Origin of the sequence: Sphingobium sp. OAS761, assembly GCF_024168485.1 — a bacterium.
Classification (GTDB): Bacteria; Pseudomonadota; Alphaproteobacteria; order Sphingomonadales; family Sphingomonadaceae; genus Sphingobium.
Genome location: NZ_JALJVY010000009.1, coordinates 54,957 through 228,015 on the forward strand (window position 1 = coordinate 54,957; position 173,059 = coordinate 228,015).

The 173,059-nt window shown below is 62.8% G+C and carries 154 protein-coding genes, 5 tRNA genes, 1 other RNA gene, 3 pseudogenes, 1 riboswitch and 1 other annotated feature; of the genes and pseudogenes, 102 read left to right on the top strand and 61 right to left on the bottom strand.

Going from position 1 to position 173,059, the window contains the following annotated elements:
* Entirely contained in the window at nt 1-297 is a 297-nt protein-coding gene (locus J3E64_RS13200; protein ID WP_253343489.1) for a chorismate mutase, read from the top strand.
* An 83-nt stretch (nt 298-380) separates the two neighbouring features.
* Here the strand turns inward: J3E64_RS13200 and J3E64_RS13205 are convergent, their stop codons facing one another.
* Nucleotides 381-1,517 (bottom strand): aminotransferase class I/II-fold pyridoxal phosphate-dependent enzyme, encoded by a 1,137-nt coding sequence (locus J3E64_RS13205; protein WP_253343490.1) that lies wholly within the window; start codon nt 1,515-1,517, stop codon nt 381-383.
* Between the two features lie 56 nt (nt 1,518-1,573).
* On the opposite strand from J3E64_RS13205, the gene J3E64_RS13210 reads away from it, so the two are divergent.
* Nucleotides 1,574-1,837 carry a hypothetical protein gene (locus tag J3E64_RS13210; RefSeq protein ID WP_253343491.1) on the top strand — a complete coding sequence of 88 codons (264 nt, stop codon included), beginning with the start codon at nt 1,574-1,576 and terminating at the stop codon, nt 1,835-1,837.
* 13 nt (nt 1,838-1,850) lie between these two features.
* Here the strand turns inward: J3E64_RS13210 and pgl are convergent, their stop codons facing one another.
* The 5 genes from pgl to J3E64_RS13235 all read right to left on the bottom strand — a co-directional run bounded on the left by pgl (nt 1,851) and on the right by J3E64_RS13235 (nt 7,495).
* The gene (gene pgl, locus J3E64_RS13215) at nt 1,851-2,543 is read right to left on the bottom strand and encodes a 6-phosphogluconolactonase (RefSeq protein ID WP_253343492.1); all 693 of its coding nucleotides are present in this window, start codon (nt 2,541-2,543) and stop codon (nt 1,851-1,853) included.
* Nucleotides 2,544-2,545: 2 nt separating this feature from the next.
* Nucleotides 2,546-3,022, bottom strand: a complete 477-nt coding sequence (locus tag J3E64_RS13220) for a YbaK/EbsC family protein (RefSeq protein ID WP_253343493.1) — start codon at nt 3,020-3,022, stop codon at nt 2,546-2,548.
* On the bottom strand, nt 3,019-4,017 hold the full coding sequence (galE, locus tag J3E64_RS13225; protein ID WP_253343494.1) for a UDP-glucose 4-epimerase GalE: 999 nt from the start codon (nt 4,015-4,017) through the stop codon (nt 3,019-3,021). Before galE ends, J3E64_RS13220 begins: the two co-directional genes overlap by 4 nt.
* A gap of 67 nt (nt 4,018-4,084) precedes the next feature.
* Nucleotides 4,085-6,262, bottom strand: coding sequence for a 3-hydroxyacyl-CoA dehydrogenase NAD-binding domain-containing protein (locus J3E64_RS13230; protein ID WP_253343495.1), 2,178 nt, complete (start codon nt 6,260-6,262; stop codon nt 4,085-4,087).
* Nucleotides 6,263-6,286: 24 nt separating this feature from the next.
* A complete protein-coding gene (locus J3E64_RS13235; protein ID WP_253343496.1) occupies nt 6,287-7,495 on the bottom strand; it encodes an acetyl-CoA C-acetyltransferase in 1,209 nt (402 codons plus the stop codon).
* A gap of 273 nt (nt 7,496-7,768) precedes the next feature.
* Here J3E64_RS13235 and J3E64_RS13240 point away from each other — a divergent pair, with 273 nt between their 5' ends.
* On the top strand, nt 7,769-9,460 hold the full coding sequence (locus J3E64_RS13240) for an MFS transporter (RefSeq protein ID WP_253343497.1): 1,692 nt from the start codon (nt 7,769-7,771) through the stop codon (nt 9,458-9,460).
* Nucleotides 9,461-9,477: 17 nt separating this feature from the next.
* Here J3E64_RS13240 and J3E64_RS13245 read toward each other — a convergent pair whose 3' ends face one another.
* The gene (locus tag J3E64_RS13245) at nt 9,478-10,083 is read right to left on the bottom strand and encodes an NTP transferase domain-containing protein (RefSeq protein ID WP_253343498.1); all 606 of its coding nucleotides are present in this window, start codon (nt 10,081-10,083) and stop codon (nt 9,478-9,480) included.
* Between the two features lie 161 nt (nt 10,084-10,244).
* Here J3E64_RS13245 and folE point away from each other — a divergent pair, with 161 nt between their 5' ends.
* From folE to J3E64_RS13265, 4 genes are all read left to right on the top strand, one after another.
* Nucleotides 10,245-10,859: a GTP cyclohydrolase I FolE gene (folE, locus tag J3E64_RS13250; protein ID WP_253343499.1), complete on the top strand. Its 615-nt coding sequence runs from the start codon at nt 10,245-10,247 to the stop codon at nt 10,857-10,859.
* A gap of 41 nt (nt 10,860-10,900) precedes the next feature.
* On the top strand, nt 10,901-11,692 hold the full coding sequence (locus tag J3E64_RS13255) for an SDR family oxidoreductase (RefSeq protein WP_253343634.1): 792 nt from the start codon (nt 10,901-10,903) through the stop codon (nt 11,690-11,692).
* A 193-nt stretch (nt 11,693-11,885) separates the two neighbouring features.
* Nucleotides 11,886-14,258: a TonB-dependent receptor gene (locus tag J3E64_RS13260; RefSeq protein WP_253343500.1), complete on the top strand. Its 2,373-nt coding sequence runs from the start codon at nt 11,886-11,888 to the stop codon at nt 14,256-14,258.
* A complete protein-coding gene (locus J3E64_RS13265; protein ID WP_253343501.1) occupies nt 14,258-15,481 on the top strand; it encodes a dipeptidase in 1,224 nt (407 codons plus the stop codon). The genes J3E64_RS13260 and J3E64_RS13265 overlap by 1 nt, the downstream gene beginning before the upstream one ends.
* A gap of 7 nt (nt 15,482-15,488) precedes the next feature.
* Here J3E64_RS13265 and J3E64_RS13270 read toward each other — a convergent pair whose 3' ends face one another.
* Entirely contained in the window at nt 15,489-16,160 is a 672-nt protein-coding gene (locus tag J3E64_RS13270) for a GNAT family N-acetyltransferase (protein WP_253343635.1), read from the bottom strand.
* A gap of 694 nt (nt 16,161-16,854) precedes the next feature.
* Here J3E64_RS13270 and J3E64_RS13275 point away from each other — a divergent pair.
* The 5 genes from J3E64_RS13275 (at nt 16,855) to J3E64_RS13295 (ending at nt 19,378) form a co-directional block, all read left to right on the top strand.
* Nucleotides 16,855-17,295 (top strand): hypothetical protein, encoded by a 441-nt coding sequence (locus tag J3E64_RS13275; protein ID WP_253343502.1) that lies wholly within the window; start codon nt 16,855-16,857, stop codon nt 17,293-17,295.
* 306 nt (nt 17,296-17,601) lie between these two features.
* Nucleotides 17,602-17,805 carry a hypothetical protein gene (locus tag J3E64_RS13280; RefSeq protein WP_253343503.1) on the top strand — a complete coding sequence of 68 codons (204 nt, stop codon included), beginning with the start codon at nt 17,602-17,604 and terminating at the stop codon, nt 17,803-17,805.
* A 158-nt stretch (nt 17,806-17,963) separates the two neighbouring features.
* A complete protein-coding gene (locus J3E64_RS13285) occupies nt 17,964-18,170 on the top strand; it encodes a helix-turn-helix domain-containing protein (protein ID WP_253343504.1) in 207 nt (68 codons plus the stop codon).
* A gap of 144 nt (nt 18,171-18,314) precedes the next feature.
* On the top strand, nt 18,315-18,692 hold the full coding sequence (locus tag J3E64_RS13290) for a hypothetical protein (protein ID WP_253343505.1): 378 nt from the start codon (nt 18,315-18,317) through the stop codon (nt 18,690-18,692).
* 35 nt (nt 18,693-18,727) lie between these two features.
* A complete protein-coding gene (locus J3E64_RS13295) occupies nt 18,728-19,378 on the top strand; it encodes a hypothetical protein (RefSeq protein ID WP_253343506.1) in 651 nt (216 codons plus the stop codon).
* Nucleotides 19,379-19,606: 228 nt separating this feature from the next.
* On the opposite strand, the gene J3E64_RS13300 is transcribed toward J3E64_RS13295, so the two are convergent.
* The 3 genes from J3E64_RS13300 to J3E64_RS13310 all read right to left on the bottom strand — a co-directional run bounded on the left by J3E64_RS13300 (nt 19,607) and on the right by J3E64_RS13310 (nt 20,465).
* Complete coding sequence (locus J3E64_RS13300) at nt 19,607-19,864, bottom strand: BrnA antitoxin family protein (RefSeq protein ID WP_253343507.1); 258 nt, start codon at nt 19,862-19,864, stop codon at nt 19,607-19,609.
* Complete coding sequence (locus J3E64_RS13305; RefSeq protein ID WP_253343508.1) at nt 19,833-20,102, bottom strand: BrnT family toxin; 270 nt, start codon at nt 20,100-20,102, stop codon at nt 19,833-19,835. Before J3E64_RS13305 ends, J3E64_RS13300 begins: the two co-directional genes overlap by 32 nt.
* Nucleotides 20,103-20,183: 81 nt before the next feature.
* Entirely contained in the window at nt 20,184-20,465 is a 282-nt protein-coding gene (locus tag J3E64_RS13310; RefSeq protein ID WP_253343509.1) for a helix-turn-helix transcriptional regulator, read from the bottom strand.
* A gap of 203 nt (nt 20,466-20,668) precedes the next feature.
* Here J3E64_RS13310 and J3E64_RS13315 point away from each other — a divergent pair, with 203 nt between their 5' ends.
* The 7 genes from J3E64_RS13315 (at nt 20,669) to J3E64_RS13345 (ending at nt 29,298) form a co-directional block, all read left to right on the top strand.
* Nucleotides 20,669-21,103, top strand: coding sequence for a tyrosine-type recombinase/integrase (locus J3E64_RS13315; RefSeq protein ID WP_301287282.1), 435 nt, complete (start codon nt 20,669-20,671; stop codon nt 21,101-21,103).
* 1,553 nt (nt 21,104-22,656) lie between these two features.
* Nucleotides 22,657-23,874, top strand: coding sequence for a hypothetical protein (locus J3E64_RS13320; RefSeq protein ID WP_253343510.1), 1,218 nt, complete (start codon nt 22,657-22,659; stop codon nt 23,872-23,874).
* The gene (locus J3E64_RS13325; RefSeq protein ID WP_253343511.1) at nt 23,871-25,016 is read left to right on the top strand and encodes a hypothetical protein; all 1,146 of its coding nucleotides are present in this window, start codon (nt 23,871-23,873) and stop codon (nt 25,014-25,016) included. The genes J3E64_RS13320 and J3E64_RS13325 overlap by 4 nt, the downstream gene beginning before the upstream one ends.
* Before the next feature lie 402 nt (nt 25,017-25,418).
* Nucleotides 25,419-25,685, top strand: a complete 267-nt coding sequence (locus J3E64_RS13330) for a type II toxin-antitoxin system ParD family antitoxin (protein ID WP_253343512.1) — start codon at nt 25,419-25,421, stop codon at nt 25,683-25,685.
* Complete coding sequence (locus J3E64_RS13335; RefSeq protein WP_253343513.1) at nt 25,682-25,981, top strand: type II toxin-antitoxin system RelE/ParE family toxin; 300 nt, start codon at nt 25,682-25,684, stop codon at nt 25,979-25,981. Before J3E64_RS13330 ends, J3E64_RS13335 begins: the two co-directional genes overlap by 4 nt.
* 18 nt (nt 25,982-25,999) lie before the next feature.
* Nucleotides 26,000-27,355 carry a hypothetical protein gene (locus J3E64_RS13340; RefSeq protein ID WP_253343514.1) on the top strand — a complete coding sequence of 452 codons (1,356 nt, stop codon included), beginning with the start codon at nt 26,000-26,002 and terminating at the stop codon, nt 27,353-27,355.
* Nucleotides 27,356-27,690: 335 nt separating this feature from the next.
* Nucleotides 27,691-29,298, top strand: coding sequence for a type IV secretory system conjugative DNA transfer family protein (locus J3E64_RS13345; RefSeq protein ID WP_253343515.1), 1,608 nt, complete (start codon nt 27,691-27,693; stop codon nt 29,296-29,298).
* Here the strand turns inward: J3E64_RS13345 and J3E64_RS13350 are convergent.
* Both J3E64_RS13350 and J3E64_RS13355 read right to left on the bottom strand, forming a co-directional pair.
* Nucleotides 29,283-30,479, bottom strand: coding sequence for a hypothetical protein (locus J3E64_RS13350; protein WP_253343516.1), 1,197 nt, complete (start codon nt 30,477-30,479; stop codon nt 29,283-29,285). The genes J3E64_RS13345 and J3E64_RS13350 overlap by 16 nt on opposite strands.
* A 170-nt stretch (nt 30,480-30,649) precedes the next feature.
* Nucleotides 30,650-30,913, bottom strand: a complete 264-nt coding sequence (locus tag J3E64_RS13355; RefSeq protein ID WP_253343517.1) for a hypothetical protein — start codon at nt 30,911-30,913, stop codon at nt 30,650-30,652.
* 59 nt (nt 30,914-30,972) lie between these two features.
* Here J3E64_RS13355 and J3E64_RS20855 point away from each other — a divergent pair.
* Nucleotides 30,973-31,941, top strand: a pseudogene (locus tag J3E64_RS20855) (recombinase family protein); the annotation flags it as partial.
* Here J3E64_RS20855 and J3E64_RS13370 read toward each other — a convergent pair.
* The 8 genes from J3E64_RS13370 to J3E64_RS13405 form a co-directional block, all read right to left on the bottom strand.
* A complete protein-coding gene (locus J3E64_RS13370) occupies nt 31,846-32,268 on the bottom strand; it encodes a hypothetical protein (protein ID WP_253343519.1) in 423 nt (140 codons plus the stop codon). The pseudogene J3E64_RS20855 and the gene J3E64_RS13370 overlap by 96 nt on opposite strands.
* Nucleotides 32,269-32,494: 226 nt before the next feature.
* Nucleotides 32,495-32,571: transfer RNA gene (locus tag J3E64_RS13375), tRNA-Arg, on the bottom strand.
* A 75-nt stretch (nt 32,572-32,646) separates the two neighbouring features.
* Complete coding sequence (locus J3E64_RS13380) at nt 32,647-33,030, bottom strand: hypothetical protein (RefSeq protein ID WP_253343520.1); 384 nt, start codon at nt 33,028-33,030, stop codon at nt 32,647-32,649.
* A gap of 104 nt (nt 33,031-33,134) precedes the next feature.
* Nucleotides 33,135-33,773 (bottom strand): endonuclease III, encoded by a 639-nt coding sequence (nth, locus tag J3E64_RS13385; RefSeq protein ID WP_253343521.1) that lies wholly within the window; start codon nt 33,771-33,773, stop codon nt 33,135-33,137.
* A 5-nt stretch (nt 33,774-33,778) separates the two neighbouring features.
* Nucleotides 33,779-34,543, bottom strand: a complete 765-nt coding sequence (gene dapB / locus J3E64_RS13390; protein ID WP_253343522.1) for a 4-hydroxy-tetrahydrodipicolinate reductase — start codon at nt 34,541-34,543, stop codon at nt 33,779-33,781.
* Nucleotides 34,544-34,619: 76 nt separating this feature from the next.
* Nucleotides 34,620-35,147 (bottom strand): molybdenum cofactor biosynthesis protein B, encoded by a 528-nt coding sequence (gene moaB, locus J3E64_RS13395; protein ID WP_253343523.1) that lies wholly within the window; start codon nt 35,145-35,147, stop codon nt 34,620-34,622.
* The gene (locus tag J3E64_RS13400; protein ID WP_253343524.1) at nt 35,147-36,943 is read right to left on the bottom strand and encodes a lytic transglycosylase domain-containing protein; all 1,797 of its coding nucleotides are present in this window, start codon (nt 36,941-36,943) and stop codon (nt 35,147-35,149) included. The genes moaB and J3E64_RS13400 overlap by 1 nt, the downstream gene beginning before the upstream one ends.
* Nucleotides 36,940-37,680: a uracil-DNA glycosylase family protein gene (locus J3E64_RS13405; RefSeq protein WP_253343525.1), complete on the bottom strand. Its 741-nt coding sequence runs from the start codon at nt 37,678-37,680 to the stop codon at nt 36,940-36,942. The genes J3E64_RS13400 and J3E64_RS13405 overlap by 4 nt, the downstream gene beginning before the upstream one ends.
* Nucleotides 37,681-37,808: 128 nt before the next feature.
* Between J3E64_RS13405 and J3E64_RS13410 the strand changes: the two genes are divergently transcribed.
* The 7 genes from J3E64_RS13410 to J3E64_RS13440 are packed head-to-tail and all read left to right on the top strand — an operon-like array spanning nt 37,809 to nt 45,603.
* Complete coding sequence (locus J3E64_RS13410; protein ID WP_253343526.1) at nt 37,809-39,461, top strand: electron transfer flavoprotein-ubiquinone oxidoreductase; 1,653 nt, start codon at nt 37,809-37,811, stop codon at nt 39,459-39,461.
* Nucleotides 39,462-39,480: 19 nt separating this feature from the next.
* The gene (locus J3E64_RS13415) at nt 39,481-41,100 is read left to right on the top strand and encodes a tetratricopeptide repeat protein (protein ID WP_253343527.1); all 1,620 of its coding nucleotides are present in this window, start codon (nt 39,481-39,483) and stop codon (nt 41,098-41,100) included.
* A complete protein-coding gene (locus tag J3E64_RS13420; RefSeq protein ID WP_253343528.1) occupies nt 41,087-41,968 on the top strand; it encodes a 4-(cytidine 5'-diphospho)-2-C-methyl-D-erythritol kinase in 882 nt (293 codons plus the stop codon). The genes J3E64_RS13415 and J3E64_RS13420 overlap by 14 nt, the downstream gene beginning before the upstream one ends.
* Nucleotides 41,965-42,681, top strand: a complete 717-nt coding sequence (locus J3E64_RS13425) for an N-formylglutamate amidohydrolase (RefSeq protein ID WP_253343529.1) — start codon at nt 41,965-41,967, stop codon at nt 42,679-42,681. Before J3E64_RS13420 ends, J3E64_RS13425 begins: the two co-directional genes overlap by 4 nt.
* Entirely contained in the window at nt 42,678-43,043 is a 366-nt protein-coding gene (locus J3E64_RS13430; RefSeq protein WP_253343530.1) for a hypothetical protein, read from the top strand. The genes J3E64_RS13425 and J3E64_RS13430 overlap by 4 nt, the downstream gene beginning before the upstream one ends.
* A complete protein-coding gene (locus tag J3E64_RS13435; RefSeq protein ID WP_253343531.1) occupies nt 43,040-44,407 on the top strand; it encodes an NAD(P)H-hydrate dehydratase in 1,368 nt (455 codons plus the stop codon). Before J3E64_RS13430 ends, J3E64_RS13435 begins: the two co-directional genes overlap by 4 nt.
* Entirely contained in the window at nt 44,404-45,603 is a 1,200-nt protein-coding gene (locus J3E64_RS13440; RefSeq protein ID WP_253343532.1) for a class I SAM-dependent RNA methyltransferase, read from the top strand. Before J3E64_RS13435 ends, J3E64_RS13440 begins: the two co-directional genes overlap by 4 nt.
* Nucleotides 45,604-45,670: 67 nt before the next feature.
* Here the strand turns inward: J3E64_RS13440 and J3E64_RS13445 are convergent, their stop codons facing one another.
* The 3 genes from J3E64_RS13445 to J3E64_RS13455 all read right to left on the bottom strand — a co-directional run bounded on the left by J3E64_RS13445 (nt 45,671) and on the right by J3E64_RS13455 (nt 49,502).
* Nucleotides 45,671-46,873: a type III PLP-dependent enzyme gene (locus J3E64_RS13445; RefSeq protein ID WP_253343533.1), complete on the bottom strand. Its 1,203-nt coding sequence runs from the start codon at nt 46,871-46,873 to the stop codon at nt 45,671-45,673.
* Nucleotides 46,874-47,021: 148 nt separating this feature from the next.
* Nucleotides 47,022-48,194, bottom strand: a complete 1,173-nt coding sequence (locus J3E64_RS13450; protein WP_253343534.1) for a carboxynorspermidine decarboxylase — start codon at nt 48,192-48,194, stop codon at nt 47,022-47,024.
* A gap of 102 nt (nt 48,195-48,296) precedes the next feature.
* Nucleotides 48,297-49,502, bottom strand: a complete 1,206-nt coding sequence (locus J3E64_RS13455; protein ID WP_253343535.1) for a saccharopine dehydrogenase family protein — start codon at nt 49,500-49,502, stop codon at nt 48,297-48,299.
* Nucleotides 49,503-49,701: 199 nt separating this feature from the next.
* Here J3E64_RS13455 and J3E64_RS13460 point away from each other — a divergent pair, with 199 nt between their 5' ends.
* Nucleotides 49,702-50,265: a fasciclin domain-containing protein gene (locus tag J3E64_RS13460; RefSeq protein WP_253343536.1), complete on the top strand. Its 564-nt coding sequence runs from the start codon at nt 49,702-49,704 to the stop codon at nt 50,263-50,265.
* A 59-nt stretch (nt 50,266-50,324) separates the two neighbouring features.
* Here J3E64_RS13460 and J3E64_RS13465 read toward each other — a convergent pair whose 3' ends face one another.
* From J3E64_RS13465 to J3E64_RS13475, 3 genes are read right to left on the bottom strand one after another with little or no spacing between them, the layout of a single operon-like run.
* Nucleotides 50,325-50,672 carry a GFA family protein gene (locus tag J3E64_RS13465; RefSeq protein ID WP_253343537.1) on the bottom strand — a complete coding sequence of 116 codons (348 nt, stop codon included), beginning with the start codon at nt 50,670-50,672 and terminating at the stop codon, nt 50,325-50,327.
* Nucleotides 50,673-50,700: 28 nt separating this feature from the next.
* Nucleotides 50,701-52,284 (bottom strand): cisplatin damage response ATP-dependent DNA ligase, encoded by a 1,584-nt coding sequence (locus tag J3E64_RS13470; RefSeq protein ID WP_253343538.1) that lies wholly within the window; start codon nt 52,282-52,284, stop codon nt 50,701-50,703.
* The gene (locus J3E64_RS13475; RefSeq protein WP_253343539.1) at nt 52,284-53,276 is read right to left on the bottom strand and encodes a ligase-associated DNA damage response exonuclease; all 993 of its coding nucleotides are present in this window, start codon (nt 53,274-53,276) and stop codon (nt 52,284-52,286) included. Before J3E64_RS13475 ends, J3E64_RS13470 begins: the two co-directional genes overlap by 1 nt.
* A 146-nt stretch (nt 53,277-53,422) precedes the next feature.
* On the opposite strand from J3E64_RS13475, the gene J3E64_RS13480 reads away from it, so the two are divergent.
* Together J3E64_RS13480 and J3E64_RS13485 are read left to right on the top strand one after the other, a co-directional pair.
* A complete protein-coding gene (locus J3E64_RS13480) occupies nt 53,423-54,649 on the top strand; it encodes a DUF3419 family protein (protein WP_253343540.1) in 1,227 nt (408 codons plus the stop codon).
* A 23-nt stretch (nt 54,650-54,672) separates the two neighbouring features.
* Complete coding sequence (locus J3E64_RS13485) at nt 54,673-55,302, top strand: class I SAM-dependent methyltransferase (protein WP_253343637.1); 630 nt, start codon at nt 54,673-54,675, stop codon at nt 55,300-55,302.
* 19 nt (nt 55,303-55,321) lie between these two features.
* Here J3E64_RS13485 and J3E64_RS13490 read toward each other — a convergent pair whose 3' ends face one another.
* From J3E64_RS13490 to murI, 3 genes are all read right to left on the bottom strand, one after another.
* Nucleotides 55,322-55,858, bottom strand: coding sequence for a hypothetical protein (locus tag J3E64_RS13490; protein ID WP_253343541.1), 537 nt, complete (start codon nt 55,856-55,858; stop codon nt 55,322-55,324).
* 128 nt (nt 55,859-55,986) lie between these two features.
* Nucleotides 55,987-57,213: a 5-aminolevulinate synthase gene (gene hemA, locus J3E64_RS13495; RefSeq protein ID WP_367398633.1), complete on the bottom strand. Its 1,227-nt coding sequence runs from the start codon at nt 57,211-57,213 to the stop codon at nt 55,987-55,989.
* 182 nt (nt 57,214-57,395) lie between these two features.
* A complete protein-coding gene (gene murI / locus J3E64_RS13500; protein WP_253343638.1) occupies nt 57,396-58,199 on the bottom strand; it encodes a glutamate racemase in 804 nt (267 codons plus the stop codon).
* Between the two features lie 99 nt (nt 58,200-58,298).
* On the opposite strand from murI, the gene plsY reads away from it, so the two are divergent.
* The 4 genes from plsY to topA all read left to right on the top strand — a co-directional run bounded on the left by plsY (nt 58,299) and on the right by topA (nt 63,300).
* The gene (gene plsY, locus J3E64_RS13505; RefSeq protein ID WP_253343543.1) at nt 58,299-58,910 is read left to right on the top strand and encodes a glycerol-3-phosphate 1-O-acyltransferase PlsY; all 612 of its coding nucleotides are present in this window, start codon (nt 58,299-58,301) and stop codon (nt 58,908-58,910) included.
* On the top strand, nt 58,907-59,989 hold the full coding sequence (dprA, locus tag J3E64_RS13510) for a DNA-processing protein DprA (RefSeq protein ID WP_253343544.1): 1,083 nt from the start codon (nt 58,907-58,909) through the stop codon (nt 59,987-59,989). The genes plsY and dprA overlap by 4 nt, the downstream gene beginning before the upstream one ends.
* A gap of 31 nt (nt 59,990-60,020) precedes the next feature.
* A complete protein-coding gene (locus J3E64_RS13515) occupies nt 60,021-60,662 on the top strand; it encodes a YoaK family protein (protein ID WP_253343545.1) in 642 nt (213 codons plus the stop codon).
* 64 nt (nt 60,663-60,726) lie between these two features.
* Nucleotides 60,727-63,300 (top strand): type I DNA topoisomerase, encoded by a 2,574-nt coding sequence (gene topA, locus J3E64_RS13520; protein ID WP_253343546.1) that lies wholly within the window; start codon nt 60,727-60,729, stop codon nt 63,298-63,300.
* Between the two features lie 3 nt (nt 63,301-63,303).
* Here the strand turns inward: topA and J3E64_RS13525 are convergent, their stop codons facing one another.
* The 5 genes from J3E64_RS13525 to lepB all read right to left on the bottom strand — a co-directional run bounded on the left by J3E64_RS13525 (nt 63,304) and on the right by lepB (nt 66,865).
* The gene (locus J3E64_RS13525) at nt 63,304-63,966 is read right to left on the bottom strand and encodes a GGDEF domain-containing protein (protein WP_253343547.1); all 663 of its coding nucleotides are present in this window, start codon (nt 63,964-63,966) and stop codon (nt 63,304-63,306) included.
* A gap of 101 nt (nt 63,967-64,067) precedes the next feature.
* Nucleotides 64,068-64,982: a GTPase Era gene (gene era, locus J3E64_RS13530; protein ID WP_253343548.1), complete on the bottom strand. Its 915-nt coding sequence runs from the start codon at nt 64,980-64,982 to the stop codon at nt 64,068-64,070.
* 54 nt (nt 64,983-65,036) lie between these two features.
* Complete coding sequence (locus J3E64_RS13535) at nt 65,037-65,342, bottom strand: GIY-YIG nuclease family protein (protein WP_253343549.1); 306 nt, start codon at nt 65,340-65,342, stop codon at nt 65,037-65,039.
* 30 nt (nt 65,343-65,372) lie between these two features.
* A complete protein-coding gene (rnc, locus tag J3E64_RS13540; protein ID WP_253343550.1) occupies nt 65,373-66,086 on the bottom strand; it encodes a ribonuclease III in 714 nt (237 codons plus the stop codon).
* A complete protein-coding gene (gene lepB / locus J3E64_RS13545; protein WP_253343551.1) occupies nt 66,041-66,865 on the bottom strand; it encodes a signal peptidase I in 825 nt (274 codons plus the stop codon). The genes rnc and lepB overlap by 46 nt, the downstream gene beginning before the upstream one ends.
* A 176-nt stretch (nt 66,866-67,041) precedes the next feature.
* Here lepB and pgi point away from each other — a divergent pair, with 176 nt between their 5' ends.
* Together pgi and gor are read left to right on the top strand one after the other, a co-directional pair.
* The gene (gene pgi, locus J3E64_RS13550) at nt 67,042-68,544 is read left to right on the top strand and encodes a glucose-6-phosphate isomerase (protein ID WP_253343552.1); all 1,503 of its coding nucleotides are present in this window, start codon (nt 67,042-67,044) and stop codon (nt 68,542-68,544) included.
* A 98-nt stretch (nt 68,545-68,642) separates the two neighbouring features.
* Nucleotides 68,643-69,989, top strand: a complete 1,347-nt coding sequence (gene gor / locus J3E64_RS13555; protein ID WP_253343553.1) for a glutathione-disulfide reductase — start codon at nt 68,643-68,645, stop codon at nt 69,987-69,989.
* A 4-nt stretch (nt 69,990-69,993) separates the two neighbouring features.
* Here the strand turns inward: gor and J3E64_RS13560 are convergent, their stop codons facing one another.
* The 3 genes from J3E64_RS13560 to J3E64_RS13570 all read right to left on the bottom strand — a co-directional run bounded on the left by J3E64_RS13560 (nt 69,994) and on the right by J3E64_RS13570 (nt 73,156).
* Nucleotides 69,994-70,704, bottom strand: coding sequence for a 2OG-Fe dioxygenase family protein (locus J3E64_RS13560; RefSeq protein ID WP_253343639.1), 711 nt, complete (start codon nt 70,702-70,704; stop codon nt 69,994-69,996).
* A gap of 75 nt (nt 70,705-70,779) precedes the next feature.
* Nucleotides 70,780-72,408, bottom strand: a complete 1,629-nt coding sequence (locus J3E64_RS13565) for an alpha-D-glucose phosphate-specific phosphoglucomutase (RefSeq protein ID WP_253343554.1) — start codon at nt 72,406-72,408, stop codon at nt 70,780-70,782.
* 76 nt (nt 72,409-72,484) lie between these two features.
* Entirely contained in the window at nt 72,485-73,156 is a 672-nt protein-coding gene (locus tag J3E64_RS13570; RefSeq protein WP_253343555.1) for a spermidine synthase, read from the bottom strand.
* A 180-nt stretch (nt 73,157-73,336) separates the two neighbouring features.
* On the opposite strand from J3E64_RS13570, the gene J3E64_RS13575 reads away from it, so the two are divergent.
* Nucleotides 73,337-73,795: a hypothetical protein gene (locus J3E64_RS13575; RefSeq protein ID WP_253343640.1), complete on the top strand. Its 459-nt coding sequence runs from the start codon at nt 73,337-73,339 to the stop codon at nt 73,793-73,795.
* Nucleotides 73,796-73,831: 36 nt separating this feature from the next.
* Here J3E64_RS13575 and J3E64_RS13580 read toward each other — a convergent pair.
* Together J3E64_RS13580 and J3E64_RS13585 are read right to left on the bottom strand one after the other, a co-directional pair.
* Nucleotides 73,832-73,908: transfer RNA gene (locus tag J3E64_RS13580), tRNA-Pro, on the bottom strand.
* Between the two features lie 105 nt (nt 73,909-74,013).
* Nucleotides 74,014-74,292, bottom strand: a complete 279-nt coding sequence (locus J3E64_RS13585) for a JAB domain-containing protein (protein ID WP_253343556.1) — start codon at nt 74,290-74,292, stop codon at nt 74,014-74,016.
* Nucleotides 74,293-74,468: 176 nt separating this feature from the next.
* Here J3E64_RS13585 and thyA point away from each other — a divergent pair, with 176 nt between their 5' ends.
* From thyA to J3E64_RS13625, 8 genes are all read left to right on the top strand, one after another.
* Complete coding sequence (gene thyA, locus J3E64_RS13590) at nt 74,469-75,398, top strand: thymidylate synthase (RefSeq protein ID WP_253343557.1); 930 nt, start codon at nt 74,469-74,471, stop codon at nt 75,396-75,398.
* 129 nt (nt 75,399-75,527) lie between these two features.
* On the top strand, nt 75,528-76,823 hold the full coding sequence (locus J3E64_RS13595; RefSeq protein ID WP_253343558.1) for a 3-methyl-2-oxobutanoate dehydrogenase (2-methylpropanoyl-transferring) subunit alpha: 1,296 nt from the start codon (nt 75,528-75,530) through the stop codon (nt 76,821-76,823).
* A 68-nt stretch (nt 76,824-76,891) separates the two neighbouring features.
* Nucleotides 76,892-77,896, top strand: a complete 1,005-nt coding sequence (locus J3E64_RS13600; RefSeq protein ID WP_253343641.1) for an alpha-ketoacid dehydrogenase subunit beta — start codon at nt 76,892-76,894, stop codon at nt 77,894-77,896.
* Between the two features lie 5 nt (nt 77,897-77,901).
* Nucleotides 77,902-79,167 carry a dihydrolipoamide acetyltransferase family protein gene (locus tag J3E64_RS13605; RefSeq protein WP_253343559.1) on the top strand — a complete coding sequence of 422 codons (1,266 nt, stop codon included), beginning with the start codon at nt 77,902-77,904 and terminating at the stop codon, nt 79,165-79,167.
* Nucleotides 79,168-79,194: 27 nt separating this feature from the next.
* Nucleotides 79,195-79,551, top strand: a transfer-messenger RNA (tmRNA) gene (gene ssrA / locus J3E64_RS13610).
* 280 nt (nt 79,552-79,831) lie between these two features.
* Entirely contained in the window at nt 79,832-80,215 is a 384-nt protein-coding gene (locus J3E64_RS13615; RefSeq protein ID WP_253343560.1) for a tetratricopeptide repeat protein, read from the top strand.
* Nucleotides 80,216-80,465: 250 nt separating this feature from the next.
* Nucleotides 80,466-82,061, top strand: coding sequence for a hypothetical protein (locus tag J3E64_RS13620; RefSeq protein ID WP_253343561.1), 1,596 nt, complete (start codon nt 80,466-80,468; stop codon nt 82,059-82,061).
* A 91-nt stretch (nt 82,062-82,152) separates the two neighbouring features.
* A complete protein-coding gene (locus J3E64_RS13625) occupies nt 82,153-84,831 on the top strand; it encodes a TonB-dependent receptor (protein WP_253343562.1) in 2,679 nt (892 codons plus the stop codon).
* Between the two features lie 169 nt (nt 84,832-85,000).
* Here J3E64_RS13625 and J3E64_RS13630 read toward each other — a convergent pair whose 3' ends face one another.
* Entirely contained in the window at nt 85,001-85,651 is a 651-nt protein-coding gene (locus J3E64_RS13630; protein WP_253343563.1) for a 2OG-Fe(II) oxygenase, read from the bottom strand.
* Nucleotides 85,652-85,833: 182 nt separating this feature from the next.
* Here J3E64_RS13630 and J3E64_RS13635 point away from each other — a divergent pair, with 182 nt between their 5' ends.
* Genes J3E64_RS13635 through J3E64_RS13695 form a run of 13 tightly spaced genes read left to right on the top strand, consistent with a single transcriptional unit; the run spans nt 85,834 to nt 97,615 of the window.
* Nucleotides 85,834-86,670, top strand: coding sequence for a type II secretion system protein N (locus tag J3E64_RS13635; RefSeq protein WP_253343564.1), 837 nt, complete (start codon nt 85,834-85,836; stop codon nt 86,668-86,670).
* Nucleotides 86,667-88,874 carry a type II secretion system secretin GspD gene (gspD, locus tag J3E64_RS13640; RefSeq protein ID WP_253343565.1) on the top strand — a complete coding sequence of 736 codons (2,208 nt, stop codon included), beginning with the start codon at nt 86,667-86,669 and terminating at the stop codon, nt 88,872-88,874. Before J3E64_RS13635 ends, gspD begins: the two co-directional genes overlap by 4 nt.
* Complete coding sequence (gspE, locus tag J3E64_RS13645; protein WP_253343566.1) at nt 88,871-90,412, top strand: type II secretion system ATPase GspE; 1,542 nt, start codon at nt 88,871-88,873, stop codon at nt 90,410-90,412. Before gspD ends, gspE begins: the two co-directional genes overlap by 4 nt.
* Nucleotides 90,405-91,622, top strand: a complete 1,218-nt coding sequence (gene gspF, locus J3E64_RS13650; protein WP_253343567.1) for a type II secretion system inner membrane protein GspF — start codon at nt 90,405-90,407, stop codon at nt 91,620-91,622. Before gspE ends, gspF begins: the two co-directional genes overlap by 8 nt.
* A 10-nt stretch (nt 91,623-91,632) precedes the next feature.
* A complete protein-coding gene (gspG, locus tag J3E64_RS13655; RefSeq protein ID WP_301287283.1) occupies nt 91,633-92,121 on the top strand; it encodes a type II secretion system major pseudopilin GspG in 489 nt (162 codons plus the stop codon).
* A 34-nt stretch (nt 92,122-92,155) separates the two neighbouring features.
* Nucleotides 92,156-92,563: a GspH/FimT family pseudopilin gene (locus J3E64_RS13660; RefSeq protein ID WP_253343643.1), complete on the top strand. Its 408-nt coding sequence runs from the start codon at nt 92,156-92,158 to the stop codon at nt 92,561-92,563.
* Entirely contained in the window at nt 92,556-92,930 is a 375-nt protein-coding gene (gspI, locus tag J3E64_RS13665) for a type II secretion system minor pseudopilin GspI (protein WP_367398631.1), read from the top strand. Before J3E64_RS13660 ends, gspI begins: the two co-directional genes overlap by 8 nt.
* Nucleotides 92,927-93,577 (top strand): type II secretion system minor pseudopilin GspJ, encoded by a 651-nt coding sequence (gene gspJ, locus J3E64_RS13670; protein ID WP_253343568.1) that lies wholly within the window; start codon nt 92,927-92,929, stop codon nt 93,575-93,577. Before gspI ends, gspJ begins: the two co-directional genes overlap by 4 nt.
* Nucleotides 93,570-94,559, top strand: a complete 990-nt coding sequence (gspK, locus tag J3E64_RS13675; protein WP_253343569.1) for a type II secretion system minor pseudopilin GspK — start codon at nt 93,570-93,572, stop codon at nt 94,557-94,559. The genes gspJ and gspK overlap by 8 nt, the downstream gene beginning before the upstream one ends.
* On the top strand, nt 94,556-95,674 hold the full coding sequence (gene gspL, locus J3E64_RS13680) for a type II secretion system protein GspL (RefSeq protein WP_253343570.1): 1,119 nt from the start codon (nt 94,556-94,558) through the stop codon (nt 95,672-95,674). The genes gspK and gspL overlap by 4 nt, the downstream gene beginning before the upstream one ends.
* Complete coding sequence (gspM, locus tag J3E64_RS13685) at nt 95,671-96,159, top strand: type II secretion system protein GspM (protein WP_253343571.1); 489 nt, start codon at nt 95,671-95,673, stop codon at nt 96,157-96,159. The genes gspL and gspM overlap by 4 nt, the downstream gene beginning before the upstream one ends.
* Nucleotides 96,156-96,878 carry a type II secretion system protein N gene (gene gspN / locus J3E64_RS13690; protein ID WP_253343572.1) on the top strand — a complete coding sequence of 241 codons (723 nt, stop codon included), beginning with the start codon at nt 96,156-96,158 and terminating at the stop codon, nt 96,876-96,878. Before gspM ends, gspN begins: the two co-directional genes overlap by 4 nt.
* Nucleotides 96,875-97,615, top strand: a complete 741-nt coding sequence (locus J3E64_RS13695) for an A24 family peptidase (protein WP_253343573.1) — start codon at nt 96,875-96,877, stop codon at nt 97,613-97,615. The genes gspN and J3E64_RS13695 overlap by 4 nt, the downstream gene beginning before the upstream one ends.
* Before the next feature lie 75 nt (nt 97,616-97,690).
* Here the strand turns inward: J3E64_RS13695 and J3E64_RS13700 are convergent, their stop codons facing one another.
* Entirely contained in the window at nt 97,691-98,476 is a 786-nt protein-coding gene (locus J3E64_RS13700; RefSeq protein ID WP_253343574.1) for an ABC transporter ATP-binding protein, read from the bottom strand.
* Nucleotides 98,470-99,468: an iron ABC transporter permease gene (locus J3E64_RS13705; RefSeq protein ID WP_253343575.1), complete on the bottom strand. Its 999-nt coding sequence runs from the start codon at nt 99,466-99,468 to the stop codon at nt 98,470-98,472. Before J3E64_RS13705 ends, J3E64_RS13700 begins: the two co-directional genes overlap by 7 nt.
* 56 nt (nt 99,469-99,524) lie before the next feature.
* Here J3E64_RS13705 and J3E64_RS13710 point away from each other — a divergent pair, with 56 nt between their 5' ends.
* The gene (locus tag J3E64_RS13710) at nt 99,525-100,409 is read left to right on the top strand and encodes an ABC transporter substrate-binding protein (protein WP_253343576.1); all 885 of its coding nucleotides are present in this window, start codon (nt 99,525-99,527) and stop codon (nt 100,407-100,409) included.
* On the opposite strand, the gene J3E64_RS13715 is transcribed toward J3E64_RS13710, so the two are convergent.
* Together J3E64_RS13715 and J3E64_RS13720 are read right to left on the bottom strand one after the other, a co-directional pair.
* Nucleotides 100,393-102,330, bottom strand: a complete 1,938-nt coding sequence (locus J3E64_RS13715; RefSeq protein WP_253343577.1) for a TonB-dependent siderophore receptor — start codon at nt 102,328-102,330, stop codon at nt 100,393-100,395. The genes J3E64_RS13710 and J3E64_RS13715 overlap by 17 nt on opposite strands.
* 206 nt (nt 102,331-102,536) lie before the next feature.
* Nucleotides 102,537-102,778: riboswitch (cobalamin riboswitch) on the bottom strand.
* An 89-nt stretch (nt 102,779-102,867) separates the two neighbouring features.
* Nucleotides 102,868-105,141, bottom strand: a complete 2,274-nt coding sequence (locus tag J3E64_RS13720) for a TonB-dependent receptor (protein WP_253343578.1) — start codon at nt 105,139-105,141, stop codon at nt 102,868-102,870.
* Nucleotides 105,142-105,832: 691 nt separating this feature from the next.
* On the opposite strand from J3E64_RS13720, the gene J3E64_RS13725 reads away from it, so the two are divergent.
* From J3E64_RS13725 to alr, 3 genes are all read left to right on the top strand, one after another.
* On the top strand, nt 105,833-106,999 hold the full coding sequence (locus J3E64_RS13725; RefSeq protein ID WP_253343579.1) for an alpha-hydroxy acid oxidase: 1,167 nt from the start codon (nt 105,833-105,835) through the stop codon (nt 106,997-106,999).
* A 277-nt stretch (nt 107,000-107,276) separates the two neighbouring features.
* A complete protein-coding gene (locus J3E64_RS13730) occupies nt 107,277-108,866 on the top strand; it encodes an MFS transporter (RefSeq protein ID WP_253343580.1) in 1,590 nt (529 codons plus the stop codon).
* 27 nt (nt 108,867-108,893) lie between these two features.
* Nucleotides 108,894-109,940 (top strand): alanine racemase, encoded by a 1,047-nt coding sequence (gene alr / locus J3E64_RS13735; protein ID WP_253343581.1) that lies wholly within the window; start codon nt 108,894-108,896, stop codon nt 109,938-109,940.
* A 51-nt stretch (nt 109,941-109,991) separates the two neighbouring features.
* On the opposite strand, the gene J3E64_RS13740 is transcribed toward alr, so the two are convergent.
* Together J3E64_RS13740 and J3E64_RS13745 are read right to left on the bottom strand one after the other, a co-directional pair.
* Nucleotides 109,992-111,164, bottom strand: a complete 1,173-nt coding sequence (locus tag J3E64_RS13740) for an acetyl-CoA C-acetyltransferase (protein ID WP_253343582.1) — start codon at nt 111,162-111,164, stop codon at nt 109,992-109,994.
* A 44-nt stretch (nt 111,165-111,208) separates the two neighbouring features.
* A complete protein-coding gene (locus J3E64_RS13745; protein ID WP_253343583.1) occupies nt 111,209-112,297 on the bottom strand; it encodes an alpha/beta fold hydrolase in 1,089 nt (362 codons plus the stop codon).
* Between J3E64_RS13745 and phaR the strand changes: the two genes are divergently transcribed.
* Nucleotides 112,296-112,859, top strand: coding sequence for a polyhydroxyalkanoate synthesis repressor PhaR (gene phaR, locus J3E64_RS13750; protein ID WP_253343584.1), 564 nt, complete (start codon nt 112,296-112,298; stop codon nt 112,857-112,859). The two genes, J3E64_RS13745 and phaR, sit on opposite strands and share 2 nt — an antisense overlap.
* Before the next feature lie 85 nt (nt 112,860-112,944).
* The gene (proS, locus tag J3E64_RS13755) at nt 112,945-114,471 is read left to right on the top strand and encodes a proline--tRNA ligase (protein WP_253343585.1); all 1,527 of its coding nucleotides are present in this window, start codon (nt 112,945-112,947) and stop codon (nt 114,469-114,471) included.
* Between the two features lie 57 nt (nt 114,472-114,528).
* On the opposite strand, the gene J3E64_RS13760 is transcribed toward proS, so the two are convergent.
* From J3E64_RS13760 to hslV, 3 genes are all read right to left on the bottom strand, one after another.
* A complete protein-coding gene (locus J3E64_RS13760) occupies nt 114,529-116,646 on the bottom strand; it encodes a S9 family peptidase (protein ID WP_253343586.1) in 2,118 nt (705 codons plus the stop codon).
* A gap of 106 nt (nt 116,647-116,752) precedes the next feature.
* On the bottom strand, nt 116,753-118,054 hold the full coding sequence (gene hslU / locus J3E64_RS13765; protein ID WP_253343587.1) for an ATP-dependent protease ATPase subunit HslU: 1,302 nt from the start codon (nt 118,052-118,054) through the stop codon (nt 116,753-116,755).
* A gap of 17 nt (nt 118,055-118,071) precedes the next feature.
* On the bottom strand, nt 118,072-118,638 hold the full coding sequence (hslV, locus tag J3E64_RS13770; protein ID WP_301287285.1) for an ATP-dependent protease subunit HslV: 567 nt from the start codon (nt 118,636-118,638) through the stop codon (nt 118,072-118,074).
* Between the two features lie 171 nt (nt 118,639-118,809).
* Here hslV and J3E64_RS13775 point away from each other — a divergent pair, with 171 nt between their 5' ends.
* Nucleotides 118,810-118,995 (top strand): hypothetical protein, encoded by a 186-nt coding sequence (locus J3E64_RS13775; protein ID WP_253343588.1) that lies wholly within the window; start codon nt 118,810-118,812, stop codon nt 118,993-118,995.
* A 12-nt stretch (nt 118,996-119,007) separates the two neighbouring features.
* Here J3E64_RS13775 and J3E64_RS13780 read toward each other — a convergent pair whose 3' ends face one another.
* Nucleotides 119,008-119,136: an entericidin A/B family lipoprotein gene (locus J3E64_RS13780; protein ID WP_253343589.1), complete on the bottom strand. Its 129-nt coding sequence runs from the start codon at nt 119,134-119,136 to the stop codon at nt 119,008-119,010.
* A 145-nt stretch (nt 119,137-119,281) separates the two neighbouring features.
* Between J3E64_RS13780 and J3E64_RS13785 the strand changes: the two genes are divergently transcribed.
* Nucleotides 119,282-119,356 (top strand) — tRNA-Val (locus tag J3E64_RS13785).
* Nucleotides 119,357-119,472: 116 nt separating this feature from the next.
* Nucleotides 119,473-121,692, top strand: coding sequence for a S9 family peptidase (locus J3E64_RS13790; RefSeq protein WP_253343590.1), 2,220 nt, complete (start codon nt 119,473-119,475; stop codon nt 121,690-121,692).
* Between the two features lie 12 nt (nt 121,693-121,704).
* Here the strand turns inward: J3E64_RS13790 and J3E64_RS13795 are convergent, their stop codons facing one another.
* Nucleotides 121,705-122,418, bottom strand: a complete 714-nt coding sequence (locus J3E64_RS13795; RefSeq protein ID WP_253343591.1) for a bifunctional 2-polyprenyl-6-hydroxyphenol methylase/3-demethylubiquinol 3-O-methyltransferase UbiG — start codon at nt 122,416-122,418, stop codon at nt 121,705-121,707.
* A 148-nt stretch (nt 122,419-122,566) separates the two neighbouring features.
* Here J3E64_RS13795 and J3E64_RS13800 point away from each other — a divergent pair, with 148 nt between their 5' ends.
* From J3E64_RS13800 to J3E64_RS13815, 4 genes are read left to right on the top strand one after another with little or no spacing between them, the layout of a single operon-like run.
* The gene (locus tag J3E64_RS13800) at nt 122,567-123,592 is read left to right on the top strand and encodes an aspartate-semialdehyde dehydrogenase (protein ID WP_253343592.1); all 1,026 of its coding nucleotides are present in this window, start codon (nt 122,567-122,569) and stop codon (nt 123,590-123,592) included.
* An 8-nt stretch (nt 123,593-123,600) separates the two neighbouring features.
* Nucleotides 123,601-124,362 carry an alpha/beta fold hydrolase gene (locus tag J3E64_RS13805; RefSeq protein ID WP_253343593.1) on the top strand — a complete coding sequence of 254 codons (762 nt, stop codon included), beginning with the start codon at nt 123,601-123,603 and terminating at the stop codon, nt 124,360-124,362.
* A 54-nt stretch (nt 124,363-124,416) separates the two neighbouring features.
* A complete protein-coding gene (locus J3E64_RS13810) occupies nt 124,417-126,297 on the top strand; it encodes a M2 family metallopeptidase (RefSeq protein ID WP_253343594.1) in 1,881 nt (626 codons plus the stop codon).
* A gap of 32 nt (nt 126,298-126,329) precedes the next feature.
* Entirely contained in the window at nt 126,330-127,481 is a 1,152-nt protein-coding gene (locus J3E64_RS13815) for a diguanylate cyclase (RefSeq protein ID WP_253343595.1), read from the top strand.
* Here the strand turns inward: J3E64_RS13815 and J3E64_RS13820 are convergent, their stop codons facing one another.
* Together J3E64_RS13820 and J3E64_RS13825 are read right to left on the bottom strand one after the other, a co-directional pair.
* Entirely contained in the window at nt 127,482-128,936 is a 1,455-nt protein-coding gene (locus tag J3E64_RS13820) for an AMP nucleosidase (protein ID WP_253343596.1), read from the bottom strand.
* A gap of 73 nt (nt 128,937-129,009) precedes the next feature.
* Nucleotides 129,010-129,492 carry a peroxiredoxin gene (locus tag J3E64_RS13825; RefSeq protein ID WP_253343597.1) on the bottom strand — a complete coding sequence of 161 codons (483 nt, stop codon included), beginning with the start codon at nt 129,490-129,492 and terminating at the stop codon, nt 129,010-129,012.
* A gap of 147 nt (nt 129,493-129,639) precedes the next feature.
* Here J3E64_RS13825 and J3E64_RS13830 point away from each other — a divergent pair, with 147 nt between their 5' ends.
* The 9 genes from J3E64_RS13830 (at nt 129,640) to trxA (ending at nt 143,106) form a co-directional block, all read left to right on the top strand.
* On the top strand, nt 129,640-130,200 hold the full coding sequence (locus J3E64_RS13830; RefSeq protein ID WP_253343598.1) for a YqgE/AlgH family protein: 561 nt from the start codon (nt 129,640-129,642) through the stop codon (nt 130,198-130,200).
* Between the two features lie 121 nt (nt 130,201-130,321).
* Entirely contained in the window at nt 130,322-131,734 is a 1,413-nt protein-coding gene (ahcY, locus tag J3E64_RS13835; protein ID WP_253343599.1) for an adenosylhomocysteinase, read from the top strand.
* A gap of 152 nt (nt 131,735-131,886) precedes the next feature.
* Nucleotides 131,887-134,235 (top strand): PAS domain-containing sensor histidine kinase, encoded by a 2,349-nt coding sequence (locus J3E64_RS13840; RefSeq protein WP_253343600.1) that lies wholly within the window; start codon nt 131,887-131,889, stop codon nt 134,233-134,235.
* Nucleotides 134,228-134,686, top strand: a complete 459-nt coding sequence (gene tsaE, locus J3E64_RS13845) for a tRNA (adenosine(37)-N6)-threonylcarbamoyltransferase complex ATPase subunit type 1 TsaE (protein ID WP_367398632.1) — start codon at nt 134,228-134,230, stop codon at nt 134,684-134,686. Before J3E64_RS13840 ends, tsaE begins: the two co-directional genes overlap by 8 nt.
* Nucleotides 134,683-135,669, top strand: a complete 987-nt coding sequence (locus J3E64_RS13850) for an aminoglycoside phosphotransferase family protein (RefSeq protein ID WP_253343647.1) — start codon at nt 134,683-134,685, stop codon at nt 135,667-135,669. The genes tsaE and J3E64_RS13850 overlap by 4 nt, the downstream gene beginning before the upstream one ends.
* The gene (locus J3E64_RS13855; protein WP_253343601.1) at nt 135,666-136,376 is read left to right on the top strand and encodes a nucleotidyltransferase family protein; all 711 of its coding nucleotides are present in this window, start codon (nt 135,666-135,668) and stop codon (nt 136,374-136,376) included. The genes J3E64_RS13850 and J3E64_RS13855 overlap by 4 nt, the downstream gene beginning before the upstream one ends.
* On the top strand, nt 136,369-139,332 hold the full coding sequence (gene addB / locus J3E64_RS13860; protein WP_253343602.1) for a double-strand break repair protein AddB: 2,964 nt from the start codon (nt 136,369-136,371) through the stop codon (nt 139,330-139,332). Before J3E64_RS13855 ends, addB begins: the two co-directional genes overlap by 8 nt.
* Nucleotides 139,319-142,726 (top strand): double-strand break repair helicase AddA, encoded by a 3,408-nt coding sequence (gene addA, locus J3E64_RS13865; RefSeq protein ID WP_253343603.1) that lies wholly within the window; start codon nt 139,319-139,321, stop codon nt 142,724-142,726. Before addB ends, addA begins: the two co-directional genes overlap by 14 nt.
* A gap of 59 nt (nt 142,727-142,785) precedes the next feature.
* On the top strand, nt 142,786-143,106 hold the full coding sequence (gene trxA, locus J3E64_RS13870; RefSeq protein ID WP_253343604.1) for a thioredoxin TrxA: 321 nt from the start codon (nt 142,786-142,788) through the stop codon (nt 143,104-143,106).
* Nucleotides 143,107-143,536: 430 nt separating this feature from the next.
* Here trxA and J3E64_RS13875 read toward each other — a convergent pair whose 3' ends face one another.
* Nucleotides 143,537-144,337, bottom strand: a complete 801-nt coding sequence (locus tag J3E64_RS13875; protein WP_253343605.1) for an inositol monophosphatase family protein — start codon at nt 144,335-144,337, stop codon at nt 143,537-143,539.
* 13 nt (nt 144,338-144,350) lie between these two features.
* A complete protein-coding gene (gene argJ / locus J3E64_RS13880) occupies nt 144,351-145,574 on the bottom strand; it encodes a bifunctional glutamate N-acetyltransferase/amino-acid acetyltransferase ArgJ (RefSeq protein WP_253343606.1) in 1,224 nt (407 codons plus the stop codon).
* Between the two features lie 133 nt (nt 145,575-145,707).
* On the opposite strand from argJ, the gene J3E64_RS13885 reads away from it, so the two are divergent.
* From J3E64_RS13885 to J3E64_RS13900, 4 genes are all read left to right on the top strand, one after another.
* A complete protein-coding gene (locus tag J3E64_RS13885) occupies nt 145,708-146,769 on the top strand; it encodes a hypothetical protein (RefSeq protein ID WP_253343607.1) in 1,062 nt (353 codons plus the stop codon).
* A gap of 125 nt (nt 146,770-146,894) precedes the next feature.
* Nucleotides 146,895-149,630: a preprotein translocase subunit SecA gene (secA, locus tag J3E64_RS13890; RefSeq protein WP_253343608.1), complete on the top strand. Its 2,736-nt coding sequence runs from the start codon at nt 146,895-146,897 to the stop codon at nt 149,628-149,630.
* A 97-nt stretch (nt 149,631-149,727) separates the two neighbouring features.
* The gene (locus tag J3E64_RS13895; protein ID WP_253343609.1) at nt 149,728-150,096 is read left to right on the top strand and encodes a PilZ domain-containing protein; all 369 of its coding nucleotides are present in this window, start codon (nt 149,728-149,730) and stop codon (nt 150,094-150,096) included.
* A gap of 64 nt (nt 150,097-150,160) precedes the next feature.
* A complete protein-coding gene (locus J3E64_RS13900; RefSeq protein WP_253343610.1) occupies nt 150,161-150,304 on the top strand; it encodes a hypothetical protein in 144 nt (47 codons plus the stop codon).
* Between the two features lie 42 nt (nt 150,305-150,346).
* Here the strand turns inward: J3E64_RS13900 and J3E64_RS13905 are convergent, their stop codons facing one another.
* Nucleotides 150,347-151,021: a TonB family protein gene (locus J3E64_RS13905; protein WP_253343611.1), complete on the bottom strand. Its 675-nt coding sequence runs from the start codon at nt 151,019-151,021 to the stop codon at nt 150,347-150,349.
* A gap of 30 nt (nt 151,022-151,051) precedes the next feature.
* Nucleotides 151,052-151,141 (bottom strand) — tRNA-Ser (locus tag J3E64_RS13910).
* 290 nt (nt 151,142-151,431) lie between these two features.
* Here J3E64_RS13910 and J3E64_RS13915 point away from each other — a divergent pair.
* From J3E64_RS13915 to mazG, 11 genes are all read left to right on the top strand, one after another.
* Nucleotides 151,432-152,478, top strand: coding sequence for a lytic transglycosylase domain-containing protein (locus J3E64_RS13915; protein WP_253343612.1), 1,047 nt, complete (start codon nt 151,432-151,434; stop codon nt 152,476-152,478).
* Nucleotides 152,462-153,415, top strand: coding sequence for a septal ring lytic transglycosylase RlpA family protein (locus tag J3E64_RS13920; protein ID WP_253343613.1), 954 nt, complete (start codon nt 152,462-152,464; stop codon nt 153,413-153,415). The genes J3E64_RS13915 and J3E64_RS13920 overlap by 17 nt, the downstream gene beginning before the upstream one ends.
* A gap of 44 nt (nt 153,416-153,459) precedes the next feature.
* On the top strand, nt 153,460-154,623 hold the full coding sequence (locus J3E64_RS13925; RefSeq protein ID WP_253343614.1) for a D-alanyl-D-alanine carboxypeptidase family protein: 1,164 nt from the start codon (nt 153,460-153,462) through the stop codon (nt 154,621-154,623).
* Nucleotides 154,620-155,246 carry a dTMP kinase gene (tmk, locus tag J3E64_RS13930; RefSeq protein ID WP_253343615.1) on the top strand — a complete coding sequence of 209 codons (627 nt, stop codon included), beginning with the start codon at nt 154,620-154,622 and terminating at the stop codon, nt 155,244-155,246. Before J3E64_RS13925 ends, tmk begins: the two co-directional genes overlap by 4 nt.
* Complete coding sequence (locus J3E64_RS13935; RefSeq protein ID WP_253343616.1) at nt 155,243-156,217, top strand: AAA family ATPase; 975 nt, start codon at nt 155,243-155,245, stop codon at nt 156,215-156,217. Before tmk ends, J3E64_RS13935 begins: the two co-directional genes overlap by 4 nt.
* Before the next feature lie 43 nt (nt 156,218-156,260).
* Entirely contained in the window at nt 156,261-157,814 is a 1,554-nt protein-coding gene (gene metG, locus J3E64_RS13940; RefSeq protein ID WP_253343617.1) for a methionine--tRNA ligase, read from the top strand.
* A 4-nt stretch (nt 157,815-157,818) separates the two neighbouring features.
* Entirely contained in the window at nt 157,819-158,592 is a 774-nt protein-coding gene (locus J3E64_RS13945; RefSeq protein ID WP_253343618.1) for a TatD family hydrolase, read from the top strand.
* On the top strand, nt 158,589-159,377 hold the full coding sequence (locus tag J3E64_RS13950; RefSeq protein WP_253343619.1) for an MBL fold metallo-hydrolase: 789 nt from the start codon (nt 158,589-158,591) through the stop codon (nt 159,375-159,377). The genes J3E64_RS13945 and J3E64_RS13950 overlap by 4 nt, the downstream gene beginning before the upstream one ends.
* Nucleotides 159,377-160,003, top strand: coding sequence for a TIGR02281 family clan AA aspartic protease (locus J3E64_RS13955; protein ID WP_253343620.1), 627 nt, complete (start codon nt 159,377-159,379; stop codon nt 160,001-160,003). The genes J3E64_RS13950 and J3E64_RS13955 overlap by 1 nt, the downstream gene beginning before the upstream one ends.
* Nucleotides 160,000-161,286 carry an MFS transporter gene (locus J3E64_RS13960; protein WP_253343621.1) on the top strand — a complete coding sequence of 429 codons (1,287 nt, stop codon included), beginning with the start codon at nt 160,000-160,002 and terminating at the stop codon, nt 161,284-161,286. The genes J3E64_RS13955 and J3E64_RS13960 overlap by 4 nt, the downstream gene beginning before the upstream one ends.
* Nucleotides 161,287-161,413: 127 nt before the next feature.
* The gene (gene mazG, locus J3E64_RS13965; protein WP_253343622.1) at nt 161,414-162,193 is read left to right on the top strand and encodes a nucleoside triphosphate pyrophosphohydrolase; all 780 of its coding nucleotides are present in this window, start codon (nt 161,414-161,416) and stop codon (nt 162,191-162,193) included.
* A gap of 45 nt (nt 162,194-162,238) precedes the next feature.
* On the opposite strand, the gene J3E64_RS13970 is transcribed toward mazG, so the two are convergent.
* Nucleotides 162,239-163,078 (bottom strand): flagellin, encoded by an 840-nt coding sequence (locus J3E64_RS13970; RefSeq protein WP_253343623.1) that lies wholly within the window; start codon nt 163,076-163,078, stop codon nt 162,239-162,241.
* A 219-nt stretch (nt 163,079-163,297) separates the two neighbouring features.
* The gene (gene mutL, locus J3E64_RS13975; protein ID WP_253343624.1) at nt 163,298-165,088 is read right to left on the bottom strand and encodes a DNA mismatch repair endonuclease MutL; all 1,791 of its coding nucleotides are present in this window, start codon (nt 165,086-165,088) and stop codon (nt 163,298-163,300) included.
* Between the two features lie 160 nt (nt 165,089-165,248).
* Between mutL and J3E64_RS13980 the strand changes: the two genes are divergently transcribed.
* The 6 genes from J3E64_RS13980 to J3E64_RS14005 all read left to right on the top strand — a co-directional run bounded on the left by J3E64_RS13980 (nt 165,249) and on the right by J3E64_RS14005 (nt 171,134).
* Entirely contained in the window at nt 165,249-166,295 is a 1,047-nt protein-coding gene (locus J3E64_RS13980) for a rod shape-determining protein (RefSeq protein ID WP_021319842.1), read from the top strand.
* Nucleotides 166,296-166,316: 21 nt separating this feature from the next.
* Nucleotides 166,317-167,234 (top strand): rod shape-determining protein MreC, encoded by a 918-nt coding sequence (gene mreC / locus J3E64_RS13985; protein ID WP_253343625.1) that lies wholly within the window; start codon nt 166,317-166,319, stop codon nt 167,232-167,234.
* Nucleotides 167,231-167,758, top strand: coding sequence for a rod shape-determining protein MreD (gene mreD / locus J3E64_RS13990; RefSeq protein WP_253343626.1), 528 nt, complete (start codon nt 167,231-167,233; stop codon nt 167,756-167,758). Before mreC ends, mreD begins: the two co-directional genes overlap by 4 nt.
* Nucleotides 167,755-169,827 (top strand): penicillin-binding protein 2, encoded by a 2,073-nt coding sequence (mrdA, locus tag J3E64_RS13995; protein WP_253343627.1) that lies wholly within the window; start codon nt 167,755-167,757, stop codon nt 169,825-169,827. Before mreD ends, mrdA begins: the two co-directional genes overlap by 4 nt.
* A complete protein-coding gene (rodA, locus tag J3E64_RS14000) occupies nt 169,824-170,936 on the top strand; it encodes a rod shape-determining protein RodA (protein ID WP_253343628.1) in 1,113 nt (370 codons plus the stop codon). The genes mrdA and rodA overlap by 4 nt, the downstream gene beginning before the upstream one ends.
* Nucleotides 170,937-171,058: 122 nt before the next feature.
* Nucleotides 171,059-171,134 (top strand) — tRNA-Lys (locus J3E64_RS14005).
* Nucleotides 171,135-171,537: 403 nt separating this feature from the next.
* Here J3E64_RS14005 and J3E64_RS14015 read toward each other — a convergent pair.
* Nucleotides 171,538-172,712, bottom strand: a pseudogene (locus tag J3E64_RS14015) (IS3 family transposase).
* Nucleotides 172,369-172,485 (bottom strand) — a sequence feature (AL1L pseudoknot). (Overlaps the previous pseudogene by 117 nt.)
* A gap of 191 nt (nt 172,713-172,903) precedes the next feature.
* Here J3E64_RS14015 and J3E64_RS14020 point away from each other — a divergent pair.
* Nucleotides 172,904-173,059 (top strand): annotated as a pseudogene (locus tag J3E64_RS14020) (IS3 family transposase); the annotation flags it as partial.

A 173,059-nucleotide genomic window follows, 5' to 3' on the forward strand; every position in this document is an offset into this window, starting at 1 on the left:
ATGAATCCCGAAAGCTATACGTGCATGGCTGAGGTTCGCACCGGCGTCGACGAGATTGATCGCCGCCTCGTCGCGCTGCTCGCCGATCGCTTCGCCCATATGCGAGCCGCCGCCCGGATCAAGCCCGATCGCGATGCCGTGCGCGACGAACCGCGCAAGGCGCAGGTGATTGCCAATGCCCGTGCGCACGCAGAGGCGCTGGGCCTGCCCGGTGATGTCATCGTGGATTTGTGGGACAGGCTGGTCGAAGCGTCCATTGCCTATGAACTGGATGCATTCGACCGAACACGCGGCTGAGATGCGGAATAGCTAGTGGTCCGATTCTGACATTTGCAAATCCATTCAGGCCGCCAGGGGAAGCAAATGTCAAAATCAATCCACTAACGCTCGCCCTGCGCCGCGAACCACGGGATCAGGCGTGCGATCGCATCTTCCACCCGATCGGTCGACACGGCAAAGCTCATGCGGATGAAGCGGTGGCCGTCGACCGGATCGAAATCGATCCCCGGCGCGGTGGCGACGCCGGTCTCACGCAGCAGCTTGCGGCAGAAAGCCAGGCTGTCGTCGGTCAGGTGGCCGACATCGGCGTAGATATAGAAGGCGCCATCGGGCGGTGCGATCCTAGCCAGCCCGAGCGCGGGCAGGGCATCGAGCAAAAGCGCGCGGTTGCGGCGATAGGTTTCGACATGCGCGTCGAGTTCCTGCGCGCAATCCATCGCTACCAGCCCGGCGCGTTGCGCCACGACCGGCGGGGTAAGGAACAGGTTGGTCATGCGCGCGCGCGTCGCGTTGATCAGATCGGGCGGGACGACCATCCATCCCAACCGCCATCCGGCCATGCTGAAATATTTGGAAAAGCTGTTCACGATCACGGCGCCCGGCGCAAATTCCAGCATCGAATGGGCCGGTTCGCCGAAGGTCAGGCCATGATAGATTTCGTCCGAGACGATCCGGATGCCGCGCCGGGCGCATATATCCGCGATCCGGACGAGTTCATCCGGCGGGATGATGGTGCCGGTCGGGTTGGCGGGGCTGGCAAGGATCACACCTTGCGGCGCCGGATCGAGTCCGGCGAGCGCATCGGCACTGATCTGATAGCGCTCCGCCGCCCCGCACGGCAGTTCGACCGGTTCAAGATATAATGCCTTCAGGTTGTTGCGGTAGGCGACATATCCCGGCCGCGCGATCGCCACCCGGTCGCCCGGCGCGAACAGGCTGTTGAGCGCCAGCACCAGCCCCGGCGACGCGCCGCAGGTCAGGATGACCTGCTCCGGGTCGACAATGACGTCATGGTTGTCGGCGTAGAGACGGGCGATCCGCTGCTTGAGCGGCATGCTTTCCCAATAGCCCATGGGATCGGTGTCCAGCACGCGATGCGCCATGGCGATCGCAGGCGCCGGCGCGCCGGTTGAGGGCTGCCCGAATTCCATATGCAGGATGGATCGACCCTCGGTTTCCAACTGGTGCGCTTCGCGGCTGATGGCGATGGCATGAAAGGGATCAATCTCTGCAACCATGACGCGTGCCTAGAGCGGCCTCGCAACCATGTCGATAGGGGCTGCGTTCATCGCACATGAACCAGACTCTGCTGACCGCTTTACAATATTATGGTGCCGGGGCGGCAACCATTGCGGCCCTGGTCGTTTCGCTCAACCTCGGGCGGCGCATCACGGGATGGGCATTCGTGCTGTTCGTGACCAGTTCGATCGCCCTAATCGCATGGGGGTTTCTCGACAGGAACAGCGAAGGCATAGGCTGGCAGAATGTTGCCCTGCTCTTCATCAACGCCACCGGCGTATGGCGGTATCTACTCTCAAAGCACGACCCGAAAAGCTGAACCAGGCCGTCGATCAGGTTTCGCTGATCCATATTTCGACGGGCACGTCCTGCTGCAGAAGGGCGAGGCGGACGGGCAGTTCGTCCACCGGCCCACCTGCCAGCGCGCGGTCGTAAACCGCCCTTTTCGCCGAACCGCCGATCTGGATGAAGATGTGGCGGCTTTGCAAAATGGCATGGGCCGTCATGGACATGCGCTGATATGGTGCTACCGGCGGGGTGGCCGCGATGGTCAGCGCCTTGCTGACAAGGCCCTCGTCCAATTCCCGACCGTCCGGGAAGAGCGATGCCGTATGCCCGTCGTCGCCCATGCCGAGCAGGATGATGTCCAGCGGCCAGGGCAAGGTGGCGAACGCGCTTTCCACCTCCGGCTGCCCGGAATAGGCGTCGTCGGCGTCATTCTTCATGGGGACGAAACGTGCCTGCGCCGCGCGGCTCTGCAACAACGCCTCGCGGACAAGCCGCTCATTGCTGTCGACGCTGTCACGCGCAACCCAGCGTTCGTCCACCAGAGTGACGACCACTTTGCTCCAATCCAGATCGCTGTGGCTCAATGCCTCCAGCACAGGGCGCGGAGAGCGGCCGCCCGATACGGCGAGGCTGGCCATCCCACGCGCGGCGATGGCATCGGACAATATCCCGGCGATGCGTGCAGCAATGTCCGCCGCGGCTTCCGGTCCGGTGGCAAAAATATGTTCCGTTGGCATTGCTACTCTGCTTGATCTGGTAAAACACAGATGTCGACCCATGCGGCCCCGGTCAAGGCCGCCAGCCGTAACGGCGTCAACTCGACCGATGCCGTGCGCGATCCGGCCGCCGGAAACACGGTTGCGAAGTCCCTGAGCGACACATCGCAATAGACGGGGAGGGGCTTGGGCAATCCGAACGGACAGACGCCCCCCACCGGATGGCCGGTCAGTTCTTCCACCTCATGCGCGTGCAGCATGCGGGGCTTGGCGCCCAGCGCTGCCTTTGCCTTGCCGTTGGAAAGCCGCGCATCGCCCCGCGCGCAGACCAGCACGACCCCGTCGCCGACCCTGAGCGATAGCGTCTTGGCAATGCGTGCCGGCTCGACGCCCAGGGCGGCGGCCGCCTCCGTCACCGTGGCAGTGCTGACCCCTTGATCTATGATGGTGATGTCAGGGGCAGTGGCCGAGAAGAAGGCGCGAACGCTCTCCTCGCTCATCCCTTCTCGCCCAGCGTGCGTTCCCAGGCCAGGGCATGGGCGACGATCCGGTCCAGATCGGCATGGCGCGGCTGCCAGGGAAAGGTGGCCAGGATCGCGCTGTTGTCGGAAATCAACTTGCCTGGGTCGCCCGCTCTGCGACCGGTCATCACGCGCTTGACCGGATTGTTGGTTGCCCTGTCGACCGCGTCCAGCACTTCGAGCACCGAGAAACCCCGTCCGTAGCCGCAATTGAGCATATGGCTGCGACCGGGGTCTGCCATCAGTGCTTCCAGCGCGAGCAGATGCGCGGCGGCCAGGTCGCTGACATGGATATAATCGCGCACGCCCGTGCCGTCCGGCGTGTCGAAATCGTCGCCGAACACGGCGACGCTTTCGCGCTTGCCCAGCGCCGCCTCGACGGCGACCTTGATGAGGTGCGTCGCGCCTGCCGTCGACTGACCGGTCCGACCCTGCGGATCGGCACCGGCAACATTGAAATAGCGCAACGCGCAGAAATTCATCGGATGCGCCGCCGCCACGTCGCGCAGCATATATTCGGTCATCAGCTTCGACATGCCATAGGGATTGATCGGTCGCTGCGGCGTATCCTCCCGCACTGCTTCGACATCCGGCGTGCCATAGGTGGCCGCAGTGGACGAAAAGATAAAATGCGGCACGCCCTGTCGGATCGCGCTTTCGATCAGGTCGCGTGTCTTCGCGCTGTTGTTGTGATAATATTTGAGCGGATTTTCGACCGATTCCGGCACCACCACGGATCCGGCGAAATGCATGATCGCCCGCACCTCATGGTCGCGCAGCGTCGCTTCCACCAGCGGCTGGTCGGCGATGTCGCCGCGCACCAACGGTACGTCTGCGGGAACGGCCCAATCGAAGCCGGTGACCAGATTGTCGATCACGACCACGCCATAGCCCGCATCCCTGAGCGCCAGAACGGCATGGCTGCCGATATAGCCGGCGCCGCCCGTCACCATTACCGTGGGCTTGTCGCTCATAAAGAAAAGGTCTCCCCAGCTGATGCCGGGGAGACCTAGCGAAAGGGCGTTAAGATTTATAGGCCGTTCAGGCGGCCGCCTTCATGGACGCGGGCTTGTAGAAGGTCGCGCCGCTCGCCGCCATGTCGCGCAGCTGTTGCGTGGGGGCAAAGCGTGGCCCATGCGCCGCCGCCAGCCGATCCAGCGTTGCGACGACATTGGCGATGCCGACCGTGTCCATATGGCTGAACGGCCCGCCGGTATAGGGCGCAAAGCCCCAGCCGAAGATCGCGCCGATGTCACCGTCTTCCGGCGTTTCCAGCACGCCTTCCTCGAAGCAGCGCGCACATTCGATGAGCTGGCGATAGAGGAGGCGTTCCTTGACCGCCTCTACATCGGGCTGCTCGGCCGCGCGCGGGAACATCTCGCCAAGCGCGGGCGAAAGGTGCTTTTTCGCGCCTTCGGGATAATCATACCAGCCCTTGCCATTCTTGCGGCCCAGCCGTCCGGCATCGGTCATCTTGACCATGATGTCGTCGGAGCCCTGGGGGACATAGGCGTCACCCAGTTCCTTCTTCGCCGCGGTCATGATCTTGACGCCCAGTTCGATCGACACTTCGTCGCTAACCGCCAGAGGCCCGGTCGGCATGCCAAGCTGCTTGCCGGCATTTTCGATGAGCGCCGGATTGACGCCTTCCCCGACCAGTTCCGCGCCTTCCTGCACATAGGTGCCGAAGCTGCGCGAGGTGTAGAAGCCACGACTGTCGTGAACGACGATAGGCGTTTTCTTGATCTGCGCGACGAAGTCCAACGCCTTGGCAATGGCCGCCGGGCCGGTTTTTTCGCCCAGGATGATTTCGACCAGCGGCATCTTTTCAACGGGCGAGAAAAAATGGATGCCGATGAAATTTTCCGGTTTCGACCATGCCTGCGCCAATTTTGTGATGGGCAGGGTGGATGTGTTCGATCCGAAAATGGTGTCGGCGCCCAGCACCTCTTCCACCTTCCGGGTGACTTCGGCCTTGATCGCGACATCCTCGAAAACCGCTTCGATCACGAAGTCGGCGCCGGCAAGCGCTGCAAAATCGGTCGTCGGGCTGACACGGGCGAGCGTCTCGGCGATCTTCTCCGGCGTCATGCCCTTGCCAAGACGCTTCTTCAGCACCTCCTCGACATGGGCCTTGCCCTTTTCTGCATAAGCCTGGTCACGGTCGAACAGCACCACTTCCATCCCGGCCTGTGCCGCGACGGTGGCGATGCCGGCACCCATCATTCCCGCGCCCAGCATGGCCAGCTTCCCGGTGGGCGCCTTGGGCTCGTCCTTGGGCCGACGGGCACCGCGCTCGGCTGCCTGCTTGTTGACGAACAGCGTGCGGATCATGTTGGACGCCTGCGGGTCGGCGGCCACCTTGGCGAAATATTTGCTCTCGATCCGGATCGCCCGGTCCATCGGCAGGGTGACGCCCTCATAGACGGCTGACAGCAGCGCGATGGGCGCGTTCATGTTGCGCTGGGTCTGCTTCAGCGTCATCGGCAGGGCGCCGACCATGGTCTGCACGAAGGCGGGGTTGAACTGGCCCGCGCCGCCCGGCACCTTGAAGCCCTTGACGTCCCAGGGCTGCGTAGCCGCATTGGGATTGGCCTTCACCCATTCGCGGGCGGCTTCCACCGCGCCGCCCTGGGGCACGATCTGATCCACAACCTTCAGCATGGCCGCCTCGGCCGGGCGGAAAAGCTTGCCCTGAAGCATGTACATCAGCGACGCCTGCACGCCCATGATGCGCGGCAGGCGCTGTGACCCGCCGCCGCCGGGAAAGAGGCCGATCAGGATTTCTGGAAGGCCGAGTTGCGTTTTGCTGCTGTCTCCCACGACGCGGCGGTGGCAGGCGAGGGCGAGTTCGAACCCGCCGCCGACGCAGGTGCCTTCAATGGCGCAGGCGATCGGCTTGCCGCACGTTTCCAGGCGACGGAACAGCTGGTTCAGCACGAAGACCTTGTCGAAGATGGTGGCCGGTGCGGGGGGCTCCCCGCCGCCGCTGGCCAGCATCGATCCGAAATATTTGAGGTCCATGCCGGCCATGAAGCCGCTGTCCTTGCCGGAGGCTACGACCGCGCCCTTGATGTCCGGCTCCGACGCGATGCGGGTGATGGCACCGTCCAGATCGGCAATGAAATCGGGTCCTATGACATTCATCGACTGGCCGGGCACATCGATGATAAGCGTGGCGATGCCGTCGGCGTCTATGTCGAAGCGGATGGTTTCCATGTCTGTCTCTCCTCTATCCGCCGATTACACGCGCTCGATGATGATGCCGGTGCCCATGCCGGCGCCGACGCACAGGTTGACGAGCGCCGTGCCCTTGCCGGACCGCTCCAGTTCGTCGAGGGCCGTGCCCAGCACCATGGCGCCGGTGGCGCCCAACGGGTGACCCATGGCAATGGCCCCGCCGTTCACGTTGATCTGGCCATGATCGAGATCCATCGCCTGCATGTAGCGCAAGACCACCGAAGCGAAGGCTTCGTTAAGCTCCCAAAGATCGATGTCGGCCGTTGTCATGCCGGCGCGGCTTAGCAGCTTGCCGGCCACGAATTCCGGTCCGGTCAGCATGATCAGCGGTTCCGAACCGATCGAGGCCATCGCCCTGATCCTGGCGCGCGCCTTCAGGCCATATTTCTCTCCCATCTCCGCATTGCCGACGAGCACGGCGGCCGCCCCGTCGACGATACCGCTGCTGTTGCCGGCGTGATGGATGTGATTGACCCGTTCCAGTTCCGGGTAGCGCAGCAGGGCCACGGTATCGAAACCGGGCATTTCCTCGCCCAATGCAGCAAAGCTCGGTTTGAGCGCCGCCAGCGACTGCATCGTCGCGTCAGGTCGCATATGTTCGTCATGGTCGAGGACGACCTGTCCAATGACATCCCTGACCGGAAGGATGGACTTGGCGAAGCGCCCTTCATCCCAGGCCAGCTTTGCGCGTTTCTGGCTTTCTACCGCATAGGCGTCCGCATCGTCCCGGCTGATGCCGAATTTGGTGGCGATGACGTCGGCGCCGATGCCTTGCGGTGCGAAATAGGTCTTGTAGGCGACCGCCGGGTCCATCGCGATCGCGCCGCCGTCCGATGCCATCGGCACCCGGCTCATGGATTCGACGCCGCCGCCGATCGCGAACATCGCCTCGCCCGAATGGATTTTCGCTGCCGCCATGTTGACAGCTTCCAGGCCGGAAGCACAGAATCTGTTAATCTGGACGCCAGGGGTCGTTTGCGCATAATCCGCGTTCAGCACGGCCGCGCGGGCGATGTCCGCGCCCTGTTCCCCCACGGGGGTCACACACCCCAATATGACGTCGTCGACGTCCGCCGTGTCGATCTGGTTACGGTCGCGAATAGCCGCCAACACCTGAGTCGCCAGCTGGATCGGCGTGATTTCGTGCAACGCGCCATCGGCCTTGCCCCTGCCACGGGGTGTCCGGACGGCATCGTAGATATAGGCTTCCATCTCTATTCCCTCTCCGTGAGGCGATTGCGGCATGTTCGAAGTCACCGTGAATGTATTTACGTTTACGTAAAGTGCAAGCTTCTATTGCACCGTTTGCAGCCCTGGGGCCACTTCGCGGGGCCCGATTACCCAAACCGTCCAGCCGGCCACTACGTTTCATGTGATCCCGAAGACCTGTTGCATAATCTTCAGATGGCAGGGCTTACCCCTTTTCCGACGACAAATGCGAGAGGGAGGCATGGTGGGGCAGGAGACGCGCATTGCGTCGGCGCCATGGGCGTCTATATCCGTCCCATGGGAAGCGAAACCGACCAACCGATCCATGCCGCGCCATCCCCGTTTTCGATCCCCATCTTCCGCGCGATCTGGCTGTCCAGCCTGGGATCGAACTTCGGCGGCCTGATACAGTCGGTCGGCGCCGCGTGGATGATGACGTCGCTGTCCGCCTCTCCGGTGCTGATCGCGCTCGTGCCGGCGGCGACAACCTTTCCCATCATGCTGTTGTCACTCTGGGCCGGCGCTGTTGCCGACAATCTGGACCGTCGCAAGGTGATGATCGCCTGCCAGGCCTTCATGTTGTTTGTGTCCGCCGCGCTGGCGGCGACGGCCTGGGCCGGACTTGTCACCCCCTGGCTGCTGCTGGGCTTCACATTCCTGATCGGATGCGCGACCGCGATCAACGGCCCGGCCTGGCAGGCATCGGTCGGCGACATGGTGCCGCGCGCGCACCTGCCAAGCGCGGTGGCGCTGAACAGCATGGGGTTCAACCTTGCCCGTAGTGTGGGGCCGGCGTTGGGCGGCGTTATCGTGGCTGCTGCCGGAGCTGCTGCCGCCTTTCTCGTCAATGCGATCAGCTATCTGGGCCTGCTCGGCGTGTTGCTGCGCTGGCGTCCGGAATTACCGCCCAAATTATTGCCCCGGGAACGGCTGGGCGTCGCCATGCTGGCCGGGATCAGCTATGTGTCGATGTCTCCGAATATCAAGCTGGTGCTGATGCGCAGTGCGGCCTTCGGCATCGGTGCCAGCGCCGTGTCGGCACTCATGCCGCTGGTCGCCCGCGATCTTCTCGGGGGCGGTGCCCTGACTTTCGGCGTCACCAGCGGTGCGTTCGGCATCGGCGCTGTGGGCGGCGCGCTTCTGTCCCGCCACCTGCGCGCGTGGTTTCAGATCGAAACGCTGGTGCGGATCGCGGCGCTGGCGCTTGCCCTCGGCACCGCCATCACCGGGTCGAGCCACTGGCTGGCTCTTGCTCTGGCGGGCTATCTGCTCGCGGGGGCGGGGTGGGTGACCGCGCTGGCGACGTTCAATGTATCCGTCCAGATGTCGGCCCCGCGCTGGGTGGTTGCCCGCGCGGTCGCGCTCTATCAGATGGTGGCCTTTGGCGGCATGGCGGGTGGTGCCTGGTTGTTTGGCTGGGTCGCGGAACATCATGGTGTCGTGGCCGCCCTTTACGCGGCTGCGTCCGCCCAGTTTGTCGCGGCAATGCTGGGTCTGTGGCGCCCATTGCCGCAGATCGGGGACGACAATCTGGACCCGCGCGGCGACTGGCATGAACCGGACACGGCCGTCCCGGTCGAACCGCGCAGCGGCCCCGTGATCATCACCATCGAATATCGCATTCCCGCCGGATCGATCGTGCCCTTTCTGTCGGCGATGAGCGAACGCCGTCGCATCCGGCGCAGGGATGGTGCGCATGGCTGGCAGTTGTTGCGCGACCTTGGGGATTCCGAACTGTGGGTCGAACGCTATCATGTGTCGACCTGGCTGGACTATGTCCGTCACAACCAGAGACGAACCGTGGCCGACATCGCCAATAGCGATGCGATCATGGCCTTGCATCTGGGTCCCGAGTTGCCGGTCGTGCATCGACGACTGGAACGCCAGACCGGTTCCTTGCCGCTAAGCCGTGCTCCGGACGCACGCGAAATGGGCCACGGCCTGACCGATCCGACGCGCCTTTCCTGATCGGTTCCCTGTCCTGATCAGCCGTCGCCAGGTGTGATCGCCGCCCGGTTCATCAGATCGTCCGGCGTATCGACGTCATGCAGGATTGGTCCGGTGGGTTCTATCTGGATACCGTGGCTGAGCAGCGCGCGCGCGCCCTGGTCGCCCTTCAGTCCCAGCAATTCATCGAAATGCCGGCGACCGATAAAGGCGGGCGGGCAGGAGGAAAAGCCGTCGGTGCTGGCGACGACCGAGCGTATATCCTCTGCGGCAAGGCAGATGCGGTTATAATGGCTTGGCGGCACATCGGGCATGTCCGCGAGGCAAATGAGGATACCGCGGATATTGTCATTGGGCATCACATGCGTGACGGCCCGCACAATGCTGCCTGAAATGCCGTCCTGCGGCCGGTCGTTCACCAGGATGGTGTATCCGCGACGGTCCAGCTTGCGATGGATGACCGGGGCATATTCGATGGGGCGGACCACGGCGATCAGTTCGGCGAACGCCATCGACGCCACCGTTTCCAGCGTATGCGCAACGACCGGCTTGCCGCGAAGGTTCGCCATCAGCTTGTCCTCCTCGCCGAACCGGGAGGAGGTTCCCGCCGCAAGTAGTACGGCGGCGATGCGTTCAGTCCTCATTACATGGCTCTGGAAGGGGCGACTATCTATTTGGTTCCGGGATGCGGCACTGCAACAGGATGACAGCAGAGCGCTGTCCTGTCCAGCAGCGGCAAAAGCACTGGCCATCGCGTTCCCCAGTCGCCATATGCGACGACGACAGAGTAAGGAGTGGCGCCGAAATGGTAACAGCATACGACCCGGATGCGGAAACGGCCGGTGCGGCCGTGAAGGAGCCCGTCCCGGCCGATGTCGCAGACGCTATACGAACCCTCATTCGCTGGTCCGGCGACGAGCCGGAGCGGGAAGGCCTGCTGGAAACCCCGGAGCGGGTTGCAAGGGCATGGCGAGAATATTGCCGCGGCTACGGCGACGACCCGGCTTACCATCTGTCGCGCATCTTTCACGAAGTCGGCGGCTATGATGACGTCGTGCTGTTGAAAGACATACCGTTCCAGTCGCATTGCGAACATCATATGGCACCGATCATCGGCAAGGCGCATATCGCCTATCTGCCGGGCGATTATGTCGTCGGCATTTCCAAGCTGGCTCGTGTCCTCCATGCATTTGCCAACCGCCTCCAGGTGCAGGAGCGCCTGACATCGGAGGTCGCCAACTGCATATGGGAGCATCTCAAGCCGCAGGGCGTGGCCGTTGTCATAGAGGCGACGCACGGTTGCATGACGGGACGCGGCGTGCGGACGCCCAATGTCGTGATGAAGACAAGCCGGATGCTGGGCATATTCCGCGACGATGAAAAGTCGCGCGAGGAAGTGTTGAAGCTCATCGGCCTGTGACGGAAGAAACCCCTTCCTATCGGCCGATCGGCAGGGCGCGTATGGATGTCCAGCCGGTCGGTGCCCCTCTTGCGCAGAAACGCTTGGCGCTGGTCACTGGGGGGCATCGCCGGCTGGGCGGCGTGATTTCGGCGGGTCTGGCACGTGCCGGCCATGCTCTTGCGATCCACGGCAGCCACGATACGCGGCTCGATTCCCATCTGGCACTGGCGCTGGAGGAGGAAGGAACGGACTGGGACGGGTTCGTCGTCGATTTCGCCGACCCGGAAGGGGCTGAGGAACTGGTCGCCATGGTGGCCGATCGCTTCGGTAGGCCTCCCGATATTCTGGTGAACTGCGCTGCCATATTTGGTCAGGATCGGCTCGAAACTGTGACGGCAGATGACCTGATGCGGCATTATGCGGTGAATTGCGCCGCGCCGACGCTGTTGACCAAGGCATTCGCGACTATCCCAGCAGGTCCGGGGGATCGATGCATCATCAACATCCTGGACCAGCGGATCGACCATCCCCATGCCGATCAACTGGCCTATACGCTTTCCAAGCTGGCCGTTGCCGGGCTGACCCGAACCATGGCTGCCACGCTGGCACCGCGTGTCCGGGTGAATGCCGTCGCACCTGGCCTGACCATCGCAACGCCCGATTATGACGGGGATCAGATGGAACGGCTGGCCCAGATGATGCCGCTGGCGCAATTGCCGCAGGCTGAGCAGATTTCGGAAGCCGTGGCCTTTCTGTCGGGCGCGACCGCGATCACCGGCCAGACCATCTATGTCGATTGCGGCGCGCACCTGAAAAGCTACGATCGCGATTTCATGCATCTGGGGCGCTGAATAACCGGAAACCTGTTGCGGATAAGTCACAAGGCATCCTTTTGTGACTGGGCAATGGAGGGTCGGCGCGGAATCCTCGTTTCACTTGGCAACTTAGATGATCGACCGGATGGCGATGGCTTGCCGGCGACAGGGAGAGGCTTTGGCGCGTCGCGCGCCGCCCGAAAGGTCGCAACAGCCAGGGAGTTTCTCGATGTCCGCTATCCAGTCCGTTCGAACGACCTCACGCGCCGCTCTGCTGCTGGCCTGCGCCATGGGCGCACTAAGCGCCGCCAACGCCCAGGAGCCGGTTTCGGACGCGGAGGATACCATCACCGTCACCGGCCGCCGCATCTCACAATCGGCCGAGGCGATAGGCGAGGACAAGGTCAGCAACGTCGTGGCGATTACCCGGGAAGCGCTGCTGTCGGCGCCTTCGGGCATTTCCGGCCTCAAGATGCTGGAACAGCTGCCCGGCTTCAACGTCCAGACCGACGGCGCGCTGGGCCTCTACGAATTCGGCAACAGCGTCCAGACCCGCGCCTTCAACCTCGACCAGATCGGCTTTGTGGTAGACGGCATCCCCACCGGGCGCAGCGACGCCTTCGGCGGCAGCCCGGTGTTCCGCTATGTCGACAATGAAAATCTCGGCGTGGTCGAAGCAGCGGTTGGCGCGGGCGATGTGGGCCTGCCCAGCTATTCGACGCTCGGCCCCATCGTGCAATATAACAGCATTGCCCCGCAGGACGATATGGGCCTGTTCGTGTCCCAGAGCTTCGGCGATTTCGGCATGAAACGGACCTTCATCCGCGCCAGCACCGGCCGGGTCGGCCCGTTCAAGGCCTATGTCAGCCGCACCAAGCTGGACACCGACCTTTGGCGCGGCCCCGGTTCGGTCGATCGCGAACATTGGGAGGGTCAGATCCATGCCGACCTGGGCGGCGACAGCTGGGCGCGGTTCAAGTTCGTGTCGAACGATTTCTTCGACTATGACTCGCCGACGATCAGCCGGGGGCAATATAATTGCACGATAAAGAGCGTTGCCGGCGCTTGCGGCCGCGACTTCGCCTATATCGAGAATGTGCCGAACACGACGCCGGGCTTCGAGCCGACGGTCGCGGGGGTCTATTATTCCAACCCCACCTACGCGCAGGTCTATAACCTTGCCATCAACGTGCGGAAGGACAAGCTCTACGGCGCGACGTTCCACGCAGGTATCGCCGAGGGCGTGTGGGCGGAATCGACGCTCTATTGGGAGGACAAGGGCGGCTATGGCGTTTCGCCTGACACCTATGCCAACTCACTGAGCCGCTATAACGCTCAGGTCGCAGTCGGCCTGCCAGTGACGCGCCCGCGCGGCATAGAGTTCGGCCGTTCGGGCGTCGGTGGCGACCGCTATGGCATCACCACCAAACTGCATTGGGAAATGGGCTTCAACACCGTCGAAACCGGCATGTGGGCTGAAGTCGACAAATATCATCGTACCCAGGCCCGTTATAACACGGTAGACGGCGCACCCGATGGCGCACCCCTGCTCGACGAGTTGGTCTATCTGCGCCGCGATTACCGTTCGAAGCGCGACACGCTCCAGATCTTCCTGAAGGATACGCTGAAACTCGCCGATGAGCGGCTGGTGCTCGATCTGGGCTTCAAGGGCCTGATGATGGATTATCGCTACAACGGCTATCGTGATTTCGCCGACTATTACCTGACCGTCGGCGGCGTCGCGGTTCCGGGCTATGGTCCCAGCGTCAACCGGGCGCAATATCGCGACATGTTCCTGCCGATGGCCGGCCTGCTCTACAAGATCGACGGGCGCACCCAGATCTTTGCCTCCTATGCCGAAAACATGGCGTTGCCAAAGGGGATGGATGACATCTTCTCGGCCATCCGGTCGGGCGGGGCGTTGGTGCCGCAGCCCGCGCCGGAACGGTCCACCAACATGGAATTGGGCATCCGCACCAATCAGGGGCAGCTCTACGCGTCGCTCGCGGGCTTCTACACGAAGTTCAGGAACCGCATCCAGTCGATCACGACGATCCTGCCGGGCAGCGGCGGCGCGGCGACCGAAACCTTCTACCAGAATGTCGGCCGGGTGCGGGCATATGGCGCGGAATTCAGCGGCACGTACAAGCCCGCCTTCCTCGATGGACTGGCCTATGCCAACGCCAACATTACCTATAACAATGCCAAGTTCCAGGATGACATTCCGGCCGCCACGCCGATCCTGATCGACGGCAAATATATTCCCGACAGCGCCAAGTGGATTGTGAGCGGTGGCGTGACCGTCGAGCCGGCCAGTTGGCTGGTCGCCAATATCTCCGGCAAATATACCTCGAAACGCTGGTCGACCTTCACCAACACGGCGGGATCCAGCGTGCCGGGCTTCACTGTATTCAGCGCCTATGTCGACATCGGCGACGGCTGGAGCTTCGGCCCGGTCAAGAGCGTGAAGGCGCGGTTCAACGTGGACAATCTGTTCGACAAGGACACCTTGTCCTACATTTCCTCGTCGGTCAGCGGAGACGGCTTCTTCCGGCCGCTTAGCCCGCGGACTTTCCAGTTCACCATCACGGGCGAGATCTGATGCGGAAAAATCTGGTTCTGGGAGCGGCCTTGATCGCGCTGCTCCCCGTAGCGGCGCACGGCCAATCGGTCAGCAGGCAGGTGTACCAATTGCATCAGAAGCTGCTGACGCTTGACACCCATCTCGACACGCCGGCCTCGCTGGACCTGCCGGGCTGGTCGATTGAGGAAGGGCATGACGTTCATAGCGATTATACCCAGGTCGACCTGCCGCGGATGAAGAAGGGCGGGCTCGACGGTGGTTTCTGGGCGATTTACACGTCGCAGGGGCCGCTGACGATCGAGGGTTTCCGCAAGGCCCGCGACTTCGCGATCCTGCGCGGCCTTTCCATCCGCAATATGGTCGCCGCCGACCCTGCCAATTTCCAGCTTGCCTTGGAGGCGAAGGATGCGGCGCCCATCGCCGCAACGGGCAAGCGGATCGTCTACATGTCGATAGAAAACGCCTATCCGCTGGGCGAGGATGTTTCCTTGCTCCAGACGTTCTACGACATGGGTGTACGCGTGTCGGGTTTTGCCCATTTTGCGCATAATCAGTTCGCCGACAGTTCCACCGATCCGTCCGGCAAGCCGCGCTATGGCGGCCTGTCGCCGCTGGGCAAGGAATTGCTTAAGGAAATGAACCGCTTGGGCGTCGTGCCGGATGCCTCGCACAGCAGCGATCAGGTTCTTGACGATCTGCTTGCGTTGTCCACGACACCGGTGCTGCTCACCCATTCGGGTTGCAAGGCCGTATATGATCATCCGCGAAATATCGACGACGCACATCTCAAGGCGTTGGCGGCGAAGGGCGGCGTCATTCAGATGAATGCTTATGGTGCCTATCTTCGTGCATCGAAACCGAACCCGCAGCGGCAGGAGGCGATGAAAGCCCTGTTCGGCCAAATGCGCGAAGGTGCGAAGCTGACGGCGGAAAAACGTGCCGAGCTTCTTGCGAAACGGCAAGAGATCGACCGGCTCTATCCCGATACCGACCGTCCGACCTTCGATGATTTCATGAAGCATATGCTGCATGCGCTGGAAGTTGTCGGGCCCGATCATGTCGGCATCGGGGCAGACTGGGACGGGGGCGGGGGTGTGGTCGGCATGGAGGATGTTGTCGACCTGCCAAAGATCACCGACGCCTTGCTCAAGGCAGGTTATAGCGAGGCGGACGTCCAGAAAATCTGGTCAGGGAACGTCCTGCGCGTCCTTGCTGCCGCGGAGGCCGCGAAGGCACACTGACAATCGCTCAACGGGTAACGACCAGCATCGGTAGTTCGGTCCGAACCCGAAAGCCCAGCCGCTCATATAGCGCGATTGTCTGCGTATGAGCGGCATAGGCATGCAGGAAAGGCACGTCGCCCCGGTCCAGCATCGCTTGCGCCACGATGCGCATCAGGGCCCCTGCATAGCCTCTGCCGCGGTGGTCCGGGTGGGTGCAGACGCCGCTCACCTCGGTGTATCCGGGCAGGCGCATGCGCTCGCCGGCCATGGCTACCAGCCGTCCTTCACGCCTTATGCCGATGAAGCGGCCCAGCCTGTGCGTCAGCGGCCGGAAGGGGCCGGGCCGGGTCATCAAGGCAAGCGCGCATATGTCTTCCCCATCGGACTCCGTCAGTACCTCCCATCGCGGAGCCGGATTGGTTGCAGGTGCGATCGCCGGAGCCACCATCTGCGCCAGCATGGCGGTGCGCACCAGTGTCGTATCCGGCGGTACGACAGCATCGCGCCCGACGATCCAGAGTTCGTCGCCCTGCGGTATCAGCGCCGAAAGGGCGGCGAGCGAGACCGCATCCTGGCCGGCGGCTGCGCCAAATGTGCCATAACGAGCATCGATCCGCAGCGCACGCGCGTTGCCCTTAGCCAGCGCAGACCAGCCTGAACGGAGGCTGTGCCAGACGGGATGATCGAGCATGCTGATAGGCGCCTCCGGCGTTGATATCGAGCGCCGGCAGATGCCGGGTCAGTCATCCGATTGCTGATCGGCAGGCATGCGTCAACCGCCGGCAAGGACGGCAGCGGACGCAACCGTCGCAGCCAGCGGCTATCGCTGTGCGGCATGGCAGCCAGGTTGTCGAAAATGGTGCACCCAAGAGGGCTTCGTAAGTTCTTTTAGATCAATAAGTTACACTGGCTAACCCAGTCATTCCGACCCTCGCATTTCTGCGGGGTTCAGCCTTCAATGGCGAACCTGCCGGGCGCTAGTTTTCGGCCGATATTTTGGCAACGGCGGGTTGGGTATCTCGTCTTTCGACTGCCACCGCCCTTCCGCGTAATTTTGCGTGCATGATACTGCCCCCGGATCCCCACCTTTCAACACTCTTGCCAATTGGAACGCCTTGGAACCTCCCTCGCTCCCATGATCGGGCTTCGCGTGGGAGGATAGAGGCGCTTGGTAACCCCGGAAATGCGGGGCGGCGGGAGCATGGGAGGTTGAGGGAGGCGAAATGCACAATGCACAAAGTCCACACGCGCACATGCGCGCTTGCACATACGCGCGGGCGCACGCGCGTAGGAACATGCTTTTCCCCTCCCATGCTCCCGTTTTCCTCTGAAACGGCAGAAAACCTTACTTCTATCCTCCCATTTATCCCTCTCATTAAAGGGAAGAAGAAATGAAAAGCTCTCAATACCAGTTTGAAGGGTTGCTGCTGACAGGATCGCCAACCGATACTTTCGCGGATTTCTACCGCGATCATATTCGGCATGCTGATGGGGCTAGGCTTGCGGCCGAACAGTTGAAGGCGGCCTATGAGAGATGGGCTGATGACCGCGACCTGGCGACCAGCTCACCGCGCGCCATTCGTTCCTTCATGGAAGCGAACGGGCATCGCCATCGGAAGTCCAGCATCGTGTTCTATCTTGACGCTGTGTTGGGTGACTTCGAGGGGCAGCCCGTGCCAGCGCGGGCGATCCCGGTCACGGATGGCCGCAAGGTCCGCGAGGCGGTGAGCGTGACGCTGGATGATCTGGATCAGATCATCACCGAGTTGCAGGGGATGCGCTCGCGCATCGCTCGCATCAAGGCAGCGGTGACGCCCTGGAGCGGCCGGTGAGCGGAGCGGCGCTTGGTCTGGCTGCACCCGCCGTAACCCGCCGTAAAACACACCGTAGCTTGGACCTTAACCAGCCGTAGCATGTCGGGATGATCGAGCCGGACGCCGCATAAAGCACCGAACGGCAGGTTTTACGGCGACTTCACGGCGGGTTTTACGGCGGGTTCATCCCGCAGTTTTCCAAGGGTTACGGCGGGTACGGCGGGTTCGCTCCAAGGTTGGATTCTATGTGCAGGCGCAGGCCGGTGCGCGCGTAGCTCCTCCTTTAACTATCCGTGCTTGCCGTTCTTAGATTGAAGGTGATGAATGAGTGAAAAGGAAAAGCTGACAGCCGCACTGATTAGCGCCGCCATATGCGGCACGGATCATCCGGCCAGCGCTGCGACTGTCCTGATGTCTGCTGCCGCTTCGATCCTTGTGCAGCAGTTCGGTGAGGAAGAGGCAAGCGCGCTCATGCTGGGCATCGTCGTTACGGCGCGCGCCGAATGGTCGCTCGCCCATGCCAACTGACCGCGCGGGCCACCCCCTTCAGGTCCTTCCGGGGTGTGGCCGCCTACTGCGGTGGGGCGCGGGGCGTGGATTTCGGGTTCACGGCCAATCCAGAATTATGAACTTCATGAACTGAACTGGTTCAATGACTTAACTTCACACTCAGATGTGGTGACAACATGGAAGACGGCTTGAAGGACGAATATAACGAGGCATCGGCGGCCGCGTATCTGGGCCTGTCCCCCCGAACCCTGCGCCGGTATCGCATGGCAGGGCTGATCGGCTATCATCGTTCACCCGGCGGTCGGATCAGCTACACCCTCGATCAGATGATCGATTTCCAACTCTCGACGCGTGTCGCGCCGTCGCAGGCTTCCGCAGCATAGCGGGGAGGGAGGGTAACGGCGGCTAGAGCGCTGGCGCGCTCCAGCAAAGGGAGAGTGGCCGCGTAAAGGTAATTTACCTAATCGCTGCATAGACCGAAAATCAGGGGCAGGAGCAATACAGCCCCCACCCTGACAGAACGCCGCGTGATGGCGGCTCCGCGCACCCGGTCGGCGGATATTTCCCCCACCAGTTGGAACGCTGAAAGCCGCACCATCGAATTCATCTGGACGACCGGCGCGCGTGGTGCACGCTTCGACTGGGAGAGCTTCGAAACCGTCGATGAAGAGTTGGACACGCGCTCAACCTCTGTCCGCCTTGATCGCCTCAACAGCGGCGCGCCGGTCCTCGATACCCACCGCCGGGGTGGACTTGACAACCAGATCGGTGCGGTGGTTCCCGGCTCTGCCCGGATGCAAAATGGCCAAGGCATTGCCACGGTGCGCTTGTCCGAGCGTCCGGAGCTTGCCTCCATAGTTTCCGACATTGCGTCGGGCGTCATTCGCAACCTTTCAGTCGGCTAGTCACTTCCACGCGCTCGGGCTGGGCCTTTGGCGTCATGGGCGATGTGTTCTGCGACGTGATTTACAGCAGCCTGGGGCCGGAAGCTCCGATCCGCTTGGCTGACCTTGAAAAGCGTCTGCCTGACATGATGCGCAACGCGATCCGGCTGGACTGCCGCAGGACCGGCCGGACAGAAGGCGATGCCACATTGCGCATCCTGGGGGCAGGCTGGGATGACCGCGAACAACGCATTTCGGCGTTCTACGTCGCCAACAGATCGGCTCCTGACACGCCCGTTGAACCCTTCACGCTGTATGAAGTACCGTGGATCGTTACAGGCGATCATCCGAACGGGCTGACAGGGCTTCTGGGCCGCGAGGTCGATCCACAAGATCCCGCTCAGTTCGATCCGCATGCGGACGGCAAGACACTCATGCTTGCGCAACGGAAAGCCGCTGGCATCACGCTCCACGCCAGCATAGGCCATGCCGTAGGCGGGTGGTGCCACCTAACCACCATCGACCGCGAGAGCGCCACGGCGGAAGCCCTGCACTATTTCCCGGATCGCAAGGGCCGAAGGACCGATAGGCAGGCTAGCGCCGATCATCCGAACGACGTTGCCACGCCCTCATGCCGGGCTAGTTCCGCCAGGTTTGCTTCAACTCTTCGTCAAACCAGCGCTCTGCATCTTCCAGCGGTCCCATGACCGACCGGAAGTCGAGATAGTGGGAATAGCCCTCTCTGCCCAGCCACGAGCGGAAATCATAGAATGACGGCATATCGACTGATCCGACCGCTATGCCGTTTTTTCTTGCCCATTGGCTGACCAGATAGCGGATCGCTTTTTCAGCATCAGCCTTTCGCGTCATTCCGTTGCGCTCCAGAATTTTCAATTTGGGCACAATTTTGTGCCCGCACTAGCCGATAGCAAAAATCAGGGTGACACGCCGCGGAGCGCGTCGTTCAAACGGGTCTGCCAGCCAGGACCGGTTGCGCGCCATTTGGCCAGCACGTCCTTGTCTAGCCGGATGGTGATCCGTTCCTTGTCGGCGCCTTCCGGCCGCCCCACGCGCCGCGCACGGCGGGCCTCCCGATCCGCCAGCGCCTGCTCTATCGCCTCTTCGCTCACGTCGAAATCTTCCGGGTCGTTCGGATCGGCGCTAAGGCCGACGATATGCTCTTTGTTCGCCATCGTTGCTCTTCCTCACGCTGATGAAGCGGAAAGTCGCTCCACGCATCACATAGACCGCAGTCCAGAGGCGGCCTTTCATATCACCGATCACCTTGAACCGATCTTCGCCATCGATCGGGCGATGGGAAGCGAGGATCAGGTGATCTTCATCGCAGAACAGTTCGGCACCGAAGGCCAGCGAAACGCCGTGTTTGTCCCGGTTGATCGCGTCCTTGGCGGTGTCAAATTCGATGTCCATGAGGATTGTTGTATGCACGGAAATGGCGCAGGTCAAGAAATAACGTACATACAATAATGAACTCGCGCTGATGGCGCCCGATCACTGATCGATGGTCAGCGCCCATTCCGGCACCGCCAACGCGAAGGAGAGTCTCTCGATGGTTGCCGGTCGCGGTTGGCTTTGCCCCTTTGCCATGCGCGAGAGAGCGGATTGGGAGACGCCTGCTTTCAGCCCCAGCGCTTTTTTCGTTATAAGGCGATATTCGCGCCATGCCATGATCGGCGCCTTACCGGCGAGAATTGCGTCCAGAATTTCAGCGGGGATTGTGAAGTCGCTTTCCGCCCGCGCACGATCGGCCGCCGCGATGTCATCGGCGTCCAACAGGCTGCTTCCTTGAGGGCGGTCAGGCATCCGCAGGTGCGAAGCGGCGGCGATGGTCGCTGAACGCTTCCCCTCCTGCACGTTCGGTTCGAAAGCCGTTAGCCTTCCATGGCTTGCAGAGCTTGCAGCCTGCCCGCTGACTACGGGCGCGATGGCGTTTATGGTGCATAGACCCTTTTCTCCATAGATGCAGCTCTGTCGTCATGCGCTGGCGCGCCGGGTGTCGCGTCGTGCCTTGGCAAGCTGAAGCCGCGCCGGTTCCGATCCGGCCCCCACTTGCAGCGTCCATCTTGGCGACGCCCTCCCGCGCGATGGTGTTCATAATCAACGGGCATGGACGGTCATTCACGCGGAAGGGCTTTGGCAACAAGTTCCGTGATTGGTGCGATGAGGCTGGTCTATCCGAATGCAGCGCCCATGGCCTGAGAAAGGCCGCTGCGCGTCGCTTTACTGAGGCTGGATGCACCAATCAGCAGATCAAATCATGGACCGGCCGCACGACCGACAGCGAGGTTGCACGCTACACAGCGGCGGCCGATCAACGTACGCTTTCGGACGAAGCTGGTGAGAGGTTAATGGCTAACCTTTGCAAAAGGTTAGCCAATGAAACCGCTAACCAATTGGAAAAGGGCGCATAAATGCGAAAGGTGGTGCGCCTTGAAGGAGAAACTTTGAACCAGTTATTCTCGACCTTGGCGGACTGGAACCAATTATTGTCCACTATCCCGCAGGACGCAATGGAAGATTTGCCAGCCATAGATGGGCCTGAACCGCCCGGCCCATGATGGCTATTCCTTGATTCTGTAAACCCCCAAACTTCGTTTCAACCCGGCGCATCATGCCCGCGTGTTCCCTCACGCGGTTATGGTGCGCTTTTGTTTGTCGTGACCCATGCCTGAGAAGAAGAAACGCGATGCGCCGCTTTCGCTGCGGCTGTCGCGTGACGAACGCGCGCGCCTTGAGCGCGACGCGGCAGGCATGTCTCTGGCCGCATATATGAAGTGGCGCTTGTTCGATCCCGACCGCCCGCCGCCGCGCACACGCGGCAAGGCCCCGGTGCGCGACCATATGGCTCGAAGCCCAGCAGCGCCAAGAACAGGATGATCGCCGCGACTGGCTGGAACAGCAGCAGCGCATCAAGGATCAGGAGCGCGAGCAATGGCTGGCCAGCCAGCAATCCACCACGCGGCAGGCAGACCCTTCGCGCGACGAGGACCGCCTGTCATGGCTGTTCGAGCAACAGCAGCAGCGCCCGACGCAGCGGGATATCGAACAGACCCGGCGCGATCTCACGCCGGATTTCAACGAGCGCGTCAAATGGCTCGAACAGAATAAGGGCCGCGACCCTGTGGATCGCGGCCCCGATATCGACCTGTAAAAAGATCAGGCTTCGACCGTCGCCTTGGGCTTGCGCGCGGCGCGCGGCTTGGCGGGGGCTTTCGCCTTCTGGCCCGGCTTGCGGCCCAGAGCGGCCGCGCTTGGTTTCGCCAAGCCCTGATCAGTGATCCTGGCTTCGCATGGCGGCGGCGATATGCGTGAGGAGGCAACTAGGGTGTAAGTGGGGAACAACCGGGTGACCGTAGCAAATATCTGAATTCAGACGAAATTTGAAACCATCACGAGTTACGTGATATACTGTTACATAACGATGGACCCGATACAGGAGTATATTGTCAGAGTTGAAAGCGACCCCGCGACCGGCAAGTGTCTACGGGAAGAATGGCATGCCAACATCCCAACCAGTGACTTACATCGGATACACGGGCCAGCCGTGCGGGTGTGGGCTCCCGACACCGGCATTTGCGTAGAGGAGAGCTATTACAGATACGGAAACTTCCATCGTGATGATGGTCCTGCGCATGTCCAGCGTCACCCCGAAACGGGGATCGCATTGGCGGAGGGCTGGTATCAATATGGTTCAGCCAGTCGCATAGACGGCGGACCGGCTGGCTTACGGCGAGACCCTGACACAGGCGTGGTTACTGTCGAGGTATATTGCCAGCATGGCGTACTGCATCGTGAGGACGGTCCAGCCGAAATTTTGCGCGACCGCGTTACAGGTAAAATCACTTCGATGAGCTACTATTTGGAAGGGGATATGGTGGATGCCCCTGCCAACTCGAACCCGGTCCTTGAACCCTGATTTAGTTTAGTGCGATAAGCCATCCGTCAAGTAGGGGGGCAAGTTGCAGTGGTTCCAGGTGACGAGGCAAACGAAGAATTCGTCCGATTTGCTAAAGCGATTCCGAAAGAATCGCTTCCCGCTGTAGCCGTCATTCTGAATGACAAGGTCCGAGAGCATGCCAGAAGCATATCTCGCGACACTGACCTCAAACTCGAAGAAGCTTTAGAAAGATTCTTTGGAATGGTATCGGCTGATACTGGAAGAAACGCCCCTCATTCGGATTCTTCCATGTATTTTACCAATATGGTTAAGGCGTGGGTCAAAGCGAGCAGGCCACAACGTACATTCTTACTTGAGACGTATTTCTTTCTCCATCGGTCCTCTGGCCGAGATATAGCAATTGCAATAGACAAAGAGATTTTTGGTCGGATCTATTTCGATCAATTCGGCCACCCTTTGCACCAAGCAGATCAAGACTTGCTCTCCGATCAGGCCAACGAGACAGGCTCTATCCCCGCGTTTGAAGCCGTAGTACAAGCATTGCCAGCGGCTGCAAGCGCGCCGACTTGGGCCTCGAAGGCGCAACTCGCGTGGGAAACGGCACGCAATGAGGTGACTATCCCACCGTATATGTCATTCACCAGACGCTACCCTGCCACAGCCGAGGCGAAGCAGGCGGAATTGCATATAAGAGATTTGAAACTGTGGGAGGCGATCCCTCAATCCAACCCTTTCGCCATCCGCGAATTCCTAGAAACGGGGCTTTTCCCTGCCTTGGCGTATCATGCACGCAAGGCTCTGGACGATGCCAAAGGCCAATACATCTCCGAGAATGTTGCCCGCATTCGTAGCGTGATGCTGAGTTCGCAGGAGCCGACATCCGCGCTGGGATGGTTCACGATGCTTGGAACCGGTTATCTCTTTCTCGCATTTTTCTTCGGTGCCATCGTTGTGCTCGGCCAAGCAGCCTACGCAACTGTGACGCATCCAGTCTGGCCCTTTGCGCAAGCCACGCCTGCAATTTCGGGCTTTGCGGACGATGCCCTGCAAGGCCGTTTCGGAAACGCACTCAGAGCTATGGACATCAATACAGCAAATTTCCCTTCCGGTGAGACTGTGGCTATTGTCCTGCAAGCCGCAGGTGTGTTCATCGCCTATGGCGCAATTGCTTTCTTCATAATCGGGCGTATCGCCCGCATGATCGAAGAAGACCTCGCTCCACGTCACCAAGCGCAGATACAGGAGATAGAGGCCTACTATGCGGATAAGGTCGCAGGCCTGTGAAGGGCGCGGGCTACCACGGATGTCATCGCTGTCTAGCCGAACGCCCCTTCTATGGCGCTTTGGAAGATGATGCGCTGTCGAGCCTAAGCGTGATCACATTTTTACTACGCCTGACGATATTCAAACCTATTTGTGTGGAATGTGGGACATCGATAAATTGGCGCGCTCAGGAGTTTCTGTATCGGGGTGATCACAGGCGTGTAGGACAGGCAAAGGATGGACAAGCGGGCGCTGCCCGAGTCACAACGATTGGAGCCATTCCGGGTCAAGACCGGGGAATTGCTCATCAAGGGCTGGAACTGGCAGAGCGGCTCGTTGAACCTGTTGCGCTCGCAGAGAGTACGATTGACTGGCAGGAGAAAGGTTTTTCCCACGTCGGCTTACTTTGCGATGGAGGCGTGCTGAAGGCGAAGTTGAAGACTGACCTCAACTATTTGAACGGCAGCTATCTTATGCGGGGCGAAGATACTGCTGTGGTACGCCGGTCTGCGGCAGCAATCGGACACTATGAAAACTGGTTAGAAATTTATCGGCAGACGGGATGGTGTCTACGACCTTTCAGGCTGCCTAAATGGAAGGCGATCTCGCGCATCCCGATACACCAGCAAGGCAGCGCCCTGGCATTCACTGCAATGCCTCGGACAAATGCTGTGCTAGCGGTCGGTCAATATGATATTGCCTATGTCAACGTCGATGCGCCTTTGATAAGCAAATTCTGTTCGCACAGCGAACTGTTCGGCTATACTCGTCCCTCTATAGCAATATATGGAGCGCACATCTGCCACGATGAACGCCACGTTATACTCGCCTATTCAGATTGGAGCGATCCGGAAAGGCCTGCCAAAGGCATGCTTGCACTTGATCTTTTGACTGACCTTGCACCCACTGATTTCGGCGTTGTCGATGGCGAGTACCACATACTCGATGAAGCTGATGACCTGCTGTTAACGGCGTCAGGTAACGAGGCGACAATTCATGTTGTCGGGAATTGGAAAGAAACGGTCGTACTGCAATGCGACGGTGAAATCACGGAGGGACGATTTTCAAGGTCGGGTAAAGAAATTATCCTGCGGACCAGAACGCCTATCGGGCAGGACGATGAACCCTTGAAGGTCGAGTACGAAATCTGGCAACTGACATAGCCACTGGAACCGTTCAGTGATCGGTGGATTGTTGTTGCTTTTTATTCGTCAGTGCCATGTTGGATAGTATTGATCGCAAGATGTTCGTGGTAGTACCACGACACCTTGGCAAGGGAGGCCCGCTGCGCGCCTCCCGTTGCATCCCTCCCGGCTCGTGGCGCGTCCCGCTCCCAGTCCAAGCGGTGCAAGTGCAGCCTTATGGACAGGGCCGGATCAGCGCCAAACGGGGAGACTTCGCTTCTCCCCGAACCCCAACGACAAACCCTGCGCGGATTTGATGCGCGGCAGGGCCTTGGAGACACGCCTCTCCACCCTGCACCCGAACCATGCGGCCCATGCCCCAGCCGACAACTTGATAATAGTTATCGGCCCGTGTTATCCTGTAAGAACAGGAGGTGGCATATGGCCAGCAGCGTTGATCTAGGCAGCCAGCTCGAATCTTTGGTTTCGAGGCTCGTGAAGGCAGGCCGTTACAATTCGCGCAGCGAAGTCCTTCGTGAAGGCGTTCGCCTCGTCCATGAGCGTGAAACCCGCCTTGCAGCATTGGATGCCTCCATTGCCCGAGGCATCGCCGATGCCGATGCCGGGCGCGTTCACGATCTCGATGATGTCGCCGCTCGCCTTGACGCAAAATATGCGACAGCCACACGGGGCCGCGATATGCAATGAAGGTCGTGCTGACGGCGGAAGCGCTCGGCGACCTTGAACGCATCGGCGACTATATCGCGCAGGACAATCCAAATCGCGCCCGTAGTTTCGTGGCCGAATTGCTGGCCAAGGCTCGCGGGCTTCGTGACCTGCCGGAAGGCTTTCCGCTCGTGCCGCGTTATGCCCATCTCGGTATCAGGCGGCGCGTCCATGGCAGCTATCTGATCTTCTACCGCATTGAGGCGCAGCAGATCAGCATCCTTCACATTCTGCATGGCGCTCGCGATTATGAAGCGCTGCTTTTCCCCGACGCTTAGCGTGGTGTGGCGATGGCGATGATCGCGGATATTCTGTCCGACGGCATTGGGCCTTTCAATACGCGAGAGGTGGCGACCGGCATTTGGCTGGCGGCATTTCTCGGTTGGTGCCTTTTCCAACCTGGTGTGCGTTCTTCGCTGGGTCAGGTCATCAAGGCGGCCTGTCACCCGGTCCTGCTCGGACCAGTGGCATTACTGGCTGTTTATATCGCATTGGTGACATGGGCGCTCGCGCAGGCCGGGCTTTGGGAAACAAGCCTGCTGAAAACGACGATCCTCTGGAGTGTCACATCGGCGATTGCCTTACTGGGCCGGACCATCACCGCCAAAGAGAAGCCCGGATTTTTCCGAGAGTTGCTTACCGACAATCTCAAGATCACCGCCGCTGTGGAATTTGTCGCAGTGTTCTATACGTTTCACCTGCTGGCCGAGCTGGTTCTGATCCCGCTCATCACGCTGCTATCGCTGACCGCCGCCTTCGCGGAAGGCAAGCCAGAGAACCGCCAAGTCCATTCGCTTCTCAACGGGATATTGTCCGTCTTTGGCTTTGGCCTGCTGGGTTACTCGATCCACAGCATTTACACCGCGCCGGACACATTCGCCACATGGCAGACATTCGAAGAATTCTATTTGCCGCCGCTGCTGTCGATAGGGCTGATTCCGTTTCTGTTCGTGATGAAGGCCTATGCGTCTTATGAACAGGAATTTGTTCGCATCGGTTTTGCAATCAAGGACGAGCGGCTGCGCCGCACAGCCAAACGCCGCGCCGTCATGTCGTTCGGTCTCGATCTTGGCGGATTGCGTCGCTGGATCACGCACATTCAGCAACACCCAGTATCGAGCAAGGCCGACCTGATCCAGACCATCGGTCTCATCAAAATGCTCCAGCGGCGCGAGCAGAAGCCGCCGACTGTCTCCGCCGATCAGGGCTGGTCGCCCTATCTGGCCAAGGATTTCCTCAGCGCCGCAGGATTGGCGACCGGCGATTATCACCCATTGTGCGACGAGTGGTTCGCCAGTTCACCCTATCTCGAATTGGGCGAGGGGCTATGGAAGGACAATATCGCCTACTATGCCGAGGGCACGGAACACGCCGCCACGGTGCTCAAGCTCATCCTGCATGTGAATGACATGGACACAGCGCCAACATCGGAAGCGCGATTCCTTGAAGTGATCCAGACCCTATACCAACATGCGTTCGAAGCGCCTATGGCGGAACCGTTGCTGCGGCAGCTTCGCAATGAGGGGAACTTTACCCGCGTTATTGGCGGCAAGCGGCTAACCCTTTCCCGCGATGACAATGAAGGCGGTAGTCGCAGGGGCTACAGGCGAAAATTCACGATCGAGCATCTCGCAGCAGTGGGAAATTCCTGATCGTCGTTACGATGACGCAATTTTCATGTCGAAATCGCTCTTATCCCCCCGATCGGGTCAGGACGGCGCTGTAGAGGAAAGCCAAGCCGGGCGGCTTCGTCAGGTGACACCCTTTGCTTTACAGGAGTCAGCTATGTCTCGCATTGTAGGCAGTGGTAGCTGGGTCGTGACCGAAGAGGACAACTTCTGGGTTGTTATCTTCTGGGTCATCGTGGCCCTGCTGCTGCTGAAAGCCTGCTCTTCGTAAGAGCAGGCGGCGCGCAGCGCCTTTAAGGAGAAAGGCGGGGTCATTCCCGCCTTTCTTCATTTCTTATCCCCCGAGCATGAGAAATCCGATGATCGATCCCTCCCGCGAAGATTTGCGCTTTGGCGTGGCGCGCTGGGCGAACGATGCCGAGATTGAACGCGCAGGGCTATTCGATAAGGATGGCCTGTTCGCAGGCTACAAAGGCAATCGCGCCCTTTTCCTCAAATCCGATAGCCCCGGCATCGTCATTGCCGGGTCCGGCGCTGGCAAGGGCCGCGACTGGTTGATTGAGACGATCCTGCGCGGCGGCATGTATCCTATGCTGGTCTGCGATCCCAAGGGCGAACTGGCCGCCGTGACCATCGCCAGCTTCATCCGCTGGAAGGCCTTCGTCTATCTGTGGAACCCCACGCATCTGCACGGCATGGTCAGCCATGCGACCAACCCCCTTGATGTGCTGACGCTTTCCAGTTCCAACTTCCACAGCGATTGCGCAGATCTCGCCGACTGCATGATCCCGCTGGTCGGCAATGGCGGCAACACTGGCCATCATTTCGAAAAGAAGGCGCGCGAATGGATTACCGCGCTACTGAAATCGCTGGTCGAGCAGCACGGCTATGTCACCATGCCGATGCTCTGGCGCATGATTCAGGCGATCCGTTCCGACGCGAAGGTCTGGGCCAAGCAGCTAGAAGCGATGGACCGATCATGCTTCGGCGATGTCACCGCCGCCGGTGTCGATATCTGGACAGCGCAATGCCATTCGACCTCCAACGAGTTCGGGCTGATCTATTCGACGATCAAGGCGAATCTGTCTTTCCTCAACGATCCCACGCTATGCGCGGCGCTGGAGAAACCCGACTTCTCGCTGCGCGATCTCACATCCGATCAGCTTACCAGCCTGTTCCTGATGGTGCCGCGCCGGAATATCCCGCAATGGGCACCCGTGCTGCGGCTGATGTTCACCGTCGCCATGCTCTACAAGGCGCGCGCGCCGCAGGCCCGCCGCCTCACTATGCTGATCGACGAGGCCGGGCAGTTGGGCCGCTTCGAGGAATTGCTCAATGCCTTCACCATCGGGCGCGGCGAAGGCGTGCGCACGATCGCGGTGTTTCAAGACATCGATCAGATCGCCCGCAATTTCGGGCGCGAGGCCATCACCGGATTCATTGGCTCGGCGCAATGGCGCTGCTTCTTCGGCGTTCGCGATTATCCGACCGCGCAGCTTATCGCGCATATGCTGGGCAATGAGACGCTCGAATATGACGACCGGCTCCAGCAGCAGAATGCGATCCGGATGCAGCGCGAGGCGAAGCGCCGCTTCTTCCAAGGCGAAGACCCGAGGCAGGCCGCCTATGACTATATGCATTACCGCGAGGCATCGGCATCACGCGCCAAGATGCAGCGCGCACTCATGACACCGGATGAGATATTGGCGATGCCCGACGACCAGATGATCAGTTTCATCTCCGGGCTGGACGTGCCGCCGATCCTCGCCAACAAATATCCCTACTACACGACCAAAAGCCTCAACGGCTTGTGGTTGCCCAACCCCTATCATCCGCCGCTCGATCGTGTGAAGCTGCCCGGCATGTTCGGCGGGTCATGGCATCGGGTGATCACGGCCAGCGTGCCGCCGGAATTGGCGCATTTCCCGCAATATGCTGATGGCAGGATAACCTATGTCGAAGCATGAGCCGCATTTTCGATCAAAGTTGGCAAGTCGGCTAACCGGCCAACAATCTTGCTTGATTGTTCAGGCAATGCTTCCTTCAAAATGTGCGCGAACCGGCGATCACCTCGCCATAGATCACAATATGGCAGATAAAATGAGTGCATGATGTCGCCGCCCGCACTGCGCTCTGGCTTGTGGCCATCCCCGCGAAGCCCGAGGTTGGATTGCATGAAGACCGGGACGTATCTGGTGAAATTTTGCCAACACGGCACCTGAACCGCTAAATCCCTTCGAGACGCGAAAAGTTCGATCAAGGGGTCATCCAGTCCGAACTCCAGTGCCTCAGCTTGTGCAAGGCGCAGCATCTTGCCGCCAAAATCGGGAGCCATTTGTTCCAAGGTGCTCCGCATGAAATCAGATGAGAGAACCGACATGTCGATCCGGCTGAGGTTTTCGCGGCCCTCAACCATGCTGGCCTGCAATCTTTTCCCCATGTCAGAAATCCATGAAGGGAAATCCTTTTCACCTTCGTATCCAACAAAATAAGTCCGTATAAATGTCGTCGGTGTAGCCATAGCCGAAAACAATCTCGTCGCGCCCTCGGCAGGGGAAATTTTATCCTCTAAGACAGCAACGAGGGAACGCTGCACATCAGATACCTTCAAACCATATTTTTCGGCGAGTTCAGGTGCAGACACGTTGACCATTTTGGTGATATTCAGTTTGCGAACATTGGCCTCAATCGTTCGCCGCTGCTTGCGATTTACCGGGGTTATATCCGCTAGCGCTTCATTCAGTGTTCGCTGAAATCCGCCCTTGAGGTCATCCAAAGCATCCTCGACGTTTGGAAACCATTGCGCTTTCTCACTCAACGGCGATTCAAGAATGGGCTTGCTAAGGAGGTCATTCGCTGCGGCGGCGATCGCGAGTTCCCAGGCGATCAATCGGCCCGGCCAGATAAATGCATTTTTGCCGCAAAGCCTTTCCACTGCCTGGGCCTTGTGAATGGTCGTATCCGCGTGCGCTTCGTCGTACTGAAGTAATTCGCCCAGAACGGGCATCGAATAGGCAAACCTGACAAGACCATGCTCTTTTAAGCCCAAAAGGTTGTCGAACAGCTTTTCCGTTTGGCTATCGCCTTTTCCGCGCAGAACATCGCCGAAACGCGAATAGTCCGAAGTATCGAGATATACCGTAAGCATCTGGCACCCTTGGGATTGAACGCCGTTATAATGCGGCACACCGGAAAAGTCTCGACATTTTGTTCCATTTATGTTCTAATCTGCTCGCATAGCCGTAATAGCACCTTGATGCAGCCCGCCACCGAACGGGCTTTTTCGTGCCAAACCCCCAAGATGGGCGGGACGAGCGGCTAATCTTCCAGACAGATCAACATATTATGCCGCGCTGGCCTTGCCGTGCGCGGGCGAGGTTCCGCGTCATGCTCATATCCTATGAGGATTTTCGAAGCTATTTCGAAGCGCGCGGCATCGCGGAAGCCGTTGGCCGCGCCCAGCTTGAAATATTCGAGCAGATGCTCGATCTGTTCGTGATCGAGGGCCTTGAGGGCAAAGCCTCGGGAAAAGATGTCGATCCTGATTCCGATCCCGCCCTGCTTCCGATAGAATGGGATCAAATCCTCGAACTGATATTCAATGATGCCGCCGCAGATGCGCGGGCAAGAAAGAAGGAGATATGAGCAACCCGACCGATGGACAGAAGGCGGTGATCTACTGCCGTGTGTCCGACCCCAAGCAAAAGACCGATGGCCATGGCCTTGAAAGTCAGGAAACCATCTGCCGCGAATATGCGGGCCGCAACGGCTATGACGTGATCCGCGTCTTTCAAGACGATTTCACCGGGGCGCATTCCACCCGCCCGGCGATGAAGGAAATGCTCGCCTTCCTGCGCCGCCAGAAGCAAACCTTCTATGTGATCATCGACGATCTGTCGCGCCTTGCGCGCGATGTCGTCGCCCACCAGCAATTGCGTGAGGCCGTCAAGCGCGCGGGGGCGATCATGGTTTCCCCCTCGCACCAGTTCCGCGAAGACAGCGATGGGCGCTTCGTCGAAAATGTGCTCGCCAGTTCCTATCAGCACCAGCGCGAGAAGAATGCCGAGCAGACGCTCAACCGGATGCGCGCGCGATGCCTTGATGGCTATTGGGTTTTCCAGCCGCCGATCGGCTATCAGTTCGCCGAGGTCGTCGATGGCCGGGGCAAGAACAAGATACTCGTGCCCAAGGAGCCGCTAGCTTCGATCGTGCGCGAAGCCTTGCAGGGCTTTGCCACAGGCCGTTTCCAGACACAGGCCGAGGTGCAGCGCTATTTCGAGGATCAGCCGGAATTTCCGCGCGACCACAAGGGACGCGTCCACGGCCAGCGTGTTTACGACATCCTCCATCAGACGCTCTATGCGGGCCATATCGAAGTGCAGAAATGGAATGTGTCGTTACGCCCGGCCCAGCATCAGGGGCTGATCAGCTTCGAAACCTTCCAGAAAATCCAGCAGCGCCTTCACAGCAATGCGAAGGTTCCCGCCCGCAAGAATGTGGGCGAGGATTTCGCGCTACGCGGGTTCGTCACTTGCGGATGCTGCGACACCCGGCTCACCAGCTATTGGGCCAAGGGCCGCGCCAAGCACTATCCCTATTATCATTGCCCCAGCAAGGAATGCTCCGAATACGGGAAGGCCGTTCCCCGCGACAAGATCGAAGGGGAGTTTGAATCCATCCTTCGGGAATTGCGCCCGTCGCACGATATGTTCGTGCTGGCCTATGAGGTGTTTCGCAAGCTCTGGAATACCCGCGCCGAAGGCATCAAGACCCGCAAGAAGGAATGGGAATCGGAGGTCCGCCAGATCGAGGGCAATGTGACCCAGCTTATCGACCGGGCCATGGACGCGGAAAGCCCGACCCTCATCAAAGCCTATGAAAACCGCATCCAAGGGCTTGAAGCCCGCAAAGCGGAACTGCGGGAGCGGATCGCCCAAACGGGCCGAACGCCTAAGGACTTCGAGCGATCATTTAGAACCGCCATGACCTTCCTCGCAAACCCGCACAAAATATGGGTTTCCGGCGATTTCAGGCACAAAAGGCTGGTCCTGAAACTGGCCTTTGCCGACAAGCTCCAATATCTGCGCGGAAGCGGTTTTAGAACCGCCCTGACATCCTCACCTTTCACACTTTTATCCGACTTGTCGGGGGGAAGGAAGGAGATGGTGCACCCAAGAGGATTCGAACCTCTGGCCTCTGCCTTCGGAGGGCAGCGCTCTATCCAGCTGAGCTATGGGTGCGTGTAACGCCGGTCAGGGGGGCCGCTTAGCAAAGGCCGATGCCCGGCGCCAGCGTCAATTCACGCACGCTCCATCTTATTTCGCGGGCTTTTCCATCGGCTGGAACTTGCCCAAGCCACAGCTTGCACCGGGTTGGAGACCCGGACCGTTATTATATAGTACGGTGACGATGTCGACCGAACAAAGCTGCGAGAGGCTCGTCTTGTACGCAAAGCGCTTTTCGAAACCCAGGCTGGGACAACTGTTGGGCAGCGTGTTGCGATAGATTTTGCGGCTGTTCATCACGAAGTCGATCGTCCTGTCATCCCGCACATTGGTCGAGCGGATCGACGTGATCGGAATGCAGTCGGCCGGCTTTCCGCTGTTCACATAAGGGTCCGGAGCTTCTTTTGCGATGGCGGGCGCCATGCCGGCGGCAAGGGTTATGCCCGCGGCAAGACGAAACATGGAATATCTCATATCATCTCTCCTGTTCGTTACCGAATCGACGGCACGGAACTATCAATCCCGTCTTTTATCCGATCGTGCCTGAACCTCAGGAAAATGTCCGACGCTCCGATCTTTCAAGGAGCCGGTGTCTTTGTCTTGTACCGGCAAAGGTCCGCAACGGGGCAGCGCCAGCATTCGGGTCTGCGGGCCTTGCATATATAGCGTCCGTGCAGGATCAGCCAATGATGGGCGTCCCGCCGGAATGGCTGGGGCACACGCTTCTCCAGTTTCAGCTCGACGGCAAGCGGTGTCTTGCCGGGTGCCAGGCCGGTGCGATTGCCGACGCGAAAGATATGGGTGTCGACTGCGAAGCTTTCCTGACCGAATGCGGTATTCACCACGACATTGGCGGTCTTGCGACCGACGCCGGGCAGAGTGGTCAGCACATCGCGGTCCTGTGGCACCTGCCCGCCGAAATCCCTGACCAATATTTCGGACAGGGCGATTACATTCCTGGCCTTGGCATTGAACAGCCCGATGGTCCGGATATGCTGTTTCAGTCCGTCCTCACCCAGCTCCACCATATTTTGAGGGGTCGTCACGTCACGGAAAAGGGCGCGTGTCGCCTTGTTTACGCCGATGTCCGTTGCCTGGGCCGACAGAACGACCGCGACCAGCAGCTGATAATCATTGCCATATTCCAGCTCCGTCCGGGGAGCGGGATTGGCTTCGGCCAGGCGATTGAAGAAATCGAATATCTGCGCCTTGTTCATGCGCGTCAGAGCCCGAGCACGCCCTTCATGTCATAGCGCCCCGGAGGCTGGCGCAGCAGCCACAGCGCACCTTTGACGGCCCCACGCGCGAAAATGGAACGGTTTTCGGCGCGATGGCCAATTTCTATCCGTTCGCCCTCCGTCGCGAAGATCACCTGATGATCGCCCGCAACCGATCCGCCACGCAATGCGGCAAAGCCGATCGCCCCCGCCGCCCGCGCGCCGGTAATACCGTTCCGTCCCCGTTCGCTATGGACATGGAGGTCGATACCGCGCCCGCGCGCCGCCGCCTCGCCCAGCAGCATGGCGGTGCCAGACGGCGCGTCGACCTTGTGACGGTGATGCATCTCGACAATTTCTATGTCCCAGTCGTCGCCCAGACCGGCGGCCGCGCGCTCGACCAGCGCGGCGATCAGATTGACGCCAAGGGATGTGTTGCCGGTCTGAAGGATGGGGATGCTGGCGGCGGCGCGATCGATCATGGTGTGGTGAACAGCTTCCAGGCCGGTAGTGCCGATCAGCAGCGGCTTGCCGGCCGCGATGCAGGCATCGATGTGCGCGGCAAGTGCCGTTGGCACCGAAAAGTCGATCAGAATGTCCGCCTGCCGCGCCAGGGCGGCTGGGTCGCTGGAAACCGCCACGCCGGGCGCGATCTCGGCATCGATATTGCGGTCTGTGCCGCCCGCCAGGGCAAGGCCGGCGTCCTTGGCGGCAGTCGCGATCGCGTGGCCCATGCGACCCGCTGCCCCGTATATTCCGATGCTCGTCATGCTGCGCCTGTCCCGTCATCCGTTCGTTTCGCGCGGATGCCAGAGCAGGGACGCCTTGTCATCCCTGCATATGGGATCAACGTTCGTTGAGGCGCGGCATCAGTTCGACGAAATTGCAAGGGCGGAAGCGGCTGTCCAGTTGAGAGGACAATATGCCGTCCCAGGCGTCCCTGACGGCGCCGGTGGACCCGGGCAGGGCAAAGATATAGGTGCCGCGCGCAACGCAGGCCGTCGCACGGGACTGAATCGTTGACGTCCCGATGGTCTGATAGCTGAGCCACCGGAACAGTTCCCCGAAACCGGGTATTTCCTTGTCCTGCACTTGTGCCAGCGCTTCGGGCGTCACGTCCCTGCCGGTGACGCCGGTGCCCCCCGTCGTCAGGATGACATCGACGTCCGGATCGTCGATCCAGGCATGAAGGCGAGCGACGATGGCCGAGCGTTCGTCCCGCTCGATATGCCGGGCGGCGAGAATATGACCCGCCGTTTCAAGCCGCTCGACCAGGATGTCGCCGGACTTGTCCTCGGCCAGGCCGCGCGTGTCCGATACCGTCAGGACGGCGATTCGGACCGGCAGGAATGCGCGGCTTTCATCGATCGGCATCAATCCGTTCCCAGTGCCATCTCGGTCCCGGTCAGCGCGGTGCCATGATCGGATTTCGTCATGCGGACCAGCTTCACCCCTTTGGCGTTCGGGAAAGTCGGCCACAGTCCCTGAGCCATGCCGGTCAGGCATTCGGCAGCGCCCTTGGTTTCGATCTGGTACATCCAGTAGTTGCGCATCACGATGTTCACATAGGCGCGCGTTTCATAATAGGGCAGGGATTCCATGAACAGCAGCGGGTCGCCCTTGTCCTTCACTTCGCTGTTCCAGCGGGCGACGGGTTGCGGCCCGGCATTATAGGCCGCCATGACCTTGGGAAGCAGGCCACCTGTGGCACTCATGTCGCGCAGTGATTCCAGATAGCGCTGTCCATATTCCATGTTGGTAGAAGGCACGAACAATTGGTCCGCCGAAGCCAGCCCCATGTCGCCGCCGGTACCGGGGCGGACCTGCATCAGGCCGCGCGCCCCGGCGCTCGATACCGCCTTGGCGCGAAACCCTGATTCCTGAAGCGTATGTGCATAGACCAGCGCGGGGTCGACCCGCCATCCTCCGTCCGGACGCCAGTCCGGCGCGGGAAAGCGGGCGAAGCTGCCCGGTTGCATGCCCGCCGGACCATTATGTGCGAGCCAGAGCTGCGTTTCAGGCAGGCTGAGTGCGCTCGCCAGGCGAAGCAGCGCATCATATTGCGCCGCACCGCCGATCTTTGCCTGATGTCGCAGCAGGTCGTCTGCCTCGTCCGTCTCGCCGATGGCGGCCAATGCGATCGCAGCGCGTGCATTGGGGCTGTCCTTGATCTTCTGCCATTCGCTGCCGCCGAATCGCGCGCCGACCGACGGGCTGCCCAGCGGCATGCCCAATGTTTCGCGGGCAAGAAGACCGTAAAAGGTCTCGTCGGATTTTGCCGCCAGCTTGAGGTAATTTTCGACCTTCTCGGCTTCGCCGCAGACCATATAGGCGCGCGAAGCCCAATAAGCGCCGGCGGCGCGCATATCGGCATCGCCCGCCAGCGCGGCGACGTTGGCAAATGCAGGGGCTGCTGCGCGGCAGTCATTCTGCCGCCAGGACGCCAAACCGGTGGTCCAGTGCGCCTGCACGGTCCAGTCGCCGCCGACGCGCGGCTCGAGCGCGCGAGCGGCCATGCGACGGGCGCCGCCGTCATCATTTTCGATATAGTATGCCCAGGCGACCCGCTGGCGGACTTCTGCAAGGCCTTCGGGCGTCAGCGCCGCCTCGGCCGTCGTAAGCAGCCCTTCCGCGCCTGCGGGATCGTCGACGTCGACATATGCCTGAATTTTCGCGGCCAGAGCCTGTGCGGCGACGTCCGTCTTGGTTGCAGCCACATATTGGCGACGCGGCGCCGACCCCAGCCACACAAGTTTCTGGACCTGCGGCAGGTCCGGCAGGATGGTGGCGCCGCGCTTCTGTGCCAGGCGTGACAACTGATCCGCCTTTGGCAGCCACGATGCCTTGTTGATGAGGTCCAGCAGGTCGAACAGTTCGACCTTGGGCGAGTTGCGAGCGAGATACAGATCAGAAAGGGCCACCGCGCGCACGGCGTCCTGCGGATCGAGTGCCAGGATCATCGTCTTGGCATCGACCCATTTTTCCTGACGCAACGCTGCATATATCGTGCGGTAGCGGGCCTTTTCGCCGTCGCGCAGAGCCAACGGAGATGCGGAGTCCGCCTGCGCTGACAAGGCTGGCAGCGATTCGGTCGTTCCCGCCTGTGCGGCCGCTATTGTCGCGAATGTCAGTAAAGCCGTGCATGCTAGACGGGGGATGACACGTTTCACGGACGATTTTCCTCGATCAGGCTTTGCAGGATCTGCCAGCATTCCGCCTTCGCCGCGGGCTGACCGAGCAGCAGGCGCGGGTGGAATGTGGCAGCGGCATTCACAGTGCCGCCATCATGGTTAAAGGCGCGTAAACCGTCGCCTCGTTCGCTTCCGTCCGCCGGAAGCAGGGCACGGATCGTCCGATCGCCAAGCAACAGCAAACGGCGCGGCCGGGCGAGACGCACATGCAGTCGCATCCGGGCAGCAGCGCGATCCAGTTCCCGCGCTTCCACCATGCCGCCGGGCGGTCTGGCGAAAAATAGCGAAGCAATATGCAAGCCTGCGCGCTCATACCCCAGTGCGCGCAACATCGCATCGAACAGGGCGCCGGCACGGTCGGCCAGAAGATGGCCCGCATTCACATCCGCAGAATCCGGCATGTCCGTGATGATCATTAGCGGAGCATCGGCGGGCCCGATGGGCATGATGGGTGGAGAGGGCCATTGCCTTTCCATCTGGTCCGAATCGGTCTTCAGCCAGGCAAGGAATGTCTCGAAATCCTTGGGAAGCGTGACCGGGGCGGCGGGCGGAATTCCGCCCGATACCGCTCCTGTGCCTGCGTCCGTGCGCGCGGGAACGGGGCGCAGCCAGTTTACGGGCGCGTCGCCGACGGCCCCGTCCACACCGGCCAGCCGCCACCACGCCAGATAGGCGTCGGCAGCGAATGCCGCATCGTCCTGCAATAATCCCCGCATCACCTTGCTTGGGCCAGAGGTTGACGGCGGGGTCAAGAATCTTCATCGCCGGATATTGGCAAGACGTTGGACTAACGCGGCGACTGGAAACGGCAGGGTAGGGCCGTCGGGCGCCCATGGAGGGATTGATGAGCGAACGGGAATCGATGCCATATGACATCGTGATCGTCGGCGGTGGACCGGCCGGCCTGTCTGCGGCCATCCGGCTGAAGCAGCTGGCCAATGATGCGGGTCAGGAACTGGCGGTTTGCGTGCTGGAAAAGGGGTCGGAAATCGGCGCCCATATCCTGTCGGGTGCCGTGGTCGATCCCAGGGCGCTGGACGAGCTTCTGCCGGAATGGCGGGATCAGGGATGTCCGATGGCGGAAACGCTGGTGACCGACAATCAGCACTGGTTCCTGACCAAGAGCGGCAAGATGGCGATGCCGCATATCATGACGCCAGGCTGGATGCACAACAAGGACACCTACACCGGATCGCTCGGCAATCTCTGCCGCTGGCTGGCCGAACAGGCCGAGGGGCTGGGCGTCGAAATTTTCCCCGGCTTCGCGGCGGCGGAAATTCTCTATAATGAGGATGGCAGCGTTAAGGGGGTCGCCACCGGTGACATGGGCATCGACCGGGAAGGCAACCGGAAGGCAGACTATCAGCCGGGTCTGGAGCTGCACGCGAAATATACGTTCTTCGCAGAAGGCGCGCGCGGACACCTGACAAAGATCCTCAAGCGCCAGTTTGCGCTGGACGCCGATTGCGAGCCGCAGGTGTACGGCATCGGCATGAAGGAATTGTGGGATATCGATCCCGAACTCCACCAGCCCGGCCTGGTCATCCACACCCAGGGATGGCCGCTGACGGACGCTTATGGTGGTGGCTTCCTCTATCATCAGTCGAACGGGCAGGTGGCACTGGGGTTCGTGGTCGGCCTCGGCTACCGCAACCCGCATCTTTACCCGTTCGAGGAATTTCAGCGGTGGAAGCAGCACCCGACGATCCGCAAATATCTGGAGGGCGGCCGTCGCGTTTCCTACGGTGCGCGGGCGATCAACGAGGGCGGCTGGCAGTCGATCCCGAAACTGGTATTCCCCGGCGGTGCGCTGATCGGCTGTTCGGCCGGTTTCGTGAACGTGCCCCGCATCAAGGGTACGCATACCGCAATGAAGTCGGGCATGCTGGCGGCAGAGACCGCGTTCGAGGCAATCCAGCAGGAACGTGCGCGCGATGTACTGACCGACTATGAGGATCGGCTGCGGTCGAGCTGGATCGCTACCGAACTTCAGCTTGTGAAGAATGCGGAGCCGCTGCTCGCCAGGTTCGGCGGGACGATCGGCACCCTGCTGGCGGGCATCGACATGTGGATGCGCACGCTCAAGATCGGGCTGCCTTTCACGATGAAGCATAAGCCGGACAATGAGAAGATCTGGCGCAAGGACGCGTGCGAGGAAATCGTCTATCCCAAGCCCGATGGCGTGATCAGCTTCGATCGGCTGTCGTCGGTATTTCTGTCCAACACCAATCATGAAGAGGATCAGCCGGTCCATCTTCAGCTCAAAGATCCGACGATCCCGATCAGTTACAACCTGCCCCTTTATGACGAGCCGGCACAGCGCTATTGTCCGGCTGGCGTTTATGAGGTGGTCGGTCTGGACGAAGGTGAACCCCGGTTTCAGATCAACGCGCAGAACTGCGTCCATTGCAAGACGTGCGACATCAAGGATCCGACCCAGAATATCAACTGGGTCGTGCCCGAAGGCGGCGGAGGACCGAACTATCCGAATATGTAAGCGCCTGATCCCCGTCCTGATGCTGGCACTGCCGTCCGTGGCGGCGGCGTCGGTCGAACCTGACAGTGCGCTCCATGCCTATGCGCGGGCGCGCTTCGCGGACGATTCAGGCGTGCAGGCGCTCGCGGTCGAGAGCTATCGGGCGGCGCTCAGGTTTGATCCGGCCAGCCTGGACATCGCGCGCCGCTCCTATTTTCAGGCGCTGGAGGCAGGAGATAAGGCGCTGGCCTTGCGATCGGCAGCGCTGCTGGACAATGGCGGAATGCTGCCGCGAGACGGCACTTTGCTGCGTCTTGGCGATGCGTTGGCGCGCAAAGACTGGGCGGGCGCCCGAACGCTGGCCGACAGGATGGTGGAGGAGGCGAATTTTGCCTTTCTCGCGCCGGTGGTACGAAGCTGGATTTCGCTGGGTGAGGGCAGTTATGCGCCCCCCGTCGTCGATCCGCAGGATCGATTTGCGGCGCTGGTCCAGCGCTATGTCGACGAGCATGTCGCATTGCAGGCGTTGGCCCGCAAGGATGTGACCGCCGCCTTGCCCGCCATCCGCCGGGCGCTGGCGCAGCGTTCGACTGACGCCCAGGCCTTGCGGCTGACATTCGCGGCGCAACTGGCGATGCGTGGCGCGAAAGCCGAAGCCCTGATGCTCGTGCCGGCCGGCGATCTGCAATTTGCCCGTGCGCGCGCGGATATCGAGCGCGGGCGGAAGATCGCCAACGGCGCCTCCCTGACGCCAGCCCAAGGGGTGGCAAGGCTGTTTGCGCGGCTGGCGGTGGATGTGGGGTCGGATCAATCCGCCGTGTTGCTGGGGCTGCGACTGGCGCGCATGGCGACTTTTGCCGATCCTGCATCCGAGGAAGCGCGCATCGTCACCGCCCGCCTTCTGACTGCGGCAGGATATTCCGACGCCGCCGTGGCGGAGGTTCGGCAGGTTCCGGCAGACGGCTGGTATGGCGTGCTTGCGCAGAGCGAGTTGGTCGATGCTCTGGCGGGCGCGGGTGATACGCAGGGCGCACTCATCCTGGCACGCAGGCTCGCCGCCGCGCCGGGTGCCGACGCCGCGCGTCAGGTCGCGTTGGGCCGCCTGCTGGCGCAAGCGGACGACTTCGACGGCGCCGCCGCCGCATTCCGGGCCGCGCAAGCGGGGTACGCCGATGACAAGATGCCATGGACATTGCTGTTGTTCGAGGGCAGCGCGCTTGAGCAGGGCCAACATTGGAACAAAGCACGCGCCGTTCTGGAGCGGGCCGCGCGCATTGCACCCAATGAGCCAGTCATTCTCAACTATCTGGGCTACGCACAGATCGAACGCCGACAGAATATCGACGAGGCATTGGCGCTGCTGAAGCGCGCGAGTGCGCTCAAGCCGCAAGATCCGTCCATCACCGACTCGCTTGGATGGGCCCAGTTCGTGACGGGCCATGTCGATGCCGCCTTGCCCGTGCTGGAACGCGCAGCCGCAGCCGCACCGGCTGATGTCACGATCAACGAACATCTCGGCGATGCGCTGTGGACCGCTGGCCGGCGCTATGAGGCCCGCTACGCATGGCGGGCGGCATCGGTCTATGCCGACGGCGACGTGGCTGACCGGCTGGCGGCGAAAAGGATAGAAGGCCTGAAACCTGAATATGCCGCACCCTGACACGGCAGCGGACGCGGTGACGCTGGCGGAAACCGCCTATGCCAAGGTGAATGTCGCGCTGCATGTCCGCGGGCGTCGCTCCGATGGCTATCATGCACTGGAAAGCCTGTTCGTATTTGCTGAGGACGGCGACCTGTTGCACGCCGACATCTCCGACGATGGCGCCATAGACCTGATCATCGATGGCCCGTTCGGCGATGCGTTGTCCTCAGGACCGGACAATCTGGTCGTGCGGGCGGCGCGGGCGCTCCAGTCCTATCTGGGCGAGCAACGGGGGGCGGTCATTCGCCTGACCAAGATGGTGCCCGTCGCTTCGGGGATAGGCGGCGGGTCTGCCGATGCGGCAGCGACGCTGCGACTGCTCGCGCGGCTTTGGGACGTAAGGATCGATGACAGGGAACTCGCGGACCTGGGCTTGCCGCTGGGGTCCGACATACCCGCCTGTATCGCCAGCACCACGCAGATGGTGCGGGGGCGGGGCGAACATCTGGCCCGGCAAACGGTCGCCGGGCTGGACGGCATGCCGATGCTGCTCGTCAATCCCGGCGTATCTGTCCCCACGGGGCATGTGTTTGCGCGCTGGAACGGACAGGATGGCGGCGCGCTCGATACCGGGAGTCTTCAGGCGTTGGTGGAGCATGGGCGCAACGATTTGGAGGCGCCGGCCATTGCGATCGCGCCGGCAATTGCCGACATACTGGCCGCGCTGCGAGCGCTTGGCGGGCTTATCTTGGCGCGCATGTCGGGATCGGGTGCGACCTGTTTTGCGCTTTTCGAGACCGAGACGGCGCTAACTCAGGCTGCCATGACCGTCGGCGGGGAACACCCCGACTGGTGGACGATGAAAACAAAGATACGTGCGGGATGAGCGAGGCGGCGATATATCTGGAGGGGCGGGGCGCGGATCTGCTGATCGTCGCGGATCATGCATCGTCCCATGTGCCCGCCGATGTCGACCTGGGCATCGACGCCGACCTGCTGAAACAGCATGTCGCTGTCGACATCGGTGTGGCACCCGTCGCCCGTCTCCTTTCATCCGATCATGGCTGGCCAGCCATTCTTGGGGGCGTATCGCGGCTGGTGATCGACCTCAATCGCGAACCGGATGCGCCGGGTTTGCTGCCGTTGTCCAGCGACGGGCATATCATTTCCGGGAACCGCACCGCTGACCTTCAGGACAGGATGCGCCGATTCTATCATCCCTATCATCAGCGCCTCGGGGCGTTGCTGGCGGCGATGACAAACCCGTTCATCCTGTCGCTCCACAGCTTTACCCCGCAGCTGCAAAGCGACCCCGACCAGCTGCGACCGTGGGACATAGGCGTCCTGTACAATGAAGACGAACGCGCCGCGCGGATTGCTATTCCCATGCTGCGATCCGCAGGATTGAAGGTCGGCGACCAGCAACCCTATTCCGGACGGTTGCTGAACGCCACCATGAACCGACACGCCGAGGCCGGAGGCATCCCTTATCTGGGAGTCGAGATGCGGCAGGATCTGGTGGCAGACGCTGCCGGACAGCGGCGCTTCGCCGACCTGCTTGCGCCGGTCGTGAAGGAATGTCGGAGGCAACTGACATGAGACGGACCGCAATCGCTGTAGCGATAATGGTGTTCGCTCTGGGTGCTTGTGACGCCCGCCAGCCTCCCGCTGGTGGAGCGGGCGGAACAGCCCAGGACGAGCGACTTGCCGACTGCGCGATCGGTGCCGATGCCCCCTGGGCGCATGACTGTGCTCTAGAGCGCGACGGACGCATGTTGATCATTCGTCACCCTGATGGAGGGTTCCGTCGTTTCCGCGTTCTGGACAACGGCCGCGGGCTTGAAGCGATTGACGGCGCAGAGGTTGCGCAGCTTCAGATCGTCGATCAGGGAAAGATTGAGGTCAGGATCGGCGGCGATCGCTACCGGTTGCCGGCTGTCATCGCGGGCGAGGTTCATTGAACGGCGGTGAACCGATCGTGACCGCAGCGCAGATGCGGGCTGCTGAACAGGCGGTCTTTGCGTCCGGCGCCGCCGAATATGACGTGATGGAGCGGGCAGGCGAGGCCGCGACGGAGATCATCTGGCGGGCGGGCCACCGACGCGATGCGCTGGTTCTGTGCGGCCCGGGCAACAACGGCGGCGATGGCTTCGTCGTTGCGCGACGGCTTCGGGATCGTGGCGTCCCCGTGCGGGTCGCGGCGCTCGGCGAGAGCCGCACGCCCTCCGGCGCGCGTGCCCGGAACGCGTGGGATGGACCGGTCGAGGACATCATGATGGCCGCGCCCGGTTCGCAACTGGTCGATGCATTATTCGGTACGGGGCTGACCCGCGGACTGTCCGACGAGCTGAGCCATCGCCTGTGCGCATTGGCCCAAGGTGCTGCCCTTAGCCATGCAATCGACCTGCCCAGCGGCGTCGATACCGATACGGGGGCGCTGTTGTCGGCGATACCGGTGTTCGGAACGTGCATCGCGCTGGGGGCATGGAAGCCTGCCCATTTTCTTCACCCCGCCGCGGCATGGATCGTCCGACCCGTGCTGGCCGATATCGGCGTTCCGGTCGATAGCGAGGTCCGGCGCCTGCCTTCCCCGCGCCTGAATGCTCCGGTAGCGAACGCCCATAAATATAGCAGGGGTTTGGTTGCCGTCCTGGGGGGCGAAATGGACGGGGCGGCTGCGCTGGCCGCGACCGCGGCGGCACGCTCGGGCGCCGGCATGGTGCGTCTGGTCGGCGGAACAGGCAGGGAGGTCCTGCCCCACGCAGTGGTCCGTCAGCAGGATCAAGATCTTGGCGATCCGCGCATTGCCGTCGTGCTGGCCGGCCCGGGCCTGGGTCTGGCGCAGGCGGGGAAAGACCGCTTGTCGGGTGCGATCCGCGCCGGGCATCCGCTGGTGCTCGACGCAGACGCGCTTTCATTGCTGGCCGGCACGGGTGATTTTCCTGCCAGAGCCATTCTGACACCGCATGAAGGCGAATTCCGCCGCCTGTTCGGCGATTTGCCGGGCAGCAAGCTGGACCGGGCATTGGCGGCGGCGCGGCGCAGCGGCGCCGTCATCGTCTACAAGGGGCCAGATAGCGTGATCGCCGCGCCCGATGGGCGCGTCACCGTCTCCGCCGGCGCGTCCCACTGGCTTTCGACCGCGGGCACGGGAGATGTGCTCGCCGGCATCATCGCTGCGCGAATGGCTGTCACCGGTGACCGGTTCCGCGCGGCGTGCGAAGGGGTCTGGCTGCACGGAGAGGCGGCAAGAAGGGCCGGACCGGGATTGATCGCGGACGATTTGCCCGATGCGCTGCGCGCGGTTATCGCGTCTCGATCATGACCGACACCGACATCATCATTCGCGTGGCCGCCAGGGGGGACGGGCTGACCGGCGATGGCCGCCACATCGCGCTGGCTGCGCCGGGCGACCGGATCGGGCCTGACGGGACGTTAGTGGCGGGTCCACATCGTGCCGTCCCGGCATGCACGCATTTCCCAGCCTGTGGCGGCTGCCAGCTCCAGCATCTCGATGAAGCAAGCCTTGCGGATTTCGTGACCGAACGCGTCGCGGGCGCTCTGGCCGGGCAGGGCATTGCGCCGGAAAGCCTGTTGCCGCCGCATCTGTCGCCGCCGATGACACGGCGTCGCGCATCTTTGCGGGCTGCGCGCAACGGCAAGCGCATCGTCATCGGATTTGCGCAGGAGGGAAGCCACGCGCTGATCGACCTGAACATGTGCGCCGTGCTCGATGCCCGGTTGTTCGCCCTGCTGAAACCGCTCCGGACGCTGCTGGGTGAAATCCTGCCGGACAAGCGTGCCGCGCATGTGCGCATGTCGGTCGTGGACCAGGGCGTCGACCTTCTGCTCGAAGGAGTCCGGTGCGCGGGGCTCGCAGCGGACGAACGACTGGGCGATTTCGCGCGGGTGCACGAATTGGCGCGCCTTACCATCGACGAAGGCGACGGGCCGCAGACGCGGTGGGAGCCTGAACCGGTTACCGTAAGCTTCGGCGGCGTGGCCGTTCCCTTTCCGCCCTTCTCTTTCCTTCAGGCGACGCCCGATGGGGAGCAAGCGCTGGTAGAAAGCGTACGCGACGCCCTGCCGCCCACCGGACCCGTCGCCGATCTGTTCTGCGGGCTGGGGACCTTCGCACTCGCAATCGGCGAGGGGCGGCCCGTTTACGCCGCCGAGGGCGCACGCGATGTCATTCTGTCTCTGAAGCAGGGTGCGGCACGCGCGCAGCGGCGGGTGGCGGCCGATCATCGCGACCTGTTCCGGCGGCCATTGATGCCGGAGGAACTGAACCGTTTCGCCGGCATCATATTAGACCCGCCACGCGCGGGCGCCAGGGAACAGGTGCTGCAATTGGCAAATTCCAGCGTGCCGGTGATTGCCTATGTGTCTTGCAATCCATCGAGCTTCGCGCGCGATGCCGCGCATCTGGCTGCAGCAGGCTATCGCCTGGCCAGCGTCAAACCGGTAGGCCAGTTCCGCTGGTCCACGCATGTGGAACTGGCTGGCATTTTCCACCGATAAAATTCGTCCCCCGACGCGGTGGCGTCGGGGGACAGGCACCCTCTCCCCAAGGGGCGCTTGGGCGTGATTATTTGCCCAGCTTGATCACGTTCGCGCGGCGGCGTTCCGGGGCAGCTTCGCCATAGAGGCTGGCCATCGGTTCATCCTCCACCTCGATCGTTGATTCGGATGTGAAGCCGTTGAAACCGGTCCGCATTGCCGCGCCATAGGCACCCAGCATCCCGACTTCTATATAATCGCCCGCCCGCACGTCGCCGGGCAGCATGAAGGGGCCGACCATATGGTCCATGTCGTCGCAGGTCGGACCGTAGAAGGAGAAACCTTCAAGCTCCGATTCGCTCTCATCGTCGCGCAGCAGGGTGACGGGGAACCGCCAGCCGATATGCGCCGCATCGAACAGCGCACCGTAAGCGCCGTCATTGATGTAGAGTTCCGTGCCGCGACGACGCTCCACCCGCACGATGATCGAGCTATATTCCGCAGAAAGCGCACGGCCGGGTTCGCACCACAGTTCCGACGAATAGCTGACCGGCAGGCTTTCGAAGCCACGATGGATCGCGTCGAAATAATGTTCGAGTGCGACCGGCTCCATGCCGGGATAGATGGACGGAAAACCGCCACCGACATCGATAATGTCGACCGTTACCGCGGCATCGACGATCGCGGCGCGCACGCGTTCGATGGCATCGCTATAGGCTTGGGGCGACATGGCCTGGCTGCCGACATGGAAGCAGATGCCCAGCGCATCGGCCGCCTGGCGGGTAGCCATCAGCAATTCACGGGTTTCCCCCAGTTCCGCGCCGAATTTCGACGCGAGGCTGAGTTCCGAATGTTCGGAAGACACGCGCAGACGCACGCACAGCTCCAGATCGGCCGCATCGCCGGTGGCGCGCATGATCTTTTCCAGCTCGTCCATCGTGTCGAGCGAGAAGGTGCGCACGCCATGGGCATGATAGGCTTCGGCGATCGCTTCCTCGGCCTTGACCGGGTGCATGAAGCACAGCTTGGCCTGGTCTTCGCCCGCGAGCGTTTCTGCCACCAGACGCACTTCGGCGATGGAGGCCACGTCGAAATGCGTGATTCCCGACGCGAACAGCGTACGGATAAGGTCGGCAGAAGGATTCGCCTTCACCGCATAGAGCGAGCGGCCCGGAAACTTATCGACGAAGAATCGGGCGGCGCGGGCCGCGGCCTGCGGACGTATCAGCGTTACCGGTGCTGCCGGTTTGAGGGCGGTAGCTACCCCCAGCGCGCTATGATGCTTGTGCAACTCAAGGGACCTCCAGTGTAGTCGTTGGCAATCAAGCTGCCTTGCGGTGGAAGTCCCATGGGGCAGCGGACGGTCGATATATGCGGAGGGGTCCCCCCTGTAAAGCGCACATGTAAATTTTGTTGCGCAGTCGGCTACGAAACGTGCGTTAAGAGAGACGGGCCTTGAAATCCTGGTAGGAAAAGGTGCGGATTTCCTTCAGTTCGTCGGTGTCACTGTTCCACAGCCAGATGGCCGGCAGCGGCACGCCGTTGAAAGTGTTGGTCTTCACCATCGAATAATGGGCCTGGTCGAGGAAGGCGATACGCGCGCCCGGCTCGGCTCCGCCGGGCACGCGATAGTCGCCGATGATGTCGCCGGCGAGGCAGGAGGGGCCGCCGAGTCTCGTCACGGGGCCGTCGACCGGCTCGTGCAGCATTGCCGGGCGATAAGGCGCCTCGATCACGTCGGGCATGTGGCAGGTGGCGCTGATGTCGGTGATGGCGACTTGCATGCCATTGTCGATCACGTCGAGGATTTCGCCGATCAATATGCCCGCGTCGAGCGCCATCGCCTCGCCCGGTTCGATATAGAGTTCGAGGCCGGTCTGCCCCTTGACCTTCCGGAGAAAGGCCACGAGGTCGTCGATCTGGTAATCGGCTCGGGTGACATGGTGGCCGCCGCCGAAATTGAGCCATTTGAGCGTGCTGACGTGCGGCATGACGAACGGCTCGATCGCCGCCCATGTCCGCTCGAGCGGCCCCAGATCCTGTTCGCACAGATTGTGGACGTGCAGGCCGGACACACCATCCAGATGTTCCGGGCGAAGCTGATCGACCGGGAAGCCAAGGCGGCTATGCGGTTGGGACGGATCATATTTGGGCACTTCGCCTTCGGGATGAAGCGGATTGAGGCGCAGGCCGATGTCGAAGTTCACACCGTCACTGCGCGCTGCTTCGATCACGGGCTTCATCCGCGCGATCTGACCGGGGCTGTTGAAAATCACATGGTCTGAAATCCGGAGGATTTCGGCCAGGTCGTCGGGCTTGTAGGCGGCGCAATAGGTCGCCACTTCGCCCCTATATTCCTCGCGGCCAAGACGCGCCTCATAGATGCCCGACGCGCAGACGCCATCGAGATATTCGCCGATCACGCCGCCCAGCGACCACATGGAAAAGGCCTTGAGCGCGCCCAGCACCCTGATGCCCGCGCGATCGCCGATGTCGCGCAGCACGGCAAGGTTGCGCCGCACTGCCGCCTCATCGACCACGAAGGCGGGCGAGGGCACGCGATAGAGGTCGAAACGGGCGAATGCGGCGGGATCGCCGGCTTTTGTTTCCATTGATAATTCTCCGTCATGCCGGCGGAAGCTGGCATCTCAGGCGACAAGACACGGCGTGATGGCACGAGACCCCAGCCTGCGCTGGGGTGACGATTACAATCGTCAGAAATCCAGCGGCTTATCCAGTTCCTTTACCTGCCAGGGCAGGCCGTGCTTGTTCAGCATGTCCATGAAGGGATCGGGATCGAACTGTTCGATGTTGAACACGCCGTCCCCCTTCCACGCGCCCGTCAGCATCATCGCCGCGCCGATCATCGCGGGGACACCGGTAGTGTAGCTGACCGCCTGGTTGCCGGTTTCGGCATAGGCGTCCTCATGGTCGCAGACCTGGTAGACATAGACGGTTTTCTGCTTGCCGTCCTTTTCGCCGGTGGCGATGTCGCCGATATTGGTCTTGCCCTTGGTGGTCGAACCCAGGCTCGACGGTTCGGGCAGCACGGCTTTCAGGAACTGGAGCGGAATGATCTCCTGACCATTGTAGATGACCGGGTCAATGCGGGTCATGCCGACATTCTGGAGCACCTCCAGATGCTTGAGGTAGGCGTCACCGAAGGTCATCCAGAAGCGGATGCGATTGATTTCAGGATAGAATTTTGCGAGCGATTCCAGTTCCTCATGATACATGAGGTACATGTTCTTTTCGCCCACCTGGTCGAAATCGAACGCCTGCTTGTGGCTGAGCGCCGGCCCTTCGACCCATTGCCCATCCGCCCAGTGGCGTGAAGGCGCGGTCACTTCGCGGATGTTGATTTCCGGGTTGAAGTTGGTGGCGAAATGCTGGCCATGGTCGCCGCCGTTGCAATCGAGAATGTCGAGCGTGTCGATCCGGTCGAGCAGATGCTTCTTGATGTAGCTGGCGAACACGCTGGTGACGCCGGGATCGAAGCCGGAGCCGAGCAGCGCCATGATGCCGGCTTCCTTGAAACGCTCCTGATAGGCCCACTGCCAGCTATATTCGAACTTGGCGGTGTCGCGCGGCTCATAGTTGGCGGTGTCGAGATAATCGGTTTTGGTCGCAAGGCAGGCGTCCATGATCGCAAGATCCTGATAGGGCAGGGCCAGGTTCACGACGAGCTTGGGCTGCACCTTCTCGATGAGTGCGATCGTTTCCTCGACATTGTCGGCATCGACCTGGGCGACGTCGATGGTGACGCCGGTCCGCGCCTTCACCGATTCGGCGACCTTCTCGCAAGAGACGATCCGGCGGCTGGCCAAGGTGATGTGGCTGAAGATGTCGCTGTTCATCGCCATCTTGTGAACCGCGACAGAGCCGACGCCGCCCGCGCCGATGACCAGAACCTTGCTCAATCTTTTCTCCATTTGTCTGCCCGCGCCGACCCGCGCGAAAGCGCCCATATAGGGACGCGACGTGACAGCGCAAAGTCAGTTGCGCACCGACACCCTTACCCCCTGTCTTTTAGGGCAGTGACGCAGCCTATGGCTTCTTCAAACGTAGGGACGGCATCCCCGGCAAATGCGGGGGCACGGACGAGGAAGGACCTGGCACATGAAAATCTCTTCTCTGTCGCTCGCGGTTGCGGGCGCGCTCTTGAGCGTCGGTGGCGCGGCGGTCGCCAACCATCATGAGGGCAAGAACCCGATGGTCGGCGGCGCGGCGATGTATCCGACCAAGGACATCATCGACAATGCGGTCAATTCGAAGGATCACACGACCCTGGTCGCAGCGGTGAAGGCGGCCGGACTGGTCGAAACGCTCAAGGGGCCGGGGCCGTTCACCGTTTTCGCGCCGACCAACCAGGCCTTCCAGAAGCTGCCCGCGGGCACTGTCGACACGCTGCTGAAGCCCGAGAACAAGGCGCAGCTGACGAGCGTGCTGACCTATCATGTGGTGGCGGGCAAGCTTTCCGCAGCCGACCTGATCGCGCAGGCCAAGGCCAATGGTGGCAAGGCGACCCTGACCACGGTTCAGGGCGAGCCGCTGACCGCCTGGGTGCAGGGTCCCAACGTCTGGTTGCAGGACGCCAAGGGTGGAAAGGCGAAGGTGACGATCGCCGACGTCAACCAGTCCAACGGCGTGATCCATGTCATCGACACGGTGCTGATGCCCTGACCGACGCGATGGCATGAGAGACGGCCGGCCCGAATGCACGCGGGCCGGCCGTTTTTCGTTCAGAAGCTCGCGCCGTCGACCTTCTGGATGTTGAGCGCATCGATATCGACATCCGGCACGCAGCGCAGGTTGATGGCGCGCATGGCACCGTCGGGCGAATCGCCCAGCGCAAAGGCCTGGGTGCCGCAGGTCTTGCAGAATTGGTGCGTGATCTTGTGCTTGTAGAACTGATAGTCGGTGAGCTGGTCCGCGCCGCTATCGAGCGTGAACCGGTCGGCCGGCACGAATGTGAGGACGAAGCCCTTGCGGCTGCAATGCGAACAGTTGCAGGTCATGGCTTCGGCAGGCGTGTCGGCATCGACGCTGAAGGTGACGGCGCCGCAGTGGCAGCTTCCGGTATAGGGCATGAACGTTCTCCTTTTGATCCGTTATGCGTCAACTCACCAGTTTCTTCAATCCGATGACCGTATCAGCCTCATGCGCTGGCTTGTCCTTGCGGATGCGTGCGATCCTCGGGAAGCGCATGGCAAGACCCGACTTGTGGCGCTTGCTGTCGTGGATGGAGTCGAAGGCGACTTCCAGCACCAGCGTTTTTTCCACCTCCCGCACCGGGCCGAAACGATTGACCGTGTTCTGCCGCACGAAGCGGTCCAGCCATTTCAGTTCCTCGTCAGTGAAGCCGCTATAAGCCTTGCCCACCGGCAACAGATCGCCGTCCTCGGTCCAGCAGCCGAACGTGAAGTCGGAATAGAAGGAGGAACGTTTCCCGTGGCCGCGCTGCGCATACATCATGACGCAATCGGCGGTCAGCGGATCGCGCTTCCACTTGTACCAGAGTGCCGCCTTGCGCCCGGCGACATAGGGGCTGTCGCGACGTTTGAGCATCACTCCCTCGATCGCCGCGTCGCGGGCGCCGGCGCGAATGTCGGCGAGGGTCGAAAAATCGGGCGCGTCGATCAGTTGCGAGAGGTCGAAGCGGTCGGGGTCCAGGGTCGGCGCGAAGGCTTCGAGGCGGGCGCGGCGGTCGGTCCATGGCAGAGCGCGCAGGTCGTCCTCGCCCTCGATCAGCAGGTCGTAGAGGCGGACGAAGGCGGGGAAGTCCTCCATCATCTTGGTGGTGACGGCCTTGCGGCCGAGGCGTTGCTGGAGCGCGTTGAAGCTCGCGGCTTCGCCGCCCTGAAACTCACCTTTCACCAGCAGTTCGCCGTCGAGGACGGCATGGCCGGAGAAGGCTTGCGCGATTTCGGGAAAGCTGCCGGAGATATCGTCGCCGGCGCGACTGTAAAGCCGGGTTTCGGCGCCTGTGCCGACAATCTGGATGCGGATGCCGTCCCATTTCCATTCGGCGGCATAGTCGCTGAGATCAACGCTGTCGGCTTCGAACGGATGGGCAAGCATGAAGGGACGGAAATAGGGCGTGCCTTCGGGATCGGGCCGGGCGCTGTGGCCTTCTGCCCAGTCGAACAAGGCGGCATAGGGCGGGGCAAGCGCGTGCCAGACCTGCTCCACATCATCGACGTCGAGGCCGAAGGCCTGGGCGAAGCCGGTCTTGGCTAGGCGGGCCGAGATGCCGACGCGCAAGCCGCCTGTGGCAAGTTTCAAGAGGGCGAAGCGGCCGGATGAGTCGAGATGGTCCATCATCTGCGCGAGCGCGTCCGGCGCATCAGCGCGGCTGACGCTGCGGAGGCGGTCGATGACGGCAGAGAGGCTGAGGGAGCCGTCGTCCTGTTCGGCGGGCCGGTCGTCGCGCCGTGGCCAAAGCAGGGCAACGGTTTCGGCGAGGTCTCCGACATAATCCCGGCTCATTTCATAGAGAACCGGATCGGTGCGGGCCCGGATCATTTCCCCGATGGCGGAGGACTTCACGGCCTTCAGGTCGAGATTGCCGGTGAGCGCAGCGAGCGCCCATCCTCGATCGGGATCAGGCGCTTCGCGCAGATAGGCGGAGATCAGGTTCAGCTTGCCGTTGCGCGCGCGGGTGTAGACCAGGCCGTCGAGGAGTTGCGAGAATGCGCGCATCACCCCTCATCCTCGTCTTCGCGGCCGACCATTGCCAGCGCGCGCGCCCGTATCTGATGTGTCATGCACCAGTGGAGAAGGGCCTCTTCCCGCCCGTGTGTGATCCAGGTTTCGGTCGGCGCGACTTCGCGGATGGTGTCGGTCAGCTCATCCCAGTCCGCATGGTCGGAAATGACCAGAGGCAGCTCGACATTTTTCTGCCGCGCCCGCTGCCGCACACGCATCCAGCCCGACGCCATGGCGGTGACGGGATTGGGCAGGCGGCGGCTCCAGCGGTCGTTGAGCGCTGACGGCGGCGCCAGGATGATATGGCCCCGCATCTCCTTGGCGGGGACGCCGGCGACGGGACGAAGCGCGCCCAGGTCGACGCCGAATTCGGCATAGAGCGCGCACATTCGTTCCAGCGCGCCGTGGATGTAGATGGCGTCATGATGGCCCCGTGCCCTGAGTTCGCAGATGACCCGCTGCGCCTTTCCCAGCGCATAGGCGCCGACCAGCACGCATCGGTCCGGTTGGGCGTGGAGCGCGGTAAGCAGCCGATCCATTTCGCTGCCGGTGTCCGGGTGGCGGAACACGGGCAGGCCGAAGGTCGCCTCGGTCACGAATATGTCGCACGGCACCGGTTCGAACGGCTTGCAGGTCGGGTCGGGGCGGCGCTTGTAGTCGCCCGTTACCACCACGCGCTCACCGGCATGTTCAAGGATGATCTGCGCCGATCCCAGCACATGACCGGCAGGGACATATTGGATGGCAACGCCGCCCATGCGCAACGTTTCGCCATAGTCGACCGGCGATCCGCTTGCCGTGCCATAGCGCAGGGCCATGATCGCCAGCGTTTCCCGTGTTGCCCAGACATGGCCATGGCCGCCGCGCGCATGGTCGGCATGACCGTGGGTCACGAGCGCGCGGTCGACCGGCACGGAAGGGTCGATCCACGCGTCGGCGGGGCGGACGTAGATGCCGGTAGGGTGCGGTTCGATCCAGTGGGCCATGGCAACAAAAGATGGGATGCGTGCCGTGGGTTCCGCAAGAGTGTGTGTCCGAAGGGGAGTCATCGCGGCGTAATGCCATCGTCATGCACATGACACGCCGTTGCCCTACTGCGCGCGGATCGAACGCGCAGCGGGGAGTAGCGCACATGGCCGTGTCAGCCCATCGGAACATCGCCAAGGCCGTGCACCGGCACCGCCACCTGTCCAGGCAGGGGCTGCTGGAACGCGCCTTCACCTTCGCCTTTCGCGGCCTGGTCTACGCCCAGATATGGGAAGACCCTGCCGTCGACATGGAAGCGCTGGCGATCACGCCGGACAGCCATGTCGTCACCATCGCGTCGGGCGGGTGCAATGTTCTTTCCTATCTGACTGCCGATCCGGCCGGGATAACGGCGGTTGACCTCAACACCGCCCACGTCGCGCTGAACAGGCTGAAACTGATGGCCGCGCGGACCTTGCCCGATCACGCTGCCTTCCACCGCTTCTTTGCCCAGGCCGACGACAGGGCGAACGTCGTGGCCTATCGCGACCTGGTTGCCCCACATCTGGACGATGCCACCCGGCGATATTGGGAAGGGCGCGACCTGATCGGCCGGCGGCGGATCGGCGGCTTTGCGCGGGGCATCTACAAGCATGGCCTGCTTGGCCGCTTCATCGGCGCGGCGCATCTGCTGGCGCGGCTGCACGGCGTCAATCCCCGGCGGATGCTCGACGCGCGGACGCGCGAGGAGCAACTGGAGATTTTCGAGCGCGAACTGGCGCCGATTTTTGAAAAGGGTTTCGTCCGTTGGCTGACGAGCCAACCGGCCTCGCTCTTTGGCCTGGGAATCCCGCCCGCGCAGTTCGAGGCGCTGGCCGGGGACGAACGGATGGATGCCGTGCTGAAAGCACGCCTCAAGAAGCTGGCCTGCGATTTTGATCTGAAAGATAATTATTTCGCGATGCAGGCGTTTGGACGGGGCTATGTGGCCGATAGTCCGGAAGCCGGGGCGCCGTTGCCCCCCTATTTGCAGGCGGCCAATCATGCCGCAGTGGTCGAGCGGGCGGACCGCGTGGATGTGCGGCACATCAACTTCACGGACTTCCTGGCGGGGCAGCCGGCCGCGTCGTGCGACCGCTATGTCCTGCTCGATGCGCAGGACTGGATGGACGACGATCAGTTGAACGCGCTGTGGGCGCAGATCACGCGAACCGCCCGTCCCGGCGCACGCGTCCTGTTCAGGACGGCCGGACAACCCAGCATCCTGCCCGGCCGGGTGCGCGGCGCGATCCTGGATCGCTGGACCTATCAGGCAGAAGCGTCGCTGGATTACACGGCGCGCGACCGGTCGGCCATTTATGGCGGCGTGCACCTCTATGTGCTGAAGGATTGAGCCGCGTGGACCATCGGAGCCTGATGGACGGCGTCTACCGCTGGCAACGGCATATCTACGACGCGACGCGCAAATATTATCTGCTGGGGCGCGACGGGCTGATCGCCGACCTCGATCCGCCGACCGGCGGAACGGTGCTGGAGATTGGCTGCGGCACTGGGCGCAACCTGATCGCGGTGGGCAAGGCATGGCCGGCAGCCACGCTCCATGGCGTCGACATCAGCGAGGCTATGCTGGCAACGGCGCGCGCCTCGGTGGTGAAGGCGGGCATGGGCGACCGCATCACGCTGGCGCAGGGCGATGCGTGCGGGTTCGACGCGCGGGCCCTGTTCGGGCGCGCGACGTTCGACCGGGTGTTCATCAGCTATGCGCTGTCGATGATCCCGGACTGGGAAGCGGCCCTGCGGCAGGCGGCGCGTTGCGTGGCGCCGGGCGGCAGGCTGGAGATTGTCGACTTCGGACAGCAGGAGCGGTTGCCGGCGCTTTGGAAGCGGGCGCTGTTCGGATGGCTGGGGGCGTTTCATGTGGCCCCGCGCGCGGGCCTGCGCGCGGCGGTCGAGCGGCTGGCGCAGGATGTCGGCGGCGTGGCACAGAGCCGGGCGCTCTATCGCGGCTATGCGGTGCGCGGCGGGTTGATCCGGGCTGAGGCATAAAATGCTTGCTGACGTGGTGTTACTGGGCGTCGATCGTCAGGTTTGTGTACAAAAATTCGCCGGTAGAGCAGATGAGACGAACAACCGGCACATCGACATCCAAAGCTATCGTCTGCTGCTGGCCAGCAAATTGCGCCACCACGGATTTGCCGTCATAGGCCAGGCTGAAAGGCCGTCCATCTTGCGTGTCTGCTAGGGGGAAGGGATCATGCGAAACCTCCCTGCCGCCTTTGCGTTCATCCCAGTTCGCAAAATGAAGGACTGCGTTCTTGTCCTTTGTCTTCGCGCCCAATTTTCCAGCAGGCAGGGCCGATAGGCTGAAGCCCGCCTGGTTTTGGCTGCTCGCGCCTGACTTTTCAGCCGCTTCCACAATCGCCAGACGTGTAAGTGGTACATATTCCTCAGATGCCGCTATGGCATTCACCTTCACCTGACCACGCACAATGAAGGGACCTTTAGGTGCTGGCAGCACCAGTTCAGAGAAATGGTCGGCGGCAGTATCGCAGTCGTAGGTGATGCCATTTGGAGCCGCCATTGCCGGCGCCGACGTCATCATGGCGAATGACGCTATCATGGCAGATATAATGCCAATCGTCCTAGAACTGCGAACCCTAATCATTTCTTCCCCTGCGATGAAGCAGGTGGCCACGAAAAAGACACGACCGCCAAGGCCTTGAGCCGCATCTAAGCCGCCCGCCGCTCCGCCTTTTCCAGATCCAGCCGGTCCCAGATTTCTGTCAGAGCCCCCACCAGATCGCGCATCATCGCCTCGTCATGCGCCGGGCCGGGGGTAAAGCGCAGGCGCTCCGTGCCGCGCGGAACGGTGGGGTAATTGATCGGCTGCACATAGGCGCCATATTCTGCGAGCAGGATGTCGCTGATCCGCTTGGCCTTGACCGGATCGCCCACCATGAGCGGAACGATGTGGGTGACCGAGTCCATCACGGGCAGGCCGGCGTCGCGCATCAACTGCTTCAGCAGCGCGGCCGATGCCTGTTGCCCCTCGCGCTCTTCGCTGGAGCCCTTGAGGTGGCGCACGCTCGCCAGCACGCCGGCGACCAGCACCGGCGAAAGCGACGTGGTGAAGATGAAGCCGGGGGCATAGCTGCGGATCACGTCGACGATCATCTGGTCGGCCGCGATATATCCTCCCATCACGCCGAACGCCTTGCCCAGCGTACCTTCGATGATCGTCACGCGATCCGCGACCTCGTCGCGTTCCGAAATGCCGCCGCCGCGCGGGCCGTACATGCCGACCGCATGCACTTCGTCCAGATAGGTAAGCGCGTTATATTCCTCGGCCAGATCGCAGATCGCGGCGATGGGCGCGACGTCGCCATCCATCGAATAGACGCTTTCGAAGGCGATCAACTTGGGCGCGTCGGGATCTTCGGCCGCGAGCAGTTCGCGCAGATGGTCGACGTCGTTATGCCGGAATACTCGCTTTTCGCAGCCCGAATTGCGGATGCCCGCGATCATCGACGCATGGTTCAGTTCGTCGGAAAAGACGATGCAGCCGGGCAACAGCTTCGCCAGCGTCGAGAGTGTGGCTTCGTTCGAGACATAGCCCGAGGTAAAGAGCAGGGCCGCTTCCTTGCCGTGCAGGTCGGCCAGTTCGGCTTCCAGATCGACATGATAATGGGTGTTGCCGCCGATATTGCGCGTGCCGCCCGATCCGGCACCGACGTCATGCAGCGCTTCCTCCATGGCGGCAACCACCTTGGGATGCTGCCCCATGGCGAGATAATCGTTGGAACACCAGACGGTGATCGGCTTGGGACCGTTATGGCCGTGGAAACAGCGGGCGTTGGGGAAGGCCCCCTTGTTGCGCAGGATGTCGATGAACACGCGATAGCGGCCCTCACTGTGGAGCCGGTCGATCGCTTGCGAAAAGATGTGCTTGTAATTCACTACGCCTGTCTTCCCGTTCATTCGCGCGTTTTTCTCTTTATGCCGCGCCATCCCCTGCATGTGCCGCCGCATTTAGCCAAGCGGCGCGATCATTACCAGCGCTAACCGCTCGCAACGATACGCAGAAATCCCTATCACCCTGATAGCGGAATTGGGCCATTGGACAAATGGCCCACCCCGGATCAAAGCGTTTCCAGGCGTGTGAGGCCATAGCCGGCCAGTGCGGGGCGCAGGGCTTCGACCCCTTCGTCCAGGCGGGTAAATATGGCGATCCCCGGCCCGGGCACGGCGGGCCAGGGCTGGTCGCGGGTCAGATAGGCGATGCGCCGCGCGATCCCGTCGCCGCCATGGACGAAACGGATCGGCTGTCGCGCCGCCTCCGTCAATTCGGCCTCCACCAGCGGGAAATGGGTGCAGGCCAGCACGACCATGTCCATCCGGTCCCCACCCGGCTGGTCGAACAGGCCCGCAAGCGCATTGCGCGCGACGGTCGGGTCCAGCGTTTCGCCGCGCAGCTTCGCCTCCGCCAGTTGCACCAGCGCCGCCGATCCGTGGCGCAGCACGGTGCAATCGGCGCCATGCTCGGCCGCAAGCCGGTCGACATAGGGCTGGCGCACTGTCGCATCGGTGCCCAGCACGCCGAATACCCGGTTTTTCGACAGCAGGGCGGCGGGCTTGATCGCCGGGACGGTACCCACCACGGGAATGTCCAGCGCTGCGCGCACATGCTGAAGCGCGATGGTCGACGCGGTGTTGCACGCGATGACGGCAAGGCGCGGGCGATAGCGTTCGACGAGCCGGCCAAGCAGGGCCGGCACGCGGGCGGCGATCTCCGCCTCGCTCTTTGTGCCGTAGGGAAAGCCCGCGCTGTCGGCCGCGTAGACGATGGGCGCCGTGGGCAATGCGGCGCGCGCCGGAGCAAGGATGGAAAGTCCGCCGACGCCGGAATCGAAGAAGAGGATGGGAGCGTCTGGTGCGACCTTCATGCGCCCGTGTGTCGCGGCGCCCGCCGACAGTGTCAACATCCGCATTGCCCCGCGCGCTTGTCACGCTATGGTCGCGCGTATCTTCTATCGGCGAACTTCATGGCACCTTTCTGGCTTCTTCCCCTTTTTGTGCTGGTCCTGGGCTATCTGCTCGGTTCCATTCCTTTCGGCCTGTTGCTCACCCGGTTCACCGGCGCGGGCGACCTGCGCCAGATCGGGTCCGGCAACATCGGCGCGACCAATGTGCTGCGGACGGGGCGCAAGGGGCTGGCGGCGGCGACCTTGCTGCTTGACCTGCTGAAGGGCGCGGCCGCCGTTCTGATCGGCGCGGCATTGCTGGATGGTGGCGGACCGATGGCCGGAGCGATGGCCTTCATCGGCCATTGCTATCCCGTATGGCTGCGCTTTGCCGGGGGCAAGGGCGTCGCAACGATGATGGGCGTGGTCAGCGCGCTATACTGGCCGGCCGGGATCGTCTTCGCGCTGGTGTGGCTGGCGATGCTGTTCGGCACGCGCTGGTCGTCCGTCGGCGGCATGTCGGCGGGCATCAGCGCTCCTGTCGCGATGTTTTTCCTGGGCCGGATCGAGTTCGTGCCCATATGCCTCGCGATGGCGCTGATCCTGCTATGGCGGCACCGCGCCAATATCGCGCGGCTGATGAGGGGCGAAGAACCCAGGGTCGGCAAGTCCAAGAGCGCCACCGCCGAATGAGCGAGCGGGAACGGTTCGACCGGCTGCGGCTCATCCGCTCTCCCCGGATCGGACCGGTCAGCTTCCGGCAATTGCTCGCCCGGTTCGGGACGGCGGGTGAGGCACTTCGCGCCATTCCCGATCTTGCGGCGCGCGGTGGCGGCAGGGCGAGCGTGGCCGATGCCGGCGCCGTCGAGCGGGAGATTGCTGCGACGCGAGCGCTCGGCGCACGATATTTGCTGATGGGCGATGCCGATTATCCGGCGCTGCTGGGCCAGATGGAAGGCGCGCCGCCCGCGCTGATCGTCCGGGGCGACATCGCGCTGACGGATCGGCCCTGCGTCGCGATGGTCGGCGCGCGAAACGCATCGGCGGCTGCATGCCGCTTCGCCCGGACGCTGGCGCAGGATCTGGGGGGACGGGGCGCGGTCATCGTGTCCGGGCTGGCGCGCGGCATCGATACGGAGGCGCATCGCGGATCGGTTGACAGCGGTACGATCGGCGTGATCGCCTGCGGCATCGATATCGTTTTTCCGCCGGAAAACGCGGATATGCAGGAGCGGATCGCCAGCGAAGGCCTGCTCGTGACCGAGCATCCACCGGGCGTGCAGCCGCTCGCCCGCCATTTCCCGGCGCGCAACCGGATCATCGCCGGGTTGGCGCTGGGGACGGTGGTGGTGGAGGCGGCGCCCAAATCCGGGTCGCTGATCACCGCGAGGCTGGCCGGAGAGGCAGGGCGCGAGGTGATGGCGGTGCCGGGATCGCCGCTCGACCCACGTGCGCAGGGCTGCAATCTGCTGATCCGCGAGGGCGCGATTCTGGTGCAGAATGGCGCGGACGTGATGGAGGCGATCGGCGGTTTCGATCCAAGGATGGTGCGGCAGGGCAGCTTTGACTTCATCGACGCGCCGGTGTCGAGCGACGTGGCGGAGGGCGAGCGCGCGGCGGTGATCGCGCTGCTGGGCGCGGCGCCGGTGCCGGTGGACGAAATCATCCGCCTGTCCGGCCTGTCGCCGGCGGTGGTGCAGACGGTGCTGCTGGAACTGGAGCTGGCGGGCGGGCTGGCGCGCCATGCGGGCGGGCGGGTCGCGCTGTCATGAGCGAGCCTGTCATGATCGCCGGGTCGGCGCGATGATCCGGTTCGATCGCAACCTGCGATCGCTGGCGATCGCGCTCGCCTTCCTGGCGGGCTATGTCGATGCGCTTGGCTTCCTGACCTCGTCGGGCTTCTTCGTGTCGTTCATGAGCGGCAATTCGACGCGGCTGGCGGTAGGGATCGCGAGCGCGCGGAGCGATGCGATGGCGGCCGGCATCCTGATCCTGTGCTTCGTGGCGGGTGTCTGCGGCGGGGCGATCGTCGGCGCCGCCGCCGGTCGGTGGCAAAGCGCGACGATTTTGGTGCTGGTCGCGGTGCTGCTGGCGGCGGCAGGACTGGTGACGGGGCATTCGCCGCTATGGACCGCCGGGCTGCTGGCGCTGGCGATGGGTGCGGAGAACACGATATTCGAAAAGGAGGGGCGGGCGCCGCTGGGGCTGACCTACATGACGGGCAGCCTGGTGCGCATCGGTCTGGGGCTGGCCGGTGTCGTGACCGGCCGGCGGCATCCCGGCTGGGGTGGCTATGCCATGCTGTGGCTGGGGCTTGTTGCCGGAGCGGTGACGGGAGCATCGCTGTTTCCGATGCTGAAGCATGATGCGATGTGGGTGGGCAGCGGCGCGGCGTTGCTGTTGGCATTCCTGACGGAGATGGCGCGGCGGCAGCAGAACGCTTGACGCCTTCCGCCACCCCCCTACAGACTCGCGCGTGTACGTGAGAGACTTTTCTACCGGGGCCTGAATGCAGCTTGTCATCGTCGAATCGCCGGCCAAGGCGAAGACCATCGAGAAATATCTGGGCGGCGATTTCCATGTCCTTGCCAGCTACGGTCATATCCGCGACCTGCCGGCAAAGGACGGTTCGGTCGATCCCGACGATGGCTTTGCCATGCAGTGGGAAAATTATGGCGACAAGGGCAAGCAGCTCAAAGCCATCGCCGACGAGGCGAAGAAGGCGACCCGCCTGATCCTGGCCACCGACCCCGATCGCGAGGGGGAAGCGATCAGCTGGCATGTGCAGGAAGTGCTGCGCGCGAAGAAGGCGCTGCCGCAAACGGTCGACCGGGTGACGTTCAACGCGATCACCAAGGCGGCGGTGCTTGACGCGATGGCGAAACCGCGCGCCCTGGACGAGGATCTGATCGACGCCTACCGCGCGCGGCGGGCGCTTGATTATCTGGTGGGCTTCACCCTGTCGCCGGTGCTGTGGCGCAAGCTGCCGGGCGCGAAGTCGGCGGGGCGGGTCCAGTCGGTCGCGCTGCGGCTGGTGGTGGAGCGCGAGCGCGAGATCGAGAGCTTTACCCCGCAGGAATATTGGTCGGTCGCCGCCGAAATGGAGCAGGGCGGGCAGGCCTTCACCGCGCGCCTCGTCCGCTGGAAGGGCGAGAAGATCGAGCGGCTGACCATCGGGCGCGAGGGCGATGCCATGGCGGCCAAGGCCGATGTGGAGGCGGGGCGTTTCACCGTCGACAAGGTCGAGACCAAGCCGCTCACCCGCAATCCTCCGCCCCCCTTCACGACTTCGACCTTGCAGCAGGAAGCCGCGCGCAAGCTCGGTTTCTCCGCCAGCCATACCATGCGGATCGCGCAGCAGCTCTACGAGGATGGCGCGATAACCTATATGCGGACGGACGGCGTGCAGATGGACGGCAGCGCCATTTCAGCGGCGCGCAAGGCGATCGCGGATCGTTATGACGGCGGCTATCTGCCCGAAAAGCCGCGCCAGTATCAGACCAAGGCCAAGAATGCGCAGGAAGCACACGAGGCCATTCGCCCCACCGAGTTCGGGCGCGACAAGGTGGGGTCGGGCGACCATGCACGGCTCTACGACCTCATCTTCAAGCGGGCGCTGGCGAGCCAGATGGCGTCCGCGCGGCTGGAGCGGACCACGATCGACCTGGTCGACGGCACGGGCCAGCATGCGCTGCGCGCCACCGGCCAGGTGGTGATCTTCCCCGGCTTCCTCGCGCTCTATGAGGAAGGTCGCGACGATAGCGACGATGATGATTCAAAAATCCTGCCGCGCATGGCGCAGGGCGACGCCCCCGCCAAGAAAAGGGTGACGGCCGAACAGCATTTCACGCAGCCGCCGCCGCGCTATTCCGAAGCGTCGCTGGTCAAGAAGCTGGAGGAACTGGGGATCGGGCGACCGTCCACCTATGCGTCCACGCTTCAGGTGCTCAAGGACCGCGACTATGTGCGGATCGAGAAGAACCGCTTCTTCGCCGAGGAGAGCGGGCGGCTGGTCACGGCCTTTCTGGAGCGGTTCTTCGAGCGCTATGTCTCCTATGATTTCACCGCCGGCCTCGAGGACGAGCTGGACGAGATCAGCGGCGGCCGTGCCCAGTGGCAGGAAGTGCTGGAAGCCTTCTGGAAGGATTTCAAGCCCAAGACCGCCGAGGTGATGGAGCAGAAGCCGTCGGACATCACGGCGGCGCTGGACAAGTTCCTGGAGCCGATGCTGTTTCCGCCCAAGGCGGACGGCAGCAATCCGCGCGCTTGCCCGCTGTGCGGCGACGGGCAGCTTTCCCTGCGCGGCGGGCGGTTCGGCGCGTTCATTGCCTGCTCCAACTATCCCGAGTGCAAATATACCCGCAAATTCGGCCAGCCGGGCGGCAAGGAAGGCGAGGACACGGGGCCGGAGGTGCTGGGGCAGCACCCGGAGACCGGACAGGACATCACGCGCAAGTCCGGTCGCTTCGGGCCCTATATCGAGATGGGCGAGGGCAAGGAGGCCAAGCGCGGCTCCATCCCCAAGGATCTGCCGGACGGCGAGCTGACGCTCGATTGGGCGGTCAAGCTGTTGAGCCTGCCGCGCGAGGTAGGGCTGCATCCGGAGACGGGGCTGCCGATCGTCGCCAATATCGGGCGCTTTGGTCCCTATCTGCTGCATGACGGCAAATATGGGCGGCTGGCGAACACGGCCGAGATTTTCGAAGTGGGCATGAACAGCGCCGTTGTGAAGCTTGCCGAGGCCGCCAATCGCGGAGGGCGCGGGGCATCTGCGCGCGCGCCGCTGAAAATATTGGGCGCGCATCCGCGCACGGAGGCCGAAATCAAGCTGATGGAAGGCCGTTATGGCGCCTATGTCACCGACGGGACGACCAACGCGACGCTGCCCAAGACCATCGACAAGGACCAACTGACGCTGGAGGAGGCGGCGCAACTGATCGACGCGCGCGCTGCCGCGGCTCCGGCGAAGAAGGGCAAGAAAAAGGCCGCCCCGAAAAAAGCGGCAGCAAAGAAGGATGCCGGAGCGAAAAAACCGGCCGCCAAGAAGGCCCCGGCGAAGAAAAAGGCAGCGGCCGCCGAATGAGGATCAGGCGGCGAGGCGGACCTGGTTCCTGCCCGCCGCCTTGGCTGCGTACATGGCGAGGTCGGCGCGGCGCAGCATCTGTTCCGCGCTCAAGCTATCCCGGGCATGGGCGCATCCGACGCTGATCGTCGGCCGGATGACCGGCCCATGTTCGGCGCGGATGACAAGAGCTTCCACCGTCTCCCTGATGCGCTCGGCCATCGTCGCGCCAAGCGCTTCCGGAACGCCCGACAAATAGACAGCGAATTCCTCGCCGCCCAGCCGTCCGCAAAGATCCTCGTCCCGAACGGCGTGCCGCAGGCTTTCCGCGATGCTCTTCAAGGCCTGATCGCCTGCCGCATGGCCGGCACGGTCGTTGATCGCCTTGAAATGATCCACGTCGATCAGCAGGCAAAGCCCGGGCGTTGCCAACCGTGCCTTTTCCAGGCGCGACAGAAAGCTGGCCCGGTTGAGCAGGCCCGTCATCTGGTCGATTTCCGCCAACCGGCGCAATTCTTCCATCGCGGCATGCAGGGTCTTGGCAAGCTGCCGTTTCTGTTCGGCCTGTCGCGCGAGCAGCAGGCAGACAGGCGTGGAAATGAACAGCGGCGCGCAAAAGCCGAATATCCAGTAGGGCAACGGAATGCCCATGCCCGGAAAGCATGACATGATGGCCATGCCGGCCATCGATGTGCTCACGGAAAATACGACCCCGATGACGGCTCTGAGATATGGACGCATGACCGCCGATTAGGCACGGTCGGTAAATATTCGATTGCCGTGACGCGTCAGTCCACCCAGTCAAGGCCGATGTCGCGATAGATGAAGCGGTCGTCCTCCCAGTCTTCCTTCACTTTCACGTGCAGATAAAGATGAACCTTGACCCCCAGTAACTGGGCGAGTTCGGCACGCGCTTTCGACCCGATTTCCTTGAGCCGCTGTCCGCCCTTGCCGAGAACGATGGCCCGCTGTGTCGGCCGGGCGACGAGTATCTGCTGATGCACCTCGACCGAACCGTCTTCGCGCTCCTTATATTGTTCGGTATCGACCGCGGCGGCGTAGGGCAGTTCGGCATGAAGCTGGTGATAGAGCTGTTCGCGCGTGATTTCCGCTGCCAGCATGCGGTCTGTGGCATCCGACACCTGGTCTTCGGGGAAATGCCAGGGCCCGTCCGGCATGGCGTCCGCGAAGGCGGTCTTGAGCTGCGCAAGGCCGTCGCCCGTCTGGGCAGAGATGAAGAACGTCTCTTCGAAGGCCACACGCTCGTAAAGCTTCTGCGTATGGACCAGCAGCTTTTCCTTGATGGCGATGTCGACCTTGTTGAGGATCAGCCATTTGCGTTCCGGCCGATGGATCAAAGCCTCGACGATCGGTTCCATCTTGGGGCCAAGGCCTGCCTTGCCATCGACGATCAGTGCGATCAGGTCTGCGCCTTGCGCGCCGCCCCAGGCGGCCTGCACCATGGCGCGGTCCAGCCGCCGACGCGGTGCGAAGATGCCGGGCGTGTCGACCAGCACGATCTGCGCATCGCCTTCGATAGCCACGCCCATGACGCGGGTACGCGTCGTCTGCGCCTTGGGGCTGGTGATGGCCACCTTCTGCCCGACCAGCGCATTGACCAGCGTCGATTTTCCGGCATTGGGCGCGCCGACCACGGCGACAACGCCGCAGCGCTGGGATGATTGAAATTCTGGCCTTTCCAAACTTAACTCCGTTCGCGCTGAGCGTGTCAAAGCGCCTTACTTTTCCGTGTTCGATCACGCCAAGCTGGCGATCAATGGCCAATCCTCCCTGATCAGAGCCGGTTTCTTCGCCCGGCTCCAGCCCTTGATCCGCCGCTCGGCCTCAAGCGCTTCCATACGCGTGGCGAACGGCTGCGACCAGACCAGTTTTATCGGCCGCCCGGTTTGCGTGCAGCCCAAGATTTGGCCTTGCTCATTCGGGGTGACGCGGGCTTCGAGATTATCGGCGTGACCCATGTTGAAACTGCGGTCCGCGCAATGGAACATGTAGGTCCAGAAGGGCATCACGCGCGAAAAAGAAGAAGTGGAGCGCTTCGACAAGTTCAGCGTGAACGGCTTTTGCAGGCTTCCCTAGCCCGCCAGCTTCTCCAGCAGCGCTTTCGCGGCAGCGGTTTCGGCCTCCTGCTTCGATCCGCCGGTTGCCGTGGCCTCGCCCGCGCCCTTGATCGCGACCGTCACGGTGAAGCGCAGCGCGTGATGCGGCCCCGACCGATCCGTCAGGCTATATTCGGGCGGCTTGCGCCGGTTGGCCGCGGCCCATTCCTGGAGTGCGGACTTGGGATGGCGCGGCGCGCTTGTCTGGGTATCGACGCGGTCGCCCCAGAGCCGCCGGACCAATATTCGCGCCTCGTCCAGTCCGCCCTCCAGATAGAGGGCGCCGATCAGTGCCTCCATGACGTCACCCAGGACATTGTCGCTGTCGGCCGCGCCGTCGTCCCGCGCCTGCTTGCCCAATATGACATGCTTGGGCACGTCCGCGCGACGGGCGACCTCCGCACAGGTTTCACCGGATACCAGCGCGTTGAACCGGCGTGAAAGCTTGCCTTCCGGCTCGTTGGCGAACCGTTCGTAGACCCATTCGCCGATCAGCAGGCCCAACACCCTGTCGCCCAGAAACTCTATCCGCTCATAATTGACGGCATTGGCGCTGCCATGGGTCAGTGCCTGCACGAAGGCGGCCCGATCGCGCGGCGCGCGGCCGATGAGCGCCGCCAGCCACCCGTCCGTGTCGGGCCTGTTCAAAAACCCTCCCCGATGCGGTTCCAGCGCGCGGCGGTGAACCATGTCCAGGGCAGCAGCCAGTTGGCGCTCCCGTCGGTCGAAAAGACCGAAATCATCGCCCTGCCGACAAGATTCTGTTCCGGAACCAGGCCGATGCCGCCGCCGTCCACCGCGGGAAAGCGGCTGTCGGCGCTGCGGTCACGATTGTCGCCCATCATGAAGAGATGTCCTTCGGGAACGAGCACGGTGTCGCGGTCGTCAGCGGCCCCGTCCGGCACCAGGTCCAGGACATTGTAGCTTTTGCCGCCCGGCAAGGTTTCGCGATATTGGGGATAGCGGCATTCCCGCCCGCCGCCGGCCGCCGCCTCCTCGAATTTGGCGCGATAGCAGGGCGACGGGCTACCTTCCTTCTGCGCGGCGTCGACCATGTTCGGCGTTACCGGGATAACCAGATCGGCGACCTTCTGCTTGGGGATCGCCTGGCCGTTCAGATAGACGGTGCCGCCCCGCACGGCGATCATGTCCCCCGGCAGGCCGATCACCCGCTTGATATAGTCGTTCTTCTGGTTGGGCGGTGCCTTGAACACCACCACGTCGCCGCGCTGCGGCGTGGAGGCGAAAATCCGGCCGGGAATGAGCGGTACGGAAAAGGGCAGCGAATAGCGCGAATAGCCGTAGGGCCATTTGGCGACGAGCAGATAATCGCCGATCAGGAGGCGCGGCTGCATCGATTCCGACGGAATGTTGAAGGGCGAAACGATGAAGCTGCGCAGGATGAAGACGAATACCGCCAGCTTTGCGAGAAACCAGAGGAAGTCCCGCGTTTCCGATTTTGCGCTCATGCGTGCCCGTCATTTCCTTCGTTTCGGCCCGCAAAGAGGCCGTCGCGGCTTTTGCGGCCTCGTAAACCCCGCGTCAAGCACGCTGCATGGTGCAATGCGTCGCGCACGCGTCTAAGCAGAGCGGGAATCGACCGGCGCGGCGTCGCTTTCGACCAATGTCATGAGGGGGAATGAGAATGCCCAATTCTGCAATCGCGGCGATCGCCGCGCTGCCACAGCCCGAACTCAAGACCGTTTTCGATACCGATCCGGACCGCCTGTCGAAATTCGTCCTGGCGCAGGGGGCCATACGTTTCGACTGGTCCAAGACGCATCTGACCGATGCGGCGATGGATGAATTTCTGGCACTTGCGGACGCCCGGGGCTTCGCCGCGCAGCGCGATGCGCTGTTCGCGGGCGCCGCCGTCAACAACACCGAAGGGCGGGCGGCCGAGCATCCGGCCGAACGCGGCGAGGGCAATCCGGAAAGCGTCGCCCGGGCGAAGATGCTGCACAGCCGTATGCGCGGGCTGATCGATGCGATCGAGGCGGGTGCCTTGGGCGATGTGCGGCACATCCTGCACATCGGCATAGGCGGATCTGCGCTTGGGCCAAAGCTGATCGTCGACGCGCTGGACGGTGACGGCGTGCGCTACGACGTCGCCATCGTATCCAATGTCGACGGGACCGCGCTCGAACGGGCGATCGAAGGATTCGATCCGCATGCGACGCTGATCGCTGTCGCATCAAAGACGTTCACCACGACCGAAACGATGCTGAACGCGGCAAGCGCGATCAACTGGATGGTCGAAGCGGGGGTGGACGATCCCTATGGCCGCGTCATTGCCTTGACCGCGGCGCCGGACAAGGCGATCGAATGGGGTGTCGACGAAACCCGGATCCTGCCATTTTCCGAAAGCGTGGGCGGCCGCTATTCGCTCTGGTCGTCGATCGGCTTTCCGGCCGCTCTTGCGCTGGGATGGGACGCGTTCGAGAGCCTGCTGGAGGGCGCGGCGGCGATGGACCGGCATTTCCGCCTGTCTCCTCCGGCGCAGAACGCTCCGCTGATCGCGGCCTTTGTCGACCAATATTATGCGCGGGTGATGGGGTGCCAGTCGCGTGCATTGTTCGCCTATGACGAACGGCTGGCGCTGCTGCCATCCTATCTCCAGCAACTGGAAATGGAGAGCAACGGAAAGAGCGTGACCCGCGACGGCAGCCCTGTCGAGGGGCCGACTGCGCCCATAACCTGGGGCGGCGTCGGCACCGATGCGCAGCATGCGGTATTCCAGCTTCTGCATCAGGGGACGGTCCTGACGCCGGTCGAATTCATCGCCTCGATCGAGCCGGGGCATGCGCTTGATCCGGCCCATCACCGGGCGTTGCTGGTCAATTGCTTCGCGCAGGGCGCCGCGCTGATGCAGGGGCGCGCGAACGACAGCGATCCGGCGCGAGCCTATCCCGGCAACCGGCCATCGACCACCATCCTGCTGGACGATGTGACGCCGGAGACCCTGGGCGCGCTGCTGTCCTTCTACGAACATCGCACCTTCGCCAATGCCGTCCTGATGGGCATCAATCCGTTCGACCAGTTCGGCGTGGAACTGGGCAAGGAAATCGCCAGATCCATCGAGGCGGACGGTCCGCGAGGATTCGATCCGTCGACGATGGCGCTGATCGACCTGGCTTTGGGGCGCTGAAGCTCCCGCGCCCTCGGCGAATATGAAGAGGCAGAAAATCCCGTTTGTAACTGGTCCCCCCAGCCGCCATATCCGCCGCATTCCCAGCGGAGGCAGGCATGAGCGACTATGATTTCGACCTTTTCGTCATCGGCGCCGGATCGGGCGGCGTCCGCGCGTCGCGCGTCGCGTCGGCCCATGGGGCGAAGGTGGCCGTGGCGGAGGAGCACAGGGTCGGCGGTACCTGCGTCATCCGCGGGTGCGTGCCCAAGAAGCTGTTGATCTATGGCGCGCATTTCGCCGAGGATCTGAAGGATGCGCGTCGGTTCGGCTGGAATGTGCCCGATTGCGATTTCGAGTGGACGACGCTGCGTGACAATGTGCTGGCCGATGTCGACCGGTTGGAAGGGTTGTACCGGAACACGCTGGACAACCACAAGGTGGAACTGATCGCGGAGCGGGCGACGGTTACGGGACCGCATTCGGTCAAGCTGGCCGGCGGGCGCGAAATCAGCGCGAAATATATATTGGTCGCTACCGGTGCCTGGCCGGTCGTGCCCGATGTCGAGGGTGCCGAACATGGCATCACGTCGAACGAGGTGTTCCATCTCGATGAATGCCCCGGTCGCATCGTGATCGTCGGCGGGGGGTACATCGCCAACGAATTCGCCGGCATCTTCCACCAGTTCGGCAGTCATGTGACCATGGTCAATCGTGGCGGCACGCTGCTGCGCGGCTATGACGAATCGGTCCGCGACCGCCTGCTTCAGATTTCCATGACGAAGGGCATCAACTTCCGGTTCAACGCCCACATGGAAAAGGTCGAGAAGAATGAGGACGGCACGCTCTGCGTCCGCTTCAAGGACGGGGATCCGGTCCCGGCGGATGTGGTCCTGTTCGCCACCGGGCGCCGGCCGCATACGGACGGATTGGGGCTGGAGGCGGCCGGGGTCGAACTGGACGACAAGGGCGCGATCAAGGTCGACGAGTATAGCCGGACCAGTTGCGACAGCATCTACGCGGTGGGCGACGTAACCGACCGTCTGCAATTGACGCCCGTCGCGATTCGCGAGGGACACGCATTCGCCGACACCCTGTTCGGGAACAACCCCCGCACCGTCGATTATGGGTGCGTGCCCTCCGCCGTATTCAGCCATCCGCCGCTGGCGGGCGTCGGCATGACCGAGGCGCAGGCGCGCAACACGCTGGGCACGGTCAAGATTTACACATCGGATTTTCGACCGATGAAGAATGTCCTGGCCGGGCGCGAAGAACGCGCGCTCTACAAGATGGTCGTCGATGCGACGACCGATCGTGTCGTGGGTCTGCACATGATCGGCCCGGATGCGCCCGAGATATTGCAGGCTGCCGCGGTGGCGGTGAAAGCGGGCCTGACCAAGCAGGATTTCGACGACACGGTGGCGCTCCATCCCAGCATGGCGGAGGAACTGGTGCTGCTCAAATAGCGGTTTACGTCGTCGCGAACGTCACCACCAGCGCGTCACGCCAGGCAGGCTGTCGGGGATCTATGGCGTGGATCTCGGTGACGCCATGAAAGATGCGATGATCATCGACCATCATGGCGTCGCCGGGATCGGCCAGCGTGAATTCCCCCAGCGGCGTGCCGTCGGCCGTGCCGATGCGGGTCACGCCTTCCCGCACATTATGTCGGTCGATCAGCATCACGAAAACATGGTCGACCCCGTCGCGATGCATTCCTTCGGGCGTGGGGCGTCCCGACGACCCCTCTTGCGCCTCTATCCTGAACTGGTGCATTTCGATGTGCCAGCGACCCGCGCCCGACGGGTCGAATGCATGCAGGCAGAGGCGAAAGACGGCGGGCATCACGGGGTTCTCGACGGTGGCGGAAGCGACCGGGTCGAACCAGCGCTGAACATCGCCGTTCAGGGGGTTATAGTCGCGGCTCTGGAAGTGCGGCTGGTGGCTCTGGCGGACGATCCGGCCATATTCGCTGAATAGTGTGGCGTGGCGGCGCCGGCGATAGCGCCCGCCATCGGCCATGTAGAGATCAGGACCCAGATTGTTCCAGCTGTCTGCAAACTGGCGCCAGTCGTCGGCTTCGACATCCAGCAGGGCGAAACATTCCGCCGCCGGAAGCCGTGCGAAGCCGATTTCCGCAAGGGCGCGTCTCAGGGTGTCGCGGGCGGCCGCTTCGGTCATCATGGCAAATGGCATAGTCTGCCGGTCAGACGAACGACAGGGCCGCTGTCCGCCAGCCGGACCGCATCGGGCGTTTCAGGTAATGACGCTGGGTCCGCGCATGCCGGTGAAGCCGCTGATGTCCGCGATCTCCTGCGCGGCGGCTATCAGAGGCGCCAACGCATCGCCGGTGTCCAGCGCGAGATCTCCGCCTGGGGCGACATAGCGCTCGATATAGACGCGCAGCGTTGCTCCTTCGGTGCCCGTGCCCGAAAGGCGGAACACCACGCGCGAGCCATCCGCGAACAGGATGCGGATGCCCTGGTTGCGGCTGACCGACTGATCTGTCGGGTCGGTGTAGGCGAAGTCGTCGGCACTCTTCACCATGCCGCCGCTGTTCGATGTGCCCGGCAGGCTGTCCAGCTTGCCGCGCAGCGCGGTCATCAGCGCGTCGGCCCGGTCCTTGGCGATCGCCTCATAATCGTGGCGGGCGTAATAGTTGCGGCCGTAGGTTGCCCAATGGTCTGCCATGATCGCAGCGACGCTTTGCCGGCGGACGGCAAGGATGTTGAGCCAGAGCAGCACGGCCCAGATGCCGTCCTTTTCGCGCACATGGTCGGACCCGGTGCCGGCGCTTTCCTCGCCGCAGATGGTCGCCATGCCGGCGTCGAGCAGGTTGCCGAAGAATTTCCAGCCGGTCGGTGTTTCATATAGCGGCAGCCCGAGCTTCTGCGCGACCCGGTCGGCCGCGCCGCTGGTCGGCATGGAGCGGGCAATGCCCTTGAGCCCGTCGGCATAGCCGGGGGTGAGATGCGCGTTGGCGGCAAGCACCGCCAGCGAGTCCGAGGGAGTGACATAGCAGTGGCGGCCGATAATGAGGTTGCGGTCCCCGTCGCCATCGGAGGCAGCCCCGAAATCGGGCGCGTCGGTGGCCATCAGCCGGTCATAGAGCTGTTTCGCGTGGACCAGGTTAGGGTCGGGATGATGATGGCCGAAATCGGGGAGCGGCGTGCCGTTCATCACCGTGCCGGCGCGCGCGCCGAGGCGGGTTTCGAAAATCTCCGTCGCATACGGGCCGGTAACGGCGCTCATGGAATCGAAGGCGAGGGTGAAGCCGCCGGCGATCATCGCGCGGATCGCGTCGAAATCGAACAGGCTTTCCATCAATTCGGCATAAAGGGCGACCGGATCGACCACCTCTACGGTCATGTCGCTAAGCCGGCTGGTGCCGATTCTGTCGATGTCGACATCCGCCGCGTCGAGCGTGCGGTAGCTGTCGATCGTCAGCGTGCGGGCGTTGATCGCGTCCGTCACCTTCTCCGGCGCCGGGCCGCCGTTGCCGATATTATATTTGATGCCGAAATCCTCGTCCGGACCGCCGGGATTGTGGCTGGCGGACAGGATGAGCCCGCCGAACGCGCCCGACGATCGGATCAGGTGCGAGGCGGCCGGGGTGGACAGGATGCCGCCCGCACCCACCAGCACGCGTCCAAAGCCGTTGGCGGCCGCCATTTTCAGGACGGTCTGGATGACCTCGCGATTGAGGTAGCGGCCGTCGCCACCCACCACCAGTGTCTTGCCGGCGAACCCTTCAAGGCTGTCGAACACCGACTGGATGAAATTTTCCGCATAATGGGGCTGGGCGAATATCCGAACCTTCTTGCGCAATCCGGACGTGCCGGGCTTCTGGTCGGTAAAAGGGGTGGTCGCTACGGTCTCTATCACTCCGGCATCCTTCTGGCCTGGCGTGTCGGTTGATGCATCTATGGCCCGCGCGGGCGCATCTTCGCAAGGCGGCTGTTCAACGCTTCCGCGCAAACCAGATGATGTGCCGTGGCCCCTTGCCATTGTCGCGCGCGCGGACGGCCACCTCATCGACGTCGAAACCGGCGCCACGCAGGCGGCGAGTAAAGGCATCGTCGGAGCCGGCGGACCAGACGGCGAGGATGCCGCCCGGTTTCAGCGCGGCGCGCGCGGCATCCAGCCCCTTGCCATTGTAGAGCCGGTCATTGGCGGCGGCGGTCAGGCCGTCCGGGCCATTGTCGACGTCGAGCAGGATTGCATCATAGCGGCCGTGGCCCGCCGCGATAACATGCACGACATCGTCAAGCACCAGGCGCACACGCGGGTCGTCCAGGCAACCGGCGGCCAGGTCGGTCATCGGGCCACGCGCCCATTCGATGATCTCAGGCACCAGTTCGGCCACGGTGATTTGCGCAGAGCCGTCAAGCGCCCCCAGCGCCGCGCGCAGGGTAAAGCCCATGCCATAGTCGCCGATCAGCAGATGCGGCGCCTTGCGCCCGGCCAATCGATCTATGGTCATCAGCGCGAGTTGCTTTTCGGAGCCGCTCATGCGGCTGCTCATCAACTCGTTGCGGTCGAGCACGATCATGAAATCGCTGCCTCGCCGATAGAGTTTCAGTTCCTGCCCGCCCGGCACGGCGGCGGACCCCAGATATTCGCGCGGCGTCATTTTTCCCTTTCCGTGAGTTCGGCTCCGCATGGCATCTTGGCTTCCGTCGCGCAAATGCTACAGGCGGTCGGACACCGGCTCGGCGATATGGCCAGCCATTCGTCGTCGATGGTATCGCATTCCTCGACTCCGGCGATGATCGCCGCATCAACATGGATATGGACGGGCCTTTTCTTCTTCATGCGCTATTTTCTCGACACCGAATTCAACGGCTTTGGCGGAACGCTGATCAGCGTCGCGCTGGTACCCGAACATGGCGACCAGGAACTTTACGTCTCCATGCCGCTGCCTGACGAGATAGAGCCCTGGGTGGAAAGCCATGTCATTCCCTATCTGCGGCACGTGCCCGCAGGCACCGATCATGAACTGGACCGGGTTGAGGCGGCCGACCTGGTCGCCGCTTATCTTGCAGGGGACGAGGACCCGGTCATCATCGCGGACTGGCCCGAGGATCTTGCGCATTTCTGTGCGTTGCTGGTTACTGGCCCTGGCCGCATGGCGGGTGTCGATTTCGGCCTGAAGCTGGAACTCATCAATGCGGCGGGTTTCAGCGCTGCGGCCAACAGTCGCGTGCCGCACAACGCCCTGCACGACGCGCGGGCGCTGCGGGACTTCTACATGGTCGACAGAGTCGCGTAACCGGCCGAAATATCCGCGTGAATGCGCAGAATAATGTGGTCGGGGAAAGAGGATTCGAACCTCCGGCCCCTGCCTCCCGAAGACAGTGCTCTACCAGGCTGAGCTATTCCCCGACCGAGAACGATGCCGCCTTGGAAGCGGCCTCGTAAGGCAGGAGTGCGCCTATAGTGAGGGCTTTCCGGGCTGGCAAGCGCTCAATGACGCTTTTTTTGCGAAGTTCAGAGCAGGCCGCGCGCGCGGAAGCTGAAGTGCGTATCGCCCTGAACAATCAGATGGTCGACCAGATGCATGTCGAGCAGGCGAAGATGGCGGAACAGGGCGCGTGTCAGCGCCACGTCGCCCGGCATGGGCACCGGCGAGGCCATGCCCGAACGAAGCTGCACCAGCGCGAGCCATCGGCTTCCCTGAGCGAGCAGCGCCCTGGTGACGGCGGTCCAGTCAGGCCCGGCCGGTTGCCATATCCGGGGCTGCCAGCCTTCATCGAGGATTGCAAACATCGCAGCGTGAATCATCCGACGCAGCATGATGCCGCGGCGACCGGCCTCGCATCCGCAACCCGATCCGTTTCGGAATGCCTGTCGGCGGGTTCGATCCGACGGCTCGGTTGGCGGCGGCGGCCGCCTCGTTTAGAGCGATTTCATCCGAGTCACTTCAGGATGAAGTCTACACCGCCATGTCCCAGCCCCATTACGAACAACAATATCTGGACCTGATGCGCCGGGTATGGCGCGATGGTGACGAGCGGATCGACAGGACCGGCGTGGGAACAAGGTCCATTCTGGGTGCGACTATGCGCTTTTCGCTGGATGACGAGGCCGTGCCGCTGCTCACGACGAAGCGGGTCTATTGGAAGGTGGCAGCGCGCGAGATGCTGTGGTTCCTGACGGGCGACACGAATATCCGCGAACTGGTGCGCCAGGGCGTGCATATCTGGACCGACTGGCCGCTCGACGCCTATCGCCGGGCGACCGGAGAGGCGATCGACCGCGAGGCTTTCGAGGCGCGTATCGTCGAGGATGACGCCTTTGCCCGTCAGTGGGGCGACCTGGGGCCCGTATATGGGGCACAGTGGGTGAACTGGCCCCGATATGAGCCGGTGGGCGACGGGCTGTATCGCAAGGCGGGGAAAGGGCATGACCAGATTTCCGATCTGGTTCGGGCCATTCGCGAAACGCCCGGTTCGCGTCGGCTGCTTTTTACCGGATGGAATGTCGCCGAAGTGGGGCGGATGGCGCTTCCGCCCTGCCACATGACCTATCAGTTCCAGGTGGCGAACGGGAAACTCAACGGACTGTTGTTCCAGCGAAGCTGCGATCTGGGACTGGGATTCGCCTTCAATATTTTCGGATTGTCGATGATCACGCGGATGCTGGCGCAGCAATGCGACCTCGAGCCGGGCGACGTGGTCTGGCAAGGGGGCGACGTGCACCTCTATCTCAATCATGCCTCGCTGGTGGACGAACAATTGTCGCGTATTCCGGCGGGACGCCCGAAGCTACGGATCAATCGTCGGCCTTCAAGCATTTTCGACTATAGGATCGAGGATTTCGAGGTGGTGGATTATACGCCGCAAAGCCATATTCCGGCGCCCGTGGCGGTGTGATGCCATTTTGGCAGCACGGCCGCGATGGCATGTGAGGAGGGATATGGGTCAGTAAGGCTTGCCTTTTGCGGCGTTGAAATATAATATCTGCGTAACGCAATATTATTGCAACGCACAATAGGAGGCTGGATGACTGGTCCCGAGGATTCGGATGGCGCGCCAGCGTCGGCGGGACGTAACCTGCCGCCGCTGCGCCTGCATGTGCCTGAGCCGCCCGCACGTCCGGGCGAGAGCGCCGACTTCACCCATTTCGACATTCCCGCTGCCGGCAGCCAGCCCAGGCCGGACGAGGCAGCGCAGCCGGCGGAGATGCGTGAAATGGCCTATGGCCTGATCCGCGTGCTTGATGAGGACGGGCGGGCAGTTGGGGCCTGGAACCCGAAGCTGCCGCCTGAAACGCTGCTCCGGATGCTGCGCTACATGGCGCTCACGCGGGCCTTCGATGCGCGCATGTTCCGCGCGCAGCGGCAGGGAAAGACCAGCTTCTACATGAAGTCGACCGGCGAGGAAGCGGTGTCGATCGGCGCGGCGCTGGCGCTGGCGCGCGACGACATGTGCTTTCCCAGCTATCGGCAGCAGGGCATATTGATCGCTCGGGACTGGCCCATCGTGGACATGATGAACCAGATCTATTCAAACAAGGGCGACCGGCTGAAAGGCCGCCAGTTGCCGATCATGTATTCGGCGCGGGACGCAGGCTTCTTTTCCATTTCCGGCAACCTGACGACTCAATATCCGCAGGCCGTCGGCTGGGCGATGGCAAGCGCGGCCAGGGGGGATACGCGTATCGCGGCGACCTGGTGCGGGGAGGGATCTACGGCGGAGGGCGATTTCCATTCGGCATGCACCTTCGCCAGCGTCTATCGCGCGCCTGTCATCATGAATGTCGTGAACAACCAGTGGGCGATCAGCAGCTTTTCGGGATTTGCGGGCGCTGAATCGACCACATTTGCGGCGCGCGCGATCGGCTATGGCATCGCCGGGTTGCGGGTCGACGGCAACGACGTGCTCGCCGTCTATGCGGCGATGCGCTGGGCCGCCGACCGGGCCCGTGCCAATGGCGGGCCGACGCTGATCGAGCATTTTACCTATCGCGTCGAGGGGCACAGCACGTCCGATGATCCCAGCGCGTACCGGTCGGCCGAGGAAAGCACTCTTTGGCCGCTGGGCGATCCGATCGCCCGGCTGAAGCAGCATTGCATCGCCCAGGGGATATGGGACGACGAGCGCCACGCGGCGATGGACCGGGAACTGGCCGAAATGGTCCGGGATGCCGCGCGCGAAGCCGAAAAGAACGGCATATTGGGCCATGGCCTGCATCATCCGATGGAGACGCTGTTCGAGGATGTGTTCGAGGACATGCCCTGGCACCTGAAGGAACAGCAGCAGCAAATGCTGGACGAATGGAAGGCGGCGGGCCTGTGAGCGAAGCGATCGAACCGGTGGCGGCGAGCGCCGTCGTGAATGCGGAATCGCGTGTGGACGCGAAACAGATGAACATGATCCAGGCGATCAACAGCGCCATGGACGTGATGATGGATCGGGACCCGGACGTTGTCGTCATGGGGGAAGATGTCGGCTATTTCGGCGGGGTGTTCCGCGCGACCGCCGGGCTGCAACAGAAATATGGCAAGAACCGCGTATTCGATACGCCGATCACCGAGTGCGGGATCATCGGCGTTGCGGTGGGCATGGGCGCCTATGGCCTGCGCCCCGTGCCGGAAATCCAGTTCGCCGACTACATCTACCCTGCGCTGGACCAGTTGGTGAGCGAGGCGGCACGGTTGCGCTATCGTTCGGCGGGCGAATTCATTTCGCCGCTCACCGTGCGCTCGCCCTTTGGCGGCGGCATATTCGGCGGGCAGACGCACAGCCAGTCGCCCGAGGGCATTTTTACCCATGTGTCGGGCGTCAAGACGGTGATCCCGTCGACGCCCTACGATGCCAAGGGCCTGCTGATCGCCGCGATCGAGGATAATGACCCGGTCATCTTCTTCGAGCCCAAGCGCATCTATAACGGCCCGTTCGACGGCCATTACGATACCCCGGCGAAAAGCTGGGCCGGGCATCCCGAGGCGCAGGTGCCGCAGGGCTATTATCGCATTCCGTTGGGCAAGGCGCGGATCGCGCGCGCGGGCGAAGCGCTGACCATCCTGTGCTACGGCACGATGGTACATGTCGTCGAAAACACCGTCGCAGCCACCGGCGTCGATGCAGAGATACTCGATCTGCGTACCCTGGTGCCGCTAGACATCGAAGCGATAGAGACATCGGTGAAGAAGACCGGTCGCTGCCTCATCGTCCACGAAGCGACGCGGACGAGCGGATTTGGCGCCGAGCTGCTCAGCCAGGTGCAGGAGCGGTGCTTCTATCATCTGGAGGCACCCATCGAGCGCGTCACCGGATTCGACACGCCTTATCCGCACAGCCTGGAATGGGCCTATTTCCCTGGCCCCGTGCGTATCCGCGAAGCCATTACCAAGATCATGAAGGACTGAGCGTCATGGCTCTCTTTACATTCAAGCTGCCGGACATCGGCGAAGGCATTTCCGAGGCGGAGATCGTCGGATGGCACGTGCGCGTCGGCGACCGTGTCGAGGAGGATCAGCCCATCGCCGACATGATGACGGACAAGGCGACCGTGGAGATGGAAAGTCCTGTTGCCGGCACCGTCTTGAGACTTGCAGGCGAACCGGGCGATCAGGTGTCGATCGGGGCCATGCTCGTCGAGATCGAGACAGAGGGTGAGGCCTCCGCGGCCCCGGCGCCGTCGCGCGACCTGATCGAGGCAGAAACGCCGGGTGACGCTGCTGTGCACGAGGGAGCCGGGAGTCCCGAACCGCGCGGGGACATTGCCGACGAGCCGGAAATTGCCGCCATTGCGGATGGCGATGCGACGACGCGCGACCATGCCATCCTCGCGTCGCCGGCGGTTCGTGCGCGCGCCCGGGAACTGGGCATCGATCTCGCTCAGGTAAAAACGACCGGCGACCGGGTCAGGCATGCCGATCTGGACGCCTATCTGCTCTACGGACAGAGACAGGGTTATCGCCCGGCAGGACGATCCGCCCGACGGCAGGATGAGCCTGTGAAGGTCATCGGGATGCGTCGGCGGATCGCGGAGAATATGGCCGCGTCGAAACGGCACATTCCGCATTTCACCTATGTCGAGGAAATAGACGTCACCGCGCTGGAGGCCTTGCGCGAACAACTCAACGCGAATCGCGGCGAGCGGCCCAAACTGACGATGCTTCCGTTGCTGATCGTCGCCATCTGCAAGGCCGTTCCGGAATTTCCCATGATCAATGCTCGCTACGACGATGAAGCGGGCGTGGTGACCCGGCACGGGGCCGTCCATCTCGGGTTGGCGACGCAGACGGATGCGGGGCTGATGGTGCCGGTGATCCGCGATGCGCAGGATCGCAATGTGTGGCAGCTTGCCGACGAGATCCGGCGCCTGGCGGAAGCGGCGCGCAGCGGCAAGGCCAGGTCGGACGAACTGTCCGGGTCCACATTGACCTTGACGTCGCTGGGTCCGCTGGGCGGGATTGCGACCACGCCGGTCATCAACCGGCCGGAAGTTGCGATCATCGGTCCGAACCGGGTGATCGAACGGCCCATATTCCGGGGCAGGGACGTGGTCGCGGCCAAGCTGATGAACCTTTCGATCAGTTGCGACCACCGTGTCGTGGACGGCTGGGACGCGGCGAGCTTCGTTCAGGCGGTGCGGCGCCTGCTGGAGGCACCGGCGCTGCTGTTCGCGGATTGAGGGATGTTCCGGGCGATTGTCGGCCCGGCGCTTGATAAAGGCGGCCGACCGCTCCATATAGGCAGGTGCCGGGTTCGCCCGGCTATGGTGATAAACTATATCGTGCAATAGGCGCAGCGGACCCGGGGGCAGTACCCGGCGGCTCCACCAAATTTCCCGCCCGGTCGACAAGGCCCGCGGGGGTTCTGATGGGGCCGAACTAGGATCGACGTGTGTTGAAAAGCGGTGTTTTTACCCGGCCTGAGTAAGCCGTAAAAAGGTTCAAAACTCACAAGTGCCAACGATAACGAGGCTCTTGCTCTTGCTGCGTAATTGATGGCCTCACGGCCTGACATTACCCAAAAAGAACGCGGTTGAACCCACCGGGCAACAGAAGGGAATTCAGCGGCCCCCGGAGGCGCCGGGCAACAGAAGCCTCCGGACCTTTCCCATGAAGATGGATCACAGACCGGGTGCGACCTGTCGACGCTCTGTGTCGATTCGAATCGGTGCTTTTAACCGATCCGCTTAAATTGCAGTTTTATGACATTATCATGTAAAACTTATAACCACTTGAAAATACGCCTAAGAAAATGGAATTTTAAGCTTTTGTCGCGCCTTGCGCCAATGTCATATCAATGAAATAATCCCAGCTATATTAGAAAGTTTTGCCGGGAGAAAATCTGTGAAGAAGCTTGCCATAGCGTTGGGTTTCGCTGTCGTCGCTCTGGTGCCGGGGGTCGCAGCCGCGGCGTCGGAAGAGTTGGTCGTCGTCGGTTCGCCCGACGGGATGCTGGCGGCTCAATCCCTCCTTGCAGGCCGCTTCGAAACGGCGCTCGCCAAGCTGGAGCCGATGCAGCCCTATGGTGAAAATGACCCGGCTCGCTTGATCAACCTCGGCAACGCCTATGCCGCAGTGGGTCGAACGAAACAGGCACGGGAGGCTTACCGGGCTGCGGGCTTTGCCCCTGAAATGACATTGCTGCTGGCGAATGGCGAGGAGGAATCGTCGCGAACGGTGGCCCGGCGGGCGCTTGGCCGGCTGAATCCCAGCTACGCCGCGCGTTGAGATAATCGCGGATTTCCGCATTGCGGAACAGGGCGTCGTCCATCGGGCGGCGCCCTGTTCGCACGATTGTCATAAACGTCTTTAAATCGTCATATTACAGACGCCATTTCGTCATCGAAAAGGAATGAGGCTGTCATCGCCCCTCCCTAACTGCCACCGCTGAGGGCGACAGGGGGCGTCAGTCCGATTCGTAAATACCCCTGCGCTCCGCAGTTCAAACAACCCGGCAAGAGCCGGAAGCGGAGACGACATGGCCAAGATCAACCGAATCCATACGATTTTGATGGCGAGCTGCGCCTGCGTGGGCTTGAGCGCCTGCGGCGCGGACGACATTGCATCGCCGGGCGAGGGCACTATCGTCATCCCGACGCCGACGCCGACGCCCACGCCGACCCCTACGCCGACGCCGACCCCCACGCCCACCAGCGTGACGCCGGCCGACAGTTGCCCGACGCTGTCCGGAGCGGACCAGCTTAGCGATCTGGGCACCATTTCCGACGGCACCAACACATGGCGCAACTGCGCCTTCCCCGCGCGCTTCAACAGCTCGACCGCCATCGCCAAGGTGGCCGGCGTCATTTATTCGCTTCCCGGCCGCGTCGATGTCGGCACCGATCAGGGCGCCGCGAGCACCAACACCGACGTGACATTGACGGTTGATCCGGGCGTTGTCGTGTTCGCGTCCACCGGCAATGCCTATCTGGCCGTAAACCGCGGCAACAAGCTCAACGCCGTGGGCACCGCGAGCAAGCCCATCATCTTCACCAGCCGTGAAAACGTCCTGGGCACCACGACGGACCAGTCTTCCGGCCAGTGGGGCGGCGTCGTGCTGCTTGGCCGCGCCAAGATCACCGACTGCCAGGCACCGGCGGCCGAGCCCGGCACGACGGCGTGCGAGCGCGACACCGAAGGCACCAGCAATGCCCTTTACGGCGGCGCGAACGATGCCGACAGCTCGGGTCGCATGAGCTATGTCCAGATCCGTTATTCGGGTTTCGTGCTTGCAGACGGCAAGGAACTTCAGGGCCTGACCCCGTCGGGCGTCGGCACCGGCACCGTGATCGACCATATCCAGGTGCACAACAGTTCGGATGACGGCATCGAAACCTTCGGTGGCGCGGTGAACTACAAATATCTGGTCTTCACCGGTAACGAGGATGACAATCTGGATACCGATGTCGGTTTCCGCGGCACGGCCCAGTTCGTGATCTCGGTCCAGCGCGAAGGCAACAATATCGGCGACACCTTCCTCGAAACCGACTCCAATGGTTCGGCGACGAAGAGCAATGCCAGCGAGGACGCTCTGCCCCGCCAGTATCTGAAGGTCGCGAACTTCACGCATATCCAGCGGTCGACCACCGGTGACGACGGCGCGACCATGTTGCTGCGCGGCGGCGCCGACCTGGCACTGGTGAACGGCATCATCGTCAGCCCGACTCAGACCTGCCTGCGCATCAACAGCGCCACCACCGTTCGCGATGCGGACACGACCCTTCAGGACGCGGGCAAGCCGCGCTACATCTCGGTCGTGATGCAGTGCAATTCCACGCCGTACAAGGGCACGGGCGGTGTGGATGTGTCTGTCGTCCAGTCGATCTTCGAGGCCGGCCCGAACAGCACGATCAGCTACACGCCGTCGCTGACCAGCCTGTTCATCAACGGCGCAACTGAAACCGCCGTCACGGCCACCGACCCCAAGACGATCGACAGCGCCTTCACCACGACAAATTATGTCGGCGCGGTGAAGGACAGCGGCGACACCTGGTATGCCGGCTGGACCTGCAACTCGGCCACTGCCAGCTTCGGCAGCGCCAGCGGCAATTGCACCGCGATCCCGACGACCTGATCGACACCTGACCTCAACAGGGGCGGGGGAGCGTGAACCGACGCTTCCCCGCCTTCTTGCTCAAGACAGATCCCAAAAGGGGGAATTTCGCATGTCGAAGCCGCTTACATTGGCGCGCCTGCTCCTGATTTCCACCGCGCTAGCCGCCCCGATGGCGATGGCGCAGACCGACACTGCCACTACTGCCGGTGATGCTGGCGAGGCCGCTTCAGCCCCCGCCGCCGCGCAGGAGGACCAGGTCGATGTGTCCATTCCCGGTTCCGACATCGTCGTGACGGGGCGTCGGACGGCCAATATTTCCCAGTCGGCGCCCCAGGTGGTCAATGTGCTGTCGGCCGCGGACATCAAGCGTACCGGGGAGGGCGACATTGCTGGATCGCTCCAGCGCGTGACCGGCCTGTCGGTCGTGTCCGGCGGCTATGTCTATGTACGTGGTTTGGGCGACCGTTATTCTCTGGCGCTGCTCAACGGGTCGCCGCTGCCGAGCCCCGAGCCGCTCAAGCGTGTCGTCCCGCTCGACATTTTCCCCACCAGCGTGATCGCGTCGACACTGGTGCAAAAGAGCTTTTCCGCGAATTTCCCCGGCGAATTCGGCGGTGGCGTCATCAACCTGACGACCAAGGCCATTCCGACCGAATCCTATCTGGAACTGAGTGTCGGCAGTTCGGCCAACACCGAAACCTCCGGCCAGCTTGGCTACAGCTATTATGGCAGCAAGTCGGACTGGACCGGCTTTGACGACAGTTCGCGCGACGTGCCGCCGCTGCTCAAGAATGCATTTGGCAGCGGCGTGCCGTTCGCCAACATGGAGCGGGCCGACCAGCAGGCGATCATGATGCAGTTCCTGAACAGCAAGACGTCGGTGCTTCAGCGCACCAACAGCCTGCCGTTCAACTTCTCCGGCTCGCTCAATGCCGGAACGGCGTTCGACGTGGGCAGCGACGGCCGACTGGGCATCATCGCCACCGCCGGATACAGCAACAAATGGCGCACGCGCGCCAACCTGCAACAGGCATCGCTGACGGTGTCCGAAGGCGCAGGCAAGAGCGTCGATCAGGTCATCACCGACAACCAGATCACGGTCAACGGCCTGCTCGGCGTCGGCCTTGAGTGGGGCGACCAGAAGCTGCGCTGGACCAACCTTTATATCCGCGACACGCTCAAGCGCGGCGCGCTTTCTGTCGGGCAGAATGACGGCCAGATCCAGGGCGCCGATTATATGACGCAGCAGACCGCCTGGTATGAGCGGCAGCTGATCGACACGCAGCTCGTCGGCGAATTCAAGCTGAACGATGCTTTGAGCCTTGACCTCCGCGGTGGCTATGCCAATTCGCAGCGGGAAGCGCCCTATGAGCGCGAATTCGTCTATGTCCGGACCAACCGTGACCTGGACGTCGATCCCGTCGGGGATCGTTTCGTCAACGCGCTCAACCGTCAGCGCGGCGACGCGTCGATTACCTTCAGCGACCTGAATGAGGATCTCTGGTCGGCGGGCGCGGACCTGAGCTACAAGATTGCGCCGGGCTTCAACGTCACGGCCGGTTATGCGTTCACGGATACGAAGCGCACCTCGTCGCGCTACGAGTTGCATTTCGATGCCACCAATCTGCCGATCGCGGTTCAACAGGAACGTCCCGACTATCTGCTGTCCGACGCCACGATCCAGCTCTTCGACCTTGGTCTGCTTGATTTCTCGGGCAATTATCCGGTCTATGATGCTGCGCTGCGGGTGCATGCCGGCTATGGCCAGGTGAAGGCGGAGCTGTTCCCCGGCCTGAGTTTCGACGCAGGTGTCCGCTATGAAAGCGGCCGCCAGTCGGTGACCGGCGTCGATGTCTATTCGACCGGCGTGATACCGTTCAACCAGATCAAGAACGACTATTGGCTGCCGGCCCTGACGCTGACCTACGATGCCGGCGGCGGTTTGCAGTTCCGCGCGTCGGGATCCAAGACGATCGCGCGCCCGCAATTCCGCGAACTGATCGCTCAGCCGTTCATCGACACGGAATCGAACCGCTTCTATCGCGGCAACCCGTTCCTCAAGGACAGCGAACTGTGGAACGCCGACATCCGCGCGGAATGGTATATGAGCCGTGACGAGCGGCTCACCGCGTCGGCCTTCTACAAGAAGATCGACAACCCGATCGAGACCTATACCACCATTACGGACACCTATGCGGTCACGACCAGCTTCGCCAACGCGCCGGAAGCAACGCTTTACGGCGTCGAGGTCGAGGCGCAGAAATATGTCCCGCTGGATGGTCTGAGCGGCCCCTTCTTCGAAAGCCGACGCCTGGTCCTGATCGGCAACTATACCTATACCCAGTCGAAACTGAAGGTGGGCGCGGGCGACACGACCATCCCCTACACCTACACCACCGGCGATCTGCCCGCAGCATCCGACTATTTCATCGACGGCGCGCCGTTGACGGGCCAGTCGGATCATCTGGTGAACCTCCAGATCGGGCTTGAGGACACCGACAGGCTGTCGCAGCAGACGCTGTTGCTGACCTATGCCAGCCCGCGCGTCACGAGCCGCGGGCCGAACCTGCAACCCGACATCAAGGAAGAGCCGGGCCTGACTCTGGATTTCGTGGCGCGTCAGGCTGTCACCCTGCCGGGCGGCGTCAACAGCGAGTTCAAGCTGGAGGCGCGCAACCTCACGGGACGGAAATATCAGGAGTTCCAGGAAGAAGGCGGCACCAAGGTGTTCTACAACCGCTACAAGATCGGCACGACCATTGCGGCGTCGCTGACTGTCGCCTTCTAGGCGGTCACGGCCGCAGGGCGAAACCCGCCGTCACGACAAGCATCGGCCGATCCATGTCACCCATGGATCGGCCGTCATTTTATCGTCGGAACGGCAACATCGCGAACTATCGCCGTCATGGGGACCTGAAACGTCCCCATATGCCGACGAAGCATCGCGTCAGGGGCGTTTAGCCCCAGGGCTTTTCACGATACCATTTTGTGATCACATGCTTCACTCCGGCGCGCACTTTCATGCCGTGATGAAGACTGGCGGGATTGGGTTCGCCCGGACCCAGACGATTGTTCCATGCCAGCAATTTGCCCGTTTCCGGTTGGACCGTCTTGCCGATCTTGGTGAAGCGCGTGGCGCCGCCGGCACGCGGCTCGTTCAGATAGACCATAAGGGTCCAGGTCCGGTTGCCCGCGACCGAGCAATATTTGGCATAGTCCAGGCCCTTGGGATCGAAGTAATCGGTGTGCGCCTTGAATTCTTGCCCCACCGCATAGCGCTGACCTTGAATCGGTTCGCCATATGCAGGGTCAATACCGGCGAAGGCAGCGAGTTTCGCATCGATCGTCGCGACGAACGGATCATTGGGGTCCAGATCGCAGGTTTCGCTGGTCCGGAAATAACCATCGCCATTGGCGTCGGCGATGGTCGAGGGACGGCGTTGCGCGTCGATGCACGTCATCAGCGCGCCGCATTCCTCGGCTGACAGGAAATTTCGCTGAATGAAAAGGGTGAGATCGCGATTCGGCACGCGCTGAACGCGCGGCTGGCTGGCGATCCAGATTGGATCGGCATCCGGGGCGCAGGGGCGCACGGCAAGATCGGACATGACTGTTCCCGGTCGTATGAGTGTGCAGTGCGAAATTTGCCGCCTTGCTATCGCTGGTGCGGGAAAATGCAAGTCTTTGGGGCCGCGCCGGCGCCACGTCATATAAGCGACATAAAATCGTCATTCGTCCGTAATGCATATTTCCTAGCAGGCATGCGTCACTCTAGGGGGTTGGTGAAATCATGCGTGTGCCGTTCGGCGACATGGTCCGGGGATGGAGCGCCGTTACCCGGCCCTTGGACTGGCTCAAGTTGACGGAGCGTGTCGTGCTTGCGCTGCTGATGCTTCAGGTCGTGCGCTTCGCCTGGGTGATCGTCACTCCGGTCGGCAGCTTTGGACCTTGGGAAGGCCGCCAGGCGCAACTGATGCCGATGGCAGGGCGCCAGGCGCTGTTCGCAAGCTTCGATCCCTTCTTTGGTTCCGACGCGCGCGAGGCGACGGGCAACGCCGTGGTCACGTCGCTGGCTCTCACCCTCTTTGGCGTTCGCCTTAACGAAGGATCGGGACTTGGATCGGCGATCATCGCCACACCCGACGGCGTGCAGAACAGTTATGCCGTCGGCGATCAGATCATGCCCGGGGTAGTCTTGAAAGCCGTTGCTTTCGATCATGTCAGCATCGACCGTGGCGGCGCCGAGGAACAGATATTCCTGGACCAGTCCACGCCCGTCGGGACGACGGCGCCGGCCGAAGCGTCACAGGATAGGGCGAGCGCGCCGCCGCCGCCCCAGGTGGACGGCCCGGTGACCGCCGACATGCTGAAGCGCGACGTCGGTTTTGCCCCGCGCATGGAAGACGGACGCGTTACCGGCCTGGTCCTGTCGTCGCGCGGACCCGGCTTCGCCGCAGCGGGCTTCCGCCCCGGCGACATCATATCGAAAATCAACGGCCAGCCGGTCGGTGCGGCCGGCGACCTCCAGACATTGCAGAACCAGATCGCGCCGGGCGCGCGCCTGTCCCTTACCGTGGAGCGCGGCGCCGCCGTCGCTTCCGTCAACCTGATCGTGCAAGGCCAATGACTCGCAAATATCTTGTTTCCGCCGCCATCGCGCTTGCGCTGGCCGTACCGTTGCACGCCCCGCTACAGGCACAGCAAACGCTCAACGTGCGCGACGCTGACATCCGTGCCTTCATCCAGGATGCGGCGAGGGTGACCGGACGGACTTTCATCATCGATAGTCGCGTGCAGGGAAAGGTGTCGGTCGTGACCGACCGGCCGCTGTCCCGGTCCGAATATTTCGAGATATTTCTTTCTACCATGCGGGCGAACGGTCTGGTCGCCGTGCCCGCGCCGGGCGGTGCCTATCGCATCCAGCCGGCCGACGGCGCCGCCGGGCAACCCAGCGGCGTCGGCCGCGCGGCCAACCGCAACAGCTTCGTCACGGAAGTCTTCCGCCTGCGATCGATCGACGCGCAGAGCGCGCTGGAGACGCTGCGACCGCTGGTAAGCAAGGACGGATCCGTAACCGCCAACCGCGCGGGCAACAGCGTGGTGATCGCCGATTATGCCGACAACATCGCCCGCATCCGGCAGGTGATCGCACGGATCGATCGTGACAACGCGGCCACGCAGATGGTCATGCTGAAAAATGCAGGCGCGCGGGAGATCGCGACATCGTTGCAGGCGCTGGTCGCATCCGGCGGTGGCGAGAATGCGGCGCCATCCGTCGCTACGGTCGTGCCGATCGACAGCAGCAATTCCATTGCTATCCGGGGGGATGCCAACAGCGTCGCCCGCCTTGCCGCCATGGCGCGCGAACTGGACCGCCAGGCAGCAAGCGGAACCGAAATCCGCGTATACTGGCTTGAACATGCCGACGCCGAAAAGCTGCTGCCGGTGCTTCAGCAACTGGTCGGCCAATCGACCAGTCAGCCGGTGAGCGCGGCAACGCCGGCCGACGGCGCGCCCGCGAACGCATCGGCCGCATCGCAGGCGGCGGTGCCGGCTGCTGCGGCATCGCCCGGATCGTCGGGCGGCGGCATATCCACGCGGGGACCCGCTATCGTCACCCGTTACGAAGGGGCCAATGCGATCATCGTCGCAGCCAACAGCGACGTGCAGCGGATGCTGGGCGAAACGATCCGGCAGATCGACACGCGGCGAGAGCAGGTGCTGGTGGAGGCGATCATCGTCGAGATCAGCGACGCGGCGGCAAAAAAGCTGGGCGTCCAGTTCCTGCTGGGCAGCACCAGCACGGGCTTCGCCGCGACCAACTATTCCAACGCCTCGCCCAATCTGCTGACCCTGGCGGGCGCCTATGCCGCCGATCGGCTGGGGACGACGAAAACGACCGTGGTCGCGGCCGACGGGACCACCACGACGACCGAGACCCAGACCAACAACGACCTTGCGAGCACGCTCCAGTCAGCGGCGGTCAACAGCCTGCAAAGCGCGACCGGCGCCATTGCGGGGCTGGGCGGCAGCATCGGCCAGAACGGCATTTTCGGGGCGATCATCAACGCCGTGAAGTCCGATACCGAAAGCAATCTGCTGTCCACGCCGTCGGTGATGACGCTGGACAACCAGAAGGCATCGATCCTGGTCGGGCAGCAGGTGCCTGTGACGACAGGCGAGGCGCTGAGCCAGAATTTCGACAACCAGTTTCGTACCGTCCAGCGGCAGGATGTCGGTATAAAACTGGAAGTGAAGCCGCAGATCAACACCGGCGGAGCGATCAAACTGTTCCTGCGACAGGAAGTGTCGAGCGTCGCCGGCCCGGTCAGCAACAGCAACAGCGATCTGGTAATCAACAAGCGCGAGATAGAGACGACCGTGACGGTCGACGACGGCGAGATATTGGCGCTGGGCGGCCTGCTCGACGATAATGAGCGAAAAACCATCGAACGTATCCCCTTGCTGTCCGACATTCCCGGTATCGGTGAATTGTTCAAGAGCCGCAGCCGCAGCCGGACCAAGACCAACCTGATGGTCTTCATCCGCCCCACCATCCTGCAGTCGAAGGAGGACGCGCGGCGCCTGACGCAACAGCGCTACGGCTATGTCCGGAACATGCAGCTCAATCGCAACCCGGATATCGAGCCGTCGATCGACGAACTGGTGCGCGACTATATGGGCGCGACACCGCCGCTGCCGCCGCAGCCGGGCGACACGCTGGTCGAGCCCCAGGCGCAGGCGACGCCGGAAGTGATCGAGCCGTCCGTCCGCCAATCCAGCGGCGTGGTGCGGCCCGTCGAGATACCGGCAAGCGGAGGGGGGCGATGACCGAAGGCTTCGACGAGCCGATCTTGCCTGCGCCGTCCGCAGCGCGCCCCATCGACATTCCCTACACCTTCGCGCGCAAGCATGGCGTGGTGTTGTTGCCGCCGGAGGGCGAGCGCCTGACGATCGCGGTACGCGACGGCAGCGATCCGCGCGTCCTGCTGGAGGTGCGCCGCCATCTGGCACGCAGTTTCGACGTGCGGTTCGTGGAGCCGCCGCAGTTCGACCGCCATCTGTCCGATCATTATGCGATGGAGGGGAGCGCGGCTGCGATGGCAGGATCGCTGGAGGTCGGGGCCGACGAGTTGGATATCCTCGCTGCCGATATTCCTACTGCCGACGACCTGCTGGACAGCGCCGACGATGCTCCCGCCATCCGCCTGATCAACGGGATCATTGCCGAAGCCGCGCGGCAGGGCGTGTCTGACATCCACATCGAACCTTATGAAACGGGCCTGATCGTCAGGATGCGGATCGATGGCCTGCTGCGGGAAACCCTGCGCATGCCGCCCCATGTCGCGCCCGTCGTCGTAAGCCGGATCAAGGTGATGGCGCGGCTAGACATCGCAGAACGGCGGGTGCCGCAGGACGGGCGCATCGGCCTGACGCTGGGCGGCAAGCTGCTCGACGTGCGCGTGTCGACGCTGCCCAGCCGGGCGGGCGAGCGCGTGGTGCTGCGCATTCTCGACAAGGAGAATGCGGGCATGAACCTGGACCTGCTGGGCATGACCGGGGCTCCGGACCGCATCTTCCGCGAGGGGCTGAGCGAGCCGAACGGCATCATCCTGGTCACCGGTCCGACCGGATCGGGCAAGACGACGACACTGTACGCCGGCCTGCGTCAGCTCAATGACGGCAGCCGCAACATCCTGACCGTCGAAGACCCGGTCGAATATGCGATCGAGGGAGTGGGGCAGACGCAGGTCAATGCCAAGGTCGGGCTTACCTTCGCGGCGGGGCTGCGCGCCATCCTGCGCCAGGATCCGGACGTTGTGATGGTGGGCGAAATTCGTGACCGCGAAACCGCTGAAATTGCGGTGCAGGCGTCGCTGACCGGGCATCTGGTGCTGTCGACGGTCCACACGAACGATGCCGTGGGCGCCATCACCCGGATGCGCGACATGCGGGTCGAACCCTTCCTGCTCGCTTCAACCCTGCGGGCGGTGATCGCCCAGCGGCTGGTCCGGCGCCTGTGCCAGCATTGCCGTGAACCTGTGCAGGCGGACAAGTCGGCCAGTGCGCTGCTGGGCTTTGATCTCGGCACGATCATCTACCGGGCGCGCGGCTGCGAGGAATGTAGCGGCACCGGCTACAAGGGCCGCATCGGCGTGTTCGAGGCGATCCGCGTGGATGATACGATCCGCCGCCTCATCAATGACGGCGGCGATGAATCGCTGATCGCACGCCATGCTTTTCTCAACGCGCCGAACCTGGGATCGGCGGCACGCGCGCTGGTGCGCGATGGACAGACTACGGCGGAGGAAGCCATTCGCGTATCGCGCCGCGATGCGATAGAGGTGGAAACGATCTCCGATGGCTGATTTCGATTATGCGGCGATCGATCCGGCCGGGAAGGAACGGGTCGGGAAGATCAAGGCCGATACGATCGACGATGCGCGGGCCAAGCTTGACGCGCGTCGGCTGTTCATCGTGCGCCTGGAGCCCGGCGCAGTGGAGGCGGCCAGGCGGCGAGCGAACCTGTCGTTGCGCACGCCGCGCCTCAGTGCCAAGGAACTCACGCTCTTTACTCGTCAGCTTGCCACGTTGATCCAGGTCAGTCCGCTGGAGGAGTCGCTGCGCACGATCGGTCGCCAGAGCGAGCAGGACCATGTTCGTGCCATCGCGGGCAAGGTGCATGGCGGGGTATTGGAGGGGCGGCGTCTGGCCGACGCTCTGGGGGCGGAGCCGAAAAGCTTTCCCCCGCTCTACCGTGCCATGATTTCGGCCGGCGAAAGCTCGGGCAGCCTGCCCACGATCATGGAACGTCTGTCCGACCTGATGGAACGGCAGGCGGTGATCCGTTCGAAAGTCCTGACTGCGATCGCCTATCCGTCGGTGCTGGCTGCCTTCGCCGTGTGCGTCGTGGCTGCGCTGATGATCTTCGTCGTGCCCAAGGTGGTGGAACAGTTCGACACGGTCGGCCAGGACCTGCCCCTGCTTACGCGGATAGTGATGGCCGTTTCGGCTTTCCTGGCGGGCTATTGGTGGCTGCTGCTCCTGATGATCGGCATCGCCGGGCTGGGCCTCTGGCGCGCCATGAAGATCGAGGCTTTCCACTATCGGTTCGACGCGACGCTGCTGCGGCTGCCCTTGCTGGGCCGCCTGATCCGCGATCTGCATGCGGCACGTATGGCGCGCACGCTATCGACCATGGTCGCAAGCCGCCTGCCGCTGATGGAAGGGTTGTCGCTGACCGCGCACACGGTGCACAACCGCGTGCTGCGAAAGGCGTCGGACGACATTGTCGAGGCAATCCGGGGCGGCGGCAGCCTGTCTGCGGCGCTTCGGCGAGCGGGCGTATTCCCCCCGCTTCTGGTCTATCTGGCTGCGAGTGGCGAAAGTGCCGGGCGGCTCGACACCATGCTGGAACGCGCCGCCGACTATCTCGAGCGGGAATTCGACAGCTTCACCTCCGCCGCGCTGGCGATGCTGGAGCCGGTCATCATCATACTGATGGGCGGCATCGTTGCCGTCATCATCCTGTCCATCCTGCTGCCGATCTTGCAGCTGCAAAGCCTGACCGGGGCTTGAAGGAGTGAAAATGCCGAACTGGAAGAATATCCGCGCCGCGGGGATCGAGGACGACGAAGGGCCGACGGCCGTCGGGCGCTCCGCCGAACATGGTTTCACGCTGGTGGAGTTGATGGTCGTGATCGTCATCATCGGCCTGCTGGCCACGATCGTGGCGATCAACGTCATCCCGGCGACCGACACCGCCCGCGTCGAAAAGGCGAAGGCGGACATCGCCACCATAGAGCAGGCGCTCGAGCAATATCGGCTCGATAACCTGACCTACCCGGCGGCAAGCGACGGCCTGCAGGCACTGCTCAGCCCGCCGGCTTCGCTTGCGCAGCCGCAACGCTATCGCCGGGGCGGTTATATCAAGAAACTGCCCGACGATCCGTGGGGCAGGGCCTATGTCTATACCGTGCCGGGGCGCAAGGGCGCTTTTGACATCAGTTCGCTGGGCGCCGACGGTCAGCCGGGCGGGGATCAGGAAAATGCGGATATCCACTCCGGCGATCTCTGATCGGTCGCAGGGCGGCTTCACGTTGCTGGAACTCATGGTCGTGCTGACCATCATCGGCTTCATCTCGGCAGCCGTCATTCTTGCCATGCCCGATCCGCGCGGCCGGGTGGTGGAGGACGCCGACCGCTTCGCCGCGCGCGTTGCCGCCGCCCGCGACGAAGCGGTCGTGACCGCGCGGCCCATGGGCCTGTGGGTCTCGGCATCGGGTTACGGCTTCCAGCGCCGCGATGGCGGAATCTGGGCGCCGGTGGACAGCAGGCCCTTTGCAACGGCCAACTGGAACAAAGGCACGCGGGCACTGGTGGGCGCGGAAGGACGTCAGCAAATCGCCTTTGACGGCACCGGCCTGCCGACCGATCCGCTGACCGTGACATTGGCCCGCGAGGGCGAACGCGTGTCGATCACCGTCGACATGGCCGGGAAGGTGCTGGTCGGTGGTTGAAACGGCGCGTTCCCGTGAAGCGGGGTTCACCCTGCTGGAAATGCTTGTTGCGCTGGCGGTATTCAGCCTCGCCGCGCTGGCGCTGGTCCGGTTGCAGGGCGTGACCCTGCGAACGGCCGCCGATCTGGACAGCAAGGCGTTGGGGCAGATCGTGGCGCGCAACCTGATGGTCGAAGTCCAGACCGACCCTGTTCCGCCCTCGATCGGCGAGACGGAGGGTGACAGCGAAAATGGCGGACGGCGCTGGCACTGGCGCCGCGTCGTGACGGCGACCGACGACAAGCGCCTGTTGCAGGTCGAGGTCACCGTCGATGGCCAGGCCGGCGCCTCGCCGGTGGTGCTCGATTTCCTGCGGACTACCGCATGACTAAGGCAAGCCCGCCGATGTGCGACGAACGCGGCTTCACCCTGATCGAATTGCTGGTCGCGCTGATGATTTTCGCGATGCTGGCGAGCGCGGGCGTGCTGCTGCTCGGCAACAGCGTGTCGGCGCAGGCTCAGGTCAAGGCGCGGCTGGACGATCTGGCTTCCGTGCAACGTGCGGCCGGCGCACTCTCCGCAGACCTGGGCCAGGCGGTCAGCCGCGTGACCCGGACGGAGGCCGGGACGCTGGCGCCGGCCTTCTGGGCGCATGACGATGGCGATGCGCTGCCCGTCATGCGGTTCGTGCGGGGCGGGTGGGACAATCTGGGCGATCTTCCCCGGCCCTCGCTGCAGAAGGTCGAATATTGGGTGCGTATGGGGCGGCTGGAGCGGCGGACCTACGCGCAACTCGACGGCGCGGCCGGGGACGATCCTGCAACGCTGCTCGATCATGTCGAGGATGTACGGCTACGTTTCCGCGATGCCAGGGGGGCGTGGCGCGACGACTGGACGCCGGGGCAGCCCGATCTGCTGCCGCGCGCGGTGGAGATGACGGTGACGCGAACCGGAGAACCGCCCGTCACGCTGCGGTTTCTGGTCGCGCCCGGACCGGACGAGCGGCCGTTGGCGGAAGGAACGAGCGATGCCTGATCCGCGCAAGCATGATGAAAGCGGCGCTGCCCTGCTCACGGTCCTGCTGCTGGTGGCGGTGATGGCGGTGGTCGCGTCGACCGCGCTCGAACGGGTCGCGCTGGCGACGCGCATGACCGGGAACGGCGGAGCCATGGACCAGGCGCGTGCCTATGCCGACGCCGGAACGGAGATCGCACGTTTGCGCATCGGCGATCTGGTCGCTTCCAATCCGGCGCGGATCACCTTGAAGGGCGGATGGATGAACGCGCCGCAAGCGATTCCGGTGCCCGGCGGAACGGCAATCGCGCGCGTGACCGACGCAGGCAACTGCTTCAACCTGAACAGCGTCGTCAGTGGCGACAGTGAAGCGGCTCTCAAGGTACGTCCGGCCGGCGTCGCTCAGTTTCAGGCCCTGCTCCAGGCGCTGGGGGTCGACGCGCGCGCGGCGCAGGGTGCCGCAGCGAGCCTCGCCGATTGGATAGACAGCGACGGCGTGCCCCAACCGGGCGGTGGCGAGGACGAAAGCTATGCCCGGCTGGCGCACCCATATCGGACCGCGAACCGCATGATGGTCGATCCCAGCGAGTTGCGTGCCGTCCAAGGGGTCACGCCGGCGATCTACGATCTCGCGCGCCCCTGGATATGCGCGCTGCCTGTCACGGATCTGTCGCCGATCAACATCAATACGCTGCTGCCGGACCAGGCGCCGCTGTTCGCCATGCTTTTGCCGGGGCAGCTCAGCGTGGCGCAGGCGCGGCAATTGCTGGCGCAACGACCCGAGGACGGCTACGGCAGCACGGTGCGGTTCTGGGCGCTGCCCGCGCTTGCGGGCCTGTCGCCGATGGCGGAGGTCGCCGAGCAGGTAAAGCTCAAGACCGGATTTTTTGGAGTGGACGTTTCGGTGGACGTGGGGGGAACGCAACTGGTGGAGCGGGCGCTGGTCGATGCGCGCGAAAACCCGGTCAGGCTGATACGCCGCAACTGGGGGGCGGGGGCATGAGCAGCAAGGATGCCCTCATCCTGTTCCTGCCCGAGGCGGCGGATGCCGAACCGCGCTGGATGCGCGTGATCGATGGTGTGCCGGTTCAGTCCGGATCCGGCGTGAACTGGCTCGCCGCCTGCGGCATGGCGGCCCTGCCTGCGGACATGCGCCAGTTGCTGGTGCCTCCCGCTGCCCTGACGGTGCTGCATTGGGTGCGGCATCCGGAACTTCCGGTACGTCAGGCGCGCGCAGCGGCCCGTCTCGCCGCGCTCGGGGCATCCATCGCGCCCGCAGACCAGATGTTTGCCGCCGCCGACGCCAACGAAGACCCGGCCCGTCCCCATATCGTTGCGGTCGCGGCGCGCAGCGACATGCAGCATTGGTTGCTGTGGGCGCAGCATCATGGACTGGACCCGGACATCATCGTGCCGGCACCTTTGCTGCTGCCCGAACCGGAACAGGGCTTCGCGCGGGGAGATATCGGCGGTACGGCGGTGCTGCGTGGTGCCGATCTGGCGTTGACCCAGGACATGGCCTTCGACGTGCTGGCGGGCGCCGCCGCCATGGTCGACGTGCCCCCCGGCGTGATTGACGAGCGGGCGATCGCCGCGCTCGACAAGCCGCCGCTCGACATGCGGCAGGGCGACTTCGCCAAGCGGGTGCGGCGGCCGATGGACCGATCGGTGCTCGCCCGCATCGCATTGTGGAGCGGCCTCATTCTGGTGGCGAGCCTGCTGATCGCGTTGACCGGCATCGTCAAGCAGCATGTCGAAGCCGGCCGGCTCGATCGGGAAAGCCTGACGCTGGCGCAGCAGGTCGTGCCGGGCGCGACGGACGCTGTCCAGGCCCAGCAGCAGATGGAAGCGAAACTTGCCGCGCGCGGCGCCGGCGGACGGGCATTCACCGCGCCGGTCGCTGCCTTGTTCGCGGCGATACAGGATACGCCGGGCGTTGCCTTGACGGGTCTGTCGCGCGATCCCGACGGTCTGGTCCGGGCGACGCTGGCGGCCGCGCGGGCCGATGATATCAACAATGTGTTGCTTGCGCTCCAGGCTGCGGGTTTCACCATTACGGCGACGCCCTCGCAGGATCCGGGCGGGCGAACGCTGGCGGACATAACGGTGCGATCATGATGGACAGGCTGCAAACCCTATGGGCCGAACGGTCGCCGCGCGAGCGGTGGATGCTGGGTGTCATGTTCGCCTTGCTGGGCGCGATTTTGTTGTGGTTCGGCCTCCTGGTTCCACTTGACCGGGCTCAGCGCGACGCGCGGATGACGCTGCGCGAAGCGACCGACCGCAATGCCGCCGTCCGCGCCGCCGTCGCCCAGCTTCGTGCCTTGCCGCGCCCGTCTCGGGCTGCGGTGCCCGCCATGGCGCTGGACCAATATGTCGGTCAGAGCGCGGGAGAAGCGGGCCTGACGTTGGAACGCGCGCAGCCTCAGGGCAATGACCGGATGGAGATCGCCATTGCAGCGGTGCGGCCGATCGCGCTTTTCGCCTGGCTCACGGGATTGGAGACGCAGGGTGTGCGCGTGGAAACGATGAGCGCGCGCCCCTCACCGACGGCGGGCAGCGTATCGGTACAGGCGGTGCTGGCAAGAGGAGGCGGGCAATGATGGGCCTGCGTCTGGGGCGCCGTAGCCGCATCGCATTGCTGCTGGTGCTGCTATTGGGGATGATCCTGTTCTTTCCGCTGCGCGTCGCGCTCGGCTTTTCCGGGCTGGATCGGCTCGGCGTTGCGGCCCGCGACGTCAGCGGGACGATCTGGATGGGGCGGATCGACCAGCTGATGCTGGGCAACATGCCGATCGGGCCGGTGCGCGCGGGCCTGTCGCCCATGTCTTTGCTGGTCGGACGGGCAAGGTTCGACATCGCACGCACCCAGGGCCTGGCCGACGACATCAGCGGCGCATTGACGGTCGGATTCGGCCGGATCGGCATTGACGATGTAACCGGCCCGATTCCGTTGGGCCGGACCTTCGCGCCCCTGCCGGTCGGCAGCCTGATGATGGAGGATGTCACTGCATGGTATCGCGGCGACAGTTGCGGCCATGCCGAAGGGCGCGTGCGTGCGCGCATGGCCGGCCAGTTCCCCGGACTTAACCTGACGCAGGGATTGTCCGGCACGGTGACGTGCGATGGCGATGCAATCCTGCTTCCGCTCGTGAGCCAGTCCGGCCTTGAAAAGATCGACCTGCGCATATGGCGATCGGGACGATATGTCGCGCAGATGCGGATCGAGACCGCCGATCCGGCGCTTTCGGACATATTGGCGCTGTCGGGCTTTGCGCGAACGGGTAACGCGCAATCGTTGCGGGTCGAAGGCCGGCTGTGATTGCCGTGCTGCCGGCGGTGCTTGGTGCCTTGGCCGGTGCGATTTTCGGCAGCTTCCTGGCCACGCTGATATTGCGCTGGCCGGTGGGGACGAGCGTTTTGCACGGCCGGTCGGCCTGTGATGGATGTGGCCGGACATTGGCGGCCCGCGATCTCGTCCCGGTCCTGTCGGCGCTGGTGCAGGGGGGGCGTTGCCGGACCTGCGGTCAGGCGATCGATCCGTTTCACGGCTGGATGGAGGTGGGCTGCGCCGCCATCGGCGCGCTCGCGGTCGGTCTGTCACCGGATCTGGGCGGGGCGGGCTGGGCCTGCTTGGGTTGGCTGCTCCTGACGCTGGCGGTGATGGACTGGCGCCATTTCTGGTTGCCCGATGCGCTCACCCTTCCGCTCGCCTTTCTCGGCCTGACGATCGGGCTCTGGTCCACGGATACGGGACTGGCTGACCGCTTGATCGGTGCCGCTGCCGGTTATGGCATATTGTTCGGCATTGGGTTTGGCTATCGCCTGCTGCGCGGCCGCGATGGGTTGGGGCTGGGCGACGCGAAGCTTCTCGGCGCGCTGGGCGCCTGGTTCGGATGGCAGGCCTTGCCCTTCCTGCTGCTGATCGCATCCATGACCGGCCTGATCGTCATGCTGGCGACGGGGCGCGCCCGAAACGGAACGGCGCGCGTTCCCCTGGGTACGTTTCTTGCGCTGGCTGCCTTCCCCGCATGGCTGCTTGTCCAGCACCTCTTCTAGCGCACGACCAGTTCCGCGTCGGTCTCACCGTGACACCGCGCGGACCCATGGCGCCATTGCGAAGCCGAGCGGGTGTCAGCGCCCTTCGGTCCAACGCGCCGTCGGGACGACCAGCGGGCGCTGGCTGGTCAGGTCGATATGGCTCGTCACGCCATAAACGGCACGCAGCCGGTCCTCGCGCAGCACGTCATTGACCGATCCGTCAGCGACCAGCCGTCCCTTGTCGAGCAGCAGCAGCCGGTCACAGTAGCGCGCCGCCATCGTCAGGTCATGAAGAACAGCGAGAACGAGCGCGCCTGATCGTGCCTCGGCCGCCAGTAACTCCATCACGTCGATCTGATGTCCCGGATCCAGCGAGGCAAGGGGCTCATCGACCGCCAGCGCTGGCGCCTCTGCCGCCAGCGCGCGGGCCAGCATGACGCGCGCCCGTTCGCCGCCCGACAATTCGGTGGCGGCCCTGTCGGCCAGATGCCCGATGTCGGCGCGGTGCATGGCCGCCTTCACCGCTGCCATATCCCTCGCCCCCGGCCGGGCCAGTGGCCCCAAATGGGGCAAGCGGCCGAGCGTCACGAGTCGTGTCACGCTGAGCGGCCAGTGCAGCATGTGGCCCTGCGGCAGATAGGCGATGGTCTGGGCGATCTGGCGCGTCGAAAGCTGCCGGATGGGTCGGTCGTCGAATGTGATCGCGCCGCCGCTGAGCGGAACGAGGCCCAGGATCGAGCGCATCAGCGTGGATTTTCCCGCCCCGTTGGGGCCGATGATACCGACCAACCTGCCGGGGGCGATCAGGCCGCTGATATCGTGCAAGACGTCGCGGCGGCCGATCCGTGCCGAAACGCCGTCGAGCCTGATCGTCACCATAGGCGTCGCTCCCGGAACAGGTGGAGCAGAAAGACCGGCACCCCCAGAAAGGCCGTGACGACACCAAGTTTCAGCTCGGTGCCGGTCTGCGCCAATCGCACGGCGATGTCGGCCAGAGTCAGCAGGACTGCACCGCCCAGCAGTGAGGGCAGCAGGATCGCGGAGGGGCTGCGGTCGGTAAGGGGGCGGACGATGTGCGGCACGATCAGGCCGACGAAGCCGATCGCCCCGGAAACCGCCACCGCGCTGCCAACGCCGACAGCCAGACTGAATATGATGCGCAAACGCAATCGTCCAAGGTCTACACCCAATGATCGCGCGCCATCCTCGCCCAGTGCCAGCGCGTCCAGCGCCCGTCCGTCGACGAGCAACAGGGCACCGCCGATCAGGATACCCGGCAGGGCGATCCAAAGATGCTGGGTCGACCTGTTCTCGATCGACCCCAGCAGCCAGTTCATGATTTCCATGGCAGCAAACGGGTTGGGCGACAGGTTGAGGGCGAGGCTGATCCCCGCGCCCGCAAGGGTCGAAACCGCGATGCCGGCCAGAATAAGGGTCAGCCCGCTTTCCGAACGGCCTGCGATGGCGAACAGCAGCAGCATCGCCGCCAGCGCGCAGGCGATCGCCAGCAACGGCAACATCGCGACATGCCACTGGGCGATGCCGAAATAGAGTGCAGCGACGGCGCCGAGCGCGGCGGCGTTGGATGTGCCCAGCACGGACGGTTCGGCCAGCGGGTTGCGCAGATAGCCCTGAAGCACCGCGCCCGCCAGTCCCAGCATGGCGCCCACGATCAGTCCGACCAAGGTGCGCGGCAATCGCAATTCCCACAATATCGTCGTTGCGACGGGGTCGCCATGGCCAAGGACCGCCGACCACAGGCGCTCTGGCGACAGCGCCACCGGACCGAGCGCCAGCGACGCCAGCGTGGCGCCGAAAAGGCCAAACAGCAGGAGCGGCAGCAGCAGGGGGTGGCGCGCGGCTGGTTTCAAACCGGCATCGCTTTCGCGCCGCTTGTATGCGTTTGGCGGCCTGCTATGGGAAGGCGGTGCCCGCCGTCCCTGCCATAGTTCGCCTGTCGGCTTTTCTTGTGCTCGCTACGCTCGCCGGCAGCAACGCGGGCGGCGCCGGCACGGTTGCCGGGGCCATGAACGGGGCGCCGCGTCGCATCCTGTCGATCAACGTGTGCGCCGACCAGTTGGTGCTGGCGCTGGCCGACCGCGACCAGATCGCCGCCCTGACCCGGAATGTCACCGATCCCGAACTGTCCGCGTCGGCGAAGCAGGCGCGCGGCGTGCCGACGGTCGGCGGGTCCGCAGAGGAAATACTGGCGCTGGCCCCCGACCTCGTCGTGGGCATGCCGGCCAGCGGAAGCCCGGCGCTGCTGGCACTGGGCACCCGGCGATACGCGACACTCGATGTCCCGTTCGCCAATAATTATGCCGATATTCTGACGTCGATCCGCGTGGTAGCCCGCGCGGTCGGTCATCCCGACCGGGGGGAGGCGCTGATCGCGCGGATGAATGCCGGTCTTGCCCGCCTGCCGCGTGCACGGGCACCGGTTGTCGCGGCCTATTATCAGCGGCGCGGTTACCTGACCGGCACGGGCACGCTGGTCGACGATATGATGCGGCGCGCGGGCATGGTGAACCTCGCCGCCCGGCTGAACCGTCCGCCGTTGTCCATCCTCAGCCTGGAGGAAATGGTGGCCGCGCGCCCGGACTATCTGATCGTCGAGAGCCCGACCGGTCCCGCGCATGACCAGGGCACGCAGATGCTGACCCACCCCGCCCTGCGCGATATCCCCCGCATCGCCATCCCGCAGGCATGGACCGTTTGCGGCGGACCCGCCTATGTGCAGGCCGTGCGGGCGCTGGCCATGAAGGCCAACGCCCCTCGACCGGCGACCGGTTCGGTCAGAAGCGGACACTGATCCCGCCATAGGCGGCACGGCCAGGCGTCGCATAGCTGAACACGTCCTCATAGGTTTCGTCGGCCAGGTTTTCGATCCGCCCGAATACCGTGATCGACGGGGTCAGCTTATAGTCCGCGTTCAGATTGGCGAGGACATATTCCCTCAGCGAGACGGATACCGGGACATAGCTGGGATCGGTATAGGCCTGATCCTGCTGCCGTCCGTTGTATCGCAGCGTCAGCGTGCCGGAGAACCGCTCGTCACGACTGAATATGGTCGCGTTGAAGCTGGCGATATGCCTGGGCCGGCGGATCTCCACCGCCCCGTTCTCGCGCGCATGCAGCCATGTATAGGCGGCGTCGATCCGGATTTGCGGGATCGGGCGTGCGCTCAGGAAGACTTCCACGCCGTGCTGGCGCGATCGCGTCGACCGGTTGTCGGGTGTTGCGACATAGGTGGGCGCCGGATAGCTGGTGTAGATCTCGTCTTTCAGCTTCGACTGGAACCAGGTCGCGCCGATGGTGGACGTGCCGCCCAGTTCCTGCTCGATCCCGGCTTCCCAGCCTTCCGACTTTTCCGGCTTCAGGTCGGAGTTGCCGATATATCGGCCGTCCGAATAGCCATAAAGTTCATAATAGCCCGGATTCTTGACCCCCGTGCCATAGGCGCCGCGCACCCGCGTGCCGGTCGCAAAGCGATAGCTGCCCTGAACACGCCATGTCGTGGTGTCGGCGAAGCGGTTGTTGGCATCGTGACGGACGGAGGCACCCAGCGACAGCGCATCATTGGCCGACAGCTCATATTGACCCACGAGCCCGACATTGTCGGTATGCCGTTTGCCCTGAAAGGTGAAATCGGACGGCGTGAGGTTGCGGAACTGTTCGCGCTCGACGTCGACGGCGGCGGTCAGCCGGTGCGACAGGCTGTCGTCGCCCAGCCGGATGCTGGATTCGAACGACCCCTTGTAGCGTTGTCCCTTGTCGCCATTGTCCAGCCCGCCATAGGCATAGCCCTTGCGCTGCGTGTCGGCGATCTGCGCCGTGACCGCGTTGGTCCAGCGCCCGTCGAGCGCCGTCAGTTCCGCGCGGACCAGGCCGTAAAAGGCGCGGTTGCGGTAATAGACGCCGGGGCTGTCGACGATATAGCCGAATGCGGGGCTGCCCGGATCGAGTTCGCTGTTGTTGGTTTCCGCACGCGTATAGCTGTAGCGGGCAACACCGGTTAGGGTGAAGTTGTCGGCCGGGGTCCAGATCAGCTTGGCGCTCAGTCCGGCATTGTCGGACCCTATGTCGCGTGAACCGTAACGGGCCGTCGGCGTCCCGTCGGTGCGGTAATAGGCACCCGACAGAGCATAATCCAGATCGCCGGAGACACCGGCGGCGCGGACGGTGCCGGCGGCCGTGCCAAATGATCCGCCCTCCGCACGCGCGCTGAAACCGGGCGCTTCCTTGCCCGTCAGCGTGATGTAATGGATCACGCCCCCGATCGCGTCGGACCCGTAAAGGGACGATTGCTGGCCACGCAGCACCTCCACCCGCGCCATCGGGTCGGCGATCAGCGTACCGAAATCATATTCGCCATAATAGGGATCGGATGCTTCGATGCCGTCGATCAGCACCAGCACATGGTTGCTTTCGGTGCCGCGTATGCGGATCTGGGTAAATCCGCCGATGGTCCCGGAACGGCTGACCGCCAGGCCCGGAACATCGCGAAGTATGTCCGACACGATGCGTGTCTGCCGGGTTTCCAGCGCCTGTTGGTCGAGCACGGTCACGCTGGCCCCGGTCAGGTTGACAGGCACCAGATCGCCCGATCGCGATCCCGTGACGATCAGCGAGGTGTCGGCTTCTCCCGGGAAAGTCTGGGAACCGTCGCTCTGGCCCAATGCGGAGCCGGCCCAGCAGAGCGAGAGAAGAGATACGGCGATATTGCGTTTCATGATAACCCCCTTCGCGCCTGAGCAACAGGGCAGGGGCTCGCCGAGTTTCGGGCGTGGAGACGTCCCCCCCTCGCCGCAAGCGTCAGCCGGCCGTCATCCATGGCCGGGCGCATGTTCGCCCATGGATCCGCCCGCAGCGGCCCCGGCCGCTTCATCCTGTCGCTCAGACGGAAAGGTCCGTGCCATGGCCAACCCCTGGGCCAGGGCAAGAGCGACGCATCGCCGGCAGGTCTCCTGGCTCGCGGGTCTGGGCTTGACGCACACCTTCCCAGGTCCGGCCCGCAGGCCGTGACCCAGTGGTCGCTTCCCCCATGGGGGAAGCCCGTGCGTCGCGCTCTCCGCTTACAGTTGCAGGGACAGCTGCGGCTTGGGATGGTGGCCATCGCCCCATCCGCACCGCCTTCCCATTTTAAGCCTCTTGCGAGGCACCGGCGCGATCATGGCGGCGACCCTTGGGACCGCCGTCCGCCCGCGCCTTAGCGGTCATGCGCGCCGCTGCCAACCGCAAATGACGGTCGGGCCTGAACGTCCCGCCGCTCAGCCGCCGATATGATATGTCAGGCGCGCTCCGACCATGCGCGGCTCGCCATAGAGGGACGTGGTGAAGCCGAGCGAATAATAATAATTGCCGCCGCCCACGCGATACAGCTTGTTGGTGACATTGCTTGCGTAGAGGCTGAGGTCGAACCCGCTCTGCGCGATGTTGTTGATGCCCGCGCTCAGCGACAGGAGGCCATAGCCCTTGATGACGATGTCGGGGTCCAATGCATCCAGGTTCCGGAAACTGCTCTGATAGGCGTAGGTAGCATTCAGATCGAGCTGACCCGCTTCGCCCAGGTCCCCATTATAGCCCGCGATCAGGGTAAGCTTGTGCTTGGGGGTATAGGGCAGGGGCAGGCCGGTATAGCTGGTGCCCGACAGGGGATCGACAAAAGTCCCATATTTCGACTTCAGGTAGGAATGGCGCGCGCCGAGCGAGAAGCCCCGTGCCGGCTCGATGGTGAACTGGGCTTCGAAGCCCTTGATCGTCGCGGTCGAGGCGTTGACCAGATACAGAGCAAAGCTGGACCCTGATGGGAAAAGGAGCGCGCGCTGAATGTCCTTGAACTTGTCGCGGAACAGCGCGACCGAAGCGCTGAACGGCATTGTCCCGATCATGGTCTTGGTCTTCGCGCCAATTTCTATGTCGTCGACCGTTTCCGGCGCGAAGCTGCTGTAAAGGTCCGATGGCGGGGCGGGCAGGTTGATGCCGCCGCTCTTGAAGCCGCGTCGGGCCGTCGCGTAAACCATCGTGCTCTGCGTGGCCTGATAGCTCAACCCCAGCGTCCAGGTCGTTGCCTTGAAAACTTGTGGCGCAAAATCATAGCGGCAATTCGGAGCGCTCGTCGGCAGATATTCGCACGGCTGACCCGGTACGTCGAAATAGCGATCGGCGTAATCCTTGCGCCGGTCGCGGGTATGGCGAATGCCACCGGTGGCCTTCAGGCCGGTCAAGGCCGGATCGAAAGCACCGAAATCCAACGTCGCCTGGGCATAGACTGCCTTGCTGACCAGATCGTCCCCCTGCGACGAATAGGCCGGCGGTGCACCGAATATGGCCAGTTGCTGCAGCGTCAGGTTGGCCTTGGGCCTATTGTGCTGGAAATAGGCGCCGACGGTCCAGTCCAGCATCTTGTCGATCGCCTTGCCGGTCAGTTGCAGCTCTTCGGTGAACTGGTTGAAAGCAGGCGTGCCGTTGTTCTGCAACCCGCCCGGCTGGCCCGTGGGGATATAGCTGATGCCCGCGATGGTCGACCCGTCCACGTCGATCAGCGCCGTGTTGCGATAGGTTGCGTAGCTGATGATATTCTTCAGTGTCACGTTCGGGGCCAGGTCGATCCGGCTACGATTGGTCACCAGAAATATCTTCTGTTTGTCGATCTGTGCGCCGTCATACGCCACCCGGCGCGGTCCCCAGGATGCCTGCTGGGCCACGATGTCGTCGAATGCCGTCCCATAAAAGCCGGGATTGACGAGATGAAGCTGGCCGCCCGCGCCATGCTCGTTGCGATGCATGAAATTGAGCGTGGTCAGGTTCTCCACAGCGTCGGAAGGCGTGAAGAGGATGGAGAGGCGACCGGCCGTGTAATTGATATTGTCGTAGTCGCGTCCGGTCACGACATCCTTGGTATAGCCATCGCGGCGGCGATGGCTGATGCCTGCCCGCACCGCCAGCACGCCCGGTACCAGGGGGACGTTGACGATCGCCTGTTGCTCGAAATTGTCGTGATTGCCGTAACCGACCATCAGGCGCGCCTCGAACTGATCGGTCGGACGCTTGGGCTCGAACAGGACGGCGCCACCGGTCGTATTGCGCCCGAACAGCGTCCCTTGCGGCCCGTTGAGCACCTGGACGTTGGCGAGATCGAACAGGTTGCCGGCCCCGCCGCCGCCGCCGGGCAGGGGAACCTCCGCGAAATAGGCGACTACGGCCGGGTCGGTCCCGAACGTCGTGCCGACGCCGCGCAGCGACAGATTGTCCGTGTTGCGTGTATTGTTGGTGCTGACGCTGAGAGACGGCGAAAGATATTGAATGTCCTTCAATCCGGTAATGGTGCCGCGGTTGAGCGTGCGATCGTCTATTGCCGTAACGGAGATGGGAACGCGCTGGATCGCTTCGGCTTCGCGTCGGGCGGTAACAATGATGTCGGCGTTGGCGTCCACGCCGGAAGCAGCGCCCGCCTGCTGCGCCCATGCGGTGGGCATCGCCATGGGTGAGACCGAAGCAAGAAAGCCGGCGGTCATGATTCGCGTAAACGAATGCTTGCTCATTCTCACATCCCCTCGTTGATCGCGCTTCGTTCTTTGCGAATGCGCAGCCCTGTTCCTGTTTGATAATATGTTCGATGGGCGATGAACAGTCCCCAAGCGCGCCATGTGACCAGCCTCGACACGCTTTATGTGAAGGCTCCTCGCTTCATCGCGCCTGGCAAGGGGTGAGGGGGGAAGGGTTGCGTCGTCGGGGCGCACGTTCGCCGCAGCCCCTTCCTCTGGCAGGCCGCTGACCGGGCGCTTGGCAGCCGTGCATGGCTTCCCACGCCTGCTGCTCATCGCTGTCCATATTTTCGGCTTCGCAGCCCCGATGTCGCGCCATCCGGGCAGGATCGCAAGCGAGACATAGCTGACTGATCGGTTACTTGAAGCGCCCGGCAAGCTCACATAAGGGTTGAGGCCACAAGACCGCGACTGACGCGAGAATTTAGGAAGATGAGGGGTATGGCCGATGTTGCCGGACTTCCGCGGCTGCCCTTGCCCGACGCCATGGATGTGCTTCGGACAGGCCGACGTCCTGATCCATGCGCACCGGCAGACGAGTATGGCGAAAAAACTCGGGGGCGGGGCGCATCCTGCTCCATCCCGACGAGGACCGTCCTGAGCGACAAGCTATTCTGCTCGAAGAAGATAACGGCATGAGGGGGCGACGAATCCGCCGGGGCTCAGTCGAGGGCTATGGGGAGCCGGGATGAGCGATCCATATTCGCAAGCCCTGTCGCTGAATGACTTTCAGACGCTCGCGCGGCGGCATCTGCCTTCCCCTCTGTACACTTATGTGTCGGGCACTTGCGAAGATGGCTTGACCCATGAAGCCAATCGCGCGGCCCTGCGGCGTGTCTGCCTCGTCCCCCGCATATTGCGCGACACGACGTCGCGCACCGCCGAGACATCCCTGCTCGGTTGCGCCTGGTCGGCACCGATCGGGATCGCACCGATGGGCCTGTCCGCGCTGATGGCCTATCGCGGCGACATCGTTCTCGCCCGTGCCGCGCTGGCTGAGCGCATTCCGATGGTCATCTCTGCTACGGCACTTACCAGGCTTGAAGATGTCGCACGGATCGCGCCGGGCAGCTGGTTTCAGGCCTATCTGCCGGCGGACCGCGCATGGATCGACGGCGTCGTCGATCGCGCGGCGGATGCCGGCATCGGGACACTCGTGTTGACCGCGGACTTACCGGCAGCGGGCAACCGGGAATATCTTGCGCGCGGACGCTTTTCCACGCCGCTCAAGCCGTCTCTGCGACTGGCGCTGGACGGGCTGACACATCCGCGCTGGCTGTTCGGCACCTTCGTGCGAACGCTCATGAACCAAGGCATGCCGCATTTCGAAAACTCGATGCCGGGGCGCGGTGCGCCGATCATCGCGCGTAATGTCGAGCGTGAATTCGGGGCACGCGACGGCTTTTCATGGAAGGACGTCGCGCATATCCGTTCCCGCTGGAAAGGCCATCTGGTGATCAAGGGCGTTCTGCATCCGGAGGATGCGCGGCTGGCCGCCGATGCAGGGGCGGATGCCGTCATCGTGTCCTGCCACGGCAGCCGCCAGCTTGACGGGACGATCGCCTCGCTCGATGCCCTGCCGGGTGTGGTGTCCGCCGCCGGGCCTTTGCCGGTGATGATCGACAGTGGTTTCCGGCGCGGCTCCGACGTGCTCAAGGCGATCGCCTTGGGGGCGAGGATGGTCTTCATCGGCCGCCCGTTTCTCTATGCCGCAGCCGTGGGCGGCGAAGCAGGCGTTCGCCATGCCGTCACCCTGCTCAAGGCCGAACTTGACCGCAACATGGCGATGCTGGGCATCCGCACGCCGGCGTCTTTGGGTCGCGATCAGATCCACATCGCGGGAGACGACCGATGACGCATCCCGATTCCGTGGGGGGACCATGTTCCGTCTCGCGCAATGGCCGGACTTCCTGATAGTCGCGAGACCTTCCACTGATATCTCCGATACCCTGAAACGCATGACTGCGTATCGTCATTATACTGTCATCGCCGCGCCCTTCCTTGAGCTGCCGTCCGGAGACGGTGTGAACTTTGGCGGCGTGACCGAAAGGAAGTGCCTTGCGACACTATGAACTTCGGGACAAACGGACGGTCCTGGGGCATCCAGTGACAGTGTGAACTTCGGGGGTGGAATGACGCAATCGGTCGGCAGCGATTATGTGATGGATGCGCGGCGGGACCGGCTGGTCATCACCGCTTCTGCGCTCGGGACCGTGTTCGAATGGTATGATTTCTACATTTACGGCGTGCTGGCGCCGATCATCGGGCGCACCTTCTTCCCGACGGACAACCCTACCGTCGAACTGCTCTACACATTGGCCGGCTTCGCCATCGGTTTCGCCTTCCGGCCGCTCGGCGCCATGCTGTTCGGCTATCTCGGCGACCGGCTGGGGCGCAAATATACATTCCTGGCCACCATCATCCTGATGGGCGCGGCGACCGCCGGCGTTGGCCTGACACCCTCGGCCGCCAGCATCGGCGTGGCCGCGCCCGTCATCCTTATCCTGCTGCGGGTCGCGCAAGGGCTGGCGCTGGGCGGCGAATATGGCGGGGCGGCGATCTACGTCGCAGAACATGCACCGGCCGGCAAGCGCGGCTTCTATACCAGCTTCATCCAGGCGGGAGTGATCGGCGGATTCATCCTCTCCCTCATCGTGGTCGTGGGCACGCAGGCCGTGGTAGGAAAGGCTGTGTGGGACGCATGGGGCTGGCGTATTCCCTTCGTCCTGTCGCTGCTGCTGCTTGGGATTTCCCTCTGGATGCGCTTGATGCTGCGCGAAAGCCCGGTGTTCCTGGCGATGAAGCAGGCGGGCGAGCAGGCGCGCAATCCGTTGCGGGAAGCGTTCACCGCGCCGGGCAACAAGGGGCGGATGATGGTCGCGATGATCGGCATCGCGGCGGGATTCACGGTCATCGCCTATACCGTCATGTTCCAGTCGCTGTATTTCCTGCAAAACGGCCTGCATGTTTCGCCGGGCATGGCGCAACTGCTGGTCGGGGGCAGCGCCTTCTTCGGCATGGCAGCCTTCATCTTCTTCGGCTGGCTGTCGGACCGCATCGGGCGCAAGCCGCCGATTGTCGCCGGATATGCGCTGGTGCTCCTGCTCGTCTTTCCGCTCTACCATTTCATGGGGGCAACTGCGAACCCGGGACTTGCCACTGCCGCGCAAAACGCGCCCGTGGTCGTGCGCGGCCCCGATTGCGTGTTCGATCCCTTCGCAAAGGTCCAGCCGACCGCCTGCGGCAAGCTGCTCGATCATTTCTCCAAGCGCGGCATCCCTTATGAAAAACGTGGCGGCGCTGCGACAGGCGTCACCATCGGCCAGGCCGCCGTTCCCGATCTTACCCCCGATGGACTGGATGCGGCACTGGCGGATTCTGGCTATTCCTTCGATCCGGTTACGCCCGATACGGGCCGCGCAATGCTGTTGTTCATCGCCCTGCTGCTGTTCTGGACGCTGTCCGGCGCGACCTACGGGCCGGTCGCGGCGCTGTTGTCGGAATATTTTCCCGCCCGCATCCGCTATTCCTCACTCTCTATCCCCTATCATGTCGGGACGGGATATTTCGGCGGTTTCCTGCCGCTGGTCAGCCAGTATATCGTGGCGCGAACGGGAGATCCCTATGCCGGGCTATGGTATACCGTGGTCATCGTCGCGGTCGCGCTGGTCACCTGTGTCCTTGCGCTTCCCGAAACCCGCCACCGCCCCCTCGACGCCTGATCGGCGGGGCGCTATCGGCTGTCGGCAATGACTGGCTACATCGCACCGCTGCGCCTGCGCCTTGATGCAGGGGCGCTCATTTCCAACTGGCGCTGGCTGGCGGAACGAAGCGGCGCGGCGGCGTGTGGCGCGGCGATCAAGGCCGATGGCTACGGCCTTGGCGCTGCGGCGGTGATGCGGCGGCTTGCCAGTGCCGGATGCCGCGATTTCTTCGTTTCGAACTGGGGTGAGGCGGCGGAACTCGAACCGCTGCTGGAAGATGGCATGACCCTGTCCGTCCTGCACGGCGTGCGCGAGGAGGACATGGCGCAGGCCCTGTCCTCACGCGCCCGGCCGGTGCTGTGTACAGCGGCGCAGGTCGCGCGCTGGCGCGCAGCGAATGGAGGGCCGTGCGACCTGATCGTGGATACGGGCATGAACAGGCTGGGCCTTGACTGGCGGGGCGAGGTTGCAACGCTTGCGGCAAATCTGAACCTCGTCACATTGCTCAGCCATCTGGCATCCGCCGACGAGGATACGGCGCTCAACGCTCTCCAGCTTTCCAGATTCCGGGCTATTGTCGCCACGGTCCCGGCGCAGCGATACAGCCTTGCGAACAGCGCGGGCATTTGCCTAGGCCCCGATTACGCTTTCGACGTCACCCGGCCCGGCCTGGCGCTTTATGGCGGCATAGCATCCTTGGTAGCCGTCCCGCATATCCGGCAGGTGGTATGGCCGCAGGCGCAAATCCTGCAACGTCGCCGCCTTTTGGAAGGGGATACGATCGGCTACAACGCCACTTTCCGCGCGACGCGGGATCACGAGGTCGCGATACTGAATCTGGGCTATGCCGACGGCTATTTGCGGGCGTTTTCGGGACGGGGCGTCGCCCGGTCGGATGGCACGCCGCTGCCGGTGCTGGGGCGTGTGTCGATGGACCTGATGGCGGTGGACGTATCAGAGCGCCCGGACCTGTCGGAGGGCGACTGGATCGATATCGCCTATGACCTGCGGGAGGCTTCGGCCCAGTCGGGGCTTTCGCAATATGAACTGCTCACCGGTCTTGGAAGACGCTACGACCGGATTTGGGCCTGAAGAGGCGATGGCTGCCGGTCATGCACCCGACAGCCATCGATCATGTCCGGCTTAGCGTTCGATGCACATGGCAACGCCCATGCCGCCGCCGATGCACAGGGTGGCCAGACCTTTTTTTGCGTCGCGCTTCGCCATCTCGTACAGCAGCGTGATCAGGACGCGGGCGCCCGACGCGCCGATGGGGTGGCCTATAGCGATCGCCCCGCCATTGACGTTGACCTTCTCGGCATCCCAGCCCAGTTCCTGACCGACCGACAAGGCCTGCGCGGCGAAGGCTTCGTTCGCTTCGATCAGGTCTAGCTGGTCGAGCGACCAGCCGGCCTTGGCCAGCGCCTTGCGGCTGGCCGGGGCAGGGCCGATGCCCATGATCGCGGGGTCGACGCCGCAGGTCGAAAAGCCCGCGATCCGACCAAGCACGTCGATGCCGCGCCGGGCGGCCTCATCCGCCGTCATCAGTACCAGTGCGGCCGCACCGTCATTGATGCCGCTGGCATTTCCCGCTGTCACCGTTCCGTCCTTCTTGAAGGCGGGCTTGAGCTTCTGCATCGCTTCGATCGTCGCGCCTTCGCGAATATACTCGTCCTGGTCGACGACTGTATCGCCCTTGCGTCCCTTGATTGTCACGGGCGCGATTTCGTCGACGAAACGGCCGGCAGCACGGGCGGCCTCAGCTTTGTTCTGGCTGGCCACGGCAAAGGCATCCTGCGCGTCCCGGCTGATCTGATATTTTTCGGCCAGGTTTTCTGCCGTGACGCCCATATGATAACCGTGAAAGGCATCGGTCAGGCCGTCATTGATCATCGTGTCGACCAGCGATATCGCGCCCATCTTGACGCCGCTCCGCAGAAGTTGTGCGTGGGGCGCCATGGACATGCTTTCCTGCCCGCCCGCGACCATGATGCGCGCGTCACCGGCCCGGATCGCCTGCGCGGCGAGGGCAACCGAACGCAGGCCCGAGCCGCAAAGCTGATTGATGCCGATCGCCGTCCGCTCCACCGGAATGCCGGCGTTGACCGCAGCCTGCCGCGCCGGGTTCTGACCCTGCCCGGCGGTGAGGACCTGCCCGAGAATGACCTCGTCCACATCATCCGGCGCGACGCCCGCTTGGCCTAAGGCCGCGATGATTGCCTGACGCCCCAGTTCATGCGCGGGCGTGGACCCGAAAGCACCCAGAAAGCTACCGACAGGTGTGCGCTTCGCTGCGGCAATGACAATATCTGACAAAGCTTCCATCCTTATTTCTGCATATTTTGCGCGGGCTCATAGCATCATCCGCCATGGGTTGAAAGCCACGCAGACAAGGGGTGCCAGAGCCGTTCCCGTGCCATTCCTCCGACCACCATTCCCACATGGCCCAGGGGCAGGTTCAGGATTTCAGATAGCGGCGGGCAACTGGCAGCCGGAACGATCCTGTCGGTCGTTGACCGCACGGACAGCGAGGGGCAGTTCAGTGCCGAGGGATCGATATGCCGCTCGCCGATCGTCCAGTCGCCGTTTCCGCTCATATTATCGGCATAGAATTTCGCGAACAGGTCGTCTCCGGCCGCGAAGGTGAGGGGCGGACCGCCATTGGCCCAGTCCTCGACCGCCAGGAAGGCGCGTTCGGCATCGGATCCCGGCGCGGTATCGGCAAAGGCGGCATATTTACGGATCGTCCGAGCGGGATCCATTGCCCAGAAGCCCGATTGCAATACTTCCATGGGCACATAGCCGAGCCTGTCGCACAAGGGTTTCGCCCGATTCCAGAGCGCACCGATCTCGGTCCGGTCATGGTCTGGAAAACCGGCAAAGTCCCACGGTGCCGCGATGGTTGCGATCGCCTTCATTGTGCGCAGCACCGCAGCACCGAGCGCCAGCGTTCCGCCAAGGCAATAGCCGACCAGAATGGGCGGGCGGGGCAAATGCGCCAGCATCGGCAACAAACGCTCGGATACATGCCCCGCCAAGCCGAGCGTCGTGTCTCCGGGCTGCGGCGTCCCCCAATCTACGAGCCAGGCATCATGCCCTGCTGCGGCCATGTGGCGCAGCAGGGATCTGTTTTCGGATAGATCGAGCACCTGCGGGGGGTTGATGAGAGAAGGAATAAAAACAACCGGATGGCGGCCATTATCGGTGCCATAACGAAGCAATCGAGCATGGCCGGCACATGGTCCCGGGCCAGGCGCGGGGGGCGGCGGCGGCCGCGTTGCTTCCTGATATCGGCGCAATCCGCGGAACGCAGCGCGGCGCAGTTCCGGATCAGACTCCGTTTCGCGCCATAAAATGTTGAGAAAAAGGGGCAATGGCCGCGGTCCATGTTGCGGTGCGACATTGCTCTGTGCTAATGCAGTATGTGCAGCTGTGGGAGAGGCTTCCATGTCCAAAACAAAGGCCGCGAATGAATCCGATCCGGTCGTCATTAAGAAATATGCTAACAGACGGCTATATAATACCGAAACCTCCAGTTACATAACCCTCGATCTGCTCTCGCAAATGACGCGCGAGGGACGGGAATTCGTCGTCGTGGATGCCAAGACCGGTGAAGACATCACCCATAATGTCCTGACGCAGATCATCATGGAGGAGGAACAGCGCGGCAAGAACATGCTGCCGGTCAATTTCCTGCGCCAGTTGATCGCGATGTACGGCGATTCGATGCAGTCCATGGTGCCGCAATATCTGGAATCGTCGATGGAGGCGTTTCGCAAGAACCAGCAGCAATTCCAGGAAGCGATGAAAGGCGCGTTCGGTGGCGGACCGCTGGCCGAAATCGCCAAGCGCAACATGCAGATGTTCGAGGCTGCGGCCAGCGCGTTCGGTTCGGGCATTCCCGGCGTCCCGCCAGCACCCAATGCGTCGGACGGCAGCAAGGATCAGGAAATCGCCGAACTGAAGGCGCAACTCGCGGCGCTCAACGCCAAGATCGACAAGCTGAGCTGATCCCTTCTTCAAAGGGTCGACAGGGATGGCGCGTCTGGCCTATGGCGCGCCATCTTTTTTGCATCGTTACCAAGGTTCGCCAACAGTGAAGCATGCCCTTTCCGTCACCCGCGAGCAGGATTTCGCCGCCTGGTACCAGGCCGTCATTTCAGAGGCCGACATGGCCGAGGAAAGCGGCGTGCGCGGATGCATGGTCATCCGTCCCTGGGGCTACGGGATCTGGGAACGGATGCAGAAGCTGCTCGACGAGCAGATCAAGGCGACCGGCCACGAGAATTGCTATTTTCCCCTGTTCATTCCGCTGAGCTATTTCGAAAAGGAGGCCGAGCATGTCGACGGCTTCGCCAAGGAAATGGCCGTCGTCACGCATCATCGCTTGATTCAGAAGGACGGCAAGCTGGTGCCGGACCCCGAAGCGAAGCTGGAAGAACCGCTTGTCGTACGCCCGACGTCGGAAACGGTCATAGGCGCAGCGTTCAGCCGCTGGGTACAAAGCTGGCGCGACCTGCCGGTGCTGATCAACCAGTGGGCGAACGTCGTCCGCTGGGAAATGCGCACCCGCATGTTCCTGCGCACCGCCGAATTTCTCTGGCAGGAAGGGCACACCGCCCACGCCACCGTGCAGGAGGCGATGGACGAAACGCTCAGGATGCTGGAAGTCTATCGCGCCTTCGCGGAAGATTGCGTGGGACTGCCGGTGATTGCCGGTGAAAAGCCCGAAAATGAGCGATTCCCGGGCGCCGTCGCCACCTATTCGATCGAAGCCATGATGCAGGACGGCAAGGCCTTGCAGGCCGGCACGTCGCATTTCCTGGGGACGACATTCAGCCAGGCGCAAAACATCCGGTTCCAGAATGCGGACGGGCAGCAGGAACTGGCGCAGACCACGAGTTGGGGCGTGTCGACCCGGATGATCGGCGGCCTTATCATGGTTCATGGCGATGATGACGGGCTGCGCGTGCCGCCGCGCGTTGCGCCCTGGCAGGTCGTCATCGTGCCGATGCTCCGTGACGCCGATGAGGATGCGGCTATCATGGATTACTGCACTGACCTGGTGGCACGGCTGACCAAGCTGGATGCGTTCCGTGAGCCGGTGCGCGCGCTGCTCGACAAACGCCCCGCCAAGGCGGCGACCAAGCGTTGGGGCTGGGTGAAGAAAGGCGCGCCGATCGTCATCGAGGTTGGCGGCCGCGATGTCGCGGGCGGCAATGTCTCGGTTATCCGCCGTGACCGCCTCTATCGCGAGGACGGCAAGCTGGACAGCCGCATCATCGCAAGGGAAGATTTCGTTGCCGACACAGTGGCGACGCTGGAGGATATACAGGCGTCGCTCTTCGGGGATGCAAAGGCGAGCCTGGACGGCAACATCAATCGTTCGATCACCGACATCGATGCGATGAAGGCCTATTTCAACGCCAGCAGGAAGCCCGGCTGGGCACTGGTGCAATGGGCCAAGCCGACCGGTGTGGAGCTGGAAAAGGTGGTCCAGTGGCTGAAGGGCGAAAAGCTGACCCTGCGCAACGTGCCATCCGACGCGGAAGCGGCGGATGGCCTGTGCATCTTCACTGGTGAAAAGGCTGTGGAGCGCGTGCTGGTCGGCCGCGCCTACTGACCGATCGGACGAAGCCCGGAACGGGCCAGGCCTGCGTCCGATAAATACCCATTTGGTCTACCGCGCCACGCCAAGCTGCTCCAGCGTGAAGGCCATATATTCCGCCTGATCGCGATAGCGGCGGAAGCGACCGGACTTGCCGCCATGGCCGGCCTCCATATTGACTCGGAAGACTAGCGGATTTCTATCCGTCTTGGTCGCGCGCAGTTTTGCGACCCACTTGGCCGGCTCGTAATATTGCACCTGGCTATCCCAAAGACCTGTGCCCACGAACAGGCTTGGATAGGCTTTCGGCTCGATATTATCATAGGGCGAATAGGACAGCATATAGTCATACCATTGCTGCTGTTCGGGGTTGCCCCATTCGTCATATTCGCCGGTGGTCAAGGGAATGCTTGAATCCAGCATCGTCGTGACGACGTCGACGAACGGCACCTGTGCGACAATGACCTTGTAATCCTGCGGCGCCATGTTGGCCACGGCACCCATCAGCAGGCCGCCCGCACTGCCGCCCATGGCGGCGACGGCATCTTTCCTGGCATATCCCTGATCGACCAGATAGCGCGTTACGTCGATGAAATCGGTGAAGCTGTTCCGCTTTTTCATCAGGTGCCCGTCATCATACCATTGCCGGCCCATTTCCTGACCGCCGCGGATATGGGCGATGGCGTAGACCAGCCTGCGGTCCAGCAGGTTCGGCAGCATCGGCTGGAAATAGGGATCGGTCGAATAGCCGTAACTGCCATAGGCATATTGGAAAAGCGGGGCCGAGCCGTCCTTCTTGAAGTCCTTTGCATGGATTAGCGATACAGGCACCTTGGTACCGTCACGGGCGGTAGCCCAGACCCGTTCCGTCACATATTTGGCGGGATCGTAACCCTTTACCTCCTGCACCTTCAATACACGGCGCTCGCCGGTAAGAGCATTGACCTCATAGGTCGTCTCGGGGGTGCGCAGGCTGTCATAGGTATAGCGGACCCACGGCGTCCCGCTTTCCGCGTTGACGTCCAGCGCCATGGCGTAGGCAGGTTCATCAGCGTCGACAAAGCTGCTCTTCCCAGAAGCCGTCAACAGCCGCAGGCGCTTGTTGCCTTCCGACCGTTCCTCAATGGCCAGGAAGTCGTCAAACGGCTGGAAATTCTCGATAAAGACGGTCGGACTGCTCGGCACGATGTCCTTCCACGCCGCGCGGCCCTTCTTCACATCGGTGTCGGAAACGGTCATCAGCCGGTAGTTTGGCGCCTGCCAGTTGGTCCGGATCGTCCACTGGCCGCCGACATTGTCGCTGCTGTAGAGAAAATCCCGCTCGCGCGGCGCAAGCACCACGAAGGCCTCCGGATCGGCGGACGGCGTGCAGCGTTCCTCATTGCTGACGGTCGATTGGAGGATGATGCAGATATATTTTTCGGACGTCGTCTTCCGCAATCCCATGTAGAAGGTGTCGTCCTTTTCCTCATAGACGAGCCGGTCGGCTGTGACCGGCGTGCCCAGCACATGGGCCTTGACCCGTTTTCCCAGGAGGGTGGTCGGGTCCTTCTCGACATAGAAAATCGTCTTGCTGTCATCCGCCCAGGCGAAATCCGGTTCGGCGTCCGGTATGGCGTCGGCCAGCATCGCGCCATCGGCGATCGATTTGACCCGGATCACATATTGGCGACGCCCCACCAGATCCTCTGCATAGGCCAGCAGCTTGTCGTCCGGGCTGACTTCCCGTCCGCTGACCGCAAAATATCCCTTGCCGGCGCCCATGCGCGGTTCGTCGAGCAGTATCTGCTCGCGAGCGGTCATGGTGCCCTTGCGCCGGGCTATGATCGGATAGTCTGCACCTGTTTCGAAGCGGCTGTAATAATAATAGCCGTTCTTCCGGTACGGAACGCTGCTGTCGTCCTGCTTAATCCGGCCGGTGATTTCGGTGTAGAGCGTGTCCTGCAACGCCTTGGTCGGGGCGAGCACTGCATCGGCATAGGCATTTTCGGCCTTGAGATAGGCCAGCATTTCCGGGTCCTTGCGGCTGTCATCGCGCAGCCAGTAATAAGGATCCTGCCGCACCGCTCCAAACGGCGCTGTGACTTCGTGCGGCTTTTTCGCCGCGACTGGGGGGGGCGGGTCCTGTGCCTGCGCCGCGCCAACCGCGCACAGCGCAATGCCGATGAAAAACGCCGACCTGCCAGACATAATGCCTCCGCTGCGAATCATAGGATCGCAAGCTGGCATGTCGGCGCGCCGGAGGAAAGAAATGTCCCGTCCGGACGCGTCGTCATGCACGGAAGGGTGCTACCGGTTACAGCACATATTTGCTGAGGTCGGTGTTGCGTGCCACCGCCGCGAGTTGCTTTTCGACATAGGCGGCATCGATCAGCAGCGTTTCACCGCGGCGATCCTCCGCTTCGAAGCTTACATCTTCCAGCAGCTTTTCCATGACCGTCTGGAGACGGCGGGCGCCGATATTCTCTACCTCTCCGTTTACTTCCGCGGCGATCCGGGCGACGGCGCCAATGCCGTCAGCCGTCAGGTCGATCGTCACTTCCTCGGTCGCCAGCAGCGCGCGATATTGTGCGACAAGGCTCGCCTTGGTGTCGGACAGGATGGCGACAAAATCCTCTTCGGTCAGCGCCTTCAATTCCACCCTGATGGGCAGGCGTCCCTGCAATTCGGGCAGCAGGTCACTGGGCTTTGCCACATGAAAGGCGCCCGATGCGATGAACAGGATATGGTCGGTCTTGAGCGGGCCATATTTGGTCGAGACGGTAGTCCCTTCGATCAGCGGCAGCAGGTCGCGCTGGACACCCTCCCGACTGACCGAGCCGCCACGAACGTCGCTCACCGCGATCTTGTCGATCTCGTCGAGGAACACGATGCCATTTTGTTCGGCACTGGTGACCGCGACGCGCGCGACGTCGTCCTGATCCAGCCTTTTGTCCTGCTCTTCCTCGATCAGCTTGTCCCAGGCGTCGGCCACCCGCATCCTGCGCCGCTTCTTCTGGGCCTGGCCAAATGCCTTCGACATCATGTCGGACAGGTTGATCATGCCCACCTGGCCGCCCATGCCGGGTATCTCCATCGGCATCGAAGGGCTGTCGGCAACCTCGACTTCGACCTCGACCTCGTTCATCTGGTCATTTTCGATCCGCTGGCGGAAAGACAGGCGCGTGGCTTCGCTGGCATCCTTGCCCGTCAGCGCGTCGAGCAGCCGCTGCATGGCCGCCTCGGACGCGGCTTCTCTCACCGCCTCGCGACGACGGTCCTTCTCAAGGCGCACCGCTTCCTCGACCAGGTCGCGGACGATCTGCTCTACATCGCGCCCGACATAACCGACTTCGGTGAACTTGGTGGCTTCGACCTTGACGAAAGGGGCGTCGGCCAGCTTGGCGAGGCGACGGCTGATCTCCGTCTTGCCGCAACCGGTGGGGCCGATCATCAGGATATTCTTGGGCGTCACCTCATCGCGCAGGTCGGCCGGCAGATGCTGCCGGCGCCAGCGATTGCGAAGCGCCACCGCGACGGCGCGCTTGGCATCCTTCTGGCCGATGATGTGCGCGTCCAGCGCGGCGACGATGGCTTTGGGGGTCAAATTGTCGTTCATGCTCATTTCTTGATGTCTCAGGAAGCGCTGTCGAGCGTTTCGATCGTGAGCTGGTCGTTGGTATAGACGCAGATGTCGGCGGCGACGGCCATGGCCTTGCGAGCCAGCGCCTCTGCATCCTGCTCGTAATCCACCAACGCGCGGGCGGCGGCCAGAGCGAAATTGCCCCCCGAGCCGATGGCTGCGACGCCACCAACCGGTTCCAGTACGTCGCCGTTGCCGGTCAGGATCAGCGTCACATCCTTGTCCGCGACGATCATCATCGCCTCCAGGTTGCGCAGATATTTGTCCGTGCGCCAGTCCTTCGCCAGCTCGACGGCGGCGCGCATCAGTTGGCCATTATGGCGTTCCAGCTTCGCTTCTAGCCGTTCGAACAGGGTGAAGGCGTCGGCCGTCGCGCCGGCGAAACCGCCGATGACCGACCCGTCATGCAGGCGCCGGACCTTTCGGGCGTTGGGCTTCATGACGGTTTGGCCCATCGATACCTGGCCGTCTCCGGCCACGACAACCTTCCCATTCTTGCGGACGGACATGATGGTGGTGCCATGCCAGACAGGCATGGGCGAAACGCGCTGATCACTCATGGCCCGCATATGGGAGGGGATGTGAGCGGACGCAAGGCATACAGGGCGTGCGCCGAGCCGTTGCAATTCGGCGACCATCTTCGGGCAATCGGACGACGGGTAAACTTACATCAATTGACATTGTGCAGCGCACAATGAATGATGCCCGTCCGCATTCGGAAGGAGTACCGCATGTCGCTGAAGGCCAGGGCACAGGAAAAGGTCGAGCGTTCGGGTATCTCGAACTATTCGTTCGACCGGGACATATTGGTCATGTGCGGCGTACGCTATACAATCGAAGCGTGCAATTGCGGCGAACCGGGATGCGACGGCGTGCGTTTGCGCAAGAGCCTGACGTCACTTGCCAGCGGAATGTAATAGCCGAGCGCTTTAGTGCATTACTTCCTTGCCGGCGCGACCCACCGATTCGATGTCGCGCCCCACGCCTTGCACGGTGTTGCAGGCTGTGAGGGCAACGATGAGAAGTCCTGCAATGGCGAGAGCGTATTTTTGCCGCATATCAAGCGATCTCCTGAGCAATAGCGATGGTATAATCGTATTGCCTCGCGCCGGGAAAGCTTTTTGCCCTCGATCACCGCGCTTCTCCGAAAGTGCGCTTGACAGGACGCGCCGCCGATGCCAATCGCCGCCTCCTCCTTAAAGGGGGCGCGTAGCTCAGCGGTAGAGCACACCCTTCACACGGGTGGGGTCACAGGTTCAATCCCTGTCGCGCCCACCACGGCTCGCGGAGCCGTGGCCTGATAGAAAATTTCCCGGCATTGATCTTTTTATTCGCGTCGCGGTAAGCGTAGGTCATGTCGCGGCGTGTCCATGCGCCGATCGGAAAGGACGACCATGCCTCCCTATCTCAAAGGCGGCGCCGCGATCGGCGCGCTGTTGCTGATCTGCTGTTTTCCCGCCCAGGCCGAGGAAAAACTGACGCTGGAACGTGTTTTCGGTAGTCCTGACCTCGCCGGGCCGCAGCCGCGTGCGCTCAAATTGTCGCCGGACGGCAGCCTCGTAACACTGTTGAAGCCAAGGCCGGATGAAAAGGAGCGGCTCGACCTCTGGGCAATCGACACCCGCACCGGTGAGCAGCGGATGCTGGTGGATTCCCGGAAGACCGGCAGCGGCGCCGAGTTGAGCGAGGCGGAAAAGATGCAGCGCGAACGGGATCGTTCCGTCGCGGGAAGCACCGGCATCACCAGTTACGACTGGTCTCCCGACGGCAAGACCATCCTCGTTCCCGTCGACGGCGATCTGTATCTCGCCGCGCTGGATGGCAAGGTCACGCGGCTGACCGATACGCCCGAGGGCGAACTGAACGGCGTGGTCAGCCCCAAGGGCGGCTATGTTTCCTTCGTTCGGAGCGGCAATCTGTTCGTCGAGCCGATTGGCGGTCCCGCGCGGCAGGTGACACAGGGAGCCAGCGATACGGTGAGCTGGGGCGTTGCGGAGTTCGTAGCGCAGGAGGAAATGGACCGGCGCACCGGTTACTGGTGGTCGCCCGATGACAGGTTGATCGCAGTCGCGCGCGTGGATGAAGGGCCAGTGGGGATCGTGACCCGCACGGCGATCGGAGGCGAGGGGACGAAGGTGTACGACCAGCGCTATCCCGCTGCCGGTACGCCCAACGCGCTCGTTGAGCTATATGTCATGGCGCCGGACGGATCGGGACAGGTAAAGGTTGACCTGGGCACGGACAGGGACATTTATCTGGCCCGCGTAGACTGGTCGCAGGACGGCAAGATTCTATACGTTCAGCGCGAAAGCCGGGACCAGAAGAAACTGGATTTGCTGGCCGTCGACCCTGCGACCGGGAAGGCGAGGGCCATCCTCACGGAAACAGCCAAAAGCTGGATCAACCTGTCCAACAATTTCCGTCCGCTCAAGGACGGAAGCCTGCTATGGTGGTCGGAGAAATCGGGCCATGGTCACCTCTATCATGTCGATCATGGGCGCTGGGCCGCGATAACCGCCGGCGATTGGGATGTGCGGGATGTCGTGGCGGTCGATGAGCCGAAGGGACTGGTCTATTTCACGGGCAACCGCGAAACGCCGCTGGAACAGCAGCTGTACGTAACCTCGCTGGGCAGGCCGGCCCCCGCGAAAGCCCTGACCCAGGGCGGCTGGTGGAATGATGCGGTCATGGACGGGGCGGCGTCGCGGGTCGTGGTGACGCGCCAGAACAGCGATCAGCCCAAGCAGGTCTATCTGTCCGACACCACCGGCAAGCGCCTGCAATGGCTGTCGGAAAATGCACTGACGGGCGATCATCCTTATGCGCCCTACGTCGCCGGCCATGCCAAGACGACGTTCGGAACGATCAGAGCTGATGACGGGACAACGCTCTATACCAAATTGATGATGCCCCCGCTCGAGGCTGGCAAACGCTATCCGGTATTCATGATCCATTATGGCGGCCCGGGCGCGGGAAGGCAGGTGACGAACACATGGTCGGGCGCGCTCAACCAATATCTGGTCGATCGCGGCTGGATCGTCTTTTCCGTGGACAACCGAGGCACGCCCGACCGGGGCAAGGCATTCGAGGATCATCTCTATCGCGCGATGGGGACGGTTGAAGTGGCCGATCAGTTGAAGGGCGTCGAATGGCTCAAGTCCCAGCCGTTCGTCGATCCGCGCCGTATCGCGACCTATGGCTGGTCCTATGGTGGATATATGTCACTGAAATTGCTGGAAAAGGCTCCCGGCGTTTTTGCCGCGGCGATCGCCGGCGCACCGGTTACCAAGTGGGAGCTGTACGACACGCATTATACAGAGCGATATCTGGGCAAGCCCCAGGACAAGGCAAGCGCCTATCCCGGTTCCGACGCAGTGGACGACGCGGTCAGCATCCGTGACCCGATGCTTCTGATCCACGGCATGTCCGACGACAATGTCGTGTTCGACAATGCGACCGCGCTGATGGCGAAGATGCAGGGCGCGGCGGTTCCGTTCGAGATGATGGTCTATCCGGGCCAGACGCATCGGGTCGGCGGGCCGAAAATCAGCGTTCACCTGTGGCATACGATCGAGGATTTTCTGGCACGGCGCGGGGTTGCACCGTCGCAATGAGGTAAAAAGCCGTCACCGCCAGGCGTGAAACACCGCCCGGCGGTACCGGTCCTTCGACCGGAACGGCATCGCCCATTTGCGCCATCCGGTGTTGTCCAGCGCTTCCGGAACGACCTTGAACCGGCTATAACCGAACCGCCTGCACATCTCCTGCAGCGCCAGGATATTGGGTGCCCAGAAATTTGTGGGGTCGGCATCCAGTTCCAGTTCGGTGAACAACCGCATTGCAGGAACCGGTTCGTGCCGCAGGGCGGTGACCGTTTCGATCACCAGATGATCGCGGCTCATGGCGGCCGCGGCCTCCAGGGTGCGATAGGGGTCTTCCACATGGTAGAGCACGCCCAGCAGCATCACGAGGTCGAATTGGCCAAGGTCCGCGACCCTGTGCTGTGCGACATCCAGATCCAGCGAACGAACCTTCGATCCGAAACGGGCATGGGCATGGTCAAACCCCCGTCGGTCGCCCCAGCCTGGCCCCGACCAGCAGAAATGATCGGTGGCAAGCACTTCGGCGGCGCCGCGCCGTTCCGCCTCGAAGGAGAAGAAGCCGTCCCAGGCCCCGATGTCGAGCACCCGCTTGCCAGCGAGCGACGCGGGCAGGATCTGATCCGCCTCCTCGCGCAGCGATTCCAGCGGCTTGACGCCGTCTACACATTCTCCATCGGGAAACTGGAAACTGTGGAACCAGTGATCGGGCAGCGGCGGTAACGGGACTGGATGGGACAAGGATGGTTCCGCGAAGAGTGGATGAGAAGCAATGTGGCGCGATAATCCGCTTGCTATGCCCCGCACAAGGCCTTCTTTCTGGACAAATGGCGCAGTATCGTTATGGCGCCCACTCCGCAATATCTGCATCGGAGTGGAGTTTCTAGTCATGGGTTACAAGGTCGTCGTCGTCGGAGCCACCGGGAATGTGGGCCGCGAAATGCTGACCATTCTCGCCGAGCGCGAGTTCCCGATTGACGAGATCGCGGCGGTGGCTTCGCCCCGGTCGCAGGGCACCGAAATCGAATTCGGTGAAACCGGCAAGATGCTCAAATGCAAGAATATCGAACATTTCGATTTCGCGGGCTGGGACATCGCGCTGTTCGCGGCGGGATCAGGCCCGACGGCCGAATATGCGCCGAAGGCGGCAGCGGCCGGCTGTGTCGTGATCGATAACAGTTCGCTGTATCGCATGGACCCGGACGTGCCGCTGATCGTGCCCGAAGTGAATCCCGACGCGATCGACGGCTACACCCGGAAGAATATCATCGCGAACCCCAATTGCTCGACGGCACAGATGGTGGTGGCGCTCAAGCCGCTGCATGATGCCGCGACGATCAAGCGCGTTGTCGTTGCCACTTACCAGTCGGTATCGGGCGCGGGCAAGGCAGGGATGGACGAACTGTTCGAACAGTCGCGCAACATCTTCGTGGGCGATCAGGCGGAACCCAAGAAATTCACCAAGCAGATCGCCTTCAACGTGATCCCGCATATCGACGTTTTCCTGGAGGATGGCTCCACCAAGGAAGAATGGAAGATGGTTGCGGAAACGAAGAAGATTCTCGATCCCAAGGTGAAGGTGACCGCCACCTGCGTTCGCGTGCCCGTTTTCGTCGGCCATTCCGAGGCGCTGAATATCGAGTTCGAGAAGGAAATTTCCGCCAAGGAAGCGCAGGACATATTGCGCGAGGCGCCCGGCGTGATGCTCGTCGACAAGCGCGAGGATGGTGGCTACGTGACGCCGGTCGAGTGCGTCGGCGACTATGCCACCTTCATCAGCCGCGTGCGCGAGGATTCGACGATCGACAATGGCATCAACCTCTGGTGCGTCAGCGACAATCTGCGCAAGGGCGCGGCGCTCAACGCCGTACAGATCGCGGAGTTGCTGGGCCGCCGTCACCTCAAGAAGGGTTGAAGGCCGGGATGTCCGACCTGCTCCTCGAACGCCATGTGATACAGGGCCTCGGCGGGTTGCCGATTGCCGTACACATGGCGGGCGCGGGGCGGGATCTGGTGTTGATCCATGGCTATTTCTCCAACGCCTGGACCAACTGGATACGTTATGGCCACGCCGCGCAACTGGTCGAGGCGGGCTTTCGCCTCATCATGCCGGACCTGCGCGGCCATGGCGAGAGCGGCAAGCCCCACGATGCCAGCGCTTATCCGCACGACGCCCTGACCGATGACAATCTGGCGCTGATCGATCAGTTGGGCCTGACCGATTACGATCTGGGCGGTTATTCGCTGGGCGCACGCACGACCGTGCGCATGCTGGCGCGCGGCGCGACACCGGGGCGCGTGATATTGGCCGGCATGGGGTTGCGCGGACTTGTCCATACGCTCGACAAGGGCGGCTATTACAGGAACGTCCTTTCGAACCTGGGCAGTTTCGAACGCGGCACATCGGAGTGGATGACCGAGGCATTCCTGAAGACCACCAAGGGCGACCCGGTGGCGATGCTCCATATTCTGAACACCTTCGTCGACACCCCGGCGGAGGTCATCGCCGGCTTCCCGCAACCGACGGCCGTGATCTGCGGCGCGGATGACGGGGATAACGGCATAGCTCAGGAACTTTCCGATATTCTGCCAAATGGGCGGTATGTCGAGATTCCGGGCAACCATATGAACGCGGTGACGCGCAAGGAACTGGGCCGGGCGATGGCGGCGTTCCTGACTGCTTGACTGTATCGCCCGGCCAAGTCACCCTTGCCCTCATAAGTCTATGAGGGAAATCCCATGAAAATCGCTGTCTCTCTGGCCGCCATGGCGGTCGCCCTGGTCATATCGCCTGCACTAGCCCAGGACTCGACGCCTCCGCCCACCGCCGCGCAGGCCGAAGAGTTCCTGGCCAGGGCGGAAAAGGCGATGTTCGACCATTCGCTGATTTCCGCAAAGGCCGACTGGATCAACGCTACCTATATTTCGGACGACAGCGACGCACTGGCGGCGCATTTCGGCGCCATGCGCACGACCATGAATGTCGATTACGCGCTGGAGGCCGCGAAATATGCGACGGCCCCGGGGCTGACTGCGGAAACCAGACGACGGCTGAACATGCTGCGCACCGCCTTGACGCTGCCGGCCCCGACGACCGAAGGCGCTGCGCAACAGCTCAACGAACTCGCGACCCGTCTTCAGTCGGCCTATGGCAAGGGGAAGGGGATGTTCGATGGCAAGCCGATCAACGGCAGCGACATAGAGGAGAAGATGGGCACCGTCCGGAATCCGGACCAGCTCAAGGAAATGTGGGTAAGCTGGCACGACAATGTCGGTGCGCCGATGCGCGGGGACTATGCCAAGCTGGTGGGCATCGCCAATGCCGGCTCCAGGGAACTTGGTTTTGCCGACACCGGGGCGATGTGGCGGTCCAAATATGACATGCCTGCCGATGACTTCGCCAAGCTGACCGACAAGATCTGGGCAGAGGTCAAGCCGCTCTATGACCAGTTGCATTGCTATACGCGGACCAAGCTGAACGAGAAATATGGTGACGCGGTGCAGCCGGCGACCGGCCCCATCAGGGCAGACCTGCTCGGCAATATGTGGGCACAGGAATGGGGCAACATCTATGACGTCGTCGCGCCTGTCGGCGCGGGTGACCTGGGCTATGATGTGGGCGAACTCCTCAAGGCCAAGGGCTTTGTCGAGACCCGTCCCGATCAGGTCGACCTGCCCGGCACGCCGGAGAAGGAACGGCGCGGCTATTGGGAAAGGCAGATGTTCAAGATCGGGGAGGGCTTTTACTCCTCCCTCGGGATGGACCCGCTGCCTGCGACCTTCTGGGATCGGACGCAGTTCATCAAGCCGCTGGACAGGGAAGTGGTCTGCCATGCGTCCGCGTGGGATCTCGACAATCGCGACGACCTTCGTGTCAAGATGTGCACGAAGGTCAACAGCGACGATTTCGTGACCCTGCATCACGAGCTGGGCCACAATTATTATCAGCGCGCCTACAAGGATCATTCCTATCTTTACCTAGACGGCGCCAATGACGGCTTCCATGAAGCGATCGGCGACTTCGTCGCGCTGTCGATCACGCCGGATTATCTCGTGAAGATCGGACTGCTGGACCCTGCGCGGGTACCGGGCGCGGACAAGGACATCGGACTGCTGCTGCGGCAGGCGATGGACAAGGTCGCTTTTCTACCCTTTGGCCTGCTGATCGACAAATGGCGCTGGGGCGTGTTCGACGGCTCGATCCCGGAAAGCCAGTATGAGAAAGGCTGGACAGACCTGCGCCTGAAATATCAGGGTGTCGTCCCGCCGGTATCCCGGGATGAAACGAAATTCGATCCGGGCGCCAAATATCATATTCCGGGCAACACGCCCTATACCCGCTATTTTCTTGCCCGGGTGCTACAGTTTCAATTCTACGAAGCCGCCTGCCGTCAAGCAGGATGGAAGGGGCCCTTGCACCGTTGTTCCTTTTACGGGAACAAGGACGTCGGAGCCAAATTGAACGCCATGCTTGAAATGGGGGCGTCGAAGCCATGGCCGGACGCATTGCAAGCCTTTACAGGCAGTCGGGCAATGTCGGGCAAGGCACTGGTCGATTACTTCGCGCCATTGCAGAAATGGTTGAGCGACCAGAATAAAGGAAAGGTGTGCGGCTGGTAATTGGATCGCAAGGCATGTAGATGAGCCCCCCAATGAGCCCCGCGATCATCATCATAGCCCTGCTTTTCTTCACCAGTGCCATCATGTTCGTGGCCATGGGTGTCGCCTGGATCCACTTCGGCAGGCGCGCCCATGTCCGCAGCTGGGCCATTTCCTATGTCGCGTCCATGCTGCAATGGGTTGCCAATGCGGGCGGGATTTTCTTTGACAGCAGAATGCTCATGGCGGTGGCCGCCCTGTGTATTGTCGTCAGCGGAACGCTCGTACTGGTCGGCGTCCGCCAGCGGAATGGGCAAATCGTTCCTTGGCCTCCGCTGATAGTTGCGGGAACCATGGTAGCGGTGGCTGGCACCTACGCCGCCCTGATTGGTGACAGAGCGCTCCAGGGCATCATCGTCCCGGGCTATGTCGGTTGCCTGATGGCATGGTCGGCTGCGTCGCTCCGGCAACGCGATCGCACATTCACAGCCCCGGAAACGGCGTTGTTCGTCATGTTTTGCCTCTTCGCACTGTTTCAGTGCAGCCTGGCCGGCAGCGCCGCGCTGGATCTGGGCGGTGCGCCCGGCGCGGGCATAGCGATCTATCGCGCCATCATGGCGCTTTTCCTTCCATCCATCTATGTCGCCACCGGTGTGGCCGGGGTGTTGGTGGTCGCAGGGGACCTGGCGCATCAACTACGGCGGCAAATGCGCCACGACCCGTTGACCGGCGCGCTCAACCGGCGGGGACTGGAAGAGGCGGCGCACGGCGCGATCGCGAACGCGCGTCGCCACGGTCGCCCGCTCGCGCTGGTCGTGTGCGACCTGGACGGGTTCAAGGCGCTGAACGACAATCACGGCCATGTCACCGGCGACATGGCCCTGCGCGGATTCGCGCAACTGCTGATGAGCGCGGTGCGTCGCGGGGATATCGTCGCCCGGCTCGGCGGCGACGAATTCGGGCTTTTGCTGCTGGAAACGGACGCATTGGCCGCAGCCGAAGTCATGGAGCGGGTGCGCGCCGAAGTGAACTGCTTTACACTGTCCGAAACACCGCAAGTGCAATTGAACGCCAGCTTTGGCGTGGCACAGCTGGATGCCAGTGACGAGACGCTGGAACAGCTTGTCGGCCGCGCCGATTCAGCGCTGTATGCGGCCAAGAAAGACGGCAAGAACCGTGTCGCGATATGGCGGGTCGCCGCCTGATCAACGGAATGGCGGTTCGTTGAAGGCGCGCAACTTGCGACTGTGCAGCCTTGCGCCCTCTTCACGCAGCAATTCGCAGGTCCTGATGCCGACCTGCAAGTGACTGGCTATCGCTTCCTCGTAGAAGCGGTTTGCCTGTCCCGGAAGCTTCAGTTCGCCATGGATCGGCTTGTCGGAAACGCAAAGCAGCGTGCCGTAGGGCACGCGAAAGCGATAGCCCTGCGCTGCGATCGTCGCCGATTCCATGTCGATGCCGACCGCCCGCGACAGGCTGAAACGCAAAGCCGAGTGGGAATAGCGCAATTCCCAGTTCCGGTCGTCGGTCGTCACGACCGTACCCGTCCGCAGGCGACGCTTGAAATCCTCCGGATTGCCGCTGCCGAGTACGGATTCGGCAGCGCTTGCCATGGCGACCTGGACCTCCGCGATTGCCGGCACCGGAATTTCCGGCGGCAACATGGCGTCCAGTACCTTGTCGTCGCGCAGATAGGCATGGGCCAGCACATAATCGCCGATCCGCTGGCTGGGCCTCAGGCCGCCGCAATGGCCGATCATCAACCAGGCCTCCGGGCGAACAACCGCCAGATGATCGCAGATCGTCTTTGCATTCGACGGACCCACGCCGATGTTGACCAGAGTGATGCCGCTGCGACCGGGACCGATCAGGTGGTAGGCCGGCATCTGATGCCTGCGCCAGGCGCTGTCGGCAATCATGCGCGCCGGATCGGCGGTCTCCGGGGTCACATAGACGCCGCCTGCGCCGGACAGGGCGGTGAACCGGCTGCCGTCCCGTTGCAGTTCGGCACAGGCCCACGCGACGAATTCATCCACGTAGCGATGATAGTTGGTGAACAGGATATAGCGCTGCACATGTTCGGCCGGCGTTCCGGTATAATGTTTCAGACGTGCCAGCGAAAAATCTGTGCGCAGTCCGTCGAACAAGGCCAGCGGACGATCGCCGTTGGCCGCCGGGAAAAACAGGCCGTCGGCGATTTCATCCCCGATCTCTGCCAGTTCGGTGGCCGGGAAATGCCGGGCCAGTTCGGTCGGCGGGGTGCCGTCGAGGGCGGCTATGTCGAGCCCGTCAAGCACGTAGGGAAAGGGTATCGGCTGGGCGCTCAGGCCCGCCTCGACCTCCACCCCATAGTCGCGCACCAGCAGATCGATCTGCTCTGCCAGATAGTCGCCGAACATAGCCGGGCGCGTAATGGTGGTTGCATAGCCGCCGGGCCTGGACAGACGGGCGAACGACCTTCCAGGCGGGGGCGCGTCGCTGTCGCCATGATAGACGACACGTAATTCAGGATAGCAGAAACGGCGATCGCTGCGCGCTTCTGCGGGTGGGACGCTGCCGTCTTGAGCATATGCGCGCATCGCGTCGCGAAGATTGCCGATGGATGTCTGGTATATGTGGTCGAGTTGCGCGACCGTCGCGGTACCGATGCTTTGTGTCATCGCCCCCTGTTACCGCAGAAGCATGACGGAGAAAAGACGTGCGCCGATGTCCATCCCGGCGCACGCCGAGAGATCAGAGCTGCCCGAGCATGTGATCGGCGGACGATATTTTGAAATCGCCGGGTTCCTCGACATTCAGTTCCGCCACGACGCCGTCCTTGACCAGCATGGAAAAACGCTGGCCGCGCGTGCCCAGGCCGAACTTGCTGCCGTCCATGGTGAGCCCGACCGCCTTGGCGAAATCGCCGTTGCCGTCTGCCAGCATGGTAACCTTGCCGTCGGCACCGGCCGATTTGCCCCAGGCGCCCATGACGAATGCGTCGTTCACGGCAGTGCAGGCAATCTCGTCGACGCCCTTGTCCTTCAGTGCCTGAGCCTTGTCGATGAAGCCGGGAAGATGCTTGGCCGAGCAAGTAGGCGTGAACGCACCGGGTACGGAAAACAGCGCGACCGTCTTTCCGGCGAAAAAGCTGTCGGTCGGCACGGCTTCGGGGCCGTTGTCCGTCATCATGGTAAGGGTCGTGCTGGGCAGGTGGTCACCCTTCGCGATGGTCATGCTGTCTCTCCTGAGCTGAAAGCGCGCCGGAAGTCGGGACTCGAACGGGTCCTGTCAAGGGGGCGGGCGCGATCAAATCTGTCGTAACGCCCGGGTGGAGCGGCGGCTTGTTATTGGATTGACGCGCTCTGTCGCTATAGTCGGGCCATGGACCAGTCACGTTTCTATGGTGGGCATTTTCTGCTCGCGCTTCCCGGGATGGAAGATGAGCGCTTCAATCACGGCGTGATCGCGCTGTGCGCGCATGATGCCAATGGCGCGCTCGGGATCGCCGTGGGAGAAGAAATGGACAATGTCGGCTTGCACGACCTGCTGGGCAGTTTCGATATCGATGCCGGTGACGTACCCAACACGCCCGTCCTGCGGGGCGGGCCGGTGGAGCCTCGTCGCGGCTTTGTGCTGCATTCGCTCGACTGGGCCGGGCAGGACATGCTCCAGGTCGGAAAGGAATGGGGACTTTCCGGCTCGCTGGATATCCTGAAGGCGATCGCCAGCGGGCGAGGACCCAGCCGGTATCTAGTCGCGCTGGGCTACGCCGGATGGGGCGCGGGCCAGCTTGACGGCGAACTTACGGGTGCGAGCTGGTCGGTCATACCGGGCACTGCGTCGCTGCTGTTCGATATTCCAGCGCCCGGAAAATGGTCGGCTATCTTTGCGTCGATCGGCATCGACGCCAGTCATCTGGTTGGCGGCGCCGGGTCGGCATAACTACATAAAGAAAACTTTATGTAGAGTTGCCACGGTCGTCACGCGTTGATATTGGAGCGCGCATAGCATCCGCCGGCCTATGCTGGCGCATGGCCCATTCTAGAGATATGGAGACAGGCTCGTGGCCACCGCATCCGCCACCCAGGCGCAGGATTATGTGATCGCCGACATCGGCCTTGCCGGTTTTGGCCGCAAGGAAATTGAAATCGCCGAAACCGAAATGCCCGGCCTGATGGCACTGAGGCAGGAATTCGGCGCTGCAAAGCCCCTAAAGGGCGCGCGCATCACCGGTTCGCTCCACATGACCATTCAGACCGCGGTGCTGATCGAGACGCTCGCCGAACTTGGCGCGGAACTGCGCTGGGCATCGTGTAACATCTTTTCGACGCAGGATCATGCCGCGGCCGCCATCGCCGCGCGCGGTATTCCGGTGTTCGCGATCAAGGGCGAGACGCTGGAGGAATATTGGGACTATGTCGTCCGGATATTCGACTGGGGGCAGGATACAACCTGCAACATGATCCTGGACGATGGCGGCGACGCCACCATGTTCGCTCTGTGGGGTGCGCGGGTCGAGGCGGGAGAAGACCTGTTTTCGCCGACCAACGAGGAAGAGGAAATCTTTGTCGCGACGCTGAGGCGGTTCCTGGCTGAACGCCCGGGCTACCTCACCAAGACGGTGGCCGCGATCAAGGGTGTTTCTGAAGAAACCACCACCGGCGTCCATCGCCTGTATGAACTGGCGAAGAAGGGCAAGCTGCCGTTCCCGGCCATCAACGTCAACGACAGTGTTACCAAGTCGAAGTTCGACAATCTTTATGGTTGCAAGGAATCGCTGGTGGACGCGATCCGTCGGGCGACGGACGTAATGCTGGCCGGCAAGGTAGCATGCGTGGCTGGCTTCGGCGACGTGGGCAAGGGTTCGGCGGCGTCTCTGCGCAACGGCGGTGCCCGCGTGCTGGTGACGGAAGTCGACCCCATCTGCGCCCTGCAGGCGGCGATGGAAGGCTATGAGGTCGTGACCATGGAAGAGGCTGCATCGCGCGCCGATATCTTCGTCACGGCGACGGGCAATGCCGACGTCATCACGCTCGATCACATGCGCGCGATGAAGAATATGGCGATCGTCTGCAACATCGGCCATTTCGACAGCGAGATCCAGATCGCCGCGCTCGGCAATCTGAAATGGTCGGAGATCAAGCCGCAGGTCGATGAAGTCGAGTTCGCCGACGGCAAGAAGATCATCGTGCTGGCCAAGGGTCGTCTGGTCAATCTGGGCTGCGCCACGGGCCACCCGAGCTTTGTCATGTCGTCCAGCTTTACCAACCAGGTGCTGGCGCAGATCGAATTGTGGACGAAGGCGGACGACTACCGGAACGAAGTCTATGTCCTGCCCAAGCATCTGGACGAAAAGGTCGCTGCGCTGCATCTGGAAAAGTTGGGCGTTAAACTGTCCAGGCTCAGTCAGAAGCAGGCCGATTATATCGGCGTTCCGGTCGAAGGGCCGTTCAAGCCGGACCATTATCGCTATTGATGGAACGTGGCGGGGTAGGGTGATGTACCCGCCCCCGCCGATTGCCGGCAAACTTCGCCTTGCCGCTTTTCGCCTTGGTCCAGTTGCGTTAAGCCCGTGCGGACTATGGATATCGAATGGCCAGTACGGCATGTTTCAGGGGTGACTAGGTCGTGACCGGCCTGTCCCCCTTTGCCGCCATCATATTCGGTCTTGTGCTTGCCGCATGGCTGACCGCGGCACTTTGGGCGCTCGCCAGCGGGCAGCGAATGCGGCGCGAGGGGATGCAGGCGCAAGGCGGGCTGAATCGGCTTGCCGTTCTGCTCGCCTCGGCGCCCGCTGTCCCGGTTGTCCTTCACCCCGACGGTCGCCTGGAAGCGGCCGACCGGCTGGCCAAATGGCTCGGCAAGCCGCGCGTTCCGTCTTTCGCGTCGGAATTGACGGCCGCCGATGGCGGGCTGGAACCGGATGACGCGGCTACGCTTGCCGTGGAGATCGCCTCGGCCCAGCGGGCGGGCAAGAACTTCACCTTGCCGGTACGAGGATTGAACTCATCGCGTTTGCTGCTCGTGCGGGGCGCGCCTGCCGGTCCGGAACTGGCGGCCAACGGCGGTGTGATCCTCTGGATCTTCGACGCTACCGAGAGCCAAACCGAGATACGCGCGCTCAGTGCTCAGGTGGCGCAACTGCGGGAAGCGCTGGAAGCGTTGGCCGGCCTGGTCGAAGCTGCCCCTTTCCCTATGTGGCACCGCACACCGGACTTGCGGCTCAGCCTGATCAACAGCGCCTATGTTCGCGCGGTCGATGCCGCCGACGCGCGTGAAGTCATCGCAAATGGCACCGAGCTCATCGAAGCGACGGGGGGCGTTCCGCCCGAAGCTGCGGCAGCCGATGCGATGGCGCGGGGCGAACCGGTCGAACGGATGGTGCCGGCCACGATTGGCGGCGAACGCCGGATGATGCGGGTCGTGGACGTACCCTTGGGCAGTGCGGGTGTCGCCGGCTATGCCGTCGACCAGCACGCGCTGGAGCAGGCACGGACAGAGCATCGGCGCCTGGAAGCGGCACAGCGCGACCTGCTTGACCGCCTTTCGGCAGGCGTTGCTCGCTTCGGTCCGGATCGGGCTCTGCGATTCTGGAACCAGCCTTTTGTCAGCCTGTTCGGCCTGCAAAAGGATGCACTGGGCGATGCCCCCATGTTCGAACGGGTGCTCGACCAGATGCGCGACGCACGCCGGTTGCCGGAACATCGTGACTTTCCTGCCTGGCGCGCGGAACGACGGGACTGGTTCCTGTCGCCAGAGGCCAAGGAGGAAAACTGGCTTTTGGCGGATGGCACCCATTTGCGGGTCTACGCGCAACCGCTGCCGGACGGCGGTCTGCTCCTGATTTTTGAGGATCGCACCGAACAGGTCCAGCTATCGAGCGCGCGCGATACGCTGCTTCGTGTCCGCACGGCGACGTTCGACAATCTGTTCGAATCGATCGGCGTCTTTTCGGCGGACGGACGGCTCCAGATGTGGAACAGCCGGTTTCGCGAGACCTGGGGCGCCAGTGACGAAATGCTGGCCGCCCATCCGAGGATCGACGATCTGATGCGCGAAGTTCAGGCTCGTCTCGCCAAGCCTGAGCAGTCGAATCTGGTTCGGGAACTGGTGCGGACCGCCACGATGGAGCGAAAACAGCGCGCCGGGCATGTCGGGTTCGCGGATGGTCGCATCTTCGAGTTCGCGGCCATCCCCCTCCCCGATGGCAACGCGCTGTTCACCATGTTGGATGTCACCGACAGCCGCCGGGTGGAACAGGTGCTGCGGGACCGCAACGATGCGCTGGAACAGGCGGACAAGGTAAAATCGGCGTTTGTGACCAGCATGAGCTATGAATTGCGCACCCCGCTGACCACAATTGCCGGTTTTGCCGAGATGATGAGCGCGGGTTATGCGGGCGAATTGTCCGATTCCGCCAAAGATTATATCGACGGAATACTCCATAGCACCGCGCGACTGGGTACGCTGGTCGACAATGTGCTCGATCTGACACAGGGTGAGGCAGGCACGTTGCCGATCGAGCGTGCATCCGTGGACCTCGCAGCGCTCAGTCGCGCGACCGTCGAACGCATCGGCGCGGCTGCTTCCGCAAAGGGGATAGATTTGGTGCTGCATCTGGAGAACAGCCTTGGAACGATAAGCGGCGACACCCGGCGGATCGGACAGGCGATCGACCATTTGCTGGAGAATGCGATCCATTATTGCGGCGCCGGCGCGCGCGTTCTCCTGCACGGCGACGGGACCGGCGACCACGCGCGTATCGTGGTTTCCGACAATGGGCCGGGCATCGCGGCAGCCCAGCAGGCTGCGATCTTCGAACCCGCGGCGCGCGCAGATCAGGTACGCGCCGGTGGCAAGGCAGGTATCGGACTGCCGCTGGCCCGGCAGATCGCGCGGTCCCATGGCGGCACGCTGGAAATGGTGTCGGAGGCCGGGCAGGGAACGATGGTCACGATCGAGTTGCCGCGTGGCTGATCGGGAACTCCATCTGGATGACGCGCGCGCCATGGATGAACTGGGGGGGCGGATAGCGGCGCAAGTCCGGATCGGCGACGTCATCGCACTGGATGGAGGCCTCGGCGCCGGAAAAACCACGTTAGCTCGCGGCATCCTGAAGGCGCTGGGCCTGGAGAGCGAGGCACCCAGTCCCAGCTTCGCCATCGTTCAGCCCTATGACGTGCCGGAGGTTCGATTGCCGGTTACGCACGTCGACCTCTATCGCCTCGACGGACCCGAACATACGGCGGAACTGGCGCTGGGCGAATATCTGGCCGACAGCTTGCTGATCGTCGAATGGCCTGATCGCCTTGGCGCGCGATTGTGGCCGCACAGCTTGCGCCTGCATATTGCCGTCGATACCGACAACGGTCGACGCTTGACAGCGGACGTGCCGGACGCTTGGACGGAGCGATGGTCCCAGATATGATCCCGCCCGCCGGGGCGAATGACTTCCTTGCCAGCGCCGGCTGGACCGACGCCGCTATCCTGCCGCTGGCTGGGGATGCCTCTTTCCGCCGTTATTTCCGGGTTGTCGCCGGGGACCGTCGGGCGGTGTTGATGGATGCACCCCCGCCGCATGAAGACCCGGGACCTTTTATCGCCATCGCCGAACATCTCTGTGCGACCGGATTCGCGGCGCCTGGCATAATTGCGCGCGATCTGGGTGCCGGGCTGGTGCTGATAGAGGATTTCGGCGACGTCCGCCTCAAGGAATATGTAGAGGCTGTGCCTCAGGATGAGGTGCCCGTCTATGCGCGGGCGGTCGATCTGCTGGTGGACCTCCATCGGCTGCCGGCCGCCGAACTGCCGCCCTATGATCGCGCCGTCTACCGCCGTGAAGCGGCATTACTGACCGAATGGTGGGCGCCCGCTGCCGGAATTACGGTCGATCCGCACGCCTATGAAAAGGCATGGGATGCTGTCCTGCCCATCGTCGAGCAGTCCGCTTCGCCCGTCGTCACCGTGCTGCGGGACTATCACGCGGAAAACATCATGTTGATCGACCGGGATTGGTCGCACGGCCTTGGCCTGCTGGATTTCCAGGACGCGCTTGCGGGGCACCCCGCCTATGATCTGGTGTCCCTGTTGCAGGATGCACGTCGCGACGTGCTCCCCGAGGTCGAGGCTGCGATGCTCGCGCGTTACCGTGAAAGGAGTGACGCTCCCAACGATTTCGACGCGGCCTACGCGGTGCTGGGGGCGCAGCGCAATGCGAAGATTATCGGGATCTTCACGCGCCTTTGGCAACGCGACGGGAAGCCCCGTTATCTGTCATATCTGCCGCGGATGTGGGCGCTTCTGGAGCGTGACCTGGCGCATCCCGCACTTGTGCCCGTGGCCGAGTGGGTTGCGTCGAATATCCCGGTCGATCGCCGCCATGATGCGTTGGCGGAGATGGCGGCGGTATGATCCGGACGGCAATGCTGATGGCCGCAGGGCTCGGCAAGAGGATGCGCCCGCTGACGGCGACGCGACCCAAGCCGCTCGTCAAGGTGGCGGGGAAGCCGCTGATGGATCACGCACTGGACCGGCTGGAAGCGGGCGGCATCGAGCAGGTGGTGGTCAATGTTCATTACCTTGCCGATACGATTGAAGCACATCTGCGCGCCCGCCGAGGTACGTTGAAGTTTTCGGTTTCGGACGAGCGAAGCAAGCTGCTGGAAACCGGCGGAGGATTGATGCGGGCACGGCATTTGCTCGGTGACACGCCCTTCCTCTGCGCCAACAGTGACAATTTGTGGATTGACGGGCCGCAGGATACGATCGGGCAAATGCAGCGGATCTGGGACCCCGAAAGGATGGATGCCCTGCTGCTGGTTGTACCGCTGGCGCGCGCGCACTGCCATAGCGGGCCCGGCGATTTTCACATGGATGCGCGCGGACGCCTGGCACGACGCAAGACGGCACATGTCGCTCCGTTCGTGTTCACCGGCGTTCAGATCATGGCGCCCAGCCTGCTGGTCGATCCCCCGGGCGAGGTATTTTCCACGAATATCCTGTGGAACAGGGCCATGGAGGCCGGCAGGCTCTATGGTGTTTCTCACCAGGGCTTGTGGTTCGACGTGGGCACCCCTGGCGCCATCCCGGTGGTGGAAGCCATGCTCGCCCATGGGTGAGCGCGGCAAACCCGCGCTATACACCATCCCGGCGCATCGTGCTTTCGCCGATTCACTCGTTGCGGGACTTTTGGCGCGTCATGGCGCGGATCGCATGGCGCTTGCGCAGGGTATCGTCCTGTTGCCCAGCAACCGAGCGATCCGGGCGATTCGCGATGCCTTCGTCCGGCAATCGCGGGGTGGATTGCTGCTGCCGCGGCTAGTCGCGCTGGGCGACGTCGAGCTGGGCGAACAGGTCGGCAATGCCCTTGATCCCATGGGAGAGGCAGAGCCGGTTCCGCCAGCCATCGGACCGATGCGCCGCCAGATGATGCTGGCGCGCATGGTGCAGGACGCACGACCGGGAACCGACGCGGGGCAAGCGTTGCAACTGGCGCGCGCTCTGGCCAGCGTGCTCGACCAAATGCAGGTTGAACAGGTGCCGCTGGCGGCCCTGCGCAATCTGGATCTTACGGCCGATCTGTCGCAGCATTGGCAGGCGTCGCTGGCCCTGTTCGACATCCTGCTGGGCCGTTGGCCTGAGGAACTCGCCAGATCGGGATGCATCGACCTTGCGGACCGGCGCAATCGCCTGTTCGACAGGTTGGCCGATCGATGGGCCGCGACGCCGCCGCCCGGATTCGTCGTTGCTGCGGGCATATCGACCACAGCGCCCGCAGTCGCGCGATTGCTGCGCCGGATCGGCGAAATGCCGCGTGGCATGGTGGTCTTTGCCGGGTTGGACCAGCACATGGATGATGAAGCGTGGGGGGCGATCAGCGCGGCAGACGGGGCGCCCAACGGTTCCGGCCACATCCTGCACGAAACCCATCCGCAATTCGCGCTGAAACGCCTGCTCGACCGCATGGATGCCACGCGCGACGATGTGGCGCTCTGGCGCTGGGGCAGCGAATATGATGCGCGCGCGGTGCGCGGACGAAACATATCGAACGCCATGTTGCCGCCTCGTCTCACGACCCGATGGCGCGATATGAGGACCGCAGACCGGTCCCTGACGGGCGTGGAGGCGCTGGAAGTCGGAACGCCGGGCGAAGAAGCGCAGGCCATAGCCATTGCCCTGCGCGAAGCGCTGGAGACCGAGGAACGAACAGCCGCCCTAGTGACCCCGGATCGTCAGCTTGCGGCTCGCGTCTCCGCGCATCTGCGCCGCTGGGGCATCGAGGCGGACGATTCCGCCGGCCTGCCGTTGTCGCGCTTGCCGCCGGGAACCTTGCTCATCGCGATGGCCGAGGCGATGGCCACCCGATTTGCCCCTGTTTCACTGCTGACATTGCTCAAGCATCCGCTCGTGATGCGGGGAGAGGGGCGCCTCGACTGGCTGGACAATGTCCGGGCCCTCGATCTGTTGCTGCGCGGACCACGCCCGCAGGCCGGGCTTGTGGGCATCGACCTGCTGGTCGCGGCGCGGGATGACGAGGATCGCCAAGCCGCCCTGAGGGCGCGTGTCCGTGCCTGGTGGCCGTCCGCACGCGCACTGCTGGAACCGCTGGAGACGGTTCATCTTGCCGCCACGGACCTGGCCGGGCAGTTTGCCGCCTTGCGATCCCAGGCGGGAATATTGTCATCCGATGCGGTCTGGGCCGGGCATCAGGGGCATGCCGCCGCAGATTTCTTCGCCGAACTCGAAGCCGCCGCGCAGGAGGGACCTCGCGCGGCCAATCCGCTCGCACTGCCTGACCTGCTGGAGCAGATGCTGGGCATGCAGGCCCTTCGTCCGCCGCAGGGCGGCCATCCCCGGATAGCGATCCTGGGTTTGATCGAGGCACGGCTGGTTCAGGCCGACCTGATGATATTGGGCGGCCTGAACGAAGGCACATGGCCCGGCCTGCCGGCGCCCGACCCCTGGCTCGCTCCCCGGATCCGCAGAGAGCTGGGCTTGCCTGGACTGGAGACGCGCATTGGTCTTGCCGCCCATGACTTCGCGAGTGCGCTGGGCGCTCCGCAGGTCCTGATCACCCGGTCAAGGCGCGGAAGCGGCGGGCCGGCCATCGCATCCCGATTCTGGCTGCGGCTCAAGGCGATGGCGGGTCCGCAGTGGAAGGAAGCGGATCGCTACGGTCAATTGGCACGCGGGCTCGATCGGCCCGACGGTCATCATCCGGCCAGCCGGCCTGCGCCGTCGCCACCGCTCGCAGCACGTCCGCGCGTGATCCCGGTGACAGATGTCGATCGGCTGAAGGCAGACCCTTTCGCCTTTTACGCGCGCCGCATATTGGGACTGGTGCGGCTCGACCCGGTCGATGCCGATGCCGGACCGGCCTGGCGCGGTACGACCGCCCACGCGATCCTTCAGCAATGGGCGGAAGGCGGCACGCTCGATCCCGACGAGCTGGAACAGCGGGCCCTTGCCATGTTCGACGCGCCCGAGGTGCATCCCCTGTTGCGCGCCTTGTGGCAGCCGCGCCTGATCGAGGCAATCCGATGGATCGCCGCGGAAGTCGCGGCGGACAAGGCCGCCGGCCGGCATATCCTTGCCGTTGAGCGCGAGGGTAGGGCCGACATCGCCGGCGTCACGCTGATGGGAAAGGCCGACCGTATCGACCGCCTGCCCGATGGCAGCGTCGCTATCATCGACTACAAGACCGGCAAGCCGCCGAGCGCGGCCCAGGTCAAGGCCGGTTTCGCGCTTCAGTTGGGGCTGCTTGGCCTGATCGCGGAGCAGGGCGGGTTTCCGGCGATAGCTGGCGGGACCCGGGCGGGCGATTTCGAATATTGGTCGCTCGCAAAGAAGGGGGATCAGTTCGGCTATCGCGAGCGACCGGTCGATCCCCAGGGGCGCCGGGATAAAATCCAGACGGACGAATTTACCGCGATCGCCCTGCGCCACTTCGGCGACGCGGCGCGCGATTATCTGCTGGGCAATGCCCCCTTCCGTGCGGAGATCAATCCGGAAGTCGCGAATTATGGGGACTATGACCAATTGATGCGGCTCGAGGAATGGTATGGCCGGGACTAGACGGATCGCGCCGCTCCAGCCGCTTGCCGGTGCGCAGGGCAAGGCATCCGCGCCGGACGCGCATGTCTGGCTGTCCGCTTCGGCAGGCACGGGCAAAACCCATGTTCTTACGGCACGCGTGTTCCGGCTGCTGCTTCAGGGGGTCAGGCCCGAAAATATCCTCTGCCTGACCTTCACGAAGGCCGGAGCGGCCGAAATGGCGGACCGTATTCATGACCGGCTTGCCGCATGGGTGCAACTCGACGGCGTGGCGCTGGCGGCGGATCTGATGGCGTTGGGTGAGGATCACGGCCCGGAACAGCAGGACAAGGCGCGGCGACTGTTCGCCGAAGTGCTGGAGTCGACGGGTGGAGGTCTGCGTATCCAGACGATCCACGGCTTTTGCCAGCAATTGCTCGCCGCTTTTCCGATGGAGGCGGACCTCGCGCCCGGTTTCCGCCCGCTTGACCAGCGTGAACAATCAGCGCTTGCGCGGGAGACGCTGGCGAACATCGTCGTGCAAGCGCAGGAACAGGGCGACGAGGAATTGATGACGGCGCTCCAGTCGCTCAGCCTGCGCCTGGGTGAGGCGGGTGCGACCCAATATCTGATCCGCTGCGCCGCAAGCGTCGAGGCGCTCAACCAACTGCCTGACCCCATCCACCCCTGGCTGGCCGCGCAGTTCGACCTGCCGGAAGGCGATATCGACCAATGGCTGGCGATGGCGTGCAGCGACGATGCTTTCGACATGCGGAGCCTGAGGGAGCTGGTCGAAGCCAATCGGGAATGGGGCAAGGCACGCGGGATAGAGCGTTGCGAACGGATAGCCGACTGGATCGCGCGCGATCCACCCGAGCGTGCGGCCAGCCTGTCCGATCTGCATCGGGCATGGGCGAAATCGACCGGGGAGTTGAATGAGTCGAAGGGCTATGTTCCGCCTGTCGAAAGTTATCTTCCGCTGGCTCGCCGGCTGTTTGATCGATGCGCCGACCTGCTCGCGACCAAGGCATATGCCGATTATGCGGCCCTGCTGGCGCAGGCGTTGCACGCGGGCCGCGCCTATGCCCGCGCCTATGGCGAAGCCAAGGCCCTGGCCGGGGCGGTAGATTTCGACGACCTGATCGCCCGGACCGCCAACCTGCTCAACCGGCCGGGGATTGCCGACTGGATTCGTTACAAGCTGGATCAGCGGATCGACCACATATTGGTTGATGAAGCGCAGGATACCAATGTTCATCAATGGACCATCGTCGCCGCGCTCGCCGCCGAGTTTTTTGCTGGCGAAGGGGCGCGAGGCGACAAGATCCGGACGATTTTTTCCGTGGGTGACTTCAAGCAGGCCATTTTCGGTTTCCAGGGCACCAGCCCGATACAGTTCGCGGCAGCGCGGACGCTGTTCCGACGTCATGCCGCCGCGGTAGAGCAGCACTTTCACGATCTTTCGCTAGATCGCAGTTTCCGTTCCACGCCCGCCGTGCTGGAGGTGGTGGACAAGACCATCGAGGCGCTGGGAACCGATCGGCTGGGTCTCGATTCCGGCGATGTCCGGCATGTCAGCGCCAACCGGTATCCCGGCGAGGTTCTGCTGTGGAAACCCGTAGCCGCGTCCACGGCCACAGATGACGCGGAAGGCGAGGAGGATTGGGCTGCCGGGCAGGAACGATTGCTGGCCCAGAATATAGCACGCCAGATTCGCGAATGGATCGATTCCGGCCTGATGCTGGAAAGCGAGGGCCGTCCGATCCGGGCGGGAGACATCATGATATTGGTGCGCCGCCGCAGCGAACTGGCGCGCCTGATCGTTGCCAGGCTCTATGAAGAGAATGTCGCCGTGGCCGGGATCGATCGGCTGCGCCTGAACGCCCCGCTGGCCGTGCGCGACCTGCTCGCAGCGCTTCGCTTCGCGGTTCAGCCCGACGATGACCTGAACCTGGCCTCGCTTCTGGTGTCGCCGCTGATCGGCTGGACCCAGGACGAAGTGATGGAACGGCTGATCGGTCACAAGGGTTCGCTCTGGCGACACCTTATGCGGACGCAAGGGGGTGAGCGACTGGCGCCGCTGCTTGGCTTGCTCGGCGTGGCGGATTTCACGACGCCCTACCGCTTCCTGGAGGCGATACTTTCGCAGGAGATGGACGGACGACGGCGCCTCATAGAGCGTTTGGGCATTGAGGCCGCCGACCCCATCGAAGAACTGCTGAACGCCGCACTGTCATTTGAAACGGACGATCATCCCTCGCTTCAGCGTTTTATCGACTGGTTCGACCGAGGGGAGGTGGAAATCGTGCGGGATGCGGCGGGGCAGGGCGACATGCTGCGTCTGCTGACCGTTCACGGCGCCAAGGGGCTTCAGGCGCCGGTCGTGATCCTGGCCGATGCCTGTCTGGATCCCGACGCCGGCAACCGGGCGGACCGCCTGGAGTGGGAGGGCCTGCCCATACCCGCGCCACGCAAGGCCGATCGGCAAGGGCTGATCGGCGACGTCGCGCAGGAGGCCGCCGATGAGGAGCGGCGCGAACATTGGCGGTTGCTCTATGTTGCGCTGACGCGGGCGGAAGAGCGATTGGTCGTCGCCGGCTCGCTCGGCCCGCGCGCCCGGGGCGCGGTCAAGCCGGAAAGCTGGTTCGCGGCGGTCGAGGCAGCCATGGCATCGCTCGGCGCGGAGTGGGAGGACGATGCGCTGTGGGGCAGGCGCCGACGCTGGGAGGGGTTTGAGCGCCTGGCACCCCGCAAGCAGGTGCCCCAGGTGGCAGCAAGCGCCCACGTCCTGACGGAACCTGACTGGCTGCGACGTCCCGCGCCGATCGAGGCCCGGCCGCCGCGTCCGCTCGCGCCGTCGGCATCGGTCGAGGATGACGTTCCCTATCCGCCACCCACGCTTGCCCTTCGCGCGGCCGCGCAACGTGGACAATGGCTTCATCGCCTTTTCGAACGCCTGCCCGACCTGCCGGGTGACCGTCGCCGGCAAGCGGCCGACCGCTGGCTGGCAGGACAGGGCGCCGACGATGCGGCGATCCGGCGAGAGGTGGTGGACCAGGTAATCCGGGTCATGGACGACCCGGCCTTCGCGTCCCTGTTCGATGACGACGCCCTGGCCGAAGCGCCGATCGCGGCGGTAGTGGGAGAGTCGGTGATTGCGGGCACCGTCGATCGCCTGCGTGTCGGCACCGATCTGATCCAGCTCGTAGACTTCAAGACGGGGCGGCATGTTCCCGCGACCATCGCGGAGGTGCCGACCGCGCATATCCGGCAGATGGCGGCCTATGTCGCGGCGTTGCGCGTAATCTTTCCCGACCACAGGATTGATGCGGGGTTGCTGTATACCAGCGCGCCGCGGCTGATCCAGTTGCCCGATGCGCTCCTGTCGATGCACAAGCCCGGCTTTGCGGCGACGCAGGAGAATTTGCCCTCTTGACCCGTTGTGACCAGTAGGCGAGCCGCCTAGATATGGGTTCAAACAAGGAGATTTGATCCATGGCCACCAAGGCAGTTACCGATTCCAGCTTCCAGGACGATGTGCTGGGTGCGGACAAGCCCGTCCTAGTGGATTTCTGGGCCGAATGGTGCGGCCCGTGCAAGATGATCGGCCCGGCGTTGGAGGAAATCTCCGATGAATTGGCGGACAAGGTGACGATCGCGAAGATCAACATCGACGAAAATCCGGATGCACCCGGAAAATATGGCGTGCGCGGTATTCCGACGATGATCCTGTTCAAAAATGGCGAGGCTGCCGCCACGAAGGTCGGCGCCGCGCCGAAGAGCGCTCTGAAAGGCTGGATTGAGAGCGTTCTCTGACCCAATGCCGGCCTATGTCAGCAAGATCATGATCGATCGGGCATGGGCCGGCTTTTGGAACTGTCGAACGTACCAGTCGCGCACATGGGATAATTCCGGGCGATCCATCTTCAGGATGAAGAAGGTTTGGGCATATACGCCCATGGGGACATCCGCGGTCCCGGTGGCCGCTCCCGACAGCCAGGTTCATTCTGCCAATGCCTGGTCCATGATCGACATCGCCATGCCAGCCCGGTCCGCCGATTTCGCGATGGCGTCCAAGTCGCGGTCGTGCGGGGATCGGCGGATCAGATTGATGAATGCATCCCTTTAGGGGCCCGGCGAGTGTGAATAGCCGGGACGAGCCGATTTCATCGGCGAACCGGGCCGTTGCTGACATTGTGAGAGTCCAATCGGCCCCATATCGTCAGCATTGTCGTCCCGTCGGCTTTTATCCGTACAGGATTTTCGCTGCATGATCCCATAGTCGGGGGGAAGACGCGGCCAGAAGGCCCCGTTGCAGATCGCCCACGACATAGGGCGTTCCGTCCAGCCGCTGGCAGCACCCTCCCGCTTCATTGACGAACAGGGTTCCTGCCGCATGGTCCCATGGCAGGGTTCGGGCGAACACGGAAATGTCGTTCTGTCCCAGCACTAGCCTGGGATATTGCTCGGCGGCGCAACGCGGAATGTCCACGATGCTGAAGCGGCCGGTCGACCGTCGCTGAATATCCGCACGCTCCTCGGCTGTCATGAAGTAGACGGCAAGAGCCGCGATGGGCAGTTCTTGTCGGCTTTCCCGCGCGATGACCCGCGTGCCGTCGATATGGCTGCCGGCGCCCAGCATTGCATGACATAGGCGACCCGAGAGCGGGTCCAGTATCCAGCCTGCAAGCGTCGTTCCACCATCGGCCAATGCAACCATGATGCCGAAGGGCGGTCGGCCTGCGGCGAAGTTTCCGGTCCCGTCGATGGGATCGACGATCCAGTTCAACCCTTCGCCGGCACGGTCCAATATGGCCGGATTGGCCGCGCAGGCTTCCTCACCTATGATGCCGGCTTCGGGCAATATGACCGCCAGTCCTTCCGCGAGGCGCGTCTCGCTTTCCTTGTCGGCGATGGTCACCAGATCGTCCGCGGCCGATTTTTCGGCGATCTCGTCGGCGGCGAGGTTACGATAGCGCGGCATCACGATGTCGCGCCCGACCTCCCGCATCAGCGCGACGACCGCATCGTGCAGTTCAAGCGTCATCAAGCCGGACCGCTCAGCTACGATAATCGGCGTTGATCGAGATATAGCCGTGCGTCAGGTCGCACGTCCATATCGTCGCCCGGCCTTCGCCCAGGCCGATGTCCACGCCCAGCACGATCTCCTGGCCCTTGAGGTGCGCTGCGACGGGTGCCTCGTCATAGCCGTCGACCGCCAGGCCGCCCGTCGCGACCTGCGTCGCGCCGAAACGGATGGACAGCTTGTCGCGATCCGCCGGTTCGCCGGCCTTGCCCACGGCCATGACGACCCGGCCCCAATTTGCGTCCTCCCCGGCGATGGCGGTCTTGACCAGCGGCGAGTTGGCTATTGCCATGCCAATACGATGGGCGCTGTCGTCGCTTTCGGCGCCTTCGACGCGGATCTCGATGAACTTGGTCGCACCTTCTCCATCCCGAACGACGAGGTGCGCAAGCTGGCGGCACAGGTCCTGCAACGCCGCGAAGAAAGCATCCGCGCCCGGATCGTCCATCGAAGTAACGGGAGCATTGCCGGCCTGCCCGGTCGCAAAGGCCAGCACTGTGTCGCTGGTAGACGTGTCGCTGTCGACCGTGATGCAAGAAAAGGTCGACCGGTTGGTGGCGGCGAGCATCTGTTGAAGGAGTGCGGGCGAAATCGCCGCGTTGGTAAAGATGTATCCCAGCATCGTCGCCATGTCGGGCGCGATCATGCCCGATCCCTTGATGATGCCGACCAGGTCCACGCGCGTTTCGCCGATCATGGCCGACACATGGGCGCCTTTGGCGTAGGTATCTGTCGTGCCGATCGTCGTAGCCGCTTCTTCCCAGCTGCAAGGCGCAGCGGCAAAAACTGCTTCCAGACCGGCCTCGGCCTTGTCGACAGGCAGGGGCACGCCGATCACGCCCGTTGAAGAGATCAGGATATCGGACGGCAGGCAGGACAAGTGGTTGGCGACCCGCGCCGCAATGGCCTCGACCGCTGCCCGGCCCCGGTGGCCCGTAAAGGCGTTTGCATTGCCCGCATTGACGACCAGCGCCCGGGCACGCCCAAGCGGAATCGCATCACGGCACCATTCCACCTCGGGCGAGGGGCATTTGCTTTGCGTCGTGACGCCGGCAAGCGCGGTACCGGCAACCAGTTCGATATAGGTAAGGTCGCATCGATCCCATGTCTTGTATCCGGCACGGGCCACTCGTGTCGTGACGCCCTTTATGACGGGCAGGAGCGGGAAAGCTGCGGGAGCGAGGGGTGATCTGTCCATGCGGATGCCATAGAGCGCGCTACCGTCAATTGCCAGTCCGACCCGATGCACGGTTCGTGGAATGGATGCGGATTCACCTTGCGCGTGGCGTCATGCTAAGAGGTCACTATATAAAACAGATCGGGCGCAAAATATGAAAAGCAGCAAGAGCGGTCGCTTCGCCTTTTATGCGAAACGGTTTTCGCGATCGAAAGCCAGCATCCGGCTCCGGGTGCTGGGTCCGATGGATGCGCTGCGCGAAGCCGGGATCGACGCTCTTCGCTTCCGTCGTTCCGAACGATACGATGTGATCATCATCTCCAAAGCGTTTGGAAAAGGCGCGGCCAACGCCATCCGCGCCGCAAAACAGACGGGTTGCGGCCTGATATTCGATATTTGCGACAATCGCTTCGCGAGCACTCGCGTCAAGGGATCGGCAAGTCGCGAAAGCAGGATGTGCGAGTTCCTGACCCAGGCTGACCTGATCACCGTACCAACGGAGAAAATGGGCCATTTGCTGACGTCATGTGTCGCCGGCATCGAAGGCCGCATCCGGATCGTGCCCGACATGCTCGAAAATATGTGCGCGGACAGCGGGCCGCGCCCTACCCTGATGGACCGCGTGCACCTCGCCCGTCTCCGCGCCTTTCACGCACGCCATCCCGGCGCACTCCATTGCGTCTGGTTTGGCAACAATATGGCGGGCGTATCCGGTGTCGGACTTCTCGACTCGGCAATGGCTCATTTGCGCAGTTTTTCTGCCAGCCACCCGGTCACACTGACCATCATCAACGACCAGCCTATGACTTACAGGCGGGCGGCCGCCGGTTGGGGTATTCCAAGTATCTTTGTCCCCTGGTCGCTGACCGGCTTTTCCGCCGCACTGCGTGCGCACAGGGTTGCGGTGATACCGGTCGCTCACAATGATTATACGCTGGGCAAATCGATCAATCGCCCGGCTACCGCGCTCATGGCCGGACTGGGGGTGATCGCCGATGCCATCCCGTCCTATGAGGAATTGCGTCCTTTCATCGTTCTCGATGACTGGCAAGGCGGATTGATGCGTTATGCCCGTGGCTGGGAAGGGGAACAGCCGATGCTGGCCCAGGCGCGCGCGCATCTCGACCTCCACTATGGCCGCGACCGGATCGCGGAGCGATGGGTCGAGGTGCTGGCCGAAATCGGACAGGACCGTCGAACGAAATCCGGCGCCTGATCGTTCTTTGGTGAGGATAGCCGACGAACGCCGAATTGACGTTCGGCTGAGCGATCCCTATTTGCCGCTCAATCTTTGCCGGCGTCACGATGGGCGCCGTCCGCCTTTTTGCTCAGGGAGAGCTCATGTTCGGCGCACTCGCCAAGTCCGTCTTCGGATCATCCAACGATCGCTACGTGAAATCGCTGGGCCGTGTCGTGGATCAGATCGCTTCCTTCGAACCCTCGGTTCAGGCACTGAACGACGACGAATTGGCTGCTCAGACGGTTAGGTTCCGTGAACGCCTCGCGGCGGGTGAGACGCTCGACGACATTCTGCCTGAAGCGTTCGCGACCGTTCGCGAAGCTTCGGTGCGTGTCCTTGGCATGCGCCATTTCGATGTGCAGATGGTGGGCGGTATCGTTCTGCATCGCGGCGAGATCGCGGAAATGCGCACGGGCGAGGGCAAGACGCTGGTGGCGACGCTGGCGACCTATCTCAACGCGCTGGAGGGCAAGGGCGTCCATGTCGTCACGGTGAACGACTATCTGGCCAGCCGCGACTGCGAATGGATGGGGCAGGTCTATCGCTTCCTGGGGCTCACCACGGGCGTCATCGTGCCGAACCTGTCGGAGGACCAGCGTCGCCAGGCCTATGGCGCGGACATCACCTACGCCACCAACAATGAACTCGGCTTCGATTATCTGCGCGACAATATGAAGTTCGATCGCGGATCGATGGTCCAGCGTCCGTTCAACTACGCGATCGTCGACGAAGTGGACTCGATCCTGATCGACGAGGCCCGCACGCCGCTCATCATCTCCGGTCCGACCGACGACAAGTCGGAGCTCTATGTCGCGGTCGACGCGATCGTCAAGCAGATCGCCGAAGACGATTATGAGAAGGACGAGAAGCAGCGCAGCGTCACGCTGACCGAGGACGGGACGGAAAAGATCGAGCGGTTGCTGGAGGATGCGGGCCTGCTGCAAGGCGCGAACCTCTACGATTTCGAGAACACCGCTGTCGTGCACCATGTCAATCAGGCGCTGCGTGCCAACGTCATGTTCCGTCGCGACATCGACTACATCGTCAAGGACGGCAAGGTCATCATCATCGACGAGTTCACGGGCCGCATGATGGACGGGCGCCGCTGGTCCGACGGCCTGCACCAGGCGGTGGAGGCCAAGGAATCTGTCCAGATCGAGCCGGAGAACCAGACGCTCGCTTCGATCACCTTCCAGAACTATTTCCGCATGTATCCCAAGCTGGGCGGCATGACCGGGACGGCGGCCACGGAAGCCACCGAATTCTACGAAATCTACAAGATGAACGTCGTTACCATCCCCACCAACAAGCCGGTGCAGCGGATCGACGAGGAAGACACGTTCTACAAGAATCTGGAAGACAAGTTCCGCGGCATCGCCCGCACGATCAAGGAACACCAGATCAAGGGACAGCCGGTGCTGGTCGGCACCGTGTCGATCGAAAAATCGGAAATGCTTTCCGAATTCCTGAATCAGGAAGGCGTCAATCACGCGGTGCTGAATGCCCGCTTCCATGAGAGCGAGGCGCATATCGTCGCGCAGGCGGGCCGCAAGGGGGCGGTGACGATCGCCACCAACATGGCCGGTCGCGGCACCGACATCAAGTTGGGCGGCAATCTGGAAATGCGGGTCGAGGACGAATTGCGCGACATGCCCGAAGGTCCGGAGCGCGAGGCGGCAATCAACCGTATCGAGGCGGAGATCGAGGCTGAGAGGCAGGAAGTGCTGTCGGCGGGCGGCCTTTTTGTGCTGGCGACGGAGCGGCACGAAAGCCGCCGCATCGACAATCAGCTGCGTGGCCGGTCCGGGCGTCAGGGCGACCCGGGCCTGTCGCGCTTCTACCTCAGCCTCGATGACGACCTGATGCGCATCTTTGGTCCGGACACGATGTTCGCGAAGATGATCCGTTCCAACCTGGAGGACGGGGAGGCGCTGCCGCCGTCCAAGTGGCTGAGCAAGGCGATCGAAACGGCGCAGAAGAAGGTTGAGGCGCGCAACTACGATATCCGCAAGCAGGTCGTCGAATATGACGACGTCATGAATGACCAACGGAAGGTCATCTACGAGCAACGCAGCGATATCATGGATGCCGACACGGTAGACGATGTCGTCACCGACATGCGGCACGAAACGGTCAATGACTTGGTCGGGGCATCCTGCCCTCCGGGCACCTATCCCGAACAGTGGGATATGGACCGTTTGAAGGCCAGAACCTCTGAAATTCTCGGGCTCGAGCCTGACTTCGATGCCTGGCTGTCGGAAGATGCCGTCGATCCGGAATTGATCGAGGAACGTCTCGTCGCGCTCGCTGACGAGGCGGTGGCCGAAAAGGTCGCCGAAATTGACGGCAACGACTGGCACATGATCGAGAAATCGATCCTGCTCCAGAGCCTCGACCACCATTGGAAGGAACATCTCTCGACGCTCGACGCGTTGCGTCAGGTGGTGCATCTGCGGGCTTATGCGCAGAAAACGCCGATCAACGAGTATAAGCAGGAAGCGTTCGCGTTGTTCGAACGCATGCTGGAGAATATTCGCGAAGACGTGACCGGATCGATCGCACGGGTGCAATTCCGTATGGATCAGGCACCGCTGCCGGAATTCGAACTGCCGGTCCTGCCGGATTTCATCACGACGCACATCGATCCTTTTTCAGGCGAGGATAACAGTGCGGATATCGACGCCGGCCAGATCGGCGGCATCACGACGACGATCCCGCGTGCGCCGGTGGTATCTCCGGAAGATGGCGAATTCACCAATCTGGATATCAGCCGCAACGCCCCATGCCCCTGCGGCTCCGGCCAGAAATACAAACATTGCCATGGCGCGTTGGCCTGATTTTCGGCGAAAGCGCCATTAATCACTTCTGGTAAGGGACATGCAGCAACTTCGGACGACCCTCGGACTTAGCCGGGGGGTGACCGGAGATTCGAGCATGGAACAGCTTGTGCATCGCGCCATCGCCGACCGCCGTCGCGAACGGCGCTATCATGTGGACATAGGCGGCACCTTGATCGGCGAGGATGGTGTGAGCATCGCCGTCATGGTCCGCAATCTGTCGGTCTATGGCGCCCTTGTCAGTGGCAGCCCCATGGTCAGGATCGGCGAGCGGATGACGCTCATCCTGCCTTTTCTCGAGCGGGAAGCTACGCTGATCTGGCACGATCTTGATCGATGTGGGCTATTGTTCGATCGCCCGATCGACCCCGTCATTGCGCTGGTCAACGCCGCATCGATGTCGAACAGGACAGGATTTGAATCCACGATGGGCATAAACCCACGGCGGATGTCATCTTTACCGTAACCGGCGTTAGCGCACGGTTGCTCCGGCTTTATAAGCAAAGCCGCGACCGTCGCCCATCGTCATCATGTGCGGCTCGTTCGACGCGTTCGCCGACGCCACCTATGCGGAAGTGATGGCGGGCACGCTGGCAGGGGATTTCCTGCTGATCCTCGACCATCTCCGCGAATGGGACGAGGGCGGGGTATGGGCGCTGGCATATGCCCGCTGACGGTGAACCCGCGTGGCTACTAGCGTGGCAGGACCAGCAGAGTCAGCGGTAGATCGCGTCCCGTTGCAAAACATTGGGCTTCTTACGACAAAAATCGATGGCGGCATTCCACCGTGTCTCAAACCCAGCGATGCTCTGTCTCAATGCTTCCTGATCGCCTCTAGCTCGCTGAATAAGAGAAAGCATCTCAAACCCGATTTCCATTTTGTAAAGTTCATGATCTTTGAAAGACTTATCTGGATTTACAGATTTCCACCAATCCATGTCGCGAACAAATTGCGCGCATTTGTATTGAAGGATGCCCATCCCTCCAGGCGCTTTATAAGCGACCAGATCAAAGGGCATGGAAATTACCACGGGTAGCGGCGCGCCATTGGCATCCTTGGCGGGAGTGAAAGTGGAAGCGTTGGCGGCAGCAAGCGCAATTTGATCAAGGACAGGCGCGTTGCTCGTCAGCTTAATGCGCGCCTCGCTCATTTTACCGTCAATGCCAATTATGCCTTGAACAACCACTGGGCCATGATGGCCTAACGCTTTCTCAGATTCAGGCAACTCCGCGCGCGGCCCCTCGACGAAGGAAGGGGCGACCTTCATTTTCGGCTTGTTCGCGTCTGCCTCGGTCCACGTTTGACTTTGTCCAGTTGCAACAGCCGAAGTTTCTCCCTCGGCGACGACCCCCGCTGCCAGCAACGCCGCACCCGCGATAACTGCAAACATGCATCCCCCTTACAACGATAGTCACGCAACTGGCGGAAGAGGTGGGATTCGAACCCACGGACGGGTTGCCCCGTCGCCGGTTTTCAAGACCGGTTCCTTAAACCACTCGGACACTCTTCCATGCCGTTTCGGGGCTGGCAGCTTACGACAGGCTTATGGGCGAAACCACTCGGCGAATCGGACCTACGCTAACCCCTTGTAACCACACTCCTATTTCAACGCACAGGTCACCGGCTCCGGTAGCTTTCAAGACCTCTGCTTCTGACCAACCGGCCACCTGTCTTGGCCCGCTTCCTAGCGTCCGCGGCGGGCTTGCCAAGGAAAATATGCGAGGAACCGTTCGTCGCCTTCCGTGGCGGCAAACGCAATAAGGGATTCACGTTCCGTCCCCGCTGTGCAACAACAAGCCTATGGGAGATTCTCTGCGCACAGCCATAATTTCGGTTATTCTCGGTTGCGGCATGATCGCGGCCGGCGCGATTCCGGTCGCTACGCACGCTCAGGATGACGCCGGTTTTCAAGCCTATCTTGAGAGCCTGCGGCCCAAGGCCGCAGCGATGGGCATCAGCGACGCGACATTGAATCGCGTGTTTCCCGAACTGACGCCCAATCCGCGCGTCATCCAGCTCGATCAGAATCAGCCCGGCGGCGGTGCCTATTCGCCCATTCCCAATTTCGAGCCTTACCGGCAGAAACACGTCGATTCGGCGCGGATCAGTCGCGGCCGTATCGCCTATCAGGCCAACCGGGCTCGACTGGCCCGGATCGAGGCGGAAACCGGCGTTCCCGAGGAGATCATGGTCGCGATTTTCGGTCATGAAACCAATTACGGTTCCTACACCGGCGATTTCGACCTGATACGGTCGCTCGCAACCTTGTCATGGGAAGGGCGGCGCAGGACGCTTTTCGAGCCGGAATTGCTCGCCACGCTGAAGATGCTGGATAATGGAGTCCCCCGATCCCGGCTTGTGGGAAGCTGGGCAGGCGCCACGGGCTATCCGCAGTTTTTGCCAAGCGTCTATCTTCGGTTGGGCAAGGATGGCGATGGCGATGGCAAGGCCGACATCTGGACCAGCGAAGCCGACGCGCTGGCGTCCATCGCCAATTATTTCGTCCAGTCCGGCTGGCGGCGCGGACAACCTTGGGGCATATCGGTTTCGGTCCCCGCGTCGCTGGACCGGGCCAGCATGGCCGCACGGACATCGCCGACCCGGTGTCCGCGCGTGTTCAACCGCCATAGCCGCTGGCTCACCATTGCCGAGTGGCGGCGCTTGGGCCTGGTGCGAACAGGGGGGAACTGGCCGGCCGACACCGTCATGGCGACGCTGCTGGAGCCGGACGGGCCGAACAAGACGGCCTATCTCCTGACCAGCAACTATCGGGTCATCCTCGATTATAATTGCTCTAATTTCTATGCCTTGTCAGTGGGATTGCTCGCGGATGCCGTCAAACAATAGGGTATTCAGCCTGGCCGCCTTGGTCGCGCTGTCCGCGTCGGGCACGCCTTCGATGGCGCAAACCGCAACGCAGCCTGTCTCCATGGTAGCAGATACGCCGGTGGTTCTTGGCGCGCCCTATAGCGTTGGCGGGGTGACCTACCGTCCGGCCGATCCCCCCTATTATGACGAGACGGGCTATGCCGGTCGTTACGAACATGGCAGTCAGGACGGGACCACGGTGAATGGCGAGGCCTATGAGGCAACCGCCATAGCCGGGGCGCACAAGACCCTGCCCGTTCCAAGCTATGTCGAGGTGACATCGTTGGATAGCGGGCGCACCATCCTGGTCAGGGTCAACGATCGCGGTCCTATGCGGAACGATCAGATCATCGCATTGTCGCCCGGTGCGATCGCGCAACTCGGTGCGAAGGGCGATCCGTTTCCGGTCCGGGTCCGGCGTGTCAGTCCTCCCGATCAGGAACGCGTTGTCCTTCGGTCCAATGGTCGGGCGGCCGAGCGCCTGGAAACGCCGGCGGCTTTGCTTGCCGTCCTGCGTGGCAAGCTGCCGGCGGGCACATCCCCTGTCGCGACCGGTAAAACGGGAACGGCCGTTAAAGCCGCAGCTGCGCCGCCCAAAACATCGACCGCGCCCAGGGCGGGCGCGGATTTCGATGGAAAGGCCGCGCCCGCGCCACTTCACCGGGCATCTTCACCGGCGCCGGCAAAGTCTTCGCCCGACGGCGGCACCTATGTCGTTCAGGTCGGCGCTTTTTCGTCGCAGGCCCGGGCGCAGGCGCTGGCCCGGCGAGCCGGTGCGCATGTCGAACAGAACGGCGCGCTGTGGCGCGTCCGCCTCGGGCCCTACGCAACGCTGGATGCGGCGAAGGCCGGCGCGCGCAGTGCGGCCGCCAAGGGGTTTGAGAATGGCCGCATCATGGCTAAGGACGCGAATTGAAGCGTGCCGCGCCGCGATTCCCAATCAGTTGAAGGCAGTTCCCGATGAAGAAGTCCCTTGCCGTCCTCCTCGCCGCAGGATTGCTGGCCCAGCCGCTGATCGCGGCGGCGCCCCCCTACACGACCGAGGCACCGATCGCCTATATGAAGGATCTTTCGTCCGGGGCGGTGCTGTACGACAAGGGTGGCGAGACAAGGATACCGCCTGCGTCGATGGCGAAGATGATGACGGCGCATGTCGCTTTCCGCCTTATCCAGAAAGGCGAGCTGAAGCTGGACTCCAAATTCACGGTGCGCCCGGAAACCTGGCAGCGCTGGCATGGTCCGCAGGCCGGATCGACCATGTTCCTGTCGGCGGGGGAGGAGGTTTCGGTCGAAAACCTGCTCCACGGCATCGTCACCCTGTCCGGCAACGACGCCTGTGTCGTTCTCGCCGAAGGGATCGCCGGGACTGAGCAGGCCTTCGTCGCGCTGATGAACGAGGAAGGAAAGCGGCTGGGCCTGAGCAACAGCCATTTCGGCACCAGCAATGGCTGGCCTGACGAAGGCGTGACCTACGTCACCGCGCAGGACCTGGCGAAGCTGGCGCAGGCGACCATCGAAGAGACCCCGGATCTCTACAAGCGTTTCTACGCTACTCGTTCGTTCACCTGGGGCAAGACGATGGGCGGCAGCGACATCGAGCAGGCCAATCGCAATCCCATATTGGGCAAGATCGCGGGTGCGGACGGTCTGAAAACGGGCCACACCGAAGAAGCCGGCTTCGGCTTCACAGGGTCGGCCGAGCAGGATGGCCGTCGCCTCGTCATGGTCGTGGCCGGGTTGGGCAGCTTTAACGGACGTATCGCTGAATCCGTCCGGTTCATGGACTGGGGCTTCAAGGCCTGGAAGGCGCAGCCGCTGTTCCGGAAGGGACAGACCGTCGAGACCGCCGAGGTCCAACTCGGCAGCGCAACGAGCGTGCCGTTGGTGGCACCCCACAATATGGCGGTCACGCTGCCGCGCACTGCATCCGCCAATGTGCAGGTCAAGGTGGTCTATACCGGGCCGATCAAGGCGCCCATCGCAAAGGGGCAGCAGATCGCGCAACTCGTCGTGCAGACGCCCGATACGCCGCCGCAGATCATGCCTCTGGTGGCCGGTGAGGACGTGGCGGAGGCCGGTATTTTTGGCCGTCTCTGGAACGGCCTGAAGTCGCTGTTCGGGTGACGCCTGGGCGGTTCATCTCGCTGGAAGGCGGAGAAGGGGCCGGCAAGTCGACGCAGATTCGCGCTCTTGCCGACGCGTTGCGCGCGCGTGGTATCGACGTGGTTGTAACCCGCGAGCCGGGCGGAAGCGATGGGGCCGAAGCGATCCGCGCTCTGCTGCTGACGGGCAATGCCGATCGTTGGAGTGCCCGCGCCGAAGCTCTGCTGTTCGCGGCTGCCCGCGCCGACCATATCGAAAAGACGATCGCCCCTGCACTGGCACGCGGGGCATGGATATTGTCGGATCGTTTCCTTGATTCCAGCCGGGCCTATCAGGGCCAGGGCGAATTGACGGACGTGGACATTCTGACGCTCCACCGTATCGGCAGCAACGGCTTTCTGCCGGACAGGACGCTGGTGCTTACGCTGCCGGATACCGAGGCCGCACGGCGGGCAAAGGCACGCGATGGCGACTCGCCCGATCGGATAGGCGGCCGCAGCGATGAGTTCCATCGCGCCGTGACCGGTGCATTCGAACGCATCCTGCGGGAAGAACCGGGCCGTTGCGTCGCGGTCGATGCCTGCGGAGATGCGGAAAGCGTGACTGCCCGTCTGGTCGCCGCCCTGGCCGACATCCTGCCATGACCATGCTGCTGGGACATGATGCCCATGCAACGATGCTCATCAATGCGGCGCGGGGCCGACGCATGCACCATGGCTGGATTCTCGCAGGCCCCAAGGGCATCGGCAAGGCCAGTTTCGCCCGCGCTTTGGCGATGCGCCTGCTTGCCGATGCCGCCGGACCACAGGTGGAGCATGATGGCCTGCCGGTGCCCGAAAACCACCCCGTCCGCCGCCTGATAGAGGCCGGTGCCCATCCGGACTATGCCGAGTTGTCGCCGATCGAAAAGGAGGGAGTGACGGCCCGCAACATCAGCGTGGATCAGGTTCGCGGCCTGCAACGGTTGACGCACTCCGCGCCGTCTCTCTCGTCCCGGCGGGTTGTAGTGATCGACAGCGCCGACGATCTGGAACGCGGCGCCGCCAACGCTTTACTCAAGACATTGGAAGAACCGCCGGCAGATATGCTGTTTCTGCTCGTCAGTCATGCGCCGGGCCGTTTGCTCCCAACAATCCGGTCGCGTTGCCGCACCTTGCGGTTCGATCCGCTGGACGATGCAGCGATGCGGACGGCCCTAAAAGCAACGGATTCGTCTATCGCGTCGTCCGAACTGGAAGCGCTGGTTCGCATTGGCGACGGGTCGCCCGGAAGGGCGCTTCGATACGCGGGCCTCAACCTCTCCGAGATGGAACAGGCGCTCGCCGCACTGGCGGCGGAAGGGGATCTGGACAATCGGCAACGCCTCGCTCTGGCGAAAGCGCTTGCCTTGAAATCGGCACGTCCGCGCTATGAGGCGTTTCTCGAGCGCGCGCCGTCATTCATCGCGCAGGCAGCGCGCCACCGCGACGGGACCGCATTGAGGCAGGCCCTCGATTGCTGGGAAACGGCGCGTCATCTTGCCGCCGGTGCGCTAATCCTGTCGCTCGACCCGGCCGCGGTCGTTTTCGAACTGGCCGGTCATGTCGCGGCACTGGCACCAGGACATAAGGCCTGAAAAGCGTCTTTGCGCGGAAGCAAACTGCGGTTAGGGATGCCCCATGTCTCAGCCTTACACCATCACCACGGCCATATCCTATCCCAACGGCCGCCCGCATATCGGCCATGCCTATGAAGTAATAGCAACCGATGCGTTCGCCCGGTTCCAGCGGATGATGGGACGAGACGTATTCTTCCAGACCGGCACGGACGAACACGGGCTGAAAATGGCGCAGACGGCCCGGGGGCGGGGCCTCGCACCGGCTGAGCTTGCGGAAGAAATGTCAAGCTACTTCAAGGATATGAACGACAGTTTGAATATCAGTCATGATCGTTTCATCCGCACCAGCGAGCCGGATCATCATGGTGCCAGTCAGGCCATCTGGCAGGCGATGCAGGACAATGGCGACCTGTATCTGGGCCGCTATGAAGGCTGGTATTCGGTACGCGACGAAGCCTTTTACGACGAAAAGGAAATTGTCGACGGGGAAGGCGGCATCAAGCTGTCGCCTCAGGGGACGCCGGTCGAATGGACCGTGGAGGAAAGCTGGTTCTTCCGCCTGTCGGCGTATCAAGACAGATTGCTGGCGCTTTACGCGGATCAGCCTGGCTTCATCCAGCCAGAAAGCCGTCGCAACGAGATAATGCGGTTCGTCGAAGGTGGCCTGAGCGACCTTAGCGTGTCCCGTACCAGCTTCGATTGGGGGGTGAAGGTCCCCGGCAGCGACGGCCATGTCATGTATGTGTGGGTCGATGCGCTGACCAACTATCTGACGGGCTGCGGCTATCCCGATGATCTCGAGCGGATGGCGCGCTATTGGGCCGAAGGCGGTGACATCACGCATATAATCGGCAAGGATATCGTTCGTTTTCATACGGTTTACTGGCCGGCTTTCCTGATGAGCGCCAAGTTGCCGCTGCCCCGGCAAGTCTTCGGCCATGGCTTTCTGCTCAATCGCGGCGAGAAGATGTCCAAGTCGCTCGGCAATGTCGCCGACCCGATGGAGCTGGCCGACCGGTTCGGCGTGGACCAGCTTCGCTATTTCCTGCTGTCAGAAGTCACGTTCGGCAACGACGGCAGCTACAGCGCCGACGCGATCGTCGCGCGGTCCAACAGCGATCTTGCCAACAGCTTCGGCAATCTGGCGCAGCGCACCTTGAGCTTTATCGCCAAGAATCTTGCAGGCGCGCTTCCCGAGGCTGCCGCCCAGGATGTCGATACCGCCTTGAGCCATACGGTCGCGGATGCTGCTGAGGCCTTCCGCACAGCCATGGACGGCCTTGCCCCGTCGGTCGCGATCGAGAGCTGGCTACGCGCGGTTTTCGCCTGCAACGCCTACATTGATGCGCAAGCGCCCTGGACCCTGCGCAAGACCGATCCCGCACGCATGGAGGCTGTGCTCGCCACCCTGTACGAGGCTATCGGTAATCTCGCGATCATGATCCAGCCGGTCATCCCGTCAAGTGCCGAGGCGCTGCTCGAACAGATGGGGATCGGATTGGCGAAACGGACCTATGACGTCATAGGGCAGGACTGGTATTCCGATCTGCGTGCATCGGGTTTCACGCTGGATGCGCCCAAGCCGCTTTTCCCGCGTCTCGATCTGGATACATGACGTCATGCTGATCGATAGTCATTGCCACTTGAATTACAAAGGCCTGGTGGAAGATCAGCTGAATATACTCGAACGCGCCCGGCAACGGGGCATCGGGCTTATGCTCAATATCGCCACGCGCGAAAGCGAGTGGGACGCGGTACTGGACACTGCGGTCCGGGAGCCTGACGTGTGGGCAACTGTGGGAATCCACCCCCATGAAGCGGACGATCATCCGCATATCGACACCGCAAAGCTCATCCAGTGGGCCACCCATCCTCGTGTCGTGGGGATCGGCGAGACCGGCCTCGATTATTATTATGACCATAGCGACCGCCAGCGCCAGCAACGCAGCTTTCGCGCCCACATTGCGGCCGCACGCGATACCGGCCTGCCGGTGATCGTGCATACGCGCGATGCGGAGCAGGACACGCTGGCCATCATGCGCGAAGAAATGGAGAAGGGCGCCTATAGCGGCGTGATTCACTGTTTCACCGCCAGCGGCGCCTTTGCCGACGCCGCGCTGGACCTGGGCTTATATATCAGCCTGTCCGGCATCGTGACCTTCAAGAGTGCGCGAGACCTCCAGGAAACCGCGGCGCGGCTTCCGCTGGACCGTCTGCTGGTCGAAACCGATTCACCCTTTCTGGCACCGGTGCCGCATCGGGGGAAATCCTGTGAGCCCGCCTATGTTGCCGACACGGCGGCGTTCCTCGCCGACCTGCGGGGCGAAACGCTGGAGGATCTGGCGGCCGCGACCACCGCCAATTTCCATGCGCTGTTCGCCAAGGCCGCATGAGTTTCAAGGTGACGATCCTGGGCAGCGGCACCTCATCGGGCGTGCCCAGGATCGGCAATGACTGGGGTGCATGCGACCCGGCCGAACCGAAGAACCGACGCACACGGGTGTCGATTCTGGTCGAGAGTTCGACGACGCGGATCCTGGTCGACACATCGCCGGACATGCGTGCGCAATTGCTGGCGGCGGATGTGATCCATATCGATGCAATCCTGTGGACGCACGATCACGCGGATCATAGCCACGGACTGGACGACGTAAGGCAACTCTACCACTACCGCCGCGCGCCTTTGCCCGGATATGCACGTGCGGAAACGCTGAAGCATTTGCAAGACCGGTTCGCCTATGCGTTCGAGGGGCGGAACGGGTATCATCCGACCATTGCTGGCCAAGTCCTGCCGGACACACTGCGCATCGGCGACATAGACATTGCCAGTGTCGATCAACCGCATGGCGAAATATGGTCGACCGGCTTCCGTTTCGTGCATTCGGGCCGTTCGATCGGCTATGCGACCGATTTTCACGAGATTACTCCGGCCATGCTGGCTCTCTATGACCGACTGGACATATGGGTCGTCGACGCCCTGCGCGAAAAGCCCCATCCAACCCATCCGCACCTAGCCATGACGCTGGGTGGTATAGCCGCGGTCCGGCCGGGTCGGGCCATCCTGACCCATATGGATCAGAGCATGGATTATGCGTCGCTTTGCGACAGCCTGCCCAACGGAGTCGAACCGGGCTATGATGGGCTGGTCATTGACCTTGCAACGATCGGCGACGCGTGATGGACGGGGATGGGGCAGCATCGGCGATTTGGTACCTTCTCGCCATGGTGCTCGTGGGATCAGCGCTGGTGGCCAGGCGCCTGCCAATCAGCAGCATCTTGCGGCTTGCTCTGGTCTGGGTCGCCATATTTGCGGGACTTCTGGGGTTGCTAAAGCTTGCGCAGGGGCAGGGTTATCTGACCGGGCGCTGGGCGGAGCAGGGGGGGGCGTCCGCTGATAACGGAACCATGATGTCGCTTCCGCCTGTCCGGGCGGAAGGGCAGAGCATACACATCGCACAGGCTCCCGATGGCCATTACTGGGTGGAAGGGACCATCAACGGAACGCCGGCACGGTTTCTGATTGACAGTGGTGCGACCTTCACCGCCTTGTCCGAAAACACGGCCCGCATCGCTGGCCTGAATTTCGATATCGGGGAACCTGGCATCATTATCAATACGGCGAACGGGCAGGTGCAGGCGCGACGTTCCAATGTCGCGACCCTGGCGATAGGCCCGGTGCAGACGAGCGATCTGCCCGTCGTCGTGTCGCCCGCGTTCGGGGAGGTCAATGTGATCGGCATGAACATGCTGTCGCGGCTGAACAGCTGGGGCGTACGCGACGGCGACATGGTCTTGACGCCATGACGCCACCGCCCAGCCAAAAGGACCGCCTGAAAGCCATATTGGGCGGGTCCACCGGCAATCTTGTCGAATGGTATGACTGGTATGCTTATTCGGCCTTCACCCTCTATTTCGCTCCCCATTTCTTTCCGAGCGAGGATCGCACCGCCCAGTTGTTGAGCGCAGCCGGCATATTCGCAGTCGGTTTCCTGATGCGGCCCATCGGTGCATGGTTGATGGGAATCTACGCCGACAGCCGGGGGAGGAAAAGCGGGCTCACGCTGTCCGTCTTGCTGATGTGCGCCGGATCTCTGCTGATCGCGGTCACGCCGGGCTATGAAACGATCGGTGTCGCCGCACCGTTGCTGCTGGTGCTCGCCCGGCTGATGCAGGGCCTGTCGATCGGTGGCGAATATGGCGCCAGTGCTACCTATCTGTCGGAAATGGCCGGTCGCAACCGGCGTGGATTCTTCTCCAGCTTTCAATATGTGACGTTGATCGCCGGGCAACTCGTGGCAATCTGCGTGCTGCTTGTCCTTCAGGCCGTGTTGACCACCGCACAGCTGGACGCGTGGGGCTGGCGTATTCCCTTCTTCATCGGCGGGCTGCTGGCCGTCATTGTTTTCTGGTTGCGGCGCGGTCTTGCCGAAACGCAGAGCTTTGTCGTCGCCCGCGCTGCGCATGCGCCCAAATCCGGCTTTATCGAACTGATGGCAAGGCATCCGCGCGAAACGTTGACGGTCATGCTGTTGACCGCAGGCGGGACCATCGCGTTCTACGCCTATTCCATATACATGCAGAAGTTCCTGGTGAATACCAGCGGCCTGAGCCGTGTTCTCGCGTCGCAAATCAATGCGGTAACGCTGTTTCTTTTCATGCTCTTGCAACCGTTGGCCGGCGCATTGTCCGATCGCATAGGGCGAAAGCCGCTCATGATCGGTTTCGGTACGCTGGGCATGATCTGCACCTATCCGATCTTCGCGACGCTGGCGGTTACGAAGGACCCGATCGTGGCCGGGCTGCTGGTTATGGCGGGTCTGGTCATCGTGACCGGCTACACGTCGATCAATGCGGTGGTGAAGGCCGAGTTGTTTCCGGCCCATATCCGCGCCCTTGGCGTCGCGCTGCCTTACGCGCTTGCCAACACCTTGTTCGGCGGCACGGCGGAGTTCGTGGCGCTCGGCCTGAAACAGGCTGGGCTCGAGTCCGCATTTTATATCTATGTTACCGTGATGATCGGCATCTCTCTCATCGTATATATCCGGATGAAGGATACGGCCCGACACAGCCTGATCCTGGAAGACTGAGACGAAAAGGGACAGGCGCTCTAAATTGTAGTTTAACATAATATATATTATCGAACCAGAATATCATAGCACTGCGTTGCCCGGTCGTCTCTCCATCGATCATTAGTCCCACCATTCGGAAGCCGTCATGTCTACTGCCAGTTCCACCGACATCATGCCGCTCGCGAGAGTAATGGCCAGATTGCGCGATCCAGACTCCGGATGTCCGTGGGACATCGCGCAAGATTTCGCATCGATCGCGCCCTATACGATCGAGGAAGCTTATGAGGTAGCGGACGCTATCGCGCGCGACGACATGTCCGCTCTCAAAGAGGAACTGGGCGACTTGCTGCTACAGGTCGTGTTCCATAGCCGTATGGCCGAACAGGCCGGGCATTTCCGCTTGCAAGATGTCGTGGACGCCATCACCGCCAAGATGATCCGGCGGCATCCGCATATATTCGGCAACGGTGGATGCCGGGAGGACGGGCATGCCCAGTGGGAAGCCATCAAGGCCGTCGAGCGTGCCGAAAAAGACCCGGACCGCAGTGCTTTGGCCGGTGTGGCGATCGCCCTGCCCGCGCTGCTCCGCGCGGAAAAGCTGCAAAAGCGCGCTGCGCGCATGGGATTTGACTGGCCGGACCTGAACGGCGTCATGGACAAGATCGCCGAAGAGATCGATGAAGTGCGCGATGCGACGACATCAGCCGAACAAGAAGAAGAAGTAGGCGACCTTCTCTTCGCGGTCGTCAACCTGGCACGGCACATGAAGATCAATCCGGAAAAAGCTCTTCATGAGGCAAACAGGAAATTCGACCGCCGGTTTCGATCCATGGAATCGCTTGCCGGCGATGATTTTGCCGCCCTGCCCCTGGAAGACAAGGAAGCCTTGTGGAAGCAGGTGAAGCGCACCGGTCAGCAAAGCTGAGCGACGCGCCTCCCCCGTCTCATTATTCCTTATCCTCGCTTAGGATCAGGAGCCAATCAGCTTCATGACGCCCTGCTGGCTCTGATTGGCCTGCGCCAACATTGCGGTTGAGGCCTGGCTCAATATCTGTGCCTTCGCGAGCATGGTCGTCTCGTTGGAGAAATCCGCGTCTTCGATGCGGCTGCGCGAATCCGTCAGACTGAGTATCTGGGTCGACAGATTGTTGACCACGGATTCCAGCCGGTTTTCCATCGCGCCGAAATTACTGCGCGACGACGATATGGTAGATAGTGCGTCGTCAAATTTCGCAAGATCGGCGCTGCTGAAGGCCCCGGCGGTCGGATCGATCACGGAACCACCAGCCGATACTATGGCGGTAAGCGTTGCGTCGCCGAGCAGGTCGTCGAGCGTAATAGATAGTTGGTCGGCAGCGTTGGCGCCAGCCTGTATCCCGATCGAAGCAACCGAACCGTCGAACAATTTGGCGCCGTTGAAGCTGCTGTTGGTGAGTTGATCGTTGATCTGGACAGCGAGCTGATCCATTTCCGTCTTGATCGCGGATTTCGCATCAGCGTCGTTGGTGCCGTTAAGCGCCTGCACCGTCAGTTCGCGCATCCGCTGCAACATGTTGGTGACTTCACCCAGTGCACCATCGGCGGTTTGCGCCAGCGAAATGCCGTCATTCGCGTTACGGATGCCCTGCGTCATTCCCCGGATCTGCGACGTCATCATCGTCGAGATACCAAGACCGGCGGCATCGTCTTTCGCGGAATTGATGCGCTTGCCGGTCGACAGACGTTCCATCGCCTTGCCAAGCATGGCGGATGCGGAGTTCGAGGCATTTGTCGTCCGCAACGCGGCCGAATTGGTTCCGACGACAGTCATAGAGTCCCCTTCCATGAACCATGTTCGATTGACCGAGACCACCATGTCCGGCCTTCACAGGAGCCAGAACGGCATCCTTCCAACGAGCTTTAGAGATGTTGCGGAAAAAGGTTAGCGACCAGGTAACGGTGATGCATAACATATTGAAATATATATCATAACGTTACCCAGTCGGACCGCATCGTGCATTCGGAAATGCTAGGGGGCCGGGAGGCCCGGTCATTTTCTTCCGAACAGCTTTTCAATGTCGCCATGCTGAAGTTTTACCCATGTGGGGCGGCCGTGATTGCACTGTCCGGATCGCGGCGTCACCTCCATCTCGCGTAGCAATGCGTTCATTTCCGCGACGCTGAGCACCCTTCCCGCGCGCACAGACCCATGGCAGGCCATCGTTGCGGCGACCAGGTCCAGCCGTTCGCGAAGCGAAAGCGTGCTGTCATAGGCGGCAAGGTCGTCGGCGAGATCCGACACCAGCCCCCGGACGTCCGACTGCCCGAGCATGGCCGGAACCGCGCGCACCAACATCGCGGCCGGCCCGAACCGCTCGATCTCAAGCCCGACTGACCGGAACTCGGCGCACCTCTCCTCCAGCCGGTCGCAGGCTGGCTCATCCAGTTCCACCACTTCTGGCAGCAGAAGGGCCTGGCTCGTGACGCCCTGCCCCTCCATCGCGCGGCGCATCCGTTCCAGCGTGAGCCTTTCATGGGCGGCATGCTGGTCGACGATGACCAGCCCGTCTTCCGCTTCCGCCACGATATAGGTTCGAGCAACCTGGCCGCGCGCTACGCCCAGGGGAAAGCGCGTACCCTCTGGCACCGAAGCGACAGCCGGTTCCGCGCGTGCATGTGGCGGGGGCGTGATGAACGACGCCCGGCGGTCGGCCAAGCTCGTTCGCGCAAGTGGATTATAGTCTGCCGGATCCCCGGCCGCCTCGAAAATGGGAAGGGCGCCGATGGATGTCGGCGACACGGGCTCGGCCTTCCAGGCTTGCAGCGCGGCGGGATCGGGGTGTTGCACCGCCCGGAATCCTTCCGCGTCCAAGGCCCGGCGAAGTCCGGAAACGATCATCCCGCGCACCATCGCCGGATCGCGAAACCGCACTTCGGTTTTCGCCGGATGGACGTTCACGTCCACGTCGAGCGGTGGTACGTCCAGGAACAGGGCCACGACAGGGTGACGGTCGCGCGCAAGCATGTCGGCATAAGCTCCCCGGACCGCTCCGATCAGCAACCGGTCCCGGACCGGACGGCCGTTGACGAACAGATACTGGTGATCGCCCACCCCCCTGTTATAGGTGGGTATGGAGGCGACCCCCGACAGGCGGACGCCATCGCGTTCCAGACTGACGATCACGTGATTGTCTGCCAGTTGTCGGTCAGTCAGAGCGGCGACACGGTCTTCGCGCGCTTCGCCGCCCTGAACGCCCAGAACGCGCCGCCCGTCATGTTCGACGGAAAAGGCAACCCGGGGGTGTGCCATAGCGAGACGGCGCAGGACGTCGAGGCAGGCGGCATATTCGGATTTGGGCGACCGGAGGAACTTTCGGCGGGCGGGAACCCGTCCGAACAACTGCTCCACGGTCACGCGGGTCCCGGGAGGAATGGCGACCGGCCCTTCGGCGGCCAGCCGGCCATTATCCACCGTCCGGTTCCATCCGTCTGCACCGGCGAGCCGGCTGTCGATCGACAACCGGGCGACACTTGCGATGGATGGCAGCGCCTCCCCTCGAAAACCCAAAGTGGCCACATTTTCAATGGCCTCATCATCCGGCATCTTCGACGTCGCATGCCGTTCCAGGGCCAGCGCCATGTCTGTCGCATTCATGCCGCAACCGTCGTCGCTCACCTCGATCCGGTCCAGCCCGCCATTGGAAAGTCGGATGGCAATACGAGTCGCGCCGGCGTCGAGCGCGTTTTCGACCAGTTCCTTGAGCGCGCTGGCGGGTCTTTCGACCACTTCACCGGCGGCAATGCGGTTGACCAGATGTTCAGGCAGACGGCGTATTGACATTGATTAGGGACTAGCCCAAGCGAGCGCTTTCCGCGACCCGCGAACCTAAAATTTTTGCATCTGCTAGGTGCAGGGAAACAGGGATTGGCGGGAAACGGAACGGCACACCGACCGATCCTCTCTTCGCGTCATGGGGACGGCTGGCGAAACAGGATAAGGCATGTCGATCTTCTCGCGTCTCTTCAAATTTTCCTCGCAGGATATGGCCATCGACCTCGGCACCGCAAACACGGTGGTCTATGTTCGCGGACGCGGCATCGTCCTCAATGAACCCTCGGTCGTCGCGGTCGAGACGCTGAACGGCGTCAAGCGGGTGAAGGCCGTTGGCGAAGATGCGAAGCTCATGATGGGCAAGACGCCCGACTCGATCGAAGCCATCCGTCCGCTGCGCGATGGCGTGATCGCCGACATCGATGTCGCCGAACAGATGATCAAGCATTTCATTACCAAGGTGCACGGCGGCAAGCACAGTCCATGGCGCGCGCCCGAAATCGTGATCTGCGTGCCGTCGGGATCGACCAGCGTTGAACGTCGCGCAATCCGCGACGCCGCGAGCAATGCCGGCGCGTCCCAGGTTTTCCTGATCGAAGAACCGATGGCAGCTGCGATCGGGGCCGACATGCCGGTGACGGAACCGATCGGTTCGATGGTGGTCGACATCGGCGGCGGCACCACCGAAGTCGCCGTGCTGTCGCTGCGCGGCCTCGCCTACACGACCTCGGTGCGCGTCGGCGGCGACAAGATGGACGAGGCCATTGTCTCGTTCGTCCGGCGCCATCACAATCTGCTGATCGGTGAAGCCACTGCGGAGCGGATAAAGAAGCAGTTCGGCGTTGCGCAACCGCCCGAAGACGGCGTGGGCGAGACCATCCATATCAAGGGTCGCGACCTGGTGAATGGCGTGCCCAAGGAAATCAGCATCAATCAGGGCCAGATCGCCGACGCGCTGGCCGAACCGATCAGCACCATTGTCGAAGGCGTGCGCATCGCCCTCGAAAATACGGCGCCGGAACTGGCTGCGGACATTGTCGACCAGGGCATCGTCCTGACCGGTGGCGGCGCGCTGCTCAAGGGGCTTGATGACGAACTGCGCGACGAGACGGGCTTGCCGGTCACAATCGCCGAGGATCCGCTGACCTGCGTCGCGATCGGGACCGGCCGGGCGATGGAGGATCCAATCTTCCGGGGCGTGCTGCAAACTGCCTGATCGCGAAAGGGGAGACCGTAGATGGCGCGGCCACCCAGCCGACGTCCCGGGGTCAACCGGAAGGCGCAATATAGTCTGTTCGCCAGCTATGTGGCCGCCCTTACGGGGGCGGCAGTCGGGTTGCTGCTGGTGGCGATCGCGATATTCGATCCTACCGGTTTTGTCGCCCTGAGGACCCTGACCGCGGAACTGACGCGACCGGCATCATCCGGTTTGCGCAACATGATGAGCGGTATCGGGTCGGTCGACGAGGTATTGGCCGCCTATTGGCGTGCGGGGTCGCAGAATATCGCGCTACGCCGGCAGGTGGAGGCCGAACGCAACCGGGTGATCGAAGCAAAGGCTATCGCCCAGGAAAATATGCGCCTCAAGAAGCTGCTTAAGCTCGTCGACGATGACCAAAGCGACCTGTTGACCGCTAGGTTGATCAGTTCCTCTTCGTCCAGCGCGCGCCGTTTCGCCCGGTTGAACGCCGGACGGTGGCAGGGCGTGCGCACGGGAATGCCGGTGCGCGCCGCGGAGGGATTGGTGGGCCGGGTGTACAGCACGACGCCCAATACGGCCGACGTCCTGCTCCTGACCGACACCGCCAATATCGTTCCGGTGCGCCGGGCAAATGACAGCGTCCCCGCTATTTCAACTGGCGCCGGAGACGGATCGGTGGAAATCCGGGCCTTGTCTGCCGGTCGCAACCCGTTCCAGCCCGGCGACCTTCTGGTGACGTCCGGGGTCGGCGGCATCTATCAGCCCAACATTCCCGTGGCTGTCGTCGTCCGGATACAGGGCGAGGTCGCATGGGGCTTTCCCCTGGCCAATCCGTCCCGTATCGACGCTGTCGTCGTGGAACGGGCGTTTGAGGAGGTCGTTACCCGATCGGATGCGGCGGGCCCTGCGTCAGGGGGCGGGCAGCCTCCTGCCGTTGACGCTTCCGCGCCATGATCGACCCGCATCTTCGACATGTGCCACGCCTCGGCAAGCACCCCAGCCGTTTTCGGTTGGCGGGCACGCCGATCGTCACGGTCCTGATCGGATCCATGGCAACGGCTCTTCCCGTCATCGCCCAGTCTCCCGTCATGCCGCAGTTCGGCCTGTTGCTACTGCTGTCCTGGCGGTTGCTGCGTCCGGAAATGTGGCGGCCGTGGGTCGGCGTGCCCCTCGGTCTTTTCGATGACATGCTCAGCGGGCAGCCGATTGGTTCGGCCATGTGCCTGTGGACGATAGCACTGATCGGTATCGATGCGATCGAACATCGCCTGGTCTGGCGCAGCTATCGACAGGACTGGCTAATCGCTTGCCTGGCCATTATAATCTGCTCCGTCGTCGGTTGGTTCTTCGCGCGCATCACCGGCGGCGGCAATGTCAGTTTCTGGTTGATCACGCCCCAAATGGTCTGGACGATCCTGCTTTTTCCCTTCGTCGTCCGGCAATGCGCCCGGATAGACCGCTGGCGCGTGATGGCATGAAATTTCCCTCCACGAAGCGAAAAGTCGTAACCGAGGCTACCCAGACCCTCACCTTCACGCGCCGGGCCACGATTGTGGGCGCGATTCAAGGCGGTATAGGAGCGGTTCTTGCAGGCCGGATGGCCTGGATAAGCGTGGTTGAAAATGAGAGATACAGCCTGCTGTCCGAGAGCAATCGCGTCAATTTGACGCTTATCCCGCCGCGCAGAGGCTGGATTCTGGACCGAAACGGCAAGCCGCTCGCAAATAATCGCACCGATTTTCGCGTCGACCTGATCCCGCAGCGGGTGGTCGATGCCGAAGCCACCATCGCCAGTTTGACCCGCCTGCTCAACCTGGAGCGCGAAGAGGCCGACCGGATACGGGAGGAACTCGAGAAGTCGGCCGGTTTCCAGCCCGTGCAGGTCGCCGACAAATTGACCTATGATCAATATGCCGCAGTTTCGGTGCGCCTGCTCGATCTTCCCGGTGTCGCGCCGAGCCAGGGATTTTCCCGCTTTTACCCAGCGGGTGCGTCGGTCGGCCACCTGCTGGGCTATGTCGGCGCGGCGACGGCGGAAGAATATAAAAAGAGAAAGGATCCCCTGCTCATCACGCCGGGGTTCAAGGTCGGCAAGGACGGCCTGGAGAAGGCATTCGACGAACAACTGACGGGCAAGCCCGGTGCCAAGCGCGTGGAAGTGACCGCGCGGGGCAAGATTGTGCGCGAACTCACCACCCGGCCCGATACCCCCGGCAACGCGATGAAGTTGACCATCGACGCGGGTTTGCAGGACTTTGCGGGTCGCCGGCTGGCGACGCAGAGCGGCGCGATTGTCGTGCTGGATTGCGCCAACGGCGACGTGCTTGCCATGGCATCCATGCCCAGTTTCGATCCGAACAGCTTTTCGGACGGTATCAGCCACCTCGAATGGGACATGCTGTCCAGGGACGATCATGTGCCCTTGCGCAACAAGGTGCTTCAGGGCCTGTATCCACCAGGATCGACGGTGAAGCCGATGGTGGCACTGGCCTTGTTGGAAGCTGGAATTTCACCGAACGATACAGTCAGCTGCGGCGGCGCCATCCGCGTGGGTAACACGCTGTTCCACTGTCACAAGCGGCGTGGGCACGGCTCTCTCAACATGCGCGGTGCGATCGCGCAGAGCTGCGACATATATTTTTACCAGATGGCCCAGCGCATCGGCATGGACCGGATCGCCAGCATGGCCCGGCGAGTAGGCATGGGGCAGCGGTTCGACATCCCCTTCCCCAGCCAGAGTTATGGCACGGTGCCGGACCCGGCCTGGAAGGAGCGCAAATACGGCAAATCCTGGCAGGTCTACGATACCGTCAACGCAACCATCGGCCAGGGCTACATGCTGATCAATCCGTTGCAGATGGCAGTTATGGCGGCTCGGCTCGCCACGGGCCGACAATTGATGCCCAATTTTATTCACGGTGCCCGCCGCCCCGCGCCACAACTCGTCGGGGTCAATGATGAACATCTGGTCGTGATCCGTGATGCCATGAATGCCGTGGTCAACGGCGGCGGCACGGGCGGCGCGGCGCGAATGAATATTCCCGGCGTCATGATTGCGGGAAAGACCGGAACGGCGCAGGTCCGCCGCATCACCATGGCGGAGCGCGCAGGCGGCGTGCGGGGCAACGCCTCCCTCCCCTTCAAATTGCGCGACCACGCACTTTTTCAGGGTTTCGCGCCTTTCGACAAACCTCGCTATGCGGTCGGATGCATCATCGAGCATGGGGGGCATACCATCCGCAACGAAGATGCTCCGATGATAGCGAGCGATACCCTCTCCTATCTGTTCGACCCTGAGCGCGCGATGGAGAAGCTCGTAACGCTTGAAAAAGGCTGGGGCGGCACGCCGGCGGAACGGCAGGCACGACAAGTGGCCTCCTTCCGCCTCGCCAAGGCGATCGAACGGGGCGAGGCAACGGCGTCAGAAGCGAACAACGCCACCAATGCAGCGGCGCCTGCAAACGCCAGCGCTACACCGGCCAGCCCCGACGAAGATGCCGCGGACGTGCCGCCGCCGCCCGGTGCGGAGGCAGCGACGACGCCGTGAGCATCATTCCGCAGCCCCTGACCCAATTTCCATGGCGCGTCATCCTCTTGCTGGTTGCTATCGCTACCTTCGGAACGCTGGTCCTCTTCAGCGCCGCCGATGGCAGCGTCTTTCCCTGGGCGATCAATCAGGCGGTGCGATTCTGCATATTCAGCGGTATGGCATTGACGCTCAGCCGCGTGCCGCCCGGCCTGTTCGCGCGCTTCGCCTTTCCCGCCTATGGCGCGATCCTGGCGGCTCTGGTGCTGGTAGAACTGATCGGGGGTGTCGCGGGCGGCAGTCAGCGCTGGATCAATCTGGGCTTCATGCAACTCCAACCCTCGGAATTCATGAAACCGATCATCGTGATCGCGGTAGCGCGCTTCTATGCTCTGCTGCCGGTGGGGGAAATCCGCCGCTGGAACGCGATATGGCCGGCGCTTGTGCTGATCGGCCTGCCCTGGTCGCTTGTGTTGATCCAGCCTGATCTGGGCACGGCGACAATGATCCTGGCCGGCGGTATCACCGTGATGTTCCTGGCCGGCCTGCCGCTGCGCCTGTTCGTGGGGTCCGGCCTGGCGGTTGCGGCCGTCATCCCGATCGCTTTCAGTTTCCTGCACGATTATCAGAAGAAGCGTGTACTGATCTTCATGGATCCGGAGAGCGATCCACTGGGCGCGGGTTATCATATCAGCCAGTCCAAGATCGCGATCGGATCGGGCGGCATATGGGGCAAGGGCTTCCTCCAGGGAACGCAGAGTCATCTCGACTATCTGCCCGAAGGGCATACGGACTTTGTGTTCGCTACCATGGCGGAGGAATGGGGACTGGTCGGCGGCGTGCTGCTCATCGGGGGGTTCATGCTGCTGTTTCGCTGGGGCCTGCGCGTCGCGATGCGGACGCCGGACAAGTTCAATCGACTGGTCGCCGCGGGGCTCACGACGACCATCTTCTTTTACGTCGCAATCAACCTGATGATGGTGATGGGGTTGGCACCGGTTGTGGGCATCCCCCTGCCCTTCATGTCTTATGGTGGTTCTTCGATGCTGACGGTGATGCTGTGCATCGGCATCATCATGGCCATTGACCGGGGAAACAAGCGTGCCAGCAGTCCGCGCAACTGGGGGTAAACGACCGCGGCGAAATTTTTCCGCGCCGCAGCGCAATTTGGGGTTTGCGAATCCGCAAGACGCTGCTAATTGCCCGCCCACGCCAACGGACACTGGCTTCGCCATCTGTCCAATGCCGGTGTGGACGCATAGCTCAGTTGGTAGAGCAGCTGACTCTTAATCAGCGGGTCCTAGGTTCGAGCCCTAGTGCGTCCACCACTTTCTCCTTATAAATCAATGTCCTGTATGACCAGATCAAGAGCCTCCGATTGAGCGGTTGAGTTCTAGGTAGCTCTCTAGGTAGCAGGACGGCCGAATCTAAAATTTCTTGTCGTCAGCGAAATTTCTGCGCAGATGCCTCGATCCGCGCCTCCCGCAACTCGCCCTGCGCCTGCTGGACAATTTACCCACTGCCGCCGACGCCCAAACCGTGATCGATGCGGCCAAAGGCATGGGGACCCTCGATCACGGCGACATCACGGAACTTCAGTGGCCTGCCATGAAATGGGCTTTGCCATAAGGCCGGAGCTACTCGCGGACATCAAGGTCGGGGACAAGGTCAATTGCGAGATCGATTGGGATGTGAACCGCCCCGGCTTTTCCGGAGGCATTTTCAATTGAGTCATGCGACCATATCGAGGGTCTCAATGGCTGCATAGTAGTTGGCCTCGGCCTCGGCGGGCGGGATGTGCCCGATGGGGCCGAACAGGCGGTGATTGTTGAACCAGTCCACTCAGCGCAGCGTTGCCATTTCCACGGCCGATACGCCCGGCCATGAACGCTGCCTCCAGATGACCTCGGCCTTGTAGAGGCCGTTGATCGTCTCCGCCAAGGCGTTGTCATAACTGTCGCCGACGCTGCCGACCGACGGCACGAGATTGGCTTCGGCCAGGCGCTGGGTGTAGTTCATGGCCAGGTATTGAACGCCTCTGTCGCTATGGTGGATCAGGCCATCCTCGGCACTCGGCCTGCGGGCATGGATCGCCTGCTCCAGGGCATCCAGCACGAAGCCTGCGGTGGCGCTGGTGCTGACCTTCCAGCCCACGATCCGGCGGGCGAAGGCATCGATCACGAAGGTCACGTAGACGAACCCGGCCCAGGTATGGACGTAGGTGAAGTCGACCACCCACAGTGCATTGGGCCGGCTGACGCGGAACTCGCGGTTGACTTTGTCCAGCGGGCATGGGGCCTTCGGGTTGCTGATGGTCGCCACCGTCGTCTTGCCCCACCGCACGCCAGCCAGTCCCATGACGCGCATCAGCCGCTCCACGGTGCACCTGGCCACATTGATCCCTTCGCGGCGCATCTGGTGCCAGACCTTGCGGGCGCCATAGAGACCAAAGCTGTTCTCGTGGACGCGCCTGATCGCCTTGCACATCTCGTCGTCGCGCCGGGCGCGAGCCGGACGCCTGCCGGGATCGGCAAGGCGGGCAGCGTGTTCGTGGTAGGAAGAGGGGGCGACCGCCAGTTCCCGGCAGATCGGCTCGACACCCAGTTCTTCCCGGTGAGCGTCAAGGAACGACATCACCATTTGCCGTGGCGGTCGAGCTCCGCCTGCGCAAAATACGCCGAGGCCTTGCGCAGGATCTCGTTCGCCCGGCGCAGCTCCTTGACCTCGCGCTCCAATGCCTTGACCCGGTCCCGTTCACTGACGGCCTGCGCCGCTGGCCCCGCTCGCCGGCTCGCCTCCTCGCGGCACCAGCGGCGCAGCGTCTCGGTCGTACAGCCGACCTTCCCGGCGATCGAGGTCAGCGCCGCCCACTCCGACGGGTAGTCTCCCCGGTGCTCCTCCACCATCCGCACCGCACGATCGCGAAACTCAGGCGAGAACTTCTTCCTTGTATTGCTTATCGTGGCTCCTTCTCACAGATAGGAGCCTCCAGAAAAGCCGGGGCGGTTCACCCTGTTCCCGTCAGCACCAATGGCACAGATTTGAGGTTGTGATTTAAGGAGTGTTGGGGCTTCGTCGTAGTGACGAAGGAACGAAGATGAAGCCCCAACACTCCTTGAAAAAATCGGCGACGAAGGCCCCTGCTGAGCGGGTCGTGAAGGACATTAGGCGCGCAACCTGGCGCCACTTCTCGGCCGAGGACAAAATCCGGATCGTGCTGGATGGCCTGCGCGGCGAAGACAGCATTGCCGAG

Coding starts and splice junctions, on each gene's coding strand:
- J3E64_RS13200 (WP_253343489.1), top strand. CDS start 1: ATGAATCCCGAAAGCTATACGTGCATGGCTGAGGTTCGCACCGGCGTC.
- J3E64_RS13205 (WP_253343490.1), bottom strand. CDS start 1,517: ATGGTTGCAGAGATTGATCCCTTTCATGCCATCGCCATCAGCCGCGAA.
- J3E64_RS13210 (WP_253343491.1), top strand. CDS start 1,574: ATGAACCAGACTCTGCTGACCGCTTTACAATATTATGGTGCCGGGGCG.
- pgl (WP_253343492.1), bottom strand. CDS start 2,543: ATGCCAACGGAACATATTTTTGCCACCGGACCGGAAGCCGCGGCGGAC.
- J3E64_RS13220 (WP_253343493.1), bottom strand. CDS start 3,022: ATGAGCGAGGAGAGCGTTCGCGCCTTCTTCTCGGCCACTGCCCCTGAC.
- galE (WP_253343494.1), bottom strand. CDS start 4,017: ATGAGCGACAAGCCCACGGTAATGGTGACGGGCGGCGCCGGCTATATC.
- J3E64_RS13230 (WP_253343495.1), bottom strand. CDS start 6,262: ATGGAAACCATCCGCTTCGACATAGACGCCGACGGCATCGCCACGCTT.
- J3E64_RS13235 (WP_253343496.1), bottom strand. CDS start 7,495: ATGGAAGCCTATATCTACGATGCCGTCCGGACACCCCGTGGCAGGGGC.
- J3E64_RS13240 (WP_253343497.1), top strand. CDS start 7,769: ATGGGCGTCTATATCCGTCCCATGGGAAGCGAAACCGACCAACCGATC.
- J3E64_RS13245 (WP_253343498.1), bottom strand. CDS start 10,083: ATGAGGACTGAACGCATCGCCGCCGTACTACTTGCGGCGGGAACCTCC.
- folE (WP_253343499.1), top strand. CDS start 10,245: ATGGTAACAGCATACGACCCGGATGCGGAAACGGCCGGTGCGGCCGTG.
- J3E64_RS13255 (WP_253343634.1), top strand. CDS start 10,901: ATGGATGTCCAGCCGGTCGGTGCCCCTCTTGCGCAGAAACGCTTGGCG.
- J3E64_RS13260 (WP_253343500.1), top strand. CDS start 11,886: ATGTCCGCTATCCAGTCCGTTCGAACGACCTCACGCGCCGCTCTGCTG.
- J3E64_RS13265 (WP_253343501.1), top strand. CDS start 14,258: ATGCGGAAAAATCTGGTTCTGGGAGCGGCCTTGATCGCGCTGCTCCCC.
- J3E64_RS13275 (WP_253343502.1), top strand. CDS start 16,855: ATGAAAAGCTCTCAATACCAGTTTGAAGGGTTGCTGCTGACAGGATCG.
- J3E64_RS13280 (WP_253343503.1), top strand. CDS start 17,602: ATGAGTGAAAAGGAAAAGCTGACAGCCGCACTGATTAGCGCCGCCATA.
- J3E64_RS13285 (WP_253343504.1), top strand. CDS start 17,964: ATGGAAGACGGCTTGAAGGACGAATATAACGAGGCATCGGCGGCCGCG.
- J3E64_RS13295 (WP_253343506.1), top strand. CDS start 18,728: ATGGGCGATGTGTTCTGCGACGTGATTTACAGCAGCCTGGGGCCGGAA.
- J3E64_RS13300 (WP_253343507.1), bottom strand. CDS start 19,864: ATGGCGAACAAAGAGCATATCGTCGGCCTTAGCGCCGATCCGAACGAC.
- J3E64_RS13305 (WP_253343508.1), bottom strand. CDS start 20,102: ATGGACATCGAATTTGACACCGCCAAGGACGCGATCAACCGGGACAAA.
- J3E64_RS13315 (WP_301287282.1), top strand. CDS start 20,669: ATGCGCTGGCGCGCCGGGTGTCGCGTCGTGCCTTGGCAAGCTGAAGCC.
- J3E64_RS13330 (WP_253343512.1), top strand. CDS start 25,419: ATGGCCAGCAGCGTTGATCTAGGCAGCCAGCTCGAATCTTTGGTTTCG.
- J3E64_RS13335 (WP_253343513.1), top strand. CDS start 25,682: ATGAAGGTCGTGCTGACGGCGGAAGCGCTCGGCGACCTTGAACGCATC.
- J3E64_RS13340 (WP_253343514.1), top strand. CDS start 26,000: ATGATCGCGGATATTCTGTCCGACGGCATTGGGCCTTTCAATACGCGA.
- J3E64_RS13345 (WP_253343515.1), top strand. CDS start 27,691: ATGATCGATCCCTCCCGCGAAGATTTGCGCTTTGGCGTGGCGCGCTGG.
- J3E64_RS13350 (WP_253343516.1), bottom strand. CDS start 30,479: ATGCTTACGGTATATCTCGATACTTCGGACTATTCGCGTTTCGGCGAT.
- J3E64_RS13380 (WP_253343520.1), bottom strand. CDS start 33,030: ATGAGATATTCCATGTTTCGTCTTGCCGCGGGCATAACCCTTGCCGCC.
- nth (WP_253343521.1), bottom strand. CDS start 33,773: ATGAACAAGGCGCAGATATTCGATTTCTTCAATCGCCTGGCCGAAGCC.
- dapB (WP_253343522.1), bottom strand. CDS start 34,543: ATGACGAGCATCGGAATATACGGGGCAGCGGGTCGCATGGGCCACGCG.
- moaB (WP_253343523.1), bottom strand. CDS start 35,147: ATGCCGATCGATGAAAGCCGCGCATTCCTGCCGGTCCGAATCGCCGTC.
- J3E64_RS13405 (WP_253343525.1), bottom strand. CDS start 37,680: ATGCGGGGATTATTGCAGGACGATGCGGCATTCGCTGCCGACGCCTAT.
- J3E64_RS13410 (WP_253343526.1), top strand. CDS start 37,809: ATGAGCGAACGGGAATCGATGCCATATGACATCGTGATCGTCGGCGGT.
- J3E64_RS13415 (WP_253343527.1), top strand. CDS start 39,481: ATGCTGGCACTGCCGTCCGTGGCGGCGGCGTCGGTCGAACCTGACAGT.
- J3E64_RS13420 (WP_253343528.1), top strand. CDS start 41,087: ATGCCGCACCCTGACACGGCAGCGGACGCGGTGACGCTGGCGGAAACC.
- J3E64_RS13425 (WP_253343529.1), top strand. CDS start 41,965: ATGAGCGAGGCGGCGATATATCTGGAGGGGCGGGGCGCGGATCTGCTG.
- J3E64_RS13430 (WP_253343530.1), top strand. CDS start 42,678: ATGAGACGGACCGCAATCGCTGTAGCGATAATGGTGTTCGCTCTGGGT.
- J3E64_RS13440 (WP_253343532.1), top strand. CDS start 44,404: ATGACCGACACCGACATCATCATTCGCGTGGCCGCCAGGGGGGACGGG.
- J3E64_RS13450 (WP_253343534.1), bottom strand. CDS start 48,194: ATGGAAACAAAAGCCGGCGATCCCGCCGCATTCGCCCGTTTCGACCTC.
- J3E64_RS13460 (WP_253343536.1), top strand. CDS start 49,702: ATGAAAATCTCTTCTCTGTCGCTCGCGGTTGCGGGCGCGCTCTTGAGC.
- J3E64_RS13465 (WP_253343537.1), bottom strand. CDS start 50,672: ATGCCCTATACCGGAAGCTGCCACTGCGGCGCCGTCACCTTCAGCGTC.
- J3E64_RS13470 (WP_253343538.1), bottom strand. CDS start 52,284: ATGCGCGCATTCTCGCAACTCCTCGACGGCCTGGTCTACACCCGCGCG.
- J3E64_RS13475 (WP_253343539.1), bottom strand. CDS start 53,276: ATGGCCCACTGGATCGAACCGCACCCTACCGGCATCTACGTCCGCCCC.
- J3E64_RS13480 (WP_253343540.1), top strand. CDS start 53,423: ATGGCCGTGTCAGCCCATCGGAACATCGCCAAGGCCGTGCACCGGCAC.
- J3E64_RS13485 (WP_253343637.1), top strand. CDS start 54,673: ATGGACGGCGTCTACCGCTGGCAACGGCATATCTACGACGCGACGCGC.
- J3E64_RS13490 (WP_253343541.1), bottom strand. CDS start 55,858: ATGATGACGTCGGCGCCGGCAATGGCGGCTCCAAATGGCATCACCTAC.
- murI (WP_253343638.1), bottom strand. CDS start 58,199: ATGAAGGTCGCACCAGACGCTCCCATCCTCTTCTTCGATTCCGGCGTC.
- plsY (WP_253343543.1), top strand. CDS start 58,299: ATGGCACCTTTCTGGCTTCTTCCCCTTTTTGTGCTGGTCCTGGGCTAT.
- dprA (WP_253343544.1), top strand. CDS start 58,907: ATGAGCGAGCGGGAACGGTTCGACCGGCTGCGGCTCATCCGCTCTCCC.
- J3E64_RS13515 (WP_253343545.1), top strand. CDS start 60,021: ATGATCCGGTTCGATCGCAACCTGCGATCGCTGGCGATCGCGCTCGCC.
- topA (WP_253343546.1), top strand. CDS start 60,727: ATGCAGCTTGTCATCGTCGAATCGCCGGCCAAGGCGAAGACCATCGAG.
- J3E64_RS13525 (WP_253343547.1), bottom strand. CDS start 63,966: ATGGCCGGCATGGCCATCATGTCATGCTTTCCGGGCATGGGCATTCCG.
- rnc (WP_253343550.1), bottom strand. CDS start 66,086: ATGGTTCACCGCCGCGCGCTGGAACCGCATCGGGGAGGGTTTTTGAAC.
- lepB (WP_253343551.1), bottom strand. CDS start 66,865: ATGAGCGCAAAATCGGAAACGCGGGACTTCCTCTGGTTTCTCGCAAAG.
- pgi (WP_253343552.1), top strand. CDS start 67,042: ATGCCCAATTCTGCAATCGCGGCGATCGCCGCGCTGCCACAGCCCGAA.
- gor (WP_253343553.1), top strand. CDS start 68,643: ATGAGCGACTATGATTTCGACCTTTTCGTCATCGGCGCCGGATCGGGC.
- J3E64_RS13560 (WP_253343639.1), bottom strand. CDS start 70,704: ATGACCGAAGCGGCCGCCCGCGACACCCTGAGACGCGCCCTTGCGGAA.
- J3E64_RS13570 (WP_253343555.1), bottom strand. CDS start 73,156: ATGACGCCGCGCGAATATCTGGGGTCCGCCGCCGTGCCGGGCGGGCAG.
- J3E64_RS13575 (WP_253343640.1), top strand. CDS start 73,337: ATGCGCTATTTTCTCGACACCGAATTCAACGGCTTTGGCGGAACGCTG.
- J3E64_RS13585 (WP_253343556.1), bottom strand. CDS start 74,292: ATGTTTGCAATCCTCGATGAAGGCTGGCAGCCCCGGATATGGCAACCG.
- thyA (WP_253343557.1), top strand. CDS start 74,469: ATGTCCCAGCCCCATTACGAACAACAATATCTGGACCTGATGCGCCGG.
- J3E64_RS13595 (WP_253343558.1), top strand. CDS start 75,528: ATGACTGGTCCCGAGGATTCGGATGGCGCGCCAGCGTCGGCGGGACGT.
- J3E64_RS13600 (WP_253343641.1), top strand. CDS start 76,892: ATGAACATGATCCAGGCGATCAACAGCGCCATGGACGTGATGATGGAT.
- J3E64_RS13605 (WP_253343559.1), top strand. CDS start 77,902: ATGGCTCTCTTTACATTCAAGCTGCCGGACATCGGCGAAGGCATTTCC.
- J3E64_RS13620 (WP_253343561.1), top strand. CDS start 80,466: ATGGCCAAGATCAACCGAATCCATACGATTTTGATGGCGAGCTGCGCC.
- J3E64_RS13625 (WP_253343562.1), top strand. CDS start 82,153: ATGTCGAAGCCGCTTACATTGGCGCGCCTGCTCCTGATTTCCACCGCG.
- J3E64_RS13630 (WP_253343563.1), bottom strand. CDS start 85,651: ATGTCCGATCTTGCCGTGCGCCCCTGCGCCCCGGATGCCGATCCAATC.
- J3E64_RS13635 (WP_253343564.1), top strand. CDS start 85,834: ATGCGTGTGCCGTTCGGCGACATGGTCCGGGGATGGAGCGCCGTTACC.
- gspD (WP_253343565.1), top strand. CDS start 86,667: ATGACTCGCAAATATCTTGTTTCCGCCGCCATCGCGCTTGCGCTGGCC.
- gspE (WP_253343566.1), top strand. CDS start 88,871: ATGACCGAAGGCTTCGACGAGCCGATCTTGCCTGCGCCGTCCGCAGCG.
- gspF (WP_253343567.1), top strand. CDS start 90,405: ATGGCTGATTTCGATTATGCGGCGATCGATCCGGCCGGGAAGGAACGG.
- gspG (WP_301287283.1), top strand. CDS start 91,633: ATGCCGAACTGGAAGAATATCCGCGCCGCGGGGATCGAGGACGACGAA.
- J3E64_RS13660 (WP_253343643.1), top strand. CDS start 92,156: ATGGTCGTGCTGACCATCATCGGCTTCATCTCGGCAGCCGTCATTCTT.
- gspJ (WP_253343568.1), top strand. CDS start 92,927: ATGACTAAGGCAAGCCCGCCGATGTGCGACGAACGCGGCTTCACCCTG.
- gspK (WP_253343569.1), top strand. CDS start 93,570: ATGCCTGATCCGCGCAAGCATGATGAAAGCGGCGCTGCCCTGCTCACG.
- gspL (WP_253343570.1), top strand. CDS start 94,556: ATGAGCAGCAAGGATGCCCTCATCCTGTTCCTGCCCGAGGCGGCGGAT.
- gspM (WP_253343571.1), top strand. CDS start 95,671: ATGATGGACAGGCTGCAAACCCTATGGGCCGAACGGTCGCCGCGCGAG.
- gspN (WP_253343572.1), top strand. CDS start 96,156: ATGATGGGCCTGCGTCTGGGGCGCCGTAGCCGCATCGCATTGCTGCTG.
- J3E64_RS13700 (WP_253343574.1), bottom strand. CDS start 98,476: ATGGTGACGATCAGGCTCGACGGCGTTTCGGCACGGATCGGCCGCCGC.
- J3E64_RS13715 (WP_253343577.1), bottom strand. CDS start 102,330: ATGAAACGCAATATCGCCGTATCTCTTCTCTCGCTCTGCTGGGCCGGC.
- J3E64_RS13720 (WP_253343578.1), bottom strand. CDS start 105,141: ATGAGCAAGCATTCGTTTACGCGAATCATGACCGCCGGCTTTCTTGCT.
- J3E64_RS13725 (WP_253343579.1), top strand. CDS start 105,833: ATGAGCGATCCATATTCGCAAGCCCTGTCGCTGAATGACTTTCAGACG.
- J3E64_RS13730 (WP_253343580.1), top strand. CDS start 107,277: ATGACGCAATCGGTCGGCAGCGATTATGTGATGGATGCGCGGCGGGAC.
- alr (WP_253343581.1), top strand. CDS start 108,894: ATGACTGGCTACATCGCACCGCTGCGCCTGCGCCTTGATGCAGGGGCG.
- phaR (WP_253343584.1), top strand. CDS start 112,296: ATGTCCAAAACAAAGGCCGCGAATGAATCCGATCCGGTCGTCATTAAG.
- J3E64_RS13745 (WP_253343583.1), bottom strand. CDS start 112,297: ATGGAAGCCTCTCCCACAGCTGCACATACTGCATTAGCACAGAGCAAT.
- J3E64_RS13760 (WP_253343586.1), bottom strand. CDS start 116,646: ATGTCTGGCAGGTCGGCGTTTTTCATCGGCATTGCGCTGTGCGCGGTT.
- hslU (WP_253343587.1), bottom strand. CDS start 118,054: ATGAACGACAATTTGACCCCCAAAGCCATCGTCGCCGCGCTGGACGCG.
- hslV (WP_301287285.1), bottom strand. CDS start 118,638: ATGAGTGATCAGCGCGTTTCGCCCATGCCTGTCTGGCATGGCACCACC.
- J3E64_RS13775 (WP_253343588.1), top strand. CDS start 118,810: ATGTCGCTGAAGGCCAGGGCACAGGAAAAGGTCGAGCGTTCGGGTATC.
- J3E64_RS13780 (WP_253343589.1), bottom strand. CDS start 119,136: ATGCGGCAAAAATACGCTCTCGCCATTGCAGGACTTCTCATCGTTGCC.
- J3E64_RS13790 (WP_253343590.1), top strand. CDS start 119,473: ATGCCTCCCTATCTCAAAGGCGGCGCCGCGATCGGCGCGCTGTTGCTG.
- J3E64_RS13800 (WP_253343592.1), top strand. CDS start 122,567: ATGGGTTACAAGGTCGTCGTCGTCGGAGCCACCGGGAATGTGGGCCGC.
- J3E64_RS13805 (WP_253343593.1), top strand. CDS start 123,601: ATGTCCGACCTGCTCCTCGAACGCCATGTGATACAGGGCCTCGGCGGG.
- J3E64_RS13810 (WP_253343594.1), top strand. CDS start 124,417: ATGAAAATCGCTGTCTCTCTGGCCGCCATGGCGGTCGCCCTGGTCATA.
- J3E64_RS13815 (WP_253343595.1), top strand. CDS start 126,330: ATGAGCCCCGCGATCATCATCATAGCCCTGCTTTTCTTCACCAGTGCC.
- J3E64_RS13820 (WP_253343596.1), bottom strand. CDS start 128,936: ATGACACAAAGCATCGGTACCGCGACGGTCGCGCAACTCGACCACATA.
- J3E64_RS13825 (WP_253343597.1), bottom strand. CDS start 129,492: ATGACCATCGCGAAGGGTGACCACCTGCCCAGCACGACCCTTACCATG.
- J3E64_RS13830 (WP_253343598.1), top strand. CDS start 129,640: ATGGACCAGTCACGTTTCTATGGTGGGCATTTTCTGCTCGCGCTTCCC.
- J3E64_RS13850 (WP_253343647.1), top strand. CDS start 134,683: ATGATCCCGCCCGCCGGGGCGAATGACTTCCTTGCCAGCGCCGGCTGG.
- J3E64_RS13855 (WP_253343601.1), top strand. CDS start 135,666: ATGATCCGGACGGCAATGCTGATGGCCGCAGGGCTCGGCAAGAGGATG.
- addB (WP_253343602.1), top strand. CDS start 136,369: ATGGGTGAGCGCGGCAAACCCGCGCTATACACCATCCCGGCGCATCGT.
- addA (WP_253343603.1), top strand. CDS start 139,319: ATGGCCGGGACTAGACGGATCGCGCCGCTCCAGCCGCTTGCCGGTGCG.
- trxA (WP_253343604.1), top strand. CDS start 142,786: ATGGCCACCAAGGCAGTTACCGATTCCAGCTTCCAGGACGATGTGCTG.
- J3E64_RS13875 (WP_253343605.1), bottom strand. CDS start 144,337: ATGACGCTTGAACTGCACGATGCGGTCGTCGCGCTGATGCGGGAGGTC.
- argJ (WP_253343606.1), bottom strand. CDS start 145,574: ATGGACAGATCACCCCTCGCTCCCGCAGCTTTCCCGCTCCTGCCCGTC.
- J3E64_RS13885 (WP_253343607.1), top strand. CDS start 145,708: ATGAAAAGCAGCAAGAGCGGTCGCTTCGCCTTTTATGCGAAACGGTTT.
- secA (WP_253343608.1), top strand. CDS start 146,895: ATGTTCGGCGCACTCGCCAAGTCCGTCTTCGGATCATCCAACGATCGC.
- J3E64_RS13895 (WP_253343609.1), top strand. CDS start 149,728: ATGGAACAGCTTGTGCATCGCGCCATCGCCGACCGCCGTCGCGAACGG.
- J3E64_RS13900 (WP_253343610.1), top strand. CDS start 150,161: ATGTGCGGCTCGTTCGACGCGTTCGCCGACGCCACCTATGCGGAAGTG.
- J3E64_RS13905 (WP_253343611.1), bottom strand. CDS start 151,021: ATGTTTGCAGTTATCGCGGGTGCGGCGTTGCTGGCAGCGGGGGTCGTC.
- J3E64_RS13915 (WP_253343612.1), top strand. CDS start 151,432: ATGGGAGATTCTCTGCGCACAGCCATAATTTCGGTTATTCTCGGTTGC.
- J3E64_RS13920 (WP_253343613.1), top strand. CDS start 152,462: ATGCCGTCAAACAATAGGGTATTCAGCCTGGCCGCCTTGGTCGCGCTG.
- J3E64_RS13925 (WP_253343614.1), top strand. CDS start 153,460: ATGAAGAAGTCCCTTGCCGTCCTCCTCGCCGCAGGATTGCTGGCCCAG.
- J3E64_RS13935 (WP_253343616.1), top strand. CDS start 155,243: ATGACCATGCTGCTGGGACATGATGCCCATGCAACGATGCTCATCAAT.
- metG (WP_253343617.1), top strand. CDS start 156,261: ATGTCTCAGCCTTACACCATCACCACGGCCATATCCTATCCCAACGGC.
- J3E64_RS13945 (WP_253343618.1), top strand. CDS start 157,819: ATGCTGATCGATAGTCATTGCCACTTGAATTACAAAGGCCTGGTGGAA.
- J3E64_RS13950 (WP_253343619.1), top strand. CDS start 158,589: ATGAGTTTCAAGGTGACGATCCTGGGCAGCGGCACCTCATCGGGCGTG.
- J3E64_RS13955 (WP_253343620.1), top strand. CDS start 159,377: ATGGACGGGGATGGGGCAGCATCGGCGATTTGGTACCTTCTCGCCATG.
- J3E64_RS13960 (WP_253343621.1), top strand. CDS start 160,000: ATGACGCCACCGCCCAGCCAAAAGGACCGCCTGAAAGCCATATTGGGC.
- mazG (WP_253343622.1), top strand. CDS start 161,414: ATGTCTACTGCCAGTTCCACCGACATCATGCCGCTCGCGAGAGTAATG.
- J3E64_RS13970 (WP_253343623.1), bottom strand. CDS start 163,078: ATGACTGTCGTCGGAACCAATTCGGCCGCGTTGCGGACGACAAATGCC.
- mutL (WP_253343624.1), bottom strand. CDS start 165,088: ATGTCAATACGCCGTCTGCCTGAACATCTGGTCAACCGCATTGCCGCC.
- J3E64_RS13980 (WP_021319842.1), top strand. CDS start 165,249: ATGTCGATCTTCTCGCGTCTCTTCAAATTTTCCTCGCAGGATATGGCC.
- mreC (WP_253343625.1), top strand. CDS start 166,317: ATGGCGCGGCCACCCAGCCGACGTCCCGGGGTCAACCGGAAGGCGCAA.
- mreD (WP_253343626.1), top strand. CDS start 167,231: ATGATCGACCCGCATCTTCGACATGTGCCACGCCTCGGCAAGCACCCC.
- mrdA (WP_253343627.1), top strand. CDS start 167,755: ATGAAATTTCCCTCCACGAAGCGAAAAGTCGTAACCGAGGCTACCCAG.